This is a genomic window from Streptomyces sp. NPDC087263 (genome assembly GCF_044744645.1).
Classification (GTDB): Bacteria; Actinomycetota; Actinomycetes; order Streptomycetales; family Streptomycetaceae; genus Streptomyces.
The window spans coordinates 372,908-570,748 of the sequence record NZ_JBIUYT010000007.1; the positions used below are offsets into that span (position 1 = coordinate 372,908).

Genomic DNA, 197,841 nt, shown 5'->3' on the forward strand with positions numbered 1-197,841 from the left:
GCGAAACCGGTCAACGTGGCCTGGCCGAAGGCGGCTGCGGTCCGAGCGAAACCAGCCGTGGCCCGGCCGGAGTCCTCGGAGTCGCGGTCGGCCATGGCGGGCGACGCGAGTCCGACGGTCAGCGCGACTGCACTGACCGTGATCGAAAGTCTCTTCATGACCCGCACGTTAGGGATACCGGGTGACGGGCGGCCGAACACTGGGCAACGCGCAGCACAGGCGTACTAGGCCCTGTCGTCAAACTCCCGTCTGCCTCGCGACGCCATGCACGTCCTCTAGACGGCACCGCCCCCCGCGTCCCTGCCCCTGTCCGTATCTCCATCCCTTTCCCGCTCCTCGTCCACGATCTCCGCGTCCATCACGCCCTCCTCCTCGCTCGGGGTGTGTTCGGCGGCCGGCTCGTCCTGCGGGGGTGTCTGCGGCGGCGCCTGCTGGGCCTGCGCATACATCGCCTGCCCCATCCGCTGGCTCACCGTGGCGAGCTTCTCTACGGCGGCCCGCAGCGCGCTCGTGTCGGCGGGCTCCTCCAGGAGTGCCTTCAGCTCCGAGATGGCCGACTCGACCTCCGGCTTCGTCTCGGACGGGACGCGTTCCTCGTTCTCCCGGAGGAACTTCTCGGTCTGGTAGACGAGTTGCTCGGCCTGGTTGCGGGTCTCGGCGGCCTCACGGCGCTGTCGGTCCTCGTCGGCGTACTCCTCGGCCTCGCGCATCATGCGGTCGATGTCGTCCTTGGGAAGCGCGGAGCCGCCGGTGACGGTCATCTTCTGCTCGCGTTCCGTGGCGAGGTCCTTCGCGGAGACGTGCATGATCCCGTTGGCGTCGATGTCGAAGGCGACCTCGATCTGCGGCACCCCGCGCGGCGCGGGCGGCAGCCCGGTGAGGTCGAAGACGCCGAGCTTCTTGTTGTACGCGGCGATCTCGCGCTCGCCCTGGTAGACCTGGATACCGACCGACGGCTGGTTGTCCACGGCGGTCGTGAAGATCTCCGAACGCCGGGTCGGGATCGTGGTGTTGCGCTCGATGAGCTTGGTCATGATGCCGCCCTTGGTCTCGATCCCCAGGGACAGCGGGGTGACGTCGAGCAGCAGGACGTCCTTGACGTCACCGCGGATGACACCCGCCTGAAGCGCGGCGCCCACGGCGACGACCTCGTCCGGGTTGACGCCCTTGTGCGGGTCCTTGCCGGTGAGTTCCTTCACCAGGTCGGTGACGGCGGGCATCCGGGTCGAGCCGCCGACCAGGATGACCCGGTCGACCACGGACAGCTTCACGCCCGCGTCCTTGACCGCCTGGTGGAAGGGGTTCTTGCAGCGGTCGAGCAAGTCGGCTGTCAGCTCCTGGAACTGAGCACGCGTCAGCTTCTCGTCGAGGTGCAGCGGGCCCTCGGCGGTGGCGGTGATGTAGGGCAGGTTAACGGTGGTCTCGGAGGCGCTGGACAGCTCGATCTTGGCCTTCTCGGCGCCCTCGCGCAGCCGTTGCAGCGCCATCTTGTCGTGTCCGAGGTCGATGCCGTGCGAGGCCTTGAACCGCTGGGCGAGATGCTCGACGACCCGCTGGTCCCAGTCGTCGCCGCCGAGTTGGGTGTCACCGTTGGTGGCCTTGACCTCGATCACACCGTCGCCGATCTCCAGGAGCGAGACGTCGAAGGTCCCGCCGCCCAGGTCGAAGACGAGAACGGTCTGCTCCTCGCCGCGGTCGAGTCCGTACGCCAACGCGGCGGCCGTCGGCTCGTTGATGATCCGCAGGACCTTGAGCCCCGCGATCTCGCCCGCCTCCTTGGTGGCCTGGCGCTGCGCGTCGTCGAAGTAGGCGGGCACCGTGATCACGGCGTCCTTGACGTCCTCGCCGAGATACGCCTCGGCGTCCCGCTTCAGCTTCTGGAGCACGCGCGCGGCCAGCTCCTGCGCGCGGTACCGGGTGCCGTCGATGGCGCCCGTCTCCGGAAAACGCCAGCTCGAATCGCCCATGTGACGCTTGGCGGAACGCGCGGTGCGCTCCACGTTCGTCACGGCCTGCCGCTTGGCGACCTCCCCGACGAGCACCTCGCCGTTCTTGGCGAAGGCCACCACGGAGGGCGTGGTGCGCGCGCCCTCCGCGTTGGCCACGACCGTGGGGTCGCCGCCCTCCAGAACAGCGACCACGGAGTTCGTCGTACCGAGATCGATCCCGACCGCACGTGCCATGTCCGTCCCCTTCCACCCGCGTCTGCCCGGCTCTGCCCGCCCCCAGCACAAAACTTGAGTGCGTATCTGTCAATGGGGCGGGTGCACCCGGGCGGGGTCCGGACATGACAGCGCCGCGGCCCCTCGTGGGGAACCGCGGCGCCGTACTGCCTACGGGGCTGTCAGGCGAGCTTCGCCGACAGGGTGATCGTCGTGCCGGTGAGCGCCTGGCTGACCGGGCAGTTCTTCTTGGCGTCCTCGGCCGCGGCGACGAAGGCGTCCTCTTCGATGCCCGGCACCGTGCCCTCGACGGTGAGGTGGATGCCGGTGATGCCCTCACCCGGCTGGAAGCTGACGTCGGCGGAGGTGACGAGCTTGGTGGGCGGGGTACCGGCCCCCGCGAGGGCGTGTGAGAACGCCATGGAGAAGCAGCTGGAGTGGGCGGCCGCGATCAGCTCCTCGGGGCTGGTCTTGCCGTTCGCGTCCTGGGAGCGCGACGCCCACGTCACGGGCTGCTCGTCGATGGCGCCGGAGGAGTCGAAGGTGACGACGCCGTTGCCCTCGAGCAGGTTGCCTTCCCAGACGGTGTGTGCAGAGCGCGTGGTTGCCACGATGAGTCCTTTCGGGTGTGATCCCGTTACCGGGGTTCCGTATGCCCCATCCGATCACACCTGCGCCCTGACCACCCAGCCGATGGGGCCACGCCCGCTCAACTCACCCGGAACACCGGCCCCCGCGCGGTGAACGGCAGCCGCGCGCCCTGCGGAATCAGGTACGCGTGCTCGCGCCGCACCCGCAGGACGTCGCACCAGCCGTCCGTGATCACCAGCATGGGCGCGCCTGGCGGGAAGTCGTCCGCGCGGTGCAGCAGATCGATGCCCGGCTGGAGGACCGTACCGCCGCGCCCGCGCACCCGGACCCGCCCGGCGATCTCCGTCACCGGCAGATAGCCGGCGTCGTGCGGGGCGGCGTCGCAGAAGACGACGCGTGCGGCCGGTACGTCACGGGCCTCGGCGTACGAGGCGATGGCGCCCAGCGCCTTGCCGAGCAGCGTGCGGTCCATGGAGGCGGAGGTGTCGAGGACCACGCCGAAGGTGCAGCGGGCGATCTCCTCGGGCGGGAAGTAGCGGCCCGCGCGCGGGATGTCGGGGGTCGCCGCCTGGCGGCGGGAGGGACGCGCGTACGTCCGCAGGGGCTCGGGGCGCGGCACGAACTCGTCGAACCAGTGGGCCAGTTGGGCGTCCCAGGCCAGCGGCGGATGGCTGAGCGCCCTGATCTCCTCGACCAGGCCGCCGGGCAGGAACCCGCGCTCCTGCCGCTGGTGCAGGTCAAGACCCTGGCCGAGGCCCCGGCGGTAGAACTCGTCGAGGTCGACGTAGTCGCGGGGTGAGCCGAGCGGGCCGCCGAGCATGTCGCCGACCCCCTTGCCGCGCAGCGTGGACAGGCGGCGCATCCGGCGCAGGTCCGTCGCGATCCGGTCGTACACCTCCTCCGCCGACAGATCCCTCAACTCCACGTCGTACAGCAGCCCTTCGGGCATCGCGCCGACGTGCATGTCGCACAGCCAGCCGTTGATGACGTAGTCCGCGGCGATGTTGAAGAGATACGGGTCGCGGGTGCCGCAGCGGTCGCTGTGGCGCAGGGCGGCGTGCAGCATCTCGTGGGCGAGGACGAACCGCCATTCCTCGTCGTCGAACTCACGCAGCGGGTTGATGTAGATCTCGGCCGCCTCAGCGTTCACCGCGGCGATGGAAATGCCGTGGGCGCGGGCGAGTTCGGCGTCGGCGACGACGGTGATGCCGGCCGCGATGCCGCCCAGGAGGGGGTAGGAGGACACGAACCAGCTCAGCGCCTTCTCCCAGGGCTGCAAGTGGGTGGGTCCGCCCCGCATGGAGGCGCGGCGGCCGCCCGCCATGTCCATCGCCGCGGCCATGGTCCGGGTCAGCGCGTGTGCGAAGGCGAGCTGCCAGTCGGGCGCGGTGCCGCCGCTCCAGGAATGCCAGGGCACCAGGAGCTGGTCCGGCTCGCCTCCCGCCGTACCGCAGCGCTCGTACGCCGCCGGAATCCCTTCGCGGCGCCAGCGCGCGGCGAGCTGCTCCTCGTCGCCGTCGGTGTAGGAGCCCGGCAGATCCTCGGGGGTCAGGCCCACCGGGAAGCCGAGCAGGAAGCGGTTGACGACGGCGCAGCGGGCGGCGAGGTCGAAGCGGTCGGGCTGTACCCGGTCGCCGGTCGCCGCCGGGACATGGCCGAAGCCGAGGTGGATGATGGCGTGCGCGGCGGCCCAGGCCCATTCGGCCGGGTCGGCGCGGCGGGTGGGGTGCACGTGCAGCACACCGCTGGAATCGACGCGGACGAGGCCGTCGCGGGGGTTCGCCGGGCAGTCCTTCTGACGGCAGGTGCTGAACCCGATGGCGGCCAGCGCGCGGTTGGCCCGCACCAGCCGCATGCCCTCCGCGAAGGCCTCGGCGGCCGGATCCGGCCTCTCCTTGTCGCTCTGCTTGCGCTTGCGGCTCACCGCCGCGCCTCCACCAGGCGCGGCATGTCGCGGGCCGCCTCCACCAGGAACCACGCGGGCAGTACGGGGTTGCCGTCGACGTCGGCCGCGATGACGCTCTGGGCGACCTCGACGGAGATCTCGGCAAGCTGTACGAGCAGCGACTTGGCGCGGAACGCGGTCTGCCTCCCGTGCTCCGAGACGTGCTCCTTGCTGGCGGGCAGCTCCTTGACGAGGCGGCCGCGGAAGGACTCGGCGAGGTAGTAGAGCAGGTCGCGGTCCTCGATACGGCTGGGCCAGCGGGCTTCGCCCTTGATGATGGCCTCGATACCGAACCGGCTGCGCACGATCTTGACGTAGCCGCAGAAGGCGACCGCGTGGGCGGGCGTCAGTGTGCCGTGCGCGATCACCTTCAGGGTGTCCTCGTCGAGGTCCGGGCCGAAGGAGCGCAGGGCGTCGGACAGCATGTGCCAGGAGCGGGGCGTGGAGAAGGGCTCCTCCGTCTTGGGCGGCTTGGACCACAGGTGGTCGGGGCGGTCGGTGAGGTGGTCCAGGATCCACGGGTGGATGTCGTTGGTGGCGGCCCACACGAGCCAGTCCTTCGAGGACGCCTCCAGATGCACATGGGCCAGGCGGTTGATCAGCGCGGCGGAGATGGGACGCGCGAGGGCGTTGTCCGTGGCGCGGTTGCCCGCGCCGATCACGATCGAACCCTTCGGCAGTTCGTAGTTGCCGATACGGCGGTCCAGGATCAGCGAGTAGAACGCCTTCTGGACGTCCGGCGTCGCCGCGTTCAGCTCGTCCAGGAACAGGCAGTACGGCTCGTCGCGGGCGATCGCCTCCGGCGGGCAGAACACCGAGCGCCCGTCGCGGATCTGCGGGACCCCGATGAGGTCCTCGGGCGCGAGCTGGGTGCCGAGCAGGCTCACGCACTCCAGTCCCAGCGACTCGGCGAACTCCCTTACCAGGGAGGACTTTCCGATGCCGGGGGCGCCCCAGAGGAAGACCGGCCGAACGGTCGCGAGACCGAGCAGCAGCTCCGGTATACGGGCGGGGGTGACGGTGACGGCTGCCTGCACGCAGAGACTCCAGGGGCGTTCGGGTAGGACGCGCAGGTGTGCGGTGTCCGGTGCGGCCAGTGTGTGCGCGGGAACCGCTCACCGCAGCCCATTTTCCGGCGCCCCTCCCAGGCGCGTGACTACGCGGCGCGCTCGTCCGGCCGTACCCCCAGCGGTATCTGGGGCCCGTCGCACTCGCGCAGCCACCGCCGCAGTACGTGGTGCACCTGCTCCGCGCCGACCAGTTCGGTGTCGCCCGCGACCGGCAGGGAGAGCGCGACCGGCGACAGCAGGAAGGGCCGGCCCTGGGCGCCGCCGAGTCCGCCGTGCGAGCCGATCTGCTCCTCGAAGGCGAGGACTTCGCCCTCCCCCGGGTCGTACCAGGAGTTGACCATGATGTCGGCGACGTGCGGGAAGGAGTGGGTCCTTCGTACGGCCCCGGCGGCGCCGGGGCCGAAGTCGGCCAGCGGGCCCGGGTGTTCGTCGTCGAGTTCGTCCACCGGGACCTCCGCTCCGTGCGCACCGAGGACGAGGCCGCCGTACTCCTCGCTGCGTACGAGGACGAAGCCGACGCCGGGATGGTTGGCGAGCGTGGACAGCAGCGCGGGATGGCGCCGGTCGATCTCCTCCCGGCTCATCCGGTGCGGCACGTCGGGGAAGGAGACCAGCCCGAGGTTGCCGGAGGCCAGCACGATGGGCTCGGAGCGGCGCGAGGGCCGGTGCTGTTCGCCGCCCTCCTCGACGGGCCTGCGCAGCGCGGCCCGCACCGCCGCCCGCGCCTCGGCGCCGCTGTGGGTGCGCCGTGCCTTGCGCGGCACGGGCAGCCCGCAGCCGGCGCGCACCAGATTGCCGAGGGTGAGCCCGTAGCGGGTCAGGAAGGTCTCCCCCGGACTCTGGCCGTGGTCGGAGAGCAGCACGATCCGGTACGGCCGCGGGGCGTGCTCGGCGACCTTCGCGATCAGCGCGAGCGAGCGGTCGAGGCGCGCCAGGACCTTCTCCGCGTCGCGGCTGCGCGGCCCGGAGTGGTGCGCCACCTCGTCGTACCCCACCAGGTCGGCGTAGACCGAGTTGCGTCCGGCGAGCATGTCGCCGATCACCGCGGCGACGACGACGTCCCGCTCGACGACGGTCGCGAAGGCGCGGATGAAGGGGTACAGCCCGCCGCGGTTGACGCGCGGACGCTGCTTCCTGGCGCGGCACCGGGTGGCCTGGCCGATCTCCCGGAACACCTCGGCGACGAAGGACATGGCGGTGCGGACGGCGTTGGCGGGGTCGCTGAAGTACGCGAAGTAGCCGGACCGGGAGCGGTTCTCCTTCCCCCTCCGCGCGGCCATCGACAGCACGAGGGCCAGTTGGTCGGCGCCGCCGCTGAAGAGATTGCCGCGGCTGGCGCCGTCGACGGTGAGCAGTCCCCCGTCGCCGGTGTGCTCGACGGCCCGGCGCTGGAGTTCGGCGGCGCTGCTGGGCCGGTTGCAGACCATGACCTCCTGGCTGTCCTTCTCGTACCACCGGAAGGCCGGGACGTCGTGGTTGCTGCCGTGCAGGATGCCGAGCTGGCTGGCACCGGTCTGACTGGACCAGTCGGTGCGCCAGTGGGTGAGCCGGTGGGTGGGGCGGGCCCTCGTGCCGCTGCTGCCCAGCCACTGCGCCACGGTCGGCATGAGTCCCTTGCCGACGGCTTCCCGCAGTACGTCGTGACCGACTCCGTCGAGCTGGAGGAAGAGGGCGGCGGGGGTCGAGGGACCGGCCTGCCCGTCGGCCCGCCTGCGACGCCGGTCGGCGAGCCGGTACAGCCTGCGCCGGTAGGCGTCGTCGTCCCGTACGGCAAGGGCACCACCGGTGGCCGAGGCGACGGCGGACATCACCGCGGCGACGACCACGGCGGTCTCCGGTGCGGCCTCGCCCCGCCCGGAGGGATTGATCCGCAGGGCGATCAGCAGCAGGGACCCGTTGAGGAAGAAGACGAGCAGCCCCAGGACGAGCGCGGGCACCAGCAGCAGCGCCCTGACGAACAGGGGCCACGCCAAGGAGGACAGCAGGCCGAAGACGCCTGCGCCGACCCCCGCAGTGACAGCTATCCGGGTGGCGCTGTCTCCGGCGTCCGTCTCCAGCTGGAAATCGGGCAGCACACCGGCGAGAACAAGCATCGTGACCGTGGACACGGCCCACACCGCGGTACTCCGCCACACCCCGCCGAGTACCCGCCGCCAAGCCCCGCCGCCCACGTCCTGCCCACCTCACGTCCCGGCCCGCCCGGTCCGCGAGGCCTGCTTCCACCCTGTCACAACGGACTGACACGGCCGATCGTCACCAGGTCACGGAATGGATCGCAGGTCAGCGGCGCAGCAAGCCCTGTCGCCCATCAGGCTCTGTCGTTCAGCGACCGTCATACCCCGCCGTCGGCATCGACAGACGGCGGTGGACCCGGGCCTTCATCTGGGCGTCGTACGAGGGTTCCGCGCTGCCGACGGTCTCGACCCGCACACCGCGGCGTAAGCACTCGGCGGTGAACTCGTCGACCGAGGCGAGGGCGCGCTCCAGGACGCGGTGGCTGGGCGCGACGAACAGGTCGACGAGGCCCGCCTCGACGTCGGCCCACAGGGTGCGGTGGTCGGGGCGCAGACCCCGTACGAGTAACTCGCGCGTGACGACGTAGCCGTGTTCGGCGGCCCAGCGGGCGCACATCGCGTGCTGGCTGCGGGAGTCCACCAGGAACGGGTCCGCGTCCAGTTCCTCCAGGGGCGTCAGGCTCGCGATCGCCGTCACGCGCAGCGACAGGGGCCCCGCCTGGCCGGGCGGGCACCTGAGGGCGTGCGTGCCGGCGGCACCGCGCGCTTCTCCCATGGCGTCCCCCCTCACCTCCGGGTTTCGTCGCAGACCCTACTCCTGCCCGTAGGCTCGGGGGGAGTCGCGCGAAGGAGGCAATGAAGTGCCGGTGGAGATCACCTGGTGGGGGCACGCCACCTGCACGCTGGAGGACTCCGGCACGCGTGTGCTCACGGACCCGCTCTTCGCGCGCCGGCTCGCACACCTCAGGCGCAGGCGCGGGGCGCCGCCCCCGCCGTCGGCCGCGGTGGCCGACGTGGTGCTCGTCTCGCATCTGCACTCCGACCATCTGCATCTGCCTTCGTTGGCGCGGCTCGCGCCCGGCACGCGCGTACTCGTGCCCCGGGGTGCGCCGCGCGCGGTGCCGGCGCTGCGCCGGCTGGACCATCTGCTGCTCACCGAGGTGGCGCCCGGCGACCGGACGGACATCGGTGACCTGGTCGTACGTACCGTGTCGGCGCGCCATGACGGGCGGCGGCTGCCGCTCGGTCCGCACCGGGTGTCCGCCCTGGGGTTCGTGGTCGAGGGCGAGGCACGTACGTATTTCGCCGGGGACACCGGACTGTTCGAGTCGATGGCCGAGGAGGTCGGACCGGTCGACGTGGCGCTGTTGCCGGTCGGCGGATGGGGGCCGCATCTCGGGGAAGAACATCTGGACGCGGGGCGCGCGGCCGAGGCGCTCGCCCGACTGATGCCACGCAGCGCTGTGCCGGTGCACTACGGCACGTACTGGCCGATCGGATTGGACGCCGTGCGCCCCCATGAATTCCACGCGCCGGGCGAGGAGTTCGTGCGCCTCGCCGCCGAACGCGCGCCCCAGGTCGCCGTGCACCTGCTCGGCCACGGCGAGAGCGTACGGCCGGAGGTCGCGAGGTGACGGTCTCCGACCGCCGCGACCCCGGGCGCGAACGCACACCCGGGGGGCGCGAAGGGGTGGTCATATCCGCGCCTGCCACCTCAGAGGCCGAGACTCTGCGTGCGCGTCCGGAGGTGGTCCGGTGAGTCTCCTGGCCGCGGCCTCGACCACGGCACCGGAGACCGCGCAGCAGGCGATCGGGTATCCCACGCTCTTCGTGCTGGTGCTGCTCGGCGCGCTGGTGCCGGTGGTGCCGACGGGTGCGCTGGTCAGTTCGGCGGCCGTGGTGGCCTTTCACCAGACGGCGCCGTTCGCGATGCTGCTGGTCTTCGGGGTCGCGGCGCTCGCTGCGTTCCTCGGTGATGTCGCGCTGTACTGGCTGGGGCAGCGTGGGATGGGCTCCAAGAACGGTTCACGCTGGCTGGAGGCGCTCCGCGCCCGCGCCCCCGAGGACCGCCTCGCCCAGGCCCAGGAGAAACTGGGCGACCACGGCATCGCCGTACTGGTCCTCTCCCGCCTCGTCCCGGCCGGCCGCATCCCGGTGATGCTCGCCTGTCTGCTGGCGAAGATGCCTCTGCGCACCTTCGCCCGCGGCGACATTCCCGCCTGTCTGGCCTGGGCGGCGACCTACCAACTCATCGGCGTCGCGGGCGGCTCCCTCTTCGACGAGCCCTGGGAGGGCGTCGTGGCGGCGGTGGTCCTGACGGTGACGATCAGCCTGCTGCCGGGCGTGTGGCGCCGGGTGCGCCGACCCGCGCCCCGATAGGCCCTGTGGTCCTGCGGCGCCGCCGGGCAACCCGGAACGACCCGCGGTCGCCCAGCAACCGCAATCACCCCAGAACCCGGGAACCCCCCACCGGCAGGTCCCACAGATCCTCCCGGTCCAGCCCCGCCCTCTCCCAGGCCGCCCGAACCCGCGTCAGCGGTTCGAGGACCGGCTCGGCGGAGAGCACGAAGGTGCCCCAGTGCATGGGAGCCATGCGCGGGGCGCCGAGATCGACGGCGGCGCGGACCGCCTCCTCCGGGTCACAGTGCACATCACTCAGCCACCACCGGGGGTCGTACGCCCCGATGGGGAGCAGCGCGAGGTCGATGCCCGGATAGCGGCGGCCGATGTGGGCGAACCAGTGGCCGTATCCCGTGTCGCCCGCGAAGTACACGCGCTGCCCGTCGGGCGCGGTGAGGACCCAGCCGCCCCAGAGCGTGCGACAGGTGTCGGTGAGGCTGCGCTTGGACCAGTGGTGGGCGGGGACGAAGTCGAAGCGGACACCATCCAGTTCGGCCGCCTCCCACCAGTCGAGCTCGGTGACCCTGGTGAACCGGCGGCGCCTGAACCAGCGCGCGAGCCCGGCCGGTACGAACACCGGTGTGTCGCGCGGGAGTCGGCGCAGGGTCGGCGCGTCCAGGTGGTCGTAGTGGTTGTGGCTGATGACCACCGCGTCGACGCGCGGCAGCGCGCTCCAGGCCACGCCGACGGGCGTGATCCGGGCCGGTGTACCGAGGATCTTGCGGGACCAGACCGGGTCGGTGAGGACGGTGAGCCCGCCGACGCGGATCACCCAACTCGCGTGCCCCGCCCAGGCGACGGCGACGGTGTGCGCGCCCACCCGCGGCAGCGGCCCCGGCTCGAACGGCAGCGCCGGGATGTCGGCCAGCCCGTCGGTGCGCGGCCGCAGCGCGCCCTCGCGAGCGAACCGCGCGAGGGCGCGCAGCCCCGGCAGCGGCGCCGTCAGCCGGTCCACGAAGGACCGCGGCCAGACACGCCGCTCGCCGAGCGGACGGGGCTCGGCGAGCGGACCGGGAGGAGATAGTGGGGATAGTGGGGACAGTGGGGACAGTGGGGACAGTGGGGACAGTGGGGACAGTGGGGACAGTGCCGTCAGAGGAGACGGAGGAGACATGGCGCCCTCGGGCTGCACCGAGGCCGGGGAGGACGCCGGGGAGGACGCCGGATCATCCGCGTCCCGCGTGGTCGTGGATGTCGTAGAGCTGCTCGTGGTCGACTCGGACTGCTGCGTCATCGAGGAGGCTCCCATCGCTGAGCGTCATCTCGGAGATCGTCGAAGGCCGACTCCAACAAGGTCAACGCGTGTTGCACATGCGGCGGTTCCAGCGGCGAGGGTGACGTGAGGCATGCCACCCGCTCCGCGTCCGTCGTCCCGAGCAGCGGCGCGGTGGCCAGCCGCACCCGGAGCGCCGCGAGTTCGTCGCCGAACCGGTGGCCGCCCGGCGTGGGCAGGCCGAGCCGGGCGGTGAGGAAATCCTCCAGATCCTGTGCGTCGCCCACACCGTGCGCGCCGAGCGCGGAACGCAGCGGTCCGAGATCCACGTACAGGTGTCTGCCGGCCCGTGGGAGCCGTGCGAGGGCGCCCGAGCCGACCACCGCCTGATGTGCGGCGGCGGCCACACGCGCGTGGAGGCGTACGGAGGCCGTGAGCCGCGCGGTGATCGCTTCGGGCTCGCCGAGCGCGTACGCGGCGGCCGCGGCGACGGGTTCGGCGACCCGGGCACCGAGCACGGTGAGTACGTCGAGGACGCGGGCGCGCAGCCGGACACCGGAGGCGTTGTCGGCGAAGCGAGCGACGGCGACGGGCCAGCCCTGCGGCAGGAAGGGGCCGGCGAGGTCCATGAGGACGGTGACCTCGCCGGGGAGCATCTCGGCGGGGCTGAGCAGCACGGTGTCCTGCGGCTGGTGCAGGGTGTCGCGCCAGGTCTCGTCGCTGACGATGTGCAGCCCCTCGCCCGCCGCGGCCTCGACGGTCTCGTGGACCACGTCGGGAGGCACGACGGTGCCGGTGGGGTCGTCCGCGACGGAGAGAACGAGCAGCCGCGGGTCGCCGCCTTCGACGCGCACTCTGCGTACGGTCTCCAGGAGGGCGTACGGATCCGGCACACCGCCGCACTCCGCGGGCGTCGCCACATGGAACACGGATCTCCCCAACAGGCGGGCCTGCGGCGCCCACCACGCGGCACACGGCCTCGGCAGCAGGACGTCACCGCCGAGCGCGCCGGTCAGCGCGAGGAGCAGCGCGGGGGCGCCGGGTGCGGCGGCCACCCTGTCGGGTGCGGTGGGCAGTCCACGCCGGGCCCAGTAGCCGCAGGCCGCGTCCAGGAGCTCCGGTCCGCCGCCCGAGGGCTCGGTGTCGGGCCGGTCCGCGGCGGCGGCGAGCACGGCACGCAGTTCCGGCAGCACGGGCAGACCCTGATCGGGAAGCGGCGGCCCGTATCGCACGGGCCCGTGCCCTTCCGGATCCGTCCGCCGCATAGATGCCTCCGCGCATTCCGCGCATTCCGTGGTGCAGTGCAGTGCCGGGTCGTGCTCAGGTCTGTGGCCCCAGGGGCCGTCGTCGGTGATCGGATCACCCGTCGGCTGTCGGCTGTCAGCTGTCAGCCGACGCGTCCTTGCTCCGCAGGCGGTATACGGCCGCGCCCAGCGCGCCGGTGATCAGGACGCCGCCGGTGATCAGGGCCGGGAGGGAGTCGGTGAAGGCGCCGCCCGCACCGGCTTGGACGCCGCGCTGGACCTGGGCGGGGCGCTCCACCGTGCCGCCGCCGGTGGCGTTGCCTCGGGCCACGGTGTACGAGGCGGTCCACTGTTTCTCGCGGCCGCCGGATGCCCCGGGGCACGCGCCGTCGACGCCCCACTCGGACTCGGGGCGGTTCACGGCGTCGTTGCCACCGCCGTCGTAGGTCTCGCCACCACCACCTCCGCCACCACCACCGCTGCCACCGCTGCCGCTGCCGTCGCTCCCGCCACCGCCGCTGCTGCCGTCGCTCCCGCCGTCTCCACTGTTTCCGTCGGGCGAGATGCGGGCCGTACCGCTGTACGCGGCGCCCGACACGGTCTCGTCGTTGCCGGTGACCCTGCGCAGCTGGACCTTGCCCTCCTCGAAGCCCTGCGAGGTGGCTTCGAGGTAATCGGGCGGAGCGCCGCTGATCGCGTCGCAGGTGACGGAGATGGTGACGGTGCCGCCGGGCTCGACGGAGCCTGGGGTGACCTCCGCGGCCGGGTCCGCGTACGCGGCCGAGGCGGCGGCCCCCAGAGCGGCACCGGCCAGGGCGGTGGCGGACAGGACACGGGCGGTACGGCGCATGGGCTGGGCTCCTTCGGCGGGGGCGCTGAAGGGGCACGGCCGTCGTGCCCCCGGGGCCCATCACAGCCCGCCGGGGCGGCGGGCGCCCGCCGCCGGGCACCATTCGCGCTACCCGCACCGCCGGGTGGGTGACGGTGCGGGGCCTTCGGTTGCCGTTCGGGGAGTCCCTCGATTGCTCCCCGGTTGCCCCTCCGCTGTCCCCGCTGTGTCCCCCGGTTGCCCCTCTGCCGGTTCTTCCCCGGCCATCGCTCAGTTGGACATCGAGACCAGCTCGCGCTTCAGGCCGCGGCCGCGCTTGTCCACAACCGCCGCGGCCACCTCGGACAGTTTGCGGTTGGTGCCCTGGGAGATCCGGCGCAGCACCCCGAAGGCGGTGTCCGCGTCGCAGCCCAGCACGTGCATGACCATGCCGCAGGCCTGGTCGACGACGGGCCGGGAGCGCAGGGCGGCGCCCAGCTGGTCGAGCTCGGTGAGCGCGGCGCGGTAGGAGCGGTCGCGGACCAGGCAGCTCGCGGCGAGGTCGCCGAGCGCGCGGGCGGGTCCGTGCGGGGCGTCTTCCAGGGCTCCGGGCCGGAAGCTGTAGAGGCTGAGGGTCACGGTCAGCCCGGAGCGGTGGAAGGGGATGGTGACGCTGGAACGGACGCCCGCGTCGAGGGCCACGGCGCGGTACTCCGGCCAACGCTCGTCACGGAGCAGGTCCGCCGAGTCGACGATCTCACCGCGTTCCAGCGCGGCCGGGATCGGCCCGTCTCCGGAGCGCAGTTGCACCGAGACGAGTCCGGCGAGGTCGGGGTGGGTCACCGCGGCGGGCCGTTCCGCGCCGGCTTCGGCCACCATGCTGCTCGCGCCGCAGCAGTCGGTGGTGCAGCGGGCGGCCTGCTCGACGAGTTCCGACAGCCTCCTTCCGGGGTGGGCGGACTCGGGTGATTCCGTTCCCAGTCGGCTGAGTTGCACGGATTCCGGCATGATTCACTCCTTCCACTTTCTCTCGACTTCCCGCTCACCTGCATGGAAAACTGGTGCCGCCGAGTCCACCCCCTGCCGTCCCCGGAACATCCCCCTCGGGCTACGTTCATCGCATGGCGGAGACGGAAGAATTCGGTGAAGAACTCGCGGATTTCGTGCGCCGTGTCGCGGAGTTGAAGTCGGCGCGATCCGTGCCCGCCGACGAACTTCCGACCGTGCTCGACGCGGCGATCTTCGAACTGGACCATGTGGCCGACCAGTTGTGGCCGAGGTTCCAGCGGCTGTCCTCGGACAGGCGCCCTTCCGCCATCGCCTCGACCGACCGCCAGGAGCAGCAGCTCCTCAAGGCTCTCTTCCAGCAGGTGCCCGTGCCCGTCGCACTGGTGGACCGCGAGACGGTGGTGCGCAGGCTGAACTTCGCGGCGGCCTCCTTCACCGGTGTCAGGGCCGGCTATGCGACGGGCCGGCCGTTGACCGGGTTCCTGGCGCACGCGGACCGTGCCGCGTTCCGCTCGCAGGCGGCGGCGGTGGCGCGCGGCGAGGGCGACCGCAGTCTCACCGTGTACCTCCAGCAGGAGCCCTCGGTACCGGTACGGGCGACGCTCACCGCGCTGCGGCCCAGCGGCGAACCGCGGGCCGCCGTCCTCGTCGTACTCCAGCCCGCGGATTCCCGGTTGCCGTCGGGCGCGAGCACGCCGGGCCCGGCACCGAACCTCACCGAGACCACCCGGCACACGGTGCTGATGGACCTGGTGGACACCATGACCACGACCCTGCTGAGCGCGCCCGCCGGAGGAGGTTCCGCGGTGCCGGAACGGGCGGCGGGGGTACTGCACGGGCGGTTCGCGGACTGGGTGGTGGTGGACACCGGGGCCGCACGCCTGTCCCGTACGACTGTTTTGGGGCCGTCGGCCGGCACGGCTGTCGCGACGCCGGCTGACGGTCCTGAACCGCCGGAGTACGCCGAGGTGGTGGCTGCCCTCGCCGCGCAGGATCCCGCCGCGTGCCCTCTGGTCGTCGAGACGGCACGCGGCGGTTCCACGGCGTTGCGGGTGCGTCCCGAGGACCCGGACGTCTTCGGCCGGGACGCCTCGGACGCCCCCTTCCTGGTACGGGCGAATGTGACGTCGCTGCTCTGCGTGCCCCTGGCGACCGCGCCCGGACCCGCGCGGGGAGTCCTCACGCTGTTCAGGAGTGGTGGCCGACTGGCGTTCTCGATGGCCGAGGCGCGGGCGATGGACATGATGTCCCGTCACATCGCGCTGGCGATGGCCCGGTTGAACTAATCCCCCCAGTCCTCCTGGTCCCTTCAATCCCTTCAATCCCCTGGACGCGGTCCCCTACACAGCGTCGTGCATGACCTCTTCGCGCAGTCGGTCGCAGCAGCGGCTGATCAGCCGGGAGACGTGCATCTGGGAGATGCCGAGTTCCTCGGCGATGCTGCTCTGGGTCATGTCGCTGAAGAACCGCATGTAGAGGATGGTGCGTTCCCGCTCGGGCAGGGCCTGCAGACCGGGCTTGACGGCCTCGCGGTCGACGACGGTGTCCAGGGCCGGATCGGCCGATCCGAGGGCGTCGCTGAGCGAGTAGCCGTCCTCGCTGCCGGGGAGTTCGGCGTCGAGAGAGAGCGCGGTGAAGCTCTCCAGGGCCTCCAGGCCGGTCCGGACGTCCTCCTCGCTCATCTGGGCGCGCTCGGCGATCTCGGCGACGGTGGGCCTGCGGCCCGTCATGGACCCGGAGAGGTCCTGGCTCGCGAATCGCACGCGGTTGCGCAGATCCTGGACGCGGCGCGGTACGTGCAGGGTCCACATGTGGTCGCGGAAGTGCCGTTTGATCTCGCCGGTGATGGTCGGCACGGCGTAGCTCTCGAAGGCGTTGCCGAGATCGGGGTCGTAGCGGTCGACGGCCTTGACCAGGCCGAGCGCCGCGACCTGACGCAGGTCGTCGGAGCTCTCGCCACGGTTGCGGAACCGCCCCGCGAGCCGTTCGGCCATTGGCAGCCAGGCTTCGACGATCTCCTCGCGGAGCGCGTCACGCCGGCGGCCCGCAGGAAGGGCGGCGAGCATGCGGAACGACTCCGCGGTGTCGGGGGCATCGTCGTGCGGATGGCGCTTCGCGCTCACTCGAGTTCGCATGATGGCCTCGCAACTCCCTTTACAGGTGCCTGATGTGGACAGTCACCGTGGGAGCACATCCATACGCCGGACGGGCACACCCGGGGCGAGTGGTAGACCACTCCCACGGACGTGCCTCCTGTCCGAAGCACTGAGGTTGCGCCTGCCCCCGCAATCGCGGGACAAACACCCGGCCATTGTCCCACAAGGGGTCCGCTCAGGTCGGCTCGGCCCATTCACCGGTGAAAAGGGAGAGCGGACGGTGGGAACAGTGGGGACGATAGGAAGAGTGGGGAGGCTGGGCCTCGGAAACCTGGTTGCCCTGCTCCGGTCATTCCCCGGCAGGGCCCCGCTCGCGGGCTCCCTCACGAGTCCGCCCCGCGGCGACCGGGCGGCGCGGGTGGCGGCGCAGGTACTCGCCCTCCAGTTGCGCCATGCGGTCGTTGTGGGTCCGCAGCGCGTCGTTCGAGCCGTGCAGCAGCGTGTCGTGGCGCGTGCGGTGGATCGTCTCCAGCTCTTTCATCAGCTGCTGGTCGTCCAACCGGTCCGGGTCGACTCCGGTCATGGTGCTACCCCACTCGTCGTGGCCTTCGGCGCGGTCCGGAGACCCGCCCGGCGAGCCTGCCCCGAGCGGCGTCCGGGAGGGAGCCGTGGATCCCGCCGTCTCCCTCCACTCTACGAACATCCGGGGCCCCGGTCCTCCGGGACCGGGCCCCTCATTCCAGGCGTTACCTGGCCCGCTCCACGCGCCGCTCGTCCCAGACCGGCTCCTGCGTCTCCCGTACCCGGCCGTCGGAGCCGAAGACCAGGTAGCGGTCGAAGGAGCGGGCGAACCAGCGGTCGTGGGTGACCGCGAGGACCGTCCCCTCGTACGCCTCCAGACCCTCCTGGAGGGCCTCCGCGGAGTCCAGGTCGAGGTTGTCGGTCGGCTCGTCGAGAAGCAGCGCGGTGGAGCCCGCCAGCTCGAGCAGGAGGATCTGGAAACGGGCCTGCTGGCCTCCGGAGAGCCTGTCGAAGCGCTGCTCGGCCTGTGCGGTCAGTTCGTAGCGGCGCAGCCGGGACATCGCGGCGCCGCGGTCCTGGGCGTGCTCGGACCACAGGATGTCGAGCAGCGCCCGGCCCTCCAGCTCCGGGTGGGCGTGCGTCTGCGCGAAGTGCCCCGCCACGACGCGGGCGCCGAGCTTCCACTCCCCCGTGTGCGCGACGGTGTCGCCCGCCAGCAGCCGCAGGAAGTGCGACTTGCCCGAGCCGTTGGAGCCGAGGACGGCGACCCGCTCGCCGTAGAAGACCTCCAGGTCGAACGGGTGCATCAGGCCGGTGAGCTCAAGTCCCTTGCAGGTGATGGCCCGTACGCCGGTACGGCCGCCGTGCAGCCGCATCCTGATGTCCTGCTCGCGCGGCGGCTCCGGGGGCGGCCCGGCCTCCTCGAACTTCCGCAGCCTGGTCTGCGCGGCCTGGTAGCGGGACGCCAACTCATGGCTGATGGAAGCCGCCTGACGCAGGTTCAGCACCAGCTTCTTCAACTGGGCGTGCTTCTCGTCCCATCGCCTGCGCAGCTCCTCGAAACGGGCGAACCGCTCCCGCCGCGCCTCGTGGTACGTCGCGAAGCCGCCGCCGTGCACCCAGGCGTCCGCGCCTGCGGGGCTGGGCTCGACGCTGACGATCTTCTCGGCGGCGCGGGCCAGCAGCTCCCGGTCGTGCGAGACGAACAGGACGGTCTTACGCGTCTCCTTGAGCCGCTCCTCCAGCCAGCGCTTGCCGGGGACGTCGAGGTAGTTGTCCGGCTCGTCCAGGAGCAGCACCTCGTCGCCGCCGCGCAGCAGGGCTTCGAGCACGAGCCGCTTCTGCTCACCGCCGGAGAGCGTCCGCACCTGCCGCCACTGCGCCTTCTCGTACGGGATGCCGAGCGCGGCCACCGTGCACATGTCCCAGAGGGTCTCCGACTCGTACCCCTGCACCTCGGCCCAGTCGGACAGCGCCTGCGCGTACCCGAGCTGCGAGGCCTCGTCGTCGACGGTCATCATCGCGTGCTCGGCCGCGTCCACGGCCTTGGCGGCCTGCTGGATCCGCGGCGGCGCCACCGACACGAGCAGTTCTCGTACGGTCGTCTCGTCACGTACGGATCCCACGAACTGGCGCATCACCCCCAGGCCGCCCCCCACGGTGACGGTCCCCCCGTGCGGTTTCAGCTCCCCCGAGATCAGCCGCAGCAGTGTCGTCTTCCCGGCGCCGTTGGGCCCCACCAGGGCGACGACCGCCCCTTCGCCCACTCGAAACGACACATCGCCGAGCAGCGCCCTCCCGTCGGGAAGGTAGTACTCAAGGTGTGCGGCTTCGAGGTGTCCCATGGGGGTGCATTCTCCGGGGGGCGGGCCGTGCTGGGCAAACGCGTTTCGTTGCCCCGGCCGAGGCTGGAGATTTTTCGGCCCGTCCGGCGTTCGAGGACGAGCGCGTTCGGCGCGATGCGGGGGTCTGGGGGCGGCAGCCCCCAAGAAGCAAGGGTCGGGTAAGGACGGAGGGGGCGAAAATCCAGACCCGGGGTAGACGGAGCCCCATGACCCCGATCCCAGACGTGGACCTCACCCTCCGCCCCCCGAGCCCCCGCATCCTCCGGGACCGGCTCCTCGACGCCGACTACCGCCTGTTCGAGGCGGTCGCGTCCCGCCACTGGCCGGGCGCCGACCACATCCTGCCGAGGCTGACCCGCACCGCGAACCACGGCGTCCTGTGGTTCGCCGCCGCCGCGGCGATCGCGGCGGCCCGCACGCCCAGGTCCCGCGCCGCCGCCGCGCGCGGCCTCGCCTCACTCGCCGTCGCCTCGGCGACGATCAACACCGTCGGCAAGCGCTCGGTACGCCGCACCCGGCCGGTCCTGGACCCTGTTCCGCTGATCCGGCAGCTCAAGCGGCAGCCGATCACCACGTCGTTCCCGTCGGGCCACGCCGCCTCCGCCGCGGCCTTCGCGGCGGGCGTGGCCCTGGAGTCCCGGGGCTGGGGGGCGGTCGTTGCACCGCTGGCCACCGCGGTCGTCGTGTCCCGCGTCTACACGGGCGTCCACTTCCCGAGTGACGTCCTGGCGGGCGCGGCGCTGGGGGTGGGCGCCTCGTATGCCGTGCGCGCCCTGGTGCCGACCCGCGACCAGCTCCCCCGGCCCGACCGGCCGAGCGCGGGCGCGCCCGCAGTGGCCGACGGGGAGGGCCTGGTGATGGTGGCCAACAAGGGCTCGGGTACTCCGGACCTGATACACGCCCTGCGTGACGCCCTGCCGCTCGCGGAGACCGTGGAGAGCGAACCGGCAGATGTCGAGGCCGAGTTGGAGAAGGCGGCGGCCCGCGCCGTGGTGCTCGGCGTGTGCGGTGGCGACGGCACCGTGAACGCCGCCGCCCGGATCGCCCTGCGCCACGGCCTCCCTCTCGCGGTCCTGCCGGGCGGCACCCTGAACCACTTCGCCCACGACCTCGGCGTGGAGGGCCCGCGCGACCTGATCCGCGCCCTTCAGGAGGGCAGCGCCGTACGCGTGGACGTGGGCCGGTTCTCGTCGGGCAGCACGGAGGGCATCTTCCTCAACACCTGCAGCCTGGGCGTGTACCCGGAACTGGTGCGGGAGCGGGAGCGCTGGTCCCGGCGGATCGGCGGATGGCCGGCCGGGGTGCTCGGCGCCCTGCGCGTCCTGCGCACGGACGGCCATCCGCTACGGGCCGAACTCGGCGGACGCAGCCACCCGTTGTGGCTGCTGTTCGCCGGCAACGGCACCTATCACCGGATGGGTCTGGCCCCCGCACGCCGCTTCGACCTCTCGGACGGACGCCTGGACGTGCGGGTCGTGCACGGCGGCCGCCGCCCCGCCGTCCGCCTGCTGGCCGCCGCCCTCGCGGGCCCGCTGACGCGTTCCCCCGCCCACGCGGCCGTACGCGTGCGCCGCCTCCGGGTGGACGGCGTCGCGGCCGGCACCCTCCTCGCGTACGACGGCGAGGTCACGGAGGTGGCGGGCGAGGTGACCCTGCAGAAGATCCCCGAGGCCCTGACCGTCTACCGTCCGCACCTCTGACACGGCTTGCCCCTATCCCCATGTCCATATTCCAAGATGCAGGTCTCATCATTCGACATGAGCGCGTACCGTGCTCCGTACCCGACGAGAAGACGAGAAGGGGACCGGTCATGTCGAAGTCGCAGGAGACCGCCGTCTACACGCACGGCCACCACGAGTCCGTGTTGCGTTCGCACGTCTGGCGCACCGCCGCCAACTCGGCGGCATACCTCCTCGACTCGCTGAAGCCCCACATGAAGATCCTGGACATCGGCTGCGGTCCTGGGACGATCACCGCCGACCTGGCGGAACTTGTCCCCGACGGGCAGGTCACGGCCGTCGACCACGCGCCGGGAATCCTGGACACGGCCCGTGCCACGGCTGCCGAACGCGGCCTGGAGAACGTCGAGTTCGCGGTCGCGGACGTGCACGCGCTGGACTATCCGGACGACACGTTCTGCGTGGTCCACGCCCACCAGGTGCTCCAGCACGTGGGTGACCCGGTCCAGGCGCTGCGCGAGATGTACCGGGTGACCAAGCCGGGCGGGTTCATCGCCGTGCGCGACGGGGACTACGAGGCGATGACCTGGTACCCCGAGGTGCAGGGCATGACCGACTGGCAGGACCTGTATCTGCGCGTCGCCCGAGCCAACGGGGGTGAGCCGGCTGCCGGACGGCGTCTCAAATCCTGGGCGCTGACGGCCGGTATCCGGGACATCACGGTCACGTCGAGCACCTGGACCTTCGCCACCGAGGACGAGCGGGAGTGGTGGGGCGGCCTCTGGGCGGACCGCACACTGGCCTCGGCGTACGCGGAGCGCGCCACGGAGGGTGGTCATGCGACCACGGAGCAGCTGCGGGCCGTGTCGGATGCCTGGCGCGAGTGGGCGCGGCGGGAGGACGGCTGGTTCTCCGTACTGCACGGAGAAATTCTCTGCCGCAAGGACGTCTAATCCATCGTCTTCGGGAAACCCGGGAACGCAGGAGGTCGAAAACTATGGTTCCCATCCTGCTGGTACTGCTTCTGGCCCTCATTCTCTTCGGTGCCGGATTCGCGGTGAAGATTCTCTGGTGGATCGCTCTGATCGTTCTGGCTGTGTGGCTACTGGGCTTCCTGGTACGCGGCACAGGCGCCACCGGATCCCGGGGTCGCTGGTATCGGTGGTGACCCCATTCCTGTAAGCCAATTCCCTGGGAAATTTCCGGGGAGAGAGAAGTATCCGGAAGGTCCGGAAGCGGAAATAACGGTTCAACGGCCCGAGGTCCTGATTCAGGACCTCGGGCCGCAGCCTGTGCGCAATGCGCTCAGCGCACGACAGCCGTTTCCACCAGCAGCCGGGCCGCCGCCGCGATCGACTCGGCGTCGATGCCCGCGGCGTGCAGCTGCTCGGCCGGGGTCGCCGAGCCCGGCATCGTACGGACGGCGAGGCGCACCAGACGCGGCACCGGACGGCCGTCGACGAAGGCGTCGAGGACCGCGTCGCCGAGGCCGCCCTCCTCGCGGTGGTCCTCGACGGTGAGGAGACACCCGGTCTGTTCGGCGGCCTCGCGCAGGGTGCGGCGGTCGACGGGCTTGACCGAGTACAGGTCGATCACCCGCACCCGAATGCCCTCAGCGTCGAGCGACTCGGCGGCGGCCAGCGCCTCGTGGACGGTGACGCCCGCCGCGACGAGCGTCAGCCGGTCCTCGTCGGAGCGGCGCAGGACCTTGCTCCCGCCGACCGGGAACTCCTCCGCCGGGCCGTAGATGACGGGCGCCTCTCCGCGCGAGGTGCGCAGATAGCGAACGCCGTCCAGGTCGGCCATGGTGGCGACCAGCTTCGCCGTCTGGTTGGCGTCGCACGGGTACAGCACGGTCGAGCCGTGCACCGTCCGGAACATCGCCAGGTCCTCCAGGCCCATCTGGGAGGGCCCGTCCTGGCCGATGGAGACACCCGCGTGCGAGCCGACGAGATTGATGCCGGCACCGCTGACCGCGGCCATCCGCACGAAGTCGTACGCCCGGGTGAGGAACGCGGCGAACGTGGACGCGTACGGCACCCAGCCGCGCGCCGCCATCCCTACCGACGTCGCGACGAGCTGCTGCTCGGCGATGTAGCACTCGAAGAACCGCTCGGGGTGTTCCTTGGCGAAGTACTCGGCGCGCGTGGAGTCGCTCACCTCGCCGTCCAGCGCGACGATGTCGCCGCGGGAGGTGCCGAGCGCGGCGAGTGCCTGTCCGTAGGCGTCGCGGGTGGCGACCTTGTCGCCGGTCTCGTAGCGCGGCAGGTCGATATGGCCCGCCCGGACGGCGTGCAACACCCTTGCGGCGGGCGGCTGTTGGACCTGCACGCGCAGGTCGCGGACTCCGCCGAGTTCCGCGATCGCCTCGTCGGCGTCCGGCAGCGGCTTGCCGTGCAGGCCCTCGCGGTCCTCGACGGACGCGACACCCTTGCCCTTGAGGGTGCGGGCGAGGATCGCGGTCGGCTGTCCCCCGGTGGACCCGGCCTCGGCGTACGCGCGGTCGACGGCGTCGACGTCATGCCCGTCGATCTCCACGGTGTGCCAGCCGAAGGCCTGGAAGCGGCGCGCGTAGGCGTCCAGGTCGTGCCCGTGCCGGGTGGGTCCGCGCTGGCCCAGACGGTTCACGTCGACGATCACGGTGAGGTTGTCGAGGTGCTCGTATCCGGCGTGCTCGGCGGCCTCCCACACCGATCCCTCGGCGAGTTCGCTGTCCCCGCACAGGACCCAGACACGGTATCCCGCATGGTCCAGCCGCTTCCCGGCGAGCGCGATGCCGACCCCGACGGGCAGTCCCTGCCCTAGCGAGCCGGTGGCGGTCTCCACCCAGGGCAGCCGCTGCGGCGTCGGGTGTCCTTCGAGCCGGCTGCCCAGCTTGCGGAAGGTGAGCAGCTCGCCGTCTCCCACGGCCCCGGCCGCCTTGTACGCCGCGTACAGCAGGGGTGAGGCGTGCCCCTTGGAGAGGATGAAGCGGTCGTTGCCGGGATGCCGGGGGCGTTCGAAGTCGTAGCGCAGATGGTTGGCCAGCAGGACCGCCATCAGGTCCGCGGCGGACATCGAGGACGTGGGGTGGCCTGAGCCCGCGGCGTCGGAGGCGCGGATGCTGTCCACGCGCAGCTGCTGCGCGAGATCGATGAGCTCACGGGTGTCCATGACTTTCCTTCCGGACGCCTGCTCTCCGGCGCCTTGGGGTTGTCGCTGGTACGGGACTTTCCGCGTCCCCCTGGTCAGGGCATCCAAACGCGTGGGCGCCGAGCGTTTGATCCCCGTCCGATCCCTCCGAAGCGATCTCGTTTCCGGCCGGTCCCAACTAGGCTCGTGGGCATGGAGATTCTGGGAGCCACGCTGCGTATCTGCGTCGACGACCTGGAGGCTTCGGTCCCGTTCTACGAGCGGCTCGCGGGCGGGCAGGCCCTGCGTTTCGAGCGTGGCAGTGTATCCGTTGCCGCGATCGGCTGCTTCCTGCTCATGAGCGGACCGCCGGCCGAACTGGACGTCCTCCGCAAGGTCGCCGCCACCATCGCCGTCAAAGACGTCGAGGAGGCCCACCGCGTCCTCACCGACTCGGGCGCCCGCATCCTGGTGGGCCCGGTGACGAGCCCGGTGGGCCGCAATCTGATCGCGCTGCACCCTGACGGGTCGGTGTACGAGTACGTGGACCGGCGGGCCGGGCAGTAGCGGGGGAGTTTCCTCGCCCCCTGCGCCCCTACCCGCCCCGTGCGTGGGGGCCGCCGGGTGCGGGCGGGCGCAGCCCGAGCTTGGAAAGGGCGTCCAGGACGAGCTTGCGCGGGGTGCACATCCTCGTCCGGGGAGTCCGGTGACGTCAGCGGGACCGGATCATCTCCGCGGTGATCGCCCACCGCTCGTGATCCCTCCAGGCCCCGTCCATGTAGATGAAGTCGGGCGAGAACCCCTCCAGCCGGAACCCGCAGTGCCGGGCGAGCGCGATCGAGGCGGCGTTGCCGGGCTGCACATTGATCTCCAGCCGGTGCAGCCCCATCTTGCCGAAGGCGTGCCGCACCACGAGCCCGAGACCCTCGCTCATCAGCCCCCGCCCGGCCGCGTGCGCGAAGGCGCCGTACCCCAGCGCCCCGCACAGGAAGCCGCCCTCGACGATGTTGTTGATGTTGATGAACCCGGCGATCGCCCCGCCGCCGGGGGCGCCGGCCACACCTTTGGGGCCCTCCGCGAGTTCGCACACCAGGAACCCGGCCTTCGTCGGATCCTCGATCAGCCGCCTCGCGTACACGGCGTAGGCATCGGCGCCGACGGGCGGAAACAGCCACGGCTGGTGCAGGTGCTTGCTCTCCCGTGCCCGGGCGGTGAACTCCGCGCCGTCCTCATAGGTGAAGGGCCGTATGCCCACGCGAGGACCTGTGGCGAGATGGTCGGAGGCGTTCTCAGGCATCCCGCCAGCCTACGCGAACCCCTGTCCGCCCCTCACTTCGTTCGACGCCGGCGCCTCAGTCCCCGATCACCGGCAACTCCAGCACCCCGGTGTGCCCGGGCGCACTGGTGATCGTCACCGGCTTCACCCCCTTGTTCCCGAAGTACGCGTCATCGCTCGCCGCGACGACGAACTGAAACCGGTGCCCCGCCTCGTACCGGTGCACGATCCCCGGCAGCGAGAGGGTAAAGGTCTTGGTCACGTCCGGCACCCGCACCGGCGCCACCAGCCGGTGCACCAGCGTCTTCGTGCCGTCGGGTGCGATGTCGTACAGCTTGGCGAAGAGGACCAGCTTGTCGGCGGCGTCGCCGGAGTTCTGCACCAGCTCGGTCTCCGGCGAGGTCACCTTCAGCGTCACCTTGGGTGCACCGACGACATCGACCGAGCGGGTCAGGGGCGCGCTCGTCCAGCCGAGGTAGGTCCCCTCGGTGTCGTACGGCGCCGGATCGGGCAGCCCGACCGCCCCGGCGAGGGGGCTCTCGGAGTGGCTGGTGGGGACCAGCGCGTTGCGGTATTCGCGGCTGCCGGGCACGACCTTCCTACGGTTGTCGACGAGCTTGCCGTCCCCGGAGAGGTAGAGCTTGCGGCTGAGCGCGGGCAGGCGCGAGGCCGTGGCGTAGGTGCTGTTCGGGTCGGCGATCCAGTCGCGGTAGTACGCCAAGGAGGGGCCCGTGTCGACGCCCTTGCGGTGCTGGAGGTACCGGTCGAACCAGGCGAGGATCCGCCTGCCGACGTAACTCGTCTCCAAGTTGCCCTGACTCAGGTTGAGTTCACCGCTCGCCGGATCGGTACGGCCGCCGCTGTGCCCCCACGACTGCCAGATCATCTTCGTCGGGGTGCCCTGTTCCTTGAGGGTCTTGTACGTCGCTGTCGCCTCGTTGAGGTTGAAGAGGCTGTCGGCCTGCCCCTGCACCAGGAGGGTGGGCGCCTCCACCTTGCCGAGGTAGGAGAGGGGCGACACGCTGTCCGCGTAGCTGCGCAGTGGTCCCATCTTGTCCGCCGGGTAGCTCCCCGTGTTCAGCGTCCGCATGGTGGCGCAGGCGTTGCTCACGAAGTGCAGGCAGGCGAGGGAGTTGATGTGGGAGGGGTCCAGGTTGGGCGCGGTCACCGGCTGGTGTTCGCCGATCAGGTAGAAGGCGTTGGTCCACTGCCACTTGAAGGCGCCGGGCACGTCATGGGCGCCGGCGGCGTTGTTGGGGTCCAGCGAGTACGACAGGTCGTTCCAGGTGATCAGCGGGACGAGCGCGTCGACCCGGTGGTCCACGGCGGCCGTGGCCAGCTGGATGGCACCCCCGTACGAGCCGCCGATCATGCCGACGCGGGGGTCATCCCTGCCGTCGCGGGTGACGTAGTCGGCCTTCGTTCCGTCGTCGGCGGCGCGGGTGCCGGCCAGGAAGTCGACGAGACGGGACGCGGCGACCCCGTCGACGCGCGGGTCGTCGAGGGAGATCAGACAGCCCGACGCGCCGAAGCCGAGCCCCGAGTAGACGAGCCCGACGTATCCGCGGGCCGCGAACGCCTTGCCGATGGCGTCCGTGGAACCGTCCGACTTGCTCCCGCCGAAACCGTTCGTGGCGAGTACCGCGGGAGCGGTGTTCCGGCGGTCCACGCCCGCGGGCCGGTACAGGTCGGCGTCGATCGTGCAGGTGCGGTCACCGGCCCGGACGGTGAACTTCAGGGCGGTGACGGTGTACTGCCCGGTGGCCGCGGCGACGGGCGCGGTGAACGCGAGCGGCGCCGTGAGCGCCGCGCCGACAGCCAGCGCCAGCGCCGCACGGGATCCGGACACACGAGAACGACGGGACACGAGGACCTCCACGCTGAGGACAACCCGACTACGACAACAAGTACTTACCGACCGGTAATCATGTTGGAACGCCCATCGGGCGGGGTCAACCACCGTGTCGGGTGTTTCCTGACGGATATTCAGCGAGGGTCAGCGCCAGGCCGAGACGACGCCCGCCACCGGACGAGCAGATGTCGGCCGCCACACGGACGAGGCCCGCCACCGGGCGACGCCGTGCCGGCCGCCACACGGACGAAGCCCGCCACCGGTTGAGGCCAAGGCCCGTCCCCCAGCGGGACGAGGCCGGCCGCCAACCGGACGAGCCCCCGCCGCCCGCCAGGCGAAGACAACGCCCGCCCCCAAGCGAGGCAAGGGCCGGCCAGCAGGCGAGCACAGGGGCCGCCGCCGAAGCGGGACAAGGCGAGCCGCCAAACGGACGAACCCCCGCCGCCAGACGATGGCAGGGGCCACCCCAAGCCAGCACAAGGCACGTCCCCAAGCAGGACAAGGCCCGCCACCAACCAGACGAACCCCCGCCACCAGACGAAGGCAAGGACCACCCCAAGCCAGCACAAGGCACGTCCCCAAGCAGGACAAGGCCCGCCACCAAGCAGACGAGCCCCCGCCGTCAGGCCAAGGGAAGGCCTACCCCCGCCGCCCAGCCGGAAGTGCCCTGCCGCCGAGCAGGCGCAAGCCCCGCCCCTAAGCAAGCGCCGGTTCGTCCAGCGTCAGCGTCCCCGCGTCGGTGTCGAGTTCGGCCCCGACCCCGAAGGGAATCGTGAGCGCTCCCTCGCAGTGTCCGAAGCCGAAGTCCTCGGCGACGGGGACGCCGAGCCCGCCCAGCCGGTCGGCGAACACGGCGCGCAGATCCTCGTACGGACCGCAGTCCTTCCAGGAGCCGAGGGCGATCCCGGCGACGGAGTCGAGCCAGCCGGCCCGCAGGAGCTGGGTGAGGATCCGGTCCAGCCGGTACGCCTCCTCGCCGATGTCCTCGATCAGCAGCAGTCCGCCCGCGGCGCCGGTCCGGGCGAGCGGGGTACCCAGGTCGGCGGCCAGCAGACTCACGCAGCCACCGAGGGTCACTCCCCGGGCGCGCCCCGGCACCAGTACGCCGCGCCCGGCGGACTCGATGGTCCGCACCGACTCCGGTTCGAAGAGCGTCGCCCGCAGATGCTGCTGCGCCCGCGCGTTCTTGAGGAAGTCGACGGCGGACGCCATCGGCCCGTGCAGCGTGACCAGCCCCAGGCGGTTCGCGAACGCCTCGTGCAGGGCGGTGATGTCACTGAAGCCGAGGAGCACCTTGGGGCCCGCGGCCCGCAGCGCGTCCCAGTCGAGCAGGTCGACCATGCGCTGCGTCCCGTATCCGCCGCGCGCACACAGCACCGCGGCCACGTCGGGGTCGCACCATGCAGCCTGGAAGTCGGCGGCCCGGTCGGCGTCCGTACCCGCGAGATAGTCGAACTCCGCGTGCCGGTCAAGGACATGGGGTGCCACGAAGGGGTCGAGGTCCCAGCCCCGCAGGATGTCGAGCCCGGCCTGGAGCCGTTCCTCGATCACGGGCCCGCTGGGCGCGACGACGGCGACGCGTGCTCCGGGTACGAGACGCGCGGGGCGGGTCAAGGGCTTCACTGGGCGGACTCCGTGGTGGGGACGGTCGGCTTCACTTGGCGAGCTCCAATGTCGGGATACCGGGCGGGTTCAGGCCCAGGACCTGTGCGTACAGCGAGAGTTCGGCCTCCAGGACCCGCACCGTCGTCTCGGCCCGCCGAAAGCCGTGGCCCTCTCCTTCGAAGGCGATGTAGGCATGCGGGATCCGGCGCCCCTCCTCCGCCAGCCGGGCGAGGAACCGCTCGCACTGCACGGGCGGGCAGATGACGTCGTCGAGGCCCTGGAGCAGCAGGAAGGGCACGCCGATCCGGTCGGCGTGCTCGGAGGGCGACCGCTCTGCGTACCTGGCTGGCACCTCGGCGAGCGGCCCGACCAGGGTCTCCAGGTACTGCGACTCGAAGTCGTGGGTCTCCCCCGAGGCCCATTCGGCGAGGTCGAGGATCGGATAGAGGATGGTGCCGCAGGCGTACACGTCGGTGCTCGTCAGGGACGCGGCGGTCGTCCAGCCGCCCGCGCTGCCCCCGCGAATGGCGAGCCGCCGCCGGTCGGCGGTGCCCTCGTCCGCGAGGGCGAGTGCGACGGCCGCGCAGTCCTCGACGTCGACGACGCCCCACTGTTCGCGCAGCCGGTTGCGGTACTCCCGTCCGTGCCCGGTCGATCCCCCGTAGTTGACCTCGGCGACGCCGATGCCGCGCGAGGTGAAGTAGGCGATCTCCAGGTCGAGCACGAGGGGGGCCCGGCTGGTGGGGCCGCCGTGTGCGTGGACGACGTACGGCGGCAGTTCGTCGTCGGGGGCGGCATGGCCGGGGTGGTGCGGTGGGTAGATGTGCGCGTGGATCTCGCGTCCGGCGGGCCCGGTGAAGGTGCGGATCTGGGGTTCCGGGTAGTACGCGGGGTCCACCGGGTCGACGTGTGCGGCGCCGGTCACCCGGGTCCGCCCGGTACGGGCGTCGAGTTCGACGACCTCGTACGCGCTGCGTGGACTGGCCCCGATGCCCAGAACGCGGCTGCCGTGCGCGGCGAGCGTCGGGGCGAACTCGGTCCAGGGCCCCGCCGCGTCGACGACCTCGCCGGTCTCCGGGTCCAGGATGCCGAGCGCGGTGGCGCCCCGGCCGTGGACGACGGCGATCAGCCCGTCCTTCAGCGGCGCGAACCAGCGGTAGCCGATCTTCCACAGGGGCCCGCCGAACTCCTCCTCGCGCGGGCATACCGGCACACCGTCCCGGTACAGGTTCCACCAGCCGGTGCGGTCACCGGCGTACAACAGGGAGCCGTCGAAGGCCCATTCGGCCTGGGCGATCGACTCGTCGGGGCCGCCGGCGACCGTGCGGGCCTCCTGGAGCGTCCCGTCGTCGGCCACCTCGGCGACGATCAGTTCCGTGCCGTCCCAGGGCATCCGCGGATGGTCCCAGGCGAGCCAGGCCGCGCGCCCGCCGTCGGGCGAGAGCCGGGGCCCGGTGACGAACCGGTGCCGCCCGTCGGTGAGTTCACGTACCGCGCCCCGGTCCCGCGCGGCCGAACCGTCCAGCGGAACGGCGACGACGACCCGCCTCACATCCGTCGGCCCATTCCCGGTGAACTCCTCCAGCACGCACCACACTTCGCCCCTCTCGACGCGCAACTGCGGGTCCACCCAGCGCAGTCCGCCGCCCACGTGCGAGACGGGCGTCAACGGGCGTGGTTCACCGCCGACTTCGTACCGGTACAGCCGTTGGTCGGCGAAGTCGACGAACACCACCAGCGGCCCCTCGGGACGCATCTCCCCGGCCCAGGCCTGCCCGCCGTACTCGATGACACGACTGCGCACGTTCCACGGGGCGGGCAGCACCGACTCCTGGGTGCCGTCTGCCTTCCGCCTGACGAGCGTGCGCCGCCCGCCCTCGGTGGGCCGGGGTTCGGTCCACCACGTCTCGTCGCCGACGAAGCCGACGGACTCGGGGTGCCCGTCGTGCGCGGCGGCGAGTGCCGCGTCGATGGGCGAGGGCCACGATCCGTACGCCAGGGTCTGCACCATGTCCCCCACTATCCCCACATCCCGGTGTTCTAGGCGGTGCGCAGAAAGCGGTCGAGGACGCGGACACCGAAGTGGAGCGCCTCGACAGGGACGCGCTCGTCGACGCCGTGGAAGAGGGCCTGGTAGTCGAACCCCTCCGGGAGCTTCAGCGGCGTGAACCCGTATCCGGTGATGCCGAGGCGCGAGAACTGCTTGGCGTCCGTGCCACCGGACATGCAGTACGGCACGACATGCCCCTCCGGAGCGAACTCCTCGACGGCTGCACGCATCTTCGCGTACGTCGCCGACTCCAGAGGCGCCTGGAGCGCCACCTCGCGATGCTGGAACTCCCACTCCACGGATGGTCCGGTCAGCCGGTCGAGGGTCGCCCGGAACTCGTCCTCGTGGCCGTACAGATATCTGCCGTCGACATGGGCGACGGCCTCCCCCGGAATCACGTTGATCTTGTAACCGGCGCTCAGCATCGTCGGGTTGGCGCTGTTGCGCACGGTCGACTCGACGAGCGTGGCGGCGGGACCCAGCTTGGCCAGCAAGCCGTCGACATCCTCGAAGTCGGGGTCGATGCCGTACACGGCGGCGAGTTCGGTGAGCGCCGCGTGCACGGTCGGGGTGAGCCGCAGCGGCCACTCGTGCGCCCCGATCCGCGCGACCGCCTCGGCCAGCCGCGTCACCGCGTTGCTCCGGTTCACCTTGGAGCCGTGGCCCGCCCGGCCGCGCGCGGTGAGCTTGAGCCAGCCGGTGCCGCGCTCGCCCGCCGCGATCGGGTAGAGCTCGCGCCCGCTCCCGTCGTGGAAGGTGAACGCCCCGGACTCGCTGACGCCTTCGGTGCACCCTTCGAAGAGGCCCGGGTGCTGGTCGGCAAGGAATCCCGAGCCGTCCTCGGCGCTCGCCTCCTCGTCGGCGGTGAACGCGATCACGAGGTCGCGCCGGGGTCGTACGCCGGTCCGCGCCCAGTCCCGCACGACCGCCAGGATCATCGCGTCCATGTTCTTCATGTCGACCGCGCCGCGCCCCCAGACGACGCCGTCGCGGATCTCCCCCGAGAACGGGTGCACGCTCCAGTCCTCCGCCTGCGCGGGCACGACGTCCAGGTGACCGTGCACGAGCAGCGCGTCGGCCGAGGGGTCGGTGCCTTCGAGGCGGGCGACGACGTTCGTACGCCCCTTGGTGCGCTCAAGGAGGGTGGGCTCCAGGCCCGCCTCGGCCAGCAGCGCGGCGGCGTACTCGGCGGCCGGGCGCTCCTGGCAGTCCCCGCCGCCCCGGTTGGTGGTGTCGATGCGGATGAGGTCGGAGGTGAACCGTACGACCTCGTCCAGCGCCTGCCCGTCAGCCATACTGCTCCTCCACCGCGGCCGACACGATCGTCGTGACCGCCTTGAACGTGCGAATTCCCTCGTACATGGTGCCGCTGGTGTACGCCACCTTCCGCTCCCCGACCCGCTCGACACCCGGCACCACGGTCGCCGCCATCGACAGGTGCTCGGCGTCGAACTCCAGCGCCACGGTGAACGGGCCGCCCACGAGCGGTTCCTGACGGACCGCCAGGGACGCCGCCTCCTTCGCCGCCGCGCGGATGTCGGAGGCGGTCCTGGACGGCGTACGGCACACGGCCGCGTACCGCGAGACATGATCCTTGACGGCGACCTTCAGTGCCTCGGGCGCGTATCCGAGCGCGTCCTCGCAGGCCAGGTCGTCCCCGGTGACGAGCACGACGGGCACGCCGTACTCGGCGACCACATGGGAGTTGAGCAGCCCCTCACTGGCCCGTACGTCGTTCACCCACACCCCGGTGATGGAGTTCGCGAGGTAGGTGTGGGCAAGGACGCCCTCCATGCCGGCGCCCGCGTGATAGCCGACGAAGGCGATCCCGTCCACGTCACCGTGCTGCACGCCCTCCACCATGGACAGCGACTTGTGCCGCCCGGTGAGCATCTCCGCCCGCTCGTCCAGCTGCTCGAGGAGCAGATTGCGCATGGTCCAGTGGGCCTCGTTGATCAGCACCTCGTCGGCGCCGCCGTCGAAGAAGCCGAGCACGGCCGCGTTCACGTCCGAGGTGAACATCGAGCGGCACCGTTCCCACTGCGGCGTCCCGGGCAGCACGTCGGCGGGCCAGGTCACCCCCGTAGCGCCTTCCATGTCGGCGCTGATGAGGATTTTCACGAGTCGTGGTCCATCCGCAGGTCAGAACCCTGCGGTCGGGTTTCTGACAGCAGTTCTCGACAGCTGGCCAGAGTCGAGACGTGGATCTTCACGCCTGTCGTGACGGTGGTGACGGGGGTCTTCATGGTCCGTCACGTTACGCGTCGACGGGGAATCCGCCAGGACGAAGTGAGGAGGTTCAGCCGTGTTCCCGCCGCGCCTTCCGCCCGGATACGCAGACCACTCATCCCGAACTGCGAACCGCCCACACTGAAGACGGGGCTGGGGCGGAGCGCCCCAGCGCATCTCCCCGTGGGGCGTGTTCTCCCCAGCTCAGCGGAGCCGACGTCACTGCCGGGCGCTGCCCATCTCCGCGGTGAAGACCACCGGGTCACTGTCGAACCCACGGACCATCTCACGAAACTCCCAGGCACCCGAGTCGTCCCTGACAAAATCCGCGACCGTCATGGCCGTGGACTCGGCGACGCCCGCGAAGTCGTCCGCCAGCAGTTCTCTGTACCCTTCGACGACCAGCACCCCGGCATTGGACAGGTCACCGAAGGCGCGAGGGCCGCCATCCTGGTGAATGGCGACCCCCACGACGACGCGTCCGTAGGCGGACGACAACCGCTCGAGCTCCAGGACCATCACCTCGACGAACCCCAGGCCCAGGCCGGTCTCGCTGTGCCGGTTCATGTTGATGGTGCCGTCCGGTGACCGGCTCTCGTAGTGGACGACGTACACCGGCCGCCCGAAGCGATCGTCCGCGGAGTAGGTCGCGGCGATGATGTCGAGATGGCGAGGCCGCTCCCCGAGAGGACTCGGATCCCACTTGAGTCTCACCTCGACCTTGCCCAGTCCCGCGCCGGTACCGCTCATATCGTCTCCCGTGTCAAGCCACCACTGGACGCCCCCGCATGGTCAAGTATCGCCCCCGACCAGCAACTTGATGCTTCTCTGACACGACGCACAGCCCAGGCGGCCGTGCCCGAATGACGCACCCTGGGTTCCACTGCTGTCGGTGCCGGGACGTCAGGTTACAGATATGTGAACCGGGCCTCTCAGCCTCCTGCTCCTCGCGGTGAGAGGGTCGCAACCGAACCTCCCACGCGGCCTAACAGCTGGGAAACCGCCCGGCGCGGCGATCGGGCTAGCGTCGTGACGTATGAGGGTGTGGGAGCCGCTGCGGCGGCAGCTCGGCAGGCTCAGCGCGATCCGCAAAGGCCTCAGGGGCAAGGGGGGTTCAGCGAACCGTTCCGGTGGCCGGACCGCTCCGGGCCGTCGGCCGGTGCCCGGCTGGCGCAGCATCAGGGGCCGGGTGACGGTGGTCATCACGGTCCCGATCTGCCTGCTGCTGGCGGCGGCCGGTCTCGCCGTGCAGGGCCGCGCCGAGGCCCTCGGCGACGCCCGCACCACCCGTGCCGAGGTCGGCCTCAGTCTGCGCATACAGGCCCTGGTGCACCAGCTGCAACGCGAACGCGGCCTGACCAATGGCCTGTTGGGCGGCGAGAAGGAGTTCCGCTCCGCACTGTCCGCCACCCGTACGCGCGTGGACACGGAGCTGCGCGGAATGCGCGGCGACAGCTCCGTCGAGGGCGTCGTCCAGCAGCACCTGGTGCGCCTGGCCGGCGTCCGCGCAGCCGCCGACCGGGGCACCGCCGACCGGGCCGCGACCCTCACCTTCTACACCACCGCCATCGACGCCCTGAACGCCGTCGACCCGGTGGCCGAGACCACGACCGGCGCCGATCGCCAGCTGCGCGACGGGCTGGCGGCGTTGCGGGAGCTGGCCGCGGCCAAGGAGTCCGTCGCCCTCGAACGCGGGCTGCTCAACGGCGTGTTCGCCGAGGGCGCCTTCCACGACCGCGAGTACCTCACCTTCACCGAGGTGCGCGCCACCCGCGTCGCCGCCCTGGCCCGCTTCCGGCAGATGGCCACCGCACCCCAGCGCGCGGCCCTGACAGACGCCTTCGCCACCTCCGACGCCAGGCGCGCCACCGCCTACGAGAATCAGGCGGAGGACGCCGCCGACGGCTCCGCGCTGCAAGCCGAAGCCGGCACCTGGTGGAACGCGATGACCGTGCTCGTCGATGATCTGTACGCCGTCCAGCAGTCGGTCGGAGGCGATGTGCAGGGCCGGGCCGACCAACTCAGCCACGACGCCGAACTGGGCCTGGTCGCCTACCTCGTCGCGGGAACGCTGATCGCCGCCCTCCTCGCGGCCCTGGCCGCCTTCGCCTCCCGTTCCCTCACGCGCCCGCTCGGCGCGCTCGCCGAGGCCGCCCACGACGTGGCGCGGAACCGCCTGCCCCAGGCCGTCGAACGTATCCAGCAGTCCCCGCCCGACCAGGTGGAACACCTCCTCTCCGGGCACATCCCGGACCGCCCCGACACGCAACTGCTGGGCGGCGCAGCGGAGATCGCCCAGGTCGCCGCCTCCCTGCACCAGGTGGAACACACCGCCCTCCATCTCGCCGCCCAGCAGGCCGGCCTGCGCCGCAACACCACCGAATCGCTTGCCAACCTCGGCCGCCGCAACCAGAACCTCGTACGCCGTCAACTCGGCCTCATCACCCGGTTGGAACAGCAGGAACTCGACCCGGACGCCCTCGCCGAGCTCTTCGAACTCGACCACCTCGCCACCCGCATGCGACGCAACGCCGAAAACCTGCTGGTCCTGGCCGGGCAGAATCCGCCGCGGCCCTCGGCGACACCGGCCGACGGCCTGGAAGTCGTCCAGTCCGCCGTCGCCGAGGTCGAGCAGTACCGGCGGGTCCTGATCGCGGCCGTGGAGCCGGTACGGGTGCGCGGGCACGCCGTCGCCGACATCGCCCACCTCCTCGCCGAACTCATCGAGAACGGGCTCACCTTCTCGCCACCGATCCAACCGGTCGAGGTGCACGGCTGGCACGACACCCAGGACGACACCTACTGCTTCGCCGTCGTCGACCACGGCGTCGGCATGTCCGAAGCCGACAGGGAACGCGCCCACACCCGCTTCTCGGGCTCCGGGGAGGAGGCCCTCCTCGCCGCACCCACCCGCTTCCTCGGCCACCTCGTCGTCGGCCGCCTCGCCCACCTCCTCGGGGACGGCACCCAGGTCCACCTCTTCGACACCCCAGGCGGCGGCCTGTCCGCACTCCTCGCACTCCCCGGCCGCCTCCTCTCCCCCGCCGAGACCCCCTCCACCGCACCGTCCGCGCCTGCGCGGCCCGCCGTCTCCTCCCTGCTCAACGGGTTCCGAGCAGGTGTCGCCCGCGCCGAGGCCCGAACCACTCAAGGAGCGTCATCGTGACCACCGCCGTCCAGAGTTTCGGCTGGCTCATCTCGGAGTTCGTCCGCACCGCCGACGGTGTCACCGACGCCGTCGCGGTCTCCTCCGACGGCCTGCTCATGGCAGCCTCCGACAACCTCGGCCGAGACCGCGCCGACCACCTCGCCGCCGTGGTCTCCGGCATCACCAGCCTTGCCCAGAACGCGGCGACGGCGCACGGCTTCCGCGGCATGAAACTCGTCATGATCGAAATGCTCGGCGGCTTCCTGATGGTCGGCCGCATACGCGACGGCAGCTGCCTCGGCGTCCTGGCCGCCGAAGGATGCGACGTCGGCCTGGTCGGCTACGAAATGGCCGTCCTCGCGGACCGCGCCGGTGAACTCCTCACCCCGCAGCTGGTACGCGAACTCCATTCGTCACCCGTGGCCGCGGCATAGGCCGCGGGCGCCTCGGGCCACCCGAATCTCCCAGGATCGGACCAAGCCAGGCACGGGTGGTCAGCGCGCCACCGCCCTTGGAATCGACGCGGCAGCAGACCGCTTCCGCTGCCTCCGTTCGGGCTGGGGCTCGGAGTGCTCTTCCTCGCCCTCTACAAGGGCCGCGCGGCGAACAAGTTCGGCCTGCTCACCGGCCGGATCGTCGCCGTGGACACCCCGCAGACGGCGTGGCCGCTCAGCACCTCCGCCGTGGTCCAGGTCGCCCTGGCGGTGATGTGGCGGCCGCTGACCTTCGCCAGCGCCGAGCCGGACGTCGCCGAGGCCCGCGGCGTACCGATGCGGGGACTGTCCTTCGCCTTCATGATCGTGCTCGGCCTGGCGGTGGCCCTGTCCGTCCAGGTCGTCGGCGCACCGCTGGTCCTCACCCTCGTCGTCACACCCGCCACGGCCGCCTCCCGCATCACTGCCTCGCCGGTGCTCCTGCTCCTGCTCCTGCTCAGCGTGGTCTTCGCCGTCGTCTCGATCGAGGGCGGCATCCTAATGGCCTGGCCCTCGGCAGCAGCATCCCCATCAGTCCCTACGTCACGACGGTCTCCTTCACGATCTACGTCCCCTGCCGACTCGCCGGCGCCTACCACACCCGACGCCGGGAGGTGAGGCGGACACTCCCGCAGCCCGCCTGAACGACGGTGGCAAGGCCCAGCCCGAACTGCTGGTCGTCCGTACCGGTGCGGATCCTTCTGTGACCGCAGCAATCATGGAACGCGAGCACGCCGGGACCACTGCCAGGCGGCTCCCGCCCCGGCCCACCCTGCTCACCCGGTGCACTGGCTCATCGGCTTGCGGACGAAGTCCCCTTCGATGCCCGGGAAGAGCCCGTAGCAGCGCCCTGGGGGCGTCAAGGATCGTCAGGCGCATGTGCGGGAGTTTGCGAAGCACCCGTTTCCCGCATCCAAGAGGTTGGAGCACTGCTGGTCACGTCCGACAGCACCGACCTGGTTCAGGGCCGGGCCTTGCCGAAGTACATGAGCTCCCACAGCGCGTCCTCGCTGTGCACGTCCACGAGCTCCGCACCCCGAAAGTGCTCGATCCGGAGCTCTCCGGCGAAGCGCAGGTAGGCACCGTCGAAGCCGACCAGTTTCGCGGCGGCCCTCTTCGGCCCCTTGAGTTGGTCGACGAACTTCTCGCCGGCGATGTCGAAGTGGCGGCTGAAGGTGACGACATAGCGTTCGTCGTCGGCTGTGTAGGTGTAGCGGGTGACGTTGTCCACCGGCTTGCCGGTCTCGGTGTCGGTGTAGCGGCCGAGTTGTTCGAAGGTGACCTTGGTGGCGTCGTCGGCGATGAGCTTCCCGTCGCGGGCCAGCATGAACACGGGCAGTTCGGCGTACCCGTAGCGCTCGTGTGCGGTGATGTACGAGGCGATCACCGAGTAGGGGCCCGCCGCGCCGCGTGCCCAGTACCAGTGGTGCATGAGGTCGACCATGGAGGCGTTGCCCCAGTTGTGGTCGTGGTAGCCGACGCCGGTGGTGGTGTGACTGTCGCCGCCGACGCTGTAGGTCGCCTCGACGTGCCCCTGGGGGACCGAGGGGAGCCAGGCGAAGTAACGCTCGTCGTCGGCACCGAAGAGCCAGTACCCGGTCTCCGGACGCCAGGCGGGCACTTCTCCGGTCAGCGTGACCTCGACCGAGACCTCCTCGATACGAGCCTTGATCGTGTACGTGTGCAGGTCGCCGGCGAAGCGGTTCTCACCGATGCGCACATCGCAGGACGTGGATGACGCCGAGAAGGTCTTCGGGTCGAGTTCGGCGAGCTTGGCCGTCGTGGTGCCGTCGGGCAGCGTCAGGTCGATGCGGATCTGCGGAGCCAACTGTGTGCCGAGGCCGTTGACGGCGTCCTTGGTGAAGAAGACCACCACCAGTTTCGCTCCGTCCGCGAGGTGCGCGTCGAAGTACCACCACTCGAAGGATCCGGGCAGGCCGTCGGTGCGCATGCCGTCCTCGAACGGCTTGACCGCGTGAGGTTCGATGCCCAGGCGCGCGTAGTCCTCGGGCGTGCCGCCCAGGCGGGCGGGCTGTACGGCGGAGTTGTGGCGGAACACGAGATCACCGAATCCTTGGGTGGTGAGGGTGTCACCATGGCAGTAAATTACCAGGCGGATATTTACTTCTCCGAGTATGCATCCATCACCTGAATCGGACAAACGAGGCAAGTCGTGACCCAGTCGAAGCTCTCCCGGAGACGCGGCCGCCCCCACGCCGGCGACGAACCCGACCCGTCCACCCTGCTCCAGGGCGCCCTGGAGGCCTTCGCCGAGAAGGGCTACGACGGGACTTCCGTACGCGAGCTCGCCCGGCGCCTCGACGTGAGCCACGCCCTGCTCACCGCGCGCTTCGGCTCCAAGGAGAAGTTGTGGTTCGCGGCGATGGAGCATGCCCTGGCCAACACCCGGCGCACACTGCGCGCGATCGGCGAATCGGGTGACGTGGACGATCTGGAAGCGCTGCGGCATACCGTCGTCGAACTGGTGCTGTTCTCGGCCGCGTGCCCGCAGGTGGGACGGATCATGAACCACGAGGGTGCGACCGACAGCCCGCGCGTGCGGTTCATCGTCGAGCACTTCGTCGATCCGCTGCGCCCGGGCATCGAACGTCGGCTCGGCAGGCTCGTCGAGGCAGGGCGCATCCGCCCCGTCCCCTACAGCACGCTGCACTACCTGGTGGGCCAGGGCGGCGGAGGGCCCTTCACCAACCCCGTGGAGGCCACGCTGCTCGGGGCACCCGAACATCACGACCAGGAGACCGTCCGCCGCCACGCCGAAACCGTCGCCGACATCCTCATCGCCGGCCTGACGGCGGCCCACCCGGCCGCCGACCGGTAGAAGCCACGCGCCCTTCGTACGCCGGTCAGCCCCGCGCCGGTCGCCTCGCCGTGCGCGGGCGGTACTCGACGACGACCAGCGCCAACGACACATAGCGCTCGACGAGTTCGTCCACAGCCACCGGACCGTCCGCCCGGTACCACTGGGCGATGGCGTTGCACATGGCGATGACGGCACGACGGGCGTCGTCAGGGTAGGGCGTGAGGAAGATCCCTTCGGCCGCCCCGCGCTCGATGACCTCCCTGAACTGCTGCGAAGCACGCTCCTCGTTCTTGCGGTAGCGCTCCAGGTGCTCGGGCTCCAGGCTGCGCCCCTCGGTCAGGACGATGCTGCTCTGGACAGGGTGGTCCGTACGGAACCGTACGCTCGCGGAGACAAGAGCCTCCAGACGTTCCGCCGGGTCGTCCCCGACGCCCGCCAAGGCGGCGTCACAAGCCTCGAAGTAGGTGTCGAGCCCCTCATCGAGGATGGCGACGAGCAGCTCCTGCTTGCCCTTGTAGTAGTAGTACAGAGCGGAGAGGCTTACTCCGGCCCGCTGAGCGATGTCTCGGATCGACGTCGCCCCGTACCCCTGCTCGGAGAACTCCTGGCGAGCTGCCCCGATGATGGCTCTCTGGCCTGCGGGTCGAGCGGACACGGATTCTCCAATCTCCGTCATGGTCCCGGCTCCGGATAACTGACCGATCATTCGAACAGTGGCGCCGATTCCTCCGATGCTACAGCCGCACGATCAGCGGCAGGGCATCCGCCGAGCGATCCAATACCCCCACGCCCACGCCGTCGTACACCGATGTCGGTCCGCCCCACCGAGGCGCGAGGACGCTGCACCAGCATCGCAAAGCCTCTTGTGGGCGCACTCTCACTTAGCTAACGTTCGTTCAATTCCCCCTATCCTGTCCAGTCCACCCGGCGCGCCGACGGCGTGGCCCGAACACACGGAAGGTGCCCCGTGAGCGAACAGCACAGCGAACCGAGCACACCGGACCCCTACGAGCAGATCACGTACGCCGTGACAGACCGCGTCGCCACGGTCACCCTCAACCGGCCCGAGGCACGCAACGGCTACACCCTGCGGATGGCCGAGGAAATCGCTGCCGCGCTGTGCGCCGCCGAGGCCGACCCGGCCGTACGCGTGGTCGTCCTGACGGGTGCGGGCCGGAACTTCTGCGTCGGCGCGGACCTTGCGGCAGGCGAGGGCACCGCGGGAACGGAGCGGAGCTTCTCGACAAGCGACGACGAACGGACACTTGCCGAGGTCGCGGCGGGCACGTACCAGGAGCCCGCCGGTCTCGTGACCCGTGTGCTGTTCGCGATGAACAAGCCGGTGATCGCGGCCGTGCGTGGCGCGGCCGTAGGTGTCGGCTCGACGATGCTGCTGCCCGCCGACTACCGGCTTGCCTCCGTCGACTGCAAGTTCGGCTTCCCCTTCAGTCGTCGCGGCATCGTGCCGGAGGGTGCGTCGGTGTGGTTCCTACCGCGGCTGGTGGGCACGGGCACGGCCTTGGACTGGCTGGTGTCGGGGCGCCTCATAGCGGCGGACGAGGCATTGCGGACGGGCCTCGTCAACAGCCTCCATGACCCCGACAAGGTCCTCGACGCGGCGTACGACCTCGCCGCCGAGCTGGTCGCGTACACCGCTCCGGTGTCCGTCGCGCTCATCCGGCAGATGGTGTACCGCATGGCGTGGGCCGATTCTCCCGAGGAGACCCACCGGCTCGACTCACGGCTGGTCTTCGACACCGTGCGCGGGCCGGACGCGGTGGAGGGTGTGCAGTCGTTCTTCGAGCGGAGGGAGCCCCGCTTCCCTGGGCGAGTGCCGGAGGACCTGCCGGACTACCTGCCTTGGCGAGGGGGCGCGCAGGCGCGCGGCTGAGGGTGCCGGCCGTTCGGCCGTTCCCCGCGTGCACGTCGACGGCCGCCCGGTCCGGGTCGGCACCGGCCCGGAGTTCGCCGCACTGGGCGGCCCGGGCCGAGTCGACCGTCGTCAGCGGTTACCGGATCCCCCGGCCGTCAGGCCGTCCTTCAGTACGTGCTTGAGGACCTTGCCGCTGGGGTTGCGCGGCAGTTCGTCCACGAAGTGGATGATGCGGGGACTCTTGTACGAGGCGATCCTGGCCCGGGTGAAGTCGATGAGCTCGTCCACGCCCGTGTCACCGGCGTCGGCGTTCAGGACGATCGCGGCGGTGACCGCTTCGCCCCACTTTTCATCGGGTGTGCCGAAGACGGCGACGTCGCAGACGGCCGGGTGCTCGGCGAGCGCCGACTCCACCTCGATGGGGTACACGTTCTCGCCGCCGGTGATCACCATGTCCTTGATCCGGTCGGTGATGAACAGATAGCCCTCCTCGTCGAGGTACCCGGCGTCCCCGGTGCGCAGCCAGCCCTCCTGCGTGAGGAGCTTCTCGTTCTCGTCGGGCCGCTGCCAGTAGCCGGGGGTGACGTGGTGGGAGCGGGTCAGGATCTCCCCCACCGTGCCCGCCGGGACCGGCTTGCCCGTGATCAGGTCGGCGACGACGAGCTCGGTGTCGGGGCAGGCGTTGCCGGCCGAACGCAGCAGATGCGCACGCGGACCGTCGGGGTCGTGGTCGGCGGGCAGCAGCCGGGTGACGGAGCCGGTGGTCTCCGTCTGCCCGTACCGCTGGCAGAAGTCGCAGCCGAAGACCTCCATGGAACGGCGCAGCAGCGCGGGGGTGATGGGCGAGGCGCCGTACACGATCAACTGCAGTGCGGAGAAGTCCCGTTCGCGGATGCCGGGCACCTGTATGAGCAGTTGCAGCACCGCGGGGACGAACAGGACGTGCGTGACGCGCTCGCTCTCCAGGACTTCGACGACGCGTTGGGGTACTAGCTCGGGCAGCGTCACGGTATGGGCGCCGGCGCTGAGCGCGGAGGTCAACCAGCCGGTACCCGCGATGTGGAAGACGGGCAGCACGTTCAGTGAGACGCTCTCCTCGCTCCAGCGCGCGTCGGCGGTCTCGCGCTCCCCCGCGTACACGTTCGCGAGGGTCATCTGGACGCCCTTGGGCAGGCCGGTGGTCCCTGAGGTGTAGAGCTGGAGGAAGACCGTGTCCGCGTCGGCCTGGCCGCCTCGCCCCGGGTCGTCGGCGGGTGCGGCGTCCAGCCAGGGCTCGTAGGCGTACTCACCGGGTCCGGCTTTCCCGGTGGTGACCAGCGGCAGTTCCGGCATCGCGGCACGCGCGCCGGCCTCGAACTCCTCCTGCGTGATGACCATCCTGAGCTCCGCGTCGAGCGCGACAGCGACGAGTTCGGGTTCGGCCAGGCGCCAGTTCAGCGGGGTCGCGACCAGCCCGGCTTTGGCGCAGGCGAGCAGCAGCTCCGCCGACATCCGGCCCGGGCGCACCAGGAAGCCCACCCGCGACCCGACTTCCAGGCCGGCGGCGAGCAGGGCCTGGGCGATCTTGTTGCTGCGGGCGTCCAGTGACGCGTAGGACAGGGTCTGCCCGGCTTCGGTGACGGCCGGTGCATCCGGGCGCAGCACCGCGTGGCGGCGAACAGAATCGGGCAGGAACGGGCCCATGAGATCCCTCCAACATCCATCTTCGGCAAGGGTCTTGAGGTGGGGAGGTGCGGTGCTGGATGTACACGGCAGCAGACACCGGGTGACGGCTCAGGACGGACACGAGAATCGTCGGCGTGGGTCCCACTGTCAATGGGTTGAACGAACGTTCCGAATGAGTCGCGCGAGCGGAGATGGACCCGACGGTCCCGCCGTGCGGTTCCCGAGCAGGCCGGGAGATCCTCCGTATCCGCTCTGCGCACCTGGTGAAGGGCATCCGCAGTCCCCCGACGGCAGCTCCCACCCCTTCAACGTCCGGAGCCTTCACCCACCTCGCTAGTCGAACGATCGATAAGCTATATTCGCTGAATCAATGCGCATGCCCTCGCCCCGGCGGGGCGCCGACCTGCGGATGCAACTGTGTGAGGAGCCGGCCATCATCAGCGACATCACTTGGGGAACGGGCACCGGGCTCGATCGGATCCGCGCCCTCGCCGACTCTCCTCCCCACGCCCTCCACGCCCATCTCGGCCTGCGGTTCTCCGAGGTGGAGAAGGGGCGGGTCGAGCTCATCTGGACGCCGTCCGACGCGGTGCGCAACCCCGCCGGAGTCGTGCACGGCGGCTACATCGCCGCCGCGTTCGACGAGGTGTGCGGCGTCACGGCCATCAGCCTCAGCAACCCGGCCACTCCGTACCTCACGATGAGTCTGAACGTGGACTATCTTCGGCCCCTGCTGGCGGGCGAGACGTACACGGCCGTCGGCTCCGTGCAGCAGAGCGGCGCCACGCGCACGCTGGTCCGCGCGGAGATCACCGACGCGACGGGTCGGCTGTGCGCACAGGCGACCTGCGCGTTCACGCCCAACCGGAAGCTCCTCGAACACGCCGCCCGGGCGGGCGCCACCGAATGACGCCCGGGCAGCTCCCGTCACGGCGAGGGCGGGCCCTGGCGGGTCCGCCCTTGCCGTGACGAGGTGGATCAAAGCAGTTCGAGGATGGTGGCGTTGGCCATGCCGCCGCCCTCGCACATCGCCTGTAGGCCGTAGCGGATGCCGCTGTCCTTCATGTGGTGCACGAGGGTCGTCATCAGCCGGGCGCCGGAGGCCCCGAGCGGGTGGCCGAGGGCCATCGCACCGCCGTTGGGGTTCATCCGCTCGTAGTCGGCGCCGGTCTGCCGCTGCCAGCCGAGCGAGACCGAGGCGAACGCCTCGTTGATCTCGTACGCGCCGATGTCACCGATGGACAGGCCGGAGCGCTCGAAGACCTTCGCGGTCGCCGGGATCGGACCCTTGAGCATCGTGATCGGGTCGACGCCCGTGACAACTCCCGTATGGAAGCGGGCTATCGGTGTCCAGCCGTTGCGCGCGGCGACCTCGCTGGTGGTGACGAGCAGCGCGGCGGCGCCGTCGGAGATCTGCGAGGCGTTGCCCGCGGAGATGGCGCCGTGCTCCTTGAACGGGGTCTTCAGGCTTCCCAGGGCCTCCAGGGTGCCGCCGCGGCGGACACCCTCGTCCGTGTCCAGGACACGCTCGACGCCGTCCGCCCCGGTGACGGTGACCGGGGTGATCTGCTCCTTGAAGCGGCCCTCGTCGATCGCACGGGCGGCGCGGGCGTGCGAGTCGAGGGCGTGCCGGTCCAGTTCCTCGCGGCTGAGCCCGAACTCCTCGGCGATCATCTCGGCGCCGACGCCCTGGTTGAACTGGTAGTTGTCGTAGCGTTCGGCGACCAGGGGGCCGTACGGCTTGCCGAACCGGCCGTCCGCGCCACTCGCGCCCATCGGCACCCGGGACATCATCTCGACGCCGCCGGCAATGGCGATGTCGTACTGCCCGGCGATGATGCCGGCGGCCGCCTGGTGCACGGCCTGCTGCGAGGAGCCGCACTGACGGTCGATGGTCAGGCCGGGCACGCTCTCCGGCCAGCCCGCGGCGAGGACCGCGTACCGGCCGACGCCCGCCGCCTGCTCTCCGGCCTGGGACACACAGCCCCAGATGACGTCGTCGACGGTGACCGGGGCGAGATCGTTGCGCTCGGCGAGGGCCTTGAGGACATGGGCGGACAGGTCCACGGGGTGGATGCCGGACAGGGCGCCGCCGGGCCTGCCCTTGCCGACCGGGGTGCGAACGGCGTCGACGATGACTGCGTCACGCATCAGGGGAACTCCTGCTCGTACGAAGAGGCATGGCGGAGGGGAACACGGTGCGGCCTACTTCGGGGCCATGCGGATGGCGCCGTCCAGGCGGATGGTCTCGCCGTTCAGCATGGGGTTGGTGACGATCGCCTCGACGAGCTGCGCGTACTCGGTCGGCCGGCCGAGGCGGCTGGGGTGCGGGACCTGTGCGCCCAGCGAGTCACGGGCCGCCTGCGGCAGTTGGCCAAGGAGCGGGGTCTCGAACAGGCCCGGCGCGATGGTCGTCACGCGGATGTTCGCCTTCGCGAGGTCGCGTGCGATCGGCAGGGTCATGCCGACGATGGCGGCCTTCGAGGCGGAGTACGAGCACTGCCCGATCTGGCCGTCGAACGCCGCCACGGACGCGGTGTTGACGATGACGCCTCGGTCGCCGTCGAGAGGTTCGTTGCCGCTCATCTCCTGGGCGGCGAGACGGATCACGTTGAACGTGCCGATCAGGTTCACCTCGACGATCTTGCGGAACTTGTCCAGGGGGTACGGGCCGTCCTTGCCCGCGGTGCGTTGGGCGTCGCCGATGCCCGCGCAGTTGACGGTGATGCGCAGCGGCCCACGTGCGACGGCGGCAGCCACGGCGGCGGAGGCGTCGGCCTCGCTGGTGACATCACCCGGGACGAAGGTGGCGCCGAGGTCCTTGGCGACGGCCTCGCCGTCGGAGGAGGGCAGGTCGAAGATGACGACGTGCGCGCCACTCTCGGCGAGGAGCTCGGCGGTGGCCCGGCCGAGGCCCGAGGCGCCGCCGGTGATCAGGGCGGAGGAGGTGTTGTCGATCCGCATGGAATTCCCTCTCGTGTGGTCTGGGGTCTGGGAGTTGCCGGAGGCTCAGAGGCCGAGCGACTTGGCGATGACGATTTTCATGACTTCGCTGGTACCGCCGTAGATACGGGAGACGCGGGCGTCCGCGTACAGGCGGGCGATCGGGTACTCGGTGATGTAGCCGTAACCGCCGTGCAGTTGAAGGCACTTGTCGATCACACGGTCCGCGACCTCGGTGCAGAACAGCTTCGCCTTCGCGGCATCCGCGATGGTGAGTTCACCGGCGTCGTGGAGGTCCAGCGCGCGGTCGGCGAACAGTCGGGCCGCCTCGGTCTCGGTGGCGCACTCGGCGAGTACGAACTTGCTGTTCTGGAAAGAGGCGACCGGCCGGCCGAAGACCGTGCGGTCCTTGACGTACGCGGTGGCGTGCATGAGCGCGGCCTCGGCCGCTGCGGCGCTGCCCAGTGCGATGGCCAGGCGTTCCTGGGGGAGGTTGTGGGAGAGGTAGGAGAAGGCCTTGCCCTCCTCGCCGAGCAGGTTCTCGACGGGCACCTTGACGTCACTGAACGAGAGTTCAGCGGTGTCGGTCGTCTTCAGCCCGATCTTGTCGAGCTTGCGGCCGACCGTGAAGCCCTCCGACGCGGTCTCCACGCACAGGATGGACAGCCCCGCCCGGCGATCCTCGGGGTTGAACGGCGTGGTGCGTACGACGACCAGGATCAGGTCGGCGAGGACGCCGCCGGTGATGAAGGTCTTGGCGCCGTTGAGAAGGTAGTGCTTCCCGTCCTCCGACAGCGTTGCGCGGGTGCTGATGTTCGCGAGGTCGGAGCCGGTACTCGGCTCGGTCATCGCGATGGCGGTCATGATCTCGCCGCTCGCGAAACCGGGCAGCCAGCGCTGCTTCTGCTCCTCGGTCGCATACGCCATCAGGTACGGAAGGATCAGGTTGGCGTGTACCGAGTAACTGCCGAACGAGACGCCGGCGCGGGTCAACTCCTCCGTCACGACCGCCTGATACTTGAAACTGGTCTCGCCCGCGCCACCGAACTCCTGCGGCACCTCGATACCGAGCACGCCGAGTTCGCCGAGCTTGCGGTAGAAGTCGCGCGGAGGGTGCCCTTCCTTCTCCCACTCGTGGTGGACGGGCACGACTTCCTTCTCGATGAAGTCGCGGAGCGTCGCGCGGAATGCCTCGTGATCGTCGTTGAACACCGTACGGCGCACGGCAGCCTCTTCTCGTTCTTGCCTCGATCTGCTCCGCCGGGTGTGGCCTGCGTCGCAGAAATCTTGTCGAACGATCGTTAAGGTAATCCGCAGCGCAGCACCTGTCCACGTCCCGGACGGGTGACCTGCTTCACGCGGGCCCACTGACGGCCCGCCGCCGAAAGGACCTCCTTCCCATGACCGGAGCACACTCCCGCCTCGCCGGGCGCACCGTGCTGATGTCGGGCGGCAGCCGCGGTATCGGGCTGGCCATCGCCCTGCGTGCCGCCCGCGACGGCGCGAACATCGCCCTGCTCGCCAAGACCGACACACCCGACCCCAGACTGCCCGGCACCGTGCACACGGCTGCCGCGGAGATCGAGGCGGCAGGGGGCAAGGCCCTGGGGATCGTCGGCGACGTACGCGAGGAAGAGGATGTGCGCCGCGCCGTACAGGCCACCGTCGAGCGGTTCGGCGGCATAGACGTGGTCCTCAACAACGCGTCCGCCATCGCGCTGCTCAGTCCCGGAGAACTACCGCTCAAGCGCTACGACCTGATGATGGACATCAACGTCCGCGGCACCTTCCTGCTCAGCTCCCTCGCCCTGCCCCACCTGCACGAGTCCTCACACGCGCAGATCCTCACGCTGTCACCGCCGCTCAACCCGGACCGGCGCTGGCTGCGCGACCACGCTCCGTACACCGTCAGCAAGTACGGCATGACCATGCTGACCCTCGGCATCGCCGAACAGCACCGGGACAGCGCCCTCTCCGCCAACTGTCTGTGGCCGGCCACCACGATCGTCACCGCCGCGACCCTGAACATGGGCGGCGGGGAGGAGACCGTCAACCGCAGCCGCACGCCAGGCATCATGGCGGACGCCGCGTACGAGATCCTCACGCGTCCCGCGGGGCACACGACCGGGCAGACCTTCGTCGACGAGGAGGTGCTGCGCGAGTCCGGGGTCACCGGGTTCGACGGATACCGGGCGAACCCGGCGAGCACGGAACCGCTGCACCGGGACCTCTTTCTCTGACCGAGGCGGGAGCCGGGCCGCTCCGCAGCGAGACGCCGTAGGGGCGGCCGGATCCAGAAGTCCGGCCGCCCCTACGGCATATGAGGTGCGGTCAGTTCTCGCACCCGCCGAGCCTCAGCGGCCGGTCCAGCGCGGCGCGCGCTTCTCCGCGAAGGCCCGGGGCCCTTCCTTGGCGTCCTCGGAGGCGAAGACAGGGCGTGTGATCTCCCGCATCCGCTCCCAGGCCCGGTCGGCGGGCCAGTTCGGCGCCTCGGCCATGATCTGCTTGGTCACCCGCACGGCGAGCGGCCCGTTCGCGGCGATCGCCCGAGCCAGCGCCAGGGCGCCTTCAAGTGCGTCGCCCTTCTCCGTGACGCGGTTGACGAGGCCGTAGGTGTGGGCGCGCTGCGCGTCGAGGAAGTCACCGGTGAGGGCCAGTTCCAGGGCCACCGCACTCGGGATGCGCTGCGGAAGCCGGAGCAGGCCGCCGGCCGCCGCCACGAGGCCGCGCTTGACCTCGGGGATGCCGAATCGGGCATCGTGCGCGGCGACGACCATGTCGCAGGCCAGCATGATCTCGCAACCGCCCGCGAGTGCGTAGCCCTCCACCGCCGCGATCATCGGCTTGCGGGGCGGGGCCTCGGTCATCCCGGCGAGGCCCCGCCCCTCGATCGACGGGTCCTCACCCGCGAGAAACGCCTTGAGGTCCATCCCGGAGCAGAAGGAGCCGCCCGCGCCCGTGATGACACCGACGACCTGATCGTCCCTGCGGTCCAGTTCGTCGAGCGCCGCCGCGACGCCCTCGGCGACCGCGCGGTTGATGGCGTTGCGCGCCTCGGGACGGTTGATGGTGATGACGGTCGTACCGTCCTCACGGAATTCGGCGAGTACTGCGTCAGCCATGTCGGTCTCCCGGCTCTGGAGGGTGTGTTGCCGATGACGTGACGGTGCCCGACGCACAGGGCACCGCCCAGCCATCGAGATCGAACATTCGTTAAGTTATGAGGAGCGGTCGCCTCCTGTCCAGCCTCCGCGATCCTCAGCCGCACACTTCAGGCACCGGTGGCTCTGCGGCCGGACGCGTATGGACCCGCCCCTGACCGCGCGGTTCAGTGCGGAGGTTCGGTCCGCGATCCCGGACGACCGAGCAGCCCGTTCAGGGCCAGGCGCGCCAGGTCCTCGGCGATGGCGGTCAAATCCGCCTCATCCGGATGTGACGGCCACCCGAGCCGCTCCACCATGGGGCGGCGGGTCAGGGCAGCTGCGGGGCCGATCACGGCCGAGTACAGCAGGTACATCGGAATGTCGGGGAGCCTGCCCGCCGCGACCATGCGCCGCACGCTGGGCTCGATGCTGGAGATGAGGGGAGCGACGTATCGCTCGAAAACGTAGTCCAGGCGTTCACTGCGGAGGTGCGACTCCTCCAGCATCAGCTGGTTGAGCTGGGGCATGCGGACGGCCACCTGGTAGAAGCGGCGGACGATCGCGGTCAGCCGCTCCTCGTCGTCGTCGCTCGATTCCAGCGCCGCCGTGAGGACACCGGTCGCCCCTTCGAGCGCGTAGTCCGCGACCGCGCGCCAGAACGCCTGCTTGGAGCCGTAGCGGTCATTGATGAAGTTGTGGCTGACATCGAGCCTGTTCGCGAGCTCCCGCATGGACGCGCCGTCGTAGCCGAGTTCCACGAAGGCCTCAAGCCCCTGCCGCAGGATCTGATCCCCGGAGGGCGGCATGGGCCCGGAGGCGGAAGGGCGACCCGGCCCGCGAGTCTGCCGAACCGTCATGCCGTACTCCTTCGATGCTTGCGCGGCCCTGGTGCGACGCGTTTCAGAGTCTAGACGCAGCCCCTCCAGCCTCCGGCGCACATACTTGACGGCTGTCAGATTATGGCTAACCTGACGGGTGTCAGATATTTCTCGTCGGTCAGGAGGGCATCCTCAGATGAGGAACCAGGAAGCCAGATCCGGGCCCATGGCCTGTCACGACGGCCGCCGATGGCCCACCGAGCGCGCCGGCCGCGACGTGATCGTCGCCCAGTTCGGGCAGGGGCGCGCCGAGCTGATGGGCTGGGCGCTCACCACAGGCGACCCGCTGGCCGACGCCGTCGTCGAAGAGATACACGCACACGGCCGGCCGGTGCGTGCGGCGCTACACAGGGGCCTCACCTCGGGGCTGGCCTCGTTGACCGATCCCCCGCCCGCGGTCGCCGCCCTGCTGGCGCAGTGCGAGAGCGTGCCCGGTTACGTCGATGACGAGTTGCTGGATCGCGGGTCGCTGCCGTTCTTCAACGCGCCGGCGCCCGCGCACGCGATCTCGCTCAGCGCCGGCGCGCTCGTCCGGATCTACGAATCACCCTCGATAGCCAAGGTCCTGGCCATCACGGGCCAGTTGCTCGACGGCGTCCCGCGCCGCCTTCAGGAGACCGGCAAGTGGGTGGTCACCGCGATGCTGCCCGGATCGCTGCGGTGCGGCGAGCCCGGCTACGTGGCCACCGTGCAGGTGCGCATGCTGCACGCGCACATGCGACGGCTGGCGCTCAGCAAGGGATACGACCCCCATGTGTACGGTGCGCCGATCAACCAGGTCGATCTGGCCCGCACCTGGATGGACTTCACCCTCACCTCCTACCGCGCCGAGGCCAGGATGGGCTGGGCCCAGACGTCCGCCGAGACCGCCTCGCTGTACCGGTACTGGTGGTACATCGCCCACTTGCTGGGCATCGACGCCGCCCTGGTCCAGGGCATCACGTCCCACCTCGCCGCCGAACGGGTCGACGAACTGCTGGGGGCCGTCACAGGACCGGCCATCCCGGAATCGTCCCGGCTCGCCTCCGCCACTCTGGAGGCGATCGCGGGTGACCTGCGGCGTCTGGCCCGCATCCCGACCCGTGTGGGGTTGCCGGTGCTGTACGCACTCACCCGGCGTTTCCATGGCCGCCTGGCGGCGGACGAGCTCTGTCTGCCCCGGGCCACCGCGGCCGATGCCGCGCTCGGCCCTGTCATCCGCGTCATCGGCCGGCGCCGTGGTCGTCTGCGCCGCGAGCCCGCCGCATGGCACCACCGGCAGGAACAGGCCCTGGCGTCGGCCCGGGTGGCGGTCGGCCTGCCCGGCGACCCGGCGGCTTACCAGAACCAGGACCAGGACCAGAGCCGGCCCTCGGCGTCAGGGACGTGACAGGGCCTACCGGCAGCCCACCTTCACCGACCGGCTGCACGCGGACGGTCTGCGGGATCCGTCCCGATGACGCCTGACTCACGCACGTCAACACCGCCCTGGAGGGGTGACCATGCCCGACTACAGCAAGATCTTCATCGACGGACGCTGGGTGGCACCGGACGCGACCTCGTCCGCCGAGGTGGTCAACCCGGCCACCGAGGAGGTCATCGCCCACGTGCCGATGGGCAGCCGCCGAGACGTCGACCAGGCCGTCGCCGCGGCCCGTAACGCATCCGAAGGGTGGGCCCGCACTCCGGTCAAGGAACGTGCCGCGGCGATGGCCCGTATCGTCGCGGGGCTCCAGGAGCGCGCCGAGGAACTGGCCGCCCTGGCCACCGACGACGTGGGCACGCCGATCGGCCTGTCACGGCTGGCGCACGTCGGACTGCCCCTCAACAACTTCGCCTTCGTGGCCCAGGCCATCGCGGAGAGCGCCGAGTCGTTCGAGCAGATCGGCAGCTCCCGCGTCGTGCGCGAGCCCTTCGGAGTGGTCGGCGCGATCTCGCCGTGGAACTATCCGCTGCACCAGAGCACGGCCAAGGTCGCACCGGCGTTGGCCGCGGGCAACACCGTGGTGCTCAAACCCAGCGAGGTCGCGCCGCTGACCATCTGGGCGCTGACCGAGGTCATCGAAGCGGCCGGACTGCCGCCCGGTGTGTTCAACCTGGTCAGCGGCGACGGACCGGTCGTCGGACAGGCGATCGCCGCGCACCCCCAGGTGGACCTGGTCTCCTTCACCGGATCAACCGCCGCGGGCGTCAAGGTCAGCCAGGCCGCGGCCCCCACGATCAAGAAGGTGTCCCTGGAGCTCGGCGGCAAGAGCCCGGCGATCGTGCTGCCGGGCACCGACCTCCCCACCACCCTCTCCCAGGTGCTGCCGGCCGCCTTCCTCAACTCGGGGCAGACCTGCTTCGCGCTGACGCGGCTGCTGGTCCACGCCGACGAGATCGACCAGGTCGAAGACCTTCTCGCGGCCGAGGTCGCGGCCATGCGGCTCGGTGACCCGCGAGAGGAGTCCACCCAGTACGGGCCGCTCGCCTCCCGGGCACAACGCGACCGGGTTCTGGCGTACATCTCCTCAGCCGTCGACGAGGGGCAACGCCTGCTGGTGGGCGGGCCGCAGACACCGACCGGACTGGAGCGCGGCTTCTACGTACAGCCCACCGTCTTCACCCGGGTACCGCCGAACGCACCCATCGCCAGGGAGGAGATCTTCGGTCCGGTCCTGGTGGTGCAGGTCTACCGAAGCCTCGAGGAGGCCGTCGCGCTGGCCAACGACACCCCGTTCGGCCTGGCCGCCGGCGTATGGGCCCCCGAGCAGGCGCTCGCGCTGGCCGTCGGCGGGCGCATCCGCGCCGGACAGGTGCAGATCAACGGCGGTGGCTTCAACCCCAACGCGCCCTTCGGCGGCTACAAGCAGTCCGGCAACGGCCGCGAGTACGGCAGGTACGGCCTGGAGGAGTTCCAGGAGATCAAGTCCTTCCAGCTGTAGGCCGCTCGTCACCACGTCCGGGCGGGCAAGCGGGACTTGCGATCCAGCAGCAGGAGCCGGTGCTCAGGCCAAGGTGCGGGTCCGCGCTCCGCAGAACACAGACATTCGCTTACCGCCGATCACGCCGATCGCCACCAGTCCGCTTCCCGACAGCGGGAGCCCCCTACAGCCAGAGCCGGCGACTCCGCCGTACCCCATCGACGATTTCGGAGATCGCGCCATGCCCGATCCACAACCGGCCACCCCCTACCCACCGGCCACCACCGAGCCCCGGCTCGCGCCCCTCGGCCCCGCGCAGCGCTCGGAGGAGCAGCGTCAGCTCCTCTCGGTGGTCCGGGGCGATCAGGTCCCTCATCTGTTCAGCACGCTGGTGCAGCACCCGGCTCTCTTCCGCGCCTGGCTGCCGCTGTGCATACAGCTCCTGCGGGACTCGGTCTTCCCGCCCCGCGAGAGGGAGTTGCTCATCATCAGGGTGTCCTGGCGGTGCGGGAGCGCCTACGAGCTGGAGAACCACCGCGCCATCGGCGCCAGGGCGGGGCTCACCGACGACGACTTCGCCGCGCTGACCGGTGGCGGACCCGAACGGGCGTGGACGCCGCGTGAGCGGCTGCTCGTCGCCGCCGTGGACGAACTCCACGACGACCACACGATCGCGGACGCCACCTGGCGTGAGCTGAGTGCGCGCCTGACCACGGAGCAGCTGATCGAACTGCCGATGCTGGTGGGCCACTACATCATGCTGGCCGACACGCTTCGGGCGCTGCGGATACCCCTCGACGAGGCGCTGCCGGGCCCGCGCCTCAACCAGTAGACGATCAACAGGCAAGGAGAGCGCTCGTATGCGTATCGGAATCATCGACAACCGGCTGGTCCTGGTCGACGGCGAGTCGGCCGTCGACATCGAACGGGCCAGCAACGGCCGGATCCCCGCCGCTCCGGCAGGTCTCTTCGACGTGTGGGACACCCTCGTCGAGTGGGCCGCCACGGCAGCACCGGGCGGGGAGCAACTGCCCCTGGACCGGCTTCAGTTGCCCGTCCCGCCGCCGCGCCAGGTCTTCGCCGTCGGCGCCAACTACCGTGAGCACGTGGAGGAGGCCAAAGTCGCCCTCCCCGAGGCTCCGTTGATCTTCACCAAGTTTCCGAGCTGTCTCACGGGCCCGGACGACGCCATCCCCTTGCCCAGCCGGCACGTCGACTGGGAGGTCGAACTCGTCGTCGTGATGGGACGCCGCGCCGAACGAGTGGCCGAGCGGGACGCGTGGCGCCATGTGGCAGGCCTCACCGTGGGGCAGGACATCTCCGAACGGGCCGTACAGATGGCAGGGCCCGCACCGCAGTTCTCCATGGGCAAGTCCTTCCCGGGGTTCGGGCCGATGGGGCCGGTCCTCGTCACCCCCGACGCGCTCGAGGACCCCGACGACCTGGAGATCGGCTGCACCCTCAACGGCCGGGTGATGCAGAAGAGCCGTACCTCCACCATGGTCCACTCCGTCGCCGAACTGATCGCGCGGATCTCCGCGGTGTGCCCGCTGTTGCCCGGCGACGTCATCTTCACCGGCACACCTGGGGGCGTCGGTGCACTGCGGAACCCGAGTGTCTTCCTCAAGCCCGGCGACACGCTGGTCAGTTGGGCAACAGGCATCGGTGAGCTGCGCAACCCGGTGACAGCGGGCCCCGACTACTCCGACGAGAACAAGTAGCAAGGAGACCGGTCATGGCGACCGCAGTACACAGCGAGCAGTTCGACGTCGGCGGAGTCCTGCTGCCCCGCCCCTTCAAGATCAGGCGCTTCGGCCACTTCGGCTTCAACCTGGACCGACTCGACGAGGGGATCACCTTCTACGTCGACAAGCTCGGGTTCCGTGTCACCGACGAAGTGGACATGTTCAAGGATGCGCCCCCGCAGGCACTCCCTGCCCTGCAGAAGGTCATCACCGACCCCCGGCTGATCTTCACCAGCAACTCCGCCGACCACCACGCCCTGTTGCTGGCGCACCAGACCTTCGGCACCTTCTTCGGCAACGACCTGCACGCGAAGGACAACACGCTCAGCCAGATCACCTGGCAGGTGGGCAGCCTGCAGGAGGTCGTCGACGCCGAGGCGTACCTGCGCGCCCACGGCGTGGAGATCGGACGCGTCGGACGTGACATGCCCGGCGGCAACTGGCATGTCTACTTCCTCGATCCGGACGGGAACACGGTCGAGCTCTACTACGGCATGGAGCAGATCGGCTGGTCACGGAAATCCCGGCCGTCCGCGATGCACTACCGGGGTTTCAACACGGTGCCCTCGCTGCCCCAGATGTCGGAGGCCGCCGAGCTCCAGGAGGCGCTTGACCGCGACATCGACACGGACTCCGGCTGGAGCCCGTCCGAGGCGCACCTGAAGGAGACGTACGACGTCGGTGGCGTCCTGCTGCCACGTCCCTTCAAGATCACCCGCCTCGGTCCGGTCTCGATGTTCACCGAGCGGATGGAGGAGATGCTCGCGTTCTACACCGAACGGCTCGGCTTCCAGATCGCCGAAGAGGCGCAGTACCTCGGCAAGCGCATAGTGCACCTGCGCAGCGCGAGCGAGCATCACACCTTCGTCCTGGCGGACAAGGAGCTGCGCGGCCGCCTCGGGCTGAGCGAACACACCTCGTGTCTGAGCATCGGCATGGAAGTGGGCAGCTACAGCCAACTCCGCGCCGCCGTGCGCTACTTGGTGCAGGAGGGCTACACCCTCGTCGAGGACGTCCCGGCCGAGCTATATCTGGGCATCGACTACGCGGCCCACCTGCGCGACCCCGACGGTCACCTGGTCTGCCTCTACTCCTACATGGAGCAGATCGGGTGGGACGGAAGGCCCAGGCCGCAGAGCGAACGCCGCACGGTCACCGACCCGTGGCCCGAGATACTGCCGCCGCTGTCGGACACCTACGCCGATCAGACGTTCATGGGCCCGCTGGGCTGACCTGTGCGCGACGAGACGACTGCGACGTACCAAGCCCCGCTCGGTGAGGGGGAGTTGATCCGCATGGCTGGTCCGTGCCCGGACGGATCCAACGGCAGCACCGTGGTGTTCCGTCAAGAAAGCGAGCGATGATGTCCGCACCCTTGGCAGAGACCCTGCCGCAGCCCCTCTCCCCTCTCGACGAGACCGGGCTTGCCACCCTCTTCACCCGGGCACGCACGGCGAACAGCTTCGCTGACACTCCGGTGAGCGATGAGGAGTTGCGCAGCATCTGGGAGCTGACTCGGTGGGCACCCACGGAGACCAACAGCCAGCCGCTGCGCGTGCTGTACCTACGCACTCCGGAGGGCCGCGCCCGGGTACTGAAGCACCTGGCCGAGAGCAATCGGCCCAAGAGCGCCTCGGCACCCGTCATCGCGGTGCTGGCCGCCGACACCCGGTTCCATGAGCACCTTCCCGAGCTGCTCCCCTATCGTCCCGAGGCCCGGGAGATCTTCGAGGCCGCCACGGAAAAGCGGGCGTCGGTCGCCGACTACAACAGCGCCCTCCAGGCGGGCTACTTCATACTCGCCGTCCGTGCACTCGGTCTGGCCGCCGGGCCGATGAAGGGTTTCCACGCCGCCGGGCTGGACGCGGAGTTCTTCCCCGACGGACGTCTGCGGTCGACCTTGGTGGTCAACCTCGGGCATCCCAGCGAGCGCCCCTGGTTCCAGCGGCTCCCCCGGCTGGAACACGAGCAGGTCATCACGTGGGCCTGAGCCGGTGATCCGCCCGAGGGCTTCCGCATCTCGTTCCCCCGGCCCCGGCAAGGAAGCACTCCGCGCGCTCACCCGGACCGGGACGCGGGCCGGGACGCGGGCCGGGACTCGGGCCGGCACGTGGGCCGTTCACGACAGCGGGCCGAAGATCTCCGCGGTCGCCGTGAGCGCGTCCTCGGCGGGCCCCTGGGCGGCCGCACCGGTACGGACGGCGCCGCCCACGACGAGGACGCGGCCGTCGGGGAGAGCGGTGGCGGCGAAGTCCCAACGGGGTACCGCCATGCTCGCGGACCAGGCCCAGGCTCGGGTGAGCGGGTCGTAGAGGACGGCGTTGCGGTAGCCGGTGTCGAGGGTGACGTCATTGGTACCGCCCGCGACGAGGAGCCGGCCGTCGGGGAGCAGGACGGCGCGGTGGTGGGTGCGGCCGGTGGGCATCGGCGTGTCCGGGGTCCAGGTGTCGGTCGCCGGGTCGTAGCGCTCGGCGGTGGCCCGGCTGTACGGGTTGACGTGGCCGCCGTCGACCCCCGCACCCGGGTCGCCGCCGCCGTTGACGAGTACGGTGCCGTCGGCCAGGAGGGTGGCCTGGTGGCTGTGGCGGGGGGTGGACAGGTTGCCCGCCGGAAGCCATTTCCCGGTGTCCGGCTGGTACAGCTCGCAGTAGGCGAGCCCGGCCCCGAAGTCGCGGGACGTCACGACGTAACCGCCGAAGACCAGCACCCGGCCGTCGGGCAACGCGATCGCCGGGTGATAGAACCGCGCGTCGGACATCGGCTCGGCAGTGGTCCAGGTACGGGACTCCGGGTCGCCAAAAAAGCCCCTCAGCGCACCCGAGGAAGGACGGCCCCGTGCGTGACCGGCCGTGCGGCCTGACGCGGAACACGACGCAGGCCGTCTTCGATCACGCGGGACGCCAGGCCCAGGGTCTCCGCCAAGGTCTCCAACTTCCGGCCGGCCGGCACCATCGAGACCAGCGACGCGATCAGCTCGCCGCGTTGCCCGCGCAACGGAACGGCCACACAGGCCACCCCGGGGACCAACTCCTCCCGGTCGAAGGCCGCGCCGCGCTCCCGGATCTCCTGTGCGGTCCGCCGCCAGGAGCCCGGCAACGGGTCGAGTGGCAGCCCCGCCGGCGCGCCCGCCAGCAGCACCTTGCCCGCGGCGGTCATCGCCGACCAGGTTTCGCCCGGCCGCATGGGGGCCAGTTCGGCGACCTCACCCGGCAGCCCGGCGGCCGCCATCGTGCGGCCCTCGTGCAGCACACAGATCGCCACGGTCGCGCCGGTGGTCTCCGCCAGCCACCGTACGGTCCCGGCCGAGGCGGCCTGCAGACCTGGATACGGCTGCCAGGCGCGGCCCAGCCGGAAGATCCGCGGGCCTATCCGGTAGGCGCCCCATGAGCGCTCCACCGCGCCCAGGGCGACCAGTTGGTCAAGTAGCCGATGGGCACTGCTCTTCGGCAACCCGCTGCGCGAGGCGAGCGCGGTCAGTCTCGCCTCACCCGCCTCCTCGAGCGCGCTCAGCAGAGCGAACGCGCCTTCAAGCACTCCTCGCCCGGTATTCGTCACCGGTTGGACCCCCGTCCTGGTCCGGGCGGTCACACCACGAGACCAAGTGCCAATAAACGTCGCAGAGTCTGGCGTTTTCGGATGGTTCCCACCCCACCCGAATCAGGGCCGGACGTCGCCCCGAGCCAACCGGTTGGATACCGGCGCATGGCGACAGCAAAGAGTCTCCCGCCCGGTGGGGCCGAGCACGTCGGCGCGCCGAGCCCACAGGATCCACACACGCCGGCCCGGCGAAGGCAGGCCTTTCCACGCCCGCACACGCCGGCCCCGTGAAGGTGGGTCCTTCAGCCCGCGCGCCCCACCACGTGCCACGTCGACGGCAGTTCGATCCGGGTTCCGTCGGGCGTGTACTCCGTGGTGATGAGCGGGAGTTCACCGCTCCCCAGCACCGTCAGACCGGCCGCGCCCAGGTACACCGGCACCGCCGCGTCAGCCACCTCGCCGGGGACGATCCCGTGCGCCAGCACCGGCCGCAGCTTGGGCGGGGGTCCCTCGGCGCTCTGGGCGAGCCCCATCAGGACGGGGCGCGCGGCCTCCGACAGCTCGACCAGGAAGGCCCGGCCGCGTTCCCCGATGAGTGTCGCGATGCCGTCGACCAGGTTCTGCCGGTCGTCGGCATCGCACTGGTGGAGCACGCCCCTCATGTAGAGGTTGGCATCGCCCAGTTCCGCGTGGAGCGCCTCGACCTCGCCCTTCTCCGCGGAGTCGAGCAGCCGGTACTCGGCTGTGCCCTCCGGATCGGCGCGGCGTGCGTGGTCGAGCGCGGCGGAGGAGATGTCGGCGCCGACGACCCGGGTGAACCGCTCGGCGAAGAACCGTGTCTGGGTGCCGTTGCCACAGCCCAGGTCCACCAGCGGCAACTCGAAGTCCACCATGCGCGGTTCGAAGCGGGCGAGATGGATGCCGGCGGTCAGCACGGGCTCCGCGTCCCAGAAGACCGCCCCCTGTTCGTCGGGAGCCTCGCGCCAGAAGCCCTCCCAGGCTTCTTTGTACCGACTCGTCACACTCATGCCCAACTCCCCAGGTTGTGACGCCGACCGTCAAGGAGACGGGGCCAGATCGGTTTATCGCGCCCCGGTTACAGCCACAAGCGCATGGCACATTCCTTCACGCTCACTCGACAAGTGCACGCCGTGGTGCGCCCTGCGGACCGCCTCGCACGCCCCGATCCGCCCGGGCGGCTAACGACGTCGCGGCAGCGTCAGTTCGAACCACACGGTCTTGCCTGCGGTCGTACGGCTCGTCCCCCACTCGCGGGCCAGCGTGCTGACGACGCGCAGACCGCGCCCGAACTCGTCCTCAGGGCCGACGCTGAGCAGGGTCGGCAGCGTGTGGTCGTCGTCGTCCACCTCGCACAGCAGGGTCTCGCCGCGCACCAGGCGCAGCGCGATATGACGGCTGTGGGCATGCCGTACGGCATTGGTGACCAGCTCGCCGGCCATCAGCTCGGCCGGGTCGGTGAGCGCGGCCAGCCCCCACACATGAAGCTGCTCGCGGACCACGGCGCGTGCCCGTCCCGCCTCGACCGGGTCGGGCGCGAGCCGCCATTCGGCGACGTCCTCGGGTTCGATGCCGTTCAGGCGGGCCATCAGCAGCGCCACGTCGTCCTTGCGGCCGCCGCGGATGTTGAGTGCGCGGATGATGGTGTCACAGGCGTCGTCCATGGACGCGGCCGGGTGGGCGGCTGATTCGCAGAGCGTGGCGAGGCCGACGCCGATGTCCTCGCCGCGTACCTCGACCAGTCCGTCGGTGCACATCACGAGCCGATCGCCGGGCTCCACGCGCACGCGTACCGCCTCGAAGGGCACCCCGCCGACTCCGATGGGCGCGCCCGTCGGCAGGTCGAGCAGCTCGCTGCGGCCGTCCACGGCGCGCACGATGACGGGTGGGATGTGGCCGGCGTTGCCCATGTGCAGTTCGCCGGCGATGGGGTCGTAGACGGCGTACAGGCAGGTCGCGAGGTAGTTGTCGCCGAGCCGCTGGGCGAGGTCGTCGAGGTTGCGCAGGAGCTGGGCGGGCGGCAGGTCGAGCGCGGCCATGGTCTGGACGGCGGTGCGCAACTGGCCCATCATCGCCGCGGAGTTGAGACCGTGCCCCATCACGTCACCGACGACCAGGGCGGTCCGCGATCCGGGCAGCTTCACGGAGTCGAACCAGTCGCCGCCGACCCGGCCGAGGAGTGTGCCGGGCAGATAGCGGGTGGCGATGTCGCAGCCGGCCATCCGGGGCGCGATGCGCGGCAGCATGCTGTCCTGGAGGGTGTCGGCCACGCTCTCCTGGTACGTGTACATGCGCGCGTTGTCGAGTACGAGCCCCGCACGGGCGGCCAGTTCGGCGCCGGTCACGCGGTCCATGTCGTTGAACTCGACGCGCTCCGGGTGGCGCAGCAGGATCATGAAGCCGAGCACCACATTGCGGGCCTTCAGGGGGACGACCAGCATGGAGCGGTGGGTGATGAGCGGCCTGATGTCGCGCTTCTCGAACTGCGCGGCGATCATGTGCCCCATCTGCTCGCTGATGCGCGGCACGAGGACGGGCTCACCGGTGGTCATGCACTGGAAGAACGGCGTGTGCGCCGGGAAGGGCATGGCCTCACCGACCGGCACGACGTCGTCCCAGCGGCCCGGCTCGTCCGTGTGCTCCAGCGCGACGCGGTGCCACATGGTGGTCGTGTCGGGCACACCTTCGTGGAAGCCCTCACCGGCGACGACCTGTTCGCGCAGATAGGTACCCGCGACATCGGTGAAGCGCGGCACCACGGCACGGCTGACCTCGAGGATGGTCCGCGCCAGGTCGAGCGAGGTGCCGATGCGCCCACTGACCTCGTTGAGGAACTCCAGGCGCTCGCGTACGGCGACGTATTCGAGGTCCTCGCCCTCGTCCTGGACGTCTCCTGGCAGGGGTTCACCGATGGCCGCCGCCCGGGCGGCCCGCTCGCGGCGCGCCCTGCGCTCGACGCGCCGGGGCACGCCCCAGTCGGGGGTGACGGGCACCCGGTCGCTCTGGCTGAACTCCAGGACGGGATAGCCCAGTTCGAGGACCTGCGCGACGATCCGGGCGCCCTCGCCGACGCTCATGCTGGGCAGGATCTCGGGAAGCCCGCGGGCCAGCTCCTCGGCACCGGGGAAGTCGGTGTGCAGGGCGAAGCCGGGCGCAATGCGTTCGACGGCCGCCCCGTCGTGGTCGTAGCCCTCTTGGCGCATCGCGCCCGCGTCGGCGGCCAGCACCAGCAGTCGCTCCGGTCCGGGCCCCACCAGCGGGTACGCCCACCACAGCACGTCGACCCGGTCGCGGCCGCTCACCGTGAGCCGGGCACGCCCGGCGGCCGGGTAGGAGAGCCGCCCGTCGAGGGAGGACTCCAGGTCGGGACCGAGTCCGTCGTACGCCGCGTACGCCCCGTAGGGCGCCGTTTCCTCGTCCTCGGGGAGTACGCCGGAGACCGGGAGCAGATCGACGGCGGGGCGACCCACCGCGTCCTCCTTGGAAGCGCCGAACAGGCGCCTGGCGCCGGTGCTCCAGTGTGAGACCAGGCCGTCACGGTCCACGGCCACCACGGCCAGCGGGATCCGGCCGACGGCAGCGTGCTCCACCACGTCGTCCCCAGCTCCGCGGCTGGGAGCTGCGCCCGTTTCGGTGCCACGGTCCATGGCCCAGGCCCTCTCTCCCCACGGCTCCGGAAGATCTGTGCCGCCCCCACTACCGTACGGCGGTGGCCCGTCGCGATGTGTGGCAATACGCGAATTGAACCCGCGAGTAGGGTCCGGCGCCCCGGGGGCTTCGCGAAGTGTCAGTCCTCGTGCCCCAGTTGCAGGTCGCGTTCCGTCCTGCCACCCCCGGCGACCTGGAGCACGGTGGCCACCGGCGGATAGCCCGCCGCGATGACGGTGTACTCGCCGGAGGACAGGTCGACGAACCGGAACGTTCCGTCGGCGCCGGTGGTGAGGGTGTCCACCACGTTGCCCGCGGCGTCCAGGAGTGTCACGCGCGCGTCCTCGACGGGACGTCCGCCGCCGGCCCGCACGGTGCCGCGCAGCACGGCGCCGCCCGCGAGTTCGACGTCCTGGCGGGTCTCGCGGGCGGCCTGCACGCTGACGGGGAGCGCGGCCGGGCGGAAGGCGGGCGCGCTGGCGGCGAGGGTGTACTCGCCCGCCACCAACTCCGTGATGACATAGCCCCCTTCGCGCCCGCTGCGGGTGGTGGCGACCACCTCCCCGTGGACGTTGGTGAGCGTGACGATGGCCTCGCGCACCGGGGTGCCGTCCGCGGTCAGCACGCTTCCGGCGAGACGTCCGGCCCCGCCGAGCACGACGTCCAGCTCCACGGGGCGTTCGCCGACGGTCACCGAGACGGCCTGCGGCTGGTGGCCTCCCGCCGCGGCGATCAGGACGTACGACCCCGATCCGGGCGTGGACAGCGCGTACCGTCCGTCCGCGCCGCTGGCGCCCCGTCCGATCTGCTGCCCGGCGATGTCGATGAGGGTGAGCGCGGCACGCGGCACGACGGTGCCGTCGGGGTGCTGGACCGTGCCGCAGACGGGGATCCCGGCGGCGTAGGAGGTGCGGGCGTGCGGGACCTGGGTGAGCGGTGCGGACTCGGCGTCGGTGGCGGGGGCGTTGTGGGACACCAGCGGTTTCTCCTTGAGGAAGAAGGCGATCAGCAGGCCGAGGACGAGCACCGGCACCAGGAAGAGGAAGATCCGCGGCATGGCTTCCGCGTACGCCCCGATGTAGGTGTCGCGCAGGGCGGCCGGCATCGCGTGGACGAGCTGCGGGGTGAGGGACTCCGCGTCCGGAACACCGGTCCCGCCGCTCGCGGGGAGGCGGTCGGCGAGTTCGTCGGCGAGCCGGTTGGCGAAGAGTGTGCCGAAGACGGCCGCGCCGACGCTGCCGCCGATCTGCCGGAAGTAGTTGTTGGCGCTGGTCGCGGTGCCGAGGTCGGCCGGGCGTGCGGAGTTCTGCACGGCGAGGACGAGCACCGGCATCACCATGCCGATTCCGGCGCCCAGCACCGCCATCCAGATGCTGTAGTGCAGCCTGGGTGTGTCGACTTCGAGCCGGGACAGCAGCCACATGCCGAGGACCGAGAGGGCGCCGCCGAGGATCGGATAGACCTTGTAGCGCCCGGTCTTGCTGATGAGCTGCCCGGAGATGACCGACGCACCGACGATGCCGCCCATCATGGGGAGCATCAGGAGTCCCGACTCGGTGGCCGAGGCCCCGTCCACCATCTGCAGGAACGTCGGCAGATAGCTTGCCGCGCCGAACAGCGCGACGCCGACGATCAGCCCCACCAGCGCGGTGATGTTGAAGACGCCGTCCCTGAACAGCCGCAGGGGGATGAGGGGTTCGGCCGCGAAGTGCTCGGCGACGAGGAAGAGGACCGTCGAGGCGAGCGCACCCGCGCCGAGCCCCAGGATGACCCGCGAGTCCCACGCGTACTCGGTGCCGCCCCAACTGGTCAGCAGGACGAGGCAGGTCGACGCGGCGGCGAGCAGCAGCGCGCCCGGCACGTCGAGGCGCGCTCTGGTGCGGGGTTTGGGCAGTTTCAGTACGACGGTGACGACGGCCAGGGTGAGCAGGCCGAAGGGCACGTTGATGTAGAAGCACCACCTCCAGGTGAGGTGGTCGGTGAAATAGCCGCCGAGGAGCGGGCCCGCCACGGAGGCGAGGCCGAACGCGGCGCCGATCAGGCCCATGAAGCGGCCGCGTTCACGCGGCGGCACGATGTCCGCGATGATCGCCTGCACGCCGATCATGAGGCCGCCCGCTCCGACGCCCTGGAGTGCGCGGAAGGCGATCAGCTGGTCCATGGTGCGCGACCAGCCGGCGAGCGCGGAGCCGATCACGAAGATGACGATCGCGAACTGGAAGACGCCCTTGCGGCCGAAGAGGTCGCCGAGCTTGCCGTAGATCGGGAGTCCGACGGTGGAGGTGAGCAGATAGGCGGTGATCGCCCAGGACATCTTGTCCAGGCCGTGCAGCTCTCCGACGATCTTCGGGAGCGCGGTGGCCACGATCATCTGCTCCAGCGCCGCGAGCAGCAGCGCGAGCATGAGCCCGAGGAAGACCAACCGGATCTGGCGTGGACCCAGTTGGCCGGTCTCGACGGCCGGTGGCGTGCGGTCCTGCGGGGGTGCGGCAGCCGGTTCGTCCTTCACCAGAGTGATCCCGCCCACGTACCGCTCCCCTCGTCGCACCTACCTGCACAATTCCCGCTTACGCGACAACTGCTGGCAAGCACGACGAGTTACGGCGTAACACCCCGCGACGCAGAGATCCACTCGAACTGGTGAGGACTACAACGCGCCCTGGAGAACTGCCTCTTGGGCCGCGCACCCCGTGAAGTCGCTTTTGCGGGCTACTTCTCCACCTCGGCGGCGAGCTTGGTGAGCACCAGTTCGTAGATCCGGCCGAGACCCTTGGGCGCGAAGGTCTTCTCGAAGAAGCCGCCGATGCCGCCCGCGCCGTTCCAGACGGTGGTGACGACGGCGCGCGACTTGCCCTCGCCCGCGGGGGTGACACGCCAGGTGGTGACCATCGAGGAGTTGCGGTCCTTCTCGACGAGCTCGCCGTCGGTGGGCTCGCTCACCTCCAGCAGGCAGTCACGGACGCGCTTACTGGTGGCCTGGAGCTTCCAGTGGACGAGGGTGCCCTCGCCGTCGCCGCCCTCGCGCACCTCGTACTCGCTGAAGTGTTCGGGCAGCAGCTTCGCGCGTGTGCCGGTGTAGTCGGCGAGAGCGTCGAACACCGCCTCCGCGTCCGCCGCGATGACTCGTTCCGTCGTCGCCTCGACCTGCGCCATTGCACTTCCTCCAGCACTTGGTTCCTCGGGATGTGCGGCCAGCCAACCACCCCCCGGCCGGGCCGCCCAAATCGGGGTGCCCCTAGGGCGCCGCACGGATCGCCGCATACCGGGTCGCACGATCAAGGGAACATGTGTTCTATTCTGTGGTCAGTGCTACCGAGGAGGCCTCATGCGCTGGGAGAACCTCACAGCGGACCCCACAGGGAATCCCGCCAGGGACGCCGCGCTGTTCGGCGCGGACGCGGTGATCACCCGTACGTTCGACACCCCGGAGTTCCGGGGCGTCACCTTCCACGAGATCCGGGCCAAGTCGATCGTCAACCGGGTGCCGGGGGCCTCCCGCATGCCCTTCGAATGGACCGTGAATCCCTATCGGGGCTGCACGCACGCGTGTGTGTACTGCTTCGCCCGCAAGACCCACAGCTACCTTGACCTCGACTCAGGGCTCGACTTCGACTCCCAGATCGTGGTGAAGGTCAACGCGCCGGACCTGCTGCGCCGCCAGCTCGGCTCACGCCGCTGGCACGGCGAGCACATCGCGATGGGCACCAACGTCGACTGCTACCAGCGGGCGGAGGGCCGCTACCGGCTGATGCCCGGCATCATCGGCGCCCTGCGCGACCACGCGAACCCCTTCTCGATCCTCACCAAGGGCACGCTGATCCTGCGCGACCTCGACCTTCTCAAGCAGGCCTCCGAAGTCACCGACGTCGGGATCTCCGTCTCCGTGGGCTTCACCGATCCCGAGCTGTGGCGCACCGTCGAGCCGGGCACACCCGCGCCGGAGCGTCGCCTGGACGTCGTACGCACCCTGACGGACCACGGCATCGGCTGCGGGGTCCTGATGGCCCCGGTGATCCCCTTCCTGGGCGACGACCCGGCGCAGCTGCGCGCCACCGTACGGGCGATCGCCGCGTCCGGCGCCACGTCCGTGACCCCGCTCGTGCTGCATCTGCGGCCCGGCGCACGCGAGTGGTTCATGGCCTGGCTGGAGCACCACCACCCGCATCTCGTACGCCGTTACGAGCGGCTGTACGCGGAGGGCTCCTACGCCCCGAAGTGGTACCAGCGGCGGATCACTCGTCAGGTCCACGAGCTGGCCCAGGAGTACGGCATCGGTCCCTCGGGCGCGGGGATGCCGCGCAGGATCACGGCCGCACCCGAGCCGGCCACGCCGGAGCCGACTCAGCTCACCCTCCTGTGAGGGCGACCCTGACGCATCCGAGCGCATCCGGCGGCCCGATCGGGTCAAGTCTCGCCAGAACGGGTTCTTCCGGACGCCCTTTCCGGGACGATGCGGCGAAGGCCGTGGCGTGCACGGCTCAGAATCCTCCGTCCCGGGAGGCCCCCCATGAACAAACGCGCAGCCGCTCTGTGCGGTGCTGCCGCTGTCGTGGCAGGGATGATCACGTCGATCCCCGCCGACGCGAGCTCCGGCTCCGCGACCGCACCGCGCACCGCCCCGACCGCGAAGCTCAGCTGGAAGAAGTGCGGCACGACCGCCTATCCGACGCTCCAGTGCGCGTCCTTGAAGGTGCCGCTGGACCACTCCAACCCGTACAGCGAGCGGATCACCCTGGCGCTCTCGCGCGTCCCGCACACCGCGAAGACGTACCAGGGACCGCTGCTGGTGAACCCCGGCGGCCCCGGCGGCAGCGGGCTCACCCTCGCCGGGTACGTCGCGTCCGCGCTGCCCAAGGCGGTGGCGGCGCAGTACGACGTCATCGGCTTCGACCCGCGCGGCGTCGGCGCCAGCAAGCCCGCCCTGGACTGCAAGCCGGGGTACTTCGACCCGGTGCGCCCCGACACCGTGCCCAGCACCCCGGCGCTCGAAAAGGCCAACCTCGCGCGCGCCGAGTCCTTCGCGAAGGCGTGCGCCACCAAGTACGCGAAGCTGCTGCCCTACATCGACACGGTGAGCGCGGTCCAGGACATGGACGCGATCCGGCACGCGCTCGGCGCCAGGCAGATCAACTACTTCGGGTACTCGTACGGCACCTACCTGGGCGCCGTCTACGCCAAGCTCTACCCGGACCGCGTACGGCGCCTGGTCCTCGACTCCATCGTCGACCCGACCGGTGTCTGGTACGCCGACAACCTCACCCAGGACTACGCCTTCAACGACCGCCATCTGGCCTTCATGTCCTGGGTCGCCAAGCACAACAGCGCGTACAAGCTCGGCACCGACCCCGCCAAGGTCGAGGCCAAGTGGTACGCGATGCGCGCGGCGCTCGCCAAGAAGCCCGCGGACAAGAAGGTGGGCGCCTCCGAACTGGAGGACACCTTCATCCCGGGCGGCTACTACAACGGCTACTGGCCCTACCTGGCCGAGGCGTTCGCCGCCTATGTGAACGACAAGAACGCGGACCCGCTGGTCGAGGCGTACGGCAACTTCGCCGCCATCGACGCCGCCGGTGACAACGGCTACAGCGTCTACGCCTCGGTGCAGTGCCGTGACGCGGCCTGGCCGCGCGACTGGAGCCAGTGGCGCGAGGACAACTGGGCGGTGTACGAGAAGGCACCGTTCATGGCCTGGAGCAACGCCTGGTACAACGCGCCGTGCGCGTTCTGGCCGACGCACTCGCTCCATCCGGTCGACATCGCCAACGACGCCATCCCGCCGGCACTGCTCTTCCAGGCCACGAACGACGCGGCCACCCCGTACGAGGGCGGCGTCACCGTCCACAACCTGCTGGGCGGCTCCAGCCTGGTGGTCGAGCAGGGCGGCGGGAACCACGGCATCTCGCTGAGCGGCAACGCCTGCCTGGACAAGTACCTGGCGGCGTATCTGACGGACGGCAAGGTGCCGCGCAGCGGCGGTGAGGTCGACGCGGTGTGTGAGACGCTGCCCGACCCGGCGCCGCTGAGCACCAAGGCGGCATCCACCACCTCACGCGGCTCGACACTGCACGGCCTCCTCGGCTTCCGAGGCTGAGCGGCGGCCCGTCGGGGGCGTTGTCAGACCCATGGTCCACCATGGACGCATGAGCGAGCTGACACGAATTCCCGCCCCCGACGGGGTCGCTCCCGCCGCCGCGTACACCCACGTCGTGATGGGCACCGGCCGCTTCGTGGCGGTCTCGGGCCAGCTCGCCCTGGACGAGGACGGCAAACTCGTCGGCGAGGGCGACCCGGACGCGCAGGCCCGCCAGGTCTTCGAGAACCTGCGGCGCTGCCTGGCCGCCGCCGGTGCCGGCTTCGACGACGTCGTCAAACTCACCTTCTTCGTCACGGACATGGCGCACATGCCCGCGATCCGCGCCGCCCGCGACGCGCACATACCCGCGGACCGCCTCCCGGCCGCGTCGGCGGTCCAGGTCGCCGCGCTGGTCCGCCCGGAGTTCCTGATGGAGATCGAGGCGTACGCGGTCCTCCCCGAGTAATCGAGGAGACCGCGCGACCACCCGACGCCTAGGGTCCCGCCATGAGCGCCCCCACCACCATCCGCGAGATGCCCCTCGCCGACTGCCCCCGCGTCTCCGAGATCCGCATCCGCGGCTGGCAGACCGCGTACAAGGGGCTGATACCGCAGTCGTATCTCGACGCGCTCAGCGTGGCGGAGGAGACCGCACGGCGACTTGAGCGCTTCGGGCGGGGCGGCGGCGAGGTCGTGAACCTGGTCGCGGAGCAGGACGCCGAGGTGGTCGGCTGGGTCTGCCACGGGCCGTACCGGGACGGTGAAGTCCGCACCGAGGACGCCGAGTTGTACGCGATCTACGTCCGTCCCGACCGGGTCGGCGGCGGTGTGGGGGGCTCGCTGCTGAGGGAGTCGACCATGCGGTGTGCCGCCGCCGGGTACGAGCGGATGCTGCTGTGGGTGCTCAAGGAGAACACCCCGGCCCGTCGCTTCTACGAGCGGGCCGGGTTCGTCCCCGACGGGGCCGAGGAACCCTTCGAGGCCGATGGTGTCGCGGTGCCCGAGGTTCGCTACCTCCGTGCACTCGCCGATGCCGAGAGCCGTTGACCTACGCCTTCGGCAACCGCGCCAGCGCCCGCACCGCCGCCTCCGCGAGCGTCGGATGCGCCAGCGCCTCATTGAGGACCGGCCTCGCGCGTACGTCGCCGAGTGCGCCCAGCCCCTCCACGCAGGCGAGGGCGACCCTGCGGTAGGGGTCGTGCGGGTGCAGTCTGCGTTCCAGCGTGGCGATCAGGGCGGGCGCGGCCTCGGGGGCGCGCAGCTCGGTCAGCAGGCGTACGGGGTGCAGGGCGTAGGCGACGCGCATCTCATTGGTGGCGAGTGCGGCCGCCGCTCGTGCGGTGCGTGGGTCGCCGAGCCGGGCCAGGGCGTACGCGGCGGAGACGCAGCGCTCCGGCTCGCGGTGGTTGAGCAGCAGGACGAGCGCCTCGAAGGCCCGCCGGTCCCCGGCGACCCCGAGCCGGAAGGCGACCAACTCCCGTGCCCACAGCGGCTGCCCGGGCTCGGTGAGCGCGGCGGCCAGCTCGTCCACGTCCTCGGTCGCCACAAGGCGGTCGTACGTCGCCGAAGCCCCGGCCTCGCTCCGTAAACGCTCCGTGAGTGATCGCAACTCTTCGTCCATGACGAGGAGCCTAGGCAAACCTCTGAGGTGCGGGGACGTACATCACAAACTCGGGGGCTGGCGCGCTCGTTACTGGCGGGTTAAGCTCAGACGAGCGAGTTACCCACTCGCGTTTTGCTCACGGTGGCCTGGTGACGCAGCCGCCGTGAAGGCAGTCGGTTCGGTACTTCAGTGCGACATGGCTCCGGGACAGAGCCGGTCGGCTTCACCGCTCGCTGGGCTCATGTGCTTCGCCCAGGGACGGCACCGGGCGTGTGCGCTCGTCAGCCCGGCATCACCCGCACCAACTCCCGCACCGTGTGCGCCTGTCGGCGTCCCCGCGTGCGGTCCTCAGTCGTCACCCTCTCCCTGGAGTCCCGCGATGGCCACTCCCCTTTCCGACACCTCTCCGTCCCCGCTGAAGACCGTCGCCGTCATCGGCCTCGGCACGATGGGCACCGGCATCGCCGAAGTCCTGGCCCGCGCCGGCCGCGACGTCATCGGCATCGACATCAGCGAGGCCGCCGCCGCCCAGGCGGTCACGGCGCTCGAAGCCTCCACCGCCCGCGCCGTGCGTCGCGAGCGGCTCACCGAGCAGGAGCGCGACGAGGTCCTGTCCCGCTTCCGCACGTTCAGCGACCTGGCCGCCGCGGCCGACGCCGACCTGGTCATCGAGGTGACTCCGGAGTCGTACGACATTAAGCAGCAGGTCATCCGCGCACTGGACGGCATCGTGCGTCCTGGGACGATCCTGGCCACCGGCACGAACGCGCTGTCCGTGACCCGCCTCGCCGCCGACTCGGCCCACCCCGAGCGCGTCCTTGGCCTGCACTTCTTCAACCCGGCGCCCGCGATGAAGCTCGTCGAGGTCGTCTCCTCGGTGCTGACCGCGCCGGCGGCCGTCGCCGCGGTCACCGACCTGGCCATCGAGCTCGGCAAGGAACCCGTCGCGGTCGGCGACCGCCCCGGGTTCGTCGCGGACGGACTGCTGTTCGGCTATCTCAACCAGGCCGCCGCGATGTACGAGGCCAAGTACGCCTCCCGCGAGGACATCGACGCCGCGATGAAGCTCGGCTGCGGGCTGCCGATGGGCCCACTGGCACTGCTCGACCTGATCGGCGTCGACACCGCTCGGACGGTCCTGGAGGCCATGTACGCCGAGTCGCACGACCGGCTGCACGCGCCCGCGCCCCTCCTCAAGCAGCTCAGCGAGGCGGGCCTGACCGGCCGGAAGTCGGGGCGCGGCTTCTACTCGTACGAGGCTCCCGGCAGCGCGGTCGTCGTGCGGGACGCGCTGACTCCCCTCGAAGGCGTCGCCCTCGCCCCCGGCCGCACCGTCCGCTCGGTCGGTGTCGCGGGCTCCGGCACCATGGCGTCCGGCATCGCCGAGGTCTTCGCGAAGGCCGGGTACGAGGTCGTCCTCGCCGCCCGCAGCGAGGAGAAGGCACAGGCCGCCAAGGCCCGTATCGGCACGTCGCTTTCGCGCTCCGTCGACAAGGGGCGGCTGACGGCCGAGGCGGCGGTTCAGACGCTGGACCGGATCACCCCGGCGGGCTCGTACGACGCCTTCGAGGACGTCGATCTGGCGCTGGAGGCGGTCGCCGAGGACCTGGAGATCAAGCGGCAGCTGTTCGCGACGTTCGACAAGGTCTGCAAGCCCGGCGCGATCCTCGCCACCACCACGTCCTCGCTGCCCGTCGTCGCCTGCGCCCGCGCCACCTCGCGCCCGGCGGACGTCATCGGCATGCACTTCTTCAACCCGGCCCCGGCGATGAAGCTCGTCGAGGTCGTGCGGACGGTGCTGACCGCGGACGACGTGCACGCCACCGTGCGCGAGGTCTGCGCGAAGATCCGCAAGCATCCGGTGGACTGCGGGGACCGGGCCGGATTCATCGTGAACGCGCTGCTGTTCCCGTACCTGAACAACGCGATCAAGATGGTCCAGGAGCACTACGCGACGCTCGACGACATCGACGCCGCGATGAAGCTCGGCGGCGGATATCCCATGGGCCCCTTCGAGCTCCTGGACGTGGTCGGGCTCGATGTCTCGCTGGCCATCGAGAAGGTCCTGCACCTCGAGTTCCGCGACCCGGGGCTCGCCCCGGCGCCGCTCCTGGAGCATCTGGTGGCCGCCGGCTGCCTCGGCCGCAAGACGGGCCGCGGCTTCCGCGAGTATGCCGCCCGGCGCTGAGCGAGCGGGCGACTGGTTCGAAGGCGGCGCCCGCTGGGGCGGCCTGTTCGGCCCGACCGGAAACCCCCCGCCCACGGAGGGCGGGGGGATCCCCGGACATGCGCACTCTCCTGCACCGATGCAGTACGTTCGGGGCATGTCCCAGCCCGCCAAGTCCTCACGTACACCTGCCACGTCCGACGCGCCGGAGAGTGCCGCGGGCAGTCGCGCGGCGGCCCAGCGGCTCAAGATGCGTCGCGAGCTGGCGGCCGCGGCCATGGAGCTGTTCGCGACCAAGGGATACGAGGCGACCACCGTCGACGAGATCGCGGCTCAGGCCGGGGTCGCGCGTCGCACGTTCTTCCGCCACTTCCGTTCCAAGGAAGAGGCGATCTTTCCCGACCACGACGACACCCTGATCCGGGCCGAGGCCGTGCTGAACGCGGCTCCCGCGCACGAGCACCCACTCGACACGGTGTGCCGCGGCATCAAGGAAGTCATGAAGATGTACGCGGCCCAGCCCGAGATCTCCGTCTCGCGCTACAAGCTCACCCGCGAGGTGCCGACGCTGCGCGAGGCCGAGATCGCGTCCGTGGCCCGCTACGAGCGACTGTTCACCCGCTATCTGCTGGGCCACTTCGACGAGCACGCGCACGACGACGACGCCAACGACGACCCGCTGCTCGCGGAGGTCGCCGCGTCCGCGGTCGTCACGGCACACAACCATGTGCTGCGGCGCTGGCTCCGGGCGGGGGCGCAGGGCGATGTCGAGTCCCAGCTCGACCACGCCTTCTCGATCGTGCGGAAGACCTTCGGGACCGGGATCGGCGCGGGGCGCGAGCTCGCGCCCCAGGTGGCCTCGACGTCCGCCTTCACGGAGGGGGACGTCCTGGTGACCGTCGCCCGGGTCGATGCCCCGCTGGACCAGGTCATGCGGACCATCGAGCAGGCTCTCCGGGAGCGGTCGAAGTAAGGCACTCACCGATTCGCCGGACGCGTCCGATTTGGACTCGTCCGGCGTTTTTGTTCCCTCACCAGACTCCCACCTGATCGATCATCGCTCACGTGTTACGTAAAGATTTCACCTGAGCGCAATTCATGGCACTCCGTGCCTTGTCAGGTGACACGGCGTGCCATACCTTGAAGGAGTCCGGGCGGCCGGCGTGCAGAGACCTTTCGTACGTCGGCTGTCCCCGCAAGCCAATGGCGAGCGCGCCCGGACGCCTGCGTCACAGGCAACCTCCTGCGCCCACCCGGCGCTGCCACAGCACCACCTCCGCCGAACCGACGGCACACCCCTCACACCCAGCAGCAGCACCGACGTAACCCTCAGCGTCTTCCCTCGAGACGCCAGTCGCCGGAGGCAACACCGTGAAGGAAATCCTGGACGCGATTCAGTCGCAGACGGCCACGTCCGCCGACTTCGCCGCTCTGCCGCTCCCTGATTCGTACCGCGCGATCACCGTGCACAAGGACGAGACGGAGATGTTCGCCGGGCTCGAAACCCGCGACAAGGACCCACGCAAGTCGATCCACCTGGACGATGTGCCGGTGCCCGAACTCGGCCCGGGCGAGGCCCTGGTGGCCGTGATGGCCTCCTCCGTCAACTACAACTCGGTGTGGACCTCGATCTTCGAACCGATGGCGACCTTCGGGTTCCTGGAGCGCTACGGCAGGCTCAGCGAGCTCACCAAGCGGCACGACCTGCCGTACCACATCATCGGCTCCGACCTCGCGGGCGTCGTGCTGCGCACCGGCCCCGGCGTGAACGCCTGGCGGCCCGGCGACGAGGTCGTCGCGCACTGTCTGTCCGTCGAGCTGGAATCGTCGGACGGCCACAACGACACGATGCTCGACCCCGAGCAGCGCATCTGGGGCTTCGAGACCAACTTCGGCGGTCTCGCCGAGATCGCGCTCGTCAAGTCCAACCAGCTGATGCCGAAGCCGGACCACCTCAGCTGGGAGGAGGCCGCCGCCCCGGGCCTGGTGAACTCGACCGCGTACCGCCAGCTGGTCTCCCGCAACGGCGCCGGCATGAAACAGGGCGACAACGTCCTGATCTGGGGCGCGAGCGGCGGACTCGGCTCGTACGCCACACAGTTCGCGCTCGCCGGCGGCGCCAACCCCATCTGTGTCGTGAGCAGCCCCCAGAAGGCGGACATCTGCCGGGCGATGGGCGCCGAGGCGATCATCGACCGCAACGCCGAGGACTACCGCTTCTGGAAGGACGAGCACCACCAGGACCCCAAGGAGTGGAAGCGCTTCGGCAAGCGGATCCGCGAGCTGACCGGCGGCGAGGACGTGGACATCGTCTTCGAGCACCCGGGCCGCGAGACCTTCGGCGCGAGCGTCTACGTCACCCGCAAGGGCGGCACCATCGTCACCTGCGCCTCGACGTCGGGGTACAACCACGAGTACGACAACCGCTACCTGTGGATGTCCCTGAAGAAGATCGTCGGCTCGCACTTCGCCAACTACCGCGAGGCCTGGGAGGCCAACCGGCTCGTCGCCAAGGGCAAGATCCACCCGACGCTCTCCCGGGTGTACTCCCTGGAGGACACCGGCCAGGCCGCCTACGACGTGCACCGCAACCTCCATCAGGGCAAGGTCGGAGTCCTGGCGCTCGCACCCCGCGAGGGCCTGGGCGTCCGCGACGAGGACAAGCGCGCCCAGCACATCGACGCCATCAACCGCTTCCGGAACGTCTGAGGTCACGTAGATGACTGAGCGCCAGAAGGACCGGCCGTGGCTCATGCGGACGTACGCCGGTCACTCCACCGCCGAGGCGTCCAACGAGCTGTACCGGCGCAACCTCGCCAAGGGTCAGACGGGCCTCTCCGTGGCCTTCGACCTGCCGACGCAGACCGGCTACGACCCCGATCACATCCTCGCCCGCGGCGAGGTCGGGCGGGTCGGCGTACCGGTCTCGCACGTCGGTGACATGCGCCGGCTGTTCCAGGACATCCCGCTGGAGCAGATGAACACCTCGATGACCATCAACGCCACCGCCATGTGGCTGCTGGCGCTCTACCAGGTCGTCGCCGAGGAGCAGGGCGCGGACATCACCCAGCTCCAGGGGACGACGCAGAACGACATCGTGAAGGAGTACCTGTCGCGGGGGACGCACGTCTTCCCGCCGGTGCCCTCGCTGCGGCTGACGACGGACATGATCACCTACACGGTGAACCACATCCCAAAGTGGAACCCGATCAACATCTGCAGCTACCACCTCCAGGAGGCGGGAGCCACCCCGGTCCAGGAGATCGCGTACGCGATGTCCACCGCGATCGCCGTACTGGACGCGGTGTTCGCGTCCGGGCAGATCGCCGAGGAGCGCAAGGGCGATGTCGTCGCGCGTATCTCCTTCTTCGTGAACGCGGGCGTCCGCTTCATCGAGGAGATGTGCAAGATGCGGGCGTTCGGGCGGATCTGGGACAAGATCACGCGCGAGCGGTACGGCATCGAGGACGCCAGGCAGCGGCGCTTCCGGTACGGCGTCCAGGTCAACTCCCTCGGCCTGACCGAGGCGCAGCCGGAGAACAACGTCCAGCGGATCGTGCTTGAGATGCTGGCGGTGACGCTGTCGAAGGACGCACGCGCGCGCGCCGTACAACTGCCCGCCTGGAACGAGGCCTTGGGCCTGCCCCGGCCCTGGGACCAGCAGTGGTCGCTGCGCATGCAGCAGGTGCTGGCCTACGAGAGCGACCTGCTGGAGTACGCGGACATCTTCGAGGGCTCGCACGTCATCGAGGCCAAGGTGGCTTCGCTGGTGGAGGAGTCGCTCGCCGAGATGGACCGTATCGAGAAGATGGGCGGCGCGATGGCCGCCGTCGAGTCGGGCTATCTGAAGTCGCAGCTCGTCTCCTCGCACGCCGAGCGCCGGGCCCGTATCGAGGGCGGCACCGACAAGATCGTCGGCGTCAACATCTTCGAGACGACCGAACCGAACCCGCTCACGGCCGACCTGGACGCGGCGATCCAGACGGTCGACCCGGCGGTCGAGGCCCGGGTGGTCGCCGCCCTCCAGAACTGGCGTGACACCCGCTATCAGCCGCCGTTCAACCACCCGCGGCCGTGCAAGGCGCTGGAGCGGCTGAAGACCGCCGCCAAGGGCACCGACAACCTCATGGAAGCCACCCTGGAGTGCGCCCGCGCCGGTGTCACGACCGGTGAGTGGTCCGGCGCCCTGCGCGAGGTGTTCGGCGAGTTCCGTGCCCCCACCGGGGTCTCGTCCGCGCCCGTCGCGGTCACCGCCGAGGAGGGCACCGCGATGGCGCTGGTGCGCCGCAAGGTCACGGTGACCGCCCGCGACCTCGGGGTCGGCAAGCTCCGCTTCCTGGTGGGCAAGCCCGGCCTGGACGGGCACTCCAACGGCGCCGAGCAGATCGCCGTACGGGCCCGCGACGCCGGGTTCGAGGTGGTCTACCAGGGCATCCGGCTCACCCCCGAGGAGATCGTGGCCGCGGCCGTCGCCGAGGACGTGCACGGCGTCGGTCTGTCGATCCTGTCCGGCTCGCACGCCCAGCTGGTGCCCGACGTACTGGAGCGGCTGCGTGCGGCCGGTGCGGGCGACATCCCGGTGATCGCCGGCGGGATCATCCCGAACGCCGACGCCCAACTGCTGCGGGCCGCGGGAGTGGCCGCGGTCTTCACCCCGAAGGACTTCGACATCACCGGAATCATCGGCCGTATCGTCGACGAGATCCGCAAAGCGAACAAGCTCGACCCCCTGGAGGTCCCCGCATGACCAGCCCCGCCCCCGTGAACCGGCTCCGCCCGCGACGCTCCTGCCTCGCGGTGCCGGGAAGCAACCCCCGCTTCCTGGAGAAGGCCCAGGGCCTCCCCGCGGACCAGGTCTTCCTGGACCTGGAGGACGCGTGCGCGCCGCTCGCCAAGCCCGAGGCGCGGCACACCATCGTCAAGTTCCTCAACGAGGGCGACTGGACCGGCAAGACGAGGGTCGTGCGCGTCAACGACTGGACGACCGAGTGGACGTACCGCGATGTCGTCACGGTCGTCGAGGGTGCGGGGCCCAACCTCGACTGCATCATGCTGCCGAAGGTCCAGGACGCCCAGCAGGTCGTCGCGCTCGACCTGCTGCTGACGCAGATCGAGAAGACGATGGGCTTCGAGGTCGGGCGGATCGGTATCGAGGCGCAGATCGAGAACGCCAAGGGTCTGGTCAACGTGAACGAGATCGCGGCCGCCTCGCCGCGCACCGAGACGATCATCTTCGGCCCGGCCGACTTCATGGCGTCGATCAACATGAAGACCCTGGTCGTGGGCGAACAGCCGCCCGGCTACGGCGCGGACGCCTACCACTACATCCTGATGAAGATCCTGATGGCGGCCCGTACCTACGACCTCCAGGCGATCGACGGCCCGTATCTGCTGATCCGCAATGTGGACGGCTACCGCGAGGTCGCGCAGCGCGCCGCCGCCCTCGGCTTCGACGGCAAGTGGGTGCTGCACCCGGGCCAGGTCGAGGCGTCGAACGAGATCTTCTCGCCCTCCCAGGAGGACTTCGACCACGCCGAACTGATCCTGGACGCCTACGAGTACTGCACGTCCGAGGCGGGCGGCAAGAAGGGCTCCGCGATGCTCGGCGACGAGATGATCGACGAGGCCAGCCGCAAGATGGCGCTCGTCATCTCGGGCAAGGGCCGGGCAGCCGGTATGCAGCGCACGTCCAAGTTCGAAGCCCCGGAGGCCTGAGCGCCATGCAGTTCGGACGCACCTACGAGGAGTTCGAGGTCGGCGCGGTCTACAAGCACTGGCCCGGAAAGACGGTCACGGAGTACGACGACCACCTCTTCTGTCTGCTGACCATGAACCACCACCCGCTCCACATGGACAGCAACTACGCGGAGAACACGACAGACTTCGGGAAGAACGTCGTCGTCGGGAACTACATCTACTCGCTCCTGCTCGGCATGTCGGTGCCGGACGTGTCCGGCAAGGCGATCGCCAACCTGGAGGTCGAGTCGCTGAAGCACGTGGCGCCGACCTTCCACGGCGACACGATCTACGGCGAGACGACGGTCCTGGACAAGACGCCCTCGAAGTCGAAGAACGACCGCGGAATCGTCCACGTCGAGACCAAGGGCTACAAGCAGGACGGCACGCTGGTCTGTGTGTTCCGCCGCAAGGTGATGGTCCCCACCGAGACGTACATCAAGGAGCGCGGCGGCGAGCAGCCCGGCCGCCCCCGGCTCAAGGAGCAGGAGAAGTAGCCATGGCGCGACTCGCCCAGACCGCCGGTCTCACCGACATCCAGCAGGAAATCCTCTCCACCGTCCGGGACTTCGTGGACAAGGAGATCATCCCGGTCGCGACCGAGCTGGAGCACCGCGACGAGTACCCGCAGCAGATCGTCGACGGCCTCAAGGAGTTGGGCCTCTTCGGGCTGATGATCCCCGAGGAGTACGGCGGTCTGGGCGAGTCCCTCCTGACGTACGCGCTGTGCGTCGAGGAGATCGCCCGCGGCTGGATGTCGGTGTCCGGCATCATCAACACCCACTTCATCGTGGCCTACATGCTCAAGCAGCACGGCACGCAGGAGCAGAAGGACCACTTCCTGCCGCGCATGGCGCTCGGCGAGGTGCGCGGCGCGTTCTCCATGTCCGAGCCGGCGCTTGGCTCGGACGTGTCGGCGATCACGTCGAAAGCGGTCAAGGACGGCGACGAGTACGTCCTGAACGGTCAGAAGATGTGGCTGACGAACGGCGGCACGTCGAACCTGGTGGCCGTCCTCGTGAAGAGTGACGAAGGACACCCCGAGGGCACTCCGGCCCACAAGTCGATGACGACCTTCCTGGTCGAGAAGGAGCCCGGCTTCGGAGAGGTCCGCCCCGGCCTCACCATCCCCGGGAAGATCGACAAGATGGGTTACAAGGGTGTCGACACCACCGAGCTCATCATGGACGGACTGCGCATTCCGGCCAATCGCGTGCTCGGCGGGACCACCGGCCGAGGGTTTTACCAAATGATGGACGGCGTCGAGGTGGGGCGCGTCAATGTGGCAGCACGTGGCTGTGGCGTCGCACAACGTGCGTTCGAGCTGGGTGTCTCCTATGCACAGCAGCGTCACACTTTCGGCAAGCCGATCGCCCAGCACCAGGCGATCCAGTTCAAGCTGGCCGAGATGGCTACCAAGGTCGAGGCCGCCCATGCGATGATGGTGAACGCAGCACGCAAAAAGGACTCGGGCGAACGAAACGACCTCGAAGCAGGGATGGCGAAGTACCTCGCCTCCGAGTACTGCAAGGAAGTAGTCGAGGACGCCTTCCGGATCCACGGCGGTTACGGCTTCTCCAAGGAGTACGAGATCGAGCGCCTCTACCGCGAGGCACCGATGCTGCTGATCGGTGAAGGTACCGCCGAGATCCAGAAAATGATCATCGGGCGCAGGCTGCTCGAAGAGTACCGAGTGCAGGGATAGATGTCCCGGTTAGGGGTGTTTCCTTCGAGAAGAACATCACACCCCGTCAGCACTCTTCAGCCGCCGACTCGGCTTCCTGGCTTGCTCAGTTGTGGCCCGCGACCGGTACGATCCCGGGAAAGCCGCCGTCCCCCGTTTTCAGAGCGCGGCATCATCCGCTACGAAGGTCATCCATGCCCCACAGCCAAACCTCTGCACCTCGCGACAGCCTGGCAGGCGTACGCCTCGCGCGCGGAGCATCGCCGTGGCTTCTCCCGACCGTCGCCACCGCAGCACTCAGCCTGGTACGCGCGCGCCGTTCCGGCGCCGCCAAGGCCGTGGCCGTGCCCGCCACCGCGCTCGCGGCGGGCATGCTGTGGTTCTTCCGGGACCCCGAGCGCGAGATCACCCAGGGCCGGGTCATCTCGCCCGCCGACGGTGTGGTGCAGAGCATCATGCCCTGGAAGGACGGACGCACCCGCGTCGCGATCTTCATGAGCCCGCTGAACGTCCACGTCAACCGCGCGCCCCTCTCCGGCACGGTGACGTCGGTCGAGCACATCCCCGGTGGGTTCGTTCCGGCGTTCAACAAGGAGAGCGAGAACAACGAGCGCGTCGTCTGGCACTTCGACACCGAGCTCGGTGACATCGAGATGATCCAGATCGCCGGCGCGGTCGCCCGCCGTATCGTTCCCTACGTCCCTCAGGGTACGAAGGTCGAGCAGGGCGAGCGGATCGGTCTGATCCGGTTCGGCTCGCGCGTCGACATCTACCTCCCCGAGGGTGTCGAGGTGGACGTGGAGGTCGGTCAGAAGACCGTGGCTGGGGTGACTCGAATTGACCGTGATTGATCCCGAGACGCAGGCCCGCAGCGGCTGGGTGCCGGAGGCCGACGAGGCGGACGACGAGGAGATGCCCCTCTCCCTCCGCCTCTCGATAGCGGACACCCTCACCCTGGGCAACGCGACCTGCGGCTTCATGGCGGTGTACTTCACCACCACCGGCATCCTGATCCCGCACCTCACGGGCAGCCAGGAGACCGGCATGGCGCGGCACAGTGCCGCCACTGCCGTCATCCTCATGCTGTGCGCGGCGGTCTTCGACCTCTTCGACGGCCTGGTGGCCCGCAAGCTGCGCTCCTCCCCCATGGGCGCGGAGCTGGACAACCTGTCCGACCTGATCAGCTTCGGACTCGCTCCGGCGTACTTCGTGCTGGTCTACGGCATGGTCGCGGACGACGCGCACCAGCGGGTGGCGGCGGTGGGGGCCATCGTGGTCCTCCTCGCGGTCGTCCTGAGACTCGCGCGCTTCTCCTGCGTCACGGTCAAGGACGGCACGTTCCAGGGCATGCCGTCGCCCTTCGGGGCGCTCACCGTGGTCTCCATCGTCCTCCTGGAGCTGCCGTTCGTCGCCACGCTCATGGCGATCCTCGGCACCGCCTGGCTGATGGTGAGCCGGGTCGAGTACCCGAAGCCGCGGGGGCCCCTCGCGGGGGCGATGCTCTCCTGGATCGTGGTCTCCATGGGTCTGCTCGCCGCCTGGGCCTTCGACGCCCCCGGAGGTCAGCTGCTGCTCCAGACCGGCTGTGCGCTGCAGCTGGTGACCGGCGCGGTGATCCCGCTCTTCGCCACGGCCCGCCGGGTGAACAACTTCCGCGACAACCGGCGCGAGGCACGCGCGGCTCAGCTGCCGTAGTTCGCGCTTGTACGTACTTGTACGTGACCGAGGGCCCCGAACCAGCTGGTTCGGGGCCCTCGGCGTGGATGATGTTGGGGTTGGATGCGGTGTTTTTCGCCCCCTCCGCCCCTACCCGTCCCTTGTTCCCGGGGCTCCGCCCCAGACCCCGCTCCTCAAACGCCGGAGGGGCTGAATCTCTCCCGGCCGGGGAAAGAGACTTTCAGCCCGTCCGGCGTTTGAGGACGAGCGCGTTCGGCGCGATGCGGGGGTCTGGGGGCGGCAGCCCCAGGAACAAGGGATGGGCAGGGGCGGAGAGGGCGAACAAACCCACCCCCAACCCCCACCCCCCTCAGTTCAAGAAGTCCCGCCCGATGTTCTCCGCGACCTTCTCCAGGATCGGCCCCGCGTCCTCGATGCACTTGCCGATGTCGGGCTCCACCTCGGTGAGGGGGTACGCGCGGCGGATACCGGCCTTGCCGAGGGCTTCCGGACGAAGGCCCAGACGGCCGCAGACCGCGACGACCTCCTTGCCCGCGGCACGCGCGGCGGCGGCCACCCCGGCAGGAGCCTTGCCGTGGAGGGTCTGCTCGTCGAGGGACCCCTCCCCGGTGATCACCAGCGTGGCCCGCTCCAGCGCGGCCGCGAAGCCCAGGACGTCGAGCATGACCTCGATACCGGGGCGGAAGCGGGCGCCGAGCACGAGGGCGCCGTACCCGATACCGCCCGCGGCCCCCGCACCGGGCGCCACCGCGTACTCGGCGGCCTTGGAGCCGATGGCCTTCTCCAGGACGGCGGCGAAGTGGGCGAGGGCCGCGTCAAGGGTGGCCACGTCGTCGGGGTTCGCGCCCTTCTGCGGGCCGTACACGGCGGGCGCGCCCTTGGGACCCGTGAGCGGGTTGTCCACGTCGGAGGCGAGCACGAAGTCGACCGAGGAGAGCCGGGTGTCGAGGCCGGACAGGTCCGCGGTCGCGACCTCGCTCAGCGCGCCACCGCCGGGAGCTACGGGCTCACCCTCCGCGTCCAGGAACCGCGCACCGAGCGCCGACAGCATCCCCGCGCCCCCATCGGTCGTGGCGCTGCCGCCCACGCCGAACACGAGGGACCGCGCCCCGGCGTCCAGCGCGGCCCGCAGCAGCTCCCCCGATCCGTACGTCGAGGACGTGAGTGGCGCGAAGACCCCGGCGGGCAGCCGCTGCAGCCCGCTGGCCTCCGCCATCTCCACGACCGCCGTGTCGCCGCGCAGTGCGTACGCCGCCGTGATCTCGTCGCCGAGCGGCCCGGCGACCCGTACCTCACGCCGTTCGAATCCGGCCGCGACGGCCGCGTCGACGGTCCCGTCGCCTCCGTCGGCCACCGGCAGCGACTCGACCTCGACCTGCGGCGCGACACGGCGCAGCCCGGCCGTCACCCGCTCGGCGACCTGCACGGCCGTCAGCGATCCCTTGAACTTGTCCGCGGCGATCAGCACACGTGCCGCCTGCCGAGTCCGGTTCACAGCAGCGTCCGCCACCTTGCATCCCCTTGCTTTCTGGCCTTGCTCACGTCAAGGCAGTCGCGCCGCTGTGACCTTAACCGGAGGAAGCCCCCGCCGTCATGCCCCGGCCGTCCCCGGGAACACCGCGCGCGGCCGCCCGGAATTGGGTGGCCCGGAGCCACGACCTCTGTGGGCACCGAGCTCGCCGACCGCGTCCACGGGGGCCGGCCGGGCCGGATCCCGGGCAACATGCTCGGCAAACCGGTCGAGCAGGGCGACCACTGGACGCGGCACCGGATCGACCGCTGTCTGCGGCAGGCCGCGGCCCTGCCCCGCATCGACTACCTGCCCGGGCCGGCCGCCGACGGAGGCGGAAGCGGCGCGTTCGAGCTGCGGCCCGAGTGTCGGAGTCGCGTACGAGGCCGTATCCACGGCAGCTGCCGCGACGACGACGTGGACTAGGACACACTCACCACGGTCTCCGAGGAGACCGCGGGGGCTCGGCTGGATCCATACGATCCCGAACGCCGCTGTCCTCACCGCCGGGCTGCTGTACGGCGAAGGCGACGGCGACGTCACCCGCACCATCACCCTGACCGTCCGTGGCGGCCTGGACACCGGCTCGAACGGCGCGATCGCGGGCTCCGTGGCGGGTGTCCTGTGCGGGGCGGCGGCGATCCCCTCGCGGTGGCGGGACCCCCTGGAGGACACCGTACGCAGTGCGGTGTCCGGGTTCGACGGGGTACGGATCAGCGAACTGGCGACACGGACGGTCTCGCTGACGCCGGGCTAGCTCACGGGAGCCGGGGTCCTCGCCCTGAACTTGTCGCGCGTGACCCCCAGCGCCCGCAGCAGTACCCGGTCGCGCAGCCCCGTCGGCAGCAGCCGCAGAAGCGCGAGGACCCTTCCGTCGCGGCCAGTCGTGTAGCGGGCGGCGGGGCGCCGCACGGTGAGGGCGCGTACGACCGCGTTCACGGCGGGGGCGACCGGGCCCAGGTTCTGCCCGGCCGCCGCAGCCCGGACGGCTTCCAGGGCTGCGGTGTAGTGGTGGCGGGTCTCGGGCGAGCCGACCCAGCCGTACTCCGCGGTCGCCTTGTCCGCCGTGGCGAAGATAGCGGTCTCCATGGCACCGGGCTCGACGAGCGAGACCCGCACTCCCTGGTGGCGCAGTTCCATGCGCAGGGCCTGGGTGAGCGCCGAGAGGGCGGCTTTGGAGGCGGCGATCGGTCCGAAGAAGGGCGGTGGTACGCGGGCCGAGACAGCGCCGAGGTTCACGATCCGGCCACCCGACGCGCGCAGCGCGGGCAGGAAGGCCCGGATCGCCGCGGTCTGGCCGATCACGTTGATCTCGAACTGCCGGCGCCAGGCCTCGGCCGGTACGAGCTCCACGGGGCCTTGGCCCATGATGCCCGCGCTGTTGACCAGGCCGTCGAGGCGGGGTCCGACGGCCTCCGCGGCCGCCGCGACGGATTCCTCGTCGGTGAGGTCCAGCAGGACGGGGGTCAGCCCGGCGTCTCGAAGGGGTGCGGCGTCCGCGCGGTTGCGGTGCGCCGCGTAGACGATCCAGCCGTCGGCACCGAGCCGGCGTGCGACAGCACCGCCGACACCGCCGGTGGCGCCGGTGACCAGGACGGTTCGGGGGGAGGTCAGATCAGCCACAAGGGCCGCCTTTCACAGGGGAGTTCCATGTGTCTCCCACCCTGCGACAGGGCCCGCCGGGGTTGAAGAGTGCAGAATTCACTAGTGGCACCGACACCAGTACCGCAACCCGCGTCCGGGCCGGACGACTACAACCACGACAAGCACGATGGCAGCACAGGCCGCGAGACTCCCGCGCCGGCCGCGGCCCTCCCCAACGATCACGGGCGCAAGGCCCTCGCCGCTTTCCTGCGCTCCCGTCGCGAGCGCGCCGACCCTGCGGCGACGGGGCTGCCACCCGGCGGTCGCCGTCGCACCCCCGGGCTGCGCCGCGAGGAGGTCTCGCTGCTCTCCGGGGTGAGTCTGACCTGGTACACGTGGCTCGAACAGGGCCGTGACATCAGGGTCTCGCCGCAGATCCTGCTCGCCCTGGCCCGCGCTCTCCACCTCGACGACGTGGAGCGATCCCACCTCTTCCGGCTCGCGGGCATGCCCGCGCCCGAACCCGCCGAACGTTCCCTGGAAGTCCCGCCCGCGGTCCGCACCTTCCTCGACAAACTGATGCCCAACCCGGCGTTCGTCATCGACCGCTGCTTCGACATCCGCGCCTGGAACCCGGCACAGGAGCGCATCCTCGGGCCGGCCCTGCTCGACCGCCCGCGCCACGAACTCAACAGTGCCTGGATGCTGTTCCGCGTCCCCGAGGTCCGCACTCTGATGCCCGAGTGGGACAAGGAGGCCCGCTGGATGGCCGGGCTGCTGCGCCAGCAGGCCGCGTACGAACTCGACAACCCGCGCTTCTCCGAACTCGTCACCGAACTCCTCGAAACCAGCCCCTACTTCGCCGAGGTCTGGGAGGACCACGACGTCATCGAGTTCCGCTCCTCGGTACGCCGCTATCGCCATCCGGTTGCCGGCGACCTGGAAGTGACCTATGTACGCATGGTGTTGGAGGAGGCGCCCTGGCTGAGTCTGATCTGCCATTTCGCCGAACCGGGCAGTGAGTCGGAGGAACGGCTGCTCAAGCTCGTTACCCTTCGTGAGTGACCACTCAAGACTTCGCTACGTACATCGCGGGCCTCCCCCGCGTCCTCGCCGGTGCGGCCGTCCTCTTCCGTGACGCCGACGGGCGGGTCCTGCTCGTCGAGCCGAACTACCGTGACGGCTGGGCCCTTCCGGGCGGCACCGTCGAGTCGGACGAGGGGGAGACTCCGCGCCAGGGCGCCCGCCGGGAGACCGCCGAGGAGATCGGCCTCGACATCGAACTCGGGCGGCTGCTCGCGGTGGACTGGGTGCACGGCACGGCTCGGCCCCCGCTGGTGGCGTATCTCTACGACGGCGGAATCCTCACCGAGCGGGATCTCAAGGCGATCCGTTTGCAGGAGGAGGAGCTCCTGTCCTGGCGCCTCGTCCCACGGGACGAGCTGGCCGAGCACCTCCCGGGCGCGCTGGGCCGTCGCGTCATCGCCGCGCTCGATGTACTGGCGGAGGGCACGGGGACGGCGGAGCTGGAGAACGGGCACCGGGTCGGCTGACTCCGGGAGCCGGCCTCCGGATCAGCCCTCGGCCAGATCCTGCGGCTTGACGTCCACCCTCGCAGCACCTCGTCCCGCGTCGCCCACACGTCGTACCCGTCGACGCGCCACGGTCGCGGCACGCCGGACGGGATCGGAAGAGCGCTCCCTATTGACGAGCCACGGCACCCCGATATCCGTTCGCCCGGCGCGGACAGGCGTCCTACCCTCGCCCCATGGACAAGCCGCTCGTCGCCATCCTCAGTGGAGCCGGTGTCTCCACCGAGCAGAGCATCGGCAGAAGTAACCTCCTGCCATGACCGATGACCTGGTACAGCGAGCGCACTGGGGTGACTTAGAGGGGCAGAACTGGGCGGGGTTGGTCCGCCTCTCCCTCGAAGCGGAGGACGAGGAGTTAGCCACGCGGGCTGCGCGCCCGACACCGGATCACCCCGCTGACAGCGGCACGAAGTGGCGTCCGGCCACCGGCCGGGACATCAGGAGCCGGGAAGAGCAGGAGAAGGACGCTCGCCGATTCGTCGAGAGTCGCGGGGGCCGGTATGTCCACACGTACGAGGAACCCGACACATCGGCGTGGAAGCGCAAGCGGGTGCGCCAGCCCGACGGGACGGTTGCCTATCGCGTGATCCGCCCCGTGTTCGAAGGGGCGTTGGAAGACCTCAAGCGCGGAGCCGCACCGAACGGCGAACACCTGGACGGCCTGATCGTCTACGACATCGACCGTCTGACCCGGGACAACCGGCACCTTGAAGACGCCATCGAAGTGGTCGAGAACTTCCGCCGCCCGATCATCGACATCACCGGCACACTCGACCTTCTCACCGACAACGGCCGGACGGTGGCGCGAAGCCCGCCTCACACTCGGAGTCGCCGCAGCCCGCACCGGCGATATAGAAGAGGCTGTAGGAATGGGGAATACCGCTTTGCGAGCCGACCGAAAGTCCCTCCCGTCCCTTCTTTTAGTCGCCGATGAGCTGGATAAGGAACTTCGCTCTCGCTACCCTCGCGAAGCCGTCACCCGCGACTTCCACGAGCGGATCATGGCCATCAAGCAGGGGTCAGCCAGGCCCGATCTTCCCTTCTAGGCTTCCTTCGAAACCTCCACATAGTTCACCACTAGGCGGCCCTCAATCATCTACCACCCCAAATAGCAAATCGGCTTGAAAATGAATCCCGCTCGGGTTTTCCATTACGACAAATTTAGACCCGTCAGACGCAGAATGCACACCCATCCTGGCAGTTTTCCCCTCATGGGAGATATCAACATAGACTCCTTCCGCTAGAGATTCATCACCGCCACGATATTCGAATCGAGTAAAGGGGACCTTGCTTCGCTCGACTTGAAATTCCCCTTCAATCCTAATTTCCGAAATAGGAACTCTTCCCATTTCCGTCAAGATTGCATACCAGGCACTATTGCCATTGGGGTCACCAGGAACGATGTGAATCACTCCTCTTTTTGAAACGCCCGAAGGGAGCGAATCGAGGGCGCTAGGCTTTGGCGCATCACGCCACAAATCGCCGAGAGTAGTAGGGACACCATCATCGGTTCTCACCAGAATCGGCGAGTTAACATTCACCCCTTGGGAGATAACCTGCAACGCCGCCAGCCGGGCTTCCTCGGAAACAGTGACAGGGATGTTAATTTGAATCTTCCGAATATCAACTTTTCGAACTAACACTGTCACCAATTCCACGCCGAGCCACCCCCACACAGACTCACTGTTGACACTTTCGATGGTTCTCAACTCGATATTCGCCTGCCCCGCCCGCGTTTGGGCACCAGCCGTGAATCCAGTACGTGAGACGGCTACCGCCTTGGTGGCCCCGACATCCTCTCGCTTTCCAACCAACTGATCAATCCACTCGATATCTTGCACTCGACCACGATCTCGGCACTCCAAAATGACAAGAATATCGACTGATCCAACACGTGTACGCAGAGATACATCAACTTCTCGGCGAGATCCAGAATTACCCACGATATATTCAGGCGAGCGTACTTCAACCGCACTACCAGAAAGGAGCGTTTCGAGCGTCGCGACCAATTCTTCCAAGGTCCGGCCCGCCTTAGACATACAATGCCCCTATCGGTTTCTCTAATATAATCAAACCAATGTGCGCAGCGCCCTCTAAATGGTATCCGTCAAGGCTTGACAGGTCTTCATCGCGGTCAGCAGAAGATTGCAGGTCCAGCCCGGCGCCGACCACGGGCATGGCTGATCATCGTCAACGCCGATCCCGACCCCGTCCTATCCCGGCGGGACGACACAATGATCATGCCGTTCGAGAATATTCGTGACGAACTCCCCCCTGCTGACTCCGGGTGCAATGAAGCACTGCCAGAGATCCGGTGAGCAGTGCTCGTAACGCCAAATGGTTCCAGAGTGGAGGCGAACATAGATTCGCTCAGCAGCATCATCGTAGGCGCAGGATGAAACAATTGTCGACTCAGGGGTACTCAGCCAATCCATCTGCAGCTATCCCCCAACCTCTCGAATAGCTTCTTCGACCTCAATGTCAACGTTCTCGCACAAGGAAGGACGGAGGTATATATACTGCCTGAACATCTCACTTCTGAAACGAAGAGTCTGACCCGATTGATATTGAGAGGATATTAGAACTTCACCGTAATGATCTGAACACAGGTGCCCCTTATAGATGCCGGGATTAGTCACTCCCATCGTTCGCAACAGCTCGTATGCTCCTCTTGTTGAGATATCTCGCTCAGGCCAAGCAGCGAATACCCGCAAAACCTTCTCGCGTGCAGTGGAGGTCCGCACTGCCAGCTGGTAGAGATCCGCAAATTGTTCAGCAAATCGTTTGCTGATCAAAGTACGAATAGCTCGGATTATGTCATCCTCAGTGACAACTGGTTGCCCAGAGTCGGCTGTGGCTGCCAGAGCCTGCTGGCCGATAACATGCAAAAACCAAGGAAAACCGCCGGCCATTCGAACCAACCGCATTCGAGCTTGGTCATTAAATCGATGCTGAAGACCTTCCCTACCGAGAGCAGCGACTGTCCGGTCGACGACATCTGCCATCTCACCCCGCGTCATTCGTGGCACGTTTATGGGACCCAGTGAGCGAAGTACAGAAGGATGAGATATGTGCAGGTCGGAAATATTGCGCATCGCACCGATCAGCATGAACCGAATATACGGACTACTCGTATTCCGAAGGAACGAAGCAAAACCAGAGAGATCTTCGACCCTGTCAAGCTCGTCAATGATGAAGAGAATTCGCTGCGGTCCAATAAACTGTTCTAGTGCACGCACCGTCTTCAACAATTTCTCGCGCTGATTCAGGTTACTGTACTTAATACTCTCCGCTTCAGTCTGATAATTTTTAACCGACTCAAGTTGAAAGAACTTGAAGCTCACCTGCTTTCTCGTAGTTCGGTCAACGAGTTTGGAGGCCTTCCCCTGAGAGCAGTCCTCTATATCCAGTTCCTCCATTGCATTTATCAAGAGTTGGATCAAGTCCAGGGATCCATGTACCTCATCAGAGCAGGCTACATAGAATGTAAGGAAGGTTTCACTGTCTAGCAATACGCGGTCACTCGCGCCCATGGAAGATAGTAGTTCCGCATCTCCCATAGCAATTTGCTGAGTCTGGATTGCGAGGCTGGACTTCCCTAGGCCACGGTCGCCGTAAATCAGTGGGATTTTCCCTGCGGATTGCAACGCATCCACCAAATCCAAAATCTGCTCACGCCGCCCGGCGAAGAGCTTTGGATCGATCACCTCGTGGGACGGAGTAAAAGCATTAAGAAGCGTTGCCCGAATTGAGGGTGTCATGACGCTGCTTACCCCCTTATGCCGTTAATCATGGCCGGCGGCGAAATCGTCTTTCTGCTACGCCTTCAGAGTCAGCTTACGGCGAGACCCATAGCCCCGCATACTGATTGGCAAAACGCTCCGTTCGCAACGTTCTCAGTTGCAGCTGAGTCGGCCGACAGCCCAAGCACACAAGTGGCTATGGCTGTCGGCCGACCGCTCCCAGCGGACACGCAGGCTCGAACGTGCGTCATCCACCGCTGGCACCCCTCGCGCCCCTGTTACATCTGCCGATGCCTTGCGACTCCGGAATCCCTGACTACCGCGGGCCGAACGGCCTGTGGCGGCGGGACCCGGAGGCCGAGAAGCTCGTGACCTACGAGTACTACATGGGCGATCCGGAGATCCGGCGTCGGTCCTGGCAGCTGCGCCGGAAGAACCGGGCGCTACGGGCCGAGCCCAACGCGGCGCACCGGGCGGTGGCCGAGCTGGAGCGGTCCGGGGTGCCGGTGCGGGTGATCACCCAGAACGTGGACGGGCTGCACCAGCTGGCCGGCATGCCCGCCCGCAAGGTGCTCGAACTGCACGGCACGGCGCGGACCGTGGTGTGCACCCAGTGCCGGGCCAAGGCGCCGATGGAGGACGCGCTCGCACGAGTCGAGGCCGGTGAGGAGGACCCTCGGTGCCTCAAGTGCGGCGGCATCCTCAAGTCGGCGACGGTGATGTTCGGCGAGCGGCTCGACCCCGTCGTACTCGGCGATGCCCTCGCGATCACCAAGGCGTGCCACGTCTTCGTCGCCGTCGGGACCAGCCTCCAGGTACAGCCCGCCGCCGGACTCGCCGGGGTGGCCGCGGACCACGGGGCCCAGCTCATCATCGTCAACGCCGAACCGACGCCGTACGACGACCGCGCCGACGAAATCATTCAGGAGCCCATCGGCACCGCCCTGCCCGAGCTGCTCCGTCGGCTGCGTACCGAGACCCACTCCTAGTGCCCCACACGCCCCCGCGCTCCTGCAATGTCTAGACCTGGGTAACCCGCTCCGCGATCCCCTGCACGATCGTCACTTCGACGGTCAAGTTGCCACCCTTCGCGGCCCCCTCCAGGTCCTCGGCGGTGCAGGTCTCCGCCGCCTGGGCCTCGGGATCACCACAGATGTCTTGGGTGAGCGACATGTTCGGGGTGCCCTTTCGGCGACGTTGCCTTGTTGATCTCAACCCGTCAAACGGCTTACGCAGCAAGCCGGTTCATCCGCGCTCTCCCCTGCTGCACAGCCAGGATGAACCGCCGATATCTGTTACGAGGCGCCGTCCCTCCGTGACCATCCGGACGTAACTGCGAGAGTCGTCCATCCGCACGCACCGCCTGCCCGAATCACTGGGCCGACTCTGACGGCCTTGCTGACGGCCGTGCCTCTTTGAGCCATCCTGGTGAGGACGAGGGGACAACCATGGAGGTGCAAAAGCCGCAAACCGTTGATTTCTCCAGCTTCGTCACGCGCGAAGTGGACGAGGTCCGGGCGACCGTGAACACCATCTTCAGCGAGGCTCGTTTCGACGTGGTGGGAGACGCCGGCGACCTCGTCGCGGACTTCTCGGTCATCAACCTGGGCGCACTGACGGTCGGCAAGGTCAGCTACGGGACACAGGTCAGGGCGCGAACAGGCGAACTGGGCTACTACCACGTGTCGGCGCCCATCGTCGGCTCCCACAGCGTGCGGCAGGGCAGGGGGCCGGTCTCGCACGTCACCACCCGCCGTGCGGTGGTCGTCGATCCCGCGAGCGGTGACAACCGCATCGACAACTACTCGCCCGACTGCGCCACCATCAACGTGAAGATCGACAAGGCGGCCCTGGTAGGGCAGTTGGAGACGCTCCTGGGCCGGCCGGTACAGCGCAGCCCGGCCATCGAGCCGGAATTCGACATCGGCAGCGGTCCGGGGCTCAGCTGGATGAATCTGGTGACCTGGAGCCTGCTGGACAAAGACGTGCCCGACGGCCTGCTGCGCCAGCCGATGTTCGCCGGGCGGATCGAACAGGCCCTGCTGGAGGGCCTGTTGCTGTCGAGCGACCACCGGTACCGCGAAGCGCTGGAGGCACCACCGCCGTCCATGCGGCCCACGGCGGTCAAGCGGGTGATGGACGCCGTACGCGAGCGGCCCGCCGAGCCCTACGACGCGGCCAGGCTCGCCGCCATCGCCCAGGTCAGTGTGCGCACCCTTCAGGAGGCGTTCCGTAAGAACCTGGGCATGTCCCCGATGGCGTACGTCAGCGAGGTGCGGCTGCAACGGGTACGGGAGCAGCTGAGGGTCTCGATCCCGGGGACGGTCAGCGTCACGGAGATCGCCTACCGTTGGGGGTTCGCGCATCTGGGGCGGTTCGCGCGGCGCTACCGGGCCCGGTTCGGGGAGACGCCGTCCGAGACACTGCGATGCGTGTGCACCTGAGCAGGAACAACTCTCCCGCGTAATCCGGACAGCGCCGCGCAATGCGGAGCGCCACCGGCCCGCGTGCCGCCGTACGGTATCTGTACCGCCTCCCGAAGGGCGCGGACGCAGACAGAACGGACGGGGTCGGCGCCGCCCGTTCCCGCAACTCCCTTTCGGCGACGGGCAAGGACATGGGTGCGGGAGCCCGTGTCCCCCGGGTCCGGCCACTCCCCCTCGTCAGGCGGGCCGGACCCGGGCCGACAGGCCACGCGGCCGGAACACGCCCTAGAACAGGGCGGCGCCGCTCTCGAAGTCCAGCAGCCGCTGCTTGCGGTCCAGACCGCCGCCGTACCCCGTGAGGCTGCCGTTCGCGCCCACTACGCGGTGGCAGGGCACGATGATGCCGATCGGGTTCTTGCCGTTGGCGAGACCCACCGCGCGGGAGGCGCCCAGGTTACCCAGGGTTCCGGCCAGTTCGCCGTACGAGCGGGTCTCGCCGTAGGGGATCTTGCGCAGCTGCTCCCAGACCCCGCACTGGAAGGGCGTGCCGTCGAGACGCAGCGGCAGGTCGAACTCCTTCAACCCGCCCTCGAAGTAAGCCGCGAGCTGGCGCGTCGTCTCGTCGAAGAGAGTGTCGTCGTCGCGTACGCCGAAGGTCTCCTCCGGAGGACGATGGCGCTGGCCGACCATGTAGAGGCCGCAGAGGGCGCCTCCGTCGGCGACGAGCGTCAAAGGTCCGTAGGGGCTCTCGGTCACGGTGTGGTGCTTCATGGGACGTCCTTCGGCGGGCGTGAGCATCCTTGTCACGGATTACGGCTGATCGCGTACGGGGTTATGCGGGAAGAAAGTTGATCGGGTGGCTGTCCGTCGCCCACAGGTACTGGACCGCGTACGCCCGCCAGGGACGCCAGGCCGCCGCGCGTGCCGTGAGCGCGGCGGGGGTGGACGGCAGGCCCAACTCCTGGGCGGCGCGCCGGATCCCGAGGTCGGTGGGGAGGAAGGCGTCGGGGTCGCCGAGGGCGCGCATGGCGATGACGTCGACCGTCCAGGGGCCGAAGCCCGGCAGGGAGAGAAGCCGGGCGCGGGCCTCGTCCCAGTCGCTTTCGACGCCCAAGTGGAGGGTTCCGTCGGCGAGTTGACGTACGAGCGTGGTGAAGGTGGCGCGGCGGGTGCGCGGCATCGCGAGGGATTCGGGGTCCAGTGCGGCCAGTGACTCGGGGGACGGGAAGAGGTGGGTGAGGCCGCCCTCGGGATCGTCGACGGGGTCGCCGTGCGCGGTGACCAGGCGGGCCGCGTGGGTTCGGGCGGCGGCCGTGGAGACCTGCTGGCCCAGCACGGCCCGTACGGCGAACTCGGCCTCGTCGACCGTGCGGGGCACCCGGCGGCCCGGCGCCTTGTCGACGAGCGGCGCGAGCAACGGATCGGTGCGCAACTGGTCGTCGACCGCGACCGGGTCGGCGTCCAGGTCGAGCATGCGGCGGCAGCGGCTGATGGCGACGGGCAGGTCGCGGAGGTCGCTGAGGGTGAGGCGGCAGGCGATGTGGTCGGCGTTCGGGCTGAGCCCGACGATGCCGTGGCCGTAGGGCAGGCGCAGGGTGCGCCGGTACGCCCCGTCGCGCCACTCCTCGACGCCGGGTACGGCCGTCGCCGCGAGGTGTCCGAAGAGGTTGTCGGGGTTGAGCGGGGCGCGGAAGGGAAGCCGGAGGCTCAGCACCCCCGGTGTGGCGGCCGCCGTCCTCTTCTTGGGCAGCCGTGCGCGCAGCTCGCTCGGTGACAGCGCGAAGACCTCGCGGACCGTGTCGTTGAAGGTGCGGATCGAGGAGAACCCGGCCGCGAAGGCGATCTCCGCCATCGGCAGCGGGGTGGTCTCGATGAGCAGCCGTGCGGTCTGGGCGCGCTGGGCCCGGGCGAGCGCGAGCGGTCCCGCGCCCAGCTCGGCCAGGAGCTGGCGCTCGATCTGGCGGGTGCTGTAGCCGAGCCGGGTGGCGAGGCCCGGTACGCCCTCGCGGTCCACGATTCCGTCGCCGATCAGGCGCATGGCGCGGGCGACGAGGTCGGCGCGCTGGTTCCACTGGGGCGAGCCGGGGCTGGTGTCGGGTCGGCAGCGCTTGCAGGCCCGGAATCCGGCCTGCTGGCAGGCTGCCGCGCTGGGATAGAACGTCATGTTCTCCGGCTTCGGCGGTACCACCGGGCAGCTGGGCCGGCAGTAGATCCGGGTGGTCAGAACCGCCGTGAAGAACCAGCCGTCGAAGCGCGCGTCCTTCGACTGGACGGCGCGCACGCAGCTCTCCGTGTCGGTGTGCATCCCGTTCTGCATGCCTCAAGCATCGGGCACGCCCGAGGCCGGGGCTGGCGGAAATCCGACATCAACCTCACGTGCCCTGGGACCGGCCATCGGCCCGGCCATCAGTCCTACGTCCTCTGCGACCCGCCGGACCGCCACGCGGAGTCCCTCAGCAGCCGCAGCCCGTTCAGACCGACCAGGACGGTCGAGCCCTCGTGCCCCGCGACGCCGAGCGGGAGCGGAAGGTGACCGACGAGGTCCCACAGGACCAGGGCGGTGATGAACGTACCCGCGATGACGAGGTTCTGGGTGACCATGCGGCGGGCGGTGCGCGAGAGCCGTACGACTGCGGGGATGGCCGCGAGTTCGTCGCGGACGACGACGGCGTCCGCCGTCTCCAGGGCGAGATCGGACCCGGCACGGCCCATGGCGATCCCGGAGTGGGCGGCGGCCAGGGCGGGGGCGTCGTTGACGCCGTCGCCGACGAACAACACCTTGCGGTCCGCGAGCTGGAGTACGGCCGCGACCTTGTCCGCGGGCAGCAGACGCGCGCGTACGTCCGTGATGCCGGTGGCGGAGGCCACCTGGGCGGCGGCGCGCGGGTTGTCGCCGGTGAGCAGTACGGGTGAGGTGCCCGTGAGAGCGGTGAGCGCGGCGACGGTCTCGGTGGCGTCGGGGCGGAGACGGTCGGCGAGGGAGAGGGTGCCGACGCGGGCGCCGTCGCGTTCCACCAGGACGACCGTGTGGTGGGTGTCGTCGTCCAGATGCGCGTCCGGGCGGCCGACGGTGACGATGTGGCCGTCGACGGTGGCGGTGACGCCGTGCCCGGGCTTCGCGGTGAAGTCGTCGGCGGGCAGGAGGCGCAGGCCGCGGGAGCGGGCGGCTGCGACGATCGCGCGGGCGAGCGGATGTTCGCTGGGGTGCTCGACCGTGGCGGCCAGGGCCAGCAGGGTGTCCTCGTCGAGGCCCGACCCCGGCGCCGGCCGGACGGCCGTCACCTCGGGTGCGCCTTCGGTCAGCGTGCCGGTCTTGTCGAGGGCGGCCGTGTCGATCTCGCCGAGACGTTCCATGGCAACCGCGGACTTGACCAGGACGCCGTGCCGCCCGGCGGTGGCGATGGCGGACAGCAGTGGCGGCATGGTGGCCAGGACGACCGCGCACGGCGAGGCGACGATCATGAAGGTCATCGCCCGCAGCAGCGCGCCGGTGAGGTCCGCACCGAAGGCGAGCGGCACCGCGAAGACGGCGAGGGTGGCGGCCACCACGCCCACCGCGTACCGCTGTTCGACCTTCTCGATGAACAGCTGGGTGGGCGCCTTGGTGCGCGAGGCCTCCTCGACCAGGGTGACGATGCGGGCGATGACGGAGTCGGCGGGGTCGCGTTCCACTCGGACGCGCAGCACGCCGGTGCCGTTCAGGGTGCCTGCGAAGACCTCGTCGCCGGGGGTCTTCAGCACCGGCAGCGGTTCGCCGGTGATCGTCGCCTGGTCGGCCTCACTGGCGCCGTCGACCACCCGCCCGTCGGCGCCGATCCGCTCGCCGGGGCGGATCAACAGCACGTCACCGACCGCGAGTTGAGCAGTGGGCACCTGCTCCTCCCCGTCGGCGGTCACTCTCGTCGCCGTGGCGGGCGCCAGGTCGAGCAGGCCGCGGACGGAGTCGGCGGTACGGGCGGTGGCCAGAGCCTCCAGGGCGCCGGAGGTGGCGAAGATGACGATCAGCAGGGCGCCGTCCAGCACCTGTCCGATCGCGGCCGCGCCGAGGGCCGCGACGATCATCAACAGGTCGACGTCCAGGGTCTTCTCACGCAGCGCCCGCAGCCCTTCGAGGGCGGGTTCCCACCCTCCGGCGGCGTACGCGACCACGTAGAGCGGCGCGTACGTCCAGCCGGGCGCGCCGCCGAGGTGGAGGGGGAGCGCGAGCAGGAAAGCGACGGTGGCCAGGAGCGCCCAGCGGGCCTCCGGCAGCGCGAGAACGCGCGTAGGGCGGCGAGGGAGCGCCGGGGCGGAGGGGGCGGCGGCGGAAGACGGGGCGAGAGTGGGAGACACGCGGCCACCATACAGGAACACATGAAGACTCATTCATACCTTCATGTGCGACGGGTAGGATGCCGCCCATGGGTCATGGAGCCGTCACCACCGCGCAGGACGCCACCCCGCACGTACGTCTGGACGCGGCCAACGTCGCGAAGGTGGCCACCACGCTCCAGGCGCTGTCCACCCCCTCGCGCCTGCTGATCCTCGCCCGGCTGCGCGAAGGCCCGCTGCCGGCCACCGAGTTGGCCGCCGAGGTCGGCATGGAACAGTCCGCGTGCTCGCACCAGCTACGGCTGCTGCGCAATCTGGGCCTGGTCGTCGGTGAGCGGAGCGGACGCTCGGTGGTCTACGCGCTGCACGACCACCACGTCGCCGAGCTCCTCGACCAGGCGGTCTACCACGTGGAACACCTGCGGCTGGGTCTCAGTGACGCGCCCGAATGAGGCGGCGGGGGCGGCCTCGCCGCGAACGGGGGCATCCTCTCCGCGGAACGGGGCGTCCGCACGGCAGATGTGGCCGCTGTACGCCGCCGGGTTCACGACCGCGTTCGGGGCGCACGGCATCGCCGCGAACCTCGGTGGCCACTCCGCGGACGGGGTCACCTCGCTGCTCGTCCTGGGTGGCCTGCTCGCCCTGTACGACGGCGCCGAGGTGCTGCTGAAGCCGGTGTTCGGCACGATCGCCGACCGGGTCGGCGCCCGGCCCGTCCTGCTCGGCGGCCTCGTCGCCTTCTCCGCAGCGTCCGTCCTGTACGTCGTCGTCGACAGCCCCGGGTGGCTGTGGGCCGCCCGCCTCGGTCAGGGCGCGGCGGCCTCCGCGTTCTCGCCTGCGGCCTCTGCGCTGGTGGCCCGGCTCAATCCGGCGGCCAAGCACGGGCGGGTATACGGGAGTTACGGCTTCTACAAGTCCCTCGGCTACACCATGGGTCCGCTGCTCGGCGGCGTCCTTGTGTGGGCGGGCGGGCTGCGGCTGCTGTTCACCGTGCTCGCGGGGCTCGGCGCCGTCGTTGCCGTGTGGGCCCTGTCGGCCGTGCCGGACGTGCCGCTGCTGCCGCGCGCCCGGCAGACCGTGCTCGATCTTGCCCGCCGGCTCGCCGACCCGGCCTTCCTCACTCCGACCGCGGCGCTGGCGGGGGCGACCGCCGCGCTCTCCGTGGGGGTGGGGTTCCTGCCCGTCTCCGGTGCGGTCGTGGGGCTCGGCACCGTGGCGACCGGGGCGGCTGTCTCGGTGCTTGCGGCCTGTGCGGCGGTTGTCCAGCCGCGGGCCGGGCGGGCCCTGGACGCGGGGCGGTTGAGCGCCCGCGTGGGCATCGGTGCGGGGTTGGGTCTCGCCGCTGCGGGGCTGGCCTGCGCGATGCTTCCCGGTCTGACAGGTGTTCTGCTCGCCGCGGCGCTGATCGGCGTCGGCACGGGGCTGATCACCCCGCTGGGGTTCGCCGCGCTGGCTTCCCGTACTCCTCAGGAGCGGCTCGGGCAGACGATGGGGGCGGCTGAGCTGGGGCGCGAACTGGGCGACGCGGGTGGGCCGTTGCTGGTCGCGGGGGTCGCGACGGTGGCGACCCTGACGTACGGGTACGGGGTGCTTGCCGTGTTGCTGGCGGTGGGGCCCGTGGTGGGGGTGCTGCTGCGGAGTCGCTCGGGCGGTGCCTGGCGGAGCCGCGTCTAGGGTGACGGGCGGCGGCGGCGGTGCTCGGGCCAAGCGGTTTTCGCCCCCTCCGCCCCTACCCGACCCTTGCCCCTGGGGGCTGCCGCCCCCGGACCCCCGCATCGCGCTGAACGCGCTCGTCCTCAAACGCCGGACGGGCTAAAAATCTCCTGCCCGGCCGGGGCTGAAAGTGCCGCCCCAGTGGGTGGGTGGGGGATCGGGACGGCAACGCCTCAGACTCGAACGCCGAGCGGGCTGAAAGCTCTCCCCCGGCCGAAGCTGAAAGTGCCCACCCCGGGAGTGGGTGCGGGATCGGGACGGCAGGGCCCCGGCCTCGGCCTCGGCCTCGAACGCAGGGTGGGCCGGAGACACCGGTCAGGTCAGCGTGGTTCTTCTCCCTGGGCGACCTCCACCTCGTGGTGGAAGGCCAGGACGCCGCCGACCGAGGCTCCGGCGGAGACGGCGGCGCAGACGACCAGGAGTACGGCGATCCAATAGGCGGCGCGGGGGCGACGCACAGGGGATACGAGGAGGGCGGCGACTCGCTGAGGGACGGGTCCCGTGGTCGCCGCCGGGGCGAAGCCCGGGCGGGGGGACTCGGCGGCACGTGTGGCGGCGAGGGCGGCGCGGGCGATGGCGCGCGCGGTCAGGCGGCGGTCCCCGACCGCGGCGGCCGCGGCCTCGTCGGCGACGCGTTCCGCGGCGAGCGCGACGGTCGCGCGGACCGGGCGCAGTCCCGGGTGGCAGTGGGCGGCGAGTTCGGCGGCGAGGAGGAAGCGGTGGTGACCGCCCGCGTTGTGGGCCCGTTCGTGGGCGAAGAGCGCCTCGCGTTCGTCGGCGCCGAGGCTGCGGAGCATCCCGGTGGTGACGACGATCCGGTTCGGGCGGCCCGGCAGCGCGTACGCGTCCGGGTGCGGGGAGTCGATGACGCACAGGTCGCCCGCGGCGGGACGGCGGCCGGCCAGGATGCGGGCGCTGCGGAAGGCACGCAGCTGGCGCAGCGCCGAGCGTACGAGGGTCCAGGCGCCGACCGTGAGGACGCCGGTGGCGGCAGCGGCCGCAGGCAGGACGAAGAGGTCCGACGCGGTGTGCAGCGGGTGGATCAGCTCACCCAGGCCCGCGAAGAGCGGCAGCTTGAGCAGGCCGGTCAGGACCAGCGCGCCGAGCGCCGCCACGGAGGCACCGGCGAGGACGAGGACCGCGAGGGTCAGCGCCCACAGCGCGACGGGGGGTGCCAGCCGGTCGAGGCAGCGGCGGGCCAGCGGCGGTACCGCGAAGGGCACCAGCAGCGGGACGAGCAGCAGCAGAACGGTCACCGGTCACCTGATTCCGGGAAGTCCCCTTGCCCGAGGCCGACACCTGAAACCGGCAGTCCCTCGCCCTGCCCATGGCCGGACCCCGGCTCCGGCAGCCCCCCACCCTGCCCCAGGCCGGCACCTGGCTCCGGCCGTCCCCCACCCTGTTCCAGCCCGGCACCTGGCTCCAGCAGTCCCTCACCCGTTTCCAGCAGGTCGCGCAACAGGCGCTCGTCGTCGGGGCTGAGCTGGGCCACGAAGCGGGCCAGCGCCGTCTCGCGGTCCTCGTCGCGGTCGAGTTCGGTGTGCATCCGCCGGGCGGTGAGCCCGTGGGGGTCCTGGACGGGGAAGTACGCGTAGCCGCGGCCTTGGCGCTCGCGGCCGACGACGCCCTTCTCGTGCAGCCGGGACAGGATGGTCGTCACCGTCGTACGGGCGAGGCCGGAGGCCAGCTCCAGTTGTACGCGGCCCGGTGTGAGGGGCGCGTCGGCGGCCCAGAGGGCGGCCATGACGGTAGCCTCCAGCTCGCCCGCCGGACGGCGCTCGTCCTTGTCGCTGGTCATGGAACGATCCTCACCCCGCTATCGTCTACAGTTCAGTAGACCGTCTACAGCATTGTAGTCAATCGGGTGCGTCTCGGCCGTACCCGCTCGTCCAGTATGAGAGGGCACGCGACGATGGCGGCAACTTTGTTCGCAGCTTCACAGTTCGCGGGGTCACAGCTCGCGGTGAACGTTTTCAGCGCGCAGTCCCTGCTCGCCACCTTCGGTGTGCTGGGCGTCGGCGTGGTGATGTTCGCCGAGACGGGGCTGCTGATCGGCTTCTTCCTGCCCGGCGACTCCCTGCTGTTCACGGCGGGCCTGCTGTGCACCGGTTCGGGGCAGGGCGGCCTGAAGCTCTCACTCGCGCCGCTGCTGGCCGCCGCCGCGATCGGTGCGCTGGCCGGTTCGCAGACCGGCTTCCTGCTCGGGCGCAAGGCGGGCGGAGCACTGCTCGCCCGCAGCCGCTCGCCCCGGCTGCACGCGGGGGCGCAGCGCGCCGAGGAGCTCCTTGAGCGCTACGGATACGCGAAGGCGATCATGTTGGCCCGCTTCGTGCCGGTGGTGCGCACGGTACTGAACCCGGTGGCGGGCGCGTTGAACGTGCCGGCCCGGACCTTCACCCTGTGGCAGGTCGTCGGCGGCCTGCTCTGGACCCTCGGCCTCACGCTCGGCGGATACGCACTGGGCTCGTCGATCCCGAACGTCGACCGCTATCTGCTCCCGATCATCGCGGTGATCATCGTCGTGTCCCTGCTGCCGCTCGGAGCCGAGCTGTACCGCTCCCGCCGGGCCGCCACCGCGGAGAAGGGCGCCCAGGGATGATCCTCGCGTTCGACGGCTCCTCGATCGACGGCTCCGCCTACAGATACGTGGTGGACCTGGCCCAGGACTCCCCCGGGTGGCTGGACAGCCTGGTGTCCGGGTGGTCGACGTACGGGCTGGGGCTGTTCGCGGTCCTCATGGTGCTGGGCTGGTGGCGGGCGCGACGGGTGAGCGCGCGGGCCTCGCTGAGCGCGCTCGCGGTGCCGGTGATCGTCGTCGTGGCGTACGGGGTGAACTCCCTGTTCAAGATGGCGGTTCGTGAGGACCGGCCCTGTCAGAGCCTGCATGTCGCGACACTGGAGGCGTGTCCGGCGCCGGGTGACTGGTCGTTCCCCAGCAATCACGCGGTCATCGCCGCCGCGGCGGCCGTCGCCCTGTTCCAGGTGTCCCGTCGCCTCGGCACCGTCGCGGTTCTGGCCGCCTGCGCGATGGCCGCCTCCCGCGTCTGGATCGGCCTGCACTATCCGCACGACGTCGTCGCCGGTTTCCTGGTCGGCACGCTGGTCGCGATGCTGCTGACGGCGGCGCTGCGAAGGATCCCGGACTCGCTCGCGGGGCGGCTGACGGCCACGCCGCTCGGGGCGCTCCTTGTCGCGCCGCACCTCGTAGAGGTCACTTCGTACGAGAGCGGGTGACGGGTGACGGGGACCATGCGGCACCGGATTCTGCTCGTCGAGGACGATCACGCCCTGCGTGACGTCCTGCGGCGCGGGCTGCGCGACGAGGGCTTCGACACCGTGCCCGCACAGGACGGCGCGACCGCGCTGCGGCTGGCCGGGGACGACATCGACGCGGCCGTACTCGACGTGGGCCTGCCGGACGCGGACGGGCGGGACGTGTGCCAGGCGATCAGGGCCAATGGATTCCTCTCCCCCGTCATCTTCCTGACGGCCCATCACCACCTCACGGACCGACTGGCCGGCTTCTCGGCCGGGGGTGACGACTATCTGCCCAAGCCGTTCCATCTGACGGAACTGGCCGCCCGCCTGCGATCGGCACTCAAACGCGCGGGGCCCCGCCCGGCGGCAACGGCCGGAGACCTGGTCCTGGATCCGGTCGGACACACCCTCACCGTCCGCGGCTGCCAAGTCGCCCTGACTCCAACGGAGTTCAGGCTGTTGGCGGCACTCATGGCGGCGTCGGGGGGCGTCGTGCGCCGGCGCGAGCTGCTCAGGGCGGGCTGGCCCGAGGGAGCCCAGGTCAGCGAGAACACGCTCGACCAGTATCTGACCCGGCTGCGGCGCAAGCTCCGTGACGGCGACAGCGAGGTGACCGTCACCACGGCGCGCGGCATCGGCCACCGGCTGTCATGAGGACGTTCGCCTCGCGGCTGCCACCGCCTCACAGGAAGAGGTTCGCGTCGCATCTCAGGAGGAGGTTCGCCTCGCGTCTCAGGAAGAGGATCGCGTCACGCCTGCCACCACCTCTCAGGAAGTCGCCCACCTCCCGCCTGCCACCGCCTGCCGTCAGGGCGTCGGCCTCCCGCAGGCCACCATCCGCCGTCAAGGCGTTCGCCTCCCGCTGCTGCCCGCGCACCCTGCGCGGCCGGCTCTCCCTGGTCGCGCTCACTACCGCCACCCTCCTGATGGTGATCCTCACCGTCGCGTTCAACGCCGTCGCACGGCAGCACCTCCAGCACCAGGCGGACGACGTGCTGCACACGCGGGCCGCCGCCGTAGCCGCGACGGTCGACACCCGGGGCTCCCAGGTGCGCATCCTGGAGACACCCGGCGAGGAACTCCTCGACACGAACGTATGGATCTACGCGGCCGACCGGCTCCTGGAAAAGCCTCCGTCCACCAGCGCCACCGGCACGCTGACGCGGGCCGCCACACGACTCGCCGCACCCGGGGGCCCGCAGTGCGTCACCGCCGGTAGCGAGGGCACGGTCCGGATGTGCTCGCGGGCGGTGCCCGGCGACAAGGGCGCCGCGACGATCGTCACGGCGCTGGACCTCTCCCCCTACCGCAGTTCGGCCGACACCCTGCTCCTGGCGTCGCTCGCACTCGACGCCGCCATGCTGGCGTGCACCTACGGGCTGACGCGGCTGGCGGTGGGGCGCGCGCTGCGTCCCGTGCGTACCATGACCGACGACGCCACCCGGTGGAGTGCCATCGCCTCCGAGGAACGCTTCGCGAGCATCGCCCGTCCCACCGAACTGGCCCAGCTGGGCGGGTCGTTGGACGCCCTCCTGAACCGTATCCGCGCGCTGTTGCGGCATGAGCGGCAGCTCACCCGGGAGTTGTCGCACGAGCTGCGCAACCCGCTCGCCCGGATCATCGCCGAGCTGGACTGGTGGCAGGCACTCCCCCGCTCCGCCGCCGACACCACGGCCACCCACGCGGCCATCGCCGACGCCGCCCGGTCCATGCGCACGATCTGCGACACCCTCCTGGACGAGGCCCGCGACAGCGCGTCAACCGCACCCGGCACGACGGACGTCCTGCCTGTACTGCACCGCCTCACGCACCGCCTCGGTCCCGCACAGGACGTCATCGTCGTCGTCACCGTCCCGGACGCCGGACTGTCGGCCGGGGTGCCGGACGCCCTGCTGGAACGGATCGCCAGCCCCCTGCTCGACAACGCCCTGCGGTACGCGCACACCCGGGTCGAGATCCGGGCCGCCGCGCACACCCACGGCATATGTGTCGAGGTCAGCGACGACGGCCCCGGCGTACCGCCGTCGTTCGCGGCGCGGCTCTTCCAGCCCGGCCGCCGGGCCGATCCCGGCGACGGACACGGCGGAGCGGGCCTCGGCCTGCCGCTCGCGCGACGCCTGGCCCGCTCCGCCGGCGGCGAGGTGCACCACGACGAACGGCACACCCCTGGCGCGAAGTTCGTGGTCAGCCTCCCTGCGGGGTGAGCCGGTCGGGCCCGGCGACGTCCTTCCGGGTCACCGACAGGAACACCACCAGGCCGAGGATGACCGCCAGGAAGAGCACGCTCGTGATCACGGTGCCCAGGCCCAGGCCGCCGTCCGCGGTCGGCTGCGACAGATAGTCGCCCATCGAGGCTCCGAGCGGCCGGGTGAGGACGTAGGCGATCCAGAAGCTCCACACCGCGTTCAGGCCGAACGCGAAGTGGACGAGTGCGACCGCGGCGATCGCGAGGCCGAACAGGAGGGCGGACACCCAGTAGCCGAGGGCCATCCGCTCGGCGACCAGGTCACCGGCGGCGGTGCCCAGCGCGAAGGTGAACAGCACCGCCAGCCAGTAGAACGACTCGCGGCGCGGGGTGTCGATGCTGTGGATCGACAGGGTCCGCTCGCTGCGGTACCAGGCGACGAAGACGACGGTGAGGGCCACGGCGAAGACGGTCGTACTGGTCGTCAGCGGCACGCCCAGGTTGTCGGTGAGGTTGTCGCTGATCAGCGTGCCCACGACGCTGATCAGGGCCACGGCCGACCAGTAGACGCCGGGCCGGTAGGCCTTGGTGCGGAACTGGACGACGAGAACCACCGCGAGCAGCGCACTCATCAGCAGCGATACGCCGGTCAGGCCGAGGCCCAGTTTCTCGTTCAGGAGGTCCGCCGCGGTCTCGCCGACCGTGGTGCACAGCACCTTGATGATCCAGAAGTACGCGGTGACTTCGGGAACCTTGTTCCAGCGGAGGCGGTGTCGGGCGGTGCCGGTACCGGCACCGCCGTGGACCGCGGACGTCTCGGAAGCCGATGTCTCAGAGGTCTCGGATGTCATGAGGCCCGACCGTGCCAGCCGGATCCTGAACGCATCCTGACTACCGTGCGACCTCACCCGAAACAGCCCCCGCGTCCTGGCGGACCGGGACGAGCAGTGTGAACGTCGTAGGGTCGCCGCTCGCCAGGAACAGCCTGCCGCCCAGGGAAACGGCCAGGTCACGGGCGAGAGCGAGGCCGATGCCCGTACCGCCGGCGCCGCCGCCGGTGTGCCCGCGGGCGAAGAGGCGGCCGGGTTCGGTGCGCAGGCCGCCCTCGTCGGTGACGTCGAAGGCGAGGGCGTCGTCGAGGTCCCGGACGGTGACGCGGACACCGCCGTGTCCGTGCGTACGGGCGTTGTCGAGCAGGACGCCGAGGATCTCGGCGACGGGTCCGCCCGGGACGCGTACGTCGGCCGGGGCGTCCTGGGAGCCGCAGTCCAGCCGTCGGCCGTCCTGGGCGAAGAGCCCGTGCCACCGTTCGTCGGTCTCGTCGAGCAGCTGTGCCACCGGCCGGTCCGGTGCGACTCGGTGCGGCAGACCGGGTGAGCCCGCCAGGCGCAGCACCTCCTCCACGGTGTGGTGCAGCCGACGGGTGGCGGCGAGGGCCTCCTCCAGCACGGGCCGCAGTCTGGCGTCGTCCTGGGCGAGCCCCGCCTCCAGGGTGAGCTGGAGGCCGGTCAGCGGGGTGCGCAGCTGGTGGGAGGCGTTGGCGGTGAAGTCCCGTTCGTGCCGCAGGAGTTCGGAGAGGCTGTGCAGCATGTCGTTGTGCGTGCGGGCGACCTGGTCGATCTCGGCGATGGCGCTGGGCTCGGCCCTGGCTGTCAGGTCGCCGTCGGTGACGGCCCGGGAGTGCCGGGAGAGCGCCTCCAGCGGGGCCGCGAGCGCACGTGCCTGACGCCGGGCGACGAGCACGGCGACCGTGAGGGCGAGCACCGCCGCACCGAGCAGGGCGGCCCAGCCGAGCAGGACTCGGTCACGGACCACCGACACGGCCGACGAGGCCCTTACGACGCCGATGACCTGCTCGTTGTGCGAGACGGGTACGGCGACGACGAGCTCGCCGGCCGTCTGGTCCCGGGCGATGACTGCGCCGAGCGCCTCGCTGACCGCCGCGTCGCCGGTACGGGGGCCGGTGCCCGCCCGGAGGATCAGCTTCGGGTCGTACAGGCCGAGGCGTTCGCCCGGACCCGGCGACGGCAGCTCCACCGGGTCGCCGGTCGTGTAGTCCGGATTCACGCGTACGGCAGCGGCGAGCGCCGCCCGTTCAAGGGTGTCCCGCTGGTCGGCGTACAGGGTGGACCTGATGGCGAGGGCCAGGGGGATCGCGAGGAGGACCAGCGCGACCAGCACCGCGGTGAGCGCAACCCGCACGACACGCTGTCTCATGCCCCTCATCATGCGGGCCGCCCACCGGGCCGGGCGAAGCCCGCCACGCACTTTTGCCGTCGTCTAACCCTCGCCGTGCGGGGCGTTAACCCGTCGCTTCCTAGCGTCGGTGCCATGACCACGTCCGGTCGCTCGGCAGGCTTACCCAGGAGGGCAGTGGCTATGGCCATGACACGCGTACGAACCATCGGTGTCGTCGGACTGGTACTCGCGGCGGCGGTGACCGCGGGGTGTTCCTCGTCCGGCGCCGCTTCCTCGGGTGGATCCAGCAGCGCCGCCGCGGCGCCCACGGAGTCCAATCCACCCGGTGACATCCCCGACAACCAGGCGTACGTCGCCTACCAGCCGTCCGGCGGCGGCTTCACGGTAAAGGTGCCGGAGGGCTGGGCCCGTAGCACCCAGGGCGGCACCGCGGTCTTCACCGACAAGCTGAACCGCGTCGAGGTCTCCGCCGTGTCCGCGTCCTCGGCGCCCACCACCGCGTCCGTCACCGGCACGGTCGTTCCTCGGCTCACCGGCCAGGTACCGAAGTTCAGCGGAGCCAAGGTGTCGCAGGTGACCCGGAACGGCGGGAGGGCCGTCCTGCTGAAGTACCAGGGCGACTCGGCTCCGGACCCGGTCACCGGCAAGGTCGTGCGCGACGCGTTCGAGCGCTACGCGTTCTACCGGCAGGGGCACGAGGTGGACGTCACCCTGTCCGGGCCGGTGAACGCCGACAACGTGGACCCCTGGCGCATCGTCAGCGACTCCTTCACATGGAAGTGAGGGCGAGCGCCATGTCGGACGTCGTGCGGGAAACCGCCCTGAAGTCCGAAGCGGGACTCAGCGCGCGGGAGTTGTACCGCTTCTTCCGGGCCGGCGAGGAGGAGACGCTCGCCCTGCGCGGGGTGTCCCTGCGGGTGCGGCCCGGTGAGACGGTCGCTGTCGTGGGGCCGTCGGGGGCGGGCAAGTCGACGCTTCTGTCGTGCCTCGCCGGCCTCGACGAGCCCTCGGGCGGAGAGGTGCGCGTCGGGGACGTACGGGTCAGTCATCGGCCCGAGACCGAGCGCGCCCGGCTGCGGGCCCGCCACATCGGCGTACTTCTCCAGACCCGCAATCTCGTCGCGCATCTCAATGTGCGCGACAACGTGCGGCTTGCACACAGTGCCGTACGGGGCCGACCCGCGGTGTCGGCAGGGGACCTGCTGGAGCAGGTGGGGCTCGCCGGGCGGGCGCACGCACTGCCCCGCCAACTGTCCGGCGGGGAGCTGGCGCGGGCCGGCCTGGCCGTCGCCCTCGCCAACTCCCCCGGGGTCCTGCTCGCGGACGAACCCACGGGCGAACTCGACGGCGACACCGAGCGCCTGATCCTGCGGATGCTGCGCGACCGTGCCGCTCTGGGCTGCGCGGTGCTGATCGTGACGCACAGCGCGGAGGCCGTACGGATCGCCGACCGGGTGATCGCCCTGGACGACGGGAGGGCACACGATGTCTCCGCATGAGACCGCGCCCGCCGACGACGTACTCGTCGCCTGCGACGACGCCGCCCTGACCTTCGGCCGCGGCGCGAACGCCGTGGTCGCCGTGCACGGCGCGACCCTGCGGGTGCGCGCCGGTGACCGGCTGGCCGTCGTCGGCCCGTCGGGTTCGGGGAAGTCCTCGCTGCTGCATCTGCTGGCCGGCCTCGAACGCCCGACGAGCGGCACCGTCAGCTGGCCCGCCCTGCACGCAGGTCCCGGCGACATCGGGCTCGTCTTCCAGGGCGACAGCCTGATCCCCGCCCTGGACGTCGTCGAGAACACGGCGCTGCCGCTGGTGCTCGCCGGAATGCCGGACGACCGCGCCCGCCAGGAGGCCATCGCGGCCCTCGCCCTGGTGAACGCCGCCGAGCTGGCCGAGCGGCTGCCCGAGGAGATCTCCGGCGGTCAGGCGCAACGCGTCGCCGCCGCCCGCGTGCTGGCCCAGGCGCCCCGCCTGATCCTGGCCGACGAACCCACCGGCCGGCTCGACCACACCACCGGAGGGCACGTCCTGGACGCGCTGCTGACGGCGGCCGACCGGACGGGCGCGGCCCTCGTCGTCACCACGCACGACCCGGCCGTCGCCGCCCGCCTCACCACCCGACTGGCCATGCGGGACGGCCGGTTGATCACTCGGCAGCGAGCCGAGGAGACGCCATGAAGGCCACATGGGCCGCCACCGGCCGCCACACCACCCAACAGCCCATGCCAGACAGCCAGTTGACCCACCCGACAGCGAGCCGAGGAGACGCCATGAAAGCCGCATGGGCCGTCACGGCCCCTCTCACCGCCCAACAGACCATTCCAGAAGGCCGGTTGACCACCCACCAGCAGGCCGAGGAGATCTCATGAACACCGCGTGGGCCGGCGGCCTCGCCCGCCACCGCTCCGGGCGACTGCTGGCCGCCGTGGCCGGGATCGCCCTGGCCGTCGCCCTCATCGCCTCGCTCGGTTCGTTCCTCACCGCGTCGAAGGCGACCATGACCCAGCGCGCCGTCGGCTCGGTCGCCGTCGACTGGCAGGTCGAGGTGCAGCCGGGTGCCGGCGCGGGGGCGACCCTGTCCCTGGTTCGGCACACGCCCGGCGTACAGGCCGCAGTCCCGGTCGGATTCGCCCACAGCAGCGCGTTCACGGCGAAGGCGCAGGGCACCACGCAGACGACCGGGCCCGGCATGGTGCTCGGTCTCCCGGCCGACTACCAGAAGCTCTTCCCGGGTGAGATCCGGCCGCTGACCGGCTCCTCCAGCGGCGTACTGCTCGCCCAGCAGACCGCCTCCAACCTGCACGCGGCCCCCGGCGACACCATCGGCATCCAGCTCCCCGGCTCCGGCGTACGCCAGGTCCGGGTGGCCGGGGTCGTGGACCTCCCGCAGGCCGACTCGCTGTTCCAGAAGGTCGGCGCGCCGAGCCAGTCCCAGCCCGCCGCACCGCCCGACAACGTGGTCCTCCTCCCGTCCACCGAATTCACCTCCCTGACGGCCAACACCCCGGTCACCACCCAGATCCACACCACCAGCGACGCCAAGCTGCCCGCCGACCCCGCCTCCGCCTTCAACACCGTGACGCGCGCCGCCCACAACCTGGAGGCCCGCTCCTCGGGCGGCGTGATCGTCGGGAACAACCTCGGCGCCGCCCTCGACGCCGCCCGCCAGGACGCCGCCTACGCTCAGATCCTCTTCCTCTTCCTCGGTGTCCCGGGCGCGATCCTCGCCGCCGCGCTGACCGCCGCGGTCGCCGCCGCCGGTGGTGAACGGCGCCGCCAGGAGCAGTCCCTGCTGCGGCTGCGCGGGCTGCGGCCGAGGCGGATCGCCTCCCTGTCGGGCCTGGAAGCCGGGCTGGTGGGGGTCACCGGCGGCCTCGCCGGACTCGGCATCGCCGCACTGACAGGTCGTGTCGCCTTCGGATCGGCGTCGTTCGGGACGAGCGCCGGGGCGTGGGCCTTCTGGTACGCCCTTGCCTTCCTGCTCGGCGCCGCCGTGGCCGCGGGTGCCGTCCTGGTCCCCGCGCTGCGCGACCTGCGCGGGGTGACGGTCGCCGACACCCGCAGGCCAGGGCGGCGTACGGGCTCGGTGTGGTGGATGCGGTACGGGCTCGACCTCGCCCTGCTGATCGCCTCCTGGCTGGTGTTCCGGGCCTCGTCCGGCAACCAGTACGCCCTTGTCCTCGCCCCCGAAGGGGTGCCGAGCATCTCGGTGTCGTACTGGGCGTTCCTCGGGCCCGCGCTGCTGTGGGTCGGCTCCGCCCTCCTGCTGTGGCGGCTCACACTCCTCGCCCTCACCCACGGGCGCGGGGTGCTGGCCCGGCTGTCGCGTCCTCTGACGTCGAATCTCGCGGGCACGACGGCCGCGGTGCTCTCCCGGCGTCGGCGTCCGCTGGCCCGTTCGGTGGTCCTGCTGGCGCTCGCCGTGTCGTTCGCGGTGTCAACGGCGACCTTCAACGCGACGTACAAGCAGCAGGCCGAGGTCGACGCGCGCCTCACCAACGGCGCCGACGTCACGGTGACCGAGCCCCCCGGGGCGCAGACGCCGCCCGGCGCCGCGGCCTCCCTCAAGGTCCCCGGCGTACGCCATGTCGAGCCGCTTCAGCACCGGTTCGCCTACGTCGGCTCCGACCTTCAGGACCTGTACGGCGTGAATCCGGGCACCATCGCCTCGGCCACCTCGCTCCAGGACGCGTACTTCTCCGGCGGCACCGCCGCCTCGCTCATGGACAAGCTCGCGAAGCAGCCCGACGCGCTGCTGGTCAGCGCGGAGACCGTCACCGACTTCCAGCTCTCGCCCGGTGACACCGTCAGGCTGCGCATCCAGGACGCTCACACCAAGTCGCTGCGCACGGTGACGTTCCACTACGCCGGGATCGCCAAGGAGTTCCCGACCGCGCCGAAGGACAGCTTCTTCGTCGCCAACGCCTCGTACGTGGCCAGGGCAACCGGCAGCGACGCGGTCGGCGCGTTCCTCGTGGACACCGGCGGCACCCACCAGAAGCAGGTCGCGGCGCAGCTCGGCAAGCAGCTCGGCACCGGTGCGACCGTCACCGACCTCACGCAGACCCGGGGCACGGTCGGCACCAGCCTGACCTCCGTGGACCTGGCCGGACTCACCCGGATCGAGCTGGCCTTCGCGGTGCTGCTCGCGGCCGGGGCGGGCGGACTGGTCCTCGCGCTCGGCCTCGCGGAACGACGGCGGACCTTCGCCATCGCCACCGTGCTGGGCGCCAGGGCCGGCCAACTGCGCGGCATGGTCCTCACCGAGGCACTCCTGCTGGCGGGCGGCGGTCTGGCCGGTGGCGCGCTGATGGGCTGGGGCCTGTCGGAGATGCTGGTCAAGGTGCTGACGGGCGTGTTCGACCCCCCGCCGGCCACGCTGTCCGTCCCCGGCACCTATCTGGTCCTCACCGGCTGCGCCGCCGGGGCGGCCGTACTGGCGGCGGCCCTGAACGGGGTACGCCGAGCCGCCCGACCCGCCGTAGAGGAACTCCGAGATCTGTGAACACCCGGTCCGGCTCTACGCTGCCCACCATGAGCACGCCCGCCGCACCGGACCCCAGTCGATACAGTCGCGCCCGCGTTCTCGTCGTGGAGGACGACGACACCATCGGCCGACACCTCGAAACCGGACTGCGCGGCAACGGCTACGGGCCCACGTGGAGCCGGACCGGCGCGGGCGCCCTCGCGGAAGCCGCGCGATCCTCGTACGACGTGCTGCTCCTCGATCTCGGCCTGCCCGACATGGACGGACTCGACGTGGCCCGCACGCTGCGCGCCCGCTTCCCCGACCTGCTGATCCTCATCCTCACCGCCCGCACGGACGACATCGACGTCATCGCGGGGCTCGACGCGGGGGCGGACGACTACCTGGTCAAACCGTTCAGCCTGACCGTGCTGCTCGCCCGGCTGCGGGCCCATCTGCGGAGGCGGGCCATTGCCGCGCCGCCCCAGGAGCCGATCCGGCTGGGCGATCTCGTCGTCGACATCACGGCGCGTCGCTGCACCCTCGACGGCCGTGAAGTCGACCTGCGGCCCAAGGAGTTCGAGCTGCTCGCCGTGCTCGCCCGGCACGCGGGCGAGGCCGTGTCCCGCGAGACGCTGATGGCCGAGGTCTGGGACGAGAACTGGTTCGGTTCGACGAAGACGCTCGATGTCACCATGGCGGGGCTGCGCCGCCGCCTCACGGGCGCTGCGTCCGAGCCGTACCGCGTGCCACTGATCACGACACTTCGAGGGCACGGTTACCGTCTCGAACTCGCTTAGTCCGAGCGGCAGTTCACACCACCCGCCGCCGTACCAGCACCCCCAGTGCCAGCAGCCCGGGCAGCAGCGGCAGCCATACGGTCAGGAGCCGGTAGCCGAGGACGACGGATGCCGCCGCGGCTGCCGGTGCTCCGGCGAGGGTGAGGGCCAGGGCGAGGGCGGCGTCCAGGGAGCCGAGGCCGCCGGGCGTGGGAAGCAGGACCGCGGCGCTGCTCGCGACGAGGTAGGCGAGGGCGACCTGGGCCGGGGGCAGCGGCAGATCGAGGGCCTGGGTCACCGCAATCACCACGGCCGCGTGCAGCGAGGCGAAGGCGAGCGACCCACCCCACAACGCGGCCGCCCGGGCGGGGAGTTCGTGCACGGCGCGGACATCCGCCAGTACGGCCCGCAGGGGCCGCCGCAGCGGTCCCTTCAGGAGCAGCACGGCGATGCCGACCACGGCGACCGCCACCATCACCGCGGTCGCGGGGACATGCGGAGGGTGCAGGACACCCGGACAGGCCAGCGCGAGTACGGCGATCAGGAAGCCTCGTACGACGGTCCCCGCGGTTGCCTTCACCGCGAGCGCGGTCGCGGACCGGGCGACCGGCAGCCCGCACCGAGTCAGGAAGCGCAGGTTGACCGCGCCCGCCCCCAGGCCCGCGGGCAGTACGTGGTTGGCCGCGGACGCCGCGAACTGCACCGCCACCAGTCTGCGGGCCGGCAACTGCCGGGCCACCGCGCCCTGTTGGGCGAGCGCCGAGCACGCCCAGGTCGCCACGGTGGCGGCGGTCGCCACCAGCAGCCAGCCTCGGTCGGCGACGGCCAGCCGGGCGCCTCCGGCCTCGATCACCGGCCAGTGACGCCGCGCGAGATACACCGCGCACCCCATCACGAGCAGCGAGATCCCGGCCTGCCAGGAGACCCGCCTGCGGACGGCGGTCGAGGCCGGTGGAGCGGCCGGCGGAGCGGTCATGTCGCCGGGCCTCCCGGTGCACCGGGCGCGACGTGGAGGCGCAGGCCACCGATGGTGTGCGAAGGCCAGGTACGGGCGTACGCGGGCGGACTTCCGCCGAGGGTGGTGAGCACGGCGAAGGGCTCGCTCCGCGCGGCCCGCACGATGTCCGCCCCGGTGGTGTTGGCGTTGGGTCCGCTCGTCGCGACGGAGGAGCAGCCGGCGTAGAAGGCGATCGGGACGGCCTGGTACCCGGTCAGGCGGCACGGCGGCCGTACGCCGAGCCGGTGCAGTTCCGTCGCGATGCGGGCCCAGTCCTGATGGGCGACGGTGGTGCGGTGCACGGTCCTCTCCAGCACCACGTACTGCACCGCCAGATGCCCGGCGAGGCCGAGCGCCACCAGCACCACGGCAAGCGGCCGCCATGCCCGGCGCGGGGCGGCGACCAGGTGGACGAGCGCGTCGGCGACCGGGATGGCGAGGAGCGCGTAGACGGGCAGCAGGAAGCGCGGAGCGGCGTACCCGATCATGAAGAGGTACGGGAAGGCGGCCGTCGCGGCGCAGGCCAGGAGCAGCAACGTGCTCGCCGTGCGCCGGGCCCTGACCGCGAACACGAGGCCGAGGGCGGCGAGCAGCGGCAGGGCGAACCACCACACCGTCACGGCGGCGCTCGGCGTCGGCCCGGTGCACGGGCGGCACAGGGTGCGCCCACCGAGGCTGCGCAGTTGGTCACCGACGGCGATTTTCCAGCCCAGGCCGCCCTGGATCCGTGATCCGTCGGAAAGCCGCTGCATCAGGCCGCCGTAGCTGACGTACGCCTCGACGACCCACTCCGCCGCCCCGGCCACCAGGCCCGCGGCGAGTGCCACGAGCAGCCGCGGCCGGCGCCAACGGCGGACACACACGACAAGGGCGAGCAGCGGGAGGGTCACCCAGACCGCGTCGGTGGGGCGCATCCACGCCATCAGTGCCGCACTCAGGCCCACTCCCCACAGTGCCGCCCGGTCAAAGCGGTCGGCCTGGGCGCGCAGGAAGCAGCCGGCACAGGCCAGGGCGCCGATCGCGACCCAGTAGTTGGGCATGGCCTGCGGGCCGTAGAACACCGTCACCCAGAGCGTGGCGAACAACGCGCCCGCAAGGGCCAGTACGGGCGTCGGGAACACCTTCCGCCAGACGCGCAGTGCGAGGAACAGGCCGAGTCCGGAGAGCAGCGCCAGCCAGACGCGCAGGAGTTCCGTGGATGACGACCAGGAGGTGATCGGCGCCACGAGCAGGGAGATGCCGCGGGCCCGCGGCGCGCTGAAGAAGGCGGCGGGCGCGTGCGCGCTCACCTGGCTGACGTACACCGTCTCGTCCCAGCCGAGGCCCATTCCAGGGCGTACGAGGAGCAGCTGAGTCACGGTGAAGGCAGCCGCCACCAGTGCGAGCCATAGCTCGGAGGAGCGTCGGGACATGCCGGCAGCCGGGGGCGGGCCGGGGCGCGGGGCGCCGACGAGCGCCGGGTTCAACGTCTTGACCATCGTCCACCCTTCACCCCTACAGAGCGTAGGGCCTCCTCACCCTACAACCCGTAGGGTAAAGGCTAAAACCGGGGCAACACGACGAAAGCCCGGAAATCCATAACACGGTTAAATAGCAGGAGACATGGATAAATTACCTCGCCCTGCTCCGGAGCGCAGAGTGGGTGCGGCATCCGAAGGCGCGGCAGGAAGCCGTCCCCTTCACCACTCCCCTACGCGCTGTAAGGTGGCCGACATGGCTGGCACAGGCCCCCACAGCAGGGCGGAACGGCGCGGCGCCGGCGAGCTGGAGAGCGAAGTCCTCGCCGCTCTCTGGGCCACCGACGACACTATGACGCCCGCCGAGATCCAGGCCGAGATCTCCGGCGACCTCGCCTACAACACCGTGCACACCATCCTCAAACGCCTGTACGACAAGGGTCTGGTCCTGCGTGACATGGACGGGCGGCGCGGCGCGTACCGGCCCGCCAAGAACGCCGCCGAGCTGACCGCCGAGGCCATGCACGAGGCGCTCGACCGCGGGCCCGACTCCATCGCGGTGCTCCAGCAGTTCGTGACCGGGCTGAGCCCCAGGGAGGAAACGGCCCTGCGCGAGCTCCTCGGAGGGCACGGGCCGTGAGGCTCGTCGGGGAGTACGGGCCATGAGGCCATGAAGATCGACGTCTACGTCCCGCTGGTCCTGCCGCTGCTGCCGGCGGCCGTCGCCCCAAAGGTCGGCGCGCGCGTTTCTCCGGCGTACGCCGCCCGGGTGCCGACCATCGCCCCGCGTTGACCGCGGCCGCCTCCGCCTGGGCCCTGTGCCTCGCTCGTCGCCACCCTGGTCGACCAGGCCGCAGGGGTGGGTGGCCGTGGAGGCAGGCGAGGAGGCCCGGCGTCGCTGCCCGAACCGGTCCTCGATGCGGTCGCGCTCTGCGCGGTCGCGGTCCTCGGCGTGATCGCCTTCCGGCTCATCCGCGCCGTGCGCGTGCCTTACGCGACGCGACGTGTCCTGAACCGGCTCGGCGAAGGCCACCCTCCCGACAGCGAGCTCGCCACCGCCGCGTCCTCGACCCCGCGGGCCTTCGCCATCCCTGGCGGGCCGGGCCGGATCCTGGTCACCTCGGCGACGCTCGGCGCGCTGGAACCGGCGGAGCACCGTGCCCTGCCGGCCCACGAGCGTGCCCGTCTCGCCCATCGCCCATCGCCCATCGCCACTCGGCTGTGGCGACCGCCGTCGCCCTGACCGTCGCGGCCAACCCGCTCCTCGCACCGGTGCGCAGCACGGTCACCTCCCTGCTGGAGCGCCGGCCGACGAGGAAGCGGCGGATGCCGTCGGCGACCGTCGCACCACCGCACGGGCGCCGGCTCGTGCCACCCTGGTCGCCCGGCGCACCCGGCCGGGTGGCGCCCTGCACTCCTCCGAGCACGCCGTCACCCGCCGGATCACCGCCCTCCAGGCCGCACCGCCTCCCGACCTGTAGCCGATCGGCGCGGCCGTCCTCGCCCTGGACTCCCCGCCGGCCCTAGGTCCTGTCGTCACCGGGCACCTGCTGTGGCTGCCGGGTTGGTAGTCGGATGCGTCAGTCGACGGGCTGGCGGGCGGGCTGCCGGGCAGGGTCGGAAAGCCCGGCATCCCCGGGGTGGCGAAGGCCGTCCGGCGGGAGGCGCAGCCCCGCCGTCCACTTCTCCTCGATCCGGCCCACCTTCCACACGACAAGGGCGATGACCCAGGTGGCGAAGAAGAGGCCGACGATGACGAAGCCGATGACGTTCAGGTCGAGGTCGCCGACCCAGTCCCAGAAGGCTCCGCGCAGCTGCAGCCGCTCCGCGAGCAGGCCGAGGAGTTCGACCGTGCCGATGATCAGGGCGACGGCGACGGACAGTCCGGTGATGGTGAGGTTGTAGTAGACCTTGCGCACCGGCTTGGAGAAGGCCCACCCGTACGCGAAGTTCATGAACGAACCGTCGATCGTGTCCAGCAGGGACATGCCCGCCGCGAACAGGACGGGCAGGCACAGGATCGCGTACCAGGGCAGCCCGGACGCCGCGCCCGATCCCGCGAGGACCAGCAGGGCGACCTCGGTGGCCGTGTCGAAGCCGAGGCCGAAGAGCAGGCCCACCGGGTACATCTGCCAGGGCTTGGTGACCGACTTCATGACGCGGCCGAGCAGGCGGTTCATGAGCCCGCGGTTGTTCAGCTGTTCCTCCAGGGCCGCCTCGTCGAAGTGGCCGGAGCGCATCTGCCGGAAGACCTTCCAGATCCCGGCGAGGATGACGAGGTTGATGGCGGCGATGACGTACAGAAAGGTCCCGGAGACCGTCGTGCCGATCAGCCCGGTGACATCGTGCAGGCTCGAGTCGTCATCGCGCACCGGTCCGGCCAGCGTCCGAACGCCCAGGGAGAGCAGGAAGGCCAGCCCGAAGACGATGCTGGAGTGGCCGAGCGAGAACCAGAAACCGACCGACAGCGGCCGCTGCCCCTCGCTCATCAGCTTGCGGGTGGTGTTGTCGATGGCCGCGATGTGATCGGCGTCGAAGGCGTGCCGCATGCCCAGCGTGTACGCGGTCACGCCGATCCCGACGCCGAACGACTTCGCGCCGATGCTGTAGTGCTCCGGCGCGACGACGGCGATGAGCGTGAACCAGCCGATCACGTGCAGCGCGAGAATGAACGCGCCCATCCCGCCGAGCCGGCCCCACTCCTGCCGCGTGAGCGACGTACGACGCATGGTGGGGTCCTTCTTCTTTCGGGGCGGGCGGTGCGCCTCCCACCCTCATGCCAAGCTTTCCCACCTGCAATCTATTCGCAGTAAAGCTTGGACCAGCACTTGTCCAGCTCGGAGCCGCTGCTCAGGCGGCCGGCCGAACGGCTGTACGGCGCTGTACGGCTGTACGGCTGTACGGCTGATTACGCAGCGGGTTTCTCCCAGATCGAGACATGCCGGCCGCTCTCGCCGGTGAACGGCTCCCGGGTCCATCCGTCCCACCGCTCGGACAGGCGCAGCCCGGCGAGCTGAGCCATCAGGTCGAGTTCCGCCGGCCACACGTAACGGAAGGGAATCGAGTGGTACTCGCCTCGCCCGTCGACGACCTCGACGTAGTTCGAGCTCATCTCCTGGGTGGCGACGTCGTAGGCGTCGAACGCCCATCGCGTCGGGCTGACGTGGAAGGGCACGACGGTCTGCCCCGCCGGGAGCTTCCGCAGGTCGGGAATCATGACCTCGATGACGAATCGGCCGCCGGGTTCGAGGTGGGCCGCGACGTTGCGGAAGCAGTCCACCTGCGCCGCCTGTGTCGTCAGGTTCATGATCGTGTTGAAGACGAGATAGGCGACGGAGAACGCCCCGTCCACCTTCGTCGCCGCGAAGTCGCCGATCGTCACTCCGATCGCGTCACCGCCGGGCTTGGCGCGCAGCCGCTCGACCATCGCCCGCGACAGGTCGATGCCGTGGACCGGGACTCCCCTGCCTGCCAGTGGCAGCGCGATACGCCCCGTCCCGATGCCCAGTTCCAAGGCCCGGCCGTCGCCGGCGAGCTCTGCCAGTACGTCGACCGCCGCCTTCACGACGCCCGCCTCGAACTCGCCCGCCTCCGCCTCGTCGTAGGTCGCCGCGACACTCTCTCCGAAGTACCCATCCGCATCAGTCACCGCAGGACCGTACTTCGGAAGACGTGTTCAACACCCGCCAATTTTCCGCGGCCCGTCACCTCCCGGCCGGGACGGTCAGCGGATCTGCTGGACCTGCTCCGCGAACGCCTTGTACGCCCGCTCGTCGAAGAGGACGAACCTGACCTCTTCGACGGCCGTCTCCGTGGCCCTGACCGTCTCCACGGCGATGTGGGCGGCCTCCTCCATCGGCCATCTGAAGACGCCGGTCGAGATGGCCGGAAACGCGACGGTCCGCGCGCTCAGCTTGTCTGCCACCCGGAGGGACTCCCGGTAGCAGGAAGCGAGGAGTGAAGTGTCGCTGCCTGGGCCCTGCCACACCGGGCCGACGGTGTGGATCACCCACTGCGCGTCCAGCTCACCGGCTGTGGTGGCGACTGCTCGTCCGGTGGCCAGGCCCTTGCCGTAGTGGGAGGCGCGGAGCTTGCGGCACTCGGCGAGGACAGCGGGACCGCCCCGGCGGTGGATGGCCCCGTCGACGCCGCCCCCGCCGAGCAGCGAGGAGTTCGCGGCGTTGACGACGGCGTCGACGCTCTGCCGGGTGATGTCGCCCTGCACCAGCGTGATCGTGGTCATGCCCTTCTCGGCCTCCTCCATGTCATGCCTGCCTCGGCCCCTTCCCTGTCATGCCTGTCTCAGCCTCTTCCATACCGCCTTCGCCGCGTTGTGCCCCGACATGCCGTGGACGCCGGGGCCCGGCGGGGTGGCCGAGGAGCAGATGAAGACGGCCGGGTGCGGGGTGCTGTACGGGAAGAGGGAGAGCTTGGGACGCAGGAGGAGCTGGAGCCCGGAGGCGGCGCCGGAGGCGATGTCGCCGCCCACGTAGTTCGCGTTACGGGCGGCCAGTTCGGGCGGGCCCGCCGTCGCGCGGGCGAGGACGCGGTCGCGGAAGCCCGGCGCGAACCGCTCCAGCTGGCGCTCGATCGCTTCCGTGAGGTCTCCGGTCCAGCCGTTCGGGACGTGCCCGTACGCCCAGAAGACCTGCTTGCCCTCGGGTGCCCGGGAGGGGTCGACGACACTGGGCTGCACGGTGATCAGAAACGGAGCGTCGGGCGCCCGGCCCTCGCGCGAGGCCGCCCGCAGTGCGCTGCCGATCTCCGCGCGGCTCGCCCCGACCTGCACGGTCCCGGCGGTGCGCGCCTCCTTCGCCGTCCACGGCACGGGGCCGTCGAGCGCGTAGTCGATCTTGAAGACGCCCGCTCCGTACCGGTACCGCTCGTAGTAGCGGCCGAAGCCCGCGATCCGGGACAGCGCGGTGGGTGAGGTGTCGAAGACGTAGGCGCGCGCGGGCGGCAGGTCGTCGAGGCGCTTGACCTCGTAGTCGGTGTGGACGCTGCCGCCGAGGTCCTTGAGGTACGCGGTGAGCGCGTCGGAGATGGACTGGGAGCCGCCCCGGGCCACGGGCCAGCCACGGGCGTGCGCGGCCAGGGCGAAGACCAGGCCCACGGCGCCGGTTGCGAACCCGTCGAGCGGGGCGATGACATGGGCGACGAGTCCGGCGAACAGTGCCTTGGCCCGCTCGTCACGGAAGCGGCGCATCAACCAGGTCGAGGGCGGCAGTCCGGCGAGGCCGAAGCGGGCGAGGGTGACCGGGTCGCGGGGCAGCGCGGTCAGGGGCAGCGACATGAAGTCGTGGGCCAGCGTGTCCCACTTGGGGAGGAAGGGGGTGACCAGGCGCCGGTACGCACCGGCGTCGCGCGGCCCGAACGAGGCGGCCGTCTCCGCCACCGACCTCGAGAGCACCGCCGCCGTGCCGTCCGGGAACGGGTGCGCCATGGGAAACTCCGCGTGCAGCCACTCCAGGCCGTACCGCTCCAGGGGCATCGCCCTGAAAGCCGGAGAATTGATGCCCAGCGGATGCGCCGCCGAACACGGGTCGTGCCGGAATCCGGGCAGCGTCAGCTCTTCGGTGCGGGCTCCGCCGCCCACGGTGTCCCGCGCCTCGAACACGGCCACGGAGAAGCCCCGGCGGGCCAGCTCCACGGCAGCCGTCAGTCCGTTCGGCCCCGCACCCACCACGACCACATCGAGCATCGACGGCACCTTCGGACTCCTTTGTCAGCCGATGGCAACTGGGATCAGGATATGCCGGAGGACTCACAGCCTTGACGGCGCGGGCGATTGCGGGAGCGGGAAGCTGACGGAAGACAGCCGTCTTCGGCACTCGGGCTCCGCGGCCGCCCCGAGCATTCAGGTTCCAGCCGCCCCGGCCCTCAGCCCCCGGCCGCCAGCAGCGCGACCACCCTGCGGGCCGTCGCCTCGTCCCTGGCCGCCGTGAACGGCAGCGTGTTTCCCCCGGTGATACGGAACGGCTCGCCCGCGAGCGTCAGATGGGCGCCGCCCGCCTCCTCGACCAGCAGCAGGCCTGCCGCGTGGTCCCAGGCGGCCTCCCAGGAGAAGGCCGTGGCGTCCAACTCCCCGCGGGCCACGGCCAGATACTCCAGGCCCGCCGAGCCGCACGGGCGGGTCACGACACCCTCGGCGCGCAGCGCGAGCAGGGCGCGCTTCTGCTCGTCCGTGGTGTAGTCCGGGTGCGAGGTGGCGATGTCGAGGTCGCGGCCGGGCAGGGGCGAACCCGCCCGCAGGGGCGCACCGTCGAGGAAGGCGCCCCGGCCACGTATCGCGGTGGCGAACTCGTCGCGCGCGGGAGCGAACGTCCAGGACGCGTGCACGACGCCGTCCAGCGCGAGGGCGACCAGCATGCAGAATCCGGGGTCGCCGTGCACGAACTGCCGTGTCCCATCGACCGGGTCGACGATCCAGACCGGCGCGGAGCCGCGTATCGCCTCGTAGGTCGTCGGGTTGGCGTGCACCGCCTCCTCGCCGACCACGACCGAGCCGGGCAGCAGCGCGGTGAGGGTCTCGGTGAGGTACTCCTCGGCCAGGCGGTCGGCGTCCGTCACCAGATCGTGCGGGCCGCTCTTCTGGTCGATCTCGTGCGCGGCGAGCTGTCGGAAGCGCGGCATGACCTCGGCGGCGGCCGCCTGCCGGACCACTTCTTCGACGTCGGAGGTGCGGTGGGTGAGAAACTCGTCGATGGTTTCGATGTCTACGATCATGTCTCCATGACAGCACGCGCCTCTGACAATCCTCACCGGGCCGGTGCACTCCGGGTGGAATGCCCATGAATTCCCGGACCCCATGGCTACGCAGAGTGCACGCAGACCCCGCATACCGCGACCCCCCGGCGCACCTGATGACACTGAGCACGTCGAGTCACGCGATGACACGGGCCTACCTCACATCACGGGCCTACGTCATGACACCGCGTCCGCGGATCAGCGCCCCACCGCGTACCCCTGCATCCCCCGCGGGTTCGCCGCCGCCGACAGCACACCCGTCTCCGGATGCCGTGCGACCGCGCACAGCCGGCCCTCGGACCATGCGTCGCCGACCTGGACGTCGTGGCCGCGGCGGCGCAGCTCCTCGACGACCGCGGCGTCCATGCGGGACTCGACGGTGACGCTGCCGGGGTGCATACCGCGCGGGTAGAAGGAGCCGGGAAAGCTGTCGTTGTGCCAGTTCGGCTCGTCGATCGCGCCCTGGAGATCGAGACCGCCGCGCACCTCGGCGCGCAGCGCCACGGAGAGGAAGAAGTGTGTCTGCCACTGGTCCTGCTGGTCACCGCCCGGTGTGCCGAAGGCCATGACCGGCACCCCGTCGCGCAGCGCGAGCGAGGGGGTCAGGGTGGTGCGCGGACGGCGGCCCGGTGTCAGGGAGTTGGGCAGCCCTTCCTCCAGCCAGGCCATCTGGAGCCGGGTGCCGAGCGGGAAGCCCAGTTCGGGTACGACCGGGTTGGACTGAAGCCAGCCTCCGCTGGGCGTGGCGGCGACCATGTTGCCCCAGCGGTCGACGACGTCGAGGTGGCAGGTGTCGCCGCGGGTACCGCCGTCCGGCGCCACCGCGGGGTCCGCGACAGCCCGGGCCACCGTGGGTTCCCCTGCACCCGGCACCGCGAGCGCGTCGAAGCCCGGCTCCCCGGCGGCCACCACGCGCGCGTGCTCACTCATCCGCGGAACGCGCCCTCCGGGGCTGCCGGGGCACAGCTCACGCGACGCCTTGTCCCCGACGAGCGCGCGCCGGGCGGTGTTGTACGACTTCGAGAGCAGCACGTCGAGCGGCACCTCGGCCGCGTCCCCGTACCAGGCCTCCCGGTCGGCCATCGCGAGCTTGCAGCCCTCGATCAGCAGGTGGACGTACTCGGCGGAGCCGTAGCGCGGCAGTTCCGGCGGCAGCAGGGCCAACTGCTGGAGCAGCACCGGGCCCTGGCTCCAGGGGCCGGCCTTGCACAGGGTCCAGCCGCGCCAGTCGTATGTCGCCGGGGCCTCGTAGCTCGCGGACCAGGAGGCCAGATCGGCGGCCGTCAGGGTGCCGGTGTGGCGCTCGCCGCTGGTGTCCAGGGTGGGACGCCGCCCCTGGCGTACGAGCGCCTCGGCGATGAAACCGGAACGCCACACGTTCCGCGCGGCCTCGATCTGCGCCACCCGGTCCGCCTCCTCGGAGACCTCGGCGAGCAGCCGTCGCCAGGTGTCGGCAAGGGCGGGATTGCGGAACAGCTCGCCGGGTCGCGGAGCCCTGCCACCCGGTAGATACACCTCGGCCGAGGACGTCCACTCCGTCTCGAAGAGTTCGCGCACGGTCTCCACCGTCTCGCCGATGCGCTCCACGGGCGCGTGCCCGTCCTCCGCGTACCCGATGGCGTACTTCAGGACGTCGGCGAGGGACTTGGTGCCGTGGTCGCGCAGGAGCAGCATCCAGGCGTCGAAGGCGCCGGGCACGGCGGCGGCGAGCGGCCCGGTACCGGGTACGAGATCCAGACCGAGTCCCCTGTAGTGGGCGATCGTCGCTCCGGCGGGCGCGACGCCCTGCCCGCACAGCACCCGCACCTCGCCGCCCACGGGGGCGATGATGATCGGGACCTCGCCCGCCGGTCCGTTGAGGTGCGGCTCGACGACGTGCAGGACGAAACCGGCGGCGACCGCGGCGTCGTAGGCGTTGCCACCGTCCTCCAGGATGGCCATCGCCGACTGTGAGGCGAGCCAGTGCGTCGAGGACACCATGCCGAAGGTGCCCTGGAGCGTCGGTCGGGTTGTGAACATGCCGTGCCACCTCGCTGAGCCGAACGATCAACCTCGCTCTCGACTATTGCACTTGCGGCTCCCCGGGGGACAGGGCACGCGGGCACGGCAGGCACCCCGCCCGCAATGACCGGAATCAATCATCCGAGGTCGGCGTTGGTCCTCGTGAAACGGACAACGGAGGCGGATCGGTGCACGGTGAGTACAAGGTCCCCGGCGGCAAGCTCGTCGTGGTGGACCTGGACGTGGCGGGCGGAGTCCTGCGCCACGCGCGCGTGGCGGGCGATTTCTTCCTCGAACCGGACGAGGCGCTGGACGCCGTCAACCACGCGCTGAACGGCGCCTCCACGGACACCGACGCGGCAGGACTGGCCGCCCGTATCGACGCCGCGCTGCCCGAGGGCACGGTGATGTACGGCCTGACCTCGGAGGGCATCGCCATCGCCGTCCGCAGGGCCCTCGCGCACGCCACCGACTGGACCGACTACGACTGGCAGCTGATCCACGAGGGCCCCCAGTCCCCCACGCTGCACATGGCCCTGGACGAGGTCCTGACCGGCGAGGTCGCCGCGGGCCACCGCCCCCCGACGCTGCGCGTGTGGGAGTGGGCCGCGCCCGCCGTGATCATCGGCAGCTTCCAGTCGCTGCGCAACGAGGTCGACCCGGCCGGCGCCGAGCGGCACGGCATCGAGGTGGTGCGGCGGATCTCCGGCGGCGGCGCGATGTTCGTGGAACCGGGCAACACGATCACGTACTCGCTCTCCGTGCCCGAGGCCCTCGTCCAGGGGCTGTCGTTCCAGGACAGCTACGCGTACCTCGACGACTGGGTGCTCGGCGCGCTCGGCGACATGGGGATCAAGGCCTGGTACCAGCCGCTGAACGACATCGCCACGGAGGCGGGGAAGGTCGCGGGCGCCGCGCAGAAGCGGATGGTCGGCCCGGGTGGCGGGCCCGGCGCGGTGCTCCACCACGTGACCATGGCGTACGACATCGACGCCGACAAGATGCTCGAAGTGCTGCGCATCGGCCGGGAGAAGCTCTCCGACAAGGGCACAAGGAGTGCGAAGAAGCGGGTTGATCCGCTGCGCCGGCAGACCGGCCTGGCGCGCGAGGCGGTCATCGAGCGGATGATCGACTCGTTCCGCGGCCGGTACGGACTGACGGACGGCAAGGTGACTCCGCAGGAGCTGGCGCGCGCGGAGGAACTGGCGCGGGCGAAGTTCGGGTCGCCGGAGTGGACGAGCCGGGTGCCGTAGGCGCGGGCCGCGTACGGCATCGCCTTCAGGAAGCCGACTTCGGGGCGGGGGCCCACGGATGCGTACCGAGTACGTTCTCCGGCCCGATGTCGAGGGGCCATTCAGGGCGTACGTTCACGGCATCCTGCCCCTTGTCCGGCGCGACGTGGAGGTACGTACCGTCCTCGGCCGCCATCCGCCACACCAGCCCCGCCTCCGCGGTCTCGCCCGGTCCGAGCGCGAAGGGCTCGGGGCCGGTGTCGTCCGACGCCATGGGCACGCCGTCGGTCCCTTCGATCGTGCGCACGCCCGGAATCGGGTCGCCCGCCTCGTCCAGGACGCTGACGGAGGGATAGCCGTTCAGCTCGTACGGCTGCTCACCGCAGTTGGTTACGGAGAGCGTCATGACTCGCAGCCCCATGGCCCCGTCGACGGGACCGGCCTGGAAGCGCAGACCGGACGACGGGCAGCCGCTCACCGGCTGGACCGATACGGACGGTGCGGACGAGGGCGAGGCGGACTCGGGCGGCTCGGCGGCCCGGGTCTCCGACGGCGTGGGCGTGCGTTCGGGGTTGCGTTCGCGGTCCAGCTCGGCGGAGAGCCCGCACCCGCTCGCGGTCAACGCCAGCACACAGGCGAGGACGGCACCACGGGTCGGCTTCAGGCGTATCGCGATCACGCGCCGATGATGGCATGCGGCCTCGACGAGATCCGCACGGCGGCGAGTTCACCTCAGGACCTCCGTCGGCCCCAGCGGCAGTTCGGCACCCACCGGGAAGCCGCACACCCCCGTCGTCGTCCACACCGACCCCGAATCCCACATCCCGTCAACAGCAAGTCACTGTCACCGCACAGGCACAGAGCGAGTTCACACTTCCGCCCCACAGGGACACGTGTGACACTGGCGTCCCGTCCGCAGTGCGGGCCACCTCCGCACCGTCCCCCACGAGAAGTGCGCCGTGCGTTCTCTTCCTTTGCCGCTCGCTCTCACCGCGCGTCTGCTGCCGGTCGCCGTGCTCGCCTCGGTGGGCTGGGCGTTGTCGTCCGGTCCGCTCGCCGCGACCCCGACCGCCGCTGAGGACAAATCGTCTCAAAAGCCTACGGATTCGGCCTCCGCACCCTCGACGTCCGCGGCCACCAAGACGTACGCCGCGTCCCCCGCACCCTGCACCAGCGTGACCGAAAAGACGATCAAGGCGCTGGTCCCGGGCGCCAAGACGGCCGGTCAGGAGATCGCGTCGACCGACAAGGCGGTCCGCCGCACCTGCTCCTGGAATGCGCTGAAGGGGTTCGACTACCGCTGGCTCGACGTCTCGTACGAGATCAAGGAGTCGGACGCGGCGGCGCAGACGTCCTACAAGGAGCGCGTCGCGGACAAGAGCGGCGGCGGGACGGTCCCCGGCGTCGGCGACACGGCCTACTCCGTCGTGAACCTCACCTCCGAGGACAAGCAGGACACCCGCGAGGGGGTGGTGATCGTCCGCGCGTCCAACGCAGTGATCGTCATCACGTACAACGGCAGCGACTTCGAGACGAAGAAGTCGCCCAGTGCCGACGTGATCAACAAGGGCGCCATCAGTGCCGCCAAGGACGCGGTGGCCGCACTGGAGAAGACCCAGCAGAGCTGAACGTCTGAGCACAGCAGATCCGACCGTCGAAGACACGGCGGAGCTGACCGTCGAAACACGGCGGAGCCGACCGTCAGAGCACAGCAGGGCTGACCGTCAGCAAACGGTCAGCCCAGCCCAAGTGCCCCCGACTCAGACAGCCGTCTTCCCTCGCCCACGCGCCAACATCAGCGCCAGATACAGCACCATCGACGTGCCGAGCCCGACCGCCCAGCCGTAGTCGGCCAGTGACTCCAGCGCCGGAATGGGCCGTCCGTCGATCAGCGGATGGAAGTCGGCGCCCCCGACGGCCAGCACACCGCCGGTGACGAAGGCGACGACGGCACGCCAGTTCCAGCCGCCGTCGTACCAGTAGCGGCCGCCCGTGCTGTACAGGTCGGCGAGGTCGAGCTTGGTCCGGCGCAGGATCCAGTAGTCGGCGATGAGGATGCCCGCGACCGTGCCGAGCAGACCGCCGACCAGGCCGAGCCAGGTGAAGATGTAGCCCTGCGGGTCGGAGTAGAGCCTCCACGGGAAGATCAGTACGCCGAGGACGCAGGTGACGAGGGCGCCGGCCCGGAAACTGATCTTCCGGGGCGCGATGTTGGAGAAGTCGAAGGCCGGCGAGACCAGGTTGGCCGCGACGTTCACGGACAGGGTCGCCACCAGCACGGTGACCAGCGCGAAGATGATGCCGAAGACGTTGTCCGTCTTGGCGGCCAGCTGGACCGGGTCCCAGATCGCCTCGCCGTACACCGCCTGCGAGCCCGAGGTGACCATGACGGACAGGAAGGCGAACAGCGTCATGGTGGTGGGCAGGCCGAGCGCCTGGCCCCACGTCTGGGCCTTCTGACTCTTCCCGTACCGCGTGAAGTCCGGGATGTTCAGCGACAGCGTGGACCAGAAGCCGATCATGCCCATGAGCGCGGGAGCGAACAGCGTCCAGAAGTCGGGTCCCCAGCCGAGCTTGGACGGCTGGTCGAGCAGCGGGCCGAAGCCGCCCGCCTTGTCGCTCATCCACCACAGCATCACGCCGGCGCCGACGAGCACGAAGGGCGCCGCCCAGTTCTCGAAGCGGCGGATCGTCTCCATGCCCCGGTAGATGATGGCGACCTGGAGCACCCAGAAGATCGCGAAGGACAGCCACATGGTCCAGGCGTAGCCACCGATGTGGCCGGCGCCGGCCCAGCTGTCGCCGAACAGCTTCCCGGCCAGGAAGAAGATCGCCTCGCCACCGATCCAGGTCTGGATACCGAACCAGCCACAGGCCACCAACGCCCGTACGACAGCAGGCAGGTTGGCGCCACGGACACCGAAGGCGGCCCGCGCGAAGACGGGGAACGGAATGCCGTACTTGGGTCCCGCGTGCCCGGTGAGCAGCATCGGGACGAGCACGATCAGGTTGGCCAGCGCGATGGTGAAGACGGCCTGCTTCCAGTCCATGCCGACGGCGATCAGACCGGAAGCCAGGGTCCAGGAAGCGGTGTTGTGGGCCATACCGACCCAGAGCGCCGAGAAGTTGTACGTGGTCCAGGTCCGCTTCTCGATCGGAACCGGCAGCAGGTCCTCGTTGGCGTAGGGGCCGCTCGGCAGAGGCGCGCCGGGGGCTATCTCCACCCGGCCGTCCGGGAGCGTGACTTGAGCGGCGGGCGGCGAACTTTCGGCGGGGACGGTCTCGGTCATGGGCAGGCCCATCAGGTGAGGAGTGGCGGGAAAGGCCGTGCGGGGCACTTGGGGGGCGCGGGGAGCGCCCTGGCCCCCTTCTCGGGACGGCGGGAAGGGGAGAACGGGGAGGGGGCTTCAAGTGCCCTGGATCGGGCTTCGAGTACCCCTGTATTACTGGCCGTTGACGGCCGGAATGACCTTCGTCCCGTACGCGTCGATGGTCGCCTCCTGCGCGTCGTGCATGTCGTACACCGCGAACTGGTCGACGCCCAGAGCACGCAGCGCGTTCAGCTTCTCGATGTGCCGCTCGGGCGTGCCGATGAGGCAGAACCGGTCGACGATCTCGTCGGGCACGAACTTGGTGTCGGGGTTGTCGCTGCGGCCGTGGTGGGAGTAGTCGTAGCCCTCGCGGGCCTTGATGTACTCGGTGAGTTCGTCGGGTACGGCGGCGGAGTGCTCCCCGTACTTGGAGACGAGGTCGGCTACGTGGTTGCCGACCATGCCGCCGAACCAGCGGCACTGTTCGCGGGCGTGGGCGAGCGCCTCGGGTGAGTCGTCCGCGGTGACGTATGCGGGCGCCGCCACGCAGATCTTGACCTCGGACGGGTCACGGCCCGCGCCGACGGCCGCGTCCTTCACGGCCTTGACCATGTACTCGGTGAGGTACAGATCGGCGAGCTGGAGGATGAACCCGTCCGCCTCCTCGCCGGTCATCTTCAGGGCCTTGGGCCCGTACGCGGCCATCCAGACAGGGAGTTCGGCGCCCGGCCTGACCCAGGGGAGCTTGATGACGGTGCCGCCGAGATCGGCCTCGTCGCCCCGCGCGAGGGCTCGGATGACCTTCATGGCGCCGCTGATCCGGGCCAGCGTGTTGGGCTTGCGTCCGGCAACGCGCATCGCCGAGTCGCCGCGCCCGATGCCGCACACCGTGCGGTTGCCGTACATGTCGTTGAGCGTCGCGAAGGTGGAGGCGGTGACCTCCCAGGTGCGGGTGCCCGGGTTGGTGACCATCGGGCCGACCGTCAACTTCTCGGTGTTCGCGAGGATCTGACTGTAGATCACGAAGGGTTCCTGCCACAGCACGGCCGAGTCGAAGGTCCAGCCGTACGTGAAGCCGTTGCCCTCGGCCCGCTTCATCAGGTCGATGACGCGGGAGGCAGGGGGGTCTGTCTGCAGGACGAGTCCGAAGTCCATGGCGCCACTCCTGGTCGCTCGGAGAAGGTTCAGAGAAGGTACTGACAGGTGGAGCGGGGGGTGTAGACGCCGTGACCCGCGCGTCCGGTGAACTCCCGCTCGGTGATGACGTGTTCGCCGCGCGAGAGCACCGTCTCGACCCGGCCGGTGAGACGCTTGCCCTCGTACGCCGAGTAGTCGACGTTCATGTGGTGGGTCTCGGCCGACAGGACCTGCTCGGCGTGCGGGTCGTAGATGACGATGTCGGCGTCGGCGCCCGGCGCGATGGTGCCCTTCTTCGGGTACAGGCCGAACATCCGGGCCGGTGTCGCGCAGGCGATCTCGATCCAGCGGCGGCGCGAGATGTGTCCGTCGACGACGGCCTGGTGGAGCAGGTCCATCCTGTTCTCGACGCCCGGGAGTCCGTTGGGGATCTTCGAGAAGTCGCCGCGTCCGAGTTCCTTCTGGCCCACGAAGCAGAAGGGGCAGTGGTCGGTGGAGACGACCTGGAGGTCGTTCGTACGCAGTCCGCGCCACAGGGCGGCCTGGTGCTGCTTGGGCCGAAGTGGCGTACTGCACACGTACTTCGCGCCCTCGAAGTCGGGCTCGGCCAGGTTGTCCGTGGACAGGAAGAGGTACTGCGGACAGGTCTCACCGAAGACGTTCAGGCCCTCGTCGCGCGCCCGCGTCAGCTCGGCGACCGCCTCCTGCGCCGAGACATGCACGACGTACAGGGGCGCTCCGGCGACCTGCGCGAGTTTGATGGCACGGTGGGTGGCCTCGGCCTCGAGGAGCGCCTTGCGCACTTCGCCATGGAAGCGGGGGTCGGTCTCCCCGCGCGCCAGCGCCTGCTCCACCAGCACGTCGATCGCGATGCCGTTCTCCGCGTGCATCATGATCAGGCCGCCGTTCTCGGCGGAGCGCTGCATGGCGCGCAGGATCTGGCCGTCGTCGCTGTAGAAGACGCCCGGGTAGGCCATGAACTGCTTGAAGGAGGTGACGCCCTCCTCGACAAGGAGGTCCATCTCCTTGAGTGTCTCCTGGTTGACGTCGGAGACGATCATGTGGAAGCCGTAGTCGATGGCGCACTTGCCGTCCGCCTTGGCGTTCCAGGCGTCGAGGCCCTCGCGCAGCGAGTGGCCCACGCTCTGCACCGCGAAGTCGATGATGGTGGTGGTGCCGCCCCAGGCCGCGGCCCTGGTGCCCGTCTCGAAGGTGTCGGAGGCGAAGGTGCCGCCGAAGGGCAGCTCCATGTGGGTGTGCGCGTCGACGCCGCCCGGGATGACGTACTTGCCGGTGGCGTCCAAGGTCCGCTCGGCCGTCCACGCGTCGGCCGCCGGGGTGCCGGTGGCGGCGAGGGCGGCGATCCGGCCGTCCTCGATCAGGACGTCGGCATGGATCTCGTCGGACGCGGTGACGACGAGGCCACCACGGATGACGGTACGGCTCATGGTCCCTCTCCTTCCGGTCGTGCGTGCACTGAGGGAATACCGAAGCTGTTGAAGACTGGGGTCAACGCTGTTTCCTGGTAGGCAGATCGGTCCCGCGGGCCCGACCCCCCGTGAGCCGGGCCCGCGTGAACCGGACCGCCGTGCAGCGGACCCGCCGCGGCTACGGAGCCGTCAGCGGCCCGTACGCCCCCGGAGCGCGGTCCCGGTAGAACTGCCACCGGTCGCGCACCTCGCGGAGCTTGGCCAGGTCCAGGTCCCGGACGACGAGCTCGGTCTCCTTGTCGCCGGCCACCTCGCCGACGAACTGGGCTTCCGGGTCCACGAAGTACGAGGTCCCGTAGAAGTCGTTGTCGCCGTACTCCTCGACGCCCACCCGGTTGATCGCGCCCACGAAGTACTCGTTGGCGACGGCCGCGGCCGGCTGCTCCAGCTGCCACAGGTAGCCGGACAGGCCGCGCGAGGTGGCCGACGGGTTGAACACGATCTCGGCGCCCGCGAGGCCCAGCGCACGCCAGCCCTCCGGGAAGTGCCGGTCGTAGCAGATGTAGACACCGATCTTGCCGACGGCGGTGTCGAAGACCGGCCAGCCGGAGTTGCCCGGCCGGAAGTAGAACTTCTCCCAGAATCCCTGCACTTGGGGGATGTGGGTCTTGCGGTACTTGCCCAGGTACGATCCGTCGGCGTCGATCACGGCCGCGGTGTTGTACAGGACGCCGGGCTGCTCCTCCTCGTACATCGGCAGGACGAGGACGATGCCCAGTTCCCTGGCCAGCGCCTGGAAGCGCCGGACGATCGGGCCTTCGGGGATCTGCTCGGCGTACTCGTAGAACGCCTTGTCCTGGACCTGGCAGAAGTACGGCCCGTAGAACAGCTCCTGGAAGCACAGGACCTGTGCGCCCTGCGCGGCCGCGTCGCGGACCGCCTGCTCGTGGACCTGGATCATCGATTCCTTGTCGCCGGTCCACGCGGTCTGGAAGACGGCGGCTCGGATCACTCTGCTCATCGGGACCTCCGGTCGCTCGGTGTACGAGGAGCCTAGGAAGTCCTGATGCCGGGTTTGAGTTGCACCGTGTCACGTCTAGGGACGCCGGTCGTTCCACCGTGTCACTCTCGCCCGTACGCGCGCGTTTCCCTCTCATTTCCACGGCATTTCACCTCTGTTGGGCGTCGTGCGCGAGCAGCGCGATGTGTACGGAGGCGGCCTGCTCGAAGTCGTCGAGGTCCACGCCGAGGCGGGCCTCTATGACCTCAAGACGGCGATACAGCGCGGGCCTGCTGACATGGTGGAGCTGCGCGGTGCGCGATTTGTTGCGGCCGGTCGCGAGATACGTCCGCAGCACGGGCAGCAGTTCCGACTCGGCGTCCGCGTCGCACAGCAGCCCGTCCAACTCCCGCTCGGCGAAGGACTGCACGTTCGGGTCGTCCCGCAACAGCCGTACCAGGCCGCGCAGATGGACGTCACGCAGCCGCAGCAGAACCGGCTGCTCCTGGTCGGCGGGCGCGTCGGCGGCTGCCTCCGCGACATGCAGCGCCTCGCGCAGGCCCGCGGGGACGTCGTCCCATGCCGTACGGGGGGACGCGGCGGCCACGGTCGTAGGGGTGCCGCTCTCGTGCCGCAGCCGTACGGCGAAGTGGGTGGCCAGCGCCTCCGCGTCCTGGTCCCTGGCGAGGCTGAGCAGCACGGCGGTGGCCCCGTCCGCGAGCTCGGCGACCAGGCCCGGAAGCCCCAACAACCGCAGCACACGGTCGAGTTCGGCCGGATCACCGTCCCGCACCACCAGCGGCACGAACGCCCGCCGGTTGACGGGCAGCCCGGCCGCCCGCGCCCGCGGCAACAGCTGCCGGGCCGGTACGACACCGCTCACCAGGTCGGTCAGCAGGCTCTGCGCGGACTGCTCCTCCCAGGTGTGCACGGAGCTGCCGAGCATCCGGTGCAGGACGAGGGCCTCGGCGCCCCGGTCGGCGAGCAGCCGCCCGGTGGCGGCGGCGCCGCGGTACCCGCACAGCACGAGGCGGCCCCAGCGCTCCCCCCGCCCGCCCAGCTCGGCCCTGATCCACCCGTCGCCCTCGCTGCCGCCCGCCTGCCGGGAGATGCGCTCCCAGTCACGCAGCACGTCGTCCACGGCGGACCGCTCCCCCGCCGTGGCGAGGACCCGGTGAGCGACGTTGGTGACGACGACGGGGCAGGCGGCGTGCCCGGCGATCTCGTCGAGCATGCGCTGCAGCGGAGCGCCCGAGGTGATGAGCCCGGTCAGCGCCGTCCGTACGGCCTCGGAGAGGCTCACGGCCGCGAACTTGCTTCTGACCAGCCTGGATTGAACCTCTTCCGTCAACTCGGCGAAGGGAAAGGGCCGGTGGAGCACCACCATCGGCAGCCCGCACCGCTCGGCGGCCCTGCGCATCACGTCCGGCGGCGTGGGGAAGGCGCGGCCGAGTCCCAGGACGACGGCCGCGGCCTCCGCGCGGTGCAGCGAACGGATGTACTCGGCCTGCGCCTCCACGTCGCCGGCGAGCAACACCCCGGTGGTGAGCACCATTTCGCCGCCCGTGAGCATCACACCGACGTCGGCGGCCTCGGCGACATGCACCCAGCGCACGGCCCGGTCGAGATGGCTCGCCCCGGCCACCACCTCGGGCTCTCCGGCGAGCACCCGGTCCATGGTGAGGACCTGGCGTACGGAAAGCGCGGGCTCCAAGGCGGTGGTCATGGCGACGTTCCCTTACTCGGTCCTACGGGGTGATACACCTCAGCGCGCGCTCCAGGATCGCCGCGCCCTCCTCCGCCTCCGCGACGGTGAGGGTCAGCGGCGGCGCGATCCGCAGCACGCTGGTGTTGTGACCACCGCCCTTGCCGATCAGCAGGCCTGCGTCCCGGGCCGCTTCGAGCACGGCGGCGGCGCCTTCCGGATGAGCTTCGTCCGTGCCGGGCTTGACCAGCTCGACGCCGATCATCAACCCACGGCCGCGGACCTCCCGTACGCCGTCCATGTGCGCGGTGATCGCCCGTAGCCGCTCGATGAGCAGCCCGCCGACGCGCCGGGCGTTGCCCTGGAGGTCGTGTTCGAGGAGGTACGTGAGGTTCGCGAGACCTGCCGCCATGGTGACCGGCGAGCCGCCGAAGGTCGAAATGGAGTTGGAGTCGAGGCAGTTCATGATCTCGGCGCGGGCCACGACACCGCCGACGGACATGCCGTTGCCGATGCCCTTGGCGAAGGTGAGCATGTCCGGCGGCCCCGCCTCGGCGTGCGCCTGCCAGCCCCAGAAGTGCTCGCCCGTACGCCCCCAGCCGGTCTGCACCTCGTCGGAGATCCAGAGGATGCCGCGCTCGTGCAGGACCTCGCGGAAGGCCGCGAACAGACCGTCGGGCGGGGCCGTGAAACCGCCGACGCCCTGGACGGGCTCGGCGATCAGGGCCGCGGGCGGCCGCACATGGCCGAGCAGGTCCTCCAGGTCGGCGACGCAGGCCGCGATGAACTCGGCGTCGCTGAGATGGGCGTAGGGACCACGGGTGCGGACGCCGCCATGGACGTACAGCGTCTGGAGCGGTGAGAGCGAGGTCGGCGACCAGCCCTTGTTGCCGGTGATGCCGACCGTGGTGAACGAGCGGCCGTGGTAGCTGTTGCGCATCGCCAGGATCTGGTTGCTCCGGCGGTACGCGGTGGCGAGCAGCAGGGCCGTGTCGTTGGCCTCCGTGCCGGAGGTGGTGAAGAAGACGCGCGCGTCCGGGATGCCGGACAACTGGGCGATCCGCTCGGCGAGTTCGACCATCGGCCGGTTGAGATAGAGGGTCGAGGAGTGGATGATCCGTCCGGCCTGCTCGCTCACCGCCTTCGTGACCTCGGGCAGCGCGTGCGCCGTCATGGTGGTGAGGATGCCGCCGAAGAAGTCGAGGTACTTGTTGCCCTTGGCGTCCCAGACGTGCCGGCCCTCGCCGTGGGTGATCTCGATCGGGTCCTCGTAGTAGAGGGCGAGCCAGTCGGGCAGCACGGCCTTGTGGCGCGCATACAGGTCGGTCACGGCTGCACCAGCCCCTCGTAGGCGTCGGGACGCCGGTCGCGGTAGAACGCCCACTGCTGGCGCACTTCGTCGATCAGGTCGAAGTCGAGGTCGCGGACGATGAGTTCCTCGGCCTTGTCGCTCGCCGTCTCACCGACGAACTGGCCGCGCGGGTCGACGAAGTACGAGGTTCCGTAGAAGTCGTTGTCGCCGTACTCTTCTTCGCCGACCCGGTTGATCGCGGCGATGAAGTACTCGTTGGCGACGGCCGCGGCGGGCTGTTCCAGCTGCCAGAGGTGGGAGGAGAGGCCGCGGGAGGTGGCCGACGGGTTGTAGACGAGCTGGGCGCCGTTGAGACCGAGCTGACGCCAGCCCTCGGGGAAGTGGCGGTCGTAGCAGATGTAGACGCCGACGCGGCCCACCGCGGTGTCGAAGACGGGCCAGCCCAGGTTCCCCGGTTTGAAGTAGTACTTCTCCCAGAAGCCCTTGACCTGGGGGATGTGGTGCTTGCGGTACTTGCCGAGGTAGCTGCCGTCGGCGTCGATCACCGCCGCGGTGTTGAAGTAGAAGCCGGACTGTTCGACCTCGAAGACGGGCACGACGATGACCATGCCGGTCTCACGGGCGAGCTCCTGCATACGCGTGACGGTGGGGCCGTCCGGCACGGGCTCCGCCCAGCTGTAGTGCTCGGGCTCCTGGACCTGGCAGAAGTAGGGCGCGTTGAAGACTTCCTGGAAGCCGATGATCTTGGCGCCCTGCCGGGCCGCCTCGCGGGCGTGCTCCTCGTGCTTGGCGACCATGGATGCGGTGTCGCCGGTCCAGGTGGCCTGGACGAGAGCGGCGCGTACGACGTTGGCCATGAGCTGCTCCTTCGACAGGGACGTCAGAGAGCTTCTACGCCCGTAGACAAAGGCGGTAGAGGCTCGAAAGTAAGCCCACTGAACAGCCTTGCCAAGACCATCGTCGTTAACCCGCTGAGTCGATCACGTTTCGCACCTCTTGTGGGTGAGCGCGCGGGACCCGCGCCGGGCCGGGTCAGCTGGTGAACCCGGCGACTCGGAGGGCGTGGACAAGATCCCGGTGGCGCTCCTCGGAAACCCCCTTCGCGGCCTCCAGAAGGAGCGGCACCAGCCGCTGCGGGTCCGCTTCCGCGCTGTGGACCGTCTCCTCGGGGGTGCGCATCCGTACGTACGCGCCGAGGAGCGCGCGGATCTCCCGGTGTCGGCCCTCTTCCGCGAGGCCCAGTACGGCGGCCCCGATCTCCGGCGCGGGGCGGGCGACGCCCTGGCGCAGCAACTGCTGCCCGTCGGCTGTGCGACCCGCCGCGACGAGCGCGTCCGCGGCGGCGACCAGCCGGTCGGCGGGCAGCGAGGCGGCCTCCCACAGCAGGGTGGCCCAGTCGGCGTCGAGGCTCGCGCGGTGCAGTTCGGCGGCGAGCAGCGGGAAGCGGGGGGCCGGCCAGTACGCGGCCTCCACGAGCAGGGCGTGCGCCTCACCGCTGCGGCCCTCGCTCCGGAGCCGGACCAGTGCACCCACGGTCTCGACGGTGTCCCGGCGGGCGTCGTCGTCCAACGGGACCCGCCGCGGCTGCGCCGTCTCCGTCTCCGTGGCGGCTCCGGCGAAACGGGCTCCACGGGGGGCATGGCCGCCTTTCCCGGCCGGGGCGGGCACGGCGGGCGCCACCGCCTCGGGGGCGTCCGAGGGGGGCGTCTCCGTCTCCGGCTCCATCATTCCGGCGAAGCGGGCACTGCCTCGGGGGCGGCGCTTGGAGCGTTGCTTGGTGGGGGGCGTGCGGTCTTCGGTGGGGGGCTGGGGGGTGCCGGACTGCGCGCCGGGCGCGTGGGGGCTGTCGGGTCGCGTGTCAGGGGCGTGTACGTCGTCACGGTGCGCCGCAGCGGGGCGGGAGCCGTCGTCGCGCTGGGCGGTGGGGGCGTACGCGCCGTCGCGCTGGGGGCGTGCGCCGTGGCTGGAACCGTCGGCGCCGTACGCGCCTTCACGCTGGGCTTGCGGAGCGTACTCCGGGGCGTACTCATCCGGATACGCACCGGCAGACGGGGCGTACGCGCCGTCGCGCTGGGTGTGCGCGCCGGGGCTGGAACCGTCCGCGCCGTACGCGCCTTCACGCTGGGCTTGCGGAGCGTACTCCGCGGCGTACTCATCCGGATACGCACCGGCAGCGTTGTTCGAGGCGGGGCCCGGGAAGGGCGCCCCCGAGACCGCCCCGTCGTCCGGCATCCCGCCATCCGCGGACAGCGACGACGGTCCCGTCTGCTCCGGGACGCGCGCGCGGCGGCGAGCCGCCCGGCCCGGCCCCAGCCCCCCGCGACCCGCCTCGGCCGACCGGTCCCCATCGCCTTGCCGAGCAGCGGCCCCGTCAGGGGGCTCCGCCCCGCTCTCGGGCTCCCACATCCCGAGGTTCGGTGCGCTCCGGGAATGCGGGTTCAGGGCGTTCCGGTCGATCTCGTCCATCCGGCGGCGGGTCTCCGCGCAGCGGGCGGTCGCCCGTTCGTGGTCGTCGCGGGCCCAGGCGAGGTCGAGGCCGATCGAGTCGGCCTCCTCCTGCGAGGAGGCCGAGCGGAGCAACCGGTCCAGCTCCGCCTGACGCTCCGCGGCATAACGCTGTTCGCGGAGAACGACGTCGAGACGGTCGGCCAGGGCGTCGCGGCCACCCGGCCGGGCGTCGTACGCGGCGAGCGAGGCACCGTGCAGGGCGCGGGCCCGCTCGGTCTCCCGGGCGGCGGCGCGGTCGCCGTACTCAGCCGCGACGTCCTGGAGGAGTGCCTCCACGACGTCCCAGGGCGGCACCTCCCACCCACCCAGGCAGGCCCGCATTCCATCGGGGTCGCGCTGCCAGAACACTCCGCACCAGCCGCCACCCTGGTCGAGCCGTTCCATCAGCGTGTTCAGAAACCTTGCGAACTCCCCCACCTGAACCGGGAGTTGTTCCACAGCCATCACACAACTCCCGCCAGAATGGAGTGCTCTGATCCGGTAGAAAACACCCTCCGTGTTACGGAACGGCTACGACTAGTTTTCGGACCGGACGCAGAGTCCTTTGATCCCACCGGGAGTTGCGGTGATCCGGCGGGGATCCGGAAGCCCTCGGGGGGCCGAAGACGGACACGCCGGTCACACCACGACCAACACGCACTCCCCCGCGAGGTCGTCCATGGAGAGCCCGAGCGCCCGCGCGAGCGCCGCCACGGTGAAGAAGGCGGGGGTGGGCGCCCGCCCGGTCTCGATCTTGCGCAGGGTCTCGGCGGAGATCCCGGCGCGTGCGGCGACCTGAGCCATGCTCCGGTCACCGCGGGCTTCACGCAGCAGCCGCCCGAGCCGCTCGCCACGCTCACGCTCTTCGGGGGTCAGGGGGTTACGGACCATGCCCGCATTCTAATACCGGTATAGTAATTGGCATGGTGGAACTGAAGACGGACACATCGATCGACGAGATGTACGAGGCGGGCCAGGTCGTGGGGCGAGCCCTCACCGCGGTGCGGGAGGCCGCGGACGTGGGCGTCTCGCTCCTGGAACTGGACGAGATCGCACACCAGATCCTGCGCGACGCGGGGGCGGGCTCCCCCTTCCTCGACTACCGCCCCTCGTTCGCGACGACCCCGTTCCCCGCGGTCATCTGCGCGTCCGTGAACAACGCGATCGTGCACGGCATCCCGACCGGCTACCGGTTGCGCGACGGCGACCTGGTCTCCATCGACTTCGGCGCCGAACTGGGCGGCTGGGTGGGCGACTCGGCGATCAGCTTCACCGTCGGAACGCCGCGCGCCGCCGACGTACGCCTCATCGAGACCGCCGAGCGGGCCCTCGCCGCGGGCATCGCGGCCGCCGTGGTCGGCAACCGCATCGGGGACATCGCGCACGCCATCGGCACGGTGTGCCGCACCGCGGGGTACGGCATCCCGCAGGGCTTCGGCGGCCACGGCATCGGCCGCCGTATGCACGAGGACCCGTCCGTCCCGAACGAGGGCCGCCCCGGCCGCGGTTTCCCGCTCCGCCACGGCATGGCCCTCGCCATCGAGCCCATGCTCATCGGCGGCGGCACCGACGATTACCACGAGGCCCCCGACGGCTGGACCCTCCGCACGAACGACGGCTCGCGCGCGGCCCACGCGGAACACACCGTGGCGATCACGGACGCGGGCCCGCGCATCCTGACGGCGCGCTGACACCCGTACCGGCGCACGTCCGGTGAGATGGGCGTGCCCCAGGGGCGACCGCACCCGGTGAGGCGGACGGCGAGGCCGTCCGCCTCGTCGCCGCCTCGTCGCCGCTACGACGCCGGCCGCACCACCATCGCCGACCCGCCGCCCCGCCGTACCGTCTCCGCCGCCGCGAGCCACTGCCCGTTGGGCAGCCGCTGTACGCCCGTCGCCGCGCCGATCTCGGGGTTCTGCCGGAAGGCCTGTCCGACGGACTCCAGCTGAGCCTTCAACGGACTGTTCCACAGGCCCGGTTCGAGTTCGGTGGTGGTCTGGTTGCGCTGGCTCGCGCGCGGTGCCGCGATGGCGTCCACCAGCGGAAGACCTCTGTCCACGAACTCCGTCAGGGTCTGCAGCACGGTCGTGATGATCGTCGCGCCACCGGGCGAACCGAGCGCCACGACCGGCTTGTTGTGCTGGTCGAGGACGATCGTCGGCGAGATCGACGAGCGCGGCCGCTTGCCGGGGCCCGGCAGGTTCGGGTCGGGCACGTCCGGGCTCGCCGGGGTGAAGGAGAAGTCCGTCAGCTCGTTGTTGAGGATGAACCCGCGGCCCGGGACCGTGATGCCGCTGCCGCCGGTCTGCTCGATGGTCAGGGTGTACGCGACGACGTTGCCCCACTTGTCGGCCACCGTCAGGTGCGTGGTGTTCTCGCCCTCGTACGTCGTCGGTGCCGCCGTTCCGGCCGTCGAGCAGGCCGCCGGATTACGCGGGTCACCCGGCGCGAGCGGGCTCGTCAGTGTCGCGTCGTCCTTGATCAGGCACTCGCGCGAGTCGGCGTACTTCTGCGACAGCAGTTCCTTCGTCGGTACGTCCTCGAAGGCCGGGTCGCCCACCCAGCGCCCCCGGTCCGCGAACGCGATCCGGCTCGCCTCGATGTAGCGGTGCAGGTACTCCGCCTCGCTCGCCTTCGAAAGGTCGGTCTTCTCAAGGATGTTGAGCGCCTCGCCGACCGTGGTGCCGCCCGAGGAGGACGGGGCGATCGAGTAGACGTTCAGACCCCGGTACGAGGTCTTCGTGGGCGCCTGCTGCTTCGCCTCGTACGCCGCGAGGTCCTTGAGCGACAGCTCGCCGGGGCGGGCGTTGTAGCCCGAACTCGGGTCCACCGGCGGATTGTTCACCGTGTCGACGATCTCCTGGCCGAGCTCGCCGTGGTAGATCTCGTCGACGCCCTTCCTGCCCAACTCCTGGTACGTACGGGCCAGATCGGGGTTCTTGAAGGTCGAGCCGACCACCGGGAGCGAGCCGTCGGGAAGGAACAGCTCGGCGGTGTCCGGGAAGTTCTTGAACCGGGCCTGGTTGGACTCGGTCTGCGAGCGGAAGGTGGCGTCGACCGTGAAGCCGTCGCGCGCGAGGCGCTCGGCGGGCTTGAGCACGGTGCTCAGCCGCTTGCTGCCCCAGCTGTCCAGCGCGGTCTGCCAGGTCGCGGGCGTGCCCGGCGTGCCCACGCCCAGTCCGCTGGTCACGGCGTCGGCGAAGGGGATCGGCTGCCCGTTCTCCAGGAACAGCCCGGAGTCGGCCGTCAGCGGCGCGGTCTCCCGGCCGTCGATGGTGTGCACCTTGCCGGACTTGGCGTCGTAGTAGACGAAGTAGCCGCCCCCGCCGATGCCCGACGAGTAGGGCTCGGTGACACCGAGGGCCGCCGCGGTGGCGACCGCGGCGTCCACCGCGTTGCCGCCCTTCTTCAGGACCTCGATCCCGGCGGCGGAGGCGTCCGCGTCGACACTGGCCACCGCACCGCCGTAGCCGACGGCGACCGGCACCTTCTCCGCGGCGGCCCCGCCGCCGGTGGCGGACGGTGGCGCCGCCGCACCGACCGACACCACCGCGGCCGAAACCGCCAAAACCGCCAGACTCCGCGCAACAGGGCGACGCATCCGTACCTCCAGTAGACAACCGTCCGCGCAGCGTAACTTCAGCACAGAGCTCACGTCAGGACCCCCTCGAACACCGTTGCGCATTCCCGCTAGCATGCGCGCCCATGACTGACGACGTGCGCAACATCGTCCTGGGCGTGCTCGCCGCCGGCATCAGCGCCGCGCTCGGCTGGCTCGCACGGACCTATCTGTGGAAGCGGAAGCTCCGCCGCAAGCAGGCCTTCTTCGGGCTGCCGGCCAACTCCGAGTCGCTGCTGGTGGTCAACCGCGACGCGGGCAGCGCCGACCTCGCGGTGCACCGCTACGACGTGTTCGCGCTTCTGGAACTCGCCGCGCTCATCAAGGACTGCGGCGCGCACGCCGAGGTGATCACCCAGGACGCGGCCCGGCAGGGCTTCGGAGAGCGGACGGAGTTCTGCGTCGGCGGCCCGGGGTCGAACCGGCGCATGGCGGCCCATATGCAGGCCATGCTGCCCGGGGTCCGCGTGAACACCGACCCAGAACCGGTCCCGGACCGGCTGGCGTTCCAGGTCGGCAGTGAGCGCTACCGCATGGAGCAGGGCGTGACCGAGTACGTGCTGCTTGCACGGCTCACGGCCGGGCAACCCGGCCCGGCCCGGCCGGTGTTCCTGTTCTGCGGCCAGCGCGCGATCACCAACCAGGCGGCCTCCCGCTATCTGGCCCGCAACCACGAACGACTGGCCCGCAAGCACGGCAACGACTCCTTCGTCCTCCTCCTGAAGGTCGTCAACTCCCAGGCATACGGCCCCGACGTCGTCGAGCTGGTCGCGGATGTGACACGCGCGGCACGGGCCCCGCTGCCGGAGGCGACCGCGGCTCGGAACTCCCACCGCGCCTCGTAGGTTTCATCACCTTTCAACAATCGTTACTGCCGCGTAACTTACCGACGGGTTACTTACGGTAATCCGCCGAGGTTACTGTCGGGTCACTTTGCACGTGCACGAGTAGGGAGTGACCCCGTGGGACACCCGCGCAAGGCTCTGCGCATGACCGCCACCAGCGTCGTCTCGGCGACCCTGATCGCGGGCACCACCCTCGGCCCGGCCACCGCCGCCCAGGCCTCCCCCAGCACGACGGGTGTCCGTTTCGTAGACATCGCCGGAGACGGCGGCACCGTCCTCAAGGCCAACGTCGTCACCCCCTCGGGCGCCGCCGGTACACACGGCTACCCGCTCATCGTGCTGCCCACGAGCTGGGGCCTGCCGCAGGTCGAGTACCTCGCCCAGGCCCAGAAACTGGCGGACTCCGGCTATGTGGTGGTCAGTTACAACGTCCGCGGCTTCTGGCAGTCCGGCGGGGAGATAGAAGTGGCGGGCCCACCGGACATGGCCGACGTGTCCAAGGTGATCGACTGGGCGCTCGCGAACACCCCGTCCGACGCCGGGAAGATCGGCATGGCGGGCATGTCGTACGGCGCGGGCATCAGCCTGCTCGCTGCCGCGCACGACCCGCGGATCAAGGCGGTTGCCGCGCTCAGCGGCTGGGCGGACCTGATCGAATCGATCTACTCGGGCCGCACCCAGCACGTCCAGGCGGCCGCCCTGCTGGACGGCGTCGGCACGCTCACGGGCCGTCCCAGCGCCGAACTCCAGCAGGTGTTCAAGGACTTCTTCGCCTCCGACCTCTCCAGGGAGCCGGAGATCATCGCCTGGGGAAAGAAACGTTCCCCAGGCGCCTACGTCGACCAGATCAACGCCAACGGGGCCGCCATCATGATGGCCAACACCTGGGGCGACACGATCTTTCCGCCCAATGAATACGCCAAGTTCTACGAGCAGTTGACCGGCCCCAAGCGCCTGGAGTTCCGCCCCGGCGACCACGCCACCGCCGAGGTGACCGGTCTCCTCGGGCTCCCCAACGACGTGTGGACGGATACCGACCGCTGGTTCGACCACTACCTCAAGGGCGAGGACAACGGCATCGACCGCGAGCAGCCGGTCCAGCTCAAGTCCCGCTCCACAGGCGGCTACGAGGGCTACCCGAACTGGAAGTCGGTCGGCGCGACGACGGAGAGGATCGCCCTCGCGGGCACGACCACGATCAGCACGAACGTCGACTCGGGCGCGAACGGCGGAGTCATCTTCCTCTCCAGCATCCTCGACCAGCTCGCCCAGCTGCCCCCGGCGGCGTCGATCCCGCTGCTCCCGCGCCGCTGGGCGGCCGTCTGGCAGTCGGAGCGGTACGGGAGCGCCCAACAGGTGCGCGGCACTGTCACGTTGCACACCACGGTCACCGGCACCAAGGAGAGCGGAACCCTCGTCGCGTACCTCTACGACGTGGGCCCGCTCGGCCTCGGCAAGCTGGTCAGCAACGCGCCGTACACCTTCCACGGGCAGACACCCGGAAAGCCGTTCGGCGTCGACCTGGAGTTGTTCTCCACGGCCTACGACGTCCCGGCAGGGCATCGGCTCGCCCTGGTCGTCGACACGGTCGACCCGCTCTACATCGAGCACAACCCGTCCGGCGCGCAGCTGACCTTCTCCTCGCCGGGGCACGACCCGTCGTATGTGTCCGTGCCCCTGCGCAAGCAGTGATCTCCGGCTGCTGCCGGGCGGGTTGAGGGCCCGTGAGCTGCTGCTCCCCTACAATCTCGGGGCTGTGGGGGGACCCCCACCCGGCAGCAGCGTCCCTGGTTCGGCCGGTGCCACATCCACGGCCTCGGTCTTGGGACTGCGCTGCTCCCGCCGGGACACCCATTGGGCGAACCAGCTGAGCAGCATGCACATCCCGATGTAGATCGGCGAGATCACCATCACCACGGGGATGAACGGCAAATCGTAGTCGAGGTTCGACGCGATGAGCTTGCCGGCGTGGAGAAACTCCTCGTAGGTGATCAGATAGCCCAGCGAGGTGTCCTTCAGGGCCACCACCAACTGGCTGATGATGGTGGGCAGCATGGACCGTACGGCCTGTGGCACGAGGACGTACGCCATCACCTTGGACTTACGCATGCCGAGCGCGAACGCCGCCTCCCGCTGGCCGCGTTCGACGGAGTTGACGCCCGAGCGGAAGACCTCGGCGAGCACCGAGCCGTTGTAGAGGGTCAGACCGGTGACCAGCGCGGGCAGCGGCTGCACCTTGAGCGCCACGAAGATGAAGAAGATCATCACCAGTACGGGCATGGCGCGGAAGAACTCGACGAGCAGGGTGGAGATCCAGCGCACCGGCCTGTGATCCGACAGCCGGCCCGTCGCGAGCACGGTGCCCAGTGCGAGGGACAGCACGGCGGCGAGACCGAAGGCCTTCAGCGTGTTGCCCAGGCCTCTCAGCAGCAGCTCCTGAATGCCCTTGTACTCGAAGGGCATCCACTTCGTGTACGTGAACTGGTCGGTGTCGAACAGGAGATACAGAAGCCAGCCGATGAGCCCGAGGATCACGGTGGTGGACAAGGCCCCGTACATCCGGTGCCGCCCGCGGGTCTTGGGCCCCGGGATGTCGTAGAGGGCGGTGGATTCGGTGGCGGTGGCGGTCATCGGGCGACTCCCCAGCGCTTTTCGAGGACATTGAAGACCGCGCTGATGGCGAGGGTGATGATCAGGTATCCGAGGGCGATCCAGACGAAGGTCCAGACGATGTCGTAGCCGAGTTCGCTGAGGGTCTTGTAGGTGCCGAGCAGTTCGGTGACGCTGAAGGCCCCCGCGATCGCCGAGTTCTTGGCGAGCGCGATGAGCGTGGAGCCGACCGGCGGGATCACCGAGCGGAAGGCCTGCGGCAGGACGACCAAGGACAGGGTCTGCCCGAACGTCATACCGAGGCTGCGGGCCGCCTCACCCTGCCCCTTGGGCACCGTGTTGATGCCCGACCGCAGCGCCTCGCAGATGAAGGCCGAGGTGTAGCAGCCGAGCGCCAGGATCGCGAACACCTCGAAGGGCAGCACGAGTCCGAAGCGCGGCAGGCCGAGCAGCACCGCGAAGAACAGCAGGGTGAGCGGGGTGTTGCGCAGGACCGTGACCCAGGCCGTGCCGAGGGCCCGCAGCGAGCCGACCGGCGCCACCCGGAAGGAGGCCATCAGGAAGCCGAGGGCCAGGGCCAACAGCGAGGCGTAGAAGGTGAGTTCGACGGTGCCGAGGAAACCGTCGCCGAAGGTGGAGAAGTTGTCTGTCAGTACGTTCACGACGCCCTCAACTCCCCTGGTAGCGGTCGATCTTGGGCGGGGTGGGCGCGGGCACTCCGGACAGGCCGAGTGTCGCCTCGTACGCCTTCTTCCAGTCGCCGTTCTTCTCGCGGGCCTCCAATGCGTCGTCGAGCGCGAGCCGCAGCGCGTTGTCGCCGCGCGGTACGCCGATGCCGTACGGCTCCTCGGAGAACGGCTTGCCGACGACCTTGAGTTCGTCGGGCACCTTCGCCGCGTAGCCGATCAGGATGGCGTCGTCGGTGGTGACGGCGTCCACCTGGTAGGTGAGCAGGTTGTCCACGCAGACCGAGTAGGTGTCGTACGAGACGAGCTTCGCCTTCGGGTAGTCGGCCTTGATGCGCTGGTACGGGGTCGAACCGGCCGCCGAGCAGACGGTCCTGCCCGCGAGGTCCTGCGGGCCGTGGATGTCGTTCTCGTCGGTGCGCACCAGCAGCGACTGACCGGCCATGTAGTACGGGCCGGCGAAGCCGACGAGCTTCTTGCGCAGGTCGTTGATGGTGTACGTGCCGACGTAGTAGTCGATCTGGCCGTTCTGCAGGGCGGTTTCGCGGTTCGCCGAGGCGATCGTCCTGAAGTGGACCGTCTGTGGGGCGAGGCCGAGGGAGGCCGACATCATCTTGGCGATCTCGATGTCGAAGCCAGAGTAGACGCCGCTCGCCGGGTCCTTCTCGCCCAGGTAGGGCTGGTCCTCCTTGGCACCGACGGTGAAGTAGCCGCGCTTCTCGGCACGCTTCCAGGTGGCCGATGAGGGGAGCTGAAAGCCTTGTGTCACCTGGTAGTTGGGCAGTTTCCCGGCGGCGGGACCCTTGGTGGGCGGGCTGCCCTCCTTGCCGCAGGCCACGGCCGTGGAGATCAGTGCCGTAAGCGCCGCGAGGGTGCGGCACACACGTGAGGTACGGATCATGCGGTGCGCTCCCCCGCTCAGTGCTTGAGGATCTTGGAGAGGAAGTCCTTGGCGCGCTCGCTGCGCGGGTTGGTGAAGAACTCCTCCGGGGTGCGGTCCTCGACGATACGGCCGTCGGACATGAAGACGACGCGGTTGGCGGCGGAGCGCGCGAAGCCCATCTCATGGGTGACGACGACCATCGTCATACCGTCGCGCGCCAGTTGCTGCATGACCTCGAGCACTTCGTTGATCATCTCGGGGTCGAGCGCCGAGGTCGGCTCGTCGAAGAGGAGAGCCTTCGGATCCATGGCGAGGGCGCGGGCGATGGCCACGCGCTGCTGCTGTCCGCCGGAGAGCTGTGCCGGGTACTTCGGGGCCTGCGAGGCGAGCCCCACGCGGTCCAGGAGTTCGTGGGAGCGCTTGTCGGCCTCCTGGCGCTTGCGGCCGCGGACCTTGATCTGGGCGAGTGAGACGTTCTGGAGAACCGTCTTGTGGGCGAAGAGGTTGAAGGACTGGAAGACCATGCCCACCTCGGCGCGGAGCTGGGCGAGCGCCTTGCCCTCATCGGGGAGCGGCTGACCATCGAGTTTGATCGTCCCCGACGCGATGGTCTCCAGCCGGTTGATCGCCCGACACAGTGTCGATTTGCCCGACCCCGACGGGCCGATGACGACGACCACCTCCCCCTTGCCGACGGTGAGGTTGATGTCCTGAAGGACATGCAATTCCCCGAAGTACTTGTTCACGTCATGCAGCTCGATCAACGGATCGACAGCCATGCCCGGCCCTACCCACTCTCAGCTGTGTCGCAGTTGCCGCAAACTATCGGGACAAGAACGGACTTATTGCGCGACACGCACTTTTCAGGCATTAGCCGTATTGTGCGGTTAGGGTCTGTCTGACAATTCCCGTCGTCGCCCGCAGGCGGAAATTGTCGGACAGGCCCTAACCCTCCGACACCTCGGCGTACAGCTGTGAGAGTTCGGGCTCACCGCTGGACGCCCAGGTCTGACCGGAGGCGACCACGTCGATCTCACGGCCGGACGGCAGAAGTACCACGGGATGGCCGTTGGGCCAGACCTGCCAGACGGCTCCGGGGACGGTGCGCACGATCACCGTGCCGACGTACAGACCCGCGTCGTTGCCGAGCCACGGAAGGCTCTCCTCGTCGTCCCGCCAGCGCGGCAGCAGTTGGTCGAGCGCTTCCAACGAGGCCACGGAGTCGTCGAGTTCGACCCCCGCCAACTCCGCCTGGGAGCGCAGCAGATCACACTCGGCGAGGAGTTCGGCGACACCCTCGGCGTCGACGGCACCGTCGGAGAGCACCGCGACACCGAAGGCGGGGCCGCGCCTCTTGCGCCAGTTGCCGAGGAAGGGGATGTTCATCGGCCCAGCGTGTCATTCACGCCGGGCCGCGCACCACCGGCGCGCGGAACACCAGTTCCCCGCACATCGACCGCGGGCCACGCCTCCACTCCCGCACACCGGCCGCGCGCCGCACCCTCACCCCCTTCCGGGCCGGCCGTCCACGCGCCTTGCCAACAGTATTCATCCTTCGTAGAGTTCAACGATACATGAGTTCAACATCCGTTGACTTCAGCGTTCCGCCATCCCGTGCCCAGGAGAGGCAGGGCTCGTGCAGAAGATCACCTCCCGGGTGAACGAAGGCCGGCTGGTCGCTCTCCCGCCGAACGGGCAGGCAGATCTCCTTGCCGCGTCGGCAAGGGAGTTGATCGAGCGTCACAACGCGGGGCGTTCGGTGGCCGCGGACGAGTCGATGAGCCACATGCGCTCTGATCCGCCGGTCACGCTGGACGGGTTCAGCACCCGTCCCCGGCGTGTACACCATCCAGTTCTGCCGGCGCCTGGAGCGTGCCGTGGGCCAGCAGAAGTGCGGCCGCTCGGTCGTCCACGTCAACAGCCTCGGCGACGTGGACCCATGCAGCAACTGCGTGTCCGGGCAGCGCTACCGGGCCGGGACCATGACCACGAGGTCGTTCGCTCAGATCGGGGAGCACGGCTTCGACGAGTTCCGCGACATCCGCTTCAACGACCACTCCGCCTGCGGCCCGTGCCCGGTGGCCCACGAGGACGTCTGGTGTCAGTTCCGCTGCCCTCCGCCGGCCCGGAACACCCCACCGGCGACCCCAGGGGCTGCGGCGCGACCGAGTACCTGCATCTCCGGCCGGTACTGGAGCCGCCGCAAGCAGCGCAACGTACGGCTGACAGCTTCGCCGAGCTCTGTCACCTCGCAACCACCGCACTCTCCGCCCACCGTCCAAGGAGGATCCCGTGGCCGTCGCCCCTGAGCAGTCCGTCATAGTGGTCGGGGCCGGGCCCACCGGTCTCGCCCTGGCCTGTGAGCTGGCCACTGCCGGTGTGTCCTGCACCGTCCTCGAACGCCGCCTCACACCGTCCGGCCAGTCCCGCGCCATGGGCCTGTACAGCAGGACGATGGAAGTCCTCGATCTGCGCGGCCACGCCGACGCGTTGGCGGCCCTCGGCCGCCCGGTCGGCCGCATGGTGCCGGCGCGTGGAGCGATGGTCGACTTCGCCGAACTGGACAGCCGGTTCCCCTATCTCAACGTCATCCCGCAGAGCCGGACCGAAGAGGTGCTGCAACAGCGCGCGCTCGGCCTCGGGGTCACCGTCGAGCGCGAGGCCGAGGTGTTCGGCCTGGAGCAGGACGGCTCCGGTGTCACGCTCCAAGTGCGCTCAGGGGCCGGGGAGTGGGAGGAGAGCGCCGACTTCGTCGTCGGCTGCGACGGCGCTCACAGCGTTGTACGCGAACTCTCCGGCATCGGCTTCCGCGGCCACACGTACGACATCGCACCGATCCTCGCCGATGTCCGGCTGCGCAAGCCGCCGCCGGACGATCTGCTGCTGCTCTCCGGCGGTGGTGGCGTCATGGTCTCGGTGCCGTACGGCGGCGGCCTGTACCGCATCGCGGTGGCGCGCCGGGACCGGCCGTGGACACGCGATCCCGTGACCCTGGAGGAACTCGGCGCTCTGCTCACGCGGGCGCTCGGCTTCGACCCCGAACCGTACGCCCCCGAGTGGCTCGCCCGGTTCAAGATCCACCAGCGGATCGCCGACCAGTACCGGACCGGGCGGGTCCTGCTGGCCGGGGACGCCGCGCATCTGCATTCGCCACTGGGCGGACAGGGCCTCAACCTGGGCATTCAGGATGCCGTCAATCTGGGGTGGAAGCTCGCCGCCGAGGTCCAGGGCTGGGCGCCTGCCGACCTGCTCGACTCGTACGAGACTGAGCGTAGGCCGCAGGCCGAGCGGATCCTGCAGACCACCGACCGGGCCACCCGACTGGCCACCACCACTTCGGCGGCCCTGACCGCGCTGCGCCGCACCGCGCTCGCGAAGGCCCTCTCGCACCGCCGGATCCAGAGGTTCGTCGGGGAGTCGATCTCAGGTCTGCGAGCCGACTACGCGCGCCGCGGTGTGCGGGGCGGGCTTCGGATGCGCGCGGGACAGCGGGTGCCCGACCTGACGGTCCCCCGGGCCGGGGCCGCCCCGGTGCGGCTGTACGAGCTGATGCGGGACGGCCGGTTCCTGCTGCTCGACCTCAGCGACGACGGCCGGGCCGCCGCTCTCACCGAGGCCTGGGGCTCCCGGGTGAGTCCGGTCCGGGTCGGCGGTCCGCTTCCCGAACTCACCGGCGTCAGAACCCTGTTGGTGCGACCGGACGGCTACGCGGCGTGGGTGGCGGGCGAGGAGGAGCCGGGCGGACGTGATGAACGGGTACGCGACGAACGGGTACGGGACGCGCTGCACCGGTGGTGCGGCGTGGAAGGGCCGGCGCCGCAGCCGGGCCCCGTGGCCGCCGGTCACGCCGGCCCCGTGACAGCGCCGGTGTCCGAGCCCGAGTCCGCCCGCGCCGAACAGAGGTGAGGAGCGGCACATGGGGGCCGTCCGCCGCGCCCGACCTCGTACTCGCCCACATCTGATCAGCGAAGGGCCACAGCCGTGGAACAGAGCGCATCACCTCGTTCCCAACGTACGCGCGAGGCGATCCTGTACGCCGCACGCGTCCACTTCGGCTCACACGGGTACCAGCGAGCCACAATTCGCGCCATAGCGGCCACCGCGGCGATAGATCCCTCCATGGTCATGCGCTACTTCGGGAGCAAGGAGCAGCTCTTCGACGCCGCCCTCGATCTCGACCTGAGGCTGCCCGACCTCACCGGTACGCCTCCCGAGCTGCTCCCGCACGCCCTCATCACCCGGTTCCTCGCGCCGTGGGAGAACGACACGGACGAGGGTTCGCTGCGGCTGCTGCTGCGCTCCGCGGCGACCAACGAGCGAGCCGCGGAGCGCCTGCGCCGCATCCTCCACGAGCAGCTCACCAGCAGCCTGACCGGTGTGCTCGGTGCCGAACGCGCGGCCTCCAGCAGTGGACTGGTCGCCGCCCAGCTCCTGGGCGTGGCGTTCGCCCGCTATCTGCTGCGCCTACAGCCGATCGCCGACCTGTCGGTGCAGGCCCTGGCCGACCTGGTCGCACCTTCGATGCGTACGGCACTCGCGGATCCCTGATCACCCCTGACGCACAGCGTGCCCGTCGCCGCCACCACGACGGCGACGGGCACGCTGCCCTGCCTCAGCTGCGCCAGCTCAGCGGCGACCGGTAGGGACTGCGGTGCCCTGGGCGCTCCCACAACGGCATGACGGAGACCTCGTCCCGTGCGGCGTCCGCGGTCTGTGCGGCGGCGCGGGCGAGCAGCACGGCGGTCAGGGCCGCGAGTTCCGCGTCGGGGATGTCACCTCCCCTGATCACACGGACGAGAGTCGGTGCTTCGGCTGCTGTGGTCATGACGCTCCTTCAGTTACCGTGTCAGTGCGGTGGGTTGCCGTGTTTGCGCGCTGCCAGGTCCGCGTGCTTGGTCCGGAGCATGCGCAGGGATTCGATGAGCACCCGGCGTGTGTCGACCGGGTCGATGACGTCGTCAAGCAGGCCGCGCTCGGCTGCGTAGTAGGGGTGCATCAGCTCGGCCTTGTACTCCTTGACCATCTGCCGACGCATCGCTTCGGGATCGTCCGCCGCCCGGATCCTGCGCCGGAAGATCACATCGGCGGCGCCTTCCGCGCCCATCACCGCGATCTCGTTGGTGGGCCAGGCGTACGAAAGGTCCGCTCCCACGGAGCGGGAGTCCATGACGATGTACGCGCCGCCATACGCCTTGCGCAGCACCAGGGAGATCCGGGGGACGGTCGCGTTGCAGTATGCGTACAGGAGCTTCGCGCCGTGCCGGATGATGCCGTTGTGCTCCTGGTCGACGCCGGGGAGGAAGCCGGGCACGTCGACCAGGGTGACCAACGGGATGTTGAACGCGTCGCACAGCTGGACGAAGCGGGCCGCCTTGTCGCTGGCGTCGATGTCGAGCACCCCCGCCAGTGCCTGCGGCTGGTTGGCGACGATCCCCACCACCTGTCCGCCGAGCCGGGCGAGCGCGACGATCACATTGGTCGCCCACCCCTCGTGGACCTCGAGGAACTCGCCCTCGTCCACGATCTCGTCGATCACGCGCCGCATGTCGTACGGACGGCTGCCGTCGGCGGGCACCAGGTCGAGCAGCGCCTCGCACCGCCGGTCCGCCGGGTCCTCGGAGGGCGCCGCCGGCGCGGTGTCCCGGTTGTTCTGCGGCAGCAGTGAGAGCAGATAGCGGACCTCGTCCAGACAGGTGGGTTCGTCGTCGTACGCGAAGTGCGCGACCCCCGACCTCTCGGCGTGCACGTCCGCGCCTCCCAGACCGTTGTGCGTCACCTGCTCCCCGGTGACCGTCCGGACGACGTCGGGGCCGGTGATGAACATCTGCGAGGTCTCGCGCACCATGAACACGAAGTCGGTCAGAGCCGGGGAGTATGCCGCCCCGCCGGCACAGGGTCCGAGCATCACGCTGATCTGAGGAATCACTCCGGACGCCCGGGCGTTGCGGGTGAAGATTCCTCCGTACCCGGCCAGGGCGGTGACACCCTCCTGGATCCGCGCACCTGCTCCGTCATTGAGCGAGACCAGTGGGGCCCCGGCGGCGATCGCTCGGTCCATGATCCGGTGGATCTTCTCCGCGTGCGCCTCTCCGAGGGCGCCGCCGAAGATACGGAAGTCATGGGCGTAGACGAACACGGTCGCCCCGTGCACCGTGCCCCATCCGGTGACCACCCCGTCGGTGTAGGGCCTCTTGTCCTCCAGCCCGAATCCCGTCGCGCGATGCCGCCGCAAGGGCTCCACCTCGTGGAACGACCCCTCGTCCAGGAGCAGGGCGATGCGTTCCCGGGCCGTCAGTTTTCCCTTCGCACGCTGCGCGGCGGTCGCCTTCTCGTCCTGGCCCCGCTCGGCCAGCTCCCGGATCGCCCGCAACCGGGCCACGCGGCCCCTGACGTCCGACGCGGGCTCGACGTCCGGAGCGGGCCGGGCGGGCGGCGGCGCAGTCGGGTCGCCGGAGGTCACGGCGCCAGCGGCGAGCGGTGGTCGCCGACCGTGAGGAGGTGCGGTACCACCGAACTCCCGCCGGTCGCCGAGGAGTTCTCCCGGGCACCCATCGACCAGTTCAGCAGCGCCATGCCGAGGCTCATCCCGCCGCCGAACGCGGCGAGGACGACCAGGTCCCCCGGCGCTGCCGCCCCCGCGCGGTCCATCTCGGCCAGGGTGATCGGCACGGAGGCGGCTCCCGTGTTGGCGTACCGCTCCAGCGTGAGGTGGAGGGCGGCACGGTGCAGACCGAGCTCCGGCCAGAGTTCGGCGAGCATGATGCCGTTCGCCTGGTGCGGGACGAAGTGCTGTACGGCGTCCGCCGGGACCGCTGCGCGGCGCAGCAGTGCTTCGATCTCTACGGGGAGTGTGCGCTGGACGAAGTCGCGCACACCGCGGCCGTCCATCCGGAAGTAGTGCCCGCCCTCCATCACGGTCTCCGGCGAGGACGGCCGACGGCTGCCGCCGGCGACGACGCGGATAAGTTGGTGGGCATCGCCTCGCGAGATCAGCGAGACCTGTCGCAGGCCCAGGCCCGGTGCGACCGGTCCGAGGACCGCCGCCCCTGCGCCGTCCCCGAAGAGCGCGGCCGTCCGGCGGTCGCTGTAGTCGAGGATGCGGGAGTAGATGTCGGCGCCGATGACCAGTCCGTGACGCGGCTCGCCGCCGGTGGCACCGCTCAGCAGCTTCTCCACCGCCTTGAGGGCATAGACGAAGCCGCTGCACACCGCGTTGACATCGAAGGCCGCGGCCCTGCGGGCGCCGATGCGGTGCTGCACGAGGGCGGCCGTGGCCGGCTGCGGATGGTCGGGAGTAGAGGTGGCAACCACCACGTACGCGAGTTGATCCGCCGTCAGACCCGCGCTGTCCAGAGCTCGTTGGGCAGCCTCAACGGCCAGGTCCGAGGTGGCCTCGTGCGGCGCGGCTCGCCGCCGTTCGCGGATCCCGGTCTTGCGGACGATCCACTCGTCGGTCACGCCGGCGCCGTGTCCGATCTCCGCGTTGCTGATGATGGCCTCGGGCAGATAGGAGCCCACTCCGACAATGCCGATGGACTGCACGATTCCTCCTCGGGCAGCGGCGAGCCATGACTTAACTCACCATGCGTTGAAATCATCGCAGACGAGCTTGACGAATTCAACACCGAAAGAGTTCACTAGATGGTGAAATAATCGAACGCGCCTGACCAACGCCCCCATACTCAAAGGGAGTTGCAGACCATGACGTTCACCAGCATAGGGACCGCGGCCGAGGCCCGGGCCGAGGCGACCCAGGCCCTGATCTCCGCAGGCCGCACCCTCTTCACTCGGCGCGGCTACCGGCAGACCGACTTCGCGGACCTGGCCAGGACCGCGGGTCTGGAGCCGGAGTTCGCCCGCGAGCTCCTCCCGGACAAGGCCGCGGTTTTCGGCGCCCTGATCGAACGGACCGTCAAGGTGGCGGGGCTGCTGGGTCCCGCGGTGGCCGAGGGTGTCGACGAAGACCTGCCGACCCGCCTCGCCCGCACCTATCTCACCCTGTGGGAGCCCGGCGAGGAGGAGTCCCCCCTGATCGAGGTGTACCGCGTCGCGCTCTCCGACAAGGAGGCCTCCGCGGTGCTGCGCGAGTGCATCTCCGACTCCCTCAACACGTCGGTCGGCAGCGAACTGGCTACTCAGGACGCGGAACTGCGCACCGCGCTCTTCGGCGCCCAACTGGCCGGCACCGCCATCGTCCGCCACCTGGTCGGAGCCGCACCTCTCACCTCCGCGGACATCGAGACGGTGATCGAAACGGTCACGCCCAGCCTGCGGCACACGCTGCTCGGACCCAACAGCTCCCGGCGATCACACCCACGCACGGTACGGTGACGGGCGGCTGACGGGGAGTCGGCAACGGCACCAGCTTCCCGGAACGCCCACGGAATCCTGAGCGCCACCCATGGATGGAATCCCGGGGTCCCGCCTGTTACGATGTTTTCACCCAGTAGTGAATTACCCGCTCACAGATCCCCCGAAGCGCAGTGATCCCATGACATCCAGGCACGCAGACAGCTCCCCGACCCCCGCTCGCAAGCCCAGTTCGCCCCAGCGGGCGCCCTCCCCGGCAGCAAGGAAGCCACGTCCGCTTCGCGCACGCAGCGGACGCAGGCCCGGGGACAGCGGCACCCGGGATCAGATCCTCGAGTCGGCACTGCACCTCTTCGCGGACCGCGGCTACTCCAGGACCACGATCCGCGCGATCGCCGAGGACGCGCAGGTGGACCCGGCGTTGGTGCACCACTTCTTCGACAACAAGGAAGGGGTCTTCGACGCCGCCGTCAACTCCTCCCTGAGCGTCTCCATGGCCTTCGACGAAGAGCCTGCAATCGACAGCGAGAGCGGCCCGGCAGAGGCCACCTGGATCGCCCAGACCTATTTCTCGTTCTGGGAGAACGAGGAAACCCGCTACGCCATGACCGCCATCTACCGGGCGGGCCTCGCCGACAGCGCCACCTCGGACGTACTGCGGGCCCGAGTCGAGGCGAGCGCCAAGAACTGGGCCGGACACTCCGGCTACAAGGACCGCCCGGACGCCGAGACCCGCGCGGCCCTGGCCTCGGGCCATCTCGCGGGACTGGCCCTCATGCGCTACGTACTCCGGATCCACCCGCTGGCCACGATGGAGTTCGAGGAGTTCCTCAACTGGGTGGTGCCCGCGCTGGAACTGCGCCTGTCCACCACGCTGGAGCCCCGCAGGTCCGGCAAGCGGAACGCAGACTGACCTTCCACCTGAGCGCGATCGGCCGGCAGTCCGACAAGGGTGTACCGGGTAGTCTCCGAGCCGGAATTCCCCGGTACACCCCACGTACGAGTCAGCGGCGCAGGGCACGCACCTCGTACGCGCGACCGTCAGTCGCCGGTCCTCCAGATGCCCTTCACCGCCATGACGGAGATACCCGGGCCGGCCGTGAGCATGAGGCCGTGGGCACCGTCGAAGGGAGGCTTGGCGAAGGTCCGCTCCAGAACTTCCAGGACCGAGGCGGAACCGAGGTTGCCCAGTTCACGGAGCGAATCGCGGGCCAGGCCGACCATCTCCGGGGCGCACCCCAGACCTTCGACGAGCGTGTCGAGAACCCTGGGGCTCCCGGTGTGGGACACGACGAACTGCGGCATGGCATCCGTACCGGTGGGCACGGTGTTCTCCAGCCACTCGAGGAGTGCGGGCATGACGCCCCGGATCGCGCCCAGCAGCTTGGGGGAGTTGTGAGCGTGGAGGCCGTCGTTGCCGATGGTGGTTCCGACGATGTGGCGGCTGCCGGGGTGGACGGTTTCCCAGGAGTCGACGAGTTCCATACGAGGGCCCTCAGCATGGGCCCTGACCAGACAGGCGCCGGCCGCGTCGCCGATGAGTGCCTTGAAGATCATGCCGTCCATGCCGACGTCGCCGCTGTGCAGATAATGGCTGTACACATCGGCACACACCACGAGAACCGTGTCATGCGGATGGGCGGTCACCAGGTCCATGGCCCTCGCGATGCCGAACACCGCTCCGGCGCACCCGAGTTGGGTGACCGGCAGACGTCGCACCGAGGAACGAAGGCCGAGCCGCTCCAGTAAGGGGATGTCGAGCCCCGGCATGGTGTGACCGCTGGCGCTGATGACCACCAGAGCGTCGACATCGCCCGGCGACAGGCCGGCCTCGAAGAGCGCTCCGCGTGCGGCGTTCTCCGCCAGGTCGAGGGAGTCCTTCAGATGTTCACGCGCCCGCTCCGCCAGACTGCCGCTCTCGCGGAACTGCCCGGTCAGCGGCCGGGAGTACCAGCGGCTGCGCACGGTGGTGGCCCTCATCACGCGCTGGACCTCGGGGAGCCTGGGATGCTCCCCGTACAACTCCGTGATGTGCTCAAGCAGTTCGTCGGTTGTCACCAGATAGCGGGGCAGAGCGACGACAGGTGCGGTGACGACAGGCATGGGACCTCCAAGAGCTCTCGGACAGTGGCGAACTGATACACGAGGCCGTGCTTCGAGGTGGAGCGGCACCCGGCGGCCGGCGATGACGGGCTCCGGGTGACGACGGTCCGGCCCGTTCAGCCGCTGTGGCCATGGAATTCTGCGCACGCGAAACACCCCCCGGTGCATGACCGTGTGCTCCCCCGTTGGGAGCGCTGTACAGCGCTGATGAAGGACATCGAACTCGATGGCGCATGACAATGAAGAGCACGAGACTCGGCTCTCCGCCTTCGGAGCGCTTCGGCCGGTAGGGCGCCCGGGCAACAGCCCTGAGCTCGTCCGTCGGCACTCTCCTTGGCCCGCTCGGGGCCTGGCAGATCGAGACAACTCGACGGTACTCCACGGAACTTGGCGCCAGCAAGAGGGTATTTCAACAAGCGTGGAATCTACCGGCGGGCGCCATCCACACACCTCATGGTCACACCCGGATTCATCGCCGGGTCGCCGTCAAAAAAACTCAACACCTATTGAACTCACTGCCCGTTGAGTTCTAGGCTCGACCCGGGAACCGCCCACTTCTTCGCCAAGGAAGGGCAGACCGTCATGCATGCACCGGTGCGCCACCGCGCGGGCACGGACTCCTGGGTGGAGTACGCGGCCTGCCATGATGCCGATCCCGAGACCTTCTTCCCGCCCGCCGGGGGCACGGACGACACCGAACGGGAGGCGGCCGCCAAACAGTTGTGCGCTCGCTGCCCGGTGGCCGAGCCATGCCTACGCGAGGCACTGTCACACGAGGAGACCACGGGGATCTGGGGCGGGCTCACCGTACGGGAGCGCCGCGAGCTGCTCCGGGTCGCCGGCACGTTCGACGCGATCAGCGCCGCGCTGGCCGCTTTCCTGGCGGACGGAGGCAGGCGGATCAGTCCGCACGCACGGGAACGCCCGGCGTACGCGTGGCTCCTGCACCGTCACGGCTGGGGCGCCACACGGATCGCCGGCGCACTGGGACTGACCTTCAGCCAGGTCCAACAGGCCTTGCGGACGGCCGAGTTCGCGTCCGCCTACGTCCGGGTCCGCACGCCCGAGGTCCCTGCGCCCAGGGCCTGCGCACCCAGTGCCTGGGCGGTCACCACCGACCGTGGTCGGACATCATGACGGCCCTCGCCCTCGGGCAACCCCGCCGTCTCGTGCGCACGGTGACCACCGACGACGGCGCCGGTATCGCCGTCTACACGCACGGCGATCCCGACGCCGCGGCCACCGTGCTGCTGTGCCACGGCTGGACCAGGTCCGCCCAGGACTGGCGGCCGCACATCGACGCGCTGACCCGCCCCCGCCAGGGCTTCCCGGTTCTGCGGGCCGTCAGTTACGACCAGCGCGGCCATGGCGGATCCACCCGGGGCACCGCCGTACTCGACATGGAACTCCTCGGCCGCGACCTCGCTCTCGTCCTCGCCGAGGCGGCCTCGGACGGCAACCCCGTCATCGTGATCGGCCACTCGATGGGAGGCATGGCCATCCAGCAGCTCGCCGCCCGCCAACCGGCCCTGCCCGGAGTCGAGTTGGCCGGCGTGGGCCTGATCTCGACCTGCCTGGACAAGGTGGGTTCGGTGATGGCCGGCACCCCGGCGGCACGCCGCCGCGTCCAAGCCCAGCAGCGGGTCGCCGAAGGCCTGCTGCGCTCGCCCCGCTCGGCCAGGGCCGTGCACCGACTGCTCACCGGACCGCTCTCGCACCCGACCACCGCCCCGCTGTGGCGCGCGGTGTTCGGGGCGGGACCCCACACCGAGACGGCCCGCGCGGGCGCCCGCGCCTTCCGGGACATACCGGCGACGACGGTCGCCGAGTTCTACTCGGCACTCACCACCCACGACTGCGCCGGCCACCTCGGCGCACTGGCCCTGGTACCCACCCGGATCCTGGTCGGCTCCCTGGACTGCTTCACCTCGCCCGCACAGGCCAGAAGGCTGGCGGACGACATACCGGGCGCGGTGCTGCAGACGGTGCCCGGACAGGGCCACGACCTGCCGTACGAGCGGCCCGTCCTCGTCGTGGAGACCGTACACGCGCTGCTGCGCGAGATGCCCCGGCGCCTGCCCGGAACCCTCGCCCCGTCGGTCCCGGCACTCTGGTGATCGCAAACGGGCACGCCGGGCCGACCGGTGAACCACGGCTGCGCACCGATGTCCTGACGGCCCGTCGGATCGTGGTGAAGGTCGGCTCATCGTCTCTCACCACGACCGCCGGCGGCCTCGACCCGGACCGGGTGGACGCCCTGGTCGACGTGCTCGCGCGGACGCGGTCGGCGGACACAGAGGTCGTCCTCGTCTCCTCGGGCGCGATCGCCGCGGGCCTGGCACCCCTGGGGCTCACTCGGCGGCCACGCGACCTGGCCAGGCAGCAGGCAGCCGCCTGCGTGGGGCAGGGTCTCCTGGTCGCCCGCTACACGGCCTCGTTCGCCCGCCACGGAGTACGGGTCGGCCAGGTGCTACTGACCGCGGACGACATCAGCCGCCGGGCCCACTACCGCAACGCCTACCGTGCACTCGGGCAGGTGCTCGCCATGGGCGCGGTGCCCGTGGTCAACGAAAACGACACGGTGGCCACCGAGGAGATCAAGTTCGGCGACAATGACCGGCTCGCCGCCCTCGTCGCGCATCTGGTCCGTGCCGATCTGCTGATCCTCCTCTCGGACGTCGACGGCCTCTACGACGGGGACCCCGGCCGACCGGGGTCACAGCGGCTGCGGGAAGTACGCGGCCGCCAGGACCTGGTGGGCGTGGAGATCGGCAGCGCGGGCAGCTCGGGCGTCGGCACCGGAGGCATGGTGACGAAGGTGGAGGCCGCACGGATCGCCACCGACGCGGGCATCCCCGTGGTGCTCACAGCCGCGCGGCACGCCGCCGACGCACTGGCCGGACGTGAGACCGGCACCTTCTTCCACCGCACCGGCAACCGAGCCTCCGACCACCTGCTCTGGCTGGAGCACGCCAGCAGCCCACGCGGCGTGATCGGCCTCGACGCAGACGCCGTCCGGCTGCTCTCGCGAGGCGAAGGACCGCTCCTCGCGGCCGGGGTGACTCGGGCCGAGGGTGACTTCATCGTCGGCGACGCGGTGGAACTGCTCGACGAGGCGGGGCGGGTGATCGCACGCGGCCTGGCCTGTCTCGATGTCCAGGAGTTGTCCCGGCTCCTGGGGCGCTCGGAGCGCGAGGTGGTGCACCGGGACGACCTCGTGCTGCTGCCGAACGCCACGAAGGCCGGGCTTCCGCCCCGCCGCCTGCCGTTGCGACGGCGCGTCAGCATCCGGATCCGGCCCGCGCACGAAGTTCCGCACGAGATCCCGCACGAGGTCCCGCTGCCGGCTTCGGCGGGGTCCTTCGCACGAGGCGCCCACGACGAGCCCCCGCTCTGACCGGAAGCCTCAGCCCCGGCAGGTCCCCCGGATCTGCCGGGTGCGGTACTGCGGCAAAGGGCGTGCACCGGTGGCGAGTTGCCGACACTCCGTCAACTCGCCACCGGTGCACGCCCTTTGGCGTATCCGAAGTCGGATCGTCGTGCTCCGGATCAGTCGATGCCCCGGACGATGTGCCGCTCCGCGGGATCGTCCTCCACGCCCGCGAGAGCGAGCCAAGGAGTCGGAATCACCGAGGAGAGAAGCCGCAGCCGCGACTCCTTCGCCGACTCGTCCTCGTCCAGAAGCCACAGGGAAGGCTTCGCCTCGGTATTGATGCGTACGTACACGACCGGACCTCCTGTCTAAGGCCGCGGGACGGCGGCTCCGCCCCGGATGTGCCCGTCCCCCACGAGGACGTATTTGGTGGTGGTCAGCGCGGTCACGCCCATCGGCCCGCGCGCGTGCAGTTTCTGGGTCGAGATACCGAGCTCGGCGCCGAGCCCGAGCTCCCCTCCGTCGGCGAAGCGCGTGGAGGCGTTGACGGCCACGACCGCTGTGTCCAGCGCCGCGACGAAACGGCGCGCGGCGGTCTGCGAGTCGGTGACGATCGCCTCGGTGTGACCGCTGCCGTACCGGCGGATGTGGTCGATGGCCGACTCCAGTGAGCCGACCACGGCGGCGGCGATTTCCAGGGCGAGATACTCGCGTTCCCAGTCCTCTTCGCCCGCGGGCACCACCGCTTCGTGGAAGGAGCGCACCCGCTCGTCCCCGTGCACGGTCACTCCGTGGTCGGCCAGTGCCGTCAGGGCCCGGGGCAGGAAGGCGGGTGCGACGGCCTCGTGCACGAGTAGGGACTCCACCGCATTGCAGACGGACGGGCGCTGGGTCTTGGCATTGAGCAGAACGGCCAACGCCTTGTCCAGGTCGGCGTGTTCGTCGACGTAGACATGGCAGTTGCCCACGCCCGTCTCGATGACCGGGACCGCGGACTGCCGGACCGTCGCCTCGATCAGGTCCCGCCCGCCGCGCGGGATGAGAACGTCCACCAGGCCTCGCAGCGACATCAGTTCGTGCACGGAGGCGTGGGTCGTGCCGGGGACCAGCTGTAGGGCGTCGACCGGTACGGCGGTGCCCGCGAGGGCGTCCCGCATCACGCGGACGAGGGTCGCGTTGGTGCGCCGGGCGGTCGATGAGCCGCGCAGCAGCACGGCGTTGCCGCTCTTGAGGCAGAGCGCCGCGGCGTCGACGGTGACGTTCGGGCGTCCCTCGTAGATCATGCCGACGACTCCGAGGGGCACCCTGATCCGGCGTACCTCCAGGCCGTTGGGCATGACGGAGCCGCTCACGACCTCGCCGACCGGGTCAGGCTCGCCCGCCAGTGCGCGTACCGTCTCCGCGAGCCCTTCGAGCTGCTGCCGGGAGACGGTCAGGCGGTCCAGAACCGTGGCCGACTGCCCGGCGGTCCGGGCGGCGTCCAGGTCCTGTTCGTTCGCCGCCAGGATGCGCGGCGCCGCTTCGGCCAGCCGGCCGGCGAGCGCGGTCAGTGCGAAGTCCCGCTGGGTGCCGGTCGTGGCCGCCAGCCGAACGGCCGCGTCCCGCGCTGCCAGGGCCGCGCCTCGAACGGTGGCCGTGGCCTGGGTCGCCGTGGTGATCACCGGTCGCCTCCGTCCCGCGGCGCGGGTTCGACCAGCCCGGGTGAATCCGTCGCGATCCCACTCCAGAACACTTCGGGGCATCCGGTCAACTCGGCCAGCATGACCCACGCGAGGGCGTCGGCCTGGCGTCCCGGAGCGACTGTGTCGAAGTCTGTGCTGTTCATGTGCTGCCTCCATGTGTCGATCCGTCAGCGGTACACCCGGAATCCGGCTCCGGTCTTGCGTCCCGCCCGCCCGGCCGCCACCAGGTGCCCCAGCAGGGGCGCGGGGACGGAACCGGGATGGCGGTCGGCGTCGTGCAGCACGCGCTGGATGCTCAGCGAGATGTCGAGGCCGATGATGTCCAGCAGTTCGAAGGGGCCGAGGGGATAGCCACACCCGAGCTTCATCACGGCGTCTATCTCGTCGGTGGTGGCGTAGTGGCTCTCGGCAAGCCGTACGGCCCCGTTGAGATAGGGGAAGAGCAGCGCGTTGACGATAAAGCCCGGCCGGTCCATGCACTGCACCGGGTGCTTGCCGAGGCGGTGGCACAACTCCCGTGCGACCTGCACGTGTTGGGGCGAGGTCTGGAGGGAGGGGATCACCTCGACGAGCCGCATGAGCGGAGCCGGGTTGAAGAAGTGCAGCCCGAGTACGTCCTCGGGACGCCCGGACGCCAGGCCGCACTCGATCACCGGCAGGCTGGACGTGGTGGTGGCGAGCAGCGCGCCCGGCTTGCAGAGCGCGCCCAGCTTGCCGAAGAGCTCCTTCTTGACGTCCAGGTCTTCCGCGATGGCATCGATCACCAGGTCGCAGTCGGCCAGCAGCGCCGGATCGCCGCTCTGAGTCAGCCGTTCCAGGGTGGTCGCGCGCTCCGCCTCGGTCAGCTTGCCACGCCGCACGGCCCGCGCCGTCGACGCGGCCACCGAGTCCCGGGCACTCCTGGCACGCTCCTCGGTCCGGCCGACGAGCACGGTGGCCAGGCCGCCGGACGCGAAGACCTCCGAGATACCGGTGGCCATGGTGCCGCTCCCGACGATGCCGACCGTGCGGATCGGCGACCGGCCCGGCGACTTCCGCCCGGGGCCCGAGGTGCGGTGCACGCCCTCCCGGTAGTCGTAGAAGCCGCGGCCGGACTTTCGGCCGAGGAGTCCGGCGAGTGCCATGTGGCGCAGCCGCCGAGCCGGTTCGAGCGTGGGCTCGCCCCACCGCGCGGACAGGACGTCGAGAATGTCGCAGGCGGTGTCCACGCCTATCAGGTCGAGCAGTTCGAGAGGCCCCATGGGCAGCCCGCAGCCGAACCGCATCGCGGCGTCGATGTCGTCCCGTCCCGCGACCCGCTGTTCGTACATCGTGACAGCCTGATTGAGGAAGCCGAAGAGGAGTGACGTGGAGATCAGCCCTGCCCGGTCGCCCACGGTGACCGGTCGCAGTCCCATGCCTCGCACCACGTCGCGGACACGATTGAGGGCGGACTCGTCGGCCATCACGGTGCGGCCGATCTCCGCGAGGCCGGCCGTGGGCAGGGCCAGATGCAGGCCGACGACCCGTCCCGGGCGGCCGGATACCGCCGCGAGGTCGCTGAGCGAGAGGGCGGCGGCGCTGGTGGCCAGGACGGTCTCGGGCGGGCAGACCCGGTCGAGCGCGCGCAACACCTCGACCTTGGTGTCGCGGCGCTCGGGCACCGCCTCCACCACGACGTCGGCCGCGTTGAGTTCCTCCCAACGGTCCGCGAGCCGAATACGCCCGCTCGCCCGGAGCGCTTCCTCCTCCGTGATCTGGCCGTCCACGACCGAGGAGTCGAACAGCTGCCGTATCCGGGTGCGCGCCTCGACGCGGGGCTCCAGTGCGATGACGGAGAGTCCGGCGAGCGCGGCCCTGCGGGCGAGCGCACAGCCGATGGTCCCGAGCCCGACGACTCCGAGTACGTCCTGATGGCCGCCCGCTTCGGGGTGGCCGCTCACGCCGCCACCCCGCTGAGGTCGCGGGCCACGGGCCGCGGCAACGTCGTACGGAAGCGGTTGATGGCCTGTTCGCGGGGCTCGCGGAACTCGGGGGCCGTGATGCCCAGACCCTCGGCGGGAGCGAGGCACCGCACCCCGACCTTGCCGTGGTGTTCGTTGCGGTGAATGGACTGGACTGCCCGGCCGACCTCGTCGAGAGAGTACGTCCGCGACAGAGTGGGGTGGATCCGGCCCTTGGCGATCAGGCGGTTGGCCTCCCACGCCTCGCGGTAGTTGGCACAGTGGGAACCGACGATGCGCTTGAGGCTCATCCAGAGGTAGCGGTTGTCGTACTCGTGGGTGTAGCCGGCCGTGGAGGCGCAGGTCACGATGGTGCCGCCGCGCCGGGCGACGTACACGGAGGCGCCGAAGGTCTCCCGGCCGGGGTGTTCGAAGACGATGTCGACGTCCTCACCGCCGGTCAACTCCCTGATACGGGAGCCGAGTCGGCGCCACTCCTTTTGGTCCTGCGTGTGCGGGTCCCGCCAGAAGCGGTAGCCCTCCTCGTTGCGGTCGATAATCAGCTCTGCGCCCAACTGGCGTGCCAGCGCGGCCTTTTCGGGTGAGGAAACCACGCAGATCGGCGTGGCCCCGCCGGCCAGCGTGAGCTGGGTCGCGTACGAGCCGAGGCCGCCGACGGCGCCCCAGACGAGGACGTTGTCGCCCTGCTTCATGCCCGCGCCGTTGCGGGTGACCAGCTGGCGGTAGGCGGTGGAGTTGACCAGGCCCGGCGCGGCGGCTTCCTCCCACGTGAGGTGCTCGGCCTTGGGCAACAACTGGGTCGCCTTGACGAGGGCGAGTTCGGCGAGCCCGCCGTAGTTCGTCTCGTATCCCCAGATGCGCTGCTCGGGGTCGAGCATGGGGTCGCCGTGGCCCTCCGCGTCTTCCAGTTCGACCGAGACGCAATGCGCGACCACACGGTCACCGACGCCCCAACGCCGCACGCCGGGACCGCACTTGAGGACAACGCCGGCCAGGTCGGAGCCGATGACGTGGTACGGCTGGTCGTGCCGGGCCGCCAGGCCGCCGATGCGCGCGTAGCGCTCGAGGAGGGCGAAGGTGGGCACCGGCGCGAACAGGGCGCTCCACACCGTGTTGTAGTTCACGGCGCTCGCCATGACCGCCACCAGGACCTCACCGGGTCCGGGGGCCGGGGTGGGCACGTCCTGGATGTGAATGGAATCGGCCGGCGCACGGTCACGCAGCTCCACGCCTTCGAACATCCCCGCCTCCTCCTTGTGGAGAACGGCCGCCCGGAAGGATTCGGGAACTCCCAGGGCCGCCACATCGGCAGGCACCGAGTCCGGGGACTCGATCACCTCCACCAGTTCACGCATGGTCAGGCACCGCCTTCCGCGTTCACACTCGACAGAAACTCAACGCTCAATGAACTCAACAGGGAAGGAGTTTTGCACGAAGCCAGGACCTCAGCAAGCCCCGCAAGCCCCGCCGGGCGGGCGGACGTCCCACCCGAGGCCCCTTGTACGAGCGCCACTCCACATGTAAAACTCATCAACAGTTGAGTTCAGCGTGTAGTGAATTGTCCAACATCCGATGCCGAAGGAAGATGCCGTGACGCAGCCGCACCAGGCCGAAGCTCTCCAGGCAACCGCCATCGCCGGCATCGCCGGCATCCTCATCGCGGGGACGGTCCTCGCCCACCTTGCCCGGCGTGTTCGTCAGCCCGCCGTCATCGGCGAGATCACCGCCGGGATCCTCCTGGGCCCGAGTCTGCTCGGACTGCTTCCCGGCGACCTGACGCAACGTCTCTTTCCGGACGAGGCAAGGCCCTTGTTATCCATGGTCGCCCAACTGGGCCTGCTCCTCTTCATGTTCACGGTGGGATGGGAGCTGGACTGGTCGACGATGCGCCGTGGCAAGCGCTCCGTCGCGGGGGTCACCGCGGGCAGCATCCTCCTCCCGCTCCTGCTCGGCATGGCCGTCGCCGCAGTCCTCTACCAGAACCACTCGCGCGTCGACGGGGAGGAAGTGCCCTTCTTCTCCTTCGCCCTGTACCTGGGCGTCAGCATGTCGATCACCGCGTTCCCGGTACTGGCCCGCATCCTCAAGGACAACGGCCTCAGCCGTACCAGTGTCGGCGCGCTTGCCCTGACCAGCGCCGCGTTCGGCGACGCCCTGGCCTGGTGCCTGCTGGCCGGCGTGGTGGCGATCGTGACCGCGTCCGGGCCCTCCGGCTTCACCGACACCCTCTGGATGTCGGCCGGGTACGGCGCCGTGATGATCGTCGTGGTGCGTCCGCTACTGGCCCGCGCCGTCGCCCGGGTGTCCAGGCGGGGCACCGGGGTCTACCTGGCGACGCTGGTCACGGCGGGCCTGCTGCTCTCGGCGTACACCACCTCGAAGATCGGCATCCACCCCATCTTCGGCGCCTTCGCCTTCGGCCTCGTCATGCCCCGCAAGCCGCAGGCCCTGCTGGAGGAGAAGATGCTGCGCCCGTTACAGCATGCCGGCGAGCTCATGCTGCCCGTCTACTTCATCGTCACCGGACTCTCGGTCGACGTCGCGGCCATGTCGGTGACCGCCTGGGGCGAACTGGCCCTGATCCTCTCCGCCGCCATCATCGGAAAGATGCTCGGCGCGGGCCTGCCGGCCAAGTCCTTCGGGCTCTCCTGGCGGGAGTCGACGGGCGTCGGTGTCCTGATGAACACCCGGGGCCTGACCGAGCTGATCATCCTTGGCGTCGGTCTCAGTCTGGGGGTGCTCGACGACACGCTCTTCACCGAGATGGTCCTCATGGCACTGATCACCACGGCCATGACCGGCCCGCTGCTCCCGTATCTGTTTCCGCGCACGCGGATGGATCTGGTCCCCCCGCGCAACCCCGCCGCCCCCGCCACCTCCGTGATGCGGGTGCCCGAACCGGCCGGCGGGCAGGCCCAGGCCCCGGATCTGGCCGGTTGAACCGACCCGCCCGACCCGGGTCCGTGACGCCACACCCCACCCCCACGTCGCTCGGCTCGCGCCGGCGCGAGCAGGAGACGCGACGGACAGACAAGGAGATGGCCCGGGTGCACCCCGTCATCAGCACGCTTTCCCGTGTCCTCGACATGCCGTCGGAGTTCATCGGCGACGAGCTGCGGCTCCGCGCCGTGGCCAGCTGGGACGACCTGACGGCCGTAGAGCTCCAGGTCCATCTGGAGCACGAGTTGGGCACCACTCTCGACGACCGCCTCATCGAGCACATCGACTCCGTGGGCCAGCTCCGTGACTTCTACGACGGACGGCTCGCCGAGCTGTCACACATCCAGGCCCCGCCGGACGCGTCGGCGATCGCCCCCGCGCTGCCCGGCGTCACGATCCCCGCCCCGAAACGGGAGCGTCTCCCAGGCGACCCGCAGGCCGACATCTCCGACGTGGTCGTCGGAGAGACAGGCATCTCCGAGGTGGACCCGGCCCGCGGCCGGCTGTCCTACCGGGGTTATCCCATCGAGGAGTTGATCGGCAGGGTGACCTTCGAGGAGGTCGTTCATCTACTGATCCGCGGCTGGCTGCCCGACCCAGAGGAGCTCAGCGCCTTCCGCGCCCGGCTCGCCGCGGCCCGTGAGCTGCCGCCCATGGTCTCGACGAACCTCGTGCTCAACGCCGGCGCAGGTGCCTCGTCCGTACTACGCACCGCGGTCCCCGCACTCGGGGTCGCCGCGGAGGCGGACGCCGACCCGGCCGCCCACATCGACCTGCGGGAACGCCTGGTCGCACGGATCCCCACGATCTTCGCGACCCAGCAGGCGGCCCGCGCCGGGCGTCGACTGCCGCGCCCCGCTCCGGAGCTCTCGCACGCCGAGAACATCCTCTACATGCTGGGCCTGCCCCGCGACCCGGAGCGCGTGCAGCTGGTCGACCTCTGCCTGGTCCTCCAGGCCGAACACGGCTGCAACGCCTCCGCGTTCGCGGCCCGGGTCGCGGCCGGCACCGGTGCCGACACCTTCGCCACCATCACCGTGGCGCTCGCTACGTTCACCGGCCCCCTGCACGGCGGCGCCGCCCCCCAGGTGATCGACCTGGCCCGGAAGGACGACAACCCGGACAGCGCCGCCGCTTACCTGCGAGGACGGGCCGACCAGGCCTCCGCCGCGCGGAACCGGCCGGTCGCGTATGCCGAGGAGGACCCCAGGGTCCGGCCGCTGCGCGAAGCCGCCCGGCGCTTCCACGGGAGCCCGGGCAGCGATCACGTCCTGCAGGTCCTGGACGCGGTACGAGCCGCGGCACACCCCTCGAAGGGGCCCCGCCCCTATCTGACCGTGGACTGCTACGCCGCCGCGATCTATCACCTGCTCGGTATGCCCACCGACCTGTTCGTCCCGATGTTCGCGGCCGCCCGAATGCCCGGCTGGCTCGCCCACGTCGAGGAACAGCGGGCCCAGCAGGGGCGCATCCACCCGCGGCTGCGCTACGTCGGTCCGCGGAATCTGCGCCACCTCCCCGACCAGCACTGACCAGCGATCCGATGAGGGAGGGCGGCACCCTTCCCCGTACACCAGGAGCAGATGTGGAGTTCGGCTGGAACGGGGGCCAACAGGCCCGCTACGACGAGGTATTGGACGCGACCCGAGCCGCCTTCCCCGCGCCGCCCGGCGCGGGGCACGGGTTCTACACCCGCAAGGACTGGCTGCGGCTCGGCGAGATCGGCATGCTCGGGTCCTGCCTCCCCCAGGAGTATGGCGGGCAGGGCCTCGGCGCTCTCGACACCGCGCGAGTCGTGGAGGCGGTGGGCCGCGGCTGCGCCGACACCGGCCTGGTGTTCGGCGCCGCGGCGCACACCTTCGCCTGCGCCGTGCCGATCGACGGCTTCGGCAGCGATTCCCTGCGTCGGCGGCTGCTGCCCGAGCTGGCCGCGGGCCGGCTGATCGCGGGCAACGCGATGACGGAGCCGGACGCGGGCTCGGACTCCTCGCGGCTCGGCACGATCGCGACCCCGGTCGACGGCGGTCTCCTGCTCAACGGCACGAAGAGCTTCGTCAGCAACGGCCCCGCCGCCGATGTGTACGTGGCGTACGCGACCGTCGACCCCAAGGCGGGGTTCCTCGGCGTGACAGGCGTCGTCGTCGACCGGGACACGCCCGGGCTCGTCGTGGGCCAGCCCTACGAGAAGATGGGGATGCACTCCTGCCCGGCCGGTGCGATCACCTTCGAGGACTGCTTCGTGCCCGAGGAGAACGTTCTCGGCGGCGTCGGACGGGGCGCGGCGATCTTCCAGCACTCCATGGGCTGGGAGCGGGCCTGTCTGTTCGCGCTCTACATCGGACTGCTCGACCGGCTCGTGGAGCAGTGCGTGACGCACGCCCGGGAGCGCCGCCAATTCGGCCGCAGGATCGGCGAGTTCCAGTCGGTGTCCAACCGGATCGCGGACATGAAGCTGCGCCTTGAGAGCGCCCGGCTGCTGCTGTACCGCGCCTGCTGGTCCATGGACCAGGGCGATTCCGCCGTGCTGGAGATCGCCCTGTCCAAGCTGGCCGTGTCCGAGGGCGTACTGGCGTCCGCCGCCGACGCGGTCCGCGTCTTCGGAGGCCGCGGCTACCTGCGGGAGGACGGCATCGAGGCCGCGCTGCGCGATGCCGTCCCCAGCACGATCTTCTCGGGCACCTCGGACATCCAGCGTCAGTTGATAGTGAAGGAGATAGGCCTGTGAGGCTCCACCAGCTCGTCATCGACTCCGCCCGGCGCTCGCCCGACTCCCCTGCCGTGGGCTCGGCCCACGGAGTGTTCAGCTACCGGGAGCTGGACTCCCGCGCCGATCAGTACGCCGCCGCGCTGCACCGGCGCGGTGTGCGGCCCGGCGACCGGGTCGTGCTGTGGAGTCACAAGACCTTCGACGCCATCGCCCTGATGCAGGGCGCCCTGCGCGTCGGCGCCATCTACGTGCCGATCAGCGCCGCCAACCCGGCCGCCCGGGTGCAGCGCATCACCGCGAGCTGCTCACCCGCCGTGGTGGTGACCGACGCCGACGGCATCCGCCGCGCCACGGACCACGGCTGGGACGACTCCGTACCGCTGGCCTCCTTCGAGACCGTACGCGAGGAGGCCTCCGCCGAGGACGCGCCGCCCGTCCACAAGAACGAGCCCGACGACCCGGCCTACATCCTGTACACCTCCGGCTCCACCGGTGAGCCCAAGGGCGTCTGCATCAGCCACCGCAACGCACTCGCCTTCGTCCGCTGGGCGGCCGCCGAGGTCGGTGTCACCGCCGAGGACCGGCTCTCCAACCACGCGCCGTTCAACTTCGACCTCTCCGTCTTCGACCTGTACGCGGCGTTCCTGGCCGGCGCCTCCGTCCTCCTGGTCCCGGAAGGACTCGCGTACGACCCGGTGCAGCTGGGCTCGCTGCTGCACCGCGAGCAGATCACCGTCTGGTACTCGGTGCCGTCCGCGCTGACCTTGATGATGCAGCGGGGAGAACTGCTCGCCGGTGAGCCCCCGGCGGCCCTGCGCGCCTGCGTCTTCGCCGGTGAACCCTTCCCCATCCAGCACGTGCACGAACTGCGCAAAGCGTGGCCGGATGTGCGGATGTTCAACTGGTACGGGCCGACCGAGACCAATGTGTGCACCAGTTACGAGGTCACCGACCGGGATCTCGGCAGCACCCGTCCGCTGCCGATCGGCACCGCCGTCTCCGGCGACCGCATCCAGCTGCACCCGCCGCGCTCGCGCGAGGGGGAGATCGTGGTCAGCGGCCCGACCGTGATGCTCGGCTACTGGGGCCGGGAGCCGCAGAAGGGCCCGTACTTCACCGGTGACATCGGCCGGATGGGGCCCGACGGGATGCTGGAGTACGTGGGGCGGCGCGACCACATGGTCAAGGTGCGCGGGCACCGGATCGAGCTCGGCGACATCGAGGCGACGATCACCGCCAACCCCAAGGTCGCCGCCGCGGCGTGTCTGGTGGTGGGCAGCGGCCTGGAGGCCAAGATCCATGCCGTGGTGGTGCCGGAGGGGACCGAGCGCCCGGGGCTCCTTGAACTCAAGCGCGAATGCGCCGACCGGCTACCCCTCTACATGGTGGTCGACGCGGTCCATGTCGTCACCGAACTACCCCTGACCGCAAACGGAAAGACGGACCGTCAGGCCCTGGCGAGCGAAATCGCCGCCATCGCCCCACGGTGAAGCCCGATGAACTCCGCGGCCCTGACCCGCCTCGGCCTCAGAGACGAGGATCTGGAAATGCCTGAACAACTCAGCACGTCCGAGCTCCTGTTGGACCAGGTGGACCTCAACACCTTCCGTTCCGTGATGGGTTCACTGCCCACCGGGGTCAGCGTCGTCACCAGTCTGACGGCCGACGGCGAACCGCGCGGCCTCACGTGCAGCGCGGTGTGCAGTGTCTCCGCCGCTCCGCCGCTGCTCCTGGCCTGCGTCAAGCAGCCCAGCGCGACGCTTGAGGCCATCCATCAGAGCTCGGCCTTCGCCGTCAACTTCCTCTCCGCCGACATGGCCGAGACGGCCCGCACCTTCGCGTCGCCGGTGCCCGAACGGTTCGAGGGCGTGCCCTGGACGCCGGGGAAACGCACCGGCGTCCCCCTGCTCCAGTCCACCGTGGCGTCCGCGGAGTGTGTCCTGACAAGCAGCTATCTGGCGGGCGACCACCAGGTGCTGATCGGCCGCCTGGTGCACGGCGACGTCAGCACGACCCGCGTGCCTCTGGCCTACTGGCGCGCCCAGTTCTCCGAACTGAGGACCCACCCGGCGGCCTGACCCCGTCGGCTTTCGGAGTGCAGTGTCCGTGGGCGGTCATGAGCTGAGCTCATGACCGCCCACGTCGCGCTGGAGCTGCTCCGGTGCTGATCATGGATCGTGAACGACGGATTCAGCCCGTGGTTCCGGGCTTCGGCAGAGCCTGGAGGACTCCCGCCACATACGCGTGGAACGCGGGGTCGTCGAGCAGGAAGTGGCCGCCCGGCAGCCACTCGATCAGCACGTCGCCGGCGCCGTGGTTCTCCCAGTCGCGCAGACCGGCGTCGTCCACCATCGGGTCGTCGAGGCCCGCGCACACCCACAGCGGGGAGTCCAACGGCGGGCCGGGCAGCGGTTCGTACGTCTCCGAGACGGTGAAGTCGGCCCGCAGCGCAGGGACGAACAGCCGGACCAGCTCCGGGTGGTCGAATAGCTGCGGCGGGGTGCCGCCGAGGCGGCGTACGGACTCCAGGAACGCCGGGGCCTCCAGGGTGTGGATGTCCGGCAGGATCCGCCGAGCGGTGGGGCCGTTGCGGCCGACCACGACGACGGCGGCCGGCGGACGGCCCAGGGCGCTCCAGTAGCGGCCGAGCTCGTACGCGAACGCCGCGCCCATGCTGTGCCCGAGCAGCACGTACTGCCCCGTGGTGTGCGCGGTTGAGCCTCGGATCAGATCCTCCAGGACCGCGCCGAAGTCGTCGCGCACCCGCTCGGCCATCCTGGCGCCGTGGCCCGGCAGTTCCAGGAGGGTCGTGTTCGTGGTCTGCGGCAGCGCGGCCTCCAGGCTCGCGAACACCCGCGCCGCACCGCCCGCGTGCGGCAGGCACAGCAGCGTCGGACGGCTCTGGCGGGCGGGCGCGGGCGTCGTGGCGGTGGTCGTGGTCGCGGACGTCTCGGTGGTCGGTCCGGGCGAGCTCACCTTCATGACTGGGTCTCCTTGTCGAGGAACGCACGGATCGTACGAGGGGCAGTGAGGGGCGGCCGCAGCACCGGCCGCTCACCGGGGGCGAGTGTGAACAGGCGGATGACCTCGCCACCGTCCGCGACCGCGATGGCGGCCCTGAACTCCGGTCCGACGTCGATGAGTTGAAGGGTCCAGGACCTGGCGGCGGCACCCGGAACCGCGTGCAGCGTGACCCGTCCGCGACGCCGCGCGCCGGGAGTCACCCGCACCGCGGTGAGGTCGCCGGTCAGCCCGCTGCCCATCGCCTTGAGGACGGCTTCCTTGCAGGTCCAGTGGGTGAACAGACCGCTGTGCAGGTCGTCTTCGCAGTCCGCGGGCCAGCGTGCCGCCTCCCATTCGGAGAGCACCTGGCGGCGCAGTCCCGCCGGATCCCGGAGGGGTTTGATCCGCTCGACGTCGACTCCGGTGGGACCGTCACGGCTCACCGCAACGAGGGACATGCCGTCGGTGTGCGACAGGCTGACCCGCAGGCCCGGGTCGCCGGACACATAAGGCTTGCCGAACCGCCCGTGCACAAAGGCGATTCGGTCTGCGGGACGCCCGCTGTAGGCGGCGGTGACGGCCCTCAGCGCGGCATGGGCGGAGGCGTACAGCGCCCGTTGCGAGGGAACGACGTGCCGCCAGCGCCGTACCTCATCCGGTGAGAGCAGTTCGACGCAGCGCCGTACCACCGCTTCGCGCCGCGGCCCGGGGCCGGGTTCGGGGACGGCCCAGATGTGCGCCTCTCCGGGAGGGGGGCCGTGCCGTGCTCGGGTCATCGAATCTCCAACCGCTTCGCTGTCGCATCCAGTTGGCCTCTTGACGATGAACTCAACACTAGTAGAGTTCATCGGGAAATGACATCATCAGGCGTTGAAATCAACAACCGTTGAACGCCCGGCGGGACACCTGCCCGTCAACGCATCTCCAGGAGGTACGGCGTGGCCAGTGCCCGCGACGAACTGATCGCCCAGCTCACCGAGTTCATCAGGGAGCGACTGCTGTCGGAGCCCGACGCGCAGGGCATCAACCCGGACACCCCCTTGCTCGAATGGGGCATCCTCACCTCGATCAACACCGCTCAGCTGCTCACCTTCATCCGGGACGAGCTGGGAACGAACATCCCGCCGACCGAGCTGACCGGCACCAACTTCCAGAACCTCGACAGCATCACCGACCTGCTGCTGTCCCTTCGCACGCCCATCCACTGACCAGCGGACACGGTCCCGCGCTTCCCACCGAACTCGCGACAGGAGATCACGTTGTCTGAGGCATCCGAGAACTACGACTACGACATCGGCATCATCGGCGGCGGCCCGGCGGGCTCCACCGCCGCCTCCTACCTCGCCAAGGAGGGTCTGTCCGTGGTGGTCTTCGAATCGGAGACCTTTCCGCGCGAGCACGTCGGCGAGTCGCTGGTCCCGGCCACCACCCCCGTGCTCATCGAGACCGGAGCGATGGAGAAGGTCGATGCCGCCGGCTTCCCCAAGAAGTACGGGGCCGCCTGGACCTCGGCGGAGGACCGGGACATCGACCACATGGGCTTCCAGGGCCTGGACCACGACTTCCGCGCCGCCGAGGTCCTCTTCAGCGAGCGCGACCAGGCCGGCGTCGACCGCGATCACACCTTCCACGTCGACCGCGGGAAGTTCGACCAGATCCTGCTGCAGCACGCGGAGAGCCTGGGCGCGAAGGTCTACCACGGCGTCCGCGTCAACCGCGTCGACTTCTCCGACCGGGATCGCCCCGTCATTCAGGCGAAGGTCGGCAACCAGTCCGTCGGCGTCCCCGTCCGCATGGTCATCGACGCCAGCGGCCGCCGCACCATGATGGGCAGCCAGCTCAAGGTCAAGGAGCCCGACCCGGTCTTCAACCAGTACGCGGTGCACACCTGGTTCGACGACTTCGACCGCAAGGCCCTCGCGGTCAACAAGGAGCAGTCGGACTACATCTTCATCCACTTCCTGCCGCTCGAGGACACCTGGGTCTGGCAGATACCCATCACCGACACCATCACCTCGATCGGTGTCGTCACACAGAAGGCGCGGTTCAAGGAGGCCAAGAACGACCTGGAGACCTTCTTCTGGGACACCATCGGCAGCCGTCCGCCGCTCCAGGACGCCCTCAAGAACGCCCGCCGGGTCAAGCCCTTCAAGTCGGAGGGCGACTACAGCTACGCCATGACCAAGGTCTCCGACGACTCGCTCCTCATGATCGGCGACGCGGCCCGGTTCGTCGACCCGATCTTCTCCAGCGGTGTCAGCGTCGCGCTGAACAGCGCCCGCCTGGCGGCCACCGACATCATTGCGGCCCACAAGGCCGGGGACTTCCGCAAGGAGCGGTTCGACACCTACGTCGGCACACTTCGCAGCGCCGTCTCCAACTGGTACGAGTTCATCTCGATCTACTACCGACTCAACATCCTCTTCACGGCGTTCGTCCAGGACCCGCGCTACCGCCTTGACGTCCTCAAGATGCTTCAGGGCGATGTGTACGACGGGGAGCCCAAGGCCCTCGCCGCGATGCGGGAGATCGTCGAGGCGGTGGAGAACGACCCGGACCACCTGTGGCACAAGTACCTGGGGACCCTCAGGGCCCCTGCCGCCGCGGCCAAGTTCTGAGCCCTGGCTCCGGTGCCGGCCGGCCAGGCACCTACACCGCAGCGGTCCGCTGCCGGGCACGACCGGGTGGCGTGGACGCCCCTCCCGCCACCCGGGCTTCTCTCGTCACCAGTTCGTCCGCCGCACTCCATGAGGGGGATCCATGCCCGCCCGCAACGGAATCACCACCGATCCGGCCATAGCACTCGTCGGCATCGGGTGCCGTTACCCGGGAGGCGTGGTCGATCTCGACTCCTTCTGGCACGTACTTCGGGACGGTGTCGATGTGATCGGGGAGATCCCCCCTGAGCGATGGGGTCCCGAGTACATCAGCGAGGACGGGTCCGCGCCGGGCACCGGGTACTGCCGCTACGCCGGTGTCCTGCCCGGGCTCGACCAGTTCGACGCGGACTTCTTCGGCATCTCGTTCCGTGAGGCACGCGAGATGGACCCGCAGCAGCGGCTCCTGCTCGAAGTCTCGTGGGAGGCACTGGAACACGCGGGGCTCACCAAGCCCGGCCTCGCGGGGTCCCGCACCGGCGTCTTCTTCGGCATGCTCGGCATGGACTACACCCTGCTGCACTCCAAGACCCGCGGCGTGAAGGGCATCGACCCCTACTACGCCAGCGGCAAGGAGTTCAGCTTCGCCCCCGGCCGCGTCGCCTACACCCTGGGACTGCACGGGCCCGCGCTCTCCGTGAACACCGCGTGCTCCTCGTCCCTGGTGGCGGTGCACCTGGCCTGCCGCAGCCTGGCCAGTGGCGAGGCCGACACCGCGCTCGCGGGCGGCGTCAACGTCCTCGCCGCCCCCGAACTCTCCATCTTCATGAGCAAGGTGCAGGCCCTGTCGCCCACCGGGCGCTGCAAGCCGTTCGCGGCCGACGCGGACGGCATCGTACGCGGTGAAGGGTGCGGCGTCGTCGTACTGAAGCGGCTCGACGACGCACTCGCGGACGGCGACCGGGTGCTCGCGGTCATCCGCGGCAGCGCCTTCAACCACGACGGCCGCAGCGCCGGCCTGACCGTCCCCAACGCCTCGGCGCAGAAGTCCCTGATCCAGGACGCGCTGGTCCGGGCCGACGCCGGCGCGAACGAGGTCGCCTATGTGGAGACGCACGGCACCGGTACACCGCTCGGGGACCCGATCGAGGCCTTCGCGCTGTCGGAGGTGTTCGGGCCCGGCCGGGACCCTGGGCGCAAGCTCCGCATCGGCTCGCACAAGGCCAACTTCGGGCACACGGACGCCGCCGCCGGTGTCGCCGCTCTGATCAAGACCGTGCTGACCGCGCGGCACCGGGTGGTCCCGCCGCAACTGCATCTCGGCACCCCCAACCCGGCCATACCCTGGGCCGACGGGCCCCTGAGCATCTCGGCCGAGGCCAGTCCACTGGACGCGACCGAGGACACCCTGTTCGGGGTGAGTGCCTTCGGTCTCAGCGGCACCAACGCCCATCTGCTGCTCTCCGCCCCGCCGGAGCCCGAGCCTCTCGCGGCGCCGCGAGAAGCCTCACCCCGGGTGCTGCTGCTGTCCGGCTCCACGGAGGCCGCGCTCCAGGAACGGGCGCGGGACCTGGCCGGCGCCCTCGACCTCAGCGGTGAACGGCCGCCCAACACCCTCGGCTCCCTCGATGACGTGCTGCACACCGCGGCGCTCCGGCGCACCCACCACGAGGCGCGGGCCACCGTGATCGGCGCGGACGCCGAGGAGTTGCGCGCCTCGCTGCGCGAGCTGGCCGGGGGAAACCCCGACGAGCGCACCATCACCGGGACCGCCGAGCCCCGGCGGCGCCACCGGACCGTCTTCGTCTTCTCCGGGCAGGGCTCGCAGTGGCGCGGTATGGGCCTGGACCTGTGGGATCGCGAGCCGGTCGCCGCCGCCAGTCTGGAGCGCAGCGACGCGTTGCTGCGCGAGGCCGGTCTCCCCGGCCTGCGCGAGTTGTTCGGCGAGAGCGACCTCACTGCCACCGAATTGGCCCAACCCGCGCTCGTAGCACTGCAGTTGGCGATCGCCGAGGTTTGGCGCGCCCGCGGGGTGGAGCCGTCCAAGGTCGTCGGACACAGCCTCGGCGAGATCTCGGCCGCGTGCTTCACCGGCGCGCTCGACCTGGCCACCGCCCTCGGCCTGGCCATCCGGCGAGGGCGGATCATGAGCGCCGCCGCGGGCACCGGGCGGATGCTCGCGGCGGCGCTGTCCGAGGACGAAGCCCTGCAGGCGGTCGCCGGAACCGGCCGAGCGGTCACCGTCGCGACGGTCAACGGGCCGAACTCCACGGTGCTCGCCGGATCCGAGGAAGATCTGACGGCGATCGCCTCGCTGCTGCGCGAGCGCTCCGTCACCACGCGGTTCCTACCCGGGGACTACGCGTTCCACAGTCCGGCCATGGCTCCCTTCGCCGAGGAACTCCTGGGCGAACTGGGCGACTTGACGCCCAGTCCCACACCAGAGGCGTTCGTGTCCACCGTCTGGCCGGACGAGCCCCCGGCCCTGCTCGACGCCACGTACTGGGCCGCCAACGTGCTGCGCCCCGTACGCTTCTGGCCCGCGGTGCGGGACCTGCTTGAGGACCGTGGCGCCGACTTCGTCGAGATCGGCCCGCACCCCACTCTCGTACGACCCCTGACCGACGCCCTCAAGTCGCTGCGGCGCCAGGGCGTCGCGGTCGGCTCGCTGCGCAGGGACGCCGACGGGCCCGCGGTGCTACTCGCCTCTCTCGCCGAACTGCACTGCGCGGGCGCCGATGTCCGCTGGGCCGAGCTGATCCCGGGCCGTCTCACGGAGCTGCCCCGGCACCCATGGCAGCACGAGTCGTTCTGGCTGCCCGGGGTGTCCCCCGGCACGCAGTACGTCCCGGGCGCGGTCCCCGACGCGGGGCCCGCACCGGCCCGGCTCTCCGTGCAGTTGCTGGATCCGACAGGCAGGCCCCTGGGACCCGCGCACCAACTCGACCTGAGCGGGACGCCCACCGGCGGCCCCGCGACCACCCCGGCGGAGACCTCCGGCTCCGCCGACGACTCCCGTGTCACGGTCCCGACCCCCGACGGGGCCGACCGGGAAGCCGTCCCGTCCGCCACCGCCCCGCTCCATCCCCCTGCGGGAGCCGTGGCGGACGGGACAGGGAACGCCGCGGACGCGGCCTCGGTCCCGGCCGACGGGGCCGGGACCGATCGCGACCGCAGGACGTTGATGCGGCAGACGTCCGAGATCCTGGGCGAGATCCTCGGCCAGGACCCGGGCCGGCGCATCTCTCCCCGGCGCGGCTTCGCCGATCTCGGCCTGGACTCGCTGAGCATCGTGGAGTTCGTGGACCGCCTCGGGACGCGACTCGGCATGGAGATCCCGCTCTCCATGCCCTTCGAACGCCCGTGCCTGGACGACCTGGTGGACCATCTGCTGCCGCGGATCGCCGCGCGGAAGGCACCGGAGGCACCCGCCTCACCACCGGCCCCGGCACCGGCACCCGCCTCACCACTGGCACCGGCACCGGCGACCGCCTCACCCTCGGCACCGGGCACAGCACCCGAAACAGCCCCGGCCGCCGACCCGATCGCCATCGTCGGCATGAGCTGCCGCTTCCCCGGCAGTCCGTCGGTGCGGGACTACTGGCGCCTGCTGCTCGACGGCCGCGAGGTCATCCGTGACGTGCCGTCGGACCGCTGGGACGGCAAGGCGTTCCTTTCCGACGGCGCGTGGACGCCGGGCACCATGACCTCGCTGCGCGGCGGCTATCTCGACGACGTACGAGGCTTCGACGCGGCCTTCTTCCGGATCTCACCGCGTGAGGCGCGCAGCCTGGACCCGCAGCACCGGCTCTTCCTCGAAGTCGCCTACGAGGCCCTGGAGGACGCCGGGGCGACCAGGGACCGGCTGCGCGGTTCCGCGACCGGCGTCTTCGTCGGCATGAACAGCTCGGACCACGCCCAGCACGTCGGCAGCCAACTCCAGGACGTGGACCTCTACTACGGCACGGGAAACTCCTTCGCCGGAGCGTCCGGGCGGCTCTCCTACTTCCTCGGCCTGACCGGACCCAGCATGGCGGTGGACACCGCCTGCTCCTCCTCCCTGACCGCGGTGCACCTGGCCATGCAGAGCCTGCGCCAGGGTGAGAGCGACCTCGCGGTGGCCGGTGGCGTCAACGTGATCCTCAGCCCGGTGATCCCGGTGTCCGTCTCGGCCGGCGGCGCGCTCTCCCCCAGCGGCCACTGCCGCACCTTCGATGAGGCGGCCGACGGCTATCTGCGCGGCGAGGGTTCCGGAGCGGTCGTGCTCAAGCGGCTGTCCACCGCGCTCGCCGACGGCGACCGCGTCTACGCCGTACTGCCCGGGAGCGCCGTGAACCAGGACGGCGCAAGCAGTGGTCTGACCGTGCCGAACGGCACAGCTCAGCGTGCGCTCATCCAACAGGCCCTGGACCAGGCCGGGTTGTCCGGACATGACGTCGGTTACGCCGAGGCGCACGGGACCGGAACCCCGCTGGGCGACCCGATCGAGCTGCGCGCCCTCGCGCAGGCCCTGCGTCCCGGGGCGGGCGACGGCGCGCCCCTGCTCGTCGGCTCGGCCAAGCCCAACATCGGGCACCTGGAGGCCGCCGCCGGTATGGCCGGTCTCATCAAGGCGGTCCTGTCGGTGCACCACGGGCGGATCGCCCCGCACATCGGGGTCACCACCGCGCCGACCAGCCAAGTTGCCTGGGAAGAGCTGAAGTTGGAGATCGCCGAGGGCCGCGAGCAGTGGCCTGAGAAGGGGCGGCGCCGGATCGCGGGAGTCAGCTCCTTCGGCTTCACCGGTACGAACGCCCATGTACTGGTCGCCGAGCCGCCGGACGCACCGCGCTCCCCCCGCGAGGCGGACACCGAGCCCCCGGCGCGCTTCGCGCTACCGCTCTCCGCCGCCCAGGCCTTCGCACTGCCCAGCGCCGCCAAGCAGTACCTGACGCTGCTGGAGTCGGACGACGCGCACACCCTCGCCGATCTCGCGTACACCGCTTCCGTACGCCGCAGCCATCTGGACCACCGGGCCGTCGTGGTCGGCCAGGACCTCGTCGGGGTCCGCTCGGCCCTGCGCGCCCTGACGAAGGGCGAGGAACACCCCGGGGTACTCGCCGGCTCGGCGGAATTGGAGCGCTCCTGTGTGTTCGTCTTCTCCGGGTTCGGCTCCCAGTGGCCCGGGATGGGACGCCAACTCCTGCAAAGCGAGCCGGTGTTCAGGGGTGCCGTGCTGCGCTGCGAGGAGGAGATGCGCAAGTGGATCGCCTGGTCCCCGCTGGCCTCGCTGCGCGGTGAGCCGGACAGCCGCCCGTTCGACGAGGGCATCCCGCAGGAGTTGATCTTCGCGGTGCAGGTCGGCCTGGTCGAGCTGTGGCGCAGCTGGGGCGTGGTGCCCGAGGCGGTCGTCGGGCACAGCATGGGCGAGGTCGCCGCCGCGTGGGCCGCCGGGGCACTGACCCTGGCGCAGGCCGCGGAGATCCTGTGCCTGCGCTCGCGGCTCCTGGACACGATCATCGGCACCGGTGGCTCGATCGTCGTCGGGCTGCCCCGGCAGGAACTCGCGCCGTATCTGGTCCTGTACGAGGACAAGTTGGGCATCGCCACGATCAACGGCCCGCGCACCACCGTGGTCGCGGGGGACCTCGACGCCCTCGACGAACTGACCCAGGAGCTGGCCGAGGCGAATGTGTTCGTCCGCCGCATCAAGGTTCCGGTCGCCCCGCACTCACCGCTGATGGAGCCCTTGCGGGAACGGCTGGTGTCCGGGCTCGCGCATCTGGTGCCCTCCGAGACCCGTATCCCGGTGTACTCCTCCGTGGCAGGCGGCGAGGTACCGGGCTCCTCGCTCACCGCCGAGTACTGGGGCCGCAATCTGCGCGACACGGTGTTCTTCCAGGACGCGGTGAGCGCGGTCGACGACCCGCAGGACCGGGTGTTCGTCGAGGTGTCCCCGCACCCCGTGCTGGTGTCCGGCACCGAGGAGTCCCTGGCGGAGGCCGGGGTGAGCGGTCCGCTCGTGCTGCCCTCACTGGTCCGCGACGAGGACGAGGTGGGTTCTCTGCTGGCCTGCCTGGGCGCCCTGCACGCGCACGGCGTCCCGGTGGACTGGACGGCGTTCGCCGGTCCCGGTCGCACGGTCGTGGATCTGCCCGCCTATCCGTGGCAGCGAAAAGAGCACTGGCTGCCGGATCCGCCGGTGGACCGCGCCGCCCCGTCGGGCTCCCTGGTCGGGGCGCCGGTGCGGCCGGCGACCGCGTCGTGGACGGCGCTGCTTCCGGTGTCGGTCGACGGCACCCGCAGCCCTTGGCAGATCTCCGCGGCTGGATCCCGTACGACGGTGTCGGCGGCCGCGCTCCTGGAGGCGGCCCTGTGCAGCGCCGCGGCGACGGGCTCCCCGGCGCCGGCGCTCGACGACGTCCGGTTCGGCACGCCGCCCCGCACGGGCGGCGACAGCAGGGCCGAGCTCCAGGCCGTGGTCGACACGCGACAGGGCAGCGTGCTGCTGCGCTCGCTCTCCGCGGACGCCCCGGCCGATCCGGCACTGAGCGCAGCCGTGCAGGCGCCGGGCGCCGCGCCGTCGAACGCCGTCGACCTCACCGCAGTCGTGGACGACGAGCCCCTCCGGGCCACGCTGGCCGACGGCTTTCCCGCACTGGGGGTGCGGTCGGCCGGCAGTGGACCGGGGGCCGCGGAAGTGACCGTGGAACTGCCCGACGGCACCTCCCGCCATCGACTGCCCGCCGATCTGCTGCGTCTGGCGCTGCGCCTGGTCGCGGACGGCTCGGCCGAGCGCACGGAACCATCCGGCGGGGAGTCACTGCCCGCGGCCGTCGCGTCGGTCCGGTGCAGGGCAGCGGTCGAGGGCACCGTACGGGTGTACCGGGGCCCTGTCCGCGTCGGTGCGGACGAGCTGCCGGAAGCGGACGTGACCGTACTCGACGCCGCGGGACGGGCCGTGGTGGAGCTGACCGGGCTCCGCCTGGCCGCCTCCCCGCCCCCGGCCCGGCCCGACGCCGACCGGGACCGGATGGAGGGCCTGCTGTATCGGATGGTCTGGAGCCCCGCGGGGCAGCGGCCGACCGACCGTGACGCCACCGACGTCGCGCCGGCGACGCGCTGGCTGGTGTGCGGTGACACCGAGCATCTGGCGGGGACAGTGGCCGAGGAGCTACGGGCCGCGGGCTGCGAGGTGCGCCGGGTGCGTTCGCTGGGCGCGGCACGCGGTGGCGGGGGTGACGACGATCTCGCGCTGGACCCGGCCGACCGCGAGGCGTGGGAGACGCTCCTCGCGGTGCACGCCAACGAGACCACCACCGGCATCTGCGATCTGTGGCCGCTGGAGGACCTCGACTCGCGCCCCGACGGATGGCGCGTCACCACCGCGCTCACCGCCGCGCTGGCCAACACCGAGAGCGCAGCGCCACGGCTTTGGCTGGTCACCCGGAACGCGTTGCTGCCCACCGGCCACGAGGGCTTCCCCGACGGCAACCAGGGGGCGCACGCCGGACTCGGCCGCACTCTCGCGATGACGCGGCCGGACGCGTGGGGCGGGCATGTCGACCTGAGCCGCGGCAGCGCCGAGGAACTGCGCACGCTTGTCAGCCGACTGCTACGCGCTCCAGGAGATGAGCACATCCGTGTGGAGCACTCCTCGGTCCAGGTCGGGTCACTGATCCGTGCCGAGGCGCCGGACCTGATCCCGCACCGGGCGTTGTCCGCCGACCGCTGGCATCTGGTGACCGGCGCGGGTGGCACTCTGGCTCCCCCCACGGTGGACTGGCTGGTCGGTGCAGGTGCCCGGAGGATCGTGCTCGCCGACACAGAGCCCGCGGGCGAGGAACGGCTGGCCCATGAGGACCGGATCGCCGCCTGGCGCGCCCTGGGCGCCGAGATCCGCACCGTGCGCACCCACGGCTCCCGGGAGGAACTGGCTGAGCTGATCGAGCAGTTGCGGGCGGATGTCGGAATCGCGGGGGTGGTGTGCGCGGGCGCTCCGGGGGCGGCGACCCCGCTGGAGGAGACCACCGACGCCGCCCTGCGGGCCGAGTCGAACCGCGCCGAGACAGCCGAGCTGCTGCATCGGTTCACCGCCAAGGACCCCGTACGCCTCTTCGTCCTCCTCGGCTCCGTGCCGGGCACCTGGGGCGGTGCGATCACGGGCGCGGCCGCCCCGTCCGACTGGTCGCTGCGGGCGCTGGCGGCGCGGCGCAGGGCCTCAGGGCTGCCCGTGGCGCATGTCGAGCTGATGCCTCTCGAAGGCAGCCGGCTCCTCGACGAACGGACGATTTTACTGCTGAAGGCGAGCGGGGTCGCACCACTGCGCGAGCAGGACCTCGTCACCGCGCTGGACCTGCTGGCCTGGGACAACACGGTGCACGCGTGCGTGGCCGACGTCAACTGGGAGCTGTTCGGGAGCGCACTCGCCGACGCCCCGCACCGGGAGCTGTTCCGCGCGGTCCTGGGGGTCGCCAAGCGCGGCGGCGGCACGGCTTTCGTGGCCGGGCTCGGCGATCTCGACCCCGCGCAGCGCCGCGACCGGATGCTCGACTGGGTCTGCGCCCAGGTCGCCGAGGTCCTCTGCCTGCCGGAGGACGACCTCCAGGCCGAGCACGGCTTCTTCGAGCTCGGGATGGACTCGGTCATGTCTCTCACGCTGCGGCTGAAGCTCTCCCGGGAGCTGGAGACCGAGCTGTCCTCGACGGTCGCTTTCGAGCACCCCACCGCACTGGCGCTCAGCACGCACCTCCTTGAGCTGCTCGGACATCCGGCCGACGATCCCGGCTCCACGCCCATGGCCACCACGGACCCGGGCGAGCACGACGATCCCGGCGGAGCGGACGACCTCGACGACGACGAATTGCTACGCCAGCTGGAGTCGGAGATCTCCGACTCACTGAAGCTTGGGTTTGAGGAGAACCGATGACGAAGAGCCAGCCCGGGCAGGCGAGCCAGGATGTCCTCCGCGGCCGCCTGAAGGACTCCCTCGGCACTATCCGCAGCCTGCGCGCACGGGTGCAGGAACTTCAGAAGCCACAGCCACTGGCGGTGATCGGTCTCTCCTGCCGGCTCCCGGGTGGAGCGACACCCGCGGAGTTCTGGCAGTCGCTGTCCGACGGCCGCGACTCGACCTCGGAGTTCCCCGAGGAACGGCACTCGGTCGCCGGTTTCTACAACCCGGACCCCGACCACCCGGGCACCGCGTACACGCTGGCAGGGAACTTTCTCGACGGGCCGGTGGACACCTTCGATCCGACCGTCTTCGGCATCTCGCCCCGTGAGGCGGCGGGCATGGACCCGCAGCAGCGCCTGGTGCTCGAACTGGCTTGGGAGGCCATGGAGAACGCCTGCCTGCCCCCGAGCGGCCTGGAGGGCAGCCGGGTCGGGGTCTTCCTCGGCGCCAGTACCAGTGACTACGTGCGAATGCGTCAGCAGAAGGGCGCGATGGCGGACGTCGACGCCTACCAGCTGATCGGCGAGCCGAGCTTCCTGGCCGGGCGCGTCTCGTACACCTTCGGGTTCCAGGGACCCAGCATGGTGATCGACACGGCGTGCTCGTCCTCGCTCGTGGCGCTCGAGCAGGCCGTCCTGTCGCTGCGGTCCGGTGCCTGCGACACGGCGCTGGTCGGCGGGGTGAACCTGATGCTGTCGCCGTACGGCTTCGTGCTGGTCAGCAAGTTGCGCGCGCTGTCGCCCGACGGCCGGTGCAAGACGTTCGACGCCTCGGCGGACGGATACGCGCGCGGCGAGGGCGGCGCGCTGTTCGTGCTCAAGCGGCTGAGCGAGGCCGAGGCCGCCGGGGACCGCATCCTGGCCGTGGTCCGCGGCGTGGCGACGGAGCACGACGGGCGCAGCAGCGGCCTGACGGTCCCGAACCCCTCCGCACAGCAGAACGTCATCAGCTCCGCGCTCAAGGACGCCGGCGTCGCCCCCGCCGAACTCACCTACGTCGAGGCACACGGCACCGGCACCCCGCTGGGCGACCCGATCGAGCTGAAGGCCCTCAACGCCGTCACCAGCGCCGGCCGCCCGGCCGAACGGCCGCTGTTGGTCGGCTCGGTGAAGACCAACATCGGCCATCTGGAGCCGGCCGCCGGGGCCGCGGGTCTGCTGAAGGTCGTCCTGGCCCTCCAGCACGACACGCTCCCCCGGCATCTGCACCTGGACAACCCCAGCGCCCAAGTCCCTTGGGACGCCATCAACTTGAAGATCACCACGGAGAGCACCAGCTGGCCGGAAGGGCCCCGGATCGCCGGCGTGAGCAGCTTCGGCGCCAGCGGCACCAACGCGCACGCCGTGATCACCGAGGCACCGCAGCCCGTCCCCCGGGAGGGGACGCCCCGCAGGATGGGACTGCTGACCCTCAGCGCCAACAGTCAGGAGGCGCTGCGCGCCATGGCGACGGCGTACGAGGCCCCCGTACGGGAGGCGGATCCGCGCACCCTGTCGGACATCCGCTACTCGACCCACATCGGGCGGGCCCGGATGAAACATGGGCTGAGCGTGACCGGCGACCGCGAGCAACTCGCCGCGGGACTGGCCGCGTTCGCCGCGGGCGAGCGGGCCGAGCAGGTGACGGCGCACTCGCCGACGGGCACCAAGGCACGCCGCCTGGGCTGGCTGTTCACCGGCCAGGGCTCGCAGTACGCCGGGATGGCCTCGGGTCTCGCGGCCGCCGAGCCGGTCTTCGCCAGTGCGCTCGCCGAGTGCGTCGAGGCCCTGGACCAGCACCTCGACGAGCCGTTGGGCCCGGTCCTGGAGGGCAACGGGGACAGCGAGCGCATCGGCCGCACGGGCTTCACGCAGCCCGCGCTGTTCGCCGTCGAGTACGCGCTCGCGAAGATGTGGACGTCCTGGGGGATCCGCCCGACCGCACTGATCGGGCACAGCCTGGGCGAGATCACCGCGGCGTGCGTCGCCGGTGTGCACTCGCTCGAGGACACCGCCCGCCTGGTCACGGCCCGCGCCCGTCTCATGGAAGCGCTGCCCGCGGGCGGCGTGATGGAGACCCTGGTCTGCGACGAGGAGACGGTGCGCGCGGCGGTCACCGAAGCGGGACCGGTACCGCAGGTCGCACTGGCCGCGGTGAACGGCCCCACCGACGTGGTCCTGTCCGGCCCCGAGGAACAGGTGGGCAAGGTGATCGGGCTGCTCGCCGAGCGCGGCGTCAAGCACCGCCGCCTCGCCGTCTCGCACGCCTTCCACTCACCGCTGATGGCCCCGATGCTCGACGAATTCCGCAAGGTGACCGAGAGTTTGACGTTCCATCAGCCGAAGTATCCGATCATCTCCAACGTCACCGGCCGGGAGTGGGGCCCCGAGCAACTGCGCGCCGCGTACTGGTCCGAGCACGTCCTGGCACCGGTGCGCTTCGCCCAGGGTGTCACCACGCTGTACGAGACGGGCTGCCGTACGTTCCTGGAGCTCGGCCCCGCGCCCGTGCTTCTCGGCCTCGGGGCCCGCTCCCTGCCCGAGGACGGCGTCGCCTGGATTCCGTCGCTGCGCCGGGACCGCGAGGACGCCCACATCGTGGGCCAGGCGCTGGGCGCCCTGCACCACCGCGGCGTACCGGTCGACTGGAACGCCGTGCACAGCGATGAGCGGCCGCGCCGTACCCCCCTGCCCACCTATCCGTGGCAGCGCGAGCGCTACTGGTTCAACGACGAGGTCCCGGGCGGCAATCCGGAGCTCGCGGCCGACAACACCCCTAGTGCGCTCTTCGAGGGCCATCTGCTGTCCGGCTCGCCCACGTTCTCGCCTCGACTCGACGAGCTGTCCGAGATGTTCGTCCAGACCGGCCCGGACGGCCGCCGGTCCGTGTCGGCGGGCGGCTTCTGCAACTGGGCCCTGGCCGGCGCCGCGAAGCTCCCCGGCGCGCAGCCCCGGCTGGTCGACCGCTTCGTGGTGGGTGAGCCGCTGCTCCTGGACCCCGAGCACCGTCCGGCCCAGATACGGGTCTATGTGCTGCCGCAGGACGACGAAGGCCGCTCCCTGTTCCTGTGCTTCTCGCGGCACGGCGTGGAGTCCGCCGAGAGCGGGAGCTGGCGGCTGCACGCCCGCGGGGTCCTGGTGCGCCGTCCGACGGACCCACGTCCCTCCGACGGCGATCTGGACGCCGTACGGGCCCGGTGCGTGCTGGTCGACCCCGCCGACGTCGCGGTTCCCGGCTGGGCCGAGCCGGTCCTCAACGAGGTCTACCAGGGCTCCGGCGAGGTCCTTGCCGAAGTCAACCAGATCGCCGAGGAGCTTCCCCGGGGCGCTCTGCTCGACCTCACGCTCGGGCTGCTGCGCCAGTCGCAGAACGCACCCGATGCGGGAGGGGCCCCCTCGCCCACGGCGACGCCCGGGGGAACCCGCCGCTACATCCACGGCTGGCTGGACCCGGCCGAGGAGGACGGCGAGCTCCGTGGCGGCCTGGAGATCCTGGGCTCCGACGGCAGCGTGCTGATCATGATGCGCCATGTCCATCTGCGGTCGACGATGCCTGCTCCGCAGGACGTTCCGCGCGGCGCGCGCGAGGAGACCGTCTGGGAGCAGGTCTGGCAGCAGGCCGACCCGGCGACGTTCACCGAGCGGAGCCTGCGCGACGATCGGGTCCTGCTGATCGGCGGGGACGGCCCGGGCGTCTCCGCGACCGGCGCGGACGCCGGCCTGCTGGGCGCCGTGTCCAAGCAACTCACCCTTCGCGGAGCGGAGGTGAGCCACGTCGAGGCGTCCGTGGACGCGGCCCTGCGGGCGCTTGACACCGGCCGGCCGTTCGGGCATCTCGTCCTGCTGAGCGGCCTGGACGTGCCGGTGGCCGGGTACGACGCCGCGTCGGCGGAGCAGGTCCGGGAGCGGGCGGAGCACGTGTTTCTGGCCGTCACCCGGAAGTTGGCCGTCGAGGAGGCAGCCACCCAGTTGTGGGTGGTGACCCGGGGCGCCCAGTGGACCGGCCCCGAACAGAGCGAATTCTGCCTGCCGACGGCCCCGTTGTGGGGTCTGGGCAAGGTGGCCGCCCTGGAACACCCCGAGCTGTGGGGTGGTCTGCTCGACCTGGACCCGGCGGGCGCGGCGGACGAAGCGGAGCAGATCGCCGGGCTCATCACGATGCGGACCGCCGAGGACCTGACGGCCCGTCGCGGCGGCGCGGTCCTGGTACCGCGGCTGGTGCCGGTTCCCCCGGGCGACGAAGGGACGGAGCATCCGGTACCGCACCTGAGCGACCTCGGCAGCTACCTCATCACCGGCGGCCTGGGCAGCCTCGGCCTGCTGGTGGGCGAGTGGCTGGCGCGGACCGGCGCGGGCGCCGTCGTCCTGCTCGGCCGCACGGGCCTGCCGGAGCGCGCGGCCTGGGACGACCCGGCCCTCGACGACGCCACGGCGGCCAAGATCGCCGGCGTCCGCCGGATCGAGACGCAGGGCGCCGAGGTACGCGTGGTGGCGCTCGATGTGGCCGACGAGACCGCACTGCGGTCACTGACAGACCAACTAGGCCTGTCCGGAAGGCCGTTGCGCGGTGTGGTGCACGCGGCGGGCCTGTCGGAGCCGCAGTTCCTGCGGGAGAGCGACCCGCAGACGTACGACCGCTGCCTGCGCCCCAAGGTGGACGGCACCTGGGCGCTGCACAACGCCACCGTCGACCAGAACCTGGATCTGTTCGTCTCCTTCTCCTCGATCGCTTCGGTCTGGGGTTCGCAGCACCTGGCGGGGTACTCCGCGGCCAACGCGTTCCTGGACTCCTTCGCGCACTTCCGACAGCTCCGGGGCCTGGCCGCCACGACGGTCAGCTGGGGTCCGTGGGGCGCCGCGTCCGGACTCGCGGACGACTCGGTGATGGCCTTCCTGCGCTCCATCGGGCTGCACCAGCTCAACCCCGAGCACGCGCTCGAGCTGCTCGGGGAGGCCGTGGTCGACGGTGTCGCCAACCGCACGGTGTGCTCGGCGGACTGGGAACTGTTCCGCGACCTGATGGAGGCGCGCCGTGAACGGCCGATGCTCAGCGGGATACGCAGCGCCCCCGTCACGGACGGCGCACAGGACACCGAACTGGCACCGCTGACCGCCCGGTTGATCGGCCTCGGCCGCGAGGAGCGCCTCGACGAGCTGAACCAGTACGTCCGCGTCCAGCTGTCGGAGATCCTGCGGATGGAGCTGAGCACCCTCACCGAGGACACCCGGCTCGCGGACATGGGCCTGGACAGCCTGATGGTGATGGAGCTCATCAGTCGCTGCCGGGACGATCTGCGCCTCGACATCAACAGCCGTGACTTCTTCGCCTGCCCCGGCATCGACTGGGGCTCCTTCCTTCAAGGGCTGCTCGAGAAGAGGTATCCGGCCCCCGACGAGGCCGGTCCACAGCAGCCGGCAGACCTGACCTGACGGCCAAGAACCACGCCTTCTCCCCCACCCTGGAGGAACGAGCATCATGCAACCGCTGCCCGCACCCGACCGCCCCGGCGAGACTGTCCATGACGTCGCCGTCCTGGGCGCCGGAATCGCCGGTTCCATCCTCGCGGCGATCCTCGCCCGTAACGGGGTGAAGACCGTCCTGGTGGACGCCGGGGCCCATCCCCGCTTCGCGGTGGGCGAGTCGACCATCCCGTACACGTCCGTGATGCTGCGGATCCTGGCGGCGCGCTACCGAGTGCCGGAGATCGCGCACCTGAGCCACTTCTCCACCATGCGCTCCAAGGTGTCCTCGAACTCCGGCCAGAAGCGCAACTTCGGCTTCGTCTACCACCGCGAGGGCCAGGCCCAGGACCCTCACGAGATCAACCAGTTCGTGATCCCGGTGGCACTGTCCACCGAGTCCCACATGTTCCGCCAGGACGTCGACGCCTACATGTTCAATGTCGCGGTGCGCTACGGCGCGGTGCCGCGGCTGAACACCCGGGTGTCGGACGTCGATGTGGACGGCGCCGGGGTCACCCTCGCGGTCGCCGACGGGCCCGACATCCGCGCCCGGTACGTGGTGGACGCGAGCGGTCACCACTCGCCGCTGGCGCAGAAGTTCGGGCTGCGCGACGAGGTGCCGCAGCAGCGCACTCACTCGCGGACCCTCTTCACCCACATGGTCGGGGTCCGCCCGTACGACGACTGCCCGGCCGGGCGGGCGCACGACAACCCGAGCCCCTGGCACCAGGGCACCCTGCACCATGTCTTCGATGGCGGCTGGGTCTGGGTCATCCCCTTCGACAACCACCGGGGCGCCACCAACCGGCTGTGCAGCGTCGGTCTGACCCTGGACCCGCGCAAGCATCCCAAGACGGATCTGCCGCCCGAGCAGGAGTTCGCGCAGTTCCTGGAGCGGTTCCCCGCTGTCGCCCCACAGTTCCAGCACGCGAAGGCCGCCCGTCCCTGGGTGTCCACCGGCAGGCTGCAGTACTCCTCCAGCCAGGTCGTCGGCGACCGCTTCTGCCTGACCTCGCACGCCGCGGGATTCGTGGACGCGCTGTACTCGCGCGGCCTGACCAACACCACGGACGTGGTGAACTCGCTGGCCTGGCGGCTCATCGAGGCGACCAAGGACGACGACTTCTCCGCCGAGCGGTTCCGCCATGTCGAGACCCTGCAGCAGGGGCTCGTACGCGCCCACGACGAGGTGGTGGCGTCCTCCTTCACGTCCTTCCGGGACTACGGAATGTGGAACGCCACGTTTCGTATGTGGGCCCTGGGGACGGTGCTCGGCACGCTCAACGCCCAGGACGGCCTCGTCCGCTTCCAGCGCACCAAGGACCCCTTGATCTGGCGGGAGTTGGAGGCTCAGCCGCACCCCGGCGCCCTCTTCCCCGCCAGCGTCGGCTTCAACAAGATCACCGACGCCGCCTGGTCTGCCTGCCGGGACGTCGAGGCCGGTCTGATGACACCCGACCGGGCCACGGGCGAGCTGTTCGACCTGCTTCAGGACGACGCCTACGCTCCCCCGCCGTTCGGTCTGCACGACCCGGCGAACCGCTTCTACAACCCCAACCCGGCGCGCATGCTGCGCACCATGCACTGGGCCAGGCGCGGGTCCGCGGCCGCGGACACCGGACCGGTCGTCGCCAGCGCACTCGGCGGTTTCCTGCGCTCCCGGTTCCGCAAGAGCTCATGAAGGAGGACGGACCCATGCCCCTGGAGGAACACGCGGAACGACCGGCAGCCCGAGGTCCTGTGAATACGACGGGTCGGTCCTGGGCCGAGGACGCCGAGTCGGTGGGGGCGGCCGAGTCCGCCCTGCCCTTCGAACCGGCCGACGGGCCGCCGCCCCCGCCCGGGCGCGCGGCGCGGCACACCGTCGCCGTGCTCGGCGCCCACCTGGGCGGCTCCATGCTCGCCGCGATCCTGGCCCGCGCCGGGATCGACGTGGTCCTCGTGGACTCGCCCCACGACGCCGGCACCCCGGCGGGCGAGACCACGGTCCCGTACACCGCTGAGGTCTTCGAACTGCTTGCACGCCGCTACGAGATCCCGGAGCTGTCCGCGCTCGGGCACTTCGGGCAGCTTCCCGAGGAGCTCCGGAAGACCTCGGGGGTCAAGCGGAGCATCGGCTTCGTGTACGCGCGGCCGGGCAAACGCGTACGGCCGCACCAGGTGGTGCAGTTCAACGTGCCCGGCGAGCACGGCGAGTCGCATCTGTACCGCCCCGACGTCGAGGCCTGGGTGCACCGGCTCGCCGTCGGCTACGGAAGCAAGGTGCCGCAGGGCCGCCCCACATTCACCGAAGTGCGGGGCGAGGCAGGCGAGTTCACCATCGAGCTGGCCGACGGCAGCGCGGTCGGGGCCACGTTCGTGGTCGACATGTCCGGGCCGGACGCGCCGATGCTCAAACGTCTGGGCACGGGCCCTGCTCTGCGTCCACTCCGTCACTCGTCGCGGGTGCTCACTGCGCATCTGCGGGGTGTGCGCCCGCTGGAGCAGCGGGTGGACCCCGGCGCGGGAGGGACGCCGTGGACGGGCGGTACGACCCAGGTGGTGTTTCCCGGCGGATGGATCCAGCTCGTCCCGTTCGGGGATCAGCGGAGCGGCGAGGCCTCCCTGACCAGTGTGGCGGTGAGCCTCGACGCCAAGCTGTGGCCGCAGCGCTCGGCTTCGGCAGAGGACGACTTCGACCACCTGATACGTCAGTTCCCGGATCTGGAGTGGCAGTTCGAGCAGGCCACCGCGGTACGTCCCTGGGCGAGTGGGGAGCCCTGGCAGTACGGCGCCAACACCACCGCCGGCAAAGGCTTCATCGTCCTCGACCGCTCCGCCGTACGCTGCGATTTCACGCTCTCCCGTGACGTCACCCTGACCGCGGAGCTCGTCCACGAGGCGGCGGCACACATCATCGCGGCGGCGCTCGACGGCGACTGGTCCACGGAGCACTTCCGGGCGCTGGAGACATTCCAGGCGTCCCTGATCGAGCACGGGGACCGACTGCTTCGCTCGGCACTCACGGCCACGACCGACTTCCGGCTGTGGAACGCCTTCTGCCGGGTCTGGCTGCTGCACTCCATGTTCGCCGCCCTCTCTCTCAAGCGGGCACGCAATGACGCCCTGGCCAGCTCCGGCCGACCGGACCGGTGGCGGGAGTTGGAGCACTACCGGGGCGCCGGCATGTGGTTCCCCGTCTACCCGGGCTTCGTTGCGCTGTTCGACGACATGGAACGGCTGTTGCGGCAGGTCGCCGACAACCGCCTCGCACCGGGCGGAGCGGCGGAGCGGATTTTCGGCCAGTTGCGGAACGCCTGCTTCATCCCACCGCTCTTCGCCTTCGGTGACCCCACCGATCGCTACTACAACTTCACTCCGTTGAAGCGAATCAAGGTACTGCTGTGGGCCAAACGCAGGGCTCCTTACATGGTCCAGCGGGTCCTCACCCCAGGGGCCACCGTGCTGCCCAGCGTCGAGCGGTGAGAGGGGAACTCGCGGGTTCCCGAGGAGAATTCGCTGGCCACTGAAACAATCTCGTGAATTCCTGAGGGGATCCCGTGGGTCGCTGAAGGAATTCCGGATCAGGAGCCGTCGCCCCGCGCACGCTCGTATACGAGAGCGGCGGGGCGGCGGCTCCGCGCTGCGTACCTCTGCCCGTCGCCCCGTTCCCGTCCCGGTGCGGACCTCTGATCGGATCAGGCCAGCGGCCGTACCGCCACAGCGACGCCTTCTCGACAACCGTGCGAGGTGCCGGAATGCTCCCTACCGGGGAGTCATCCCATCTGGGATGCTGGTACCGTCGATTTCCACGAGACATGAATTAATACCCGAAGGGGGCCCATGAGCACCGGAAACGGGACTCGCTGGGTGGAGGAGGCCGACGCCCCGAAGGGCGACGGGGCCCACGGTGTCCAGCCGCCCTCGCCCCGCGGCGGCCGACGCCCGGGGCAGACCAGCACCAAGGAGCAGATCCTCAGCACGGCGCTGGAACTCTTCGCGGCCAAGGGCTACTCGGGCACCACCATGCGCGGCATCGCCCAGCAGGCCCAGGTCGACCCGGCCTTGATCCACCATTTCTTCAGTAACAAAGAAGGAGTTTTCCAGGATTCGGTCTCGTCCCGTCTCGACGTGTCAGCCCTCTTCGACTCCCTGACGGACCCCGGGACCGAGATATCCGTGGAGAACCGCGGTGAGCAGGTCGCCCGAACCTTCCTCTCCTTCTGGGAGGACGAGTCGACCCGGCCCGCGATGATCGCGATCTACCGTACCGGCCTGTCGGACGAGGCGACCTCGAAAACCTTCCGGGACCAGATCGAGGGCAGCTTCGCTGCGTGTGTCCGGCGGCTGGTTCACGAGGAGACCGACCGGACACCGGCCCTCACCTCACTTGTGTCCGCGCAGCTGGCCGGACTCGTGATGCTGCGGTACGTCCTCCGGGTCGAGCCGCTGGCCTCGCTCGACTTCGAGGAACTCCTCGACTGGTTCGTGCCGGCCCTCGAAGTGCACTTCGACCGGCTGTCCAAACCCTAGTCCTCCCTCCGGGGCAACCGTCTCGGTGTGCGCCAGGACGAACACGCCCCGCCCTGCCGCGACAGTCGCGGCCAGGGCGGCCAGCGCGCCGGGGATTTCCGTGACATAGCGGTCCCCGAGGACAACGACACCGATGACAGCTGCAAACACGGGATTGACGAGGGTGAGGGTGGCCAGCGGAGCCTCGAGGCCGCCCCGGTAGGCCAGTTGGCACAGGACGAGGCCCACGACCGCCAGACAGACCACGCCGACCGCGATGAGCACCGCCGAGAGCGGGAGCCGTATCCGGGCGCCCTCTCCCGTCAGCTGCAGAACGGCCGTCTGGGTCAGGGCCGACGCGGTGGCGAAAGCGACCCCTGCCGCGACCGCGTACCACAGGCTGCTGGTCATCGTCCGCCGGGCGGCGGCAGCCGCCGCCGTCGCGACGCCGAGAGCCACAGCGGTCAGGGCGGCGACGCCCGCCACCTCCGGCGGTTCGAGCACGTGGCTCGCCTCGGCGGAGCGGGTGAGGATGAGCAGTCCGGCTATGCCGGTCACGGTCAGGGCCGTGCCGGCGCACTGCACGGAGGTCATGCGGCGGCGCTCTATGGCCGCGGACAGCAGAGGCGCCGCGACAAGGGTGAGTGCGCCGAGCATCTGCACGGCGATGAGCGAGCCATGGCGCAGGGCCGCCGTATGCAGCACCGCGCCCAGCGAGTTGAGCAGCAGGGCGACCCACCACACACCCGAGCGGGAAAGGCTTCGGCGCCCTCGCTCAGCACCTCTCCTCGAACCCCGGCCCGGTGAGCCGGGGGCGTCCGGCACGTGCGACCGTGGGGAGGCGGAGCGTCCTCGCAGCCTCGCCACGAGGGTGCTGCGCCGGCGGGGTATCGGGGTGCCCCCTGCTCGCACCGAGCCGACAGCTCGCGGCGGCCCGTGCCAGGCGTCCCGCACCCGGCCGGGGTCCGACGACGGGCGATCGGCGGCTCGCGCGGCCGCCGCCCGCTGTGCGACGGCCGCGGCGGCATAAGCCAGGGCCGAGGTCACGCCGAGCGCCAGAACCGGGAACACGGTGTTCACGGTGTTCACGGAGTCCTTTCACCGCACGGTGCGCGGGCGTTGGGATACGCACAGAGGACCGGGGGTGGTGTCTCTCCCCCAGTCCCCGGCCCCGGCAGCGTTCGCCGGGGCTTCGCTCGGCCCGCCGCGGTCATGGTGCCGAGACCCGCGGGCAGGTCCGGTCAGGCGCCTCCCGGCACGTCCTGGACGTCCTCCGGGCGGATCTTCGGCAGGGCGAGCACGAGCAGGCAGGAGAGACCGAAGCAGCCGATCTGCCAGTACACGACCTGCTCGAAGGAGTCGCTGAAGTTGGCCTTGCGCGCTTCGGGCACCGCCGTCCCGGTCACCGCGTCCTGCACCTTCTCCTTGACCTCCTGCGGCGCGGGGCCGTTCGCCATCTCCTCCTCGATGCGCGCGCAGCTCTCCGGCGTTCCGGTGAGGTCCTTCTGGTTCATGCGGTCGTGGAAGCAGGTCTGGAACGCCGCGGTGACGTTCGCCTGCTCGGTCTCGGACAGCCCGGCCACCGCGAGCTCGCGGCGCAGTTCGGGCAGCGCCGAACGGCTGGCATCGTCGGCGTTCGAGCCGAGCAGCCCGTAGAAGAGGATGCCCGCGACCGCGATGCCGATGGCGATGCCGACCTGCTGCACGGTGGCGAGCATGCCGGACGCGGACCCTGCCTCGCGGGAGCGGATACCGGCCAGGATGATCCCGGTGCACGGAGCGAGGAAGAAGCCGCCACCGAGTCCGGCAATCATCAGCGAGGGGATCAGCTGGTAGCCGCGCAGGTCCGAACCGGCCCAGTGGAGGGTCCCGATCACACCTGCCATGCCGACAAGGAGCAGTCCGGTTCCCACCGCGAGGGTCTTGGTGCCGAGCTTCCGGACAACGGCCGCCGAACGGGCGGAGCCGACCGCGATGAGCACGGCGAAGCCGAGGCTGACCACGCCCGCGGAGATCGGGGTGTAGTCGAACCCGATCTGCAAGGTCATGAAGAAGGTCATGAAGAACGACGGGATACCGGCGAAGAACACCACGCTGATCAGGAGCCCGACGGTGAACGACCGCTCCTTGAAGAGCCCGGTCGGCACCAGAGGGGACTTGTCGGCCCGCTTCGACAGCCGGTTCTCGTACACGAAGAACTCGGCGAGCAGCAGCGGGCTCAGCGCGAGAAGCACCAGGCTCCAGCCCGGCCAGTCGTGCTCACGGCCGATCACCAGCGGCAGGATCAGGCTGAAGAGGCCGGCGCTCAGGATCGTTGCGCCCGTGACGTCGAGCCGTCGCGCACCTCCCGCCGAGGACTCGGGGATCTTGGCCATGCCGAGGAACAGGGCGATCAGTCCGACAGGCAGGTTGACGTAGAAGATCGCCCTCCAGTCGGTACCGAGGACGTCCATGTCGATCAGCCAGCCGCCGAGCACCGGCCCGAGCACGGTTCCGAGGCCCACCGAAGCGCCGTACATGGCAAGCGCCTTGGGGCGCTCCTTCGCCGAGAAGGTTACCTGGATGATCGACAGGACCTGCGGGAACATCAGGCCGGAGCACAAGCCCTGGAGCACCCGGGACCCGATGAGGAAGGCCGAACTGGGAGCCGCCCCGCAGAGCGCCGAGGCGATGGTGAACCCCAGCATGCCGATCAGGAAGATCTTTCGGCGGCCATAGATGTCGCCGAGGCGGCCTCCGGTCACGAGGGCGCAGGCGAACGCGAGCGAGTACACCGCGACGACCAGCTGGATCTCGGCGAAGGTGGCGCCGAGATCGCTCTGCAGCGAGGGCAGGGCGACCATCGTGATCGTGGTGTCCAGCATCTGCATGAAGATCGCGGACAGCGCGACCGCAAGGACCACCCAGCGTGCCGGGCTCCCGGTGTCACCCTGGTCGGGCGGGGCCGTCGTCTTCAGGCCCGCAGCAATCGAATCCATGTTCCCCTCCTGGGTCCGCCGCCCACTCTCCGATGGCAGCGTCCTGCGAATTATTCACTCTCCAATGAAGTCTACGAGTAATGAATTATGTTCCGCAAGCTCGATGGACGCGATCCGGACACCGACGGTCCGCTCAACCTCGCTGGTTGCACACCGATTTGACGCGGGACAGCACAGGCGGCCAGGCCGCGAGCACACACGGAGCGAGCGGTTGCGGAGCGGGAGGGACCTCCGAGTCCGGCCGCACCGAGCGCCCGGAAGGCCACGAAGTCAACAGACACCGAACCGGTTGACGTCGCGATGCCGCCCGGGGCCCCGGCCCCGGGGAACGCGCGGAGGCAGAACCGAAGGACGAGGGGCAGGGTGAAGCAGAACCCTGGGAACAACGGAGCTCGAAGAGGCAGAACCTAGAGAGCGTCGGGGCGGCCGCCGGTCGCCGGGCTCGCGGCGAGATAGGCGGCCACGACCGGGGTCAGTGCGCGCACCAGCTCACTGCAATCGCCACCCACCGTCAACTCGGGCGGAAGCAGATCCATATGACGAGCCGTCACCACACCCACGAACAGACTGCTGATCAGCGCCAGCCGGATCTCGTCCGCAGCCACGCCCGCGACACCTTCCGGAACCAGCGACTGACTCATCCGCTCCCTGGCGACCGGAAGATCCGGCACGGAGCGCAGAACGCCGAGGATGCGCCGCTGCTGCACCGGGTCGCCCCAGTCGGTCGCGGCATGCCGCAGCAGCCACTCCGCCGCCTCGGGATCCCTCCGGTCCATGGCCTCCTGGAGCACACCGGCCGGCCTGACCGTCTCCGCGACCACAACGGTGAAGAGTCCCTCCTTGGAGCCGAAGTAGTGCGCGATCAGCGCTGGGTCGCAGCCCGCGTCCGCGGCGATGCCGCGCAACGAGGCCTTACGGTAGCCGACTTCTGCGAAGAGATCCGCGGCAGAGCGCATGATGGCCTGCCGGATTACGGATATGCCTCTAGCCTCTGCCACGGAGCACTTCCTCTCCATCACGAGTCCCCCGAAGGACGTACTCCCGCCCCGGTGCCGACGAAGGCGCCCGCGACCTGCGAGAGCGTGCAACGTCACCCTTGACGATAATTCACCCGCCAATGAAGTCTACACAGAGTGACTTCTATGGTCAAAGCTTCCCGCCCTTCGATCATCCCCAACTCCCCAGAAAACAGGGGACGTTGATGATCCATCAGCATCCGCCGACACACCCGCCTCAACAACGCCCACGCTCACCCCCAACCCCCTCCGAACAATTCAACGTCCATTGAAATAATCGGAGGATGCCCCTAGGCTCACGGCGGGCGCCCAACCCTCGTCAGTGCGACGGCTATGCGGGTGCATACCTGCACACGCGCATTCCGCCCCAGGGAGAGGCACTTTGCCGGTGACGAAACAAACAGAGCGGCTCGATCGAGTCATCATCCGCTTCTCGGGCGACTCGGGCGACGGTATGCAGCTCACAGGTGACCTGTTCACGTCGGAGACGGCGTCGTTCGGCAACGACCTGTCGACGCTGCCGAACTTCCCGGCCGAGATCCGAGCGCCCGCAGGCACCCTGCCAGGCGTTTCCTCATTCCAGCTGCACTTCGCGGACCACGACATCCTCACACCGGGCGACGCGCCGAACGTCCTGGTGGCCATGAACCCCGCGGCACTGAAGGCGAACATCGACGACGTGCCGCGCGGCGGCGAAATCATCGTCAACACCGACGAGTTCACCAAGCGGGCGATGCAGAAGGTCGGCTATGCGAGGAGTCCGCTGGAGGACGGTTCGCTGGACAGCCACCGTGTGCACCCCGTCCCGCTGACGACGCTCACCGTGGAGGCGCTCGCGGGCTTCGCACTGGCACGCAAGGACGCGGGACGATGCAAGAACATGTTCGCGCTTGGCCTGTTGTCGTGGATGTACCACCGTCCCACCGAGGGCACGGAGCGGTTCCTGAAGGCCAAGTTCGCGAAGAAGCCGGAGATTGCGGCTGCCAATATCGCGGCGTTCCGGGCGGGCTGGAATTTTGGTGAGACGACGGAGGATTTCGCGGTCTCCTACGAGGTCGCCCCGGCCTCCTCCGCCTTCCCGGCCGGCACCTACCGGAACATCTCCGGGAACCTGGCCCTGTCGTACGGCCTGATCGCCGCGAGCAAGCAGGCAGATCTTCCCTTGTTCCTGGGCTCGTATCCGATCACGCCGGCCTCGGACATCCTGCACGAGCTCAGCAGGCACAAGAACTTCGGCGTACGGACCTTCCAGGCGGAGGACGAGATCGCCGCCATCGGGGCGGCGCTGGGCGCGGCCTTCGGCGGCTCCCTGACCGTCACCGCCACCTCCGGCCCGGGTGTCACGCTGAAGTCGGAGACGATTGGTCTCGCGGTGTCGCTGGAGTTGCCGTTGCTGGTGATCGATATCCAGCGGGGCGGGCCTTCGACGGGTCTGCCGACGAAGACGGAGCAGGCGGATCTGTTGCAGGCGATGTTCGGGCGTAATGGTGAGGCGCCTGTGCCGATCGTGGCTCCCCGGACTCCGGCGGACTGTTTCGACGCCGCACTGGAGGCAGCCCGTATCGCGGTCACTTATCGCACGCCGGTGTTTCTGCTTTCCGATGGCTATCTGGCCAATGGCAGTGAGCCGTGGCGCATCCCGGACACCGACGAACTCCCCGATCTGCGGGTGCAGTTCGCGCAGGGGCCCAATCACACGCTGGCTGATGGCAGCGAGGTGTTCTGGCCCTACAAGCGTGACCCGCAGACCCTCGCCCGGCCGTGGGCGATCCCGGGCACACCGGGCCTTGAGCACCGGATCGGCGGCATCGAGAAGCAGGACGGCACGGGCAACATCTCCTACGATCCCGCCAACCACGACTTCATGGTCCGCACCCGGCAGGCGAAGATCGACGGCATCGCCGTCCCGGACATGGACGTGGACGACCCGTCCGCGGCGGCCGACACCCTTGTCCTGGGCTGGGGTTCGACCTACGGACCCATCACCGCGGCGGTACGGCGGCTGCGCGCGGCCGGGGAGTCCATCGCGCAGGCCCACCTGCGCCACCTCAACCCCTTCCCGTCCAATCTGGGCGCGGTGCTGAAGCGTTACGACAAGGTGGTGATCCCCGAGATGAACCTCGGCCAGCTCGCCACCCTCATCCGGGCGAAGTACCTGGTGGA

Annotated in this window: 166 protein-coding genes and 3 pseudogenes (1 of these 169 running past the window's edge); 82 read left to right on the forward strand and 87 right to left on the reverse strand. The window is 70.3% G+C overall.

Translation table 11 applies throughout. The features are described from left to right. From ACIPC1_RS24315 to ACIPC1_RS24345, 7 genes are all read right to left on the reverse strand, one after another. A protein-coding gene (locus ACIPC1_RS24315; RefSeq protein ID WP_402520250.1) for an esterase-like activity of phytase family protein crosses the window boundary here: on the reverse strand, positions 1-158 show its 5' end (the start). 1,078 nt of this gene lie to the left of the window's left edge; only the first 158 of its 1,236 coding nucleotides appear in the window; its start codon is at positions 156-158; its stop codon lies off the left edge, out of view. A gap of 117 nt (positions 159-275) precedes the next feature. Then, positions 276-2,183 (reverse strand): molecular chaperone DnaK, encoded by a 1,908-nt coding sequence (dnaK, locus tag ACIPC1_RS24320; RefSeq protein WP_402520252.1) that lies wholly within the window; start codon positions 2,181-2,183, stop codon positions 276-278. Positions 2,184-2,344: 161 nt separating this feature from the next. Beyond that, positions 2,345-2,773, reverse strand: a complete 429-nt coding sequence (locus ACIPC1_RS24325) for an OsmC family protein (protein ID WP_365440096.1) — start codon at positions 2,771-2,773, stop codon at positions 2,345-2,347. Between the two features lie 98 nt (positions 2,774-2,871). Next, positions 2,872-4,608, reverse strand: a complete 1,737-nt coding sequence (locus ACIPC1_RS24330) for a hypothetical protein (protein WP_402520593.1) — start codon at positions 4,606-4,608, stop codon at positions 2,872-2,874. A 65-nt stretch (positions 4,609-4,673) separates the two neighbouring features. Next, the gene (locus ACIPC1_RS24335; protein WP_402520255.1) at positions 4,674-5,735 is read right to left on the reverse strand and encodes an AAA family ATPase; all 1,062 of its coding nucleotides are present in this window, start codon (positions 5,733-5,735) and stop codon (positions 4,674-4,676) included. A 119-nt stretch (positions 5,736-5,854) separates the two neighbouring features. Continuing rightward, entirely contained in the window at positions 5,855-7,939 is a 2,085-nt protein-coding gene (locus ACIPC1_RS24340) for an alkaline phosphatase family protein (protein WP_402520257.1), read from the reverse strand. Positions 7,940-8,090: 151 nt separating this feature from the next. Further along, positions 8,091-8,558, reverse strand: a complete 468-nt coding sequence (locus ACIPC1_RS24345; protein WP_384387213.1) for a hypothetical protein — start codon at positions 8,556-8,558, stop codon at positions 8,091-8,093. An 85-nt stretch (positions 8,559-8,643) separates the two neighbouring features. Between ACIPC1_RS24345 and ACIPC1_RS24350 the strand changes: the two genes are divergently transcribed. Continuing rightward, a complete protein-coding gene (locus tag ACIPC1_RS24350) occupies positions 8,644-9,417 on the forward strand; it encodes an MBL fold metallo-hydrolase (protein ID WP_384387210.1) in 774 nt (257 codons plus the stop codon). Positions 9,418-9,538: 121 nt separating this feature from the next. Continuing rightward, positions 9,539-10,162 carry a DedA family protein gene (locus ACIPC1_RS24355; protein ID WP_402520260.1) on the forward strand — a complete coding sequence of 208 codons (624 nt, stop codon included), beginning with the start codon at positions 9,539-9,541 and terminating at the stop codon, positions 10,160-10,162. A 64-nt stretch (positions 10,163-10,226) separates the two neighbouring features. On the opposite strand, the gene ACIPC1_RS24360 is transcribed toward ACIPC1_RS24355, so the two are convergent. The 4 genes from ACIPC1_RS24360 to ACIPC1_RS24375 form a co-directional block, all read right to left on the reverse strand. After that, positions 10,227-11,417 (reverse strand): MBL fold metallo-hydrolase, encoded by a 1,191-nt coding sequence (locus ACIPC1_RS24360; protein ID WP_402520262.1) that lies wholly within the window; start codon positions 11,415-11,417, stop codon positions 10,227-10,229. After that, positions 11,414-12,661, reverse strand: coding sequence for an aminotransferase class I/II-fold pyridoxal phosphate-dependent enzyme (locus ACIPC1_RS24365; RefSeq protein ID WP_402520264.1), 1,248 nt, complete (start codon positions 12,659-12,661; stop codon positions 11,414-11,416). Before ACIPC1_RS24365 ends, ACIPC1_RS24360 begins: the two co-directional genes overlap by 4 nt. A gap of 115 nt (positions 12,662-12,776) precedes the next feature. Then, positions 12,777-13,490, reverse strand: coding sequence for a hypothetical protein (locus tag ACIPC1_RS24370; protein ID WP_402520266.1), 714 nt, complete (start codon positions 13,488-13,490; stop codon positions 12,777-12,779). A gap of 249 nt (positions 13,491-13,739) precedes the next feature. Continuing rightward, positions 13,740-14,456: an ANTAR domain-containing response regulator gene (locus tag ACIPC1_RS24375; protein WP_402520268.1), complete on the reverse strand. Its 717-nt coding sequence runs from the start codon at positions 14,454-14,456 to the stop codon at positions 13,740-13,742. Between the two features lie 113 nt (positions 14,457-14,569). Here ACIPC1_RS24375 and ACIPC1_RS24380 point away from each other — a divergent pair, with 113 nt between their 5' ends. Further along, the gene (locus tag ACIPC1_RS24380) at positions 14,570-15,742 is read left to right on the forward strand and encodes a PAS domain-containing protein (RefSeq protein ID WP_402520270.1); all 1,173 of its coding nucleotides are present in this window, start codon (positions 14,570-14,572) and stop codon (positions 15,740-15,742) included. A 54-nt stretch (positions 15,743-15,796) separates the two neighbouring features. Here the strand turns inward: ACIPC1_RS24380 and ACIPC1_RS24385 are convergent, their stop codons facing one another. The 3 genes from ACIPC1_RS24385 to ACIPC1_RS24395 form a co-directional block, all read right to left on the reverse strand. Further along, positions 15,797-16,591, reverse strand: a complete 795-nt coding sequence (locus tag ACIPC1_RS24385) for an RNA polymerase sigma factor SigF (RefSeq protein WP_402520272.1) — start codon at positions 16,589-16,591, stop codon at positions 15,797-15,799. Positions 16,592-16,901: 310 nt separating this feature from the next. Next, positions 16,902-17,135 (reverse strand): DUF6158 family protein, encoded by a 234-nt coding sequence (locus tag ACIPC1_RS24390; protein ID WP_365440055.1) that lies wholly within the window; start codon positions 17,133-17,135, stop codon positions 16,902-16,904. Positions 17,136-17,298: 163 nt separating this feature from the next. Continuing rightward, positions 17,299-18,918 carry an ATP-binding cassette domain-containing protein gene (locus ACIPC1_RS24395; protein ID WP_402520275.1) on the reverse strand — a complete coding sequence of 540 codons (1,620 nt, stop codon included), beginning with the start codon at positions 18,916-18,918 and terminating at the stop codon, positions 17,299-17,301. A gap of 206 nt (positions 18,919-19,124) precedes the next feature. On the opposite strand from ACIPC1_RS24395, the gene ACIPC1_RS24400 reads away from it, so the two are divergent. From ACIPC1_RS24400 to ACIPC1_RS24410, 3 genes are all read left to right on the forward strand, one after another. Beyond that, complete coding sequence (locus ACIPC1_RS24400; protein ID WP_402520277.1) at positions 19,125-20,618, forward strand: bifunctional phosphatase PAP2/diacylglycerol kinase family protein; 1,494 nt, start codon at positions 19,125-19,127, stop codon at positions 20,616-20,618. Between the two features lie 110 nt (positions 20,619-20,728). Continuing rightward, on the forward strand, positions 20,729-21,550 hold the full coding sequence (locus ACIPC1_RS24405) for a class I SAM-dependent methyltransferase (RefSeq protein ID WP_402520279.1): 822 nt from the start codon (positions 20,729-20,731) through the stop codon (positions 21,548-21,550). A 44-nt stretch (positions 21,551-21,594) separates the two neighbouring features. Continuing rightward, positions 21,595-21,765 carry a hydrophobic protein gene (locus ACIPC1_RS24410; protein WP_365440048.1) on the forward strand — a complete coding sequence of 57 codons (171 nt, stop codon included), beginning with the start codon at positions 21,595-21,597 and terminating at the stop codon, positions 21,763-21,765. A gap of 137 nt (positions 21,766-21,902) precedes the next feature. Here ACIPC1_RS24410 and ACIPC1_RS24415 read toward each other — a convergent pair whose 3' ends face one another. Then, complete coding sequence (locus tag ACIPC1_RS24415; RefSeq protein WP_402520282.1) at positions 21,903-23,750, reverse strand: transketolase; 1,848 nt, start codon at positions 23,748-23,750, stop codon at positions 21,903-21,905. Positions 23,751-23,921: 171 nt separating this feature from the next. Here ACIPC1_RS24415 and ACIPC1_RS24420 point away from each other — a divergent pair, with 171 nt between their 5' ends. Then, positions 23,922-24,275 (forward strand): VOC family protein, encoded by a 354-nt coding sequence (locus ACIPC1_RS24420; protein WP_402520286.1) that lies wholly within the window; start codon positions 23,922-23,924, stop codon positions 24,273-24,275. 145 nt (positions 24,276-24,420) lie between these two features. Here ACIPC1_RS24420 and ACIPC1_RS24425 read toward each other — a convergent pair whose 3' ends face one another. The 7 genes from ACIPC1_RS24425 to ACIPC1_RS24455 all read right to left on the reverse strand — a co-directional run bounded on the left by ACIPC1_RS24425 (position 24,421) and on the right by ACIPC1_RS24455 (position 33,470). Beyond that, positions 24,421-25,005 (reverse strand): GNAT family N-acetyltransferase, encoded by a 585-nt coding sequence (locus tag ACIPC1_RS24425; protein ID WP_402520288.1) that lies wholly within the window; start codon positions 25,003-25,005, stop codon positions 24,421-24,423. 55 nt (positions 25,006-25,060) lie between these two features. Beyond that, positions 25,061-26,863: a CocE/NonD family hydrolase gene (locus ACIPC1_RS24430; protein ID WP_402520290.1), complete on the reverse strand. Its 1,803-nt coding sequence runs from the start codon at positions 26,861-26,863 to the stop codon at positions 25,061-25,063. 669 nt (positions 26,864-27,532) lie between these two features. Continuing rightward, positions 27,533-28,459, reverse strand: a complete 927-nt coding sequence (locus ACIPC1_RS24435; protein WP_402520292.1) for an LD-carboxypeptidase — start codon at positions 28,457-28,459, stop codon at positions 27,533-27,535. Between the two features lie 31 nt (positions 28,460-28,490). After that, positions 28,491-30,452 carry a prolyl oligopeptidase family serine peptidase gene (locus ACIPC1_RS24440; protein ID WP_402520294.1) on the reverse strand — a complete coding sequence of 654 codons (1,962 nt, stop codon included), beginning with the start codon at positions 30,450-30,452 and terminating at the stop codon, positions 28,491-28,493. A gap of 29 nt (positions 30,453-30,481) precedes the next feature. Further along, positions 30,482-31,786, reverse strand: coding sequence for a M20/M25/M40 family metallo-hydrolase (locus ACIPC1_RS24445; RefSeq protein ID WP_402520296.1), 1,305 nt, complete (start codon positions 31,784-31,786; stop codon positions 30,482-30,484). Beyond that, positions 31,779-32,612: a M55 family metallopeptidase gene (locus ACIPC1_RS24450; RefSeq protein WP_402520298.1), complete on the reverse strand. Its 834-nt coding sequence runs from the start codon at positions 32,610-32,612 to the stop codon at positions 31,779-31,781. Before ACIPC1_RS24450 ends, ACIPC1_RS24445 begins: the two co-directional genes overlap by 8 nt. Before the next feature lie 327 nt (positions 32,613-32,939). Continuing rightward, positions 32,940-33,470 (reverse strand): TerD family protein, encoded by a 531-nt coding sequence (locus tag ACIPC1_RS24455; protein ID WP_402520300.1) that lies wholly within the window; start codon positions 33,468-33,470, stop codon positions 32,940-32,942. 286 nt (positions 33,471-33,756) lie between these two features. Here ACIPC1_RS24455 and ACIPC1_RS24460 point away from each other — a divergent pair, with 286 nt between their 5' ends. From ACIPC1_RS24460 to ACIPC1_RS24470, 3 genes and pseudogenes are all read left to right on the forward strand, one after another. Continuing rightward, on the forward strand, positions 33,757-35,886 hold the full coding sequence (locus ACIPC1_RS24460; RefSeq protein WP_402520302.1) for a nitrate- and nitrite sensing domain-containing protein: 2,130 nt from the start codon (positions 33,757-33,759) through the stop codon (positions 35,884-35,886). After that, positions 35,883-36,302 (forward strand): roadblock/LC7 domain-containing protein, encoded by a 420-nt coding sequence (locus ACIPC1_RS24465; RefSeq protein ID WP_402520304.1) that lies wholly within the window; start codon positions 35,883-35,885, stop codon positions 36,300-36,302. The genes ACIPC1_RS24460 and ACIPC1_RS24465 overlap by 4 nt, the downstream gene beginning before the upstream one ends. Positions 36,303-36,416: 114 nt before the next feature. Next, positions 36,417-36,985, forward strand: a pseudogene (locus ACIPC1_RS24470) (metal ABC transporter permease); the annotation flags it as partial. A gap of 317 nt (positions 36,986-37,302) precedes the next feature. On the opposite strand, the gene ACIPC1_RS24475 reads toward ACIPC1_RS24470, so the two are convergent. After that, a complete protein-coding gene (locus ACIPC1_RS24475; RefSeq protein WP_402520306.1) occupies positions 37,303-38,400 on the reverse strand; it encodes a lipocalin-like domain-containing protein in 1,098 nt (365 codons plus the stop codon). A 114-nt stretch (positions 38,401-38,514) separates the two neighbouring features. Between ACIPC1_RS24475 and ACIPC1_RS24480 the strand changes: the two genes are divergently transcribed. Continuing rightward, the gene (locus ACIPC1_RS24480; RefSeq protein ID WP_402520308.1) at positions 38,515-39,180 is read left to right on the forward strand and encodes a TetR/AcrR family transcriptional regulator; all 666 of its coding nucleotides are present in this window, start codon (positions 38,515-38,517) and stop codon (positions 39,178-39,180) included. Positions 39,181-39,205: 25 nt separating this feature from the next. On the opposite strand, the gene ACIPC1_RS24485 is transcribed toward ACIPC1_RS24480, so the two are convergent. Then, positions 39,206-39,817: a TetR/AcrR family transcriptional regulator gene (locus ACIPC1_RS24485; RefSeq protein ID WP_402520310.1), complete on the reverse strand. Its 612-nt coding sequence runs from the start codon at positions 39,815-39,817 to the stop codon at positions 39,206-39,208. A 312-nt stretch (positions 39,818-40,129) separates the two neighbouring features. Between ACIPC1_RS24485 and ACIPC1_RS24490 the strand changes: the two genes are divergently transcribed. Further along, positions 40,130-41,053 carry an enoyl-CoA hydratase-related protein gene (locus tag ACIPC1_RS24490; RefSeq protein WP_402520312.1) on the forward strand — a complete coding sequence of 308 codons (924 nt, stop codon included), beginning with the start codon at positions 40,130-40,132 and terminating at the stop codon, positions 41,051-41,053. A 111-nt stretch (positions 41,054-41,164) separates the two neighbouring features. On the opposite strand, the gene ACIPC1_RS24495 is transcribed toward ACIPC1_RS24490, so the two are convergent. Beyond that, on the reverse strand, positions 41,165-42,718 hold the full coding sequence (locus ACIPC1_RS24495; protein ID WP_402520314.1) for a long-chain-fatty-acid--CoA ligase: 1,554 nt from the start codon (positions 42,716-42,718) through the stop codon (positions 41,165-41,167). 352 nt (positions 42,719-43,070) lie between these two features. Between ACIPC1_RS24495 and ACIPC1_RS24500 the strand changes: the two genes are divergently transcribed. Next, positions 43,071-43,610: a PaaI family thioesterase gene (locus ACIPC1_RS24500; protein WP_402520316.1), complete on the forward strand. Its 540-nt coding sequence runs from the start codon at positions 43,071-43,073 to the stop codon at positions 43,608-43,610. Between the two features lie 68 nt (positions 43,611-43,678). On the opposite strand, the gene ACIPC1_RS24505 is transcribed toward ACIPC1_RS24500, so the two are convergent. The 3 genes from ACIPC1_RS24505 to ACIPC1_RS24515 are packed head-to-tail and all read right to left on the reverse strand — an operon-like array spanning position 43,679 to position 46,867. Then, the gene (locus ACIPC1_RS24505) at positions 43,679-44,851 is read right to left on the reverse strand and encodes a thiolase family protein (protein ID WP_402520318.1); all 1,173 of its coding nucleotides are present in this window, start codon (positions 44,849-44,851) and stop codon (positions 43,679-43,681) included. 54 nt (positions 44,852-44,905) lie between these two features. Then, positions 44,906-45,664 (reverse strand): 3-hydroxyacyl-CoA dehydrogenase, encoded by a 759-nt coding sequence (locus ACIPC1_RS24510; RefSeq protein WP_402520320.1) that lies wholly within the window; start codon positions 45,662-45,664, stop codon positions 44,906-44,908. 45 nt (positions 45,665-45,709) lie between these two features. Next, positions 45,710-46,867, reverse strand: a complete 1,158-nt coding sequence (locus ACIPC1_RS24515) for an acyl-CoA dehydrogenase family protein (RefSeq protein ID WP_402520322.1) — start codon at positions 46,865-46,867, stop codon at positions 45,710-45,712. Between the two features lie 176 nt (positions 46,868-47,043). Here ACIPC1_RS24515 and ACIPC1_RS24520 point away from each other — a divergent pair, with 176 nt between their 5' ends. Continuing rightward, a complete protein-coding gene (locus ACIPC1_RS24520) occupies positions 47,044-47,883 on the forward strand; it encodes an SDR family oxidoreductase (RefSeq protein WP_402520324.1) in 840 nt (279 codons plus the stop codon). Positions 47,884-47,997: 114 nt separating this feature from the next. Here ACIPC1_RS24520 and ACIPC1_RS24525 read toward each other — a convergent pair whose 3' ends face one another. Both ACIPC1_RS24525 and ACIPC1_RS24530 read right to left on the reverse strand, forming a co-directional pair. Next, the gene (locus ACIPC1_RS24525; protein WP_402520326.1) at positions 47,998-48,765 is read right to left on the reverse strand and encodes a crotonase/enoyl-CoA hydratase family protein; all 768 of its coding nucleotides are present in this window, start codon (positions 48,763-48,765) and stop codon (positions 47,998-48,000) included. Between the two features lie 206 nt (positions 48,766-48,971). Then, positions 48,972-49,643 (reverse strand): TetR/AcrR family transcriptional regulator, encoded by a 672-nt coding sequence (locus ACIPC1_RS24530; protein ID WP_402520329.1) that lies wholly within the window; start codon positions 49,641-49,643, stop codon positions 48,972-48,974. 157 nt (positions 49,644-49,800) lie between these two features. Between ACIPC1_RS24530 and ACIPC1_RS24535 the strand changes: the two genes are divergently transcribed. The 6 genes from ACIPC1_RS24535 (at position 49,801) to ACIPC1_RS24560 (ending at position 56,281) form a co-directional block, all read left to right on the forward strand. Further along, positions 49,801-51,033 carry an oxygenase MpaB family protein gene (locus ACIPC1_RS24535; RefSeq protein WP_402520331.1) on the forward strand — a complete coding sequence of 411 codons (1,233 nt, stop codon included), beginning with the start codon at positions 49,801-49,803 and terminating at the stop codon, positions 51,031-51,033. Positions 51,034-51,145: 112 nt separating this feature from the next. Beyond that, positions 51,146-52,567, forward strand: coding sequence for an aldehyde dehydrogenase family protein (locus tag ACIPC1_RS24540; RefSeq protein WP_402520333.1), 1,422 nt, complete (start codon positions 51,146-51,148; stop codon positions 52,565-52,567). A 220-nt stretch (positions 52,568-52,787) separates the two neighbouring features. Next, a complete protein-coding gene (locus ACIPC1_RS24545; RefSeq protein ID WP_402520335.1) occupies positions 52,788-53,378 on the forward strand; it encodes a carboxymuconolactone decarboxylase family protein in 591 nt (196 codons plus the stop codon). 28 nt (positions 53,379-53,406) lie between these two features. After that, complete coding sequence (locus tag ACIPC1_RS24550) at positions 53,407-54,267, forward strand: fumarylacetoacetate hydrolase family protein (protein ID WP_402520338.1); 861 nt, start codon at positions 53,407-53,409, stop codon at positions 54,265-54,267. 14 nt (positions 54,268-54,281) lie between these two features. Continuing rightward, positions 54,282-55,523 carry a VOC family protein gene (locus ACIPC1_RS24555; protein WP_402520340.1) on the forward strand — a complete coding sequence of 414 codons (1,242 nt, stop codon included), beginning with the start codon at positions 54,282-54,284 and terminating at the stop codon, positions 55,521-55,523. A gap of 128 nt (positions 55,524-55,651) precedes the next feature. Beyond that, positions 55,652-56,281 carry a malonic semialdehyde reductase gene (locus ACIPC1_RS24560; RefSeq protein ID WP_402520342.1) on the forward strand — a complete coding sequence of 210 codons (630 nt, stop codon included), beginning with the start codon at positions 55,652-55,654 and terminating at the stop codon, positions 56,279-56,281. Positions 56,282-56,410: 129 nt separating this feature from the next. Here ACIPC1_RS24560 and ACIPC1_RS24565 read toward each other — a convergent pair whose 3' ends face one another. From ACIPC1_RS24565 to ACIPC1_RS24590, 6 genes are all read right to left on the reverse strand, one after another. Then, complete coding sequence (locus ACIPC1_RS24565) at positions 56,411-57,049, reverse strand: Kelch repeat-containing protein (protein ID WP_402520344.1); 639 nt, start codon at positions 57,047-57,049, stop codon at positions 56,411-56,413. Positions 57,050-57,099: 50 nt separating this feature from the next. Next, entirely contained in the window at positions 57,100-57,825 is a 726-nt protein-coding gene (locus ACIPC1_RS24570) for an IclR family transcriptional regulator (protein WP_402520346.1), read from the reverse strand. A gap of 305 nt (positions 57,826-58,130) precedes the next feature. Beyond that, the gene (locus tag ACIPC1_RS24575; protein WP_402520348.1) at positions 58,131-58,856 is read right to left on the reverse strand and encodes a class I SAM-dependent methyltransferase; all 726 of its coding nucleotides are present in this window, start codon (positions 58,854-58,856) and stop codon (positions 58,131-58,133) included. 171 nt (positions 58,857-59,027) lie between these two features. After that, on the reverse strand, positions 59,028-61,493 hold the full coding sequence (locus ACIPC1_RS24580; RefSeq protein WP_402520350.1) for a SpoIIE family protein phosphatase: 2,466 nt from the start codon (positions 61,491-61,493) through the stop codon (positions 59,028-59,030). Positions 61,494-61,633: 140 nt separating this feature from the next. Further along, a complete protein-coding gene (locus ACIPC1_RS24585; protein WP_402520352.1) occupies positions 61,634-64,021 on the reverse strand; it encodes an MFS transporter in 2,388 nt (795 codons plus the stop codon). Positions 64,022-64,203: 182 nt separating this feature from the next. Then, positions 64,204-64,647, reverse strand: coding sequence for an SRPBCC family protein (locus ACIPC1_RS24590; RefSeq protein ID WP_384387104.1), 444 nt, complete (start codon positions 64,645-64,647; stop codon positions 64,204-64,206). Positions 64,648-64,819: 172 nt separating this feature from the next. On the opposite strand from ACIPC1_RS24590, the gene ACIPC1_RS24595 reads away from it, so the two are divergent. From ACIPC1_RS24595 to ACIPC1_RS24610, 4 genes are all read left to right on the forward strand, one after another. After that, positions 64,820-65,854: an Rv2578c family radical SAM protein gene (locus tag ACIPC1_RS24595; protein ID WP_402520355.1), complete on the forward strand. Its 1,035-nt coding sequence runs from the start codon at positions 64,820-64,822 to the stop codon at positions 65,852-65,854. Positions 65,855-66,001: 147 nt separating this feature from the next. Beyond that, a complete protein-coding gene (locus ACIPC1_RS24600; RefSeq protein ID WP_402520357.1) occupies positions 66,002-67,585 on the forward strand; it encodes an alpha/beta hydrolase in 1,584 nt (527 codons plus the stop codon). A 49-nt stretch (positions 67,586-67,634) separates the two neighbouring features. Beyond that, a complete protein-coding gene (locus ACIPC1_RS24605; protein WP_402520359.1) occupies positions 67,635-68,033 on the forward strand; it encodes a RidA family protein in 399 nt (132 codons plus the stop codon). A 41-nt stretch (positions 68,034-68,074) separates the two neighbouring features. Then, positions 68,075-68,614 (forward strand): GNAT family N-acetyltransferase, encoded by a 540-nt coding sequence (locus ACIPC1_RS24610; protein WP_402520361.1) that lies wholly within the window; start codon positions 68,075-68,077, stop codon positions 68,612-68,614. A gap of 1 nt (position 68,615) precedes the next feature. On the opposite strand, the gene ACIPC1_RS24615 is transcribed toward ACIPC1_RS24610, so the two are convergent. Further along, a complete protein-coding gene (locus ACIPC1_RS24615) occupies positions 68,616-69,188 on the reverse strand; it encodes an adenylosuccinate lyase (protein WP_402520363.1) in 573 nt (190 codons plus the stop codon). A gap of 361 nt (positions 69,189-69,549) precedes the next feature. Here ACIPC1_RS24615 and ACIPC1_RS24620 point away from each other — a divergent pair, with 361 nt between their 5' ends. The 9 genes from ACIPC1_RS24620 to pssA all read left to right on the forward strand — a co-directional run bounded on the left by ACIPC1_RS24620 (position 69,550) and on the right by pssA (position 80,452). Beyond that, positions 69,550-71,358 (forward strand): 3-hydroxyacyl-CoA dehydrogenase family protein, encoded by a 1,809-nt coding sequence (locus ACIPC1_RS24620; protein WP_402520365.1) that lies wholly within the window; start codon positions 69,550-69,552, stop codon positions 71,356-71,358. A gap of 136 nt (positions 71,359-71,494) precedes the next feature. Beyond that, on the forward strand, positions 71,495-72,310 hold the full coding sequence (locus ACIPC1_RS24625; RefSeq protein WP_402520367.1) for a TetR family transcriptional regulator: 816 nt from the start codon (positions 71,495-71,497) through the stop codon (positions 72,308-72,310). A 398-nt stretch (positions 72,311-72,708) separates the two neighbouring features. Further along, positions 72,709-74,046, forward strand: coding sequence for a crotonyl-CoA carboxylase/reductase (gene ccrA / locus ACIPC1_RS24630; protein ID WP_402520369.1), 1,338 nt, complete (start codon positions 72,709-72,711; stop codon positions 74,044-74,046). A 10-nt stretch (positions 74,047-74,056) separates the two neighbouring features. Beyond that, complete coding sequence (locus tag ACIPC1_RS24635; RefSeq protein ID WP_402520371.1) at positions 74,057-76,084, forward strand: protein meaA; 2,028 nt, start codon at positions 74,057-74,059, stop codon at positions 76,082-76,084. Continuing rightward, positions 76,081-77,052 carry an HpcH/HpaI aldolase/citrate lyase family protein gene (locus ACIPC1_RS24640; RefSeq protein ID WP_402520373.1) on the forward strand — a complete coding sequence of 324 codons (972 nt, stop codon included), beginning with the start codon at positions 76,081-76,083 and terminating at the stop codon, positions 77,050-77,052. Before ACIPC1_RS24635 ends, ACIPC1_RS24640 begins: the two co-directional genes overlap by 4 nt. 5 nt (positions 77,053-77,057) lie before the next feature. Beyond that, positions 77,058-77,570, forward strand: a complete 513-nt coding sequence (locus ACIPC1_RS24645; RefSeq protein ID WP_402520375.1) for a MaoC family dehydratase — start codon at positions 77,058-77,060, stop codon at positions 77,568-77,570. Positions 77,571-77,572: 2 nt separating this feature from the next. Beyond that, on the forward strand, positions 77,573-78,778 hold the full coding sequence (locus tag ACIPC1_RS24650; protein WP_402520377.1) for an acyl-CoA dehydrogenase family protein: 1,206 nt from the start codon (positions 77,573-77,575) through the stop codon (positions 78,776-78,778). Positions 78,779-78,951: 173 nt separating this feature from the next. Further along, on the forward strand, positions 78,952-79,608 hold the full coding sequence (locus ACIPC1_RS24655) for a phosphatidylserine decarboxylase (protein ID WP_402520379.1): 657 nt from the start codon (positions 78,952-78,954) through the stop codon (positions 79,606-79,608). A gap of 28 nt (positions 79,609-79,636) precedes the next feature. Then, positions 79,637-80,452 carry a CDP-diacylglycerol--serine O-phosphatidyltransferase gene (pssA, locus tag ACIPC1_RS24660; RefSeq protein WP_402520595.1) on the forward strand — a complete coding sequence of 272 codons (816 nt, stop codon included), beginning with the start codon at positions 79,637-79,639 and terminating at the stop codon, positions 80,450-80,452. 331 nt (positions 80,453-80,783) lie between these two features. Here the strand turns inward: pssA and ACIPC1_RS24665 are convergent, their stop codons facing one another. Continuing rightward, positions 80,784-81,902, reverse strand: a complete 1,119-nt coding sequence (locus ACIPC1_RS24665) for a glycerate kinase (protein WP_402520597.1) — start codon at positions 81,900-81,902, stop codon at positions 80,784-80,786. 195 nt (positions 81,903-82,097) lie between these two features. Between ACIPC1_RS24665 and ACIPC1_RS24670 the strand changes: the two genes are divergently transcribed. From ACIPC1_RS24670 to ACIPC1_RS24680, 3 genes and pseudogenes are all read left to right on the forward strand, one after another. Next, positions 82,098-82,370: a hypothetical protein gene (locus ACIPC1_RS24670; protein WP_402520605.1), complete on the forward strand. Its 273-nt coding sequence runs from the start codon at positions 82,098-82,100 to the stop codon at positions 82,368-82,370. 22 nt (positions 82,371-82,392) lie between these two features. Then, positions 82,393-82,536, forward strand: a pseudogene (locus ACIPC1_RS24675) (ADP-ribosylglycohydrolase family protein); the annotation flags it as partial. An 18-nt stretch (positions 82,537-82,554) separates the two neighbouring features. Further along, positions 82,555-82,701, forward strand: coding sequence for a hypothetical protein (locus tag ACIPC1_RS24680; protein ID WP_402520607.1), 147 nt, complete (start codon positions 82,555-82,557; stop codon positions 82,699-82,701). Here ACIPC1_RS24680 and ACIPC1_RS24685 read toward each other — a convergent pair. Further along, on the reverse strand, positions 82,698-83,567 hold the full coding sequence (locus tag ACIPC1_RS24685; protein ID WP_402520381.1) for an SDR family NAD(P)-dependent oxidoreductase: 870 nt from the start codon (positions 83,565-83,567) through the stop codon (positions 82,698-82,700). The genes ACIPC1_RS24680 and ACIPC1_RS24685 overlap by 4 nt on opposite strands. 84 nt (positions 83,568-83,651) lie before the next feature. Between ACIPC1_RS24685 and ACIPC1_RS24690 the strand changes: the two genes are divergently transcribed. From ACIPC1_RS24690 to ACIPC1_RS24700, 3 genes are all read left to right on the forward strand, one after another. Then, positions 83,652-84,593 carry a helix-turn-helix transcriptional regulator gene (locus ACIPC1_RS24690; protein ID WP_402520383.1) on the forward strand — a complete coding sequence of 314 codons (942 nt, stop codon included), beginning with the start codon at positions 83,652-83,654 and terminating at the stop codon, positions 84,591-84,593. Further along, a complete protein-coding gene (locus tag ACIPC1_RS24695; RefSeq protein WP_402520385.1) occupies positions 84,590-85,081 on the forward strand; it encodes an NUDIX domain-containing protein in 492 nt (163 codons plus the stop codon). The genes ACIPC1_RS24690 and ACIPC1_RS24695 overlap by 4 nt, the downstream gene beginning before the upstream one ends. Positions 85,082-85,376: 295 nt before the next feature. Further along, a complete protein-coding gene (locus ACIPC1_RS24700; protein ID WP_402520387.1) occupies positions 85,377-86,054 on the forward strand; it encodes a recombinase family protein in 678 nt (225 codons plus the stop codon). A 154-nt stretch (positions 86,055-86,208) separates the two neighbouring features. Here ACIPC1_RS24700 and ACIPC1_RS24705 read toward each other — a convergent pair whose 3' ends face one another. Both ACIPC1_RS24705 and ACIPC1_RS24710 read right to left on the reverse strand, forming a co-directional pair. Next, positions 86,209-87,159 (reverse strand): hypothetical protein, encoded by a 951-nt coding sequence (locus ACIPC1_RS24705; RefSeq protein WP_402520389.1) that lies wholly within the window; start codon positions 87,157-87,159, stop codon positions 86,209-86,211. 402 nt (positions 87,160-87,561) lie between these two features. Further along, positions 87,562-88,881 carry a hypothetical protein gene (locus ACIPC1_RS24710; protein WP_402520391.1) on the reverse strand — a complete coding sequence of 440 codons (1,320 nt, stop codon included), beginning with the start codon at positions 88,879-88,881 and terminating at the stop codon, positions 87,562-87,564. Between the two features lie 272 nt (positions 88,882-89,153). Between ACIPC1_RS24710 and ACIPC1_RS24715 the strand changes: the two genes are divergently transcribed. Continuing rightward, positions 89,154-89,852 (forward strand): SIR2 family NAD-dependent protein deacylase, encoded by a 699-nt coding sequence (locus ACIPC1_RS24715; protein WP_402520393.1) that lies wholly within the window; start codon positions 89,154-89,156, stop codon positions 89,850-89,852. Between the two features lie 31 nt (positions 89,853-89,883). Here ACIPC1_RS24715 and ACIPC1_RS24720 read toward each other — a convergent pair whose 3' ends face one another. Then, positions 89,884-90,036 carry a hypothetical protein gene (locus ACIPC1_RS24720; protein WP_402520395.1) on the reverse strand — a complete coding sequence of 51 codons (153 nt, stop codon included), beginning with the start codon at positions 90,034-90,036 and terminating at the stop codon, positions 89,884-89,886. Between the two features lie 275 nt (positions 90,037-90,311). Here ACIPC1_RS24720 and ACIPC1_RS24725 point away from each other — a divergent pair, with 275 nt between their 5' ends. Continuing rightward, positions 90,312-91,307, forward strand: a complete 996-nt coding sequence (locus tag ACIPC1_RS24725) for an AraC family transcriptional regulator (RefSeq protein ID WP_402520397.1) — start codon at positions 90,312-90,314, stop codon at positions 91,305-91,307. A gap of 267 nt (positions 91,308-91,574) precedes the next feature. On the opposite strand, the gene ACIPC1_RS24730 is transcribed toward ACIPC1_RS24725, so the two are convergent. From ACIPC1_RS24730 to ACIPC1_RS24740, 3 genes are all read right to left on the reverse strand, one after another. Next, the gene (locus ACIPC1_RS24730) at positions 91,575-92,060 is read right to left on the reverse strand and encodes a methylated-DNA--[protein]-cysteine S-methyltransferase (RefSeq protein ID WP_402520399.1); all 486 of its coding nucleotides are present in this window, start codon (positions 92,058-92,060) and stop codon (positions 91,575-91,577) included. Positions 92,061-92,121: 61 nt separating this feature from the next. Continuing rightward, complete coding sequence (locus ACIPC1_RS24735; RefSeq protein ID WP_402520401.1) at positions 92,122-93,606, reverse strand: AlkA N-terminal domain-containing protein; 1,485 nt, start codon at positions 93,604-93,606, stop codon at positions 92,122-92,124. A 95-nt stretch (positions 93,607-93,701) separates the two neighbouring features. Further along, the gene (locus tag ACIPC1_RS24740; protein WP_402520403.1) at positions 93,702-95,654 is read right to left on the reverse strand and encodes a heavy metal translocating P-type ATPase; all 1,953 of its coding nucleotides are present in this window, start codon (positions 95,652-95,654) and stop codon (positions 93,702-93,704) included. 35 nt (positions 95,655-95,689) lie between these two features. Between ACIPC1_RS24740 and ACIPC1_RS24745 the strand changes: the two genes are divergently transcribed. Together ACIPC1_RS24745 and ACIPC1_RS24750 are read left to right on the forward strand one after the other, a co-directional pair. Continuing rightward, positions 95,690-96,052 carry an ArsR/SmtB family transcription factor gene (locus ACIPC1_RS24745; RefSeq protein ID WP_402520405.1) on the forward strand — a complete coding sequence of 121 codons (363 nt, stop codon included), beginning with the start codon at positions 95,690-95,692 and terminating at the stop codon, positions 96,050-96,052. 67 nt (positions 96,053-96,119) lie between these two features. After that, positions 96,120-97,274, forward strand: a complete 1,155-nt coding sequence (locus ACIPC1_RS24750; protein WP_402520407.1) for an MFS transporter — start codon at positions 96,120-96,122, stop codon at positions 97,272-97,274. A gap of 359 nt (positions 97,275-97,633) precedes the next feature. Here ACIPC1_RS24750 and ACIPC1_RS24755 read toward each other — a convergent pair whose 3' ends face one another. Both ACIPC1_RS24755 and ACIPC1_RS24760 read right to left on the reverse strand, forming a co-directional pair. Beyond that, positions 97,634-98,569 carry a M48 family metalloprotease gene (locus ACIPC1_RS24755; protein WP_402520409.1) on the reverse strand — a complete coding sequence of 312 codons (936 nt, stop codon included), beginning with the start codon at positions 98,567-98,569 and terminating at the stop codon, positions 97,634-97,636. Positions 98,570-98,745: 176 nt separating this feature from the next. Further along, positions 98,746-99,111: pseudogene (locus tag ACIPC1_RS24760) on the reverse strand (BlaI/MecI/CopY family transcriptional regulator); the annotation flags it as partial. 96 nt (positions 99,112-99,207) lie between these two features. Between ACIPC1_RS24760 and ACIPC1_RS24765 the strand changes: the two are divergent. Genes ACIPC1_RS24765 through ACIPC1_RS24775 form a run of 3 tightly spaced genes read left to right on the forward strand, consistent with a single transcriptional unit; the run spans position 99,208 to position 101,225 of the window. After that, the gene (locus ACIPC1_RS24765) at positions 99,208-99,912 is read left to right on the forward strand and encodes a DedA family protein (protein WP_402520411.1); all 705 of its coding nucleotides are present in this window, start codon (positions 99,208-99,210) and stop codon (positions 99,910-99,912) included. After that, on the forward strand, positions 99,909-100,547 hold the full coding sequence (locus tag ACIPC1_RS24770) for a phosphatase PAP2 family protein (protein WP_402520413.1): 639 nt from the start codon (positions 99,909-99,911) through the stop codon (positions 100,545-100,547). The genes ACIPC1_RS24765 and ACIPC1_RS24770 overlap by 4 nt, the downstream gene beginning before the upstream one ends. Positions 100,548-100,562: 15 nt before the next feature. Continuing rightward, complete coding sequence (locus tag ACIPC1_RS24775; RefSeq protein WP_402520415.1) at positions 100,563-101,225, forward strand: response regulator transcription factor; 663 nt, start codon at positions 100,563-100,565, stop codon at positions 101,223-101,225. A 28-nt stretch (positions 101,226-101,253) separates the two neighbouring features. On the opposite strand, the gene ACIPC1_RS24780 is transcribed toward ACIPC1_RS24775, so the two are convergent. After that, positions 101,254-101,481: a hypothetical protein gene (locus ACIPC1_RS24780; RefSeq protein ID WP_402520417.1), complete on the reverse strand. Its 228-nt coding sequence runs from the start codon at positions 101,479-101,481 to the stop codon at positions 101,254-101,256. Between the two features lie 16 nt (positions 101,482-101,497). Here ACIPC1_RS24780 and ACIPC1_RS24785 point away from each other — a divergent pair, with 16 nt between their 5' ends. Then, positions 101,498-102,775: a sensor histidine kinase gene (locus ACIPC1_RS24785; protein WP_402520419.1), complete on the forward strand. Its 1,278-nt coding sequence runs from the start codon at positions 101,498-101,500 to the stop codon at positions 102,773-102,775. Here ACIPC1_RS24785 and ACIPC1_RS24790 read toward each other — a convergent pair. Then, complete coding sequence (locus ACIPC1_RS24790; RefSeq protein ID WP_402520421.1) at positions 102,756-103,607, reverse strand: hypothetical protein; 852 nt, start codon at positions 103,605-103,607, stop codon at positions 102,756-102,758. The two genes, ACIPC1_RS24785 and ACIPC1_RS24790, sit on opposite strands and share 20 nt — an antisense overlap. A gap of 40 nt (positions 103,608-103,647) precedes the next feature. Beyond that, complete coding sequence (locus ACIPC1_RS24795; protein WP_402520423.1) at positions 103,648-104,973, reverse strand: histidine kinase dimerization/phospho-acceptor domain-containing protein; 1,326 nt, start codon at positions 104,971-104,973, stop codon at positions 103,648-103,650. 162 nt (positions 104,974-105,135) lie between these two features. Between ACIPC1_RS24795 and ACIPC1_RS24800 the strand changes: the two genes are divergently transcribed. From ACIPC1_RS24800 to ACIPC1_RS24825, 6 genes are read left to right on the forward strand one after another with little or no spacing between them, the layout of a single operon-like run. Further along, on the forward strand, positions 105,136-105,738 hold the full coding sequence (locus ACIPC1_RS24800; RefSeq protein ID WP_402520425.1) for a hypothetical protein: 603 nt from the start codon (positions 105,136-105,138) through the stop codon (positions 105,736-105,738). Between the two features lie 11 nt (positions 105,739-105,749). Further along, positions 105,750-106,454: an ABC transporter ATP-binding protein gene (locus tag ACIPC1_RS24805; protein ID WP_402520427.1), complete on the forward strand. Its 705-nt coding sequence runs from the start codon at positions 105,750-105,752 to the stop codon at positions 106,452-106,454. Continuing rightward, positions 106,441-107,133, forward strand: a complete 693-nt coding sequence (locus ACIPC1_RS24810; RefSeq protein WP_402520429.1) for an ABC transporter ATP-binding protein — start codon at positions 106,441-106,443, stop codon at positions 107,131-107,133. Before ACIPC1_RS24805 ends, ACIPC1_RS24810 begins: the two co-directional genes overlap by 14 nt. Next, positions 107,130-107,324, forward strand: coding sequence for a hypothetical protein (locus ACIPC1_RS24815; RefSeq protein ID WP_402520431.1), 195 nt, complete (start codon positions 107,130-107,132; stop codon positions 107,322-107,324). Before ACIPC1_RS24810 ends, ACIPC1_RS24815 begins: the two co-directional genes overlap by 4 nt. Next, a complete protein-coding gene (locus ACIPC1_RS24820) occupies positions 107,321-109,960 on the forward strand; it encodes an FtsX-like permease family protein (RefSeq protein WP_402520433.1) in 2,640 nt (879 codons plus the stop codon). Before ACIPC1_RS24815 ends, ACIPC1_RS24820 begins: the two co-directional genes overlap by 4 nt. A 29-nt stretch (positions 109,961-109,989) precedes the next feature. Continuing rightward, positions 109,990-110,721, forward strand: a complete 732-nt coding sequence (locus tag ACIPC1_RS24825; protein WP_402520435.1) for a response regulator transcription factor — start codon at positions 109,990-109,992, stop codon at positions 110,719-110,721. 13 nt (positions 110,722-110,734) lie between these two features. Here ACIPC1_RS24825 and ACIPC1_RS24830 read toward each other — a convergent pair whose 3' ends face one another. Further along, positions 110,735-111,676: a YbhN family protein gene (locus ACIPC1_RS24830; RefSeq protein WP_402520437.1), complete on the reverse strand. Its 942-nt coding sequence runs from the start codon at positions 111,674-111,676 to the stop codon at positions 110,735-110,737. Beyond that, complete coding sequence (locus ACIPC1_RS24835; protein WP_402520439.1) at positions 111,673-113,175, reverse strand: hypothetical protein; 1,503 nt, start codon at positions 113,173-113,175, stop codon at positions 111,673-111,675. Before ACIPC1_RS24835 ends, ACIPC1_RS24830 begins: the two co-directional genes overlap by 4 nt. Before the next feature lie 235 nt (positions 113,176-113,410). Between ACIPC1_RS24835 and ACIPC1_RS24840 the strand changes: the two genes are divergently transcribed. The 3 genes from ACIPC1_RS24840 (at position 113,411) to ACIPC1_RS24850 (ending at position 114,397) form a co-directional block, all read left to right on the forward strand. Continuing rightward, complete coding sequence (locus ACIPC1_RS24840) at positions 113,411-113,794, forward strand: BlaI/MecI/CopY family transcriptional regulator (RefSeq protein WP_402520440.1); 384 nt, start codon at positions 113,411-113,413, stop codon at positions 113,792-113,794. Positions 113,795-113,824: 30 nt separating this feature from the next. Further along, positions 113,825-113,947, forward strand: a complete 123-nt coding sequence (locus tag ACIPC1_RS24845) for a hypothetical protein (RefSeq protein ID WP_402520442.1) — start codon at positions 113,825-113,827, stop codon at positions 113,945-113,947. Positions 113,948-114,013: 66 nt separating this feature from the next. Further along, the gene (locus ACIPC1_RS24850) at positions 114,014-114,397 is read left to right on the forward strand and encodes a hypothetical protein (RefSeq protein ID WP_402520444.1); all 384 of its coding nucleotides are present in this window, start codon (positions 114,014-114,016) and stop codon (positions 114,395-114,397) included. Between the two features lie 337 nt (positions 114,398-114,734). On the opposite strand, the gene ACIPC1_RS24855 is transcribed toward ACIPC1_RS24850, so the two are convergent. The 6 genes from ACIPC1_RS24855 to ACIPC1_RS24880 all read right to left on the reverse strand — a co-directional run bounded on the left by ACIPC1_RS24855 (position 114,735) and on the right by ACIPC1_RS24880 (position 121,920). Continuing rightward, entirely contained in the window at positions 114,735-115,883 is a 1,149-nt protein-coding gene (locus tag ACIPC1_RS24855; protein ID WP_402520446.1) for a HoxN/HupN/NixA family nickel/cobalt transporter, read from the reverse strand. A 179-nt stretch (positions 115,884-116,062) separates the two neighbouring features. Next, positions 116,063-116,803, reverse strand: a complete 741-nt coding sequence (locus tag ACIPC1_RS24860; protein ID WP_402520448.1) for a class I SAM-dependent DNA methyltransferase — start codon at positions 116,801-116,803, stop codon at positions 116,063-116,065. A gap of 75 nt (positions 116,804-116,878) precedes the next feature. Beyond that, the gene (locus ACIPC1_RS24865) at positions 116,879-117,397 is read right to left on the reverse strand and encodes an O-acetyl-ADP-ribose deacetylase (RefSeq protein WP_402520450.1); all 519 of its coding nucleotides are present in this window, start codon (positions 117,395-117,397) and stop codon (positions 116,879-116,881) included. Positions 117,398-117,445: 48 nt separating this feature from the next. Further along, positions 117,446-118,855 (reverse strand): phytoene desaturase family protein, encoded by a 1,410-nt coding sequence (locus tag ACIPC1_RS24870; protein WP_402520599.1) that lies wholly within the window; start codon positions 118,853-118,855, stop codon positions 117,446-117,448. 179 nt (positions 118,856-119,034) lie between these two features. Further along, on the reverse strand, positions 119,035-119,880 hold the full coding sequence (locus ACIPC1_RS24875; RefSeq protein WP_402520452.1) for an inositol monophosphatase family protein: 846 nt from the start codon (positions 119,878-119,880) through the stop codon (positions 119,035-119,037). A gap of 219 nt (positions 119,881-120,099) precedes the next feature. Beyond that, positions 120,100-121,920: a gamma-glutamyltransferase family protein gene (locus ACIPC1_RS24880; protein ID WP_402520454.1), complete on the reverse strand. Its 1,821-nt coding sequence runs from the start codon at positions 121,918-121,920 to the stop codon at positions 120,100-120,102. 170 nt (positions 121,921-122,090) lie between these two features. Between ACIPC1_RS24880 and ACIPC1_RS24885 the strand changes: the two genes are divergently transcribed. After that, entirely contained in the window at positions 122,091-123,155 is a 1,065-nt protein-coding gene (locus ACIPC1_RS24885) for a biotin/lipoate A/B protein ligase family protein (protein WP_402520456.1), read from the forward strand. A 25-nt stretch (positions 123,156-123,180) separates the two neighbouring features. On the opposite strand, the gene ACIPC1_RS24890 is transcribed toward ACIPC1_RS24885, so the two are convergent. Further along, the gene (locus ACIPC1_RS24890) at positions 123,181-123,813 is read right to left on the reverse strand and encodes a DUF4232 domain-containing protein (protein ID WP_402520458.1); all 633 of its coding nucleotides are present in this window, start codon (positions 123,811-123,813) and stop codon (positions 123,181-123,183) included. A 280-nt stretch (positions 123,814-124,093) separates the two neighbouring features. Between ACIPC1_RS24890 and ACIPC1_RS24895 the strand changes: the two genes are divergently transcribed. After that, entirely contained in the window at positions 124,094-124,762 is a 669-nt protein-coding gene (locus ACIPC1_RS24895) for a hypothetical protein (RefSeq protein ID WP_402520460.1), read from the forward strand. Positions 124,763-124,894: 132 nt separating this feature from the next. Here the strand turns inward: ACIPC1_RS24895 and ACIPC1_RS24900 are convergent, their stop codons facing one another. The 9 genes from ACIPC1_RS24900 to ACIPC1_RS24940 all read right to left on the reverse strand — a co-directional run bounded on the left by ACIPC1_RS24900 (position 124,895) and on the right by ACIPC1_RS24940 (position 136,407). Then, positions 124,895-126,424, reverse strand: coding sequence for an NCS1 family nucleobase:cation symporter-1 (locus ACIPC1_RS24900; protein ID WP_402520462.1), 1,530 nt, complete (start codon positions 126,422-126,424; stop codon positions 124,895-124,897). Positions 126,425-126,577: 153 nt separating this feature from the next. Beyond that, entirely contained in the window at positions 126,578-127,600 is a 1,023-nt protein-coding gene (locus tag ACIPC1_RS24905; protein ID WP_402520464.1) for a TIGR03842 family LLM class F420-dependent oxidoreductase, read from the reverse strand. 29 nt (positions 127,601-127,629) lie between these two features. Then, entirely contained in the window at positions 127,630-129,030 is a 1,401-nt protein-coding gene (gene hydA / locus ACIPC1_RS24910; protein WP_402520466.1) for a dihydropyrimidinase, read from the reverse strand. 160 nt (positions 129,031-129,190) lie between these two features. Next, on the reverse strand, positions 129,191-130,033 hold the full coding sequence (locus tag ACIPC1_RS24915; protein WP_402520468.1) for a nitrilase-related carbon-nitrogen hydrolase: 843 nt from the start codon (positions 130,031-130,033) through the stop codon (positions 129,191-129,193). 148 nt (positions 130,034-130,181) lie between these two features. Continuing rightward, positions 130,182-131,738, reverse strand: a complete 1,557-nt coding sequence (locus tag ACIPC1_RS24920; RefSeq protein ID WP_402520470.1) for a PucR family transcriptional regulator — start codon at positions 131,736-131,738, stop codon at positions 130,182-130,184. Positions 131,739-131,760: 22 nt separating this feature from the next. Beyond that, entirely contained in the window at positions 131,761-133,047 is a 1,287-nt protein-coding gene (locus tag ACIPC1_RS24925; RefSeq protein ID WP_402520472.1) for an aspartate aminotransferase family protein, read from the reverse strand. Beyond that, the gene (locus tag ACIPC1_RS24930) at positions 133,044-133,886 is read right to left on the reverse strand and encodes a nitrilase-related carbon-nitrogen hydrolase (RefSeq protein ID WP_365427199.1); all 843 of its coding nucleotides are present in this window, start codon (positions 133,884-133,886) and stop codon (positions 133,044-133,046) included. Before ACIPC1_RS24930 ends, ACIPC1_RS24925 begins: the two co-directional genes overlap by 4 nt. A 175-nt stretch (positions 133,887-134,061) precedes the next feature. Beyond that, positions 134,062-135,981 carry a hypothetical protein gene (locus ACIPC1_RS24935; RefSeq protein ID WP_402520475.1) on the reverse strand — a complete coding sequence of 640 codons (1,920 nt, stop codon included), beginning with the start codon at positions 135,979-135,981 and terminating at the stop codon, positions 134,062-134,064. Between the two features lie 174 nt (positions 135,982-136,155). Then, positions 136,156-136,407, reverse strand: a complete 252-nt coding sequence (locus ACIPC1_RS24940) for a helix-turn-helix domain-containing protein (RefSeq protein WP_402520477.1) — start codon at positions 136,405-136,407, stop codon at positions 136,156-136,158. A 32-nt stretch (positions 136,408-136,439) separates the two neighbouring features. On the opposite strand from ACIPC1_RS24940, the gene map reads away from it, so the two are divergent. Then, positions 136,440-137,207, forward strand: a complete 768-nt coding sequence (gene map / locus ACIPC1_RS24945; protein ID WP_402520479.1) for a type I methionyl aminopeptidase — start codon at positions 136,440-136,442, stop codon at positions 137,205-137,207. 104 nt (positions 137,208-137,311) lie between these two features. Here map and ggt read toward each other — a convergent pair whose 3' ends face one another. Next, the gene (gene ggt / locus ACIPC1_RS24950) at positions 137,312-139,117 is read right to left on the reverse strand and encodes a gamma-glutamyltransferase (protein WP_402520481.1); all 1,806 of its coding nucleotides are present in this window, start codon (positions 139,115-139,117) and stop codon (positions 137,312-137,314) included. Positions 139,118-139,221: 104 nt separating this feature from the next. Between ggt and ACIPC1_RS24955 the strand changes: the two genes are divergently transcribed. Both ACIPC1_RS24955 and ACIPC1_RS24960 read left to right on the forward strand, forming a co-directional pair. Beyond that, a complete protein-coding gene (locus ACIPC1_RS24955) occupies positions 139,222-139,980 on the forward strand; it encodes a hypothetical protein (protein ID WP_384389007.1) in 759 nt (252 codons plus the stop codon). A 117-nt stretch (positions 139,981-140,097) separates the two neighbouring features. Next, on the forward strand, positions 140,098-141,672 hold the full coding sequence (locus ACIPC1_RS24960) for a CocE/NonD family hydrolase (protein ID WP_402520483.1): 1,575 nt from the start codon (positions 140,098-140,100) through the stop codon (positions 141,670-141,672). 48 nt (positions 141,673-141,720) lie between these two features. Here ACIPC1_RS24960 and ACIPC1_RS24965 read toward each other — a convergent pair whose 3' ends face one another. The 5 genes from ACIPC1_RS24965 to ACIPC1_RS24985 all read right to left on the reverse strand — a co-directional run bounded on the left by ACIPC1_RS24965 (position 141,721) and on the right by ACIPC1_RS24985 (position 145,545). Further along, positions 141,721-142,611, reverse strand: a complete 891-nt coding sequence (locus ACIPC1_RS24965; RefSeq protein ID WP_402520485.1) for an amino acid ABC transporter permease — start codon at positions 142,609-142,611, stop codon at positions 141,721-141,723. Beyond that, positions 142,608-143,252, reverse strand: coding sequence for an amino acid ABC transporter permease (locus ACIPC1_RS24970; RefSeq protein ID WP_402520487.1), 645 nt, complete (start codon positions 143,250-143,252; stop codon positions 142,608-142,610). The genes ACIPC1_RS24965 and ACIPC1_RS24970 overlap by 4 nt, the downstream gene beginning before the upstream one ends. A gap of 7 nt (positions 143,253-143,259) precedes the next feature. Beyond that, on the reverse strand, positions 143,260-144,177 hold the full coding sequence (locus ACIPC1_RS24975; protein ID WP_402520489.1) for a glutamate ABC transporter substrate-binding protein: 918 nt from the start codon (positions 144,175-144,177) through the stop codon (positions 143,260-143,262). Between the two features lie 17 nt (positions 144,178-144,194). Further along, complete coding sequence (locus ACIPC1_RS24980; protein ID WP_402520491.1) at positions 144,195-144,938, reverse strand: amino acid ABC transporter ATP-binding protein; 744 nt, start codon at positions 144,936-144,938, stop codon at positions 144,195-144,197. A 166-nt stretch (positions 144,939-145,104) separates the two neighbouring features. Then, entirely contained in the window at positions 145,105-145,545 is a 441-nt protein-coding gene (locus ACIPC1_RS24985; RefSeq protein WP_402520493.1) for a DUF6278 family protein, read from the reverse strand. 452 nt (positions 145,546-145,997) lie between these two features. Here ACIPC1_RS24985 and ACIPC1_RS24990 point away from each other — a divergent pair, with 452 nt between their 5' ends. From ACIPC1_RS24990 to ACIPC1_RS25000, 3 genes are all read left to right on the forward strand, one after another. Then, positions 145,998-146,468 (forward strand): SPASM domain-containing protein, encoded by a 471-nt coding sequence (locus tag ACIPC1_RS24990; protein WP_402520495.1) that lies wholly within the window; start codon positions 145,998-146,000, stop codon positions 146,466-146,468. After that, entirely contained in the window at positions 146,452-148,065 is a 1,614-nt protein-coding gene (locus ACIPC1_RS24995) for an FAD-dependent oxidoreductase (RefSeq protein WP_402520497.1), read from the forward strand. The genes ACIPC1_RS24990 and ACIPC1_RS24995 overlap by 17 nt, the downstream gene beginning before the upstream one ends. A gap of 75 nt (positions 148,066-148,140) precedes the next feature. Next, on the forward strand, positions 148,141-148,707 hold the full coding sequence (locus ACIPC1_RS25000) for a TetR family transcriptional regulator (RefSeq protein ID WP_402520499.1): 567 nt from the start codon (positions 148,141-148,143) through the stop codon (positions 148,705-148,707). A gap of 64 nt (positions 148,708-148,771) precedes the next feature. On the opposite strand, the gene ACIPC1_RS25005 is transcribed toward ACIPC1_RS25000, so the two are convergent. The 3 genes from ACIPC1_RS25005 to ACIPC1_RS25015 are packed head-to-tail and all read right to left on the reverse strand — an operon-like array spanning position 148,772 to position 151,701. Next, entirely contained in the window at positions 148,772-148,984 is a 213-nt protein-coding gene (locus ACIPC1_RS25005; protein WP_402520501.1) for an acyl-CoA carboxylase epsilon subunit, read from the reverse strand. A gap of 21 nt (positions 148,985-149,005) precedes the next feature. Further along, positions 149,006-150,619 (reverse strand): acyl-CoA carboxylase subunit beta, encoded by a 1,614-nt coding sequence (locus ACIPC1_RS25010; protein WP_402520503.1) that lies wholly within the window; start codon positions 150,617-150,619, stop codon positions 149,006-149,008. Next, positions 150,616-151,701, reverse strand: coding sequence for a 3-oxoacyl-ACP synthase III family protein (locus ACIPC1_RS25015; protein WP_402520505.1), 1,086 nt, complete (start codon positions 151,699-151,701; stop codon positions 150,616-150,618). Before ACIPC1_RS25015 ends, ACIPC1_RS25010 begins: the two co-directional genes overlap by 4 nt. Positions 151,702-151,860: 159 nt before the next feature. On the opposite strand from ACIPC1_RS25015, the gene ACIPC1_RS25020 reads away from it, so the two are divergent. Then, positions 151,861-152,490, forward strand: a complete 630-nt coding sequence (locus tag ACIPC1_RS25020) for a hypothetical protein (RefSeq protein ID WP_402520507.1) — start codon at positions 151,861-151,863, stop codon at positions 152,488-152,490. Positions 152,491-152,650: 160 nt separating this feature from the next. Further along, positions 152,651-153,382: a TetR/AcrR family transcriptional regulator gene (locus ACIPC1_RS25025; protein WP_402520509.1), complete on the forward strand. Its 732-nt coding sequence runs from the start codon at positions 152,651-152,653 to the stop codon at positions 153,380-153,382. Positions 153,383-153,510: 128 nt separating this feature from the next. On the opposite strand, the gene ACIPC1_RS25030 is transcribed toward ACIPC1_RS25025, so the two are convergent. Continuing rightward, complete coding sequence (locus ACIPC1_RS25030) at positions 153,511-154,572, reverse strand: PhlD (protein WP_402520511.1); 1,062 nt, start codon at positions 154,570-154,572, stop codon at positions 153,511-153,513. Between the two features lie 522 nt (positions 154,573-155,094). Between ACIPC1_RS25030 and ACIPC1_RS25035 the strand changes: the two genes are divergently transcribed. Genes ACIPC1_RS25035 through proB form a run of 3 tightly spaced genes read left to right on the forward strand, consistent with a single transcriptional unit; the run spans position 155,095 to position 157,969 of the window. Next, entirely contained in the window at positions 155,095-155,709 is a 615-nt protein-coding gene (locus ACIPC1_RS25035) for a WhiB family transcriptional regulator (RefSeq protein ID WP_402520513.1), read from the forward strand. Next, a complete protein-coding gene (locus ACIPC1_RS25040) occupies positions 155,706-156,689 on the forward strand; it encodes an alpha/beta fold hydrolase (RefSeq protein WP_402520515.1) in 984 nt (327 codons plus the stop codon). Before ACIPC1_RS25035 ends, ACIPC1_RS25040 begins: the two co-directional genes overlap by 4 nt. Further along, positions 156,689-157,969: a glutamate 5-kinase gene (gene proB, locus ACIPC1_RS25045; protein ID WP_402520601.1), complete on the forward strand. Its 1,281-nt coding sequence runs from the start codon at positions 156,689-156,691 to the stop codon at positions 157,967-157,969. Before ACIPC1_RS25040 ends, proB begins: the two co-directional genes overlap by 1 nt. A gap of 152 nt (positions 157,970-158,121) precedes the next feature. Here the strand turns inward: proB and ACIPC1_RS25050 are convergent, their stop codons facing one another. The 5 genes from ACIPC1_RS25050 to ccrA (ACIPC1_RS25070) are packed head-to-tail and all read right to left on the reverse strand — an operon-like array spanning position 158,122 to position 162,925. Next, positions 158,122-158,298 carry a hypothetical protein gene (locus ACIPC1_RS25050; RefSeq protein WP_402520517.1) on the reverse strand — a complete coding sequence of 59 codons (177 nt, stop codon included), beginning with the start codon at positions 158,296-158,298 and terminating at the stop codon, positions 158,122-158,124. A 15-nt stretch (positions 158,299-158,313) separates the two neighbouring features. Beyond that, entirely contained in the window at positions 158,314-159,603 is a 1,290-nt protein-coding gene (locus ACIPC1_RS25055) for a glutamate-5-semialdehyde dehydrogenase (RefSeq protein ID WP_402520603.1), read from the reverse strand. Continuing rightward, positions 159,603-159,770 carry a hypothetical protein gene (locus ACIPC1_RS25060; RefSeq protein ID WP_402520519.1) on the reverse strand — a complete coding sequence of 56 codons (168 nt, stop codon included), beginning with the start codon at positions 159,768-159,770 and terminating at the stop codon, positions 159,603-159,605. The genes ACIPC1_RS25055 and ACIPC1_RS25060 overlap by 1 nt, the downstream gene beginning before the upstream one ends. Positions 159,771-159,794: 24 nt before the next feature. Continuing rightward, positions 159,795-161,549 carry a 3-hydroxyacyl-CoA dehydrogenase family protein gene (locus ACIPC1_RS25065; protein ID WP_402520521.1) on the reverse strand — a complete coding sequence of 585 codons (1,755 nt, stop codon included), beginning with the start codon at positions 161,547-161,549 and terminating at the stop codon, positions 159,795-159,797. Next, positions 161,546-162,925, reverse strand: a complete 1,380-nt coding sequence (gene ccrA / locus ACIPC1_RS25070; RefSeq protein WP_402520523.1) for a crotonyl-CoA carboxylase/reductase — start codon at positions 162,923-162,925, stop codon at positions 161,546-161,548. The genes ACIPC1_RS25065 and ccrA (ACIPC1_RS25070) overlap by 4 nt, the downstream gene beginning before the upstream one ends. Positions 162,926-163,160: 235 nt before the next feature. On the opposite strand from ccrA (ACIPC1_RS25070), the gene ACIPC1_RS25075 reads away from it, so the two are divergent. From ACIPC1_RS25075 to ACIPC1_RS25095, 5 genes are all read left to right on the forward strand, one after another. Continuing rightward, positions 163,161-164,510 carry a cation:proton antiporter gene (locus tag ACIPC1_RS25075; protein ID WP_402520525.1) on the forward strand — a complete coding sequence of 450 codons (1,350 nt, stop codon included), beginning with the start codon at positions 163,161-163,163 and terminating at the stop codon, positions 164,508-164,510. 107 nt (positions 164,511-164,617) lie between these two features. Further along, on the forward strand, positions 164,618-166,042 hold the full coding sequence (locus ACIPC1_RS25080; protein WP_402520527.1) for a citrate/2-methylcitrate synthase: 1,425 nt from the start codon (positions 164,618-164,620) through the stop codon (positions 166,040-166,042). 53 nt (positions 166,043-166,095) lie between these two features. Continuing rightward, the gene (locus ACIPC1_RS25085; RefSeq protein ID WP_402520529.1) at positions 166,096-167,235 is read left to right on the forward strand and encodes an acyl-CoA dehydrogenase family protein; all 1,140 of its coding nucleotides are present in this window, start codon (positions 166,096-166,098) and stop codon (positions 167,233-167,235) included. Continuing rightward, positions 167,232-168,707, forward strand: a complete 1,476-nt coding sequence (locus ACIPC1_RS25090; RefSeq protein WP_402520531.1) for an amino acid adenylation domain-containing protein — start codon at positions 167,232-167,234, stop codon at positions 168,705-168,707. The genes ACIPC1_RS25085 and ACIPC1_RS25090 overlap by 4 nt, the downstream gene beginning before the upstream one ends. Before the next feature lie 57 nt (positions 168,708-168,764). Next, positions 168,765-169,295 carry a flavin reductase family protein gene (locus tag ACIPC1_RS25095; protein WP_402520533.1) on the forward strand — a complete coding sequence of 177 codons (531 nt, stop codon included), beginning with the start codon at positions 168,765-168,767 and terminating at the stop codon, positions 169,293-169,295. A gap of 112 nt (positions 169,296-169,407) precedes the next feature. Here ACIPC1_RS25095 and ACIPC1_RS25100 read toward each other — a convergent pair whose 3' ends face one another. Together ACIPC1_RS25100 and ACIPC1_RS25105 are read right to left on the reverse strand one after the other, a co-directional pair. Beyond that, complete coding sequence (locus ACIPC1_RS25100; protein ID WP_402520535.1) at positions 169,408-170,199, reverse strand: thioesterase II family protein; 792 nt, start codon at positions 170,197-170,199, stop codon at positions 169,408-169,410. Beyond that, positions 170,196-170,996, reverse strand: coding sequence for a 4'-phosphopantetheinyl transferase family protein (locus tag ACIPC1_RS25105; RefSeq protein WP_402520538.1), 801 nt, complete (start codon positions 170,994-170,996; stop codon positions 170,196-170,198). Before ACIPC1_RS25105 ends, ACIPC1_RS25100 begins: the two co-directional genes overlap by 4 nt. Positions 170,997-171,158: 162 nt before the next feature. Between ACIPC1_RS25105 and ACIPC1_RS25110 the strand changes: the two genes are divergently transcribed. The 7 genes from ACIPC1_RS25110 (at position 171,159) to ACIPC1_RS25140 (ending at position 191,705) form a co-directional block, all read left to right on the forward strand. Further along, on the forward strand, positions 171,159-171,428 hold the full coding sequence (locus tag ACIPC1_RS25110) for an acyl carrier protein (protein ID WP_402520540.1): 270 nt from the start codon (positions 171,159-171,161) through the stop codon (positions 171,426-171,428). Between the two features lie 51 nt (positions 171,429-171,479). Next, positions 171,480-172,838: an NAD(P)/FAD-dependent oxidoreductase gene (locus tag ACIPC1_RS25115; RefSeq protein WP_402520542.1), complete on the forward strand. Its 1,359-nt coding sequence runs from the start codon at positions 171,480-171,482 to the stop codon at positions 172,836-172,838. Positions 172,839-172,980: 142 nt separating this feature from the next. Next, positions 172,981-181,725 carry a type I polyketide synthase gene (locus tag ACIPC1_RS25120; RefSeq protein ID WP_402520544.1) on the forward strand — a complete coding sequence of 2,915 codons (8,745 nt, stop codon included), beginning with the start codon at positions 172,981-172,983 and terminating at the stop codon, positions 181,723-181,725. Further along, positions 181,722-187,160: a type I polyketide synthase gene (locus tag ACIPC1_RS25125; RefSeq protein ID WP_402520546.1), complete on the forward strand. Its 5,439-nt coding sequence runs from the start codon at positions 181,722-181,724 to the stop codon at positions 187,158-187,160. Before ACIPC1_RS25120 ends, ACIPC1_RS25125 begins: the two co-directional genes overlap by 4 nt. Positions 187,161-187,206: 46 nt before the next feature. Continuing rightward, a complete protein-coding gene (locus ACIPC1_RS25130; RefSeq protein WP_402520548.1) occupies positions 187,207-188,874 on the forward strand; it encodes an NAD(P)/FAD-dependent oxidoreductase in 1,668 nt (555 codons plus the stop codon). 14 nt (positions 188,875-188,888) lie between these two features. Beyond that, a complete protein-coding gene (locus ACIPC1_RS25135; protein WP_402520550.1) occupies positions 188,889-190,658 on the forward strand; it encodes an NAD(P)/FAD-dependent oxidoreductase in 1,770 nt (589 codons plus the stop codon). Positions 190,659-191,015: 357 nt separating this feature from the next. Next, the gene (locus tag ACIPC1_RS25140; protein WP_402520552.1) at positions 191,016-191,705 is read left to right on the forward strand and encodes a TetR family transcriptional regulator; all 690 of its coding nucleotides are present in this window, start codon (positions 191,016-191,018) and stop codon (positions 191,703-191,705) included. A gap of 1,220 nt (positions 191,706-192,925) precedes the next feature. Here the strand turns inward: ACIPC1_RS25140 and ACIPC1_RS25145 are convergent. Both ACIPC1_RS25145 and ACIPC1_RS25150 read right to left on the reverse strand, forming a co-directional pair. Next, complete coding sequence (locus ACIPC1_RS25145; protein ID WP_402520554.1) at positions 192,926-194,662, reverse strand: MFS transporter; 1,737 nt, start codon at positions 194,660-194,662, stop codon at positions 192,926-192,928. A gap of 407 nt (positions 194,663-195,069) precedes the next feature. Beyond that, on the reverse strand, positions 195,070-195,660 hold the full coding sequence (locus ACIPC1_RS25150) for a TetR/AcrR family transcriptional regulator (RefSeq protein ID WP_402520556.1): 591 nt from the start codon (positions 195,658-195,660) through the stop codon (positions 195,070-195,072). A 406-nt stretch (positions 195,661-196,066) separates the two neighbouring features. Here ACIPC1_RS25150 and ACIPC1_RS25155 point away from each other — a divergent pair. Next, a partial coding sequence (locus tag ACIPC1_RS25155) for a 2-oxoacid:acceptor oxidoreductase subunit alpha (protein WP_402520558.1) occupies positions 196,067-197,841 on the forward strand: 1,775 nt, incomplete at its 3' end.

Bases quoted from the DNA above. Each gene is read 5' to 3' on its own strand.
- ACIPC1_RS24610 (WP_402520361.1), top strand. From the start codon at position 68,075: ATGAGCGCCCCCACCACCATCCGCGAGATGCCCCTCGCCGACTGCCCC.
- ACIPC1_RS24825 (WP_402520435.1), top strand. From the start codon at position 109,990: ATGAGCACGCCCGCCGCACCGGACCCCAGTCGATACAGTCGCGCCCGC.
- ACIPC1_RS24560 (WP_402520342.1), top strand. From the start codon at position 55,652: ATGATGTCCGCACCCTTGGCAGAGACCCTGCCGCAGCCCCTCTCCCCT.
- ACIPC1_RS24980 (WP_402520491.1), bottom strand. From the start codon at position 144,938: ATGGCTGTCGATCCGTTGATCGAGCTGCATGACGTGAACAAGTACTTC.
- ACIPC1_RS24565 (WP_402520344.1), bottom strand. From the start codon at position 57,049: ATGTCCGACGCGCGGTTCTATCACCCGGCGATCGCGTTGCCCGACGGC.
- ACIPC1_RS24550 (WP_402520338.1), top strand. From the start codon at position 53,407: ATGCGTATCGGAATCATCGACAACCGGCTGGTCCTGGTCGACGGCGAG.
- ACIPC1_RS24330 (WP_402520593.1), bottom strand. From the start codon at position 4,608: ATGCGGCTGGTGCGGGCCAACCGCGCGCTGGCCGCCATCGGGTTCAGC.
- ACIPC1_RS25125 (WP_402520546.1), top strand. From the start codon at position 181,722: ATGACGAAGAGCCAGCCCGGGCAGGCGAGCCAGGATGTCCTCCGCGGC.
- ACIPC1_RS25020 (WP_402520507.1), top strand. From the start codon at position 151,861: ATGACGTTCACCAGCATAGGGACCGCGGCCGAGGCCCGGGCCGAGGCG.
- ACIPC1_RS24915 (WP_402520468.1), bottom strand. From the start codon at position 130,033: ATGAGCAGAGTGATCCGAGCCGCCGTCTTCCAGACCGCGTGGACCGGC.
- ACIPC1_RS24805 (WP_402520427.1), top strand. From the start codon at position 105,750: ATGTCGGACGTCGTGCGGGAAACCGCCCTGAAGTCCGAAGCGGGACTC.
- ACIPC1_RS24455 (WP_402520300.1), bottom strand. From the start codon at position 33,470: ATGAGCGGTACCGGCGCGGGACTGGGCAAGGTCGAGGTGAGACTCAAG.
- ACIPC1_RS24655 (WP_402520379.1), top strand. From the start codon at position 78,952: ATGCCCCACAGCCAAACCTCTGCACCTCGCGACAGCCTGGCAGGCGTA.
- ACIPC1_RS24975 (WP_402520489.1), bottom strand. From the start codon at position 144,177: ATGATCCGTACCTCACGTGTGTGCCGCACCCTCGCGGCGCTTACGGCA.
- ACIPC1_RS25060 (WP_402520519.1), bottom strand. From the start codon at position 159,770: ATGAACAGCACAGACTTCGACACAGTCGCTCCGGGACGCCAGGCCGAC.
- ACIPC1_RS25120 (WP_402520544.1), top strand. From the start codon at position 172,981: ATGCCCGCCCGCAACGGAATCACCACCGATCCGGCCATAGCACTCGTC.
- ACIPC1_RS25040 (WP_402520515.1), top strand. From the start codon at position 155,706: ATGACGGCCCTCGCCCTCGGGCAACCCCGCCGTCTCGTGCGCACGGTG.
- ACIPC1_RS24985 (WP_402520493.1), bottom strand. From the start codon at position 145,545: ATGAACATCCCCTTCCTCGGCAACTGGCGCAAGAGGCGCGGCCCCGCC.
- ggt (WP_402520481.1), bottom strand. From the start codon at position 139,117: ATGCGTCGCCCTGTTGCGCGGAGTCTGGCGGTTTTGGCGGTTTCGGCC.
- ACIPC1_RS24590 (WP_384387104.1), bottom strand. From the start codon at position 64,647: ATGGCGCAGGTCGAGGCGACGACGGAACGAGTCATCGCGGCGGACGCG.
- ACIPC1_RS24620 (WP_402520365.1), top strand. From the start codon at position 69,550: ATGGCCACTCCCCTTTCCGACACCTCTCCGTCCCCGCTGAAGACCGTC.
- ACIPC1_RS24785 (WP_402520419.1), top strand. From the start codon at position 101,498: ATGGTGATCCTCACCGTCGCGTTCAACGCCGTCGCACGGCAGCACCTC.
- ACIPC1_RS24345 (WP_384387213.1), bottom strand. From the start codon at position 8,558: ATGGGAGAAGCGCGCGGTGCCGCCGGCACGCACGCCCTCAGGTGCCCG.
- ACIPC1_RS24395 (WP_402520275.1), bottom strand. From the start codon at position 18,918: ATGGGACACCTCGAAGCCGCACACCTTGAGTACTACCTTCCCGACGGG.
- ACIPC1_RS25140 (WP_402520552.1), top strand. From the start codon at position 191,016: ATGAGCACCGGAAACGGGACTCGCTGGGTGGAGGAGGCCGACGCCCCG.
- ACIPC1_RS24575 (WP_402520348.1), bottom strand. From the start codon at position 58,856: ATGAGTGTGACGAGTCGGTACAAAGAAGCCTGGGAGGGCTTCTGGCGC.
- ACIPC1_RS24800 (WP_402520425.1), top strand. From the start codon at position 105,136: ATGGCCATGACACGCGTACGAACCATCGGTGTCGTCGGACTGGTACTC.
- ACIPC1_RS24720 (WP_402520395.1), bottom strand. From the start codon at position 90,036: ATGTCGCTCACCCAAGACATCTGTGGTGATCCCGAGGCCCAGGCGGCG.
- ACIPC1_RS24750 (WP_402520407.1), top strand. From the start codon at position 96,120: ATGTGGCCGCTGTACGCCGCCGGGTTCACGACCGCGTTCGGGGCGCAC.
- ACIPC1_RS24625 (WP_402520367.1), top strand. From the start codon at position 71,495: ATGTCCCAGCCCGCCAAGTCCTCACGTACACCTGCCACGTCCGACGCG.
- ACIPC1_RS25145 (WP_402520554.1), bottom strand. From the start codon at position 194,662: ATGGATTCGATTGCTGCGGGCCTGAAGACGACGGCCCCGCCCGACCAG.
- ACIPC1_RS24635 (WP_402520371.1), top strand. From the start codon at position 74,057: ATGACTGAGCGCCAGAAGGACCGGCCGTGGCTCATGCGGACGTACGCC.
- ACIPC1_RS24770 (WP_402520413.1), top strand. From the start codon at position 99,909: ATGATCCTCGCGTTCGACGGCTCCTCGATCGACGGCTCCGCCTACAGA.
- ACIPC1_RS24535 (WP_402520331.1), top strand. From the start codon at position 49,801: ATGAGGAACCAGGAAGCCAGATCCGGGCCCATGGCCTGTCACGACGGC.
- ACIPC1_RS24420 (WP_402520286.1), top strand. From the start codon at position 23,922: ATGGAGATTCTGGGAGCCACGCTGCGTATCTGCGTCGACGACCTGGAG.
- ACIPC1_RS24545 (WP_402520335.1), top strand. From the start codon at position 52,788: ATGCCCGATCCACAACCGGCCACCCCCTACCCACCGGCCACCACCGAG.
- ACIPC1_RS24855 (WP_402520446.1), bottom strand. From the start codon at position 115,883: ATGCGTCGTACGTCGCTCACGCGGCAGGAGTGGGGCCGGCTCGGCGGG.
- ACIPC1_RS25105 (WP_402520538.1), bottom strand. From the start codon at position 170,996: ATGACCCGAGCACGGCACGGCCCCCCTCCCGGAGAGGCGCACATCTGG.
- ACIPC1_RS24775 (WP_402520415.1), top strand. From the start codon at position 100,563: ATGCGGCACCGGATTCTGCTCGTCGAGGACGATCACGCCCTGCGTGAC.
- ACIPC1_RS24460 (WP_402520302.1), top strand. From the start codon at position 33,757: ATGAGGGTGTGGGAGCCGCTGCGGCGGCAGCTCGGCAGGCTCAGCGCG.
- ACIPC1_RS25100 (WP_402520535.1), bottom strand. From the start codon at position 170,199: ATGAAGGTGAGCTCGCCCGGACCGACCACCGAGACGTCCGCGACCACG.
- ACIPC1_RS24445 (WP_402520296.1), bottom strand. From the start codon at position 31,786: ATGGCTGACGGGCAGGCGCTGGACGAGGTCGTACGGTTCACCTCCGAC.
- ACIPC1_RS24900 (WP_402520462.1), bottom strand. From the start codon at position 126,424: ATGACCGAGACCGTCCCCGCCGAAAGTTCGCCGCCCGCCGCTCAAGTC.
- ACIPC1_RS24440 (WP_402520294.1), bottom strand. From the start codon at position 30,452: ATGGTGCAGACCCTGGCGTACGGATCGTGGCCCTCGCCCATCGACGCG.
- ACIPC1_RS24715 (WP_402520393.1), top strand. From the start codon at position 89,154: ATGCCTTGCGACTCCGGAATCCCTGACTACCGCGGGCCGAACGGCCTG.
- ACIPC1_RS24920 (WP_402520470.1), bottom strand. From the start codon at position 131,738: ATGACCACCGCCTTGGAGCCCGCGCTTTCCGTACGCCAGGTCCTCACC.
- ACIPC1_RS24905 (WP_402520464.1), bottom strand. From the start codon at position 127,600: ATGGACTTCGGACTCGTCCTGCAGACAGACCCCCCTGCCTCCCGCGTC.
- ACIPC1_RS24365 (WP_402520264.1), bottom strand. From the start codon at position 12,661: ATGCGGCGGACGGATCCGGAAGGGCACGGGCCCGTGCGATACGGGCCG.
- ACIPC1_RS24510 (WP_402520320.1), bottom strand. From the start codon at position 45,664: ATGCGGATCGACAACACCTCCTCCGCCCTGATCACCGGCGGCGCCTCG.
- ACIPC1_RS24555 (WP_402520340.1), top strand. From the start codon at position 54,282: ATGGCGACCGCAGTACACAGCGAGCAGTTCGACGTCGGCGGAGTCCTG.
- ACIPC1_RS24735 (WP_402520401.1), bottom strand. From the start codon at position 93,606: ATGCAGAACGGGATGCACACCGACACGGAGAGCTGCGTGCGCGCCGTC.
- ACIPC1_RS24940 (WP_402520477.1), bottom strand. From the start codon at position 136,407: ATGGTCCGTAACCCCCTGACCCCCGAAGAGCGTGAGCGTGGCGAGCGG.
- map (WP_402520479.1), top strand. From the start codon at position 136,440: ATGGTGGAACTGAAGACGGACACATCGATCGACGAGATGTACGAGGCG.
- ACIPC1_RS24410 (WP_365440048.1), top strand. From the start codon at position 21,595: ATGGTTCCCATCCTGCTGGTACTGCTTCTGGCCCTCATTCTCTTCGGT.
- dnaK (WP_402520252.1), bottom strand. From the start codon at position 2,183: ATGGCACGTGCGGTCGGGATCGATCTCGGTACGACGAACTCCGTGGTC.
- ACIPC1_RS24580 (WP_402520350.1), bottom strand. From the start codon at position 61,493: ATGGACCGTGGCACCGAAACGGGCGCAGCTCCCAGCCGCGGAGCTGGG.
- ACIPC1_RS24495 (WP_402520314.1), bottom strand. From the start codon at position 42,718: ATGGGCCCGTTCCTGCCCGATTCTGTTCGCCGCCACGCGGTGCTGCGC.
- ACIPC1_RS24705 (WP_402520389.1), bottom strand. From the start codon at position 87,159: ATGTCTAAGGCGGGCCGGACCTTGGAAGAATTGGTCGCGACGCTCGAA.
- hydA (WP_402520466.1), bottom strand. From the start codon at position 129,030: ATGAGCCGTACCGTCATCCGTGGTGGCCTCGTCGTCACCGCGTCCGAC.
- ACIPC1_RS24815 (WP_402520431.1), top strand. From the start codon at position 107,130: ATGAAGGCCACATGGGCCGCCACCGGCCGCCACACCACCCAACAGCCC.
- ACIPC1_RS25030 (WP_402520511.1), bottom strand. From the start codon at position 154,572: ATGCCTGTCGTCACCGCACCTGTCGTCGCTCTGCCCCGCTATCTGGTG.
- ACIPC1_RS24820 (WP_402520433.1), top strand. From the start codon at position 107,321: ATGAACACCGCGTGGGCCGGCGGCCTCGCCCGCCACCGCTCCGGGCGA.
- ACIPC1_RS24505 (WP_402520318.1), bottom strand. From the start codon at position 44,851: ATGCGTGACGCAGTCATCGTCGACGCCGTTCGCACCCCGGTCGGCAAG.
- ACIPC1_RS24385 (WP_402520272.1), bottom strand. From the start codon at position 16,591: ATGCGAACTCGAGTGAGCGCGAAGCGCCATCCGCACGACGATGCCCCC.
- ACIPC1_RS24725 (WP_402520397.1), top strand. From the start codon at position 90,312: ATGGAGGTGCAAAAGCCGCAAACCGTTGATTTCTCCAGCTTCGTCACG.
- ACIPC1_RS24730 (WP_402520399.1), bottom strand. From the start codon at position 92,060: ATGAAGCACCACACCGTGACCGAGAGCCCCTACGGACCTTTGACGCTC.
- ACIPC1_RS24870 (WP_402520599.1), bottom strand. From the start codon at position 118,855: ATGCTCGATGTGGTCGTGGTGGGTGCGGGGCCGAACGGACTGACGGCT.
- ACIPC1_RS24880 (WP_402520454.1), bottom strand. From the start codon at position 121,920: ATGTTCACAACCCGACCGACGCTCCAGGGCACCTTCGGCATGGTGTCC.
- ACIPC1_RS25005 (WP_402520501.1), bottom strand. From the start codon at position 148,984: ATGACCACAGCAGCCGAAGCACCGACTCTCGTCCGTGTGATCAGGGGA.
- ACIPC1_RS24965 (WP_402520485.1), bottom strand. From the start codon at position 142,611: ATGACCGCCACCGCCACCGAATCCACCGCCCTCTACGACATCCCGGGG.
- ACIPC1_RS24615 (WP_402520363.1), bottom strand. From the start codon at position 69,188: ATGGACGAAGAGTTGCGATCACTCACGGAGCGTTTACGGAGCGAGGCC.
- ACIPC1_RS24810 (WP_402520429.1), top strand. From the start codon at position 106,441: ATGTCTCCGCATGAGACCGCGCCCGCCGACGACGTACTCGTCGCCTGC.
- ACIPC1_RS24500 (WP_402520316.1), top strand. From the start codon at position 43,071: ATGCGCATGCCCTCGCCCCGGCGGGGCGCCGACCTGCGGATGCAACTG.
- ACIPC1_RS24375 (WP_402520268.1), bottom strand. From the start codon at position 14,456: ATGCCGGAATCCGTGCAACTCAGCCGACTGGGAACGGAATCACCCGAG.
- ACIPC1_RS24370 (WP_402520266.1), bottom strand. From the start codon at position 13,490: ATGCGCCGTACCGCCCGTGTCCTGTCCGCCACCGCCCTGGCCGGTGCC.
- ACIPC1_RS24400 (WP_402520277.1), top strand. From the start codon at position 19,125: ATGACCCCGATCCCAGACGTGGACCTCACCCTCCGCCCCCCGAGCCCC.
- ACIPC1_RS24845 (WP_402520442.1), top strand. From the start codon at position 113,825: ATGAAGATCGACGTCTACGTCCCGCTGGTCCTGCCGCTGCTGCCGGCG.
- ACIPC1_RS25135 (WP_402520550.1), top strand. From the start codon at position 188,889: ATGCCCCTGGAGGAACACGCGGAACGACCGGCAGCCCGAGGTCCTGTG.
- ACIPC1_RS24390 (WP_365440055.1), bottom strand. From the start codon at position 17,135: ATGACCGGAGTCGACCCGGACCGGTTGGACGACCAGCAGCTGATGAAA.
- ACIPC1_RS24745 (WP_402520405.1), top strand. From the start codon at position 95,690: ATGGGTCATGGAGCCGTCACCACCGCGCAGGACGCCACCCCGCACGTA.
- ACIPC1_RS24955 (WP_384389007.1), top strand. From the start codon at position 139,222: ATGACTGACGACGTGCGCAACATCGTCCTGGGCGTGCTCGCCGCCGGC.
- ACIPC1_RS24525 (WP_402520326.1), bottom strand. From the start codon at position 48,765: ATGGCTGACGCAGTACTCGCCGAATTCCGTGAGGACGGTACGACCGTC.
- ACIPC1_RS24645 (WP_402520375.1), top strand. From the start codon at position 77,058: ATGCAGTTCGGACGCACCTACGAGGAGTTCGAGGTCGGCGCGGTCTAC.
- ACIPC1_RS24935 (WP_402520475.1), bottom strand. From the start codon at position 135,981: ATGGCTGTGGAACAACTCCCGGTTCAGGTGGGGGAGTTCGCAAGGTTT.
- ACIPC1_RS24530 (WP_402520329.1), bottom strand. From the start codon at position 49,643: ATGACGGTTCGGCAGACTCGCGGGCCGGGTCGCCCTTCCGCCTCCGGG.
- ACIPC1_RS24605 (WP_402520359.1), top strand. From the start codon at position 67,635: ATGAGCGAGCTGACACGAATTCCCGCCCCCGACGGGGTCGCTCCCGCC.
- ACIPC1_RS24795 (WP_402520423.1), bottom strand. From the start codon at position 104,973: ATGAGACAGCGTGTCGTGCGGGTTGCGCTCACCGCGGTGCTGGTCGCG.
- ACIPC1_RS24425 (WP_402520288.1), bottom strand. From the start codon at position 25,005: ATGCCTGAGAACGCCTCCGACCATCTCGCCACAGGTCCTCGCGTGGGC.
- ACIPC1_RS24865 (WP_402520450.1), bottom strand. From the start codon at position 117,397: ATGACCACGATCACGCTGGTGCAGGGCGACATCACCCGGCAGAGCGTC.
- ACIPC1_RS25130 (WP_402520548.1), top strand. From the start codon at position 187,207: ATGCAACCGCTGCCCGCACCCGACCGCCCCGGCGAGACTGTCCATGAC.
- ACIPC1_RS24595 (WP_402520355.1), top strand. From the start codon at position 64,820: ATGCGCTGGGAGAACCTCACAGCGGACCCCACAGGGAATCCCGCCAGG.
- ACIPC1_RS24930 (WP_365427199.1), bottom strand. From the start codon at position 133,886: ATGGCCAACGTCGTACGCGCCGCTCTCGTCCAGGCCACCTGGACCGGC.
- ACIPC1_RS24380 (WP_402520270.1), top strand. From the start codon at position 14,570: ATGGCGGAGACGGAAGAATTCGGTGAAGAACTCGCGGATTTCGTGCGC.
- ACIPC1_RS24840 (WP_402520440.1), top strand. From the start codon at position 113,411: ATGGCTGGCACAGGCCCCCACAGCAGGGCGGAACGGCGCGGCGCCGGC.
- ACIPC1_RS24520 (WP_402520324.1), top strand. From the start codon at position 47,044: ATGACCGGAGCACACTCCCGCCTCGCCGGGCGCACCGTGCTGATGTCG.
- ACIPC1_RS24700 (WP_402520387.1), top strand. From the start codon at position 85,377: ATGACCGATGACCTGGTACAGCGAGCGCACTGGGGTGACTTAGAGGGG.
- ACIPC1_RS24765 (WP_402520411.1), top strand. From the start codon at position 99,208: ATGAGAGGGCACGCGACGATGGCGGCAACTTTGTTCGCAGCTTCACAG.
- ACIPC1_RS24360 (WP_402520262.1), bottom strand. From the start codon at position 11,417: ATGACGCAGCAGTCCGAGTCGACCACGAGCAGCTCTACGACATCCACG.
- ACIPC1_RS25095 (WP_402520533.1), top strand. From the start codon at position 168,765: ATGCCTGAACAACTCAGCACGTCCGAGCTCCTGTTGGACCAGGTGGAC.
- ACIPC1_RS24415 (WP_402520282.1), bottom strand. From the start codon at position 23,750: ATGGACACCCGTGAGCTCATCGATCTCGCGCAGCAGCTGCGCGTGGAC.
- ACIPC1_RS24405 (WP_402520279.1), top strand. From the start codon at position 20,729: ATGTCGAAGTCGCAGGAGACCGCCGTCTACACGCACGGCCACCACGAG.
- ACIPC1_RS25025 (WP_402520509.1), top strand. From the start codon at position 152,651: ATGACATCCAGGCACGCAGACAGCTCCCCGACCCCCGCTCGCAAGCCC.
- ACIPC1_RS24835 (WP_402520439.1), bottom strand. From the start codon at position 113,175: ATGGTCAAGACGTTGAACCCGGCGCTCGTCGGCGCCCCGCGCCCCGGC.
- ACIPC1_RS24790 (WP_402520421.1), bottom strand. From the start codon at position 103,607: ATGACATCCGAGACCTCTGAGACATCGGCTTCCGAGACGTCCGCGGTC.
- ACIPC1_RS24875 (WP_402520452.1), bottom strand. From the start codon at position 119,880: ATGATCGTAGACATCGAAACCATCGACGAGTTTCTCACCCACCGCACC.
- ccrA (WP_402520523.1), bottom strand. From the start codon at position 162,925: ATGCGTGAACTGGTGGAGGTGATCGAGTCCCCGGACTCGGTGCCTGCC.
- ACIPC1_RS24830 (WP_402520437.1), bottom strand. From the start codon at position 111,676: ATGACCGCTCCGCCGGCCGCTCCACCGGCCTCGACCGCCGTCCGCAGG.
- ACIPC1_RS24650 (WP_402520377.1), top strand. From the start codon at position 77,573: ATGGCGCGACTCGCCCAGACCGCCGGTCTCACCGACATCCAGCAGGAA.
- ACIPC1_RS24600 (WP_402520357.1), top strand. From the start codon at position 66,002: ATGAACAAACGCGCAGCCGCTCTGTGCGGTGCTGCCGCTGTCGTGGCA.
- ACIPC1_RS24640 (WP_402520373.1), top strand. From the start codon at position 76,081: ATGACCAGCCCCGCCCCCGTGAACCGGCTCCGCCCGCGACGCTCCTGC.
- ACIPC1_RS24540 (WP_402520333.1), top strand. From the start codon at position 51,146: ATGCCCGACTACAGCAAGATCTTCATCGACGGACGCTGGGTGGCACCG.
- ACIPC1_RS24740 (WP_402520403.1), bottom strand. From the start codon at position 95,654: ATGAGTCTTCATGTGTTCCTGTATGGTGGCCGCGTGTCTCCCACTCTC.
- ACIPC1_RS24710 (WP_402520391.1), bottom strand. From the start codon at position 88,881: ATGACACCCTCAATTCGGGCAACGCTTCTTAATGCTTTTACTCCGTCC.